We start from the raw sequence: 177326 nt of genomic DNA on the forward strand, positions 1-177326 counted from the left end.
TCGAACGGCAAGATAGGGAGGGGACCAGGGCGCGTCAATGGGTCGTGCAGCAATGGATGGGACGGAGTGCGGGACGGGATGGGCGAGTTCTGGCCAGTGCCGGACGTGCTGGCGTATCTGGCCGGGAGCTGGCGCGTCGAGCGGTCCGTGCGGGACCTGGCGAGCGGGGACCGGGGCGAGTTCCGCGGGACCACGGTTTTCGGCCCGCTGGAGGACGGCGGTCTGCTGCACCGGGAGTCCGGCGCCTTCGTCTGGCGGGGCGTGGCCCGGCCCGCCGAGCGGACGCTGCGTTTCCTGCCCGGCCCGGGCGGCACGGCGGACGTGCGGTTCGCGGACGGCCGCCCCTTCCACGACCTCGACCTGGCCTCCGGGCGGTATGTCGCCGACCACCCCTGCGCGGCGGACCTCTACCGCGGCGAGTTCACCGTCCGCGACGCCGACCACTGGCGGACGGTCTGGCGGGTGCGCGGCCCCGCCAAGGACCTCGTCCTCACGACGGAGTACACGCGCGGGGACTGAGGGATCTTCCGGCTATGTGCGAGCGGGCTGGGCGAACGCCCCGTCGAAGCGCAGGTTCCAGCGGCCCGCCCGGCCCATCACGGTGGTCGTCGACAGCGGGCGGACGTCGATGTTCCAGTACGTCGAGGGCGGCGCCTTGAGCACGTACACCAGGGCGGCCCGGATCACGGACGGCTCGGCGACCGCGACGATCCGGCAGCCGTCCTCCACGGGCCGGGTGTCGAGCCAGCCGCCGACCCGGGAGATGAAGGCGTGCAGCGACTCCCCGCCGTGCGGCGTGGCGCGCGGGTCGGCGAGCCAGGCGTCCACCGACTCCGGTTCCCGGGCCATCGCCTCGCCCAGCGTCAGCCCGCGCCAGCGGCCCATGTCGCAGTCCCGCAGGGCGAGCTGCGCCAGCGGGGCGTACCCGAGGGCGTCGCCGGTGGTACGGCTGCGCGGGGTCGGCGAGCAGTACCGCAGCTCGGCGGCCGCGAGGGGCAGCAGGTCGCCGACGGCGCGCTGCACCTCCTCCCAGCCCGCCTGGTCCAGCGGCCGGTCGTCCTCGAAGCGCTCGGCGAGCGCCGAGGAACCGCGCGCGGCGGCGACGAACGTGACCCGAAGTGACATGCGTGGATGGTGAGCCGCCGAACTGCGCCGGTCAAGGGTTGTTACCCGGGAGTTACCCAGGGTGCGCCGCCCCTTACTGACCGCCCCCTTACTGACCGCCCCTTACTGACCGAAGGTCAGCGCCATCCACTGGTCGGGCCGGTCCAGCGGCCGGAAGCCGAGCCTCTCGTACACCCCGTGCGCGTCGTGCGTGGCGAGCAGCATGCGCCGCAGCCCGTACGGCCGCAGGTGCTCCCGTACGGCCGCCACCAGCGCCGTGCCGAGCCCCTTGCCGCGCACCGACGAGTCGACGTACACGTCGCACAGCCAGGCGAAGGTCGCCCGGTCGGTGATGACCCGGGCGTAGGCCACCTGCTCCCCCGTCACCGCCTCGTACACGCCGAAGTTGAGCGAGCCCTCGATCGCCCGGTCCTGCTTGTCGCGGGTGCGGCCCAGTGCCCAGTACGCGTCGGTGGACAGCCAGTGGTGCACGCGCCCGGCGTCGATGCGGGCGGGGTCGGCGGAGATCTCGTAGCCGTCGGGGAGGCTCGGGGTGTCGTTCATGACGGGAGGTTTCCAGGCCGGGGCTGCGGCGTCGACCGGTTTTCCGCCGACCACCTGTGGCTCAGGGAGCGCCATGCGGGCTCGTCGCGTCGTCCCAGGGTCAGAGCACCTCGTCGCAGGCCGTACGCAGGCGCCGCACGCCCTCCGTGATCTCCCCGGTCCCCGCGACCGCCGCGAAGCTCAACCGGACGTGTCCCGCCGGGGGTTCGGCGCTGAAGTACGGCCGGCCCGGAGTGATGGCCACGCCCGCGCGCAGGGCGGCCGCCACCAGGGCGGATTCATCGGTGCCGTCGGGCAGGCGCAGCCAGAGGTGGTAGCCGCCCGACGGGACGTGCGGCAGGGCGAGTTCGGGGAGGCCGAGCCGGAGCGCGGCGGTCATCGCGTCCCGGCGTGCCTTCAACTCCGCGGAGATCGCGCGCAGATGGCGCGGCCAGGCGGGCGAGCCGACGAGTTCGAGGGCGGCTTCCTGAAGCGGCCGGGGCACGAAGAAGGTGTCGACGACCTGGATGGCGCGCAGCCGCTCCAGAACCGGGCCGCGCGCGGCCAGCGCGCTCACCCGGAAGCTGGGCGAGGTGGCCTTGGTCAGGGAGCAGACGTGGACGACGACGCCGTCGGGGTCGTCGGCGGCGAGCGGGCGCGGCAGCGGGCCGGCGTCCTCGTGCACGAGCCGCCGGACGAAGTCGTCCTCGACGACGAACGCGCCGGCCTCGCGTGCGATGCGCAGCACCTCGCCGCGCCGCTCGGGCGCCAGCACGGCACCGGTGGGGTTCTGGAACAGCGGCTGGCAGACGAAGACGCGGGCGCCGCTCGCCCGGAACGCGTCGGCGAGCAGCTCCGGCTTCACGCCGTCCGCGTCCACGGGGACGGGCAGGGGGCGCAGTCCGGCGGCGCGGGCGATGGCGAGCATGCCGGGGTAGGTCGGCGACTCGACGAGGACGGGCGCGCCGGGCGGGGCGAGGGCGCGCAGCGCGGTGGTCAGCGCGGACTGGCCGCCCGCGGCGATCAGCACCTCGGCGGCCGTGACCGCCCCTCCGGGGCCGCCGATGCTCCGCGCGAACCACTCCCGCAGCTCCGGCAGCCCTTCCATGGGCGGCCGCCCCCAGGCCCCCGGGCGGCGGCCCGCGCGGGACAGGGCGGCGGCCATCGCCCGCTCCGGCTGCAACGCGGGGTGCAGATAGCCGCCGTTGAACTCGATGACCCCGGGCGGCGGGGCGGCGAGCGAGACCAGCACACCGGAGGCGTCCACCGAGCGCGGTACGAGGTCGGCGGAGCCGTCCGCGCTGAGCGCGACCTCCTGCCACGAGGGGTCCCCGACCGGGGTGACCGGCGTCCGGGGCGGCGCGCGGAACGCGCCGGCGCCGGGGCGGGTGACCACCAGCCCCTCGGCGGCCAGCTGCGCCAGGGCACGCGAGACGGTCACCGGGCTCACCCGGAACCGCTCGACGAGGGCCCGGCTCGACGGCAGCTTTCCACCAGGCGAGTAGCGGTCGAGCTCCCGCCGTAGCTGGCTCGCCAGGTCACCGACACTGCTACGCTCTTGCATGAAAGCACAGAGTAGCGCTACTGCGACACCGCGGATAGCAGTCAGCACCGGCCGGGAGCGCTCGGGCTTCGGCGTCCTCCAGGCCGCCCTCGGCGTCACCGCCTTCTCCCTCACCTTCCCCGCCACCGCCTGGGGGCTGGAGGGCTTCGGTCCGTGGTCCCTGGTCGCCGTGCGCAGCGTCCTGGCCGCCCTCGTCGCGGGCGGCTGTCTGCTGGCGATGCGCGTCCCGCTGCCCGCCCGTCGGCACTGGCCGGGCCTCGCGGTGGTCGCCGCCGGAGTGGTCGTCGGCTTCCCGATGCTGACCACGCTCGCCCTGCAGACGTCCACCACCGCGCACGCGGCCGTCGTGGTCGGCCTGCTCCCCCTGACGACCGCGCTCCTGTCCGCCCTGCGCGTCGGCACCCGCCCCTCGCGCACCTTCTGGGCGGCGGCGCTCGCGGGCGCGGCGGCGGTGGTGGCCTTCACGGTCCGGCAGAGCGGCGGCGCCCTGACGACGGCCGACCTGTACCTGTTCGCCGCGCTGCTGGTGTGCGCGGCCGGCTACACCGAGGGCGGACGGCTGGCCCGGGTGATGCCGGGCTGGCAGGTCATCGGCTGGGCGCTGGTGCTGTGCCTGCCGCTCGCCCTGCCCGCCGCCGCGCTGGCCCTGTCGCAGGAGCCCGTGGAGCTGACCGGGCACAGCGTGGCCGGGCTGCTGTGGGTGGCGGCGGGCTCGCAGTTCCTCGGCCTGGTCGTCTGGTACCGGGGCATGGCGGCGATCGGCATCCCGAAGGCCAGCCAGTTGCAGCTGGCCCAGCCCCTGCTCACACTGGTGTGGTCGGTGCTGCTGCTGGGCGAGCACCTGACGGTGGCCGCCCCGCTGACGGCCGCGGCGGTGCTGGTGTGCATCGCCGTCACCCAGCGGGCGCGTGGCTGAGCGGGCCGGACGACCCCCTGGCGGGCCGCACGCCCCCTGCCAACCGGCGCCTCGCGCCGTAGACTCGAGGCCACGGACCGCTGCTCCCCCACATGGTGAGGAGGCCCCAGACGATGCGTGCAACCGTCGGCGACCAGCTTGTCCAGCACGGCAGGGTGGTCGGTCAACACGACAAGGTCGGCGAGATCGTCGAAGTGCTGGGCCCGGAGGGCAACCCGCCGTACCGCGTCCGGTTCGAGGACGGGCACGAGGGCGTGTGCTCCCCCGGCCCCGACTCCGAGATCCGGCACAGGACGCCGCAACAGGAGACGCAGTAGATCAGCGCGGTGGCTTCGCCGGCTGCTGGTAGTGGTCGGCGACCACCCGCGCCATCGCCCCGATCCGGTCCGTCGACACGTCCCTGGCGGCGAAGAAGACATGCCCGCGCACCTGCGCGTGGTCCCGGGCGAGGGTGAGGTGCCGGGACAGCTCGGCCGGGTCCTGCCAGGCCCCGGGCTGCGCCGGGTCACCGGCCTTGTACAGCGCCTCACCCACGTACAGCCGCGTCGCGCTCCCGCGCGCGACCTCGTCCCACCAGGAGAGCAGCTTCGCGTAGTCGGCCGCGGCGAAGCCGATGTTCCAGTACAGCTGTGGGCAGAGGTAGTCGATCCAGCTCTCCCGCACCCACCGGCGGGTGTCCGCGTGCAGATCGTCGTACGTCTGCACGCCCGCCTGCGTGCCGGAGCCGAGCGGGTCGGTGGCGGCGTTGCGCCAGACCCCGAAGGGGCTGATGCCGAAGCGTGCGGCGGGCCGGATCTGCTTGATGCGGGCCGCCATCTCGAGCACCAGCTTGTTGATGTTGTCCCGCCGCCAGGCGGCCCGGTCCGGGAAGGCGGCGCCGTACCGGTCGTAGGCCGCGTCGTCGTCGAAGGTCTGACCCGCCACGGGATACGGGTAGAAGTAGTCGTCGAAGTGAACGGCGTCGACGGGGTACTTCCGCACCGCGTCGAGCATCGCGTCCTGCACGAACGCGCGGGCCTCCGGGAGCCCGGGGTTGTAGTAGAGCTTCCCGCCGTACGTCACCACCCAGTCCGGGTGCGCGCGGGCGGGGTGGGAGGCGACCAGCCTCGTCAGGTCGCCGTGGGCCGCGACCCGGTACGGGTTGAACCAGGCGTGCAGTTCCAGCCCGCGGGCGTGGGCCTCCTGCACCGCCGTGCCGAGCGGGTCCCAGCCGGGGGCCGCGCCCTGCGTGCCGGTGAGGTACTGGGACCAGGGCTCGTACGGCGAGGGCCACAGCGCGTCGGCCGCGGGCCGCACCTGGAAGACCACGGTGTTGAGGCGGTTGCGGACGGCCAGATCGAAAAGGCCGATCAGTTCGGCGCGCTGCTCGGCGGCGGTCAGGCCGGTACGGGAGGGGAAGTCACGGTTCGCGACCGTGGCGATCCACATGCCGCGCAGCTCAAGGGGTGCACGCCGGGGGTGCTGTTCCGTCCCCGCCATCGCGGCGGTCGCCGCCACGCCTCCCCCCGCCGCCAGCGTCGCCAGTGCGGTCACCGCGAACGCCCGCCGTGACAGCCGCGGCTTGCGATGCATGCCCGTACCTCCGTATGCCGTGGAACCGCCCTGGTGGCGGATCATCCCGCCCTCGCTCGCCCCGCGCCAGCCTGCCACGCGCCACCCGGCTGATCGATCAGGAGTCGCCGAAGGTAACGTGCAGGTTTGGAGCAGGCACCGAACACGGCGGACCTGCCACCGTGATCAGCAGCGAAAGGGACGATGTGACGGACACCCCATCGGGAGACATCGCACGCGTCGGAGTGGTGGGCTGCGGTCAGATGGGCGCGGGGATCGCCGAGGTGTGCGCCCGGGCCGGTCTGGACGTGATGGTCGCCGAGACCACCGGCGAGGCCCTGGAGATCGGCCGCACCCGGCTGTTCAACTCCCTGACCAAGGCGGCCGAGCGCGGCAAGATCACCGAGGCGGAGCGGGAGGCCACCCAGGCCCGCCTCAGCTTCACCACCGACCTCGGCGAGTTCGCCGACCGCGACCTGGTGATCGAGGCCGTCGTCGAGAACGAGCAGGTCAAGACCGAGATCTTCCAGGTGCTGGACCAGGTCGTGACCCGGCCGGACGCCATCCTGGCCTCCAACACCTCCTCCATCCCGCTGGTGAAGCTGGCGGTCGCCACCTCACGGCCCGACCAGGTCATCGGCATCCACTTCTTCAACCCCGCCCCGGTGCAGAAGCTCGTCGAGCTGATCCCGGCCCTCACCACCTCCGAGGGCACCATCAGCCGGGCGCAGCTCTTCACCGAGAAGGTGCTGGGCATGCACTCCATCCGCGCCGTGGACCGCTCCGGGTTCGTGGTCAACGCGCTGCTGATCCCGTACCTGCTCTCCGCGATCCGGATGTTCGAGACGGGCATCGCCAGCCGCGAGGACATCGACAACGGCATGGAGATGGGCTGCGCCCACCCGATGGGCCCGCTGAAGCTGTCCGACCTCATCGGCCTGGACACCGTCGCCTCGGTCGCGCAGTCGATGTACGAGGAGTACAAGGAGCCGCTGTACGCCGCTCCCCCGCTGCTCCAGCGCATGGTCGACGCGGGCCGGCTGGGCCGGAAGACCGGCTCCGGTTTCTACACCTACGGCTGATTACGCACGGTCAGATTTCGGCCAGTTCACGGGCCCGGCACCGGAAAGGGTGCCGGGCCCGCGGCATTCACACACCGTGTGCGCGCCGGGCTCGCATATGCCACTCACACACTCTCCCCACGCGCCCACCAGGCGAGTTGACTCAGCATGCGCATGCAAGGGATGTGAGACGACTACGGAAAGGAGCGGACTTGTGACCGCCGATCCCGAGCATCCCGTCGTCCATGGAGAACTCGCAGAGTTACGACGCCGCCTCGACGTGGCCTACGCCCGCGTCGAAGGCGGACTGGCTCTGCTCAGCCATCGCACCGAGGAGACGGCCAAGGAACTGGACGAGTTGAACACCCGGATCGTCACCCTGGAACATGCCCGCTGGCCGCTGCCCTCGATCGCGGCCATCACGGCCGTGGGCGCGCTCGTCGTGGCGATCTGGCAGGCGCTCGGCCGCTAGCCCGGCCGGCAGACCGCCGGCCCGGCCAGGACGCGGTGGGGGGATCAGGGCAAGGCGTCCTGCCCGAGCCTGAGGTGGTGCAGCAGGAGTAACGCGGCCGCCATGTTGGCGGCCGGGACCTCCCCGCGGGCGACCATGTCGGGGACGAGCTTGAGAGGGACCCATTCCCGGCGGTCCGACTCGAAGTCGTCCACGGGGTGCCCGACGTACTCCCCCTCGTCGGCCCAGTAGATGTGGTGCCGGGCGTCGGTGAGGCCGTTGGACGGCTCCACGCTCATGAGGTGGCGCAGAGGTCCCGGCCGCCAGCCGGTCTCCTCCTCGAGCTCCCTGGCGGCCGCGACGGCGATGTCCTCGCCGTCCTCGACCACCCCGGCCGCGAGTTCCCACCCCCAGCTGTCGGTGATGAAACGGTGGCGCCAGAGCAGGAGGACCTCATTGGCCTCGTTCACCACCGTGGCCACGGCGACGGGCCGCAGCCGTATGAGGAAGTGGTCGAGATGCCGGCCGTCCGGCAGCTCGACATCCGCGAGATTGACCTTGAACCAGCGGTTTGAGTACACAGTTTGTTCGTTCTGTTTCGTCCACTGCACGGTTCTGCCACCTTTCGCTGGGTAAGGGGCAATATCGCAGCAGGGACGGTCTGACAGCAGGAGCGCCGGAAGCCGCTCGTGGCGCGGTGCGCTCCGGTTCGTGGAGGTTTACAGCGGTACGCGCAGCGCCCCGTCGATGAGTTCGGCCGCCTCGGCGGTGCCCGCGCAGCCGCTGCGCACCAGGTGCTCGCGTACCGCGCGCAGTCTGTCGCGCAGCCGCTGGGACTCCATTCCCCGGGCCTGTTCGGCCATCTGCACCGCGATGGCCACCGCCTTGTCGGCGTTGCCCTGCCGCAGCTCGATCGTGCTGAGCATGGCGAGCCGGTGCACCCGTCCCCGGTCGTGCGCCGGGTTGTCGACGGCCGCCGCCGCGTGCTCCCCCGCCGCCGCGATCTCGCCGAGGCTGAGCAGCGCCTCAGCCACCTGGACGTTGACCAGGCCGGGCTGGACATAGCCGGTCTCATCCGGTTCGTAGCCGCGCCGGATGCGTTCGGCGGCCTGCTCGGCACGCCGGATGCAGGACAGGGCGCTCGTGCCGTCGCCGAGGTGGGCGTACGCCTTGGCCTGCATCGCGTACAGGTCGGAGGCGAGCGCGGGGGTGATGTGCTTGCCGGCGGCGCGCAGCGCGGCCTCCGCGAAGGCGACGGCCTGCCGGTACTCCCGCATGAACAGCGACTGGTTGACCAGCAGCGCGATGACGTACGCCCCGAGCCCCCGGTCCCCGCTCGCCTTCGCCAGCCGCAGCGCCTGGTGGAAGTAGCGCTGGGCGAGCCCGTGCGCGTCGGAGTCGTACGCGCAGATGCCGGCGATCGCCACCAGTCCGCCGGTGGCCCGGTGCAGTTGACGGCCGGTGGCGTCGGTGTACCCGCCGCGCAGCAGCGGGGCGGCCTCGGCGTTGAGGAAGCCGACGATGCGGGCGCGGGTCGCGATGCCGCCGGCCTTGCGGTACATCTGCTCGTAGTGCGTACGGGCGGCCCGCAGCATCTCGATGTCGCCCGGGGTGACCCGGTGCCGGCCACCGCGGGAGACGTCGACGTCCTCCGGCGGGTTCTCCCACTCCCACACCGGCATCACGGCGGGGGTGCCGGTGAGCGCGGGCGCGCCCAGGATGTGCGGGCGCTGCTGCTGGTCGGAGCGCCACAGCGCGGTGGCGCGTTCGACGAACCCGGACAGCGAGCCGGTGTGCGGGGCGGCCGGTTCGCCGGGCACACCGAGGCCGATGTCGTCGAGCGTCACCGGCCGCTGCAGCCGGGCGGCGAGCACCTCGCAGATCAGGTCGGGCACCTGGCCGCGGGGCCGCTGCCCCTTCAGCCACCGCGCCACGGCGGTGTGTTCGTAACGGAGGGCGAGCCCGCGTCTGCGGCCCGCCTGGTTGACGTGCGCGGCCAGTCCCGCGTGCGAGATCCCCGCCTCGTCCAGGATCGCGTCGAGCAGTGTGTTGGGCTGCATGTGGGCCCCCCGGGTGGCTCGGTGCCGACAGAGTAGTGGGTCCGCCTTCACACGGGGTGTGAACGGAGTGCTCGAATCCGCAGGGTGCGCGCGCTGTCGCGCAGAGTTTCCAGCCGGTTGACTGAAATGCCTCGCAAGAGGCCGGCCGGGCCGCCGGCTCCCCCTCGTACAACGCGGCGGCCCGCTTCCGCCGTCCGCCCAGCTGCCTGCCCGACACTCCGTGGCGGGGCGGACGGCCCGCCGGCGGCAGGGCCTGTGTCACAGCGCAGGCCCTGACAACGCAGACGGACCGGCCTCGAAAGACCGGTCCGATTCTGTCGACCGCATGCCCTCAATACTCGGGCGCCTTCAGCTCCGCAGCACAGCCCCAGTCCGCTCGCCCGCAAGGGCAACCGCAGCATCCCTCGCCGCCGACGCCTCATCCACCGTCAGCGTCCGGTCGGCCGCCCGGAACCGCAGCGCGTACGCCAGCGACTTTCGTCCCTCACCGAGCTGCTCGGCGTTCTCGTACACGTCGAACAGCCGGATGGACTCCAGCAGTTCACCGGCCCCCTCACGCAGCGCCGCCTCGACATCCGCCGCCGGAACGAACGCGTCGACGACGAGCGCGACGTCCTGCGTGGCGACCGGGAACGTCGAGATGCCCGGCGCCTGCGGGGTGGCGTCGCCCACCTGCTCCAGGGCGTCCAGGTCCAGTTCCATCGCGCAGGTCCGCGCGGGCAGACCCAGTGCCTTGACCGCGCGGGGGTGCAGCTCACCGGCGTGGCCGATGACGCGCTCCGCGCCGCCGGCCGTGATCACCAGCTCGGCGCACCGCCCCGGGTGCCACGGCCCGTACTGCCCCTTGCGGACGGTCAGCTCGGCGCCGGCCTCCCGCGCGACCACACGCGCCGCCTCGACGGCGTCGGCCCAGTCGGCCGGACGGCCCTTGCCCCACCAGCCGGCCTGCTCGCGGGCGCCGGCGAGGACGACGGCGACGTGGCGCGGCTGCTCGGGCAGCGCGGAGTTGAGCTCCGCGATCTCCTCGTCGGTGGGACGCCGGTCGACGGGCAGCCGGACGGCGGCCTTCTGCTCCTCGCGCGGGTGGAAGACCAGGCCGGTCTCGAACAGCGCCAGGTCGTGCGAGCCCCGCCCGTCGTTGCGCCGCAGGGCGCCCAGCAGGCCCGGCAGCAGGGACGTACGGAGGGCCGGCTCCTCGTCGCTGAGCGGGTTGGTGAGCCTCACGACCCGGCGGGCCGGGTCGTCGGCCTCCAGGCCGAGCTGGTCGAAGACCTGCTCGCTGACGAAGGGGTAGGTCGGCGCCTCGACGTAGCCCGCCCCGGCCAGGGCACGGCCGACACGGCGGTGCAGCCGCTGTCGGTGGGTCAGGCCCCGGCCGGCCGGCGGCTTGGGCAGCGTGGAGGGCAGGTTCTCGTAGCCCTCCAGGCGGATGACCTCTTCGGCCAGGTCGTTCGGGTCGGTGAGGTCGGGCCGCCAGGACGGCACGGTGACGATCAGCTCGTCCTGCCCGTAGACGTCGCAGCCGATCTCCTGCAGACGCCGTACGACGGTCTCGCGGCCGTACGTCACGCCCGCAACCTTGTCCGGGTGGTCGGCCGGGATGGTGATGGTGCGCGGCGCGGACGGGGCGATCACCTCGGTGACACCGGCCTCGGCGGTACCCCCGGCCAGCAGCACCAGCAGGTCCACCGTCCGCTGGGCGGCGGCAGCGGCGGCCTGCGGGTCGACACCGCGCTCGAAGCGGCGGGACGCCTCGGAGGACAGCTTGTGACGGCGGGCCGTCCGCGCGATCGACACCGCGTCGAAGTGCGCCGCCTCGATGACCACATCCGTCGTGGCGTTCTCGACGTCGTCGTGGTCGGCGATCTCCGTGTCGGCGCCGCCCATGACACCCGCGAGGCCGATCGGGCCGCGCTCGTCGGTGATGACCAGGTCCTCGGCGTCCAGCGTGCGCACGACGCCGTCGAGAGTGGTGAGCTTCTCGCCCGGCTCGGCCCGGCGTACGCCGATCGCGCCCTGGACCAGTTTGCGGTCGTAGGCGTGCAGCGGCTGGCCGAGCTCCATCATCACGTAGTTGGTGACGTCGACGGCGAGCGAGATCGGGCGCATGCCGGCCTTCTGCAGGCGGCGCTGCAGCCAGATCGGGGAGCGGGCCTCGGGGCTCAGGCCGGTCACCGTGCGCGCGGTGAAGCGGTCGCAGCCGACGGGGTCGGAGATCCGCACCGGGTAGCCGAACGCGTTCGGGGCGGGCACGTCGAGCAGGGCCGGGTCGCGCAGCGGCAGGCCGTAGGCGATGGCGGTCTCGCGGGCGACACCGCGCAGGGACAGGCAGTAGCCCCGGTCGGGCGTGACGGCGATGTCGAGGACCTCGTCGACCAGTTCCAGCAGCTCGATGGCGTCCTTGCCGACCTCGGTCTCCGGCGGCAGCACGATGATGCCGTGGCTGCCGTCGTCGCCCATGTTCAGCTCGTCGCTGGAGCAGATCATGCCGCGCGACATCCTGCCGTACGTCTTGCGCTCGGCGATCTGGAAGTCGCCCGGCAGGACCGCGCCCGGGAGGGCCACGACGACCTTGTCGCCGACGGCGAAGTTGCGGGCGCCGCAGACGATCTCCTGCGGCTCGCCCGTGCCTCCCCCAGTGCCGAAAGCCTGGGAGGTGCCCCCAGTCCGGCCGACGTCGACGGTGCAGAAGCGGATCGGCTTCTTGAAGCCCTCCAGCTCCTCGATGGTCAGCACCTGGCCCACGACGAGCGGGCCCTTCAGGTCGGCGCCGAGCTGCTCGACGGTCTCGACCTCCAGACCGGCCGCAATGAGCTTGGCCTGCACGTCACGGCCGGTCTCCGTCGCCGGCAGGTCGACGTACTCCCGCAGCCAGGAAAGCGGGACCCGCATCAGATCTCCATCCCGAACGGCCGGGTGAACCGGACGTCACCCTCGACCATGTCTCGCATGTCTTCGACGTTGTGGCGGAACATCAGCATCCGCTCGATGCCGAACCCGAAGGCGAAGCCGCTGTACTTCTCCGGGTCGACGCCGCAGGCGGTGAGCACCCGCGGGTTGACCATGCCGCAGCCGCCGAGCTCGATCCAGCCCTCGCTGGAGCAGGTGCGGCAGGGCCGGTCGGGGTTGCCGACGGACTCGCCCTTGCAGACGTAGCAGAGCATGTCCATCTCGGCGCTCGGCTCGGTGAAGGGGAAGTAGTTCGGCCGCAGCCGGGTCTTCATGCCCTCGCCGAACAGCGACTGGACCATGTGGTCCAGGGTGCCCTTGAGGTCGGCCATGGTCAGGCCCTCGTCCACGGCGAGCAGCTCGATCTGGTGGAAGACCGGGGTGTGCGTGGCGTCCAGCTCGTCGGTGCGGAACACACGGCCGGGGCAGACGATGTAGACGGGGGGGTCGCGGTCGAGCAGGGCGCGGGCCTGCACCGGCGAGGTGTGCGTGCGCAGGATGACCCCGGACTCGCCGTCGTCGCCCTTGGGGCCGTCGACGAAGAAGGTGTCCTGCATCTGCCGCGCCGGGTGGTCGGGCGTGAAGTTCAGGGCGTCGAAGTTGAACCACTCCGCCTCGGCCTCGGGGCCCTCGGCGACCTCGTACCCCATGGACACGAAGACGTCCGCGACGCGCTCCATCATCGTGGTCAGCGGGTGCCGGGCGCCCGCCGGTACCCGGTCGTAGGGCAGCGTGACGTCCACCGCCTCCTCGACCAGCACGCGGGCGTCCCGCTCGGCCTCCAGTTCTTCCTGGCGGGCCGCGAGCGCCTTGTTCACGGCACCGCGGGCCTGGCCGACGCGCTTGCCGGCCTCGGCCTTGGCGTGCGGGGGCAGGGCGCCGATCTCGCGGTTGGCGAGGGCCAGCGGGGAGGCGGGGCCGGTGTGGGCGACCTTGGCCTCGTGGAGCGCGTCGAGGGAGTCCGCGGCGGCGAAGGCGGCGAGCGCCTCGTCCCGCATGCGCTCGATCTCTTCCGGTTTCAACGCCTCGACCTCGACAGGGTCGTACGACTTATTGGGTGCCGACATCTCTTCCCGTGCTTCCGATTGGCTGGCTGACGGTCCCCGTCACCGACTCGTCACCGTGTTTGGGACAGATCGTCACGGTTTTTGGGACACAAAGGTGCCAAAGGCCGAGTCTAACGGGGTGGAGGTATGCGAATGCGCCCGTGGGGCCTCAGGCGAGATACGCCGGTGCCGCCACGGGCAACGTAAATCGGAACTCGGCGCCGCCGCCGGGGGCGCGGCCGACCGTGATGGTGCCGCCGTGGGCCTCGACGATGCCCTTGACGATGTAGAGCCCGAGGCCCGTGCCGCCGCGCTTGCTGCCCCGCCAGAAGCGGGTGAAGACGCGGTTCATGGACTCCTCCGGAATGCCGGGCCCCTCGTCGCTCACCGTGACCGACGTGCCGGCGTCCTCGCCTTCGCGCGGGGACGCCGTGGCCGTGATGTCAATGGTGACGGTTCCCTCGCCGTGCCGCACGGCATTTTCGAGCAGGTTGCTGAGCACCTGGTCGATCTTGTCGGGGTCGGCCCACAGCATGGGCAGGGGCTGCTCGATGCGCAGCAGGAACCGGTCGGCGGGCTGACCGGCGGCGACGTACGCCTGGATGTGCCGTCCGACCGCGGCCCCGATGTCGACGGGCTGGCGCCGCACCTCCAGCCGGCCGGAGTCGATCCGGGATATGTCCAGCAGCTCGGCGATGAGCCGGGTGACCCGGTCGGCGTCGGCGTCGACGGTCTCCAGCATCAGCCGTTTCTGGTCGTCGGTGAACCTCTCCCACTTGGCGAGCAGGGTCGCCGTGAAGCCCTTGACGGAGGTGAGCGGGGAGCGCAGCTCGTGGGCGACGGTGGCGATCAGCTCGGCGTGGCTGCGCTCGGTGCGGCGCCGGGCCTCGGTGTCGCGCAGGGTGACGACGACGCGGCGGACGGGGCCGGTGGGGCGGGTGCGTACGTACCGTGCCGACACCAGTACTTCCCGTCCGCCGGGGAGCAGCAGGTTGCGCTCGGGCTGGCGGACCCGGATGGCGAGCCCGCCGTAGGGGTCGGTCAGCTGCCACCAGCGCCGGCCCTCCAGGTCCTCTAATGGCAGGGCCTTTTCCAGCCGCTGTCCGAGGGCGTCGGCGGCGGGGGTGGCGGTGATGCGCTCGGCGGCGGCGTTGAAGCAGATGACGCGCCCGTGCTCGTCGGCGACGACGAGCCCGTCCGGCAGTTCGTCGGGGTCGAGACCGAGGTCGGCGAGATCACCGGGCGACCGGGACGCGGGCGGGCGCCACGCGTCCTGTGCTCCCGGTGCGCTGCTCGTGCCGACGCTCATCCCCGTACCCCACCTCTCGGACTCGCGCAGTGGGTGTTCCCGAGCTGGTCACCCTACTAGGCCCTGTCGTCGAATTCCCGTCATCCGCCCGGAGGGCCGGGCAGGCGGGAAGGCGACGGCAGGGCTTTAGCCCTCGGTGACGGAACGGCACCCTCCGGAGGCGCGCTGTGCACGCGCCGACGCGTAGAGACATACGGCGGCGGCGGTGGCGAGGTTCAGGCTCTCGGCCTTGCCGTGGATGGGGACGCGTACGACGGCGTCCGCGAGGGCGCGGGTCTCCTCCGGGAGGCCCCAGGCCTCGTTGCCGAACACCCAGGCGGTCGGCCCGCCCATGGTGCCCTTGTCGAGCTCGTCGTCGAGGTCGCGGTCGCCCGCCCCGTCGGCGGCGAGGACGCGCACACCGGCGCCCTTGAGGCCTTCGACCGCGTGTTCCACGGGTACGCCGACGGCGACGGGCAGGTGGAACAGCGAGCCGACGGAGGCGCGGACGGCCTTGGGGTTGTACAGGTCGACGGAGGCGTCGGTGAGGACGACGGCCTCGGCGCCGGCGGCGTCGGCACAGCGCAGCACGGTCCCGGCGTTGCCGGGGTCCCGGACGTGCGCGAGGACGGCGACCAGCCGGGGCCGGGCCGTGAGGATCTGATCGAACGGCGTGTCCAGGAACCGGCACACCCCGACGAGCCCCTGCGGGGTGACGGTGGTGGAGATGTCCTCGATGACCTGCTCGGAGGCGAGGTGCACCCGGGCGCCGGCGTCCCGGGCCGCCCCGATGATGTCGGCGTACCGCTCGGCGGCGTCGAGGGTGGTGAACAGTTCGACGAGGGTGGCCGTGCCCTGGGCCCGATGCCCGGCGGCCTCCCGCACGGCCTGCGGCCCCTCGGCCAGGAACAGCCGCTCCTTCCCCCGGAAGTTCCGCTTGGCCAGCCGCCGCGCGGCGGAGACACGCGGGGAGCGGGGGGAGATGAGCTCGGGGGTGGCGGGGGGCATGGGGTTCACCTCGACTAGTTCTCCGCCGCAACGGCGACCGGCCATGACGGCGGATTCCGGCGGTGCCGAAGCCACCGGCACCTCGCACACAGCACAACAACGGACCCGCAGGCGAAGCCCACGGGTCCGTCCAGTCACGTCGACCTGAGGCCGGCGCAGCGTCAGGCGGCCTTCGGCGCGTTGACGTCCGCCGGCAGCGCCTTCTGCGCGACCTCGACGAGCGAGGCGAACGCGTTCGGGTCGTTGACGGCCAGCTCGGCCAGGATCTTGCGGTCGACCTCGACGTTCGCGGCCTTCAGACCCTGGATGAAGCGGTTGTACGTGATGCCGTTGGCGCGGGCAGCGGCGTTGATGCGCTGGATCCACAGCTGGCGGAAGTCACCCTTGCGCTTCTTGCGGTCGTTGTAGTTGTAGACCAGCGAGTGGGTGACCTGCTCCTTGGCCTTGCGGTACAGGCGCGAACGCTGACCGCGGTAGCCGGAGGCCTGCTCGAGGATCGCCCGGCGCTTCTTGTGGGCGTTGACTGCCCGCTTGACGCGTGCCACTTGTTAACTCCTTGTAGCGGGGCCGTGGTTGTCCTCACACGGCCCGAAATCGATTGGGTCCCGGTCCTGACGTACGTACGGCGCTCGGTGCGCGTGGAGCGCTGGGCGCCGCCGTGTCACTTGCCGAGAAGCTTCTTGATCTTCTTGGCGTCGCCCGGGGCCATCTCGGCGTTGCCGGTGAGGCGACGCGTCACACGGGACGACTTGTGCTCGAGCAGGTGGCGCTTGCCGGAACGCTCGCGGAGCACCTTGCCGGAGCCGGTGATCTTGAAGCGCTTGCTGGCACCGCTGTGCGACTTGTTCTTCGGCATAGCGCCGTTCTCTCCTCGTCGGTGGCGCTCCGGTGCCCGGTTGCGAGAACCGGGCACGGTGGAGCGTCGCTGGTATCGGTTGCTTCCTGGGACTGTCGTCCCGGGGGTCACGCCTCGGCGCGCTCCTCGGCGGGCTCCTCGGCCGACGCCTCGGCGTCCGCGGCGTTCTGCGAGCGGCCGGGGTTGGCCTTCGCCTCGGCCTTGCGGGCCTCCTGCGCCTGGCGAGCCTCGGCCATCGCCTCGGTCTTCTTCTTGTGCGGACCGAGGACCATGATCATGTTGCGGCCGTCCTGCTTCGGGTTCGACTCCACGAAACCGAGGTCCTGGACGTCCTCCGCGAGGCGCTGCAGCAGCCGGTAGCCCAGCTCGGGCCGGGACTGCTCGCGACCACGGAACATGATCGTGATCTTGACCTTGTCGCCCTGCTTGAGGAACCGGACGACGTGACCCTTCTTGGTGTCATAGTCGTGCGGGTCGATCTTCGGCCGGAGCTTCATCTCCTTGATGACCGTGTGCGCCTGGTTCTTGCGCGCCTCACGGGCCTTCATGGCCGACTCGTATTTGAACTTCCCGTAGTCCATGAGCTTGCACACGGGCGGACGGGCGTTCGCCGCGACCTCGACCAGGTCCAGGTCGTACTCCTGCGCAAGCTCCAGTGCCTTGGCCAGGGGGACGATGCCCACCTGCTCGCCACTGGGACCGACAAGTCGCACCTCGGGAACGCGAATCCGGTCGTTGATGCGGGGCTCGGCGCTGATGGATCCTCCTCGGTAGCACCACGCGACGGTCTGGCGGACAGCCGCGTAACGTCTGTGTTCGTAAGACCTAACCGCGCCGAAGCACAAAAAATGCCCCGGACGATCACAGGCGGGGCTCCTCGAACTACCGGAGCACCGCCGCGGTGACCGCGGGGCGCGACTTCGGGCGGAGCGCCGTCGCTGGACGGGACCGCCTGACCGGTGACCCGCCGCCCGTGAGGGCGGCCAGGTGGGAGTTCGAAAGCCTCCACTTGTGGGCCGGGCCGCCTGCCGTGTGGCATAGGGGTCCGACCGGTCGTTACACAAGGTTAGCAGCTCTCCCGGGCAGGCGCGAACCGTGGTGCACGGGCTCCCGCGGGCGAGGGCGCCCGTGGCTGCACCTATCGTGTGGGGCATGAGTGACACCTCCCCCTCGGACACCCCCGAGACGCCCGGCAACCCCGACTTCGACGCCATGACCCGCGACATCGCCGAGGTCCCGGCGGTCGAGGTGATCGTGACGGTCGCCGTCAACCTGATGAGCGCCGCCGCCGTGAAGCTCGGTCTCACCGAGGAGGGCGACAAGTACAAGGACCTGGACGAGGCCCGCAAGCTGATCCACGCGCTGGCCGGTCTGCTGGACGCGTCCACGACCGAGATCAGCTCGTTCCACGCGGCGCCGCTGCGCGACGGCCTGAAGTCGCTGCAGCTGGCGTTCCGCGAGGCGTCGGTCGTCCCGGACGAGCCGGGTCAGGGGCCCGGGGAGAAGTACACGGGCCCGATCTACGGCTAGACCGGCCCGTCATGCCCGTCCACGGCCGGGTCCCCGGTCGGCGGTGGGGTCCGCGAGGGATCAGCCGCGTACGTACAAGGGCTCGCCCGGTGGCGTCGTCCCGGCCGGCAGCAGCGCCAGGTCGAGGCCGCGCACCAGGCGGGCCCTGAGCGTTTCGTCGGCGGCGAGGCGCTGAGCGACCGCGCGGGCGGCCTCGGCCGGGGCCGCGGCGGGATCGAGGACGAGGGCGAGCGTGCCGTCGGCCCGGCCCGGTCCGAGGTGGGCGCGCAGGACGGCGGGCTCGGCGGCCACGGCGCCGCGTACGGCCTCGACGACGGCCGGGTCGGCGAGTGGGTCGGTGGTCGTGCGGCCCTCGGCGAGTGCGAGCAGCGCGGGGCCGGTCAGCTCGAAGGGGACCGGGCCGGCCAGGTCGAGCACGATCGTGTCGGCCTTCTCGTGCGCGGCGGCCTGCAGGGCCTGGTGCAGGGGGACGGCGACGGGGCGGGCCTCCGGGTCCCAGCGGGCCAGGGAGTCGGTGGAGGTGAAGGCCGGGAGGGCGGTGCGGTGGCCCGCCTTCAGGGTCGGTACGGCCATCTCGCTGGTCTTCTCGCGGCGCAGTCCCTTCTCGTCCTCCTCGACCTCACCGAGCACGGCCACGACGGGGACGAGCAGCCGGGCGCCCTTGAGGGCCTCCAGGACGGGGCCCACGGCGGTGCGGTCCTCGGCCCAGGCGGCGAGCGCCGCGCTCAGCCGGGGGTCGGCGGAACCGTCGTCGTCGGAGAAGCCGGAGTCGGGAATGTTCTTGTTCGCCACGGTCACCGACCCTATCGGCCGGATGCTGCTGTGCTTGTGCGGGCCCGGAAACCTGCCGGTGACGCCCTTCACAGGTTTCTCAGCGATCGCTGACACACCTCTAACGTCCGTCTAACGGCCCGCACAGTCGCCTCCCCCAGCATCAGCGGGCATGGAGCCCTCCAGAGCCACCTGCCGCGCCCCTTTCACGGCCGCCCCGAGCCGCCGCGTCCGCCCGTCCCCGCGCCGGTCGCTGCTGTGCGGCGTGCTCGCGGTCGTCGCCGTCGTGGGGGGTACGGCCGCGGGGACGGTGTATGTGACGGCGCGGGCGCACTCCGGTGCGCGGGCCGTATCGTCGGCGGCGTCGCCGTCGCCGACGACCTTCGTGTCGCCGCTGGATTCGCCCTCGGCCTCGGTGAGTGAGGAGGCAGCGGTGGGACCTGCGGCGGAACCGGCGGTGGACCGTGACGCGTTGCTCGGCGCGGCCATGGAGTCGGTGCCGGTCGCGCACGGCGCGCAGGTGTCCGTGGCGGTGCTGGACCTGGACTCGGGCGAGAGGGCCGCGTACGGCGACGGCGTCTTCGACACGGCGAGCATCGTCAAGGTCGACATCCTGGCGGCGCTGCTGCTCCAGGCGCAGGACGCGGGACGGCAGCCGACCGCGGCGGAGCGGGCGGACGCCGCCGCGATGATCGAGCACAGCGACAACGCCTCCGCGTCGGCCCTGTGGCGGACGATCGGGCAGGCGGCGGGGCTCGACGCCGCGAACGAGCGGTTCGGGCTCACGCGGACCGAGGGCGGCGACGGCATGCTGTGGGGGCTCACCCAGACCACGGCCGCCGACCAACTGGTCCTGCTCCAGCAGGTGTTCGGGGAAGACTGGGAGCTGAGCGAGGCCTCGCGGGCGTATCTGCGAGGGCTGATGGGGCGGATCGCCGCCGACCAGGACTGGGGGGGTGTCGGCCGTGGGGTCGTCGTTCGCGCTGAAGAACGGGTGGCTGCCGCGCAGCACCACCGGTCTGTGGGACGTCAACAGCGTCGGGCGCGTGACGGTCGACGGCCGTGACCGGCTGGTGGCGGTGCTGTCGAACGGCAACGCGACGAAGGCGGCGGGAATCGCGTTGATCGAGGCGGCGGCGACGGCGGCGGTGTCGGTGTTCGCCGAAGGGGGCGTCGCCGCGTCCGTCACCGGGTGAGCGGCTGAGCCGTGCCCCGGCCTCCTCGTCGGCAGCGGTCCGGCCACGGCTGGGGCGGGACCGCGGCCCTATCATGAGGCGCGACCCAGACCACTGCGGTGCTGCGGGGGGAGCAGTCGCGATGGCAGATGCCTCGTACCGCGGGCGACCGACCTTCGCGCAGTGCCGTGCGGCCGCGCGCCTCGTACGCCGTTCCCCGCAGGGAAGAGCCGCGCTCGCCCTGGTGCGGGGACGGGGCATCTCGGGCCTCACCCGCTTCCGTGGACCGCTGGCGCTGATCCTGTACAGCGCCGCTTGGGAGGGCCGCCTGGTCTGGCAGGACGTCCACGGTTTCGCCCTGCTCGAACCGCCCGTGCTCGCACCGCGCCGGCCTTTCGGGCCGGGGGTCCGGCCGGCACTCCTGCGCCTGCTCGACCGGCGCTGGGAGACGCTGCTCTTCCTCGGACCGCCCGGTCTCGCGCTGCTCGCGGCCGTGTGCCTGGTGCCGTTCCCGCCGGGGCACCTCGCCGCCCTCCTGCTGGTCCTGGGGGCGGTCGTGCACCTCACCCTCGGGCTGACGGCCATGGTGGCGGTGTCCGGTGCGGAGCTGTGGCGTCTGTTTCACCGGGCGGGTGACGCCCGGGCCGTCGCCGAGTCCCTCACCGGCGCCCACTGGAGCGTTCCGCTGTTCCACCAGGAGGACGTCGCCAGGGCCGACGAACTGCTGCGGCGGACCATCGGGCGGCTGAACACCCTGGTGGCCGTGCGGGCCGGTGCCGCAGCCGAGCGGCTGGGCCTGCGGGTGGACCGGGGGCGGCTCGCCGAGTCCCTGGTCCTCCTGCGGCGCGGCATCACCACGGAGGCCGTGCGGTCGCACGCCGACGGCTGGGACTCCAGCCGCGGCCACCCGTCCGGCGCGGCCCGGGACGGGGATGCGCAGGTGGAGGTGATCCTCATCCGGCCCGCGGTGCGGGGTCCGGATCCGGCCGAGAGCAGGGTGGCCTCCGGGGCCTTTCTCTTCTGGTACCTCGGCGCGGTGGCGGTGGTGACCCTGGTCATGGCCGGGATGGTGGCCGGATGGGAGCGCGAGGCCTGTGCAGCCGCCGACTGCGCGGGCCGGCCGGCCGGCTACGGGGACGCCCTGCGCTGGGCGGCGCAGCGCCTGCTGCTGAACGACCCGCCCGACCTCGTGCCCGCGACCGGGCGTGCCCGGACCATCGGCTGGCTGACCAGTCTGATGTCCCTCATGACGGTGCCGGTCGCCGTGGCGGCCGTACGGCAGCAGCTTCGGGCGAGCCGGGTGGCGGCGGAACCGTACCGGCGGATGGGAACGGACATGGGCCGACGGACGCGGCTGCTGATACTGGTGGTCAACGACGAGGAGCGCGACGCCGTCCTGCGCGCCGTGGAACAGGTCAACCACACGCGGGCCGTGCCGGTCTTCCTCGGCCGGCACACCGTCTTCCGGCTGGGAGCCATCAGCGAGGTGGAGCTCCACCTCGTCCAGTGCGAGCAGGGGTCCGGGGGTACGAGAGGGGCGGCACTCGTGGTGTCCGCCGTACTGGAACGGCTGCAGCCGGACTTCCTCGTCATGGTCGGGGTGTGCTGGGGTCTGCGCCCGGACAAGTCCGGCCTGGGCGACATCGTGGTGTCCTGCCCGCTGCGCCTGATGGACCACGTGAAGGTGGCCCAGCGGCCCGACGGGGAGACGGTGACCATCCTGCGCGGGGACCGGGTGCCGCCGTCCGATCTGCTGCTCGACCGGCTGCGTGCGGCCCACGTCGGCTGGGACGACCGGCGACAGGTGCACTTCGAGCTCATGCTGTCCTCCAGCGTGCTGAGCAACGACCCCTCGGTCGCCCGGGCGTATCTCGACCAGGAACCGGACGGGTTCGCGGCGGAGATGGAGGGCGGGGGTGGCTACGCGGCCGCCGCGAAGGGCAAGGTCGACTGGATCCTGGTCAAGGCGATCGCCGACTGGGGGGTGGGCAAGACCGACTCCGCCCAGCCACTGGCGGCACGCAACGCCGCGGAGTTCGTGACGTACATGATCGGTACGGGTGCACTCGACCGGCACACCTGGGAGGACGCCGCGCTGACGGATTGAGCGGGCTCGGCGGACCGGGCTACTGAAGGTCGTCGTACTGGTGCGATGCGCGGCGCCCGCGCCACAGGACCACCGCGGCGACCAGCAGGACGCCGCCGACGCTGCCCGCGAGGGGGGCCGCCCAGTCGGCGGTGTCGCCGTCGGAGCCGGTGGGGTCCGGGCCGGGGCCGAAGTAGCGCTCGCCGTACGCCGCCGAGCGCAGGCCCTCCGGCTTGAGGCGGCCCGCGGCCTCGATGGCGGCGGCCGGGTCGATGAAGCCGAAGCCGCGGGAGTCGTCGCGGCCCCCGGTGGGGGCGTCCCGGGCGGTGTCCTCCAGGAGCTTCTTGATCTGCGCGGGGGTCAGGTCCGGGTGGGCCGCCTTGACCAGGGCGGCGGCGCCGGAGACGAAGGCGGCGGCGGCGCTGGTGCCCCAGCCCTCGTAGTACTTGCGGTCGGGGTCGGCGATGACGACGTCGACGCCGGGGGCGCTGACCGTGGCGTACCAGCGGCGGGTGGAGAAGGCGGCGCGGGTGCCGTACTTGTCGACGGCGGTGGCGGCGATGACGCCCGGGTAGGCGGCGGGGTAGGAGATGTGGTCGCCCTTCTCGCCGCCGTTGCCGGCGGAGGCGACGACGACCACGCCCTTCCTCAGGGCGTACTGGATGGCCTCGTCCTCGGTGGGTTCGGGGTGCGCGGAGGCCGAGTCGTCGCCGAGGGAGAGATTGATGACGTCGGCGCCGTGGTCGGCGGCCCAGCGGATGCCCTCGGCGAGGGCGTTGCCGCGGGTGCTGCGGGCCTTGGCGCGGGACCGGTCGCCGTCCTCCAGGATCACGCGGACGGGCAGGATCTTCGCCTCGGGGGCGATGCCCATGACACCGTCGGCGCCGCCCGGGCCGTGTCCGTGGCCGGCGATGATGCCGGCCATGGCGGTGCCGTGGCGGGCCCAGGCCCGGTCGCCGGGCTCGGCGCCGAAGCCGACCAGGTCCGCGCCGGTCAGGACGTTGCCGGCGAGGTCGGGGTGGTCGGCGTCGACGCCGGTGTCCAGGACGGCGACGGTGACGCCCGCGCCCTTCGTCGTCCGCCAGGCCTCCTGAGTGTGCATGGCCTGCAGGGCCCACTGCTGGGCGCGGATGCCGTCGGCGTGCGCGGCGGTGGGCGCGAGGAGGGCGAGGGCGGCGGCGAGGAGGACGCTCAGGGCTGCGGAGCGGCGGGTCAGGGCGGCCATCCCGGCGGCACTCCTCCCGACGGCACACATGACGGCTTTCACGACGGCTGCTCCGTTTTCACGACGGCTGCTCCGTGGCCGAGCGAACGTTCTTGCGCAGGCCGCGTTCGATGCGGTCGGCGAGGCCCTGCGCCTCGTGGCCGAGGCCGGCCTGGGCGGGGGCCGTGGTGGCGCCGGAGGCCATGGCGTCCCCGGCGGGCTGCGGGTCGTCGACGCCGCGGCCGTCGGCCCACCCGGAGACGGCGTAGACGACGACGGGGGCGTCGGTCAGCACGGAGATGGCCCAGGAAGCGCGCTGCCGGGCGCCGAACCGGGCGGCGGCGGTGTCCTGCGCGGCGTACGGCAGGGGCATCAGGTCGCTGCGGCGGTCCAGGCGCTCCGTCTCGAAGCGGCCGGCGAGGGCGGCCATGGCGGTGGCGTCGGCCCTGGTGAAGAGCAGTCCGACGGTGGTGACGTGGCTCTGGGTGGCGTCGGTGTAGGTGGCGCGCAGCAGGCGCTCGCAGCCGACGGGGGCGAGGGCCTTGCGCAGCAGGGGGTCGAAGGCGCCCTCGCAGCCGCTGTCCGGGGCGACGGCGACCCGGGTCCAGGTGCGGTCGGCTCCGCCGGGGCCCGCGCCCTGTCCCGCCACGGTGGGCGGGAACAACTGGTCGACCGGGACGCTGTGCCACAGGCTCCCGGCGGCGGCGAAGGTGCTGCGCGACTCGGCCGCCCCGGAGTCCCCGACGAGCCAACTCCCGGTCACGGCACCGCTGATGAGGCCCATCCCGAGCACGAGACAGACGGCGGCGGCCACGGCCTGCGCGCGCCCCCGCCGCCCCAGCGGCCGGGGCCGCGCGTCCTCGTCGTACCCCTCGGGCTCCCCGAACGACACGACGGGCCGCCCGGCCCCGGGCGTCCCACCGGGCGCCATGGGGGCGCTCCAGGAGAACGCGGGGTCGGGGTGGACGGGCGCGGTGCTCTCGGCGGGCGCCGACGGGGTGCGCGCAGAGCCGGTGCGGGCCGCGGGAACGTACGGCTGCCCCGCCCCGGGGTGTTGACCGAAGGATTCAGCAGTCCCGGCTGCCGTACGGCGACCGCGCTCCTCCTCGGCCGCCGGGCCCGGGCGCATCCCAGCAGCGGCCGCACCAGGAAGGCCGAAGGATTCGCCGGGTGGGGCTGAGGCGTCGCCGGGGACGGGACGCAGGCGTGCGGTCGTCTCCGAGGAGGTCTCGGCGGGGGCGCCCGTACGGCGCGGCGCAGGACGGTGCTCGGGCCGCGGCGGCACGGTTTCCGCCCCGGCCCCCGCGACGGTGTCACGCCGCGTCGCGCGTCCCGCGGTCGCCGACCCGTCCGGGTACGACGGGGCCCGCCCGCCGGTTTCCCGCCCGGCCGACTGTGGCCCCTCCCGGAAGGCCGCGGCCCTGTCCTCGCTCTTGCGCCCAGCCGACTGCGGCACGCCCGGGAACGGCGCGGTCCGCCCGCCGGTCTCGCGCCCGGCAGAGGGCACGTCCCGGAAGGACGCCGCCCTGCCGTCGCTCTCGCGGCCGGCCGACCGCGGCTCCGCCCGGAACGACGCGGCCCTCTCCTCGCTCTCGTGCCCCGCCTCGCGGCCCGCCGTCGGGGGCGCGTCCGGGAAGCGGGCGGAGGCGCGTGGTGGGGGCGGGGACAGGGGTGCGCTGCTCTGCGGGGTGGCCGCTCCGAAGCTCGGGAAACGGGGGCGGGTGTCCGAGGAGGCGGATGTGGCGCGGGCCGCGTCGGTGGCCTCGCGGGCACGGCGGGCGGACGCGTCGGCATCGGAGCCGTCCCGGGGCGAGGGGGCCGGCTCACGCGGGCCGCCGGGGCCGGGCCCGGCCTCGCCCGAAGGCCGCGGACCCGAGGGGCCGTCGGCCCGTGCGGAACGGCTGTCCCCGGCCGCCATACCCCCGTCTGCCGACCACGGACGCCTGTCGGCGGAGGCAGTGCGCCCTCCCGCCGGCCTTCCAGGGTCCGCGGACCCGAAACGCACGTCCGGCCCCGTCGACCTCCCGTCCCCAGACGCAGCACGCCCATCCGCAGATCCAGCACGCCCACCGGACGGCGTCATCCACCCGTCCCGAGATGTGGCACGCCCATCCGCCGGCCTCCTACCGCCGGCCGAGCCAACACGCCCGCCCGGCACCGCCGTACGCCCGTCGTCCGACGTCGTGGAACCGGCCTCCGACGGCCCGCCCCCGCTCGGCGTCCTACGGCCGTCGTCCGAGGAGCCGTGCGGCGCCGCAGGCCGCGCCTGAGATCCACCCGGCGCCAAAAGCCGCGCCTCCGGGCCACCCGGCGCCGCAGGCCGCGCGTCCGAGTCGCGTCGCGGCATGGGGCGGGCGTCCGTGGGTGTCTCTCGTGTCGGCTGCGTCGGTGACCATGCGCGCGCCGGCGTAGCCGGCGGGGCGTCCCGGCCCGGGGCGGAGCCGGGGGTCGGCGTGGCGCCGTCTGACAGCTCCTCCGGCTGCTGCCGGTTCCGTTCGTCGGTGGCGTTGTCCGGGACCCGGGGTGGGTGCGGTGGGGGCGGTGGTGTGGTGGGGCGTGGGGGTACGGGGGCACGCCGCGCTTCCGTGCTCATGCACCCCCCGTTTCCTCGTGCCCGGGCCGTTTCCTCGTACGCGGGCCGGTCTTCTGCCGGCCGGGCCCGGCACGGACTCGTCCCGGGCACGCATACCCGCACGGGCGGACCGGCATCCCGGCGCGGGTGCGCGACCGGCGTCGTTCCGCCATGCGTGCGCGTCACTCTACGGCTTGTCCCCGGGCGAACGGGAACCAGTCCGCGCCACCGGGGCATCTGCCCGGAACGTCCCCCTACCCTGCGGTAATCCTGTCTGGCAGGCTGCGTTCATGACTGCGCGCGCCGCCGACCGGGCCCGTTACGACCGGGCCACCGCCCACCTCGACGCCCCTGTCGCGATCGTGGATCTGGGGGCCTTCGACGCCAACGCGGACGACCTCGTCCGCCGCGCCGGCGGCAAGCCCGTCCGGGTCGCCAGCAAGTCCGTGCGGTGCCGGGCGCTGCTCGAACGCGTCCTGGCCAAGGACGGGTTCGCGGGGATCATGTCCTTCACCCTCGCCGAGTCGCTGTGGCTGGCCAGGTCCGGGTTCGAGGACGTGCTGCTCGCCTATCCGTCCGCCGACCGCACCGGGTTCGGCGAACTCGCCGCCGATCCGAAGCTCGCCGCCGCCGTCACCGTCATGGTCGACGACCCGGCCCAGCTGGACCTGATCGACGCCTCGCGCGGCGGCGGGCGCGAAGTGGTGCGGGTCTGCCTGGAGTTGGACACCTCACTGAGGCTGCTCGGCGGGCGGGTGCGGGTCGGGGCCCGGCGTTCGCCGCTGCACTCCCCCGTACAAGTCGCCGACCTGGCGCGGGCCGTGGCCCGGCGGCCCGGGTTCAAGGTGGTCGGGATCATGGCGTACGAGGGGCACGTCGCCGGGGTCGGGGACGCGGTGGCGGGGCGGCCGTTGCGGTCGCGTGCCGTGCGGTTGATGCAGGCGGCCGCCAAGCGGGAGCTGGCTCAGCGGCGCGCCGAGGTCGTGCGCGCGGTGCGGGCCGTCGTACCGGATCTGGAGTTCGTCAACGGCGGAGGCACGGGCAGTGTGCAGCACACCGCCGCGGAGGACGCGGTGACCGAGATCGCGGCCGGGTCGGGGCTGTACGTGCCGCGACTGTTCGACAACTACACATCGTTCAGGGGGCGTCCGGCCGCCCTGTTCGCCCAGCCGGTGGTGCGGCGGCCGGGGGTAGGGGTGGTGACGGTCCTCGGCGGGGGTTATCCGGCGTCGGGGGCGGCCGGGCGGGATCGGCTGCCGGTGCCGTACCTGCCGGAAGGGTTGCGGTACGACCCGCAGGAGGGGGCCGGTGAGGTGCAGACGCCGCTGCTCGGCTGGCCCGCCGACGACCTGCTGGTCGGCGACAAGGTGTGGTTCCGGCACGCCAAGGCCGGGGAGCTGTGCGAACGGTTCGACGTCCTGCACCTCGTCGAGGGCGACGCGGTGACGGCGACCGTGCCGACGTACCGCGGAGAGGGCCACACGTTCCTGTAGCCGTACGGCGGTTCAGCTCGACGGGCCGATGCTGCTGCCCACTCCGCCGCCGGTGGCCGCGTCGCCGGCCGGGCGGATGCCCTTGGTGATGCGGTCCATGTCGGACAGCGGCGGCCCGTCCTCGCCCGCGTCGAAGACGAAGCGGACCAGGACCGGTGACTCGGTGCCGACACTGGACGGGAAGACCAGGGACTGCACATGGCCGCCGGGTCCCTCGGCGGTCTTCACGCGCCAGCGCACGAAGTACCCGGCGCGGCCCGCGACCGCCACCGGCCCGGACTCGACGACCTCGTGCGACTCGATGCCACCGTAGGGCTTGCGGCCGATCTGGTCGCGGTCGTACGCGTCGTCGGCCGCGTCCGCGATGTCCTGCTTGGCGAGGACCTCGGGCGACCGCTCGTCGTTCTCGGTCACCGTGCGGGAGATGACGAGCCCGTGCCGGCACACCCCGCCGTCGCCCGGGCAGTCGTAGCTGCCGTGGGTGGTCATGACGACGTCGTCCTGGGCGACGTGCTGCGGCCGGACCCAGCCGTCGAGCAGCGGGAAGGTGATGCCGTTCAGCTGGTCCTCGACGACGGCCGGGTCGTCGCCGGTCGGCTCGGAGGTGGAGGGAGAGGCGGTCGGCGGCTCGCTCGTCGGTGCGGCGGAGGTCGTCACGGGCGTCGGGCCGGTGTTCGCCTCGGCGCCGCCGTCGTCCTCGAGGAAGACGGCGCCGGTGACGATCGCGGCCACGAGCACGGCCCCGGCGGCGGTGAGGGCGACGGCCCTGGCGCGGCCGGTGCCGCCCGGGGGTGGGGGCACCGGCCCGCCGGGGGCCTCGGGTGCGCGCCGGTGCTCGGTCCAGGTCGTGCCGTCCCACCAGCGTTGCAGGTGCGGGGCCGAAGGGTCGGGATACCAGCCGGGCGGGGGCGTCATGCTCATTGCGGCACTGTAGGACGAGATGCCGGGAGTGCGGGACGAGCCTTACAGGGGTGTGACGTACGCCCCCGCGATCCCGCCGTCCACCAGGAAGTCGGTGGCGTTCACGAAGGAGGAGTCGTCGCTGGCCAGGAAGGCGACGGCGGCGGCGATCTCCTCGGCCTCGGCGAACCGGCCCAGGGGGATGTGGACGAGACGGCGGGCGGCGCGCTCCGGGTCCTTTGCGAACAGCTCCTGCAGGAGAGGGGTGTTGACCGGGCCGGGGCACAGGGCGTTGACGCGGATGCCCTCCCGCGCGAACTGCACGCCGAGCTCGCGGGACATGGCGAGGACGCCGCCCTTGGAGGCCGTGTACGAGATCTGCGAGGTGGCCGCGCCCATCCGGGCCACGAACGACGCCGTGTTGATGATGGAGCCCTTGCCCTGGCGCCGCATGTAGGGGATGGCGGCCTTGCAGCACAGGTAGACGGAGGTGAGGTTGACCTCCTGGACGCGCTTCCAGGCCTCCAGGCCGGTCTCCAGGATGGAGTCGTCGTCGGGCGGGGAGATACCGGCGTTGTTGAAGGCGATGTCGACGCTGCCGTAGGTGTCGTACGCCGTCCTGAACAGCGCCTCGACCTGCTCGGGGTCCGTGACGTCGACCTTGACGAAGATCCCGCCGACCTCTTCGGCGGCCGCCTTGCCGCGCTGCTCGTCGACATCGCCGCAGACCACGTGGGCGCCCTCGGAGGCGAGGCGGCGGGCGCCGGCCAGACCGATGCCGCTGCCGGCTCCGGTGACGACGGCGGTACGGCCGACGAGGCGCCGGCAGACGACTTCCTGGGTTGCTTCGGTCATTGTGCGGGGCCTTCCGTGCTGATGAAGACGTTCTTGGTTTCGGTGAAGGCGGCGAGGGCGTCCGGGCCGAGCTCGCGGCCGATGCCGGACTGCTTGAAGCCGCCGAACGGGGTCCAGTAGCGGACGCTGGAGTGGGAGTTGACGGACAGGTTGCCCGCGCGGACGGCCTGGGAGACGCGCAGGGCGCGGCCGACGTCCCGGGTCCAGACCGAGCCGGACAGGCCGTAGTCGGTGGCGTTGGCGAGGGCGACGGCCTCGGCCTCGTCGTCGAAGGGGAGGACGACGGCGACCGGGCCGAAGACCTCCTCGACGGCCACGCGCGCGTGCGGGTCGACGTCGGTGAGGACGGTGGGCGGGAACCAGAAGCCGGGGCCCTCGGGAGCCTTGCCGCGGATGCCCGGGGCGTCCATGTCGACGTACGAACGGACGCGCTCCAGCTGGGCCTTGGAGATCAGCGGGCCCATGTCGGTCCTCTCGTCCGCCGGGTCGCCGACGAGGACGGACTCGACGGCGGGGGCGAGGAGGTCGAGGAAGCGGTCGTAGACGCCGCGCTGGACGAGGATGCGGGTGCGGGCGCAGCAGTCCTGGCCGGAGTTGTCGAGGAAGGACATGGGGGCGGCGGCCGCGGCGGCCTCGATGTCGGCGTCGGCGAAGACGATGTTGGGGCTCTTGCCGCCGAGTTCGAGGGTGATCCGCTTCAGCCGCTCGGCTCCCTTGGCCCACACCTGTCTGCCCACGGCCGTCGACCCCGTGAACACGATCTTGGCGACGCCGGGGTGCTCGACGAGCGCGGTGCCCGCGACGGGGCCGTGGCCGGGCAGCACCTGGAACAGGCCCTCCGGGAGTCCGGCTTCCAGGGCGAGTCCGGCCAGCCGCAGGGCGGTGAGCGGGGTCGTCTCGGCGGGCTTGAGGAGGACCGCGTTGCCGGCCGCGAGTGCGGGGGCGGTGCCCCAGGCGGCGATCGGCATGGGGAAGTTCCAGGGGGCGATCACACCGACCACGCCGAGCGGTTCGAGGAAGGTGACGTCGATGCCGCCGGGCACCGGGATCTGCCGTCCCGTCAGCCGCTCCACTCCCCCGGCCGCGTAGTCCAGCAGGTCGCGGACGTTGCCGGCCTCCCAGCGGGCGTTGCCGATGGTGTGGCCGGCCTCGCGGACCTCCAGCCGGGCCAGCTCCTCGACGTGCTCGTCGACGGTGGCCGCGAAGCGGCGCAGCAGCCGGGCCCGGTCGCCGGGCGCGAGGGCGGCCCACGCGGTCTGTGCCCGCGCCGCCCGGGCGACGGCCGCGTCGACGTCGGCGGCGGTGGCGGCGGGGACGGTGGCGATGACCTCCTCGGTGGCGGGGTTCAGTACCTCAAGTTCGTGGGACTCGGGGGTCTCTGGGGACAAAGAGGGCCTCACATGCGTTCGAAGGAGCGGCGCAGCTCCCAGTCGGTGACCGCGGCGTCGAAGGCGTCCAGTTCGACGCGCGCCATGTTGCGGTAGTGCGCGACGACCTCGTCGCCGAAGGCGGCCTTGGCGATCGGGCTGTTCTCCCAGAGCTCGGCGGCCTCACGCAGGGTGGTCGGGACGTGCGCGAAGTCGGCGGTGTAGGCGTTGCCGGGGCAGGGGTCGGGCAGCTCCAGCTTCTGCTCGATGCCGTACAGGCCGGCCGCCACCATGCCCGCCACCGCGAGATGCGGGTTGACGTCACCGCCCGGCAGCCGGTTCTCGAAGCGCAGGGAGCGGCCGTGGCCGACCACACGCAGCGCGCAGGTGCGGTTGTCGTAGCCCCACGCGACGGCGGTCGGGGCGAAGGAGCCCCGCTGGAACCGCTTGTAGGAGTTGATGTTGGGCGCGTAGAGGAGGGAGAAGTCGCGCAGGGCCGCCAGCTGCCCGGCGAGGAAGTGGCGCATGACGTCCGACATGCCGCTCTCGTGATCACCTGCCATGAGGTTGGTGCCGGAGGTGTCCGCGAGCGAGAGGTGGATGTGGCAGGAGTTGCCCTCGCGCTCGTTGTACTTGGCCATGAAGGTGAGCGACACGCCCTCCTGGGCGGCGATCTCCTTCGCGCCGGTCTTGTAGATGGCGTGCTGGTCACAGGTGACCAGGGCCTCGTCGTAGCGGAAGGCGATCTCGTGCTGGCCGGGGTTGCACTCGCCCTTGGCGGACTCGACGGTCAGGCCGGCGCCCGCCATCTCGTTGCGGATGCGGCGCAGCAGGGGCTCGATACGGCCGGTGCCGAGGACCGAGTAGTCGATGTTGTACTGGTTGACCGGGGTGAGGTCTCGGTAGTTGGCGTCCCAGGCCTGCTCGTAGGTGTCCTTGAAGACGATGAACTCCAGCTCGGTGCCGACCTGGGCGGTGTAGCCGTACTCGGCGAGGCGCTCCAGCTGGCGGCGCAGGATCTGGCGGGGCGCGGCGAGGACCGGGGAGCCGTCGTTCCAGGCGAGGTCGGCGATGAGCATGGCCGTGCCCTCGTTCCAGGGGACGCGGCGCAGCGTGGTCAGGTCCGGGTGCATGGCGAAGTCGCCGTAGCCGCGGTCCCAGGAGGACATCTCGTACCCGTCGACGGTGTTCATCTCCGTGTCGACGGCGAGGAGGTAGTTGCAGCCCTCGGTGCCGTGGTGGAGGACCTCGTCGAGGAAGAAGCGCGCGGCGAACCGCTTGCCCTGCAGCCGCCCCTGCATGTCGGGGAAGGCCAGGACGACGGTGTCGATCTCATCGCCCGCGACGAGGGCGTGCAGCTCCTCGACACTGAGCGGGGGTGTTCGGTCTGCCACGGGAGGGCCTCCTTCGGGCTGCTGCGCGCTGCCTGGCGCCTGGTCGCGCTGCGTCGTACTGCGTCGTACTGCGTCGCGCTTCGTCGCGCGTCGTCGTGTTTCCTTACGCGTCTTCGCGCTTCTTCGGCGGCGCCGAGAGCCATAAGGTATTGCCGAGAACCATTGCTTGGGAAGGGGGCACGGCCACATGCCGGAGGAAGCTGGCGGACCGGGGGACCGCCTGACGCCCGTACTGCGTCCCGTGCGGGCCGGCAACGGCTTCGAGGAGGCGCTGGAGCAGATCCTGCAGGTGGTGCGGCTGGGCCTGGTCCCCGGGGGCGGGCGGCTGCCGGCCGAGCGGGAGCTGGCGGAGCGGCTGGGGATCAGCCGGGTGACGCTGCGCGAGGTGCTGAAGGTGCTCCAGGACCAGGGGCTGGTCGAGTCGCGGCGCGGCCGGTACGGCGGCACGTTCGTACTGCCCCGCAGGCCGGACCCGGGCGGCGAGGACGAACTGCGCCGGCGGATCGCCGAGGTCGACATCGAGGACGTGCTGCGCTTCCGGGAGGTCCTGGAGGTCGGCGCGGCCGGGCTGTGCGCCACACACGGCCTGACGGGGGAACAGGCGGCACGGCTGCGGGAGGCACTGGCCCGCACGCACGACGCGCCGCTGACCGACTACCGGCGACGGGACACGCTGCTGCACCTGACACTCGCCGAGCTGTGCGGGTCGCCGACGCTGACCGCGCAGTACGCGGCGGTACGGGCCACGGTGAACGACCTCCTCGACTGCATCCCGCTGCTCGTGCGCAACCTGGAGCACTCCCAGCGGCAGCACACCGCGCTGGTCGAGGCGGTGCTCGACCGGGACGCGGACGGGGCGCGGGAGATGATGCGGGAGCACTGCGCGGGGACGGCGGCGCTGCTGCGCGGGTTCCTGGCATGAGAGCGCCCGCGTGAGGGCAGGGTTCGCTCGCGTGCGGACAGGCTCTCGCGGGAGGGGCAGGGTTTACGACGGCTTAACGCACGGGTCTTGCTTTCTCTCCACCGGGGCCACAAAGGTATGCATCCAATCCATTGAGCCGGTGGCCGGTCGGCCCCGCCGCGCCGGAAGACATCCCCGCGCCCACCGCCCCCCTGGGAGTCGCCGCATGACCGTGGACCCCTCCACACGCCAATCCGCCGACACGGCGGACGACTATCTGGACCGCAGGAAGCTGCGCCGCGGCAGCGCCGGATGGCTGCTGCTGACCGGCCTCGGCGTCGCGTACGTCGTCTCCGGCGACTACTCGGGCTGGAACTTCGGCCTGGCCGAGGGCGGCTTCGGCGGCCTGGCGATCGCCATGCTGCTCATGGGCGCCATGTACACCTGCATGGTGTTCGCCCTGGCCGAGCTGTCCTCGGTCCTGCCCACGGCGGGCGGCGGCTACGGCTTCGCCCGCCGGGCGCTCGGCCCGTGGGGCGGCTTCCTGACCGGCACCGCGATCCTCATCGAGTACGTCATCGCGCCCGCCGCCATCGCCATCTTCATCGGTGACTACGTCGAGTCGCTCGGCCTGTTCGGCCTGGAGTCCGGCTGGCCGGTCTACCTGGCCTGCTTCGTGATCTTCATCGGCATCCATCTGTGGGGCGTGGGAGAGGCGCTGCGCTTCAGCTTCGTCGTGACGGGGATCGCGGTGGCGGCGCTGGTCGTGTTCGCGGTGGGTGCGCTGCCCTCCTTCGACGTCTCCTCGCTCGACGACATCCCCGTGGACTCCTCGGCCGCCGGCGCGAGCTCCTGGCTGCCGATGGGGCTGCTGGGCATCTGGGCGGCGTTCCCGTTCGGCATGTGGTTCTTCCTGGGTGTGGAGGGCGTGCCGCTCGCCGCCGAGGAGACCCGGGACCCGGCTCGTACGCTGCCGCGGGCGATCCGCTGGTCGATGGGCATCCTGGTGGTCCTGGCCGTGATCACCTTCGTCACGGCGGCCGGGGCACGCGGCTCGGCGGCCATCCAGGACGCGGGCAACCCGCTGGTGGAGGCGCTCCAGCCGGACGGCGAGGCGACCGCGCTCAGCCGGATCGTGAACTACGCGGGCCTGGCGGGCCTGGTGGCGTCGTTCTTCTCGCTGATCTACGCCGGTTCGCGCCAGCTGTTCGCGCTCTCCCGCGCGGGCTACCTGCCGAAGTTCCTGTCCCTGACCAGCAGCCGCAAGGCGCCCTACCTCGGTCTGCTGGTGCCCGGGGCGATCGGCTTCGCCCTGGCCGCCGGGACCGGCGACGGCGCCCGCATGCTGAACGTCGCCGTCTTCGGCGCCACGATCAGTTACGCGCTGATGTCCCTGTCCCACATCGTGCTGCGTCGCCGCGAGCCGGAGCTGCCGCGGCCCTACCGGACGCCGGGCGGGGTGCTGACCTCCTCGGTCGCCCTGGTGCTGGCCTGTGCGGCGCTGGTGGCCACGTTCCTGGTGGACGTGACGGCGGCGTTCATCGCGCTGGGCGTGTACATCGTGGCGGTGGCGTACTTCGGGCTGTACAGCCGCAAGCACCTGGTCGCGAAGGCACCCGAGGAGGAGTTCGCGGCGCTGGCGGCGGCCGAGGCAGAGTTGGCAAGGGACTGACTCACGTCACGAAGGAGCATCGAGCACATGGTGGCCAGGCCGCTGATCGGCATCAGTACGTATCTGGAGCCCGGGGCGCGCTGGGGTATCTGGGAACTGGAGGCAGCCCTGCTGCCGGCCGGCTACCCGCGGCTGGTGCAGCGGGCCGGTGGACTGGCCGCGATGCTCCCGCCGGACGCTCCGGAGCAGGCCGCCGCCACCGTGGCCCGCCTCGACGGGCTGGTGATCGCGGGCGGCCCGGACGTCGAGCCGGTCCGCTACGGCGCCGGGCCCGAAGCGCGCACCGGGCCGCCCGCGCGCGAACGGGACGCCTGGGAGCTCGCGCTCATCACGGCGGCGCTTCAGGCCCGGGTCCCGTTGCTGGGCATCTGCCGGGGCATGCAGCTGCTGAACGTCGCGCTCGGCGGCACGCTCGTGCAGCACATCGACGGGCACGCCGAGGTGCCGGGCGTCTTCGGGCGGCACCCGGTCAAGCCCGTGCCGGGCACGTTGTACGCCGATGCCGTGCCGGAGGAGACGTCCGTGCCGACGTACCACCACCAGGCGGTGGACCGGCTCGGCGAGGGGCTGGTGGTGTCGGCGCACGCGGAGGACGGGACGGTGGAGGCTGTCGAACTGCCGTCCGCCGCATGGGTGCTGGGCGTGCAGTGGCATCCGGAGATGGGTGAGGACCTGCGGGTGATGCGGGCGCTGGTCCGTGCCGCTACGCCTCCTGCTCGAGCCGCTTCCTGAGCCAGGCCAGGGCGGTGTCGCCCTGGGCGCGCTGAAAGGCGCGCAGGGTGGGGATGCCGGGCGGTGCGGGCCGGAGGGAGTCACGGAGGAAGAAGCTCGCGAGGGCGGCCAGGGTGGCGGTGACCGCGTCCGGGTCGGCCTTCCGGCCCAGGGGGTGGCCGGTGAAGACCTCCTCCGGGTCGGGGCCGCCCTGCGCCCGGACGCACGGCAGCATCACCAGCAGGTCGAACCAGGGCGCGGCACGCACGGCGTGCGGCCAGTCGACGAAGACGACCCGGTCGTCGGCGGTGAGCAGCATGTTGTCGGCGCGCAGGTCGCCATGGGCGAGGGTGTCGCCGGAGGCCGCCTCGGGCCAGGGCGCGGCGAGTTCGGCGAGCCGGGGCAGGTGGGCGGCGGTCCACAGGCCGAGCCGGGCGGCGAGGTCGGCCTCCGTGCCCTCCTCGCCGTCGAGCAGGGGCCGCCAGCCGTCCAAGGCGTGGGCGAGGGAGTCGCCGACGGGCGGGGCGTCGAGCGGAGCCGGGGTGAGGGCGTGGCTCAGCTCGGTGACGGCGTCCAGGACGCGCCCCAACTCGGTCTCCCGCCAGGGGACGTGGGGCTGGCGGCCGGGGACGTCCTCGAAGACGAGCGCGACCCAGGTGCCGTCGTCGTACGTGCCGAGGAGGCGGGGGGCCGGGACGGCGGGCGGGAGGGCGGCGGCGTTGCGGGCCTCGGTGCGGTGCAGGGTCGGGCTGACCGGGTTGGTTTCGGTGCTGACCGCTTTGACGAAGGCGCGGGCGCCTCCGGCCGTGCGGACCCGGACGGCCACGCCCGGGGAGAATCCACCCGTTTGAGTGACGGCGTCGGCAACGGGCGCGCCGAGCAACTCCCCCACACCGTCGCGCACCGTCTCGGGGAGGTCCTGCCAGGGGGTACGGACGCCTGTGGCGGGCGGGGCGGGAGGGATCATGCAAGCCATGGTGCGGGGCGACTGCCGCAGCGGTCGAAGGGTTTTCCGCCCCCGCCGCCCCGCCCGTCCCGTCCGGTCCGGTCCCGAGGCTCTGCCCCGTCCCGTCCCGGGTCTCTGCCCCGTCCCGTCCCGAGGCTCTGCCCCGTCCCGTCCCGGGTCTCTGCCCCGGACCCCGGCGGGGGCTCCGCCCCACGCACCCCCGGGTGCTCGCCCCACCGAGAGGCCGCCGCCCCACAACCCGGTGGGCGGGCGGTGCCGTCCGGTGTCGTCTACCCCCGGGTCAGTGACAGCAGGTCCCGTGCCGGGCCCGTCGGGCGGTGGCCCGTCGGCCAGACCGCCCGCAAGTCCCGTGCCAGCGAAACGCCGTCCAACGGCACCCTCACCAGCCGCCGCGTTCCCAGCTCCTCCCCCACGGCGAGTTCGCTGAGGACCGCCGGGCCCGCGCCGCTCACCGCGGCCGCCTTCACGGCCGTCGTCGAGGAGAGTTCGATCAGCGGCCGGGCCAGACCGCCCAGCGCCGCGTCCAGCACCTGGCGGGTGCCCGAGCCCTTCTCCCGCAGGATCAGCGGCGTGGCCGCCAACTCGTCGCCCGCCAGGGGGCGCCGGCGGCGGGCCCAGGGGTGAGCCGGGGCGGTCACCACGATGAGACGGTCGTGGGCGATGACCGTGGAGTCGAGGCCGGGCGGCACCGTCAGGCCCTCCACGAAGCCCAGGTCCGCCTCGTCCGACAGCAGGCGTTCCGCGACCGCCGCCGAGTTCCCCGCGAGCAGCGACACCGCCGTGTCCGGCCGCTGGGCGCGCAGCGCGAGCAGCCAGCCGGGCAGCAGGTACTCGGCGATCGTCATGCTCGCCGCCACCCGCAGCCGGGAGTCACGGCGGTCGCGCAACGCCTGCGCGCCCGCGTCGAAGGCCTCCGCCGCCTCGACGATCCGCCGGGCCCAGTCCGTCACCAGCGCACCGGCGTCCGTGAGCCGTGAACCCCGCGGCGAGCGGTCCACCAGCGCCACCCCCAGCTGCCGTTCCATCGACCGGATACGGCTGCTGGCCGCGGGCTGCGTGATGCCGAGCTCCCGCGCCGCCCCGCCGAGGCTCCCGAGCCGCGCCACCGCCAGCAGCAGCTCCAGCGCCCCGAGGTCGGGGACCCGGTGTGCCAGGGAACCGGTGGTCGCTGGGTGGGCGTCGGTGTGCTCGTTCGTCCTGCCGTGCGTCCTGCTCATAAATCCAGCTTATGCCGCCATAGAGGCAAACTCCCTGGTGGCGGGTCTCCGCCCGCACGACCGTGACGTCATGGTCACCGCAGCCCAGCCCTTCCCCCGTGCCACCGCACGTTCCCCGCGCACCGGGTCGGTTCGTCACCTCGGACCCAACTGGTACGCCTCCGTCATGGGCACCGCCGTCGTCGCGACCGCCGGAGCCGGACTCCCCGTGCACGTCCCCGGCCTGCGCACCGCCCTCGCCGCCGTCTGGGTGTCGTCTTTGACCGCCCTCGTGGCGCTGCTCATCGCCCGGGCCCTGCATTGGGTCCGGCACGGCGACCAGGCTCGCGCGCACCTCCTCGACCCGGCGACCGCCCCGTTCTACGGCTGCCCGGCCATGGCCCTGCTGGCCGTGGGCGGCGGCGCGCTCACCGTCGGCCGGGACTGGATCGGCCTCCGGGCCGCCGTCGCGCTCGACGCCGTGCTCTTCGGCGCCGGTACGGCTGTGGGGCTCGCGGCCGCCGTCGCCGTGCCGTACCTGATGACCGTACGCCGGACCGAACCGGGGCAGGCCACACCTGTCTGGCTGCTGCCGCTGGTCGCGCCCATGGTGTCCGCCGCGCTCGGGCCGCTCCTCGTGCCGCACCTGCCGGCCGGGCAGGTGCGGCAGGCCCTGCTGCTCGCCTGCCTCGGACTGTTCGGGCTCAGTCTGCTCGCGACCCTGCTCATGCTGCCGGTGGTGTTCGGGCGGCTGGTCACCGGCGGTCCGCTGCCCCTCGCGCTCACGCCGACGCTGTTCCTGGTGCTGGGCCCGCTCGGCCAGTCCACGACCGCCGTCGGCGCCTTCGCCGATGTCGCCCCCGGTGTCGTACCGCCGTCGCACGGCGAGGGGTTCGGCCTGCTCGCCGTTCTGTACGGCGTGCCCGTGACCGGGTTCGCGCTGCTGTGGCTGTGCCTCGCCACCGCCCACGTCGTGCGCGCCAGGCGGCGCGGGATGCGGTTCTCGATGACGTGGTGGGCGTTCACCTTTCCGGTCGGCACGTGCGTGACCGGCGCCGAGGCGCTGGCGCGGCACACGGGAGTCGTGGCCTACGGCTGGCTGGCGCTCGCTCTGTACGTCGGTCTCGTCACCGCCTGGGTCACCGTCGCCGGGTGCACCGTACGCGGGCTGCTCAGCGGAGCGCTGCTCGCAGGGCCTCGCCCAGCAGCCGGGGTGCCTCGGCCAGTGACGGGCCGTACCAGGTCAGGTGCCGTCCGCTGACCAGCGCGCAGGGCAGCCCCGCGAAGGCCTCGGGGCCGTCGTCGGCGGTGAACCGGTACGGCTCGTCCGGGAGCACGACGACGTCCGGGGCCGCGGCGCGCAGCTCCTCCAGGGGGATGCGGGGGTAGCGCTCCGGGTGGGTGGCGTAGAGGTGGTCTACGCCCAGCCGGGACAGTACGTCACCGGCGAACGTGTCGCGGCCCAGGACCATCCACGGGCGGCGCCAGATCGGTACGACGGCTGTCGTACGGGCTTCCGGGGCGGGGAGCGCCGACCAGGTCTGCTCGGCCTCGTCCAGCCATCGGGGGCGGGTGGCCACACCGCAGGCGGCCAGCACGCGGGTGAGTTCCCGGAAGGCCTGGGGGACGTCGCGGATCTCCGTCAGCAGGACCTCGGCGCCTGCCGCGCGCAGGGCCGCCAGGTCGGGCTCGCGGTTCTCCTCCTCGTTGGCGATCACCAGGTCGGGGGCGAGGGAGATGATGCGGTCGACCTTCGGGTTCTTCGTGCCGCCGACGCGGACGACGTCGAGGCCGGGCGGGTGCGTGCACCAGTCGGTGGCGCCGACGAGGGTGCCCGGGGCCGTGCGCGCCACGGCCTCCGTCAGGGACGGGACCAGCGAGACCACTCTCACCGGCGTGGCCGGTTGCGGTCGCGCACCGCCTCGATGTGCTCGGCCACCGCGACGACGATCACGCGGGTGTCCGATTCCGTCGCGCGCCAGCGGTGCCGGACGCCGCCGGTGAGGTAGAGCGTGTCGCCGCGGCCGAGGCGGTAGGCGCGGCCCTCGGCCTCGATCTCCACGACGCCGTCGGCGACGTACATCAACTGGTCGTTGCGATACTGGAATTCGCGGCGGGCGTCGTGGTCGCCGGTGAATTCCGAGGCGTGCATCTGGTGGTGGCCGCGGACCAGGGAGCGTACGCGGGGTTCGAGGAGCGGCTCGATGCCGGTGTGCTCGGCGCGGACGACGTCGACGCTGCATGCCGGGTCGGCGGCGGCGAGGAGTTCGACGGCGGTGGTGCGCAGGGCGTCGGCGACCTTCTCCAGGGAGCTGGGGCTGGGGCGTGCCCGGTCGTTCTCGACCTGGCTCAGGAAGGGCACCGACAGGCCGCTGCGCTCGGCCACGACGGCGAGGGTGAGTTCCAGCGCCCGGCGTCGCCGCCGCACGGCCGCGCCCACCCGAAGGGGCTGCTCTTTGTGGTCGCCCATCGCTCCGGCTCCCTCCCTCGCCCGTCGTTGCGGTCCTTGTGCGCCGGGGCTGTTCCGCCGCACTCCTTCTGTTGGGTTCTCTGCACCCTACGCATGTTCGGCAAACCGTTTCATGCGCCCGTCACATCGACGACACACGGTGTCGGGTACGACCTCACAGTTCGCGCCAGTGGATCAGCTCCCCGGATGCGCCGGGCGCGGATTCCTCCTTCAGGACGAACAGGCCGACCGGCCGGGTCGCCGGTGCCGGATCACGCGAAACTCCGGCCCTTCTGTTCAATGCACGCGCGGTTTCCTGTGTTCCCGGGCATGGTGCGGGACAGCCGGGGCGGCCGAGCCGTGGCCCGGGCCGGTAGCGCTCTGTGGTTGTCCGGAATCTTTTGCAGGCGGGCCCTGGGGTGGGGTGCCTGCGGCGGCCTGCGCGGGTGCCTCCGGCGGTGGGGGCGGGCGTTGCGCGGGGGGGTGTCCGCCGTCTGGATACCCGCCTCAGCCAACGGGACTCTGTCGCGTCATCCGCCCCACCATCTCCGGGTGCTGCTTCAGCCACGCCGCGACAGCCTCCTCCTCATGGCCCTGGCCACGGTTCTTGATCTCGCGCTCCAGGCTGCCGAGCTCCTCCTCGCTCATCCTGAAGTTCTTGATCCACTTGGTGAGCTGCGGGTACTGCTCGGGGAACTTCTCGCTGGAGATCGTGCGGATGGTGTTGCCCTCGCCGAACAGCTTCTCGGGGTCCGCGAGCTTGGTCAGCTCGTACTCGCTGTACGCCCAGTGCGGCGTCCACAGCGTGACGGCGATCGGCTCCTTCTTGGCGTACGCGCGCTTCAGTTCGGCCAGCATGGCCGGGGTCGAGCCGTCGACGACCTCGTACTCCTTGTCGAGGCCGTAGCCGGGCAGGACCTTGTTCTTGAGGAGATCCATCTCACCGGTGCCCGGTTCGATGCCGATGATCTTCCCGCCGAAGGTGTCGGCCTTGCCCTTGAGGTCCTTCAGGGACTTGACGTCCTTGACGTAGGAGGGCACCGCGAGCTCCAGCGAGGTCGGCTCGTACCAGGTGCCGAGGTCCCTCAGCCGGTCCTTGTTCTTGTCCCAGTAGTTCTTCTGCGCGTAGGGCAGCCACGCGTCGAAGTTGAGGTCGAGGTCGCCGGAGGCCAGGCCGGTGTAGACCGGGCCGACGTCCATCTGCTTCAGGTTCAGCCGGTAGCCGCGGCGCTCCAGGACGTTCTTCCAGAGGTAGGTGACGGCGATGTCCTCGTCCCAGGGGAACCAGGCCACGTCGAGCGGGCGCTTCGCCTCGGCCGGGGTGCCGCCCTGCGCGTCCTGCACCGGGGCGAGCCGGTCGACGATGCCGGGGTTCTGCTTCAGCCAGGCGCGGACGGCGTCCTGCTGCTTGCCCTTGCCGGCCTTGTTGATCTCGGCTTCGAGGCTGGTGAGCTGCTTCTCGTTCATCTTGAAGTGCTTCAGCCACTCGCCGACCTGCGGGTTGTCGGCCGCGAAGCCCTTGCGGGCCAGGGTGTGCACGCCGTCGCCCTCACCCCAGGCACCCTTGGGGTCCTTGAGCTTCTTCAGGTCGTAGTCGTTGTACGCCCAGTGCGGCGACCAGAGCGTGACGACGATCGGCTCCTTCTTGGCGTACGCGCGCTTGAGCTCGGCGAGCATCGCGGGCGTGGAGCTGTCGACGACCTTGTACTCCTGGTCGAGGCCGTACTCCTTGAGGACCTTGCTCTTGAGCAGGGCCATCTCGCCGGCGCTCGTTTCGATGCCGGTGATCTTTCCGCCGAACTCCGCGGCCTTGCCCTTCAGGTCCGCCAGGGAGTCGATGTCCTTCATGTAGGCGGGAACGCTGAGCTCCAGGGACGTCCTGCCGTACCAGGCGCCCAGGTCGTCGAGCTGCTTGCCGTACTTCTTCCAGTACTGGGCGTGGGTCGTGGGCAGCCAGGCGTCCGTCTGGAAGTCGACGTCGCCGCGGGCGAGCGAGGTGTAGAGCGGTCCGGCCTCGAACTGCTTGGCCTCCACCTCGTAGCCGCGCTGCTCCAGGATCTCCTTCCAGAGGAAGGTGGAGGCCACGCCCTCGTCCCAGGGGATGTAGCCGATGCTGATCTTCTTGCCCTGGCCGACGTTCTTGCCGCCGGCCACGGCGGTGGTGCCGGTGCCGCTGCCGCCGAAGACGCCCATGCCGCCCGCGACCAGGGCGAGGACGACGACACCGACCACGGCGACGGCGGGGCGGGGGGCGGTACGACCAGATCTTCAGGCCCTGGGCGGCGCGCAGCCGGGCCGCGGCACGGCGGCCGAGCGGGGAGACCTGGGTGCCCAGCGCGCTGGTCATACGGTCGAGGTAGATCGCCAGGATGACGATGGCGACACCGGCTTCGGATCCCAGGCCGACGTTGAGCTGGCCGATGGCCTCGTTCACGTCGCCGCCGAGGCCGCCGGTGCCGACCATGCCGGCGATGGCGGCCATGGACAGGCCGAGCATGATCACCTGGTTGACGCCGGCCATGACGGTGGGCAGGGCCAGCGGGAGCTGGACGCGCAGGAGGGTGTTGCGGGGTGTGGTGCCGAACGCGTCGGCCGCCTCGACGAGCTCCTTGTCGACCTGGCGGATGCCCAGTTCGGTCATGCGTACGCCCGGTGCGAGCGCGAAGATCAGGGTGGCGACGATGCCCGCGGGGGCACCGGTGCCGAAGAAGAGGATCGCCGGGATGAGGTAGATCATCGCCGGCAGCGTCTGCATGAAGTCCAGGACGGGCCGTACGAGACCGCTGACGCGGTCCGAGCGGGCCGCCCAGATGCCCACCGGGATGGAGATCGCCAGCGCGATGACCGTCGCCACGAGGACGAGCGACAGGGTCACCATCGCGTTCTCCCACAGTTCGAGGGAGTCGATGAACGCGAATCCCGCGAAGGCGAGGACACCGGCGAGCGTGCCGCGCAGCCAGAAGGCGATCACCGCGAAGATGCCCGCGAGCAACAGGGGTTCGGGTGCCTGCAGGACGGCGTTGATGCCGTCGTACAGGCCGAGGAAGACGGTCTTGAGGAAGTCGAACAGCCACGCCATGTGGGTGGTGAGCCAGTCGACCGCGTCGTTGACCCAGCTGCCGAGTTGGATCCTAGGCACGGGCGACCACCTTCTCTCCACCCCGGCCGCGCGGGGCGTCGCAGGGCGCGGGGGTGCCCTGCTCGTCGCCCAGGAAGCCGAGGAAGCCGACCAGCCGCTGCCGGGCGACGACGCCGACCAGTTCCCGTTTCCCGTCGAGCACCGCGACCGGGTGCGTCAGGCGGGCACTGAGGGCGCACAGGTCGTTGAACGGTGTGTCGGGCGTCGCGGTGGGGCAGCCGCAGTCGGCCTCGTCGCCGCGCACCCGCGTGTCCATGACGGAGCCGGCGGTCAGGACGCGGGAGCGGTCGACGTCCTGGGTGAAGGAGGCGACGTAGTCGTTGGCCGGGCGGATGAGGATGTCCTCGGCGGTGCCGATCTGGACGATGCGGCCGTCGCGCATGACGGCGATGCGGTCGCCCAGGCGCATGGCCTCGTTCAGGTCGTGGGTGATGAAGACGATCGTCTTCTTCAGCGTCTTCTGCAGCTCCAGGAGCTGGTCCTGCATGTCGCGGCGGATCAGCGGGTCCAGTGCGCTGAAGGACTCGTCCATGAGGAGCAGGTCGGCGTCGGTGGCGAGTGCGCGGGCGAGGCCGACGCGCTGCTGCATGCCGCCGGACAGCTCGTCGGGCCAGGACTTCTCCCAGCCGGCCAGGCCGCACAGGGCGAGCGCCTCGTCGGCGCGCCGAACGCGCTCGGCGCGGGGCACGCCCTGCACTTCCAGGCCGTAGGCCGCGTTGTCGCGCACGCTGCGGTGCGGGAAGAGCGCGAAGTGCTGGAAGACCATGCTGATCTTCTTCGAGCGGACCGCGCGCAGCTCGCGGCCGGTGAGCGCGGTCAGGTCCTGGCCGTCGAAGCGGACGTGTCCGGCGGTCGGCTCCAGCAGACCGTTGAGCAGGCGCAGCAGGGTCGACTTGCCGGAGCCGGACAGGCCCATGACGACGAAGATCTCGCCGGGTTCCACAGCGAAGGAGGCGTCGATCACGGCCGCGGTGGTGCCGCCCGCGCGCAGCTCCTCCCGGTCGGCTCCCAGGCGGAGCTGCTCCACGGCCTCGTCCGGTCGTCTGCCGAACACCTTGTAGAGGTGCTCGACCTCAAGGATCGCTGACACGCTTACCTTCTCTTCTCGACAGCGATGGAAGGGAGCGATGGGCAGCGCAGGGGGGAGGGGGAACCATTGCATGCGCAACCGACATCGCTCCGGGGCGGCGCCTGCCCGTACCCCTTCAGGTCAAACGCACGAGTGGGCCAGTTCACAGGGCGTTTACTCATGCCGCGCACCGGCTCACTGTCGGTGCCGTACGGCATGATGCGACGCGTGACCGGACGACTGATGCTCCTCGACACCGCCTCCTTGTACTTCCGCGCCTACTTCGGCGTCCCCGACTCGATCAAGGCCCCGGACGGCACGCCCGTGAACGCCGTGCGCGGACTGCTGGACTTCATCGACCGCCTGGTCAAGGACCACCGGCCGGACCACCTGGTGGCGTGCATGGACGCCGACTGGCGCCCGCACTGGCGGGTGGAGCTGATCCCCTCGTACAAGGCGCACCGCGTCGCCGAGGAGCACGCGGTGGGTCCGGACGAGGAGGAGGTGCCCGACACGCTGTCGCCGCAGGTGCCGGTCATCGAGGCCGTGCTGGACGCGCTCGGCATGGCGCGTGTGGGGGTGGCGGGGTACGAGGCGGACGACGTGATCGGCACGTTCACCGCCCGGGCCGAGGGACCGGTCGACATCGTCACCGGCGACCGCGACCTCTACCAGTTGGTGGACGACGCGCGCGGGGTGCGCGTGCTGTATCCGCTGAAGGGCGTCGGCTCGCTGCTGCTGACCGATGAGGCCGTGCTGCGTGAGAAGTATGGGGTCGACGGCAACGGGTACGCGGATCTGGCGCTGCTGCGCGGCGACCCGAGCGACGGCCTGCCGGGCGTGCCGGGGATCGGCGAGAAGACGGCGGCCAAGCTGCTCGCGGAGTTCGGCGACCTGGCCGGGATCCTGGCCGCGGTCGACGACCCGCGGGCGAAGCTCACGCCGTCGCAGCGCAGACGGCTGGACGAGGCGCGGCCCTATCTCGCGGTCGCCCCGAAGGTCGTCAGGGTCGCGGACGACGTCCCGCTCCCGGACGTCGACACGACGCTGCCGCGCACGCCGCGCGACCCGGTCGCGCTGAAGGAGCTGGCGACCCGCTGGGGCCTGGGAGGTTCACTGGAGCGTCTGCTGGCGACGCTCACGGCGTGATCCTGATCGAGCTCTCATTCGGCAGGTGTTCATGGGGAAAGATGCTAACTTAGGTATACCTAACTACGGGAACAGGGAGGTCCTCATGGCAGAGCGACCGGGACGCCAGCCGCGCAGGCCGCACTCCGCACAGGTCGTCCGCACCGAGCGGCTGACCCCGCACATGCAGCGTGTGGTGCTCGGCGGCGAGGGCCTCGCCGGCTTCACGGCGGACACCTGCACCGACCACTATGTGAAGCTGCTGTTCCCGCCCGCGGGCGTGACCTACCCGGAGCCCTTCGACATGCAGCGGGTCCGTGAGGAGCTGCCGCGTGAGCAGTGGCCGGTGACCCGGACGTACACCGTGCGCCAGTGGGACGCCCAACACCATGAGCTGACGCTGGACTTCGTGATCCACGGCGACGAGGGGCTGGCCGGTCCGTGGGCGCTGCGCGCCCAGCCGGGCGAGACGGTGTGGTTCATGGGCCCCGGCGGCGCCTACGCCCCCGACCCGGACGCCGACTGGCATCTGCTCGTCGGTGACGAGAGCGCGCTGCCCGCGATCGCCCGTTCCCTGGAGGCCCTGCCGCGCGGCGCCCGGGTGCACGCCTTCGTGGAGGTGGCCGGCCCCAACGAGGAGCAGAAGATCGACTCCGACGCGGAGGTCGTCTGGCTGCACCGCGGGGCCCGTCCCATCGGCGAGCTGCTGGTCGAGGCCGTACGGAACCTCCAGTTCCCCGAGGGCCGGGTGCACGCCTTCGTGCACGGCGAGGCGGCCTGGGTGAAGGAGCTCCGCCGGCTCCTCCGGGTCGAACACCAGGTGCCGCGCGAGGACCTGTCGATCTCCGGCTACTGGCGGCTCGGCCACAACGAGGACGGCTGGCAGGCCACCAAGCGGGAGTGGAACGCACGCATCGAGGCCGAGCAGGAGGGCGTGGGCGCACCCTCCTGACCACGCGTCGGGCGTTCGCCGCGAGGGCGTGAGGACTTGGGCCCGCCGCGGACACGGTGGCGTGACGCGAGGGAAACAGCACCTGCCTGATTTCTGTCAGCCGACAGGAATCAGCGCCCCTCGCGCCTGAGGCAGGTGCCTCAGCTACGTCCTCACCGGCAGCCTCGGCGACGGCGTGGGCCGCGTCCTGCTGGCCGACGTGGTGGTCGCCACGCCGTCGCCACGCTCGCGATCCAGACGGCGGCCTGCCGGATGCTGTTCTCCATGGCCCGCGACGGACAGCTCCCCTTCTCCCGCCGCCTCGCCGAGGTCAATTCGCGCACCGGCATGCCCAGTGCCCCCGCCGTGGTGGTCGGCGGCCTCGCGGCGGCCCTGCTCCTGCTCAACTTCGCCTTCCCCGAGGCGTTCCTGGCCATCGGCACCACCTGCATCATGCTGCTGTACCTGGCGTACGCGATGGTCACCGGCCCGCTGCTGGTGGCCCGCCCGCGCGGCCGGTTCACCGCCGACGGCACCGACGAGACGGGCGGCCGGCTGTTCTCCCTGGGCCGCTGGGGCGTCCCCGTCAACGCGCTCGCCCTGCTCTACGGTCTCCTCATGACGGTCAACCTCGCCCGGCCGCGCGCGGCGGTGTACGACCCGGCGGGCGGGCACTGGTACTTCCAGTGGTTCACGGTGCTCTTCCTGACGACGACGGTCGCGCTGGGCACGGCGTACCCGGGCCTGTCGCAGGCGTACGGCGGCCCCGGCTGTCGTACCGGAGCCGGCGGTCGTACCGGAGGCAGCAGGCTAGGTCGGTCGTCCGTCGCCCTGGACGCGGGCGTGCAGGTGCATGTCGTGCCAGCCGTCCGGGTGCAGGACCGCGCTGCGCTTGGTGCCCTCCAGGGCGAAGCCGCACTTGGCGGCCACGCGGCAGGACGCCTCGTTGCGGACCGCGTGCAGCAGTTCGAGGCGGTGGAAGCCGATGTCGTCGAGGGCCCAGCGGGTGAGGGCGGTCGTGGCGCGTACCGCGACACCCTGTCCGCGGGCCGCCGGCACGGTCCAGTAGGCGACCTCGGCCACGCCGTCCTCGAGCACGATGTCCCGCAGGGCCACCCGTCCGAGCAGCCGGCCGCCGCCCGCGTCGGCGACCGCCCACTGCGCCTTGCGCTCCTCCCCCCACTCCTGCTGCCACTCGGCGATCCAGCCACGGACCTCGTCCTCGGAGTCGGCGGCGCGGACGTGCCACTGGTGGAGCGCCGGGTCCTGGAACGCCTGGTGGACGGCAGGCGCGTCCTCGGTGCGCCAGGGGCGCAGCACGAGTCCGTCTCCGGTGGGGATGGTGGGCTGGGGGGTGCGGGAGAACGTGCCCGCGGGGAGGACCGGGCTGGTGAGGTCAGGCATGGGCGGCATCCTGCCAACGCGACGACGCTCGGGCCCAGCGGTTTTCTCACGCCCCTTACGCCCTCGTACGCTGGCTCCCGATGAGACGCCGTACCCCGCCCCCGCCTGCACCGCTCCCCCAGCGCCACGGGGTGGACCCGGTGCGCGTGCGGCTGCCCGCCGCCGGGGCGTGGGCCACGGTGCGGGAGCACCTGGTGGACCGGCTCGCGGCGGGGGCCGGGGTCATCGACGGGATGTTCGACGCGGGGCTGATCGTCGGGGCGGACGGGCGGGCGGTGGCGCCGGACGCGCCGTACGTGCCGGGGATGTTCGTGTGGTTCCACCGGGACCTGCCCGAGGAGGTGCCGGTGCCCTTCCCGTTGGAGGTCGTCCACCGGGACGAGCACATCGTCGTCGTCGACAAGCCGCACTTCCTGGCCACCACCCCGCGCGGCAGCCATGTCGCCGAGACGGCGCTCGCGCGGCTGCGCCGGGAGCTGGGCATCCCGACGCTCACCGCCGCCCACCGCCTCGACCGGCTCACCGCCGGGCTCGTGCTGTTCACCGTGCGGCCCGAGGAGCGCGGCGCCTACCAGACGCTGTTCCGCGACCGGCGGGTACGCAAGGAGTACGAGGCCATCGCCCCGTACGATCCCGCGATCGCCCTCCCGCGGACCGTGCGCAGCCGGATCGTGAAGGAGCGCGGGGTGCTGACCGCGCGGGAGGTCGAGGGTGAGCCGAACGCGGTCAGCCGGGTGGAACTGATCGAGCACCGGGCGGACGGACTTGGCCGCTACCGGCTGGTGCCCGGCACCGGGCAGACGCACCAGCTGCGCGTGCACATGAACGCCCTCGGCGTGCCGATCCTGGGTGATCCGCTCTACCCCGAGGTGACCGGCCCGGTGCCGGCCGGTGTCTTCCGGCGCCCGCTCCAACTCCTGGCACGGTCACTGGAGTTCACCGACCCGGTCACGGGCGTGGCGCACCGGCTCCGCAGCGCCCGGGTGCTGGCGGCCTGGGCGTCGTACGACCGGTGGGCCGCCGGGCAGTAGCGACCGGCGGTGTCGATCAGCAGCCCCGCCACCAGTGCAGGAAGCGCTGCCAGGCGCCCTTCGGGCGGGCCGCCTCCATGGCCGGTGCCGGTGCCGGCTCCGGCTGGGGCTGCTGCGCGACCGGCTGGGGCTGGGAGGCGCTGGGTGCGGACTGAGGCTGCGGCTGCGGCTGCGGCTGCGGCTGCACGGTGCCGATGAGCCAGGTGGTGCGCTGCGGCGGGACGGGTGTGTGGTGCGGATCCTCCCTCACGTCCTGCGGAGGCTGGGGGGCGAACCGGACGGGCATCGACACGAGGTGCCGTGCGGCGAGCGACGCAGTCCAGCGCAACTCGTCCTCCTCGCAGTCGAGTTCGACGTCCGGCAGACGCAGGAGCAGCGCGTCGACGCCGACGTCGGCGATGGAGCGGCCGATGTCCTGGCCGGGGCACTCGTGCGGGCCGCCGCCGAAGGCGAGGTGGGAGCGGTTGCCCATCATGCCGGCGGACAGGTCGGGGCGGACCCGCGGGTCGACGTTGGCCGGAGCCGGCGCGAACAGCAGCCCGTCGCCCTTGCGGATGCGCTGACCGCCCAGCTCCGTGTCCTGCTTGGCGAAGTAGCCGAGGACGGCGCTGAACGGCGGCTCGTCCCACAAGGACTGCTCGACCGCCTCCGGCACCGTCATGTTGCCGCCGCTGAGCTGGGCGCGGAACCGCGGATCGGTCAGCACGGTGCGCAGCACGTTGGACAGGAGGTTGGTGGTGGCCTCGTAGGCGGCGAAGAGCACCAGGCGCAGGTGCTCCCTGACCTCGTCGTCGGTCAGCCGGGCCGGGTGGTTGATGAGGTGGCTGGCGAAGTCGTCGGCCGGCTGGGCGCGGCGGCGGGCGGTGAGCCGGCTCAGGACGTCCATGACGTAGCCGTGGCTGGCGATCGCGGTCTCGGTGCCCTTGAGCGCGTCGCGGGCGGCCTCGACGAGGCGGTCGTTGTACTCCTCGCGCATGCCGAAGATCTCGCACATCACGGCCATCGGCAGGTGCTCGGTGAACTGGCCGACGAGATCGGCCTCGCCCGCCTCACAGAACCGGTTGACGATGATCTGGGTGCTGCGGTTGATGTAGCGGCGCAGGATGCGGAAGTCGATGGTCGACATGGCGCCCATGACCGCGCCGCGCAGCCGCTTGTGCTCGTCGCCCTCGGCGTGGGAGCAGATCGGCTGCCAGGCGATGTGCGGCATGAGCGGATGGTCGGGCTTGACCAGGCCGTCCCGGAGCGGGGTCCAGATGCGGCTGTCCCGGCAGTACTGATGCGGTGTGCGCACCATGTGCAGGTTCTCGGCGTGGCCGAGGACCACCCAGATCGGCACGTCGTCGTGGAGCAGCACGGGCGCCACGGGGCCGTGCTCGGCCCGCAGTTCCTCGTACAGCTCCCGCAGGTCCGGCGCCTGGTGCAGCCGGTGCAGCCCCCCGGGCCCGAGGCCGTGCGCGGGGCAGCCGGGGGGCGGACCGACCCGGGGGGCGTCCGTGTCGGTCAGGGAGTGGGATTCAGGCGTCACAGTGGTCGCTCCGAAACTGAAATGAATCCAGGTGTCTGGGGGTGGCGGGAGGACAGTGGAGGGGGAGGACGGGGTCAGGTGAGTGCGCCCCGCATGGCGAGGGAGTGCAGGAAGCGCATCAGGGTCAGCAGGACGTCACGGCTGGAGGCCCGGCGGCGCGCGTCGCACTCCATGATCGGGATCTCCGGGGGCAGGTCGAGGGCGGTGCGCAGCTCATCGACGGGGTAACGGGGCGCGTCCGGGAAGGTGTTGACGGCGACCACGAACGGCACGCCGCGTTCCTCCAGCCGTCCCATGACCTCGAAGCTGACCTCCAGGCGGCGGGTGTCGACCAGCACCACCGCGCCGAGGGCGCCCTCGAACAGGCCGTTCCACAGGAACCAGAAACGCTGCTGGCCGGGCGTACCGAAGAGGTACAGCACGAGCTGGTCGGTGATGCTGATGCGGCCGAAGTCCATCGCCACGGTGGTGGCCGTCTTGGTGTCGGAGCCGAAGTTGTCGTCGACGCCGATCCCGGCCTGGGTCATGGTCTCCTCGGTGGTCAGCGGCCTGATCTCGCTGACCGAGCCGACCATGGTCGTCTTGCCGACCCCGAAGCCGCCCACGATCACGATCTTGGCCGCGGCCTGTGCCGTGTGCGGCAACTGGTCCTCGGTCCGTGGACCCGGAATGGTGTCAGAGCCTTTGAAGTCCATGCATCACCGCTTCGAGGAGGGAACGGTCGGGGAGCGCCTGGCGGACGATGGGGGCGCGCGCCTGCACCAGTTCCGCCGTCAGCATCTCGGTGAGCAGCACCGTCACCACGCTGCACGGCAGGCCGAGGTAGGCCGACAGCTCGGCCACGGACAGGGGGGCGCTGCAGAGCCGGAGCAGCGCCGCCTGCTCCGGCGTGGCGGAGGGCGGCGGGTCGTCGACGCGCGCCACGATCAACGTCACCAGGTCGAGGGCCGCGCGCTCGCCGTCCGGCCCGGCCACCACGTACAGCCGCTCCGGGTTCTTGCGCTCGCCCTCCTGCAGGGGAGGCTGCGGATCCGGTTCCTGTGTGGGGTAGCGCCTCTGGCGTTGCGGAGGAGTCATACGGTCAGCCCGTTCCGCCGGGGCGGGCTGGTCAGATGGGAACCGATACGGACGATGAGGTCGCGCATCATGGCGCTCATACGGCCGGGTTCGCAGCGCACGTCGGAGAGGACCGCGAGATAGGCGTTGGCGCCGGCCGACATGAGGTAGAAGTAGCCGCGGTCGATCTCGATCACGACGAGTTTCATCTCGCCGTCGCTGACCGGGAGTTCCTGGGCGACGGCGGTGGAGAGGCTCTGCACGCCGGCGCAGGCCGCGGCGAGGCGGTCGGCGGCGTCGGGCTCACCGCCGTAGCGGGCGATGCGCAGGCCGTCGGCCGACAGCACGACGATCATCTCGATGCCCGGGACGCTGTCGTAGAGCTGCTTGAGAATCCAGTCGAAGTTGCCTCGCTGCTGGATCACTTGAGGTCCCCCTCGTCGTCGGCCTCGGTGTGGGTCGGATCGTCGTTGAGCAGGTGCAGGTATGCGGTCGGGTTCCGCGTGAAGTCGGTCGGGTGGACGCCCGGTTCGAGACCCTGCTTGAGTCCCTCCCAGAAGGCCTCGAACCCCACGCCGGGCGGGAGGTCGTCCTCCTTCTTCGCAGGCTCGGGCTCGGGCTCGGGCTCCGGCTCGGGCGCCGACCAGCCACGCCGGGCCTTGGCGCGTTCGGCGGCCTCCCGCTCGGCCTTCTCGAAGGCGGCCTGCTCGGCGAGCCGCTGGCTGAGCGGGATCTTCACCTTGCTGCGGCGCTGCGGCAGGCCGCCCGCGGTCCACTCGGTCACCACGGGGACGTCGTCCTCCATGGAGACCGTGGCGGGGATCTTGGGGTTGGTGGGGCGGCGCTTCTTGGGCGTGCGCTTGGGGCCTTCGACCCCGCCGATCTGCTGGGGCACACCGGTGGCGCCGATGCCGTGGGCGAGTCCGACGCCGGGCTCGTCGGTCATCATCTCGCTCGGCACGATGAGGACCGCGCGGACGCCGCCGTACGCGGAGGACCGGAGCGCGACCTGCATGTTGTACGCCGTGCAGAGCCGGCCGACGACGGCGAGGCCGAGGCGCGGGTGCTCACCGAGGTCGTCCAGGGCGGCGCCGGCCTTGGCGCGCTCCAGCATGCCCTCGATCTTGGCGCGGGACTCCTCGTTGAGGCTGACGCCGGCGTCCTCGATCTCGATGGCGACGCCGGTCTGCACCTCCGCGGCGGTGACGTGCACCTTGCTCTGCGGAGGCGAGTAGCGCGTGGAGTTGTCGAGGAGTTCGGCGAGGGCGTGGATGACCGGCTCGACGTAGATGCCCTTGATGTTGACCTTGGCGATGTTGTCCAGCGAGATGCGCCGGTACTCCAGGATCCGGGACATGGCGCCGCGCAGCACGCTGTAGAGCGCCACGGGCTCGGGCCACTGGCGCCCGGGGCGGCCGCCGCCGAGGACGGAGATGGAGTCGGCGAGGCGGCCGATCAGCGCGTTGCCGTGGTCGATGCGCAGCAGGTCGTCGAAGACCTCGGGGTTGCGGCCGTGGTCCTCCTCCATCTCCCGGAGTTCCTTGGCCTGCTGGTGGACGATCGCCTGGACGCGGCGGGCGACACTGACGAAGGAGCGCGAGTTGGAGTCCCGCAGCGTCACCTCGTGGTCGATGATCTTCAGCAGCATCTGCAGCAGGTCGATCTGCGGCTGGGAGAGGTTCCGGTAGGACGGGTCGAGGGTGCCGAGTTGACGCATCGCCTCGCTGGGGGAACCCACGCGGTTCATCAGGCTGACCGCGGCGGGCACGATCTCCTGCGCGAACCGGAGCGTCTCCTGCTCGAGGGCGGCGATCCGCCCTTCCAGATGCGTACTGTGACGGGCGTGCTCGGCCCGCGCGCCGCGCAGGACACGGCCGCGGCGCACCGCCTCGGCCGCCGTAGCGATGACCAGGAGGGTGGCGACGCCACCGCACCAGCCGACGGCGGTCCGGGCCGGCTCCGTCACCACGGCGACGGCGGCTCCGGTCACCGCGGCCATCACTATGGCCGGGAGCAACAGCACGCGCGCGTAGGGAAGTTCACGGCGACCGGGTGGGGATTGAACACTCACCATGTAGGCCCTCTGAAACGAATCGGCTGGGGGTCGGGTGCACTTGCAGGGGGGTACGCCATCGGGAGTTCTGGATCTTCCGCACATACGGGAACAAGCGCGCGAATTCGCCCCAACTCGGCGCGCCGCGGGCGAGCTTAGTCCGACCGGATCATCGCCATGTCATATTCAGCAAGTGCCGGAAATGGCACAGGAGACGGGAGTACGCTCGTGCTCATTTATACGCTCGGGCGCCGTTCGAACACGGCGTGTGACGGCGCACAGGCGTACGAATGCCACTCACCGTGACGGGTGAACGAGGCGCTCCGTACGGCGGACTCCGCAGGGAGCCTGCCCACGAGGGGCGCCCGGGATGCCTGCGGGCCGAAATCGACGAAGCGAGCCGGAATCATGAAGCGCGCCGGAATCGGTGAACCTCGTCGGAAACCGTGAAGCGCGTCGGAACCCGTGAAGCGCGCTGGAAACCGTGAAGCGCGTCGGCTCAGACGCCCACGATGCGCAGCGCCGCGTCCGCCGTGGCCTTCGCGAACTCCGAGACGGGACGCTGTGGGTCGGAGCGGTGGACGAGGATGACACCCTCGATCAGTCCGAAGACGAGGTCCGTCCGCAGGTCCAGCCCGCTCTTGGGGAGCGCCCCGCCCGGGGTGGTCGCGGCGATCAACTGCCGGTAGACGTCCTTGAGTTCGGCGCGTACGGCGTGGAAGCCGGCGAACCGCTCGGTGCGCACCTCGGGCAGCAGGTAGAGGGCGCCGAGGTTGTGCGGGCCGCCGCACAGCAGCTCGACGTCGGTGCGGCACAGCTCCCACAACCGGTCCTCGGCGCGGGCGGCGTCGTCGGCGAGCAGCTCACGGGCGTACGCCAGCGACGGCGTGACCGTGGACTCGAGGAGCTCGGCGAGCAGTTCCTCCTTGCCGGAGACGTAGTGGTACATCGACGCCTGGCGCATGCCCGCGCGCTCGGCGACGGCCCTGGTGCTCGTTGCTGCGTAGCCACGGCTGGTGAACAACTCCGCGGCGGCGGCGAGCAGTTCGTCACGCGGCGTGGGCCCGCTGTCCGCCCGCCGCGCGACCCGCGGCCGGCCGACCCGGCGCCCTTGCCCTGCACCCGTCGTCCCCATGTGTTCGATCCTCGCACACGGCCTCGTACGGCGATCTCCAGACGATCCCGACAGATGCGCCGGCTGATCCCCGGGCAGATCCCCGGCTGCCCCCTCCATCTGACCCCCGGCCGACCCCGGGCTCCCGGCAGATCCCGGGCTCCGGGGCCGACTCGGCGAGATCTCCGGGCAATCCCGGCCGACGCCGAGCGCGAGAGCTTACTCCAGCGGGCTCGCTGTCGACCACGGACGACCTCCGGCTCCCCCGGCCAACCCCGGCCGACCTCACAACTGATCTGACGGGCCAGCCGCTCAACCCGCAACTCCTCGGGCTGGGTGCCCGGTTGGACCGCACGACCACAACGGCCCCCGTCTACCGCCTGCACGCCCTGCGGACCGACCCGCCCAAGCCGGGCCTGGTCCATGTCGGCGAGGGCGGAGCCGCCATCGAGACGGAGGTGTGGCGCCTCCCGGCGGAGGGCCTCGGCCACCTGCTGACCGAGAGGTTAGGGGCGCGGGGAACTGCGCGACCAGCCACAGACAACCCGCACCCGCCGCACAACCTCACCCCACCGACGAGTAGGCGACAACCCCCCGCAACAACCCGTCAACCGCCTTACGCGCAGCCTTCGGCACAGTAGACCCCTCGGGCGCCGCCGCCGCCTGAATCTGCCCGAGCACATCGATGACCTGCTTGCACCACCGCACGAAGTCCCCCGCCGGCATCTCCGCCTCACGCAGCACCTCGTCCAGCCCCTTCCCGGAGGCCCACATGTACGCGGCCCAGGCGAACCCGAGGTCCGGCTCACGCTGCCCGACCCCCTCGGTCTGCGTGATCCGGAACTCCTCCTCCAGCGCGTCGAGACGCCCCCAGATGCGCACCATCTCACCCAGCGAGGCCTTGGCCTTGCCCGACGGCAGCTTCGGCGCCATCGCGTCGTCCCCGACCCGCGCCTCGTACACCAACGCCGAGACACACGCGGCGAGTTCAGCGGGGGCGAGCCCCTCCCAGACGCCCTCGCGCAGGCACTCGCTGGCGAGCAGGTCCAGCTCGCCGTACAGCCGCGCGAGCCGCTTGCCGTGCTCGGTGACCTCGTCGCCGCGCAGGTAGTCCAGCTCGGTCAGCAGCGCCACGATCCGGTCGAACGTACGGGCAATGGTGTTCGTACGGCCCTCGATACGGCGCTCCAGCTGCGAGGTGTCCCGCAGCAGCCGGTAGTACCGCTCGGCCCACCGGGCGTGATCCTCACGGTCGCTGCACCCGTGGCAGGGGTGCGCGCGAAGGGCGGCCCGCAGCCGGGCGATCTCACGGTCGTCGGCCGCCTGGGAGCGCCGCTTGCGGTGCCGCTCCGGCGGGATGTGCCCGGCCTTGGTGCGCAGCGCGGAGGCGAGGTCACGGCGGGACTGCGGCGAGCGCGGGTTGAAGGACTTCGGGATGCGCATCCGCTCCAACGGCTCGACGGGCACCGGGAAGTCGATCGACGCGAGCCGTTTGACCTGCCGCTCGGCGGTCAGGACCAGCGGGCGCGGTCCGTCGTGGTGCTCGAAGCCGCGGTGGCCGTTGGAACGGCCTGCCGGCAGACCCGGATCCAGTACCAGCGCGAGACCCGCGTGCTTGCCCGTCGGCACGTGGATGACGTCACCGGGCTTCAGCTTCTCCAGGGCGACCGCCGCTTCCGCGCGCCGCTGCGCGGCACCCTGCCGGGCCAGCTCGGTCTCACGGTCCTTCAGTTCGCGGCGCAGCCGCGCGTACTCCTCGAAGTCGCCGAGGTGGCAGGTCATGGAGGCCTTGTAGCCCGCCAGCCCCTCCTCGTTGCGCTGCACCTGCCGGGAGATGCCGACGACCGACTTGTCCGCCTGGAACTGGGCGAACGACGTCTCCAGCAGTTCCCTCGACCGATGCCGGCCGAACTGCTCGACCAGGTTGACCGCCATGTTGTACGACGGTTTGAAGCTGGAGCGCAGCGGATACGTACGCGTCCCCGCGAGCCCGGCCAGGTGCTCGGGGTTCATCCCGCGCTGCCACAGCACCACGGCATGTCCCTCGACGTCGATGCCGCGCCGCCCCGCACGCCCCGTCAGCTGCGTGTACTCGCCGGGGGTGATGTCGGCGTGCTGTTCGCCGTTCCACTTGACGAGCTTCTCCAGCACCACCGAACGGGCGGGCATGTTGATGCCGAGCGCGAGGGTCTCGGTCGCGAAGACGGCCTTGACCAGGCCGCGCACGAAGAGCTCCTCGACGACCTCCTTGAAGGTGGGCAGCATGCCCGCGTGGTGGGCGGCGATGCCGCGCTCCAGGCCCTCCAGCCACTCGTAGTAGCCGAGGACGTGCAGGTCCTCGGACGGGATGGAGGCCGTGCGCTCCTCGACCAGGGCGCGGACCTGCTCCCGCTCCTCCTGGTCGTTGAGCCGGAGACCCGCGTACAGGCACTGTTCGACCGCGGCCTCGCAGGCGGCGCGGCTGAAGATGAACGTGATCGCCGGCAGCAGGCCCTCGGCGTCGAGCCGCTCGATGACCTCGGGCCGGCTCGGCGTCCACACCCGGGAACGCTGTCTGCGCTCCCGCTCCCGGTCGGCCTCGCGCATGGCCCGCCCGCGCCGCCGGTCCATGAACGACGGGCGGCTGGCCTCCATGCGCGCCATGCGCGTGAGGTCGGGGTTGACGGCCTTCTTGTGGCCCTCGCCCTCCTCGAACAGGTCGTACATCCGGCGCCCGGCCAGCACGTGCTGGAACAGCGGCACGGGCCGGTGCTCGGAGACGATCACCTCGGTGTCGCCGCGGACGGTGTCGAGCCAGTCGCCGAACTCCTCGGCGTTCGACACGGTCGCGGACAGCGAGACCAGGGTCACGGACTCGGGAAGGTGAATGATCACCTCTTCCCACACCGCGCCCCGGAAGCGGTCGGAGAGGTAGTGCACCTCGTCCATGACCACGTATCCGAGGCCGAGGAGGGTCTGCGAGCCCGCGTACAGCATGTTCCGCAGCACCTCGGTGGTCATCACGACCACCGGGGCGTCGGAGTTGACGCTGTTGTCGCCGGTGAGCAGGCCGACCTTGCCCGTGCCGTAGCGGCGGCACAGGTCGGCGTACTTCTGGTTCGACAGTGCCTTGATGGGGGTCGTGTAGAAGCACTTCTTGCCCTGTTGGAGGGCGAGGTGGACGGCGAACTCGCCCACGATCGTCTTACCGGAGCCGGTGGGCGCGGCGACCAGCACGCCCTTCCCCGCCTCGAGCGCCTGGCAGGCCTCGATCTGGAAGGGGTCGAGGCCGAAGTCGTACATCTCGCGGAAGGAGGCGAGCGCGGTGGCCTGCTCGGCAGCGCGCCTGCGCGCCGCCGCGTACCGCTCGGCCGGTGAGAGGTCCTCTGTCATCGTGCTTTCGAGCGTACCGGGCCGCACTGACAACAGGACGATCATTATCCGGATCCGGTGCTGTGAAGCCCGCGGTCCCCGCAGCTCAGGGCCCCACGACCCGTACGGCCCCGCGTACGCAGCGCGCCGTCAGCGGCAGCGGCCCGAGCGGTTCGCCGTCCGCGTACCCCTTGATCCCGTGGGCGGCGATCTCGACCCCGGCCGCGCGCAGCACGGTCACCTTGGGATGCCCGACATGGGTCCCCCGGTACACCGCCGGGAACACCCGCAGCAGCGTCGTACGGCTGCAGTCCCCGACGACGGTGATGTCGAACAGCCCGTCGGCGACGTCGGCGCCGGGACAGATCCGCATGCCTCCGCCGTACGACGACCCGTTCCCGACGGCGACGAGCGTGGCCTCGACCTCGCGGACCTCGCCGTCGTCCAGCCGGATCCGGTACGGGAACGGCCGGAAGGCGGCGAGCTCGGCGAGCATCGCGAGGTCGTACTTGAGCCGCCCGGCGGGCCACCGCATGCGGTTGCCGCGGTCGTTGACGCGGGAGTCGAAGCCGGAGGCGAGGACCGTGCCGAACCAGCGGTCGCCGACCTGTCCGAGGTCGATGTCGCGCAGCCGGCCGCCCTTGAGGGCGTCGGCGATCAGGCGGCTCGCGGCGGCCGGGTCGTGCACGGGCAGGCCGAGGGCACGGGCGAAGTCGTTGCCGGTGCCGACGGCGACCAGGCCGAGCGGGGTGCGGGTGCCGGCGACGGCCTGCAGCGCGAGGTTCACCATGCCGTCGCCGCCGACGGCGATCAGCGCGCCGGTGCCGTCCGCGACGGCGGCACGCGCGCGCGTGAGGGCGTCCTCGGCGTTCGCCCCGAGGACCGTGCGCACCGAGAAACCGGCCGCCCGCAACGCGGAAGCGGCCGGCCGCGCCGCTCTGGCGCCCCGGCCGCGGCCCGCGGTGGGGTTGACGAAGAGGGTGATCTCGCTGGTCACGGCAGTGACCCTACGAGGTGCGTCCCGATCTTCAGGTCACGTCGTCATAACCGTTGACCCGGTCCTTGCTCACCTGCTCGGGCAGGGCGGCGCGGCTGGTGGTGACGGGTTCGATCTCGCCGATGTCCTCGGGGGTGAGGTCCAGCTCGGCGGCCTCGTCGTCGGCGGGGCCCATGGCCTCGCGGCGGCGTGCCCGCCGGTCGTTGAGCAGCGCGATGGACACGGCGGCGAAGTACAGGATCCAGATGGGTCCGGCGAGCGCCAGCATGGTCAGCGGGTCGGTGCTGGGTGTGGCGATGGCCGCGAACACCGTGATGCCCATGATCATGCCGCGCCACCAGCCGAGCATGCGCTTGCCGGAGATGGCTCCGGTGAAGTTGAGCATGACCAGCAGCAGGGGCAGCTCGAAGGAGAGGCCGAAGACGACGACCATGCGCGTGACGAGGTCGAGGAGGTCGTCGAGCGGCAGCAGGTTGTCCACGCCGAACGGTGTGAACTCGATGAGGACCTTCGCGGTGGTGGGCAGCACCTTGTAGGCGAAGAAGGCGCCGGCGAGGAAGAGCGGGAAGCCCGTGCCGACGAACGCGTAGGCGTACTTCTTCTCGTGCTTGTGCAGGCCGGGGGCGACGAAGGCCCACAGCTGGTAGAGCCAGACCGGCGAGGCCAGGACGACACCGGCCATCAGGGAGACCTTCAGCGCCAGCGTGAAGGGCGTGAGCAGACCGTTGATCGTGATCCGCGCGCACGGGTTCTCACCGGACGACGACCGCGCCAGCTCCTCGAAGGACTCCGAGCAGCCGACCTCGCTGAGGATCGGCCTGGTGAAGAAGTTGATGATGTCGTTGTAGAAGAAGGCGGCGACGACGGTCACCAGGACGATGGCCAGCAGCGCCTTGGCGAGCCGGTTGCGGAGCTCACGAAGGTGCTCCGCGAGGGGCATCCGCCCCTCGGGATCCTTCTCCTTCTTGCGGGCAGGCTTCAGCAACCCACGTTCCCATCTCGTGCAGCGGGCCGGAGGTCACCGGCCCTGCGTCAGCGCTTGGTGGTGTCCGTCGGCTCCGTGACCGGGCGCGAGCTCGTCACGTCGCCGGGGGCGGCCTGGATGGTGCGCTGCGCCGGGGGCTCCTCGCCGTTGGGCGGGCCGGCCGGGGTGGAGGTCTTGCCCTCCTCCTTCATCGCCTTGGCCTCGCTCTTGAGGATGCGCGCGGACTTGCCGAGCGACCGCGCCATGTCCGGAAGCTTCTTCGCGCCGAACAGCAGGATGATGACGACGAGGATGAGAATGATCTCGGGGGCTCCGAGCCTTCCGAACATAAGTCTTTACCTTCTCACCGAGGCGGCTGGGGTGGGGGTGCTGTCCGACCGGTCGGACATGTGTCCGACCGATCGTGCTGACAGCGATCGTAACGCTCAGGGGTAAACGTGGGGCAATCCCCGTGCATCCCCTGTGCGTACTCCCGTCCGCGGACCGAGCCTCGTTCTCCGGACCGCGACCAGCAGCGTACCTGGCGGAACCGGCAAGTTGACAGGGCGAAGCGGTCCAAAGCGCCTCTCTTGCGGGACTCACAGGTCACACCGGGCGCCACCTCACAGGGCGTCCGCGGAGCGGGCCGCGCTCGCCGCCGCCCGCTCCAGGTCCTCGGCGGCGCGGTTGATGCGGCGCGCGGAGTCCGTGACCTGCCTGCCCAGGCGCTGCGCCTCCAGGAAGACCCGTACGGCGAACACCCCCAGCACGGCGAGACCCAGAAAACCCACAGCAACCGCGAACATCGGCCAGAACATGACGCCGAGCCTAGACCGTCGCGGAGGGTGCCCTGGAGCGGACTACACCGTGGAGTGCAGTCGCAGCGTCCTGACCCCGCCCCCGGTGAGCAGCTCGACGATCCGCTCCCCCGCCGGCTTGCGGACGGCGGCGCCGCACTCGGGGCAGGTGAAGGAGTAGAACGTCGTACGGCTCGTCGCGCCGATGGCCAGGCGCAGCGCGCTCGCGGCGAGCTCGAAGCGTCCCCGGCAGTCCGGGCAGCCCGCTTTGAACACCACCGGGGACACGCTGGTCATCCCCGCGAACGCGGACGCCACCGTCATGCCCCGACCACCAGACATCGCCGACTCGCTCAAAGCCCTCGCTCCTGCCTGCCGTCCCGCCCGTTCTGAACCACATGGGCCTCGTGGGCCCCCTGGGCCGCGACGGCCTCGACCGCCTCGACCCCGTCGTAGGCCGCCAGCGCCTCGCGGGCCGCCCGCCGGGCGCTGTCGGCGAGCTCGGGCGGCGAGACGATCCGGCCGTCGCGCCCGAGCCGCAGCGCCAGGCGTCTGAGCGAAGCCGGGTCGGGGGTGCGCAGGGTGATACGCAGCCCGCCGTCAGCGAGCTCGTCCGCGCTGTCGTGCGGGTAGTACTCGGCGACCCAGCGCCCGCCCGGCCCGACCTCCACGACGACCTCGGGGTCCTCGGCGGCGGGCTGCACCAGCCCCTCCGACAGGTCGCGCAGTTCGATCTCCGGCGGCGCGGACGGCTCGTCCAGGATCTTGATCTCGGCGACCCGGTCGAGGCGGAAGGTGCGGCGCGCCTCGGAGCGGCGGCACCAGGCCTCCACATACGTGTGGCCGACGCTGACGAGCCGGATCGGGTCGATCTCGCGCTCGGTGACCTCGTCGCGCGCGGGTGAGTAGTAGCGGATCCACAGGCGGCGGCGCTCGGCGATCGCCCGGTCGACGTCCGCGAAGACGCCGCCCTCGGACTCGAAGGTCACCGACAGGCGGGAGCTGGCGCCCGCCGCCTCCCCGGCCGCGGTCTCCACCTTGGCCGTCGCCCGCAGCAGCGCCTGCCGGTCGCTCTCGCGCAGGCCGGGCAGCGTGGCCACGGCCCGGGCGGCGACGAGCAGGGCGGTGGCCTCGTCGGCTGCGAGCCGCAGCGGCTCGGCTGCTTCCGCCCCGAGGGCGGCGGGGTTGTGCCACCAGATGCGCTCGCCGTCGGTGTCGATGTCGAGCAGGTCGCCGCCGCGGAAGCTGGTGCCGCACATGGGCAGCACGTCGAGGTCCGAGACCAGTTCGTCCTCGGTGATCCCGAAGGCGCGCGCGACGTCTGCGACCCGGGCCCCGGGGCGCTCCCTCAGATACGTCACCAGGGAGAGCATCCGCCGGGTCTGGTCGATGGCGTTCACGGGCCTGACCGGTTTGCCTGCCACTGTCTGCTCCGCTCCCCCTCAGCCCTTGGCGACGGCACGCAGCCGGTCCACCACATCGGCCCGCAGCTCGGCCGGCTCCAGGACCACCACGTCCGGCCCGAACTCCACCAGCCAGGCGTCCAGGCCGTGCCCGTACGGAATCTCCAACTCGTCCCAGCCGTCGCCGAGTTCCCGCACCAAGGTGGCCTTCGCCCGAAGGGGGTAGCCCGCGCCCGAGCGCAGCCGGATCCGCGCGGAGCGGTCGGCGACCTCCCCGGCCCAGCGCGCGACGGTCTCCCGGACGGTGACGACATCGGGCACGGGAGCGGTGAACCGGCCGCCGCGCGAGCGCACCTTCCCCGTGATCCGGGACAGCCGGAAGACCCGCTCGGCGCCCCGGTCGCGGTCCCAGCCCGCCAGATACCAGTGGCCGCGCCAGCACTCCAGCGCCCACGGCTCGACGTGCCGGGTCTCGGGATGGGCGGCGGTGGCCTTGCGGTACTCGAACACGACCGGTCGGCGGTCACGGCAGGCCAGCATCAGCGGCTCGAAGGCCGCCTCGTGCACGGGGATACGGGGCTCCAGGGCGCTGTGGGCCTCGTAGGGGTCGACGTCCTCGGGCAGCCCGGCCGCGCGCAGTTTCTGCAGGGCGCCGCTGGCCGCGCCCGCGAGCCGGGCCTGCTGCCACACCTTGGCGGCGAGCCCGAGTGCGGCGGCCTCCTCGGCGTCGAGGGTGATGGGCGGGAGACGGTTGCTGTCGCGGCGGGCCATGTAGCCGACCTCGCCGTCGAGGCTCTCGACGGTCTCGATGACCAGGCCGAGCTCGCGCAGGTCGTCCTTGTCCCGCTCGAACATCCGGTTGAAGGAGTCGTCGGACCCGGCTTCCAGGTAGGCCTCGATGGATTCGCGCAGCTCACGCTTGCTGAGTGGCCTGCGCGTCCCGAGCAGACACAGCGCCAGGTTCATCAGCCGCTCGGCCTTGGCAATGGCCATCGACGCCCTTCGCCTCCCTATGGTGCTTACGAACGATGACCGTACCGCCCTGCGGTGGCGCGGCAAAGCCGAGGGCCCATGCCCGGACAGGCATGGGCCCCAGGTGGTCGGGTCCGGTCGGATCCCGTACGAAGGCCGTACGAGGATCGGAACGTTTTCTCCGCGTCGATCAGTCGATCAGACGCCGAGCAGGTCGACCACGAAGATCAGGGTCTCGCCCGGCTTGATCGCCGGGGTCGGGCTCTGGTTGCCGTAGGCGAGGTGGGCGGGGATGGTCAGCTGGCGGCGGCCACCGACCTTCATGCCCTGCACGCCCAGGTCCCAGCCCTTGATGACCCGGCCCCCACCCAGCGGGAAGCGGAAGGGGGTGCCCCGGTTCCAGCTGGCGTCGAACTCCTCGCCCGTGCTGAAGGCGACACCCACGTAGTGGACGGTGACGGTCTGACCCGCCTGCGCGACCGGGCCGTCGCCTTCCCAGATGTCCTTGATCTCGAGATCCGCCGGGGGCTCGCCGCCCGGGAAGTCGATCTCGGGCTTGTCGATGCTCACGTCTCTAGCTCCTGCTTGTCTGCGGAAAGGCGAACACGCACAGTTTTACATCCCCGGGGATCACATCTTCGCCAGGATGTCGACCGAGAAGACCAGCGTCGAGTCCTTCTTGATCGGGCTGCCCTGCGGCGGGTTGTCGCCGTAGCCGAGGTCCGGCGGGACGACGATGAGGACCCGGCTGCCGACCTTCTTGCCGGTCAGACCCTGGGCCCAGCCCTTGATCACCTGCTGGAGCCCGAACGACACCAGCTGCTTGTTGGCGTACGACGAGTCGAACTCCTTGCCGCCCTCCCACAGCACGCCCTTGTACTGCACGAGGACGCTGTCGGCGGCGGCGACCTCCTCGCCGTCGCCCTCGATGACGTAGTTCGCCACGAGCTTCTTCGGCGCGTCGGTCTTGGGGACCTCGATCGAGGGGGCTTCGCCGCCTGTGTTGGTGCCGACCTTGGGCAGGTCGATGTTGTCCTGGGCGACCTCGGTGCCCTTGGCGGAGCTCTTGGCGTTGAACGTGTCCTTCACGTCGACCACGAACACCAGCGTGTCGGTGCCCTTGATGCCCGCCTGCTGGTTGCCCTGCGTGCCGTAGCCCCAGGTGGGCGGGACGGCCATCTCGACGCGGCTGCCGGTCTTCTTGCCGGTCAGGGCGTAGCGCCAGCCGTCGATGATGCTGCCCTGGGCGAGCTGGATGACCAGCCGGGACTTGCGGTCGTAGGAGTTGTCGAAGACCTTCGCGGAGTCCCAGATCTGGCCGAGGTAGTGCGCGACGACGAAGTCGTTCTCGGCCACCGTCTTGCCGCCGCCCGCGATGACCGTCTTGACCGCGAGCTGCTTCGACGGCTCGCCGCTGCCCTTGGCGACCGTCGGCTTCTCGTCGAACTTCGTGCCCGCGGTGATCGCGGGCAGCGGGCCGTCGACGATCTTCGGCGGCGGCGCGGCGGACGTGGCCTGCGCCGAGGGCGACGCGCTGTCGCTGGGCTTGCTCGAGTCGGCCTTGTCGTCGCCGCACGCGGCGAGCGTGGCGAATCCAGCGGGTACGGCAATCAGAAGTGAGCGTCGGCGCACGGTGGGGGCCTCGTAATCGGTCGATCTTGTTGATGGCGTGCGCGCAACTCTACGGCGTGAGAAGAGCGCCGCACTGGAAACGTACGGCGCCCGTGTTGCGTTCCGGCCGCTGACGCGGAACGCGTCGCTCACATACCCGCGATCAGTTTCTCCACCCGGTCGTCCACGGAACGGAACGGGTCCTTGCACAGGACCGTCCGCTGGGCCTGGTCGTTCAGCTTGAGGTGGACCCAGTCGACGGTGAAGTCCCGGCGCTGTTCCTGGGCCCGCCGGATGAAGTCGCCGCGCAGCCGGGCCCGAGTGGTCTGCGGCGGAACGGACTTGCCCTCGAAGATCTTCAAGTCGTTGCAGATCCGGGCTGCTTGCCCCTTCTTCTCGAGGAGGTAGTACAGGCCACGACGGCGGTGGATGTCGTGGTAGGCGAGGTCTATCTGGGCGACCCGCGGGTGCGACATGGTCATGTTGTGCTTGGTGCGGTACCGCTCGATGAGCTTGTACTTCATGACCCAGTCGATCTCGGTGTCGATGCGGTCCAGGTCCTCGGCCTCGATCGCGTCCAGCGTGCGGCCCCACAGCTCCAGCACCTGCTCCACCGTGCCGGTGCGAATGCCGCGGCGCTCGCAGAAGTCCAGGGCCTTCTCGTAGTACTCGCGCTGTACCTCCAGGGCGGAGGCCTCGCGGCCGCTGGCCAGGCGCACCTTGCGGCGGCCGGTGATGTCGTGGCTGACCTCGCGGATCGCCCGGATGGGGTTCTCCAGGGTGAGGTCGCGCATCACCGTGCCCGCCTCGATCATGCGCAGCACCAGGTCGGTGGCGCCGACCTTGAGCAGCATGGTCGTCTCGGACATGTTCGAGTCGCCAACGATGACGTGCAGGCGGCGGTAGCGCTCGGCGTCCGCGTGGGGTTCGTCACGCGTGTTGATGATCGGCCGGGAGCGGGTCGTCGCCGAGGAGACGCCCTCCCAGATGTGCTCGGCCCGCTGGCTGACGCAGTACACGGCACCGCGCGGCGTCTGCAGCACCTTGCCGGCACCGCACAGCAGCTGCCTCGTCACCAGGAACGGAATGAGAATGTCCGCGAGCCGCGAGAACTCCCCGTGCCGGGCGACGAGATAGTTCTCGTGACACCCGTAGGAGTTGCCCGCCGAGTCGGTGTTGTTCTTGAAGAGGTAGACGTCGCCCGCGATTCCCTCCTCGTGCAGGCGTCGTTCCGCGTCTACCAGGAGTCCTTCCAGAATGCGCTCGCCGGCCTTGTCGTGGGTGACCAGTTCGATCACGTTGTCACATTCGGGTGTGGCGTATTCCGGATGTGACCCCACGTCGAGATAGAGGCGGGCGCCGTTTCGCAGAAAGACATTGCTGCTGCGGCCCCATGACACGACACGGCGGAAGAGGTACCGCGCCACCTCGTCAGGCGACAGGCGGCGCTGTCCCCTGAACGTGCACGTGACGCCGTACTCGTTCTCCAGCCCGAAAATGCGGCGGTCCATGAGTGAACATTACGCCCGATCCCCTGAACTGAAACGGGGTTCGACGGCACGGTTTGGATCATTTTCCGAACCGACCGCAACCACCGCTCCCCGCGCGGGAGCTGCGAGTACCCGTCCCGTGGCCAGCAGAACCAGCAGGGACACGCCTCCCGCGGCAGCCGGTACGGCGAAGCCCCACAGGGCCCCACCCGCCTGGACGACCGGCCCCGCGAGGCCCGTTCCGACGGAGTGACCCACGGTGAAGGTCGTGACGAGCCAGGAGAACGCCTCGGTGACCGTGCCACGCGGCGCATGCCGGTCGACCAGCACGAACGCACAGCCGATGGACGGCGCGAGGAAGACCCCGGCGAGCACGGTCAGCGCCACCATGGCCACCGCGCCCGGCATCAGCATCAGCGGCAGATAACACACCGCCAGAAGGGCAACCAGCCCCTGCAGTCGCCGCGCGGGCTCACCGGCCCACTGCCGGGCCCCGTAGACGGTGCCGCCGATGAGCGCGCCGAGCCCCAGGGCGGCCATCAGCCAGCCGTACACCGCGTCGCCGCCGTGCTCGTCCGCGTACGGCACCGCGGCGACGGTGATGGACCCGAGCGCCATCCCGATGAAGAGGAACGCGCCCAGCAGCGCCAGCAGCCCCGACGACCGCAGGGCGCCCAGCCAGTGCGCCTCGCGCGGCGCCGACCGCCACGCGCGCGAGGGCGGCGAGACGACCACGGAGAGCGCCCCGAGGATCCCCACCACGTTCAGGACGAGCAGGGCGGCCTGCGCCGACCACAACGCCACACACAGCGTCACGAGCAACGGCCCGACGGTGAACATCACCTCCTGGGCCACGGCGTCCATGGCGTACGCCGTGTGCACCTGCTCCTCCCGTCGCAGTACGGAGGGCCACAGGGCGCGCAGCCCGCCCTCCAGCGGCGGTGTGAACAGCCCGGCGGCGGCCACGGCGGCGTAGGCGAGCGGGGCCGGATCGAGCCCGCTGAAGGCGAAGACGGCCATCGCCAGTCCGGAGACGACCGCCGCCGGCAGCTGGACGCGCGGCTGCCCGTGCAGATCCACGAGCCGCCCCAGGACGGGCTGCCCCACGGCGTTGGCGACGCCGTACACGGCCGCCAGGGCCCCCGCGAGGCTGTAGGTCCCGCCCTGCGCACGCACGAACAGCACGATCGCGATGGCCGCCGTCGCGTTGGGCAACCGGCCCACCAGCGTGCCCACGAGCAGCCGGGCGGCGTACCGCGCCCGGAAGATCTCCAGGTATCCCGTGGCCATGTCCCGCCCTCCCCATCACCCGCGGCGTCGGCCGACGCACACAGGTTTTACGTATAACTAGACTTCCCATACGTACCATGGCCGCTGTTCACGAGTCCATACGAAGGAGCACGCCGACGGTGGCACGAGGCAGCACCCGCCCCACGAGCCGGGACGTCGCCCAGGCCGCCGGCGTCTCCCAGGCCGCGGTCTCCCTGGTGCTCGGCGACAAGTGGCGCGGCCGCGTGTCGGAGACCACGGCGCAACGCGTCCGCGAAGCCGCGCGCGACCTGGGCTACCGCCCGAACCTGGCGGCCCGCAACCTGCGCCTCGGCCGCACGCGCACCGTCCTCCTGGTCGTCCCGGCCCTCACGACGGAATTCTTCGCGGGCGTCTACACGGGCGCCGCCCGGGTGGCCGCCGAACACGGCTTCGGCGTGGTCCTGTACCCCTCCCCCGAGGGCATCGGCCCGGCCAGGGACCCCTTCGCCTCCGCCCAGGCCGCCCTGGACGGCGTGATCGCCTCCTCCATGGCCGCCGACGCGCTCACCGCGATCCGCGGCGACCAGCTGCCACTGGTGATGCTGGACAGCGATCCCGAGGGCAGCATGGGCGCGGCGACGGTCAACCTGGACATCGCCGACGGCGTACGCCAGGTCGCCGAGCACCTCCTGGCCCTGGGCCACCGCCGCTTCCTCCACGTGGCGGCGGACGTGCCGTCGTGGACGTTCGAGGTGCGGGCACGTGAGCTGGCCGACCGTCTGGGCGAGGTCCCGGACACGTCGGTGCACACGGCCAAGGCGCCCATCTCCATCGAAGGCGCCGTGACGGCCACGGAAGCGGCCCTCACGGCCCTCGCCCCCCGCCCCACGGCCGTCGTCTGCGACGACGACAAACTCGCGGCAGGCGCGTACAAGGCGGCCCGCCGCCTGGGCCTGAGCATCCCCGACGACATCTCGATCACCGGCCTGGACGACCTGGCCCTGGCCACCGCCATCGACCCCGAGCTGACGACGGTACGCCTGGACGCGGAACTGTTCGGCGAACGAGGCATGCAGGCACTGCTGGCCGTCCTGGACGGGCGCACACCGGAGCGGGGCGACATCCCGGTCGAACTGGTCGTACGGGGTTCCACGGCGCCGCCGCGCCAGGAGACACGGTCTGACGGCGCTGACGCGGGGTAGGTGCGCAGCCCGGCGCTACCAGAGCTTGGGGGAGGCACGACTGCCCGCAGCTAAGCGGATCGACCGCCGCAGTCCGCGTAGGCGCTGCACCAGCCCCCACCGAAGCCGCACAGGCCGCCGCAGGCATCCCCCTTGCACCATCGGCACCACCGCACCACAACACACCACCGCGCCCCGACCGACAACCGATCGGGGCGCGCGGGGCGACCAAAAAACCGCTGGTCGGACTACTCGCCGTCTCCCTGGTCCTCGGCCTCCGACGCGGTCTCCGCGCCGCCCGCCTCCAGCAACCGCGACAGCTGCCGACCGGTGATGCGCCTGAACTTGCGCTTCTGCGGACGCGTACGGTCCAGTACCGCGACCTCCAGCCGCTCTGCGGGGATCTCCCGCTCACTGCCGTTGGTATCCCGGGACAACGCCTGCACCGCCAGCTTCAACGCCTCCGCCAGCGACATACCGTCCCGGTGCCGCTGATCCAGGTAGCTGCTGATCTGCTCCGCGTTGCCACCCACCGCCACCGAGCCGTGCTCGTCCACGATGGACCCGTCGTGCGGCAGCCGGTAGATCTGGTCGCCCTCGGGCGTCTCGCCGACCTCGGCGACGACCAGCTCCACCTCGTACGGCTTCTCGGCCGCGCTGGAGAAGATCGTGCCCAGCGTCTGGGCGTAGACGTTGGCCAGGCCCCGGGCGGTCACATCGTCCCGGTCGTAGGTGTAACCCCGCAGATCGGCGTACCGCACGCCACCGATCCGCAGGTTCTCGTACTCGTTGTACTTGCCGGCGGCCGCGAAACCGATCCGGTCATAGATCTCGCTGAACTTGTGCAGCGCACGGGACGGGTTCTCACCGACGAACACGATGCCGTCGGCGTACTGCAGCACGACCAGGCTGCGACCACGGGCGATGCCCTTGCGGGCGTACTCCGCCCGGTCGGCCATGGCCTGCTGGGGTGAGACATAGAACGGCGTCGACACCGGTTATCCGTCCCTTTCTGTGGAAGTCACTGGATCACCTGACAACACAAGAGCGCCCGCCGTCTACAGCAGCGCGGCCCGCGGACCGTCGGGCTGCTCCAGACGCCGCTCCAGGACGGACCGGGCGATCTCGGACGCCTCGTCCTCGGTGAGCCGGCGGAAGCCGTCCTCGGTGATCACGGTGACGATCGGGTAGATCCGGCGTGCGACATCGGGACCACCGGTCGCCGAGTCGTCGTCGGCCGCGTCGTACAAGGCCTGGACCACGAGTGTCGTGGCCTCGGACTCACTCAGGTCTTCACGGAAGAGCTTCTTCATCGCGCCGCGCGCGAAGATCGAGCCGGAGCCGGTGGCGGCGTACCCCTTCTCCTCCGAGCGACCGCCCGTCACGTCGTACGAGAAGATCCGACCCTTGCCGCGGTCCACGTCGTACCCGGCGAACAGCGGCACCACGGCCAGGCCCTGCATCGCCATGCCCAGGTTGGAACGGATCATGGCCGACAGGCGGTTCGCCTTGCCCTCCAGCGACAGCTGCGCGCCCTCGACCTTCTCGAAGTGCTCCAGCTCCAGCTGGAACAGCTTCACCATCTCCACGGCCAGACCCGCCGTACCGGCGATGCCCACCGCCGAGTACTCATCGGCCGGGAAGACCTTCTCGATGTCCCGCTGTGCGATGACATTGCCCATGGTGGCCCGCCGGTCACCGGCGAGCACGACACCGCCGGGGAACGTGACGGCGACGATGGTCGTGCCGTGCGGAGCCTCGATGGCCCCCTGGACGGGCGGCAACGAGCGCTTGCCCGGAAGCAGTTCGGGCTGGTGCTCGGACAGGAAGTCCATGAAGGAGGAAGACCCTGGCGTCAGGAAGGCAGCTGGTAGACGCCCGGTGCTACGAGTGTTGGCTTCCACGCGATTCCTTCCACGTATGCGGCAGCCCGCCTTATGGCATCGGGCCGATCCTTGAACTGCCCCAGTGCGGCATTGCAGCTGAAGCACAGTACGCCACGGACCCTACCCGTCTCATGGCAGTGATCCACATGCTCTGCCGGGGCGGCAAGGCATATGCAACAGATGCCTTGCTGCTCCGCGATCAAGGTGTCCAGCTCCGCTGGCGTCAGGCCGTACTTGCGTTTGAAGTAGCTGATCCGGTTCCGCTCCGCCCGGCACGTACGGCAGTAGCTCGACCAACCGTCCGACGACGACTTGTTGCGCTCCCACTCAGCGTGGGCTTCACCTCTCCGCACTGCGGACATCGCTTATACCCCTGCGGGGCTGGCGTCCTTTGCCGGACCACCTTGCCCTTGGCCTCCTGGCGCTGCCGGTAGTACTCGGCAGCGCACTCCTTGCAGTACGCCTGAAGGCCGTCCGGCATGGACTTGTTCCGGGCGAACGCCGCCCGCGGCAGGCTTTGCTTGCACCGCGAGCAGCGCCGCACCTCCGTCTCTTCCGGCAACCTGAACCCCCAGCCCTTCACCTTCGAAACGAAGGCGTAAGAGCCTACTGCCCGCCCTTCTGAACGAACGACCTCACGAAATCCTCGGCATTCTCTTCCAAGACGTCGTCGATCTCGTCCAGGACGGAGTCCACGTCGTCCGACAGCTTCTCGTGCCGCTCCTTGAGGTCCTCCGAAGCCTGCGCCTCCGGCGCCTGCTCCTCGACCTCCTCGGTGGACCGGGTGGCCTTCTGCTGTCCGCCGCCGGTGTCCTTGGTCGCCATCACCCTCACCCCGCTCGGTTCGCCCGACACAGTTGCTCGGTCAAGATCAGACCCTACAAGCCGGGTCTGACAATGGCCCCGCAGTTTCTCCAACGTACGGGGGCCACCTCGATGATTCCCGGGCCCGGGGCTTTCCACCCTGCCCGGCGGACTGAAGCCCGAGTACCCACTCAGCCGCCCGACAGCACCCTGACCAGGTCTTCCGCCGTGCGGCAGCGGTCCAGGAGCTCCTTGACGTGATTACGCGTTCCGCGAAGCGGTTCCAGGGTTGGGACGCGCTGCAGGGAATCCCGGCCCGGCAGGTCGAAGATCACCGAGTCCCAGGAGGCGGCCGCGACGTCGTCCGCGTACTGCTCCAGGCAGCGGCCGCGGAAGTACGCCCGCGTGTCCTCCGGCGGCTTCGTACGGGCCCGCTCGATGTCGGCCTCGTCCAGGAGGCGCTTCATGCGCCCGCGGGCCACCAGACGGTTGTACAGGCCCTTCTCGGGGCGTACGTCGGCGTACTGGAGGTCGACCAGGTGCAGCCGCGCCGCATCCCAGTCGAGGTCGTCGCGGCGCCGGTAGCCCTCCATGAGCTCCCGCTTGGCGACCCAGTCCAGCTCGCCGGCCAGGCTCATCGGGTCGTTCTCCAGGCGGGTGAGGGTGTCCTCCCAGCGGGACAGGATGTCCTTGGTCTGCTCGTCGGCGTCCGCCCCGAACCGCTCCTCCACGTACTTGCGCGCCAGCTCGTAGTACTCCATCTGGAGCTGGACCGCGGTGAGCGTGCGGCCACTACGGAGGGTGACCAGACGCTTCAGCGAGGGGTCGTGCGAGACCTGGTGGAGGGTGCGGACGGGCTGGTCGACGGCCAGGTCGACGGCGATGAAGCCGTCCTCGATCATCGACAGGACCAGGGCGGTCGTGCCCAGCTTCAGGTACGTCGAGATCTCCGACAGGTTCGCGTCGCCGATGATCACGTGCAGGCGCCGGTACTTCTCGGCGTCCGCGTGCGGCTCGTCCCGGGTGTTGATGATCGGGCGCTTCAAGGTGGTCTCGAGGCCGACCTCGACCTCGAAGTAGTCGGCGCGCTGGCTGAGCTGGAAGCCGTGCTCGTGCCCGTCCTGGCCGATGCCGACGCGGCCCGCTCCGGCGAAGACCTGACGGGAGACGAAGAACGGCGTCAGGTGGCGCACGATGTCCGAGAAGGGGGTCTCCCGCTTCATCAGGTAGTTCTCGTGCGTGCCGTAGGACGCGCCCTTGTTGTCGGTGTTGTTCTTGTACAGGTGGATCGGCTGGGCACCGGGCAGCTGGGCGGCGCGCTCCGCCGCCTCGGCCATGATCCGCTCGCCGGCCTTGTCCCACAGGACGGCGTCCCTGGGGTTGGTGACCTCCGGGGCGCTGTACTCGGGGTGGGCGTGGTCGACGTAGAGCCGTGCTCCATTGGTGAGGATCACGTTGGCCAGGCCGATGTCCTCGTCGGTGAGCTGGCTGGCGTCGGCGGCCTCGCGGGCGAGGTCGAAGCCTCGCGCGTCGCGCAGCGGATTCTCCTCCTCGAAGTCCCAGCGGGCCCGGCGGGCCCGGTGCATCGCCGCCGCGTAGGCGTTGACGATCTGGGACGAGGTGAGCATGGCATTGGCGTTGGGGTGGCCGGGGACGGAGATGCCGTACTCCGTCTCGATGCCCATTACTCGCCGTACGGTCATGCGGCCCTCCTTGCCCGGCGGCGCCCTCGGTCGTGGACGCCGCTCAGATACCGCTGGCGCTCGGTTGCGTGTGCGGTGCCCGTCCCCGCACTGCGCGACTCGGCGGTACGGAAGAGCCTAGAACGCCTTTGCGCTGGTGGGGAGATCATTTGCGTCATTGCTGTGCTCCAGCCGTGGCCCCGAAAAACAGTCGGCTGCGGGTACCCGCTGAGGGCACCCGCAGCCGCCCTGCCTTTTACAGGTACTGACCGGTGTTCGCCACCGTGTCGATGGAGCGTCCGGTGTCCGCACCCTGCTTTCCGGTGATGAGCGTACGGATGTACACGATCCTTTCGCCCTTCTTGCCGGAGATGCGAGCCCAGTCGTCCGGGTTGGTGGTGTTGGGCAGGTCCTCGTTCTCCTTGAACTCGTCTACGCAGGCCTGGAGCAGGTGGGAGACGCGGAGGCCCTTCTGGTTCTTCTCAAGGAAGTCCTTGATCGCCATCTTCTTGGCGCGGCCCACGATGTTCTCGATCATGGCGCCGGAGTTGAAGTCCTTGAAGTAGAGGACTTCCTTGTCGCCGTTGGCGTAGGTGACCTCCAGGAAGCGGTTCTCCTCGGATTCGGCGTACATCTGTTCCACGGCCGTCTGGATCATGGCCTGGACGCAGGCGCCCTTGTCGCCGCCGTGTTCCGCGAGGTCCTCGGCGTGCAGCGGGAGGCGCTCGGTGAGGTACTTGCCGAAGATGTCCTTGGCCGCCTCGGCGTCCGGACGCTCGATCTTGATCTTCACGTCGAGCCGGCCGGGCCGCAGGATGGCGGGGTCGATCATGTCCTCGCGGTTCGAGGCGCCGATCACGACCACGTTCTGCAGGCCCTCCACGCCGTCGATCTCGGCGAGCAGCTGCGGGACGATGGTGTTCTCCACGTCCGAGCTGACACCGGAGCCACGGGTGCGGAAGAGGGACTCCATCTCGTCGAAGAAGACGATGACGGGCGTGCCCTCGCTGGCCTTCTCACGGGCCCGCTGGAAGACCAGGCGGATCTGCCGCTCGGTCTCACCGACGTACTTGTTCAGCAGCTCGGGGCCCTTGATGTTGAGGAAGAAGCTCTTGCCGGCGGCCTGGCCGGTCACCTCGGCGACCTTCTTGGCCAGCGAGTTGGCCACCGCCTTGGCGATCAGGGTCTTGCCGCATCCAGGGGGCCCGTACAGCAGGACGCCCTTGGGCGGCCGCAGTTCGTGCTCCTTGAACAGGTCGGGGTAGAGGTACGGCAGCTCGACCGCGTCGCGGATGGCCTCGATCTGGTTGCCGAGGCCGCCGATCTGCTCGTAGCCGATGTCAGGGACCTCTTCGAGGACGAGTTCCTCGACCTCGCTCTTCGGCACGACCTCGTAGACGTATCCGGAGCGGGGTTCGAGCAGCAGGGCGTCGCCGGGGCGGATGGTGACGTCCAGCAGTGGCTCGGCGAGCCGTACCACCCGCTCCTCGTCGGTGTGCCCGAGCACCAGGGCGCGCTCGCCGTCCTCGAGGATCTCCTTGAGGGTGACGATGTCGCCGACGCGCTCGTACTCCATGGCCTCGACCACGTTGAGCGCTTCGTTCAGCATCACTTCCTGGCCGCGCCGCAGCTCGTCGAGCTCGACGCTGGGGCTGACGTTCACCCGGAGCTTGCGGCCCCCGGTGAAGATGTCGGCGGTGCCGTCCTCGTTCGCCTGCAGGAAGACCCCGAAGCCGGCCGGCGGCTGGGCGAGCCGGTCGACCTCCTCCTTGAGGGCCACGATCTGGTCACGGGCCTCACGGAGCGTGTTCGCGAGTCGTTCGTTCTGGGCGGACACGCCGGCCAGGTTGGTCTGCAGCTCGACGATCCGCTCTTCGAGAATCCTCGTGTGTCGCGGAGAGTCGGCGAGCTTGCGTCGCAGGACGGCGATCTCCTGCTCAAGGTAGGCGATCTGCCCGGCCGGGTCGTCGGACCCGCGTCCCGGGCGGATGCCGCGGTTCATGTCGTCGTCGTGGGCTGCCACGGTCCTCACCTCCTCCAAGGGGAGCTGGACGCTTCCAGACCCTACCTGGGCGGGTGTCGATTGAAACCCCTAGATCACAAAGACGGTCGGGGTGTGTCCGATCTTCACCCTTGCGCTCTCCCTCACGCCAGGGGAATACCCACCGCACATGATTGGAACCCAGTCGGAGGTAGGGTCGAAGCGTTCAACACCCGTCAGAGCTGGCCGGATTCCCGTTCGGCTCGGCGCAGGAAACGGCAGGAGAGATGAGCGTGCAGCAGGAGGCCGGGGTCGGCGGCGACGCACTGGAGGTCTGGATCGACCAGGACCTGTGTACCGGCGACGGCATCTGCGCCCAGTACGCGCCCGAGGTGTTCGAGCTGGACATCGACGGTCTGGCCTATGTGAAGAGCCCGGACGACGAGTTGCTGCAGGACAAGGGGGCGGCAACGCCGGTGCCGTTGCCGCTTGTCACGGATGTGATCGACTCCGCGAAGGAGTGTCCGGGCGAGTGCATCCACGTGCGTCGCGTTTCGGACAGGGTCGAGGTGTACGGACCCGACGCCGGGTGACCGTTTCGGTACGCCCTGTCACAACTGTCTGATTCCTCACACGCCGGACGCACGTGTCTCACACGCTGCGGGCTCCGGCCGGGGTCGAGCGGACGAACGCGCCGTTCTTCCAACGCCACTTCACGTCGCTCGTCACGTCGGGGCAGCAACGGGGCACGTCGGCCGACGAGTAGCCGAGGAGCGTGGCGGTGACGGCGCCGTCGCGCACGGCGAAGTCACCGACGGTGGTGCTGTCCTTGGGGTCGACCAGGGTGGCCACCACGCGTGGCTTGTCGCTGTCGGCGGCGCGCGTGAGGACGTACACGCCGTCCGGCGGGGTGCCCATGGGGGCGTCGCAGTGGACCACCGCGACCGTCTCGGGCCTGCCGTCGCCGTCCAGGTCCCCGGAGGCCTTCTTCTTCACCACGGCCTTGACCGGGCCGCACTCGATCGGGAACTCGACATCCGCCGGGTCCGGGGGCGTGAGGTTCGCCGGGGCACTCCTGGTCTGCGGGCCGACCGCCTGGGCAGCCGTTGCGGGGCCGGGCTGGAGCACCGAGGACAGGGCCACGACCGCGGCGACGGCCGTGGCGGTGGCGAGCCAGTGGATCGGGCGGGTGTGAGTGTGGGCGAGCTCCGGGACGGCGGAAGGCTGCACTAGGAGGGTCTCCTGTGAGGGCTGTGCCGGTGGTGGGGGGTGGCCAGCATCGTGCCACACGTCACAGGTGCGGGGGAACGGCGGGGGTGTGAACTTCCCCCCGCACGGGAACCCGCGGGGGTTTGGGGAATCTCGTGCGGATTACGGATTCTGGCGCCGTGTCAACGCACAGGCCGTCTTGTCAACGCAGGCCGTCGTGCCAACGCAAAGGCGCCGTGGCCGAGTTCCCACGGGTCTCGGGAACTCGGCCACGGCGCCTGCACGTTGTACGCGGCACCGGGCCGGCTCAGCGGCCGGCGCCTCCGGTGGCGTTCGGGCCCTCGTAGTCCTCGCCGTAGGCGCCCTTGGCGGGCCGGCGGCGGCGCATGGGCGGCTCGACGCCGTCGGCGAGACGACGGGCGGTGAGCAGGAAGCCGGTGTGGCCGATCATCCGGTGGTCCGGGCGGACGGCCAGGCCCTCGATGTGCCAGTTGCGGATCATCGTCTCCCAGGCGGTCGGCTCGTTGAAGCAGCCGATCTCGCGGATGGACTCGACGGTCCGGGCGAGCTGGGTGGTGGTCGCGACGTAGCAGCACAGGATGCCGCCGGGCACGAGGGCCTTGGAGACGGCCTCCAGGCACTCCCAGGGGGCGAGCATGTCGAGGATGACGCGGTCTACGTCGGTGTCGGACAGGTTGTCCTGGAGGTCACCGACGGTGAGCTGCCAGGCGGGGTGCGGGCCGCCGAAGTAGCGCTCCACGTTCTGCTGCGCGATCTCCGCGAAGTCGGCTCGGCGCTCGTAGGAGTGCAGCATGCCCTGGTCGCCGATGGCGCGCAGCAGGAAGCTGCTGAGCGAGCCGGAGCCGACGCCGGCCTCCACGACGCGGGCGCCGGGGAAGATGTCGGCGAAGGCGAGGATCTGCCCCGCGTCCTTCGGGTACACGACGGCTGCCCCGCGGGGCATGGACAGGACGTAGTCGGGGAGCAGGGGGCGCAGCGCGAGGTAGGCGACGTTCCCGGTGGTGCGGACAACGCTGCCCTCGGGAGCGCCGATCAGTTCGTCGTGCGGGAAGGAACCCTTGTGGGTGTGGAAGTTCTTCCCGGCCTCGAGCGTGAACGTGTAGTGGCGGCCCTTGGGGTCGGTCAGCTGTACCTGGTCCCCGACCTTGAAGGGCCCGCGCCTGCGGGCGGCACCGGTCGGTTCGGACATGTGACCAGCCTACCGGCAGCCGCGGGGGCCGATGACCACCGCTGCAGGAGAGCGGTGCTCAGCTGGGGCGGGCCATGGCCTTGACGAAGGCGCGCTCGACGTCGGCGGCGGACAGGACGCCGTAGATCTCGCCGGTCTCCTCCACCACCAGGTACTCGGTCGCCGGGGTCGCCCGCAGGGCGTCCAGGAGCTCCTCGCCCGCCAGCTCCGCCGAGACGCGCATGCCGTCGGTGAGCTCCTGGGCGAGGCCGCTGACCGCGACCCAGGGGCGGCGGTGCTCGGGTACACCGACGATGGCGGCCTCGCGGACGATCGACAGGGGACTGCCATCGGCGTCGACGACGACGAGCGCGCGGGCGCCGGCGGCGTTGGCGCGGCGCAGGGCCTCCGACAGCGGGGTGTCGGTCTCGACGGGGACCGCGCGGCGAGTGAGGGTGCGGGCGCGCAGCTCCGGGAGGTGCTCGCGCAGGCGGGCCATGCGCAGGCTGTTGCCCGCGCCGGTCCAGATGATCGCGGCGAGGATGGCGGCGAGCAGGGCGTCCATGACCGTGTCCATGCCGACGTTGTCCACGGCGTCGGAGCCGAGGGCTCCGGACTGGGTGAGCATCGGCAGGCCGAGGAGGACGGAGACGGCGAGGGCGCGGCCGACCCAGGCGGCGGCGATGGTGCCGCTCATCGGCTTTCCGGTGATCTTCCAGACGACCGCGCGGAGCATGCGGCCGCCGTCGAGGGGCAGGCCGGGCAGGAGGTTGAAGACGGCCACAATGAGGTTGGAGATCATCAGGCCGGCCAGCAGGACGCCCGGGACGGTGCCCGGTTCGACGGTCTGCAGGGCGAGGTAGAAGAGGCCCGCGAGGGCGAGCGACAGCAGCGGGCCGACGAAGGCGAGCACGAACTCGCGGCCCGGGGTCTCGGCCTCCTTCTCGATCTCGGAGACACCGCCGAAGAACTGGAGCCGGATGCGCCGGACCGGAAGCTTGAAGCGGAGGGCGGCGACGGTGTGGGCCAGCTCGTGGACGAGTACGGAGGCGTAGAAGGCGACCGCGAAGAAGAGGGAGACCAGGTAGCGGACGGCGCCGAGCTCGGGCAGCACGCGGTCGAGCTGGCCGCCGAACACCCAGGTGATCAGAACGGCGACGAGGAACCAGCTCGGCGCGACGTACACGGGCACCCCGAACGGCCGCCCCATCAGCAGCCCACCCCGGGGCTCGGGCGGTCGCGGGGCAGGGCCCTGGGGGGTGCCGGAGTGGGCCGGCGTGCGGTCATGGGGGGTGCTGGTGGGTGTTGCGGGGGGCGTGGGCGGGTGCGGGGTTTCGCTCGTGCCGGGGAAAGCGGAGGCCTCGGGCGGGCGAGGGGTCACGTCGGTGCCGGGTGCGGAGGCCTCGGATGGTCGGAGGGCGTCACCGGTGCCGGGAGCGGGAGCCGTCCCGGACGGGCGCGCGGCGTCGCCGACCCCGGGTGCGGAAACCCCGGACGGACGGGCGGCATCGCCAGCGCCCTGTGCTGATGGCCAGGACGGGCGTGCGGCGTCGCCGGAACCGGGTGCCGAGGGCCCGGACGGACGGGCGGCCTCACCGCCCCTGGGCGCCGAAACACCCGACGGACGGGCGGCGTCACCGACACCGGGTGTGCTGTCCGAGCCGACGGGCTCGCCGGTGCCGGGTGCCGGGGCGGCGCCCGGGCGGGTCTCGGGCTGCGGCTCCCGCGGCTCGGGCTGCCGGTCGGCAGTTGTCCGGTGGGCGGCTGCTGCGTCTGACGCCGACTCGGGCACTTGGCCGCCGTCGGCGGACTTGGCCGGGTCCTGGGCCGCAGGGTCGTCGGAACTGGCCGGGCCCTGGGCCGCAGCGTCGTGGGACTTGGCCGTGTGCTGGGCGGCAGCATGGCTGTCGGCAGGCGCGTCCGCGGCCTGAGCCGCACCGCTGCCAGCAGACTCACCCACGCTTGGAGCCGCACCACCATCCACAGACTCACCGGTGCCCTGAGCCGCACGGCGGTCGGCAGACTCACCCCGACGACGCTGCAGCTCCCCCTGCTCCTCCGCCGGGTCGGGGCCGCCCGAACCCTGTATGACGGGCTGGTCCTCAGCCCCGGCCCGTTCCGCGGTCGGCTTCGCCTGAGGCCGTGCGGTGCCGAAGCGCCGTACGTCCGTGGACTGTTCGTCGGTCGGGACGGACTCGGTGGGGCCGGGGTCGGGGCGTGCGGGGTCGGCGGCCGGGGCCGCTGGACCTGCGTGGCGCTCGGCCGACTCGTCGTTGCCGGACCGCGGCTGCCCGCGCCCGCCGCTCTCGTCCACCGGTGTCCCCTCGTTCGAAGATTCGAAGAAGCGTCTCCCGCGCCTGCCGGACGGGAGGGTCTCGAGTCGATGGTATGCGGCCGTCGCGACGCGTTCCGCCCCGGCACCCCAGTGTCACCGTGCGTCGCGGGCGTCACGACCGCGGCTGGGTCACTGTCAGTGGCGGGCCGTAAGGTCTGGGGCATGGAGACGAGCACCGAGGGCGCGATGGAGGCCCCCAGCAGCCCTGCCACGGCGGCGGATCCGCCGGCGACGGCCGGGACGGCGGCGACCGTGGTCACGGACACGGACACGGATACGGTCACGGTCACCGACACCGACACCGACACCGACACCGACAAGCACCTGGTCACGGCCACCGTGGCCGAGCCCGCCGTCATACCGCCTGCCTCGCTGTCCCCCTCGCGTGCCAGTGACTTCATGCAGTGCCCGCTGCTGTACCGGTTCCGGGTCATCGACCGGCTGCCCGAGAAGCCGAGCGAGGCGGCGACGCGGGGCACCTTGGTGCACGCGGTGCTCGAGCGGCTCTTCGACGCCCCGGCGGCCGAGCGCACCGCGCCTCGGGCCAAGTCCCTCATCCCCGCCCAGTGGGACCGGCTGCGCGAGACGCGGCCGGAGGTCGTGGAGCTGTTCGCCGACGATCCGGAGGGCGAGCGGCTCGCGCGCTGGCTCGCCGAGGCGGAGCAGCTCGTCGAGCGCTGGTTCACCCTGGAGGACCCCTCCCGGCTGGAGCCGGCCGAGCGCGAGTTGTTCGTCGAGGCCGAGCTGGATTCCGGGCTGCGGCTGCGCGGGATCATCGACCGGGTCGACGTGGCGCCCACGGGCGAGGTGCGGATCGTCGACTACAAGACGGGCAAGGCACCCCGGCCCGAGTACGCCGAGGGCGCGCTGTTCCAGATGAAGTTCTACGCCCTGGTGGTGTGGCGGCTGAAACAGGTCGTGCCGCGGCGGCTGCAGCTCGTCTACCTCGGCAGCGGTGACGTGCTGACGTACGACCCCGTCCTCGCCGACCTGGAGCGTGTCGAGCGCAAGTTGCTGGCGCTGTGGGACGCGATCCGGCTGGCGACGGAGACGGGCGACTGGCGGCCCCGTCCCACCAAGCTGTGCGGCTGGTGCGACCACCAGGTGCACTGCCCGGAGTTCGGCGGCACTCCCCCGCCGTATCCGCTGCCGGTGAGGGCGGCCGAGTCGGACGGTGCCGCGCAGGGCAGAATGGGGCCGGACTAGCGAAGGAGACTTACGTGGCCATCCGCGTCCTACTGGTCGACGACCAGCCGCTGCTGCGTACGGGCTTCCGGATGATCCTGGAAGCGGAGCAGGACATCGCGGTCGTCGGCGAGGCCGGAGACGGCCTCCAGGCACTCGACCAGGTGCGGGCCCTGCAGCCCGATGTGGTTCTGATGGACATCCGCATGCCGCGGATGGACGGTGTGGAGGCGACCCGGCAGATCACCGGTCCCGGGCGGGACGGCCCGGCGAAGGTGCTCGTGCTGACCACGTTCGACCTCGACGAGTACGTGGTGGAGGCGCTGAAGGCGGGCGCCAGCGGCTTCCTGCTGAAGGACGCCCCGGCCACTGAGCTGGTGCAGGCGATCCGCGTGGTGGCCGGCGGTGAGGCGATGCTCGCGCCGAGCATCACACGCCGGCTGCTCGACAAGTACGCCACGCATCTGCCCTCGGGCGACGAGCCGGTCCCGGACACCCTGCACACGCTCACCGACCGCGAGGTCGAGGTGCTGAAGCTGGTGGCGCGGGGGCTGTCCAACGCCGAGATCGCCGCCGACCTGTTCGTCAGCGAGACCACCGTCAAGACGCACGTCGGGCACGTCCTGACCAAGTTGGGTCTGCGTGACCGGGTGCAGGCCGCGGTGTACGCGTACGAGAGCGGGCTGGTGCGTCCCGGCGCCCAGTAGGCCCACCACCAGGAGGCCCACAACGAGCAAGAGAGGGCGCCCCCTTCCGAGGAAGAGGGCGCCCTGCGCGTGCGTAGGCGGGCTCAGCCCTTGCTCAGCTCCCAGAACCGGAACACGGTCGAGGCGTCCAGGCAGTACTCCAGCCCGTAGACGCCGTCGCGGGCGACCGCGTACTGCTTGGCCTGCCAGACCGGCAGGACGGGCAGTTCGGCGGCGACGATGTCCTGCAGTTCGCCGTACTCCTTGTCGGTGGCGGAGCGGTCGCTCTGCGCGGCGGTGCGCGGTATGAGCGTGCCGGTGATCGTGCTGTTGCTGTAGTTGTTGCCCAGCACGTTGCCCTTGCCGAAGAAGGGGGCCGTGAAGTTGTCGGCGTCCGGGTAGTCCGGGATCCAGCCCTTCACGTACACGCCGTACTTGCCGGCGGCGATGTCCTTCTCGTACTGGTCGAAGGCGACGGACTTCACGTCGGCCTCGAACAGCCCGCTGGCGTTGAGCTGGCCCGCGATGGCCTTCAACGCCGCGTCGGTGGCCGGGCCGTAGCGGGACGGGGTGGACCACAGGGTCAGCTTCACCTTGCCGTCGATGCCCTCGGCGCGCAGGGCGGCGGCGGCCTTGGCCGTGGAGGGGCGGGCGCCGTAGGTGTCGAAGAAGGCCGTGTTGTGGCCGGCGATACCAGCCGGGATGATCGAGTACAGCGGGGTGGCCGTGCCCTGGTACACGTCCTTGATGAGGGCTTCGCGGTCGATCAGGTGGGCGATGGCCTTGCGGACGCCGAGCTTTCCGGCGACCGGGTGGTTCATGTTGAAGACCAGGTGCTGGACCTCGGCGCTGCTGCCCTCGACGACCTCCACGCCGGAGCCGTCGTCGGCCTTCTCGATGTCCGCGATGTCGTGCGCGGTCAGGCCGCGGTAGGCGATGTCGACCTCGCCGTCCATGAGGGCCTGCTTCAGGGCCGTCTGGTCGCCGTGGAAGAACTTCAGCGTCACGCCGGAGTTCTGCACCTCGGCGGTGCCCTTGTAGTTCTCGTTGGCCGAGAAGACGGCCTCGTCCTCGCCGAACGAGTCGAGTTTGTACGGGCCGGAGCCGACGGCCTCGCCGTCCTTGCGCAGCCCGTCCGCGTCGTACTGGCGGTGGTTCACGATGGAGCCGGCACCGGAGGCGATCTTGCTCGGGAAGGTGGCGTCGGGCTTGTTGAGCTGGAAGACGACCGTCTTCTCGTCCGGCGTCTCGACCTTGTCGAGCATGGGGAACATGATCGCGGGACCGTCGGCGTCGCTGATCTTCAGCATGCGGTCGAAGGAGAACTTGACGTCCTCGGAGGTGAGCGGGTCACCGTTGCTGAACTTGAGCCCGTCCTTCAGCGTGCACTTGTAGACCTTGGTCTCCGCGTCCGTGAAGGCGCAGCTCTCGGCGGCCTCGGGCTGCGGTTCCGTGGCCCCCTTGGGGAAGCTGAGCAGCGACTGGAAGACGTTGTTGAACAACAGCCAGGAGCCGGGGTCGTAGCCGGAGGCGGGGTCCGTGGCCAGGACGTCGTCGGACATCCCCATCACCACATTGGAGCCGTTCCCCCCGGAATCACCGGTCTCCGTTCCGCAGCCGGTCAGCAGGCCGGAGGCCAGCCCCGCCACGATCGGCAGGACCGGCCACTGGTTGCGCATGTTCACGTGTGTGTGCCTTGTCGTCGGTTGTGGAGAAGCCGGAGCCCGTCCCAGGCTCCGGGCACGGCACCCGGAGCCACGGTCCAGGGCCCCGGGCGCAGGTGGTAGGTCAGCCGCTCACACCGCGACCGAGCTCCCACAACTGGAGGGTCGAGGAGGAGTTGAGGGCGTACGCGGTGCCGGTGACGTCACCGCGGGTGGCGACGTACTGCTTGCCCTGCCACAGCGGCAGCACCGGTACGTCGTCGGCCACGATGTTCTGCATGTCCGTCAGGCTGTCGGCGGCCGACAGCCGGTCGGCCTCGCGGCGGGACTGCGGGATCAGTACGCTGCGGATCTCGCGGTTGGCGTACGGCGAGCCGAGGAAGTTGTCCTTGTCGAGGAACGGGGCGAGGAAGTTGTCGGCGTCCGGGAAGTCCGGGAACCAGCCCATGCCGTAGACGTCGTACTCCCCCTTCTGCTCGGCCGGGCGGAACTCCGACCACGGGGTGCCCTCGATGCTGACGTCGAACAGGCCGCTGTCGTTGAGCTGTTTCCGCAGCAGCTCGAACTCCTCCTTGGTGGCCGGGCCGTAGTGGTCGGTGGTGTAGTGCAGCGTCAGCTTCACCGGGGTGGTGACGTTGGCGTTGGCCAGCAGAGCTTTGGCCTTGGAGACGCTCGGGTCGCCGTACTTGTTGAAGAACGAGTTGGAGTGGCCGGTGATGCTGGCCGGCACCAGGGAGTACAGCGGCTCCGCCTGGGAGCCGTAGACCTTGGAGACGAGCTCGCTGCGGTTGACGAGCTGTGCCATCGCCTGGCGGACGGCCTTCGACTTCACGGTGGGGGCGTTGGTGTTGAAGGCGAGGTAGCGGATCTCCAGGCCGGACATCTCGACGAGGTCGATGTCGCCGCCCCGGGCGTTGGAGAGCTTCTGGATCTGCTCCGGCGACATGGTGCGGGTCATCAGGTCGATGTCGCCCTTCTCCAGCGCGTCGCCCATGGTGTCGGCGTCGTCGAAGGAGACCATCTCGACCTCGTCGTTCTTCACCTCCAACGCGCCCTTGTAGTTCGGGTTCTTGGTGAACACGGCCCTGACCAGCTCGTCGCCCTTGGTCTCGGCGTGGAACGTGTACGGGCCGGAGCCGTCCACGGCGAAGCCGTCGCGGAGCTTGTCCTTCGCGTAGTCGTCCGGGTCGACGATGCCCGCGACGGGGGTCGACAGCTTGAACGGGAACGTGGCGTCCGCCGTCCTGAGGTGGAAGATGACCTCGCGGTCGCCCTGGGTCTCGACGGTGTCGATGGTGGACAGCAGCGCGAACACGCCGCTGTCGGCCTTGATCGAGCGGGCGCGGTCGATGGAGTACTTCACGTCGGCCGCGGTCACCGGGTCGCCGCCCGCGAACTTCAGGCCTTCGCGCAGGGTGCAGGCGTAGCGCTCGTTGCCGGCGTCGGTGAAGCCGCACTTCTCGGCGGCCTCGGGCACCGGCTCGCCCTCGCCGCGGGGCTGCACCATCAGGGTCTGCACGGTCTGGCGCAGGATGTTCCAGGTGCCGACGTCGTAGGCGTACGCGGGGTCGAGGGGCGCGGGGGCGTCCTTCGAGGCGGTGAACCGGTCCGTGGTGCCGACGACGATCGCGTCGCCACTGCTGCCCCCGCCGTCGGTTCCGCCGCAGGCGGCGAGGACCGGCGCGAGCAGGCCGATCACGGCCGGCAGCACCAAAGTCTTGCGGTTCATGCTCGAGTTTCTCCAGAGCTGTCGACTCCGTGTATCCGGCATGCATGGGTGGCTCGGCGGATCACGGAGCAGGGGTTCGATGTTCTCGCGACGAGATTAGTCCGCACCTGCACGGCGGTTCGCCGCCACCGGAGTTGAGACCCCATCACGCAGTGAAACCGGGCGTGGACACACCGAAAAACCGACAGCGGAAGGATTCGTGCAGCGTCTCACCAATCGGGACACAAGGGCACGCCGACCGCCCCCGAAAGGGGGTGAACAGCACACGGAGGGCCTCCTGTCGACTCCACATGACGTGGCGAACGTCACATCGGCGACTGCCTCGCGAGGTGCCGGAATTCGGCCATCCACAACGGCCCGAATTCCTTCGGACACGTGTCCTGTTCCTTCGGACACACGCCTTGTGAATTACCACCCTAAGGGCACTGCACGCTGTGTGAACACCCAGCGCATTTCCGTCATCGAGCGGCGATCAGACCGTGCAGAAATGTCAGGTCAATCTCTTCCAGCGACGTCACGACCGTCCGCCGGGCGGCCGGTGCGATGGGAGCCACGGAGGGCACGGCCACGACGTGGCAGCCCGCGGCCTCCGCGGCGGCGACGCCGGTCGCGGTGTCCTCGATGACGGCACAGCGGGCCGGGTCGACGCCGAGCCCGGCGGCGGCCGTCAGGTACGGGTCGGGGTGGGGCTTGGTACGCGGCACCTCGTCACCGGCGACCGTCAGGGCGAAGTGGTGCGCTCCGAGCGAGGTCAGCACGCGGTCGATGATGCGCCGGTGCGAGGCGGAGACCAGGGCCGTGGGGATCTCGCACTCGTACAGCTCGGCCAGCAGCCGGGCGGCCCCCGGCATCAGCGGCAGGGCGCGGGCGATGCGGTCCTCGAAGCCCTCGTTGAGCAGCACCGTCAGCTCGGCGAGGGTGATGTCGGCCCCGGTCGCCTCGATGAGGAACCCGGCACTGCGCGTCATGGGCCCGCCGACCACGACATGGCGCCAGGAGTCGTCGAGCGTGTGGCCGAGGGAGGCGAAGACCTCGACCTCGACGTCCCACCAGAAACCCTCCGTGTCCACGAGGGTGCCGTCCATGTCGAGGAGCACCGCCTGCAGGGCGGAGCCTTCGGCCGTCCGGGTTCCGAGAGCGGGGACCGTACTGGTCATCCACGTACCTCCTTGAGGGACGATCAGGCCGGTTCCCAGATAAGGAACCGGCCTGCGGTGGACCGACCAGTGTACGTCGTTCGCGAACGAAGCGCCTCGTTTAACCGGTGTACTGCGGGGCACACGGGAGAAGCCGCCGGGGGGCGACCCAGTGTGTGCGCCAAGGCCCGCCGTGACCGCCCCGAGAGGTGGTCACAGCGGGTTTCCGTGGCCGTACGTACGGCTCAGCGGGCGTTGAAGTACTTCGCCTCCGGGTGGTGGATCACGATGGCGTCCGTGGACTGCTCGGGGTGCAGCTGGAACTCCTCGGACAGGCGGACGCCGATGCGCTCCGGCTGGAGCAGGTCGGCGATCTTCGCCCGGTCCTCCAGGTTCGGGCAGGCGCCGTAGCCGAGGGAGAAGCGGGCGCCGCGGTACTTCAGTTCGAACATGCCCTGCATCTCGTCCGGGTCCTCGCCGGCGAAGCCGAGTTCGGCGCGCACGCGCGCGTGCCAGTACTCGGCGAGCGCCTCGGCCAACTGCACGGACAGTCCGTGCAGTTCCAGGTAGTCACGATAGGCGTTGGACTCGAACAGTCGTGCGGTCTCCTCGCCGATGCGTGAGCCGACGGTGACGACCTGGAGCCCGACGACGTCCGTCTCCCCCGACTCCTCCGGCCGGAAGAAGTCGGCCAGACACAGGCGCCGGCCGCGCCGCTGACGCGGGAAGGTGAAGCGGGTCCGCTCGTTGCCCTGCTCGTCCAGGATGATCAGGTCGTCGTCCTTGGACACGCACGGGAAGTAGCCATAGACGACGGCCGCCTCCAGCAGGTTGTCCGTCTGCAGCTTGTCGAGCAGGCCGCGCAGCCGGGGCCGGCCCTCGGTCTCGACGAGTTCCTCGTACGACGGTCCCTCGCCGGTACGGGCCTGCTTCAGGCCCCACTGGCCCTTGAACAGGGCGCCCTCGTCCAGCCAGGACGCGTACTCCTTGAGCTGGACGCCCTTGATGACGCGGGTGCCCCAGAAGGGCGGCTCCGGGACGGGGTTGTCGGTGGCGACGTCGGAGCGGACCGAGCCCTCCTCCGGGCGTTCCTCGACCTCCACGGTGGCCGCCCTGACGCGGCGCTGCCGCAGCTCGGGCAGCTTCGCGCCGGGCACGCCGCGCTTGATGCCGATGAGGGCGTCCATCAGGCGCAGGCCCTCGAACGCGTCGCGGGCGTAGCGGACTTCGCCCTCGTAGATCTCGTGCAGGTCCTGCTCGACGTACGCGCGCGTGAGGGCGGCGCCGCCGAGGATGACCGGGTACTTGGCGGCCAGACCCCGGGTGTTGAGCTCCTCCAGGTTCTCCTTCATGATCACCGTGGACTTGACCAGGAGCCCGGACATGCCGATGACGTCGGCCTTGTTCTCCTCGGCGGCCTCCAGGATCGCGGAGACCGGCTGCTTGATGCCGAGGTTGACGACGTTGTAGCCGTTGTTGGACAGGATGATGTCGACGAGGTTCTTGCCGATGTCGTGCACGTCGCCGCGCACGGTGGCCAGCACGATGGTGCCCTTGCCGGCCTCGTCGGTCTTCTCCATGTGCGGTTCGAGGTAGGCCACCGCGGTCTTCATCACCTCGGCGGACTGCAGCACGAACGGCAGCTGCATCTGGCCGGAGCCGAACAGCTCGCCGACGACCTTCATGCCGTCCAGCAGCGTCTCGTTGACGATGTCGAGGGCGGGGCGGGACTGCAGCGCCTCGTCGAGGTCGGCCTCCAGGCCGTTGCGCTCGCCGTCGATGATGCGCCGCTTGAGGCGCTCGTCCAGCGGCAGGGCGGCCAGTTCCTCGGCCTTGCCGGCCTTGAGGGACTTGGCGGTGGCGCCCTCGAAGAGCTGCATGAGCTTCTGGAGGGGGTCGTAGCCTTCGCTGCGGCGGTCGTAGATCAGGTCGAGGGCCGTCTGCACCTCTTCCTCACTGAACCGGGCGATCGGCAGGATCTTCGACGCGTGCACGATCGCCGAGTCCAGGCCCGCCTTGACGCACTCGTCGAGGAAGACGGAGTTGAGCAGGATGCGCGCGGCCGGGTTGAGGCCGAAGGAGATGTTGGACAGGCCGAGCGTGGTCTGCACCTTGGGGTGGCGCTTCTTCAGCTCGCGGATCGCCTCGATGGTGGCGATGCCGTCCTTGCGGGACTCCTCCTGGCCGGTGCAGATGGTGAAGGTCAGACAGTCGACGAGGATGTCCTCCTCGTGGATGCCCCAGTTGCCGGTCAGGTCCGCGATCAGCCGCTCGGCGATCTCGACCTTCTTCTCGACCGTGCGGGCCTGCCCCTCCTCGTCGATGGTCAGCGCGATCAGCGCGGCGCCGTGCTCCTTGGCGAGCTGGGTGACCTTCGCGAACCGGGACTCGGGGCCGTCGCCGTCCTCGTAGTTCACCGAGTTGATCACCGCACGGCCGCCGAGCTTCTCCAGCCCGGCCCGGATCACGTCGACCTCGGTGGAGTCCAGCACGATCGGCAGGGTGGAGGCGGTGGCGAAGCGGCCGGCCAGCTCCTCCATGTCGGCGACGCCGTCGCGACCGACGTAGTCGACGCACAGGTCGAGCATGTGCGCGCCCTCGCGGATCTGCTCCCGGGCCATCTCCACACAGTCGTCCCAGCGGCCGTCGAGCATGGCCTCGCGGAACTTCTTCGAGCCGTTGGCGTTGGTGCGCTCGCCGATGGCCAGGTACGAGGTGTCCTGCCGGAACGGCACGCTCTGGTACAGCGAGGCCGCGCCCGGCTCGGGCTGCGGGTTCCGCTCGGGCGGCGCGATGTCCCGGACGCGCTCGACGAGCTGGCGCAGGTGCTCGGGGGTGGTGCCGCAGCAGCCGCCGACCAGGGACAGGCCGTAGTCGAGGACGAAGTTCTGCTGGGCGTCGGCCAGGCCCTCGGGGTCGAGCGGGAAGTGGGCGCCGTCCTTGGTGAGGATCGGCAGGCCCGCGTTCGGCATGCACAGCAGCGGGATACGGGAGTGGCGCGTGAGGTAGCGCAGGTGCTCGCTCATCTCGGCCGGGCCGGTGGAACAGTTCAGGCCGATCATGTCGATGCCCAGCGGCTCCAGCGCGGTCAGCGCCGCGCCGATCTCGGAGCCGAGCAGCATGGTGCCGGTGGTCTCGAAGGCCATCGAGCACAGCAGCGGGACCTCGACACCGGTCGCCTCCATGGCGCGGCGGGCGCCCAGGATGGACGCCTTCGTCTGGAGCAGGTCCTGCGTGGTCTCCACGATCAGCGCGTCGGCGCCGCCGGCCAGCAGGCCCTCGGCGTTGGCCTGGTAGCCGTCGCGGATGGTGCCGTACGCGATGTGGCCCAGCGTCGGCAGCTTGGTGCCGGGACCGACCGAGCCCAGCACCCAGCGGGGCCGGCCGTCCTGAGATGCGTACTCGTCGGCCGCCTCGCGGGCGATGCGGGCACCCGCCTCGGACAGCTCGTACACCCGGTCGGAGATGTCGTACTCCGCCATGGCCGTGTGGTTGGAGCCGAAGGTGTTGGTCTCGACGCAGTCGACGCCCACCGCGAAGTACGCGTCGTGGACGGAGCGGACGATGTCCGGGCGGGTCAGGTTCAGGATCTCGTTGCAGCCCTCGAGGTTCTGGAAGTCCTCGAGGGTGGGGTCCTGGGCCTGGAGCATGGTGCCCATCGCTCCGTCGGCGACGACCACACGGGTGGCGAGCGCCTCACGGAGGGCGGACACGCGGGTCCGGCTGTCGGCGGAAGGGGTCAGCGGCAACGAGGCCATGTACGGGGCTCCCTCGGGTGCGACGGCTGTCGGCTATGCGGCTTCCCCGGGAATCCGATCCCACGGGGATCCGGTCCCACGGGACCCGGTCCCACGGGAATCCGGGAAAGGCGCACGGCGCCAGCGTAACCGGGAGTGGGCTTGGATGGGCAGGGCGTCCACGGGCCGGACGCCGATGGCGGACAGACCTGCCGCTGAGCGACCGATGGGCCGGCTGAGACGAAACACGGGGCGACCGACCATTGGCGAGAGGTCGGCAACGACCGGTAGTGTTCGGCATTGCCGAACAGCGGCAGCGGCGTCGCGGGTCGACGGTCGAAGGGGACGGGAGGCAGTACGGCGATGGCACGGAACATCCAGTCGCTCGAGCGGGCGGCCGCGATGCTGCGGCTGCTGGCGGGCGGCGAACGGCGGCTCGGCCTGTCGGACATCGCCTCGTCGCTGGGCCTCGCCAAAGGCACCGCCCACGGGATCCTGCGCACCCTCCAGCAGGAGGGGTTCGTCGAGCAGGACGAGGCCTCCGGGCGCTACCAGCTGGGCGCCGAGCTGCTGCGGCTCGGCACGACGTACCTCGACGTGCACGAGCTGCGGGCGCGTGCCCTGGTGTGGGCGGACGACCTGGCCCGCTCCAGCGGCGAGAGTGTCTACCTGGGCGTCCTGCACCAGCAGGGCGTGCTGATCGTGCACCACGTCTTCCGGCCCGACGACAGCCGGCAGGTCCTGGAGATAGGGGCCATGCAGCCGCTGCACTCCACCGCCCTGGGAAAGGTGCTGTCGGCCTACGACCCGGTCGCGCACAGCGAGGCGATCGAGGCCGACCGCAAGGCGTTCACGGACCGTACCGTGTGCGAGCTGGAGGACTTCGAGCACATCCTCGACCTCACGCGCGCGCGTGGGTACGCGGCCGACGTCGAGGAGACCTGGGAGGGCGTCGCCTCCATCGCCGCCCCCATCCACGACCGGCGGCGCATGCCGGTCGGCGCGGTCGGCATCACCGGCGCGGTGGAGCGGCTGCGCCGGGACGGGGAGCTGCGTCCGGAGCTGATCGCGGCCGTACGGGACTGCGCCCGCGCGGTGTCGCGGGATCTGGGCGCCGGGCGGTTCTGAGCGCCGCACACACCCGCGGGACGGGCACCGGGGCGTCGTACGGCGCTCCGGCCTCAGCCGTGCCCCGAACGGGGTATGTCAGGCGAAGCCCCGCACATCCCGCCTGAAGATCGCAAACCCGTGACGATCAATAACGATCGTGCTTTCGATTACAGAACTCTTGACGTGCCCGTAACGCCGAAGCAAGACTCCCGTCCATCGGTCGGCATTGTCGAACACCTACCGGCAATACGCGCTAGAGTGTGACACCGCCAGGCCGGTTGTACCTCCCCCTGGACGAAGGACAAAGGAGTCGCGGGTGTCCAGCTCCGACATCTTCATCGGCGAGACCATCGGTACCGCCATACTCATCCTGCTCGGCGGCGGAGTGTGCGCCGCCGTCACGCTGAAGGCCTCCAAGGCCCGCAACGCCGGCTGGCTCGCCATCACCTTCGGGTGGGGCTTCGCAGTGCTCACGGCGGTCTACACCTCGGCGCCGCTGTCCGGCGCCCACCTGAACCCGGCCGTGACCGTCGCTCTCGCGATCAAGGACAGCGACTGGAGCAACGTTCCGGCGTACTTCGCCGGACAGCTGCTCGGCGCCATGATCGGCGCGGCTCTGGTCTGGCTCGCCTACTACGGCCAGTTCCACGCCCACCTCACCGACAGGGAGATCGTGGGCGGGCCCGGCGCGCAGGCCACCGCCGCCAAGGCCGTCGAGGCGCAGGAGAAGGGCGCCGGCCCGGTGCTGGGCGTCTTCTCCACCGGCCCCGAGATCAGAGTCGTGTGGCAGAACCTCGCCACAGAGATCATCGGCACGATCGTCCTGGTGCTCGCCGTCCTCACGCAGGGCCTGAACGACAAGGGCAACGGCCTCGGCACCCTGGGCGCCCTGGTCACCGCGCTCGTGGTCGTTTCGATCGGCCTGTCCCTCGGCGGCCCGACGGGCTACGCGATCAACCCGGCCCGGGACCTCGGTCCGCGTATCGTGCACGCCCTGCTGCCGCTGCCCAACAAGGGCGGCTCCGACTGGGGCTACGCCTGGATCCCGGTGGTCGGTCCGCTGGTCGGCGGCGCGATCGCCGCAGGCATCTACAACGTCGCGTTCGCGTGACGCAACCGAGCTTCATCCCATTGAGCTACGGAACAGCGAAACTCACAGCACGCGCCGTACGTAAAGCCCATAACCACGGATTTTCCAGGAGCACACAGTGACCGACGCCCACACCGCCGGCATCGCCTCCCACGGCCACGGACCGTTCATTGCGGCCATCGACCAAGGCACGACCTCTTCCCGCTGCATCGTCTTCGACCGCGACGGCCGCATCGTCTCCGTCGACCAGAAGGAGCACGAGCAGATCTTCCCGAAGCCGGGCTGGGTCGAGCACAACGCCACCGAGATCTGGACCAACGTCCAGGAGGTCGTCGCCGGGGCCATCGAGAAGGCCGGCATCACCCGCGACGACATCAAGGCCATCGGCATCACCAACCAGCGCGAGACGACCGTGCTGTGGGACAAGAACACCGGTGAGCCCGTCCACAACGCCATCGTCTGGCAGGACACCCGCACCGACGCCCTGTGCAGGGAGCTCGGCCGCAACGTCGGCCAGGACCGCTTCCGCCGCGAGACCGGCCTCCCCCTGGCCTCCTACTTCGCCGGCCCCAAGGCCCGCTGGCTGCTCGACAACGTCGACGGCCTCAAGGAGCGCGCCGAGGCGGGCGACATCCTCTTCGGCACCATGGACACCTGGGTCATCTGGAACCTGACCGGCGGTGTCGACGGCGGCAAGCACGTCACGGACGTCACCAACGCCTCCCGCACGCTTCTCATGAACCTGCACACCATGGCGTGGGACGAGAAGATCGCCGAGTCCATCGGTGTGCCGACGCAGATCCTCCCCGAGATCCGCTCCTCCGCCGAGGTGTACGGGGAGATCAAGGGCGGCAAGCTGGGCGACCTGCTCGGCGGTATTCCGGTCGCCTCCGCGCTCGGCGACCAGCAGGCCGCCCTGTTCGGCCAGACCTGCTTCGCCGAGGGCGAGACCAAGTCGACGTACGGCACCGGCACCTTCATGGTGATGAACACCGGTGACAAGCTCATCAACTCCTACAGCGGCCTGCTGACCACCGTCGGCTACCAGATCGGCGACGACAAGCCGGTCTACGCCCTGGAGGGCTCGATCGCCGTCACCGGCTCGCTGGTGCAGTGGATGCGCGACCAGATGGGCCTGATCTCCACCGCCGCCGAGATCGAGACCCTCGCCCTGTCGGTCGAGGACAACGGCGGCGCCTACTTCGTACCGGCCTTCTCCGGACTGTTCGCCCCGTACTGGCGCTCCGACGCGCGCGGTGTGATCGCCGGCCTGACCCGGTACGTCACCAAGGCGCACCTCGCGCGCGCCGTCCTGGAGGCCACCGCCTGGCAGACCCGCGAGATCGCCGACGCCATGACGAAGGACTCCGGCGTCCAGCTCGCCACCCTCAAGGTCGACGGCGGCATGACCTCCAACAACCTGCTGATGCAGACGCTCTCGGACGTCCTGGACGCCCCCGTGGTGCGCCCGATGGTCGCCGAGACGACCTGCCTCGGCGCCGCCTACGCCGCCGGTCTCGCCGTCGGCTTCTGGACCAGCACCGACGACCTGCGCGCCAACTGGCGGCGGGCCGCCGAGTGGACCCCCCGCATGGACGCGGAGACCCGCGACCGTGAGTACAAGAACTGGCTCAAGGCCGTCGAGCGGACCATGGGCTGGCTCGAGGACGAGGAGTAAGAAACCGCATGACCAGTCAGTCCACCCTGCAGTCCGTGCCTGCCCTGGGCACGCGCCCGGCCTACGGCTCGAACCCGAGCCGAGCCGAGACCCGGGAGCAGCTCGCCAAGGCGTCGTACGACCTTCTCGTGATCGGCGGCGGCATTCTGGGCATCTCCACCGCCTGGCACGCCGCGCAGTCCGGCCTCAGGGTGGCTCTGGTCGACGCCGGCGACTTCGCCGGTGCCACCTCCTCCGCCTCCTCCAAGCTGCTCCACGGCGGTCTGCGCTACCTGCAGACCGGCGCGGTGAAGCTGGTGGCGGAGAACCACTTCGAGCGCCGTGCGGTCTCCCGCCAGGTGGCCCCTCACCTGGCGAACCCGCTCACGTTCTACCTCCCCGTGTACAAGGGCGGGCCGCACGGCGCGGCGAAGCTCGGAGCGGGCGTCTTCGCCTACTCCGCGCTGTCGGCCTTCGGTGACGGCGTCGGGCATCTGCTCTCGCCGGCCAAGGCGGCGCAGGACGTGCCCGAGCTGCGCACGGAGAACCTCAAGGCCGTGGCCGTGTACGGCGACGACCAGATGAACGACGCGCGGATGGCGCTGATGACGGTCCGCGCGGCCGTCGAGGCGGGCGCGGTGGTGTTGAACCACGCCGAGGTCACGGGCCTGCGCTTCACCCGGGGCCGGGTCACCGGTGCCGAGCTGAAGGACCGGCAGTCCGGTGACGAGTTCGGCGTCGACGCCCGTCTCGTCCTGAACGCGACCGGCCCGTGGGTCGACCACCTGCGCAAGATGGAGGACCCGAATGCCGCGCCGTCCATCCGCCTGTCGAAGGGCGCGCATCTGGTCCTGAAGCGGACCTCCCCCTGGCGGGCCGCTCTCGCCACGCCCATCGACAAGTACCGCATCACCTTCGCCCTCCCCTGGGAGGACATGCTCCTGCTCGGCACCACCGACGAGGAGTACGAGGGCGACCCGGCGGACGTGGCGGTCAACGAGAAGGACATAGCCCAGATCCTCGACGAGGCCGCCTTCTCCATCCGCGACCAGCAGCTCAGCCGCGACCTGATGACGTACGCCTTCGCGGGCCTGCGTGTGCTGCCGGGCGGCCCCGGCGACACGGCGAAGGCCAAGCGCGAGACGGTGGTCACGGAGGGCCGGGGCGGGATGCTGTCCGTCGCGGGCGGCAAGTGGACCACGTTCCGCCACATCGGCCGTACGGTCATGAAGAAGCTGGAGTCGCTGCCGGGCCACCCGCTGGGCGACGACTTCGAGCCGATCTCCTCGCTGCCGAAGAAGCTGCCGCTGCCGGGCGTCGCCAACCCGCGCGCGGTCGCCCACCGCCTGCTGGTCGACCACCCCGCGCCGGGCCCGCGCATGGCCGCCGACACGGCCAGGCACCTGGCCACGCACTACGGTTCGCTGGCCTTCGACATCGCCCGCCTGGCCAACGACGACCCGGCGCTGGCCGAGCGCGTCCACCCGGACGCCCCGGAGATCTGGGCGCAGGTCGTCTGGGCCCGGGACCACGAGTGGGCCGAGACGGTCGACGACGTGCTGCGCCGCCGTACGACCCTGACGATCCGCGGCCTGGCCACGGACGAGGTCCGCGCGAAGGTCCAGGACCTGCTCGACAAGAAGTAGTCACCGGGCCCCGGCTCCCCCGCACGGGAGCCGGCACCGAAAGGGGCGACTCCACGCCGACGGAGCCGCCCCTTTCGCGCACCCGCCGCCGCTTCCCGGCCACTGTCCGGCTGTCCGGCCGGGACGGCGATGGGGCGGGGCCACGCTGCAGCCGCCCCGTTTCCCGGGCCGCCACCGGCTCCCGCCCGTGCACCGCCCGGGACGGCCACAGGTCAGCCGCCCTCCAGCCGCCCTGTTCCCCCGCCCGCCACCGACTCCGGCCGCTCCCCCTGACTCCGGCTGCTCACGGCCTCCCGGGCAGCAGCGCCTCGCCGAGTCGGCGCCAGTGCGGCATCGCCGACCGGCCCGGCTCGATGCCGATGACCTGGACGGCGACGTGGTCGGCGCCGGCGTCCACGTGGGCGCGGAGCCGTTCGACGATGCGGTCCAGGTCGCCCCAGAACACCAGGTCGTCGACGAGCCGGTCGCTGCCGCCGCCCGTGAGCTCCTCCTCCGCGTAGCCGAGCCGGCGGAACTTGGCGATGTTGTACGGGGTGTTCAGGTACGGGTGCAGGTGCTCGCGGGCGATCCCCCGGGCCGTGGCGGGGTCGGACTCGAACAGCACCGCGTGTTCGACGCCGAGGAACGCGTCCGGGCCGAGGATCCGCCGTGCCTGCGCGGTGTGGGCGACGTTGACGTGGTACGTGTGGGCACCGGCCGTGCGGTCGCGGGCCAGTTCGAGCATCTTGGGGCCGTACGCGGCCAGAATGCGGCGGATCGGGGCCTTCGGCGCGGGGCCGGGCGTCTGGAGCGCGTCCATCTCGTCGAGGTACGCGGCCATGGCGGCGAGCGGCTTGACCCCGGGCCGGGGCTTGCCACCGAACCCCAGTCCGAGCACGTGCCGGTCGGGGTGGGCGTCGGCCAGCAGAAGGGCGGCGCCCTGGGTCCACCGGGCCTCGCGGGACCAGATCTGGGCGATGCCGTTGACGACATGCAGACGCTCGGTGCAGGAGAGCAGGTAACCCGCGAGGGTGAGCGCCTCGCGTCCGAGCACTTCGGGAAACCAGACCGCGCGCCAGCCCTGCTCCTCCAGCTCCTGGACCGAGGCGCGCAACTGCGCGGCCGGCTGGTGCTCGAAGTCGAACGTGTAGAGGCCGAACGTGCCGAGGTCCAGGCCGTCGAGGCTGCCCATCGTGTTTCTCCTCGTGTCGTCTCGTGTGCGTCGCCGTGTGCGTCACTCATTGGCCCATCAGCGCCCATCAGTACGATGATGCATCGCAACATCGCAGAATCTCGATATGAAGCGCAAGGACGGGTCCAGTCCTCCGGCGCCCGCATAATGACCTGGACATCGGAGGTCTGAACAAGGAGAGGCCGGCCATGGCGGTCACCGACGAGGCGATCGAGAAGATCAAGGGGATGATCGTCTCCGGCGCGCTGCGCCCCGGCGACCGGCTGCCCAAGGAGAGCGAACTCGCCACCGAACTGGGGCTGTCCCGCAACTCGCTGCGGGAGGCGGTGCGCGCGCTGTCACTGATCCGCATCCTGGACGTACGGCAGGGCGACGGCACGTACGTCACCAGCCTCGACCCGCAACTCCTGCTGGAGGCGCTCAGTTTCGTCGTCGACTTCCACCGCGACGACACGGTCCTGGAGTTCCTGGCCGTACGGCGCATCCTGGAGCCGGCCGCCACGGCGATGGCGGCGAGCCGCATCAGTGAGCAGCAACTGGACGCGCTGACCGCCCAGTTGGACAAGCTCGGCGACGATCCGTCCGTGGAGGACCTCGTCGCCTGCGATCTGGAGTTCCACCGGGGCATCGTGCAGAGCTCCGGCAACTCCGTGCTGTGCTCGCTGCTCGACGGGCTGTCGGGCCCGACCACCCGGGCCCGCATCTGGCGCGGCCTCACCCAGGAGGACGCGGTCGGCCGCACCCTGCGCGAACACCGGGCGATCCTGGGCGCGTTGCGCGACCGGGACGCGGAGGCGGCGCGGTCGTGGGCGACGGTGCACATCGCGTCCGTGGAGCAGTGGCTGCGTTCGACCCTGTAACCGGCCGGCAGGGCCAGGTGGCAGCGGGCGGTGGCGTACTGGCTCCAGGCGGACTGCCGGACGCCGATGGCGCACCAGCCCCCGTGCCGATCACGGCACGGCGACGGCCGCCCCGGCCGCCGCCCGGCCACCGGCTGCGCCACACGGACCGCTGCGCGATTCGGACATCCGATCTCTGGACTCATCCCGACGTGCCGGTCCCCCACACCCCTGGCTCGCGGTTCGCGGCTCGCCGCCGAAACCGGTCCGGAACAGCTCGGATCACTCCAGGGTGTTCCAGGGTGGCTCGCGGGGCAGTGATGGGGTCACTCCCCCGTGCAAGGGGGCTGCGGGCGCCCCCTTGGCACGCCGTAAGGTTGGGGCGTACGCGAGGGCACGTCGGAAGGAGGCACTGGGTGATCGAGCTCGAGGGGGTTCCCGAGCTGATCGACCCGGTCATGGTGGCCGCGTTCGAGGGCTGGAACGATGCCGGCGACGCCGCCTCCACCGCGGTCGCGCATCTGGACAGGGAATGGAAGGGCGAGGTGTTCGCGGCGCTGGACGCCGAGGACTACTACGACTTCCAGGTGAACCGCCCCACGGTGTTCATGGACGGCGGCGTCCGCAAGATCACGTGGCCGACGACAAGGTTGTCGGTCGTCCGGGTCGGCGGCGAGAAGCCGCGCGATCTCGTCCTGGTCCGCGGCATCGAGCCGTCCATGCGGTGGCGCTCGTTCTGCAACGAACTGCTCGGCTTCGCGCACGAACTGGGCGTGGAGCTGGTGGTCATCCTGGGCGCCCTGCTCGGCGACACCCCGCACACGCGTCCGGTCCCGATCAGCGGGACCACGTCCGATCCGGATCTGGCCCGCAGGATGGATCTGGAGGAGACCAAGTACGAGGGGCCCACGGGCATCGTCGGCGTCCTGCAGGAAGCCTGTACGCACGCGGGCGTCCCGGCCGTCTCGCTGTGGGCGGCCGTCCCGCACTACGTGTCGCAGCCGCCCAACCCCAAGGCCACGCTGGCCCTCCTCAACCGCCTGGAGGACCTGATCGACGTGCGCATCCCGCTGGGCGAGCTGCCCGAGGACGCGCGTGCCTGGCAGGTGGGCGTGGACCAGCTGGCCGCCGAGGACAGCGAGGTCGCCGAGTACGTCCAGACGCTGGAGGAGGCCCGGGACACGGCCGAGCTGCCGGAGGCGTCGGGCGAGGCGATCGCCCGCGAGTTCGAGCGCTACCTGCGGCGCCGGGACGGAGCCGGCGGCCCGCCCGGCGGACACGCCACCGCGGAGGGCGGCGACGTCCCGCCCGGCACGTCCGGCACGTCGTTCCTGCGGGACAACCCCAGCGGTCGTACCCGCCCGCCGAAGCCGCCGAAGGCGGCCGGGGACGACGAGGAGTCGTCGGAGGACTGACGGGGTGGGGCGCGTACGTCCCACCCCGCCCGGGTGTGTACGCCCCACCCACTGGCTCAGACCTGGTCCACCGCCACCGCGTCGTACCCGGTGTCCGGCGTCGGCTCCACTTCGAACCGCGCGTTGGGCAGGACAGGCGGCTGCCCCAGGCCGCGACGGTCGTGGGGATGCGGAAGCGCGGGTCGGTGATGCGGGCGGTCTCAACAGACGCTCAGAGCCCGCCACATGACCGGGGGCCTCCGCAGGCGTTGACCGCGGAAGCCCCCTTGTCGTTTTCCTGCTCTCCTGTGTCCCGCTCTTCCAGAGGGCGACTGCCCGCTGTTCCAGAGGGCGACTTCCCGCTTAGAGGGCCACGCCGAGCAGTGCGTCGACGGCGCGCGAGACGACACCGGGCGCGCCCGGGTCCGTGCCGCCGCTCTCCTGCTGAAGCGCGGCCCAGCGGTCGACGGAGGCGAGCGCGGCGGGAGCGTCCAGGTCGTCGGCGAGGGCGTCGCGGATCTCCTCGACGAGCGCCTCGGCGGGCGGGCCGTCGGGCCGGGACACCGCGGCCCGCCACCGGTCGAGCCGGGCCAGGGCGTCCTGGAGGACCTGGTCGGTCCACTCCCAGTCGGCCCGGTAGTGGTGGGCGAGCAGCGCGAGCCGGATGGCGGCGGGGTCGACGCCCTCGCGGCGCAGCCGCGAGACGAAGACCAGGTTGCCCTTGGACTTGGACATCTTCTCGCCGTCGAGGGCGACCATGCCGGCGTGGACGTACGCCTTGGCCATGGGGAACTCGCCGGTCAGCACCTGGGCGTGGGAGGCGCCCATCTCGTGGTGCGGGAAGGCGAGGTCGGAGCCGCCGCCCTGGACGTCGAAGCCCATGCCGAGGTGGTCCAGGGCGATGGCGACGCACTCGATGTGCCAGCCGGGCCGCCCGCGGCCGAGCGAACCGCCGTCCCAGCTGGGCTCACCGGGCCGGGCCGCCATCCACAGCATCGGGTCGAGGGGGTTCTTCTTCCCGGGCCGGTCGGGGTCGCCGCCCCGCTCGGCGGACAGCAGCCGCATGGCGGCGGCGTCGAGGCCCGAGACCTTGCCGAAGTTCGGGTCGGACTCGACGGAGAAGTAGATGTCCCCCTCGAGTTCGTAGGCGGCGCCGAGGTCCCGCAGCCGCTCGACGAGCGGCACGATGCCGGGTATCGCCTCGACCGCGCCTATGTAGTGCCGCGGCGGCAGCATCCGCAGGGCCGTCATGTCCTCGCGGAAGAGGGCCGTCTCCTTCTCGGCGAGGGCGGCCCAGTCGATGCCGTCGCGCTGCGCCCGCTCCAGGAGCGGGTCGTCGATGTCGGTGACGTTCTGGATGTAGTGAACCTGCCGCTTGGTGTCGAGCCACACGCGCTGCACGAGGTCGAACGCGTTGTAGGTCGCCGCGTGCCCCATGTGGGTGGCGTCGTACGGGGTGATGCCGCAGACGTAGATGCGGGCGACGGGACCGGGGTCGAGGGTGACGAGGCCGCCGGTCGCGGTGTCGTGGATCCTCAGGTCGCGGCCCTGACCAGGCAGGGCGGGGACCTCGGAAGCGGGCCAGGCATGCATGCCATGAGCCTAACCGGACTGAAGTTCCATATACGAACCGGAGCGGACCGGATGGCCGGGAAGGCGATCTTGCGCTTGGCCGCCACTCGTGCAGCCGGACCGTTCGCGCGGCCGGGCAGGAGGCCTGCGTGGCTGGACAGGAGGTCTTCGCGCCCGGACAGGAGGCCTTCGCGGCTAGACCGGAGGCCAGGGAATCGCAGGCCACTCCCCGCTCGGCTCCGGGTGCTTCCCCGACGCGAGCAGCGCGTCGACACGCGCGCGCGTGGCGTCCAGCTCGGCGCCGGTGATCAGCCCGGCCAGCCGCCCGGCGAGCTCCCCGCCCTGCGCGAGGCCCTTCTTCAGGCCCTTGAGGACATCGACCGCCTCCTGAGTGAGGGGCTCCCCCGCCCAGCCCCACAGCAGCGTCCGCAGCTTGTTCTCGACGTTGAAGGTCACTCCGTGGTCGATGCCGTACAGCCGCCCGTCCCCGGCGGGCAGCAGGTGCCCGCCCTTGCGGTCGGCGTTGTTGATCACCGCGTCGAGGACCGCGAGCCGCCGCAGCCGCTCGTCGTCGGCGTGCACGAGCAGCGCGGTCCGTCCCGCCCCGACCTCGGCGAACCCGATCGCCTTCCAGCCGGGCCCGGGTTCCTCGCCCTCCACCAGGGCGAGCAGCTCCGTGTCCGCCGTCGCCTCGATCCACAGCTGGCACATGCCCTCGCCGTACGGCCCGTCCCGCAGCACGGTGGGCGGGACGAGCCCCCAGCCGGTCGCCTCGGAGACCTCGTACGCGGCGACCTCGCGCCCCGCGAGCGTCCCGTCGGGGAAGTCCCACAGGGGCCGCTCCCCGGCGACCGGCTTGTAGACGCAGGCGGCCTCACGGTCCTCGTAGGTCACCGTGCAGTACAGCGCCGCGTTGGAGGCCTCCCGGATGCGTCCGCGCACCGTCAGCTCACCGCGCGCGAGCAGGTCGGCGGCCGTCACGCTCCGCGGCGGTATCCGTTCTGGCGCGGACATACGTGTCCTTCCGGGTCGAGCGGGAGGCTGCACAGCGGGCACGGCGGCCGCCCGGCGTTGACGACGTCGAGGGCGCGCTTGGCGAAGGCCCGGGCCTGCGCGCCGGTGAGCCGGACCCGCAGCATCGGGGGCCCGTTCTCCTCGTCCTGGAGCAGCCGCTCCTCGGCCTCGGCGAGGTCCTCCTCGGAGTCGGCGTCGAGCTCCACGAGGGCCTGCGCCTCGACGATCATGCGCTGCTCCTCACCGTCCCAGGCCAGCGCCATGGTGCCGACGCGGAACTCCTCCTCGATGGGGGTGTCGAGCGGCGCGGTGTCGGTGATCTCGGTCGGCGCCATGGCGGGCACCGCGGCGCTGCCGCCGCTGCGGCGTACGACCTCGTCCAGCAGCTCTTCCATGCGCTCGGCGAGCGCGGCGACCTGGGTCTTCTCCAGGGCCACGCTGGTCACCCGGGAGCCGGCGGAGGCCTGGAGGAAGAACGTACGGCGCCCTGGCAGTCCGACCGTACCGGCCACGAAACGGTCCGGTTGGTCGTAGAGGAACACCTGACGGGACACGTCCTGTCTCCATGGGAATCGAGGGTTCGAAGGAAATCGGGGCAATCGGGGATACGGCACTGCTGCGACCGCTTCACCCTACTGCGCGAGACGATCACGGTGCGCCCGCACCGCCCCCTACCGGCGCTTCGTCGGCCGGCGGTTCCTCGCGCGGCACCAGGGACGCGAAGTCACCGGTGTCGCCGAGGCGGACGAGAAACGGTCGCAGTCGTGTGTAGCGGATCGCGGTGATGGAACACGGTTCAACGGAAATCCGCTGGAAGAGGTCGAGATGAAGTCCGAGTGCGTCCGCGACGAGAGATTTGATGATGTCGCCGTGCGAGCACATGAGATAGACGGCGTCGGCGCCGTGGTCGCGCTCCACGCGCGCGTTCCACTCGCGTACGGCTTCGGCGGCCCGGGTCTGCATCGCCCGCATCGACTCGCCGCCGGGGAACCGGGCCGCCGACGGGTGCGCCTGCACCACCTCCATCAGGGGTTCGTCCTTCAGCTCGGCGAGCTTGCGGCCCGACCAGTCGCCGTAGTGGCACTCCCCGATGCGCTCGTCGGTGTGCGCCGTGAGCCCGGGGCGGGCGTCCAGCAGTGGCCGGATCGTCTCCCGGCAGCGCTGCAGCGGACTGGTGACGACCTCGGCGAGGGGCAGCTCGGCGAGCCGCGCGGGCAGCGCGGCGGCCTGTGCGGCCCCGCGTTCGTCGAGAGCGACGCCGGGCGTCCAGCCGGCGAGCAGTCCCTCGGTGTTGGCGGTGGAACGTCCGTGCCGGACCAGGATCAACGTGGGCATGCGGCCCAGCGTAGGCGCACGCGCGCGTGCGGTGTCGTTCGAGTGGCGGGAGTTCAGGTGACGGGAGTGCGAGTGACGGGAGTTCGGATGACGGGAGTATGCGCCTCGTGATCGTCGACTGTGCCATCTACCGCGACGGGCACCGTACGGAGGGCCCCGACGACTTCTCCGAAGCGCTCGGCGAGGCGCGGGCGGCGGGCGGTTTCGTCTGGATCGGGCTGCACGAGCCGACGGAGGACGAGTTCGACCACGTCACCCAGGAGTTCGCCCTGCACCCGCTGGCCGTCGAGGACGCCCTGAAGGCCCACCAGCGGCCCAAGCTGGAGATCTACGACGACTCGCTGTTCGTGGTCCTCAAGCCGGTCGTGTACGAACCGCGGAGCGACGCCGTCTCCACCGGCGAGATCATGATCTTCCTGGGCGACTCGTTCGTGGTGACCGTCCGGCACGGCGAGGGCGCCCCGCTCAAGGCCGTCCGGCACCGCCTGGAGCAGGAGCCGGAACTGCTGGTCAAGGGCCCCACCTCGGTGCTGTACGCGATCGCCGACGCGACCGTCGACCACTATCTGGACGTGGCGACCGAGCTGCAGACCGACCTGGAGGAGCTGGAGGCGGAGGTGTTCTCGCCGGACGGCGGCGGTTCCCGGCACACCGCGTCCCGGATCTACACCTTCAAGCGGCAGATCCTGGAGTTCCGGCGGGCGACCGGACCGCTGGCCCTGCCGATGAGCCGGCTGGCGGGGACGGCACCGTTCGGTGTGGCGGTGCCGTTCGTGAACGACCGGGCGCGGCCGTTCTTCCGGGACGTCAGCGACCACCTCACGCGCGTGAACGAGTCGGTGGAGGGCCTGGACCGGCTGGTCTCGGACATCCTCTCGGCGCATCTGGCGCAGATGAGCGTCAGGCAGAACGACGACATGCGGAAGATCTCCGCGTGGGCGGCCATGGCCGCGATCCCCACGATGATCGCGGGGGTCTACGGCATGAACTTCGAGCACATGCCGGAGCTGCGCTGGGTGTGGTCGTATCCGGCGCTGATCGGGGTCATGGCCGTCCTGGAGGTGCTGGTGTTCCGGCTGTTCAAGCGCCGGGGGTGGTTGTAGGGCCCGCTCAGGCGGCGAACCCGGGGGCCGCGGAGGGCGGTTCGCCGAGGGCGTTGCGGCGCTGCGGCGTCTTCAGGGTGACCAACCGGCGCCAGCCGCCGAGCCGTTCGTAGCCGTACACGGCGTGGATACCCGCGGCGAGCAGCGCCGACTTCGCCCGGGACCAGCCGAGGAGGCGTCCCATGTGGGCCATGACCGCGAGGCTGACGTTCCGGTAGATCCGGATCTCGGTGAGCGCGCACGCGCGCAGTGTCCGCTGGATGGCCCGGCCGTGTCCGGCGCGCGCCAGGCGCAGCAACTCCTCGTGGCAGTAGGCGAGATGGTTGTCCTCGTCGTTCGAGATCTGCTTGACCGCGCGGCCGATGTCCGGGTGGTCGGAGAAGTGCTTGCGGAGCAGTTCCATCTGCTCGGAGGCGCGCTGTTCGGTGACCCTGCTATGCGAGAGGTAGGTGACGATGTCCTGCACGGTGAGCGGCTCGTCGCGCTTGAGCTTGTCGTGGGCGAGGCCGATGCCGTCGCGCTCCAGGAGCATGGTGTAGTCGGTCTCGGGCGGAACCGGGACGGGCTGCAGACCGCGCTTCTTCATCAGGGCGCTGAAGATCCGGCCGTGCTTGTCCTCGTCGGCGCCGTGCCGGGTGATCTTGAGGGCGAGTTCGCGCTCGGACTCGGGGACGAGCGCGGCGATGCGGGCGTTCTCCCAGCCGCCCTGGGACTCGCCGCTCGCGGCGATGGAGCAGAACAGGGCGAAGGACTGGTCGTGGTCGAGGATCTCCTGGAACAGACTCTTGGCCGAAAGCATCGTGGGACCTCTCTGCAGGATTCCGCAGAGAACGAGTCAAATGCCGCGGGAGGGGTGCTGCAACAGTTGCGTCGGACAAACCCGCCGAAAGGAGGACCACCGGGGGCGCGAGGGAGCGTAACCGCTTGGGCCGCGGCGCGTTGTTCCGCGTGACGGCCGTGGCGGGGAAGACCCCCCGAGCCCCCACCACGGCCGCGGAAAGCTCCCTTGGTCTACGAGTGTGCGGTGCTGTCTTCCTAGGCGAGCCCGGCCCGTTCAAGGGCCTCGGTGCCGGCGCGGAGTGAGGCGATCCGCTCGTCGAGCGTGAAGCCCGCCGGGGCGAGGGAGAGGGTGGTGACTCCGGCCTCGGCGTAGGCCTTCATCCGGTCCGCGATGCGGTCGACGGAACCGAGCAGGGTCGTCTTGTCGATGAGGTCGTGCGGTACGGCGGCCGCGGCGCCCTGCTTGTCCCCGGAGAGGTACTTGTCCTGGACCTCGGCGGCTTCCTTCTCGTAACCCATGCGCCGGGCGAGCTGGTTGTAGAAGTTCTGCTTGCTGCTGCCCATGCCGCCGACGTACAGCGCGGTGTAGGGGCGGAAAGTGTCGGCGAGCGTCGTCACGTCCTTGTCGTCGCCGACGGCGAGCGGGACGGTCGGGCAGACGTCGAAGCCGTCGAGGGTCTTGCCGGCCTTCTCGCGCCCCGCGCGCAGGTACGTGATGGTGGTGTCCTCGAGGTGCTCGGCGGACGGGAAGATGAGCAGGGCGCCGTCGGCGATCTCGCCGGTCTGTTCGAGGTTCTTCGGGCCGATGGCGGCGATGTACAGCGGGATGTGCTCGCGCTGCGGGTGCACGGTCAGCTTGATGGGCTTGCCCGGGCCGCCGGGCAGGGGCAGGGTCCAGTGCTCGCCCTCGTAGGTCAGGCGCTCGCGGGTCATCGCCTTGCGGACGATCTCGACGTACTCGCGGGTGCGGGCGAGGGGCTTGTCGAACTTGACGCCGTACCAGCCCTCGGAGACCTGCGGGCCGGAGACGCCGAGGCCGAGGCGGAAGCGGCCGCCGGAGAGGGAGTCGAGGGTGGCGGCGGTCATCGCCGTCATGGCCGGCTGGCGGGCGGGGATCTGGAAGATGGCGGAGCCGACGTCGATGCGTTCGGTCTGGGCGGCGACCCAGCTGAGGACGGTGGCGGCATCGGAGCCGTAGGCCTCGGCGGCCCAGCAGACGGCGTATCCGAGCCGGTCCGCCTCCTGCGCGACGGCGAGATTGTCCGCGTCCATTCCGGCACCCCAGTAGCCGAGGTTGATCCCTAGCTGCATGGCCATCTCCCCTTACCGATCAGTAACGTCCTTGGCGGAGACCTTAGCGCGCGGGGGCCTCCGGCGGTGGGGGCAGGCACCGGCACCCACGCCGGGCACCTGGAAACCCGGCCCACGCATGCCGCGGAAATCGGTTGTCCACAGCCCCCCCAATCCCAAGGTGGTGGCCAGTAATCTCGGCGTTCATGGAGCAGAGGCATCTCGGCCGCACCGGCCTGCGCGTGTCCCGCATCGGTCTGGGCACTCTCACCTGGGGCAGGGACACCGACGAGCACGACGCCGCGGACCTCATGAAGACCTTCTGGGAGGCGGGCGGGACCCTCGTCGACACTGCGGACGTGTACGGCGACGGGGAGGCCGAGTATCTGCTCGGGAAGCTGATGGACGGGCTGGTGCCGCGCCGGGACCTGGTCATCTCGACGAAGGCGGGCAGCGTACCGGACCCCGACCGCCGCTTCGACGGCTCGCGCGGCCATCTGCTCTCCGCGCTGGACGCCTCGCTCTCCCGCCTGGGCACGGACTACGTCGACCTGTGGCACGTGCATGCCTTCGACCCGTACACCCCCTTGGAGGAGACCCTCCAGGCTCTCGACCTGGCGGTCAGCAGCGGCCGCGCCCGCTACGCCGGCGTGTCCAACTTCTGCGGCTGGCAGCTCGCCAAGGCGGCGACCTGGCAGCTGGCGGCGCCGGGCACCCGGACCCGGCTGGCGAGTACGCAGATGGAGTACTCGCTGCTCCAGCGCGGCGTGGAGCGTGAGGTGCTGCCCGCCGCGCTGGATCTGGGCATCGGTCTGCTGCCGTCGTCGCCGCTGGGCCGCGGGGTGCTGACCGGGAAGTACCGCAACGACGCGGCGCCGCCGGACTCGCGGGGCGCGTCGGAGCATCTCGCGCCGTTCGTCGCGCCGTACCTGGACGACACGGCCAGCCGGATCGTGGACGCCGTGACGACGGCGGCGGACGGGCTGGCGGTCACCCCGCTCCAGGTGGCTCTGGCCTGGGTCCGCGACCGGCCCGGCGTGGCCGCGCCGATCGTCGGCTCGCGCAACGCGCAGCAGCTCACGGCGGCATTGTCAGTGGAGACCCTTAGTCTTCCTGACGAGATCTGCCGGGCACTCGACGACGTGTCGGCGCCCGTGCACCGCTATCCCGATCACGACTGGAGCACGCTGTGAGCACGGAGCCCGAGCCCGCTGACGACGCCGTGGACGCCGAGCCGGGGAGGCCGGGCGCCGCGGCGGAGGGCGGCGCCCCGCAGACCGGGGGCACGGACGAGACCCCGGCCGCGAAGAGCACCGGCGACGATGCCGGGCAGCTGTCCGAGGCGGAGGCCGAGCTGCTGGCCCAGCGGCTGGAGCGGGAGCGCATCGAGCGGCGGAAGGCCGAGAAGAAGCGGATCGAGAGCGGGACCAAGCTGAGCGGCACGGCGGCCGATCTGCTCGCCGCCGTGCGGGCCGTGGAGAGCGGCGAGAAGCCGGTGCGTGCGGTGTTCAGCGAGCCGGAGGCCGCTCCGCGCCGCCCCGCGCCGGAGCCGGTGCGCCGGCCGCAGCCCGTGTCGGCCGAGCCGGCCGGCGCGCCTGCGGCTCCCACCCCCGGGACCGTGCGGGCCGTGCAGGCCGTGCTGGCCGAGGGCGGTGCCCCGGAGGCGCTCGCGCCGCAGGTCGCCGCGGTGCTCGGCGAGGGCGCGGACGAGCTGCTGCGGGCGGATCCCTGGCAGTTGCTGCGGGTCACGGGTGTACGGCCGGAGCAGGCCGACGGGTTCGCGCGGGCGTTGCTCGGCCCAACGTGCGGCCCGGGCGACGAGCGGCGGGGCCGGGCGGTCACGGTCTGGCTGCTGGAGCAGGCGGCCCTGGCCGGGCACACCGCTCTGGAGCTGGCGGCGCTCACGGCCGCGCTGGCCCAGCGGGGCGTGCCCGATGCGGACGCGGCCGTGCAGGACACGATCGCCGAGGGTGAGGCGCTGGTCTTCCAGGACGCCCTGGACGAGCCCGGTGCGCAGCGCGGCGAGAAGGACGAGGGGGACGAGGGGGACGAGGGGGACGAGGGGGACGAGGAGGAGCATCCGGTCCGTGTCCTGGTGGGGCTCGAGCGGTACGCGCTGGCGGAGGAGAGTCTCGCCGACGGTCTGGCCCGGCTGGTCAACTCCGTGCCGAAACAGGACGGTTCGGTCGAGGACTGGGAGCGGGCCGCCGCCCCGGCCGGGGGTTCGGCCGGTGAGCTGATCCGCGCGGTCGCCTCCCACGGCCTGGTCCTGCACACGGGCGGGGAGGCCTCCCTCGCCGAACCGGCGGTGCTGCTCCGGGTGGCCCACGGCCTCGGTCTGCGCGCCTGGGCCGCCACGCACAGCCCGGTCGGCCGCGACCGCTTCGCGGCTGTGCTGCGGCGCTCCGGCCGGGGCGGCGACGCCGCGGCCGACGGGTCCCCGGCGCCCGGGCCCGTGCCGGAGACGGCCTCTGCGGCCGGCCCCGCCGCGGCCCCGGCCGCAGAGGCCGTCGTCACCGTCGCCGGTCTGCTGTCCGGTGCCGAGGGGCCCGGTCGGGACGCCGACGGTGCGCTGGACCTCGATCTCCTCGTCGTGCTCGACGCCCCGCAGCTGGACGTCGAGACGGCGGCGCTGCTCACGGAGTCGCTGCCGGACGGTGCCCGGCTGGTGCTGGCCGGGGATCCGGCGGTGCTGTGGTCGGTGGGCCCCGGGCGGGTGTTCGCCGATCTGCTGGCCGCCCGGATCTGCCCGCAGGTCGCCTCGCGGCGGCCGGACCCCGGCCCGCTGGGCGAGCTGGTCTCCGGTATCGGCATCGGCGAGCTGAACCAGGTCGAGGCCCCCGGCAAGGAGGTCGTGATCGTGCCGGTGCGGGACGCGGGCGAGGCCGTGCACCGGACCGTGCAACTCGTGGCCGACTCCGTCCCGCGGGCGATCGGTGTCCCGGCCGACCAGACCCAGGTGATCACCCCGGGGCACGGTGGTGCCGTCGGCACACGCGCGCTGAACGCGGCGTTGAAGGAGCGGCTGAATCCGGGCCCCGGGCGCTTCGGCGGCTTCGACCCCGGCGACCGGATCGTCTACTCCCCCGTTCCGGGACGGACGCTGCCGGGCCGTGTGGTGAAGGCCGACGCCGAGGGACTGCACCTGTCGTGCGCGGGCGAGGCCGTCGTCGTACCGAAGGAGCGGGTGGAGAGCTGCGTACGGCACGGGTGGGCGCTGACCGCGCACCAGGCGGTGGGCTGCCGGTGGCCCGCGGTGGTCGTGGTGCTGCCCGGTGATGCCGCGCAGACGCTGAGCCGCCCCTGGGTCTACACGGCGTTCGGCCGGGCCGACCGGCATCTGTCCGTGGTGCACGGCGTGGAGCAGGCGCTGCCCCGGGCCGTGGCCGAGGTGCCGGCCAAGCCCCGGACGACCCGGCTGCCGGTGCTGCTCGCCCCACAGGTCACGGCGGTCGGCTGAACCCGGTCCGCGACGGACGACGGCGGTGGTCACGGGCGTGTTCCCCGTGGCCACCGCCGTCGTGACGGCCGGCCGGTCCGCTCAGCGATCGGCGTCCAGCGGCTCCAGGTCCTCGTCCTCGTCCAGGTCCGTGTCGAGCTCGTCCTCGAGTTCGTCCTCGTCCAGGTCGTCGTCGACGTCGTCGATCTCGTCGTCGAACACCGCGCTCACGTCGAAACGGCAGATCACCCGCTGCGCATCGATCTGCTCGAACGGCGCCTCCAGCCACTCTCCGGGATCGGCCGGTTCGTCCGCCGCCGTCACCCAGAGCGTGGAGTCGCCCTCCTCCAGCCCGAACTCCTTGTGCCGGGAGGCGATCTCGTCCGGTTCGAACTCGCCGAACAGCAGGCCGAGCGCGCCGTGCACCGTGCCGGAGACGTCCGCGCCCGCGTCCTCGTCCGCCGCCTCGATCCGCTGGGCCTGCGCCAGCAGCCGCTGCGGCTCCGCCACGGCGTAGTCGCGACGGATCAGCACGCTCAGCGCGTTCGGTTCCTCGGGGCCCGTGTACGGCGGCAGCGCCTCCTCCGCACCGGGGATCTCGAAGGGCGTGACCTCGTCGTAGCGGTCGTAGAGCAGTTCGTCGTACGCCTCTGCGGCCGCGGCCAGCTGGTTGAACGCCTCGTAGACGGCCGGGTCGTCCTCCCCCGACCGGCGTTCGACCGCGGCCAGGTGGCGGTCGAGCGCGGTCTTGACCGCCTCGGCGGCGGCGCGTACCTCAGCAGCGGTGGGCTGCGCAGCATCAGACATACTGCAGACGCTATCCGTACCAGGCCCCAGACCGCACAATAGATGCGATGCCGGAATACGAATTTGTCGACGTGTACGTACCTCGCGGGGTCTCCCGCAAGGAGACGGCACGTCTGCTGACGGACCACGCCGAGTACGGACACTGGGAGTTGTACCGCCTGAGCCTGTTGCGCGACGGCAGCCGCAGGGTGCGGTTGCGGCGGCGGATCATCCGCCAGGTACGCGCCACATGGTGAGATGACCCATACGGAGCGGGCCCCGCGGGCGCGGGGCCCGCTCCGTATGCCCGGCTGTCACTGAGAGGTCCGTGCCTTGCGGTACAGGACCGCGCCCGCCAGCAGCGCGCCCGCGCCGACCGGCAGGACGAGGCCCATCGGCAGGTCGCTGCCGGTGCTGGCGAGCTGGGCTGTGCCCTTGGGCTGGGTGACGGACAGGGCGCCCGGCTGGTTGCCGTACGAGGAGCCGCCCGGCGTCCCGCCGTCCGTGGTGGGCGACGTGCCCGGGGTGCCGGGCCTGCCGGACTCCACCGGGTTGTCCGGGTTGCCGGGATCACCCGGGTTTCCAGGGTTTACAGGGTTCCCGGGGTTTCCAGGGTTCCCCGGGTCTCCGGGATTCCCCGGGGTGCCGGGGTTCCCCGGGTTTCCGGGCTCGCCCGGCTGTCCGGGGGTCTCGTTGCCGCCGCCCGGCGGGTTGGCGTGGTGGCCGCCGGAGCCGCCGTTCGTGCAGTCGTTGCCGGTGGTGGCGTTGCCGATCCCGACGACGTTGACGCTGTTGCCGCAGACGTTCACGGGTGCGTGGATCGGCGCCTCGACGTGGTTGCCGGAGCCGACACCCGGCGAGTCGCTGGCGTGGCCGCCGGAGTGGGCGCCGCCGTGTCCGCCGGACTCGCCGTATCCTCCCGACGACGAGCCGCCGCCCTGGTTGGCGCACGAGTTGCCCACCGACGGGTTGAGCACGCCGACGACGTTGACCGTGTTGCCGCAGACGTTCACCGGCGCGTGCACCGGTGCCTGCACCGAGTTCCCGGACAGCACGCCGGGCGACCCCGAAGCGGTGCCGCTCGCGGCCGAGCCGCCGGTGGCGTGGGCGCTGCCGCCCGCCGCGGCGATCACGCCGGTCGCCGCCGCCACCGTCATCAGGCCCTTGCGGGTGACCTGTCGCATAGCTGATTCCCTGCCTTCGACCTTCTCGCCGGAATCCCACCCGATTCGGGATTCCGACATTCCGACGTTTCGGTGTTTCGAAAAAGACCGGTCGGCCCCGGAGCGCATGGCACGCGCTCCGGGGCCGACGGGCTCAAACCCTCAAGGGCTCGGCCCTAGCGGGCGAGGCACAACGTCACTTGTTGATGCAGGAGTTACCGAAGGCGGGGTTCAGCAGCCCGATCACGGAGACCGTGTTGCCGCAGACGTTCACCGGGACGTGAACAGGCGCCTGAACAACGTTGCCGGACAGAACGCCCGGGGAGTGCGCGGCGGCACCCTGAGCACCCGAGTCGGCAACGGCAAGGCCCGCGCCCGCGAGAACCAGCCCACCAGTGGCAGCCGCAGCAGCGACGACCTTCTTGATCATTATTCCTCCTCGTTGGCAAAGCGATCCCAATTGCGGATCACATGACGAGTAACGAGGAGGGAGTAATGAAGCTACGAGCCTATGGTCGCATTCACTCTTTGTCGGGCACTCCCGTACACATGGCCGATTACCGAGGCGTTATCAATGACCAAGGGACACAGCATGGCCAGGGGGACCGGGACGGCCGAGGGATCAGGACGCTTCGATGAAACGGTCCAGCACCCGCACGCCGAACTTCAGGCCCTCCACCGGCACCCGCTCGTCCACGCCGTGGAACATGCCCGCGAAGTCCAGCTCCGGCGGCAGCTTCAGCGGCGCGAAGCCGAAGCAGCGGATGCCGAGGTCGTCGAAGGACTTGGCGTCGGTGCCGCCGGAGAGCATGTACGGCACGGCCCGCGCGATCGGGTCCTCGGCGCTCAGCGCGCTCTGCATGGCGTCGACGAGCTTGCCGTCGAAGTCGGTCTCCAGGGCCTTGTCGGCGTGCACGTCCTCGCGCTTCACGCGCGGGCCGAGGATCCGGTCGAGGTCGGCGAGGAACTCCTCCTCGTAACCGGGCAGGAAACGGCCGTCGACGTGGGCGGTGGCCTGGCCGGGGATGACGTTGACCTTGTAGCCGGCGCCGAGCATGGTGGGCGCGGCCGAGTTGCGCAGCGTCGTGCCGATCATGCGGGCGATGCCGCCGAGCCTGGCGAGGGTCTCGTCCATGTTCTCGGGGTCGAGTTCGACGCCGAGCGCGTCGGAGAGCTCGTCGAGGAAGGCCCGTACGGTCTTGGTGATCCGCACCGGCCACGTGTGCCGGCCGAGCCGCGCGACCGCCTCGCACAGTTCGGTGATCGCGTTGTCCGTGTTGGTCATCGAGCCGTGCCCGGCCGTGCCGTCGACGGTGAGCCGCATCCAGTGCATGCCCTTCTCGGCGGTCTCGACGAGATAGAGCCGCAGCTTCTCGTTGACGGTGAAGGAGAATCCGCCGACCTCACCGATCGCCTCGGTGACGCCCTCGAAGAGCTCGGGGTGCTTGCGGACGAGGTGCTTGGCGCCGTACGTGCCGCCGGCCTCCTCGTCCGCGAGGAAGGCCAGCACGATGTCGCGCGGCGGCTTGCGTCCGCTGCGCAGCCGGTCGCGGACGACCGCCAGGGTCATCGCGTCCATGTCCTTCATGTCGACGGCGCCGCGGCCCCACACACAGCCGTCCGCGATCTCGCCGGAGAAGGGGTGATGGGTCCAGTCGTCCGCGTTGGCCGGGACGACGTCGGTGTGCCCGTGGATGAGCAGTGCGGGCCGGGACGGGTCCTCCCCCTCGATCCGGGCGACCGTGGAGGCGCGCCCCGGGTGGGACTCGAAGATCTTCGGCTCGAGTCCCACCTCGGCGAGCTTCTCGGCGACGTACTCGGCCGCCTTGCGCTCGCCCGGACCCGAGTGGTCGCCGTAGTTGCTGGTGTCGATCCGGATCAGCTCGCGGCAGAGGTCCACGACCTCGTCCTCGCCGGTGACGTTCTTGGCCGTGCCCGTCTCGCTCACGTGCTTCCTCCCGCTGTCACTGCTGGTGGGTCCTCCACATCCTCCCTCCCCCACCGCGCACACCCAAGAGCGGTCCCGGCCCGTCATACGCCGTTCACGTGGGGACGGCGGGCCGGGGGGTGATCGGCCACCCCGGAAAGCCTGGTAATGTTTACGTCGTCGCCGCGAGGGGAAGCCCGCGCGACAGACACCTTGTCCGGGTGGCGGAATGGCAGACGCGCTAGCTTGAGGTGCTAGTGCCCTTTATCGGGCGTGGGGGTTCAAGTCCCCCCTCGGACACACACAACGAGTGAGGGTCGCGGCCAGTGGGTCGCGGCCCTCACTCGTTGTGTGGGGCATGTCTCGCCGCCCCGAAGATCACCAGGTCACCGCCCCTGCGCCGCTCCCCCGTGCGCTCCCGGAGGGCCGTTCCGAGTGGCCGGCAGAAGGTGCCGAGCCCGGCTCCGTACTAATATTTCCGGCTTGTTACGGAGCTGGAGCCGGACAACCCCAGGCAGACCTGCGGGCCCGCCAGCGCCCCGGAGCTTCCGGGAACGAGAGGCGAGGACCGATGGCAGCCCTGCACGAGAGCAGTGCTCTTGGCCTGTTCGAAGAGGAGATCCGCGAGCGGTTCGGCGATACGGCACGTTTCTCCGGGGGTCCGGCGGCCTCCCTGCGGACGCTTGTCGACGTGTTCGACGCGTCCGTGCGGTCGTATCCGGACGAACTCGCCCTGGACGACGGGACGACGCAGCTCACCTACCGTGCGCTGGCCGTCGAGGTGGAGCGGCTGCGGCGGCGGCTCGCCGGTGCCGGGGTCGGGCTCGGGGACCGGGTGGGGGTCCGGGTCCCGTCCGGTACCAACGATCTGTACGTCGCCGTCCTCGCCGTGCTGGCCGCCGGTGCCGCCTACGTGCCCGTGGACGCCGAGGACCCGGACGAGCGGGCCGAGTTGGTGTTCGGGGAGGCGGGTGTCCGGGCCGTCGTCAGGAGCGGGCACGAGCTGGCCGTCCTGTCGCGCAGCGACGTGCCCGCCGCCCGTCCCGGTGTCGGGCAGGACGCGTGGGTCATCTTCACGTCCGGTTCCACCGGGAAGCCGAAGGGGGTCGCCGTCAGCCACCGCAGCGCCGCCGCCTTCGTGGACGCCGAGGCCGCGCTGTTCCTGACCGACGATCCGATCGGGCCCGGGGACCGGGTGATGGCGGGGCTGTCCGTCGCGTTCGACGCGTCCTGCGAGGAGATGTGGCTGGCGTGGCGGTACGGGGCCTGTCTGGTGCCGGTGCCGCGCGCGCAGGTCAGGAGCGGTGCCGATCTCGGGCCGTGGCTGGTCGAGCAGGAGATCACCGTCGTGTCCACCGTGCCGACGCTGGCGGCCCTTTGGGAGCCCGAGGCTCTCAACGACGTACGGCTGCTGATCTTCGGTGGTGAGGCCTGCCCGCCCGAGCTGGCGCGGCGGCTGGTGACCGAGGGGCGCGAGGTGTGGAACACGTACGGGCCCACCGAGGCGACCGTCGTGGCGTGTGCGTCGCTGATGAGCGGGGAGGAGCCGATCCGGATCGGGCTGCCGCTGGACGGCTGGGAACTGGCCGTCGTGGACGAGGCCGGGGAGCCCGTGCCGATGGGCGGCAGCGGGGAGTTGGTGATCGGCGGGGTCGGGCTGGCGCGGTATCTCGACGCCGGGAAGGACGCGGAGAAGTACGCGCCGCTCGAGTCGCTGGGCTGGGCGCGGGCCTACCGCAGCGGGGACCTGGTCAGGGCGGAGCCCGAGGGGCTGGTCTTCCTCGGGCGGGCCGACGAGCAGATCAAGCTCGGCGGACGGCGGATCGAACTGGGCGAGGTGGACGCCGCGTTGCAGGCGCTGCCCGGGGTGGCGGGGGCCGCGGCGGCCGTGCGGACCGCCCGCGGCGGCAACCAGCTCCTCGTCGGGTACGTCGTCACCCAGGACGGCTGGGACCAGGCGGCGGCGGTCGAGAGGCTGCGGGCCGAACTGCCCGCCGCGCTGGTGCCGTTGCCGGCGCCGGTCGACGAGCTGCCGACCCGCACGTCGGGCAAGGTGGACCGCAACGCGCTGCCCTGGCCGCTGGAGGGGCTGGACACCGGTGGCCCGGCCGAGCGGTTGTACGGCACGGAGGCCTGGCTCGCCGAGCAGTGGACGGAGGTTCTCGGCATCCCGGTGACGTCGGCCTCCGACGACTTCTTCGCGATCGGCGGCGGCAGTCTCGCCGCGGCCCAGCTGACCACGCGGCTGCGCGCCCGCTACCCGAGCGCCGCCGTCCTGGACCTCTACCAGCAGCCGGTGCTGCGCAAGCTCGCCCGCCGTCTGGAGGAGTCCGCGCAGGACGACGGGGCGGCGCGGGTCGTCGCCCCGGTGCCGAGGCGGGCGCAGCTGCTTCAACTCCTGCTGCTCGTCCCGTTGTTCACTCTGCTCGGGCTGCGCTGGACGGTGGTGCTGGCCGCCCTCGGGAATCTGCTGCCCGCGTACTCCTGGCTGCCGACCGCCCCGTGGTGGCTGGTCGCGGCCGGGGCCGTGGTCCTCTTCAGCCCGCCGGGGCGGCTCGCGGTCGCCGCGGGCGGGGCGCGGCTGCTGCTGCACGGTCTTGAGCCCGGCCGTTATCCGCGCGGTGGCGGCGTCCATCTCCGGCTGTGGACGGCCGAGCGGCTGGCCGAGTTCAGCGGGGCGACCTCGCTGACCGGGGCGTGGCTGGAGCGGTACGCGCGGGCGCTGGGCGCCAGGGTCGGGCCGGACGTCGACCTGCACTCGCTGCCCCCGGTCACCGGCATGCTCAAGCTGGGGCGGGGCGCGGCCGTCGAGTCCGAGGTGGAGCTGTCCGGGTACTGGCTGGACGGCGACCGGCTGGAGGTCGGCGCGGTCAGGGTGGGCGCGCACGCCGTCGTCGGCACGCGCAGTGTGCTCTTCCCGGGCGCCCGGGTGGGCAAGCGGGCCGAGGTGGCGCCCGGTTCGGCGGTCACGGGCCAGATTCCCACCGGTCAGCGGTGGGCGGGCGCGCCCGCGGCCAAACTCGGCAAGGCCAAGCGCCCCTGGCCGAAGGAGCGGCCGGGGCGCGGCAGGCCGTGGCGGGCGATGTACGGCGTGACCGGCCTGGCGCTGACCGCGCTGCCGGTGCTGGCGGGAGCGGCCGCGCTGCTGGTGGCCCGGGTGTTCATCACGCCGGGTGCGGTCCTGACGGGCGCCGCCCTCGCCCTCGTACCGGCGACGCTGGCCTTCGGGCTGGTGTACGCGCTGCTGCTCCTGATCGCCGTACGCCTGCTGAGCCTGGGCCTGCGCGAGGGGACGCATCCCGCGTACAGCAGGGTCGGCTGGCAGGCGTGGACCGTCACGCAGCTGATGGACCGGGCGCGGGAGACGCTGTTCCCGCTGTACGCCGGGCTGGCGACGCCGGTGTGGCTGCGGCTGCTCGGGATGCGGATCGGGCGGGGCGCCGAGGTGTCCACGGTGCTCGCGCTGCCCAGCCTGACCACGGTCGGCGAGGGGGCGTTCCTGGCCGACGACACGCTGACCGCGCCGTACCAGCTCGGCGGCGGCTGGATGCGGATCGGGCGGGCCCGGATCGGGCGGCGGGCCTTCCTCGGGAACTCGGGGATGACGGCGCCGGGGCGGTCCGTGCCGGACGGCGGGCTGGTCGGGGTGCTGTCGGCGACACCGAAGAAGGCGAAGAAGGGCACGTCGTATCTAGGGCTGCCGCCGGTCAGGCTGCCGCGCGCCGCGGCCGGCGGCGACCGGAGCCGGACGTACGAACCGCCGGCCCGGCTGCGGTGGGCGCGCGCTCTGGTGGAGCTGTGCCGGATCGTGCCGGTGTTCTGCTCGGCGGGGCTGGCGGTGCTGACGGTGGCGGCGCTGTGCGCGCTGGGCGGCTGGGCCTGGCCGCTGTCGGGAATCGTGCTGCTCGCGGCGGGTGCGCTGGCGGCCGGCGTCTCGATCCTCGCCAAGTGGCTGCTCGTGGGGCGGCACCGCACGGGTGAGCATCCGCTGTGGAGCGCGTTCGTGTGGCGCAACGAGCTGGCGGACACCTTCGTCGAGGTGCTGGCGGTGCCGTGGCTGGCCGGGTCCGTGGCCGGTACGCCGCTGATGACGGCGTGGCTGCGCGGGCTGGGCGCGCGGATCGGCCGGGGCGTGTGGGTGGAGAGCTACTGGCTGCCGGAGACGGACCTGGTGACGCTCGGCGACGGGGCCACGGTGAACCGGGGCTGTGTGCTGCAGACGCACCTCTTCCACGACCGGATCTTGCGGACGGATACTGTGGTCCTCCGTGAGGGCGCGACGCTGGGTCCTGGCGGGATCGTGCTGCCGGGCAGCACGGTCGGGGCCCGTACGACCCTGGGTCCCGCGTCGCTCGTCATGGCCGCGGAGTCCGTTCCCGACGACACCCGTTGGCTCGGCAATCCGATCGAGGCATGGCGTTCGTGAGCGCGGGCCGCTCGGAGCCGTCAGGCGGTGCACCGGCACGACATGGCAGCGGCACAGCGCAGGGAGCACAGGCGGCAGTGGCAGTTCAGCAGGCGGCGGGCAAGGACCCGTACTTCCCGGACCACGGTGACCCGCGGTACCGGGTGCACCGGTACGAGCTCGCGCTGGACTACCGCCCCGGCCCGAACCGCCTGTCGGGGTCGGCGCGGATCAACGCCATCGCGGGCCGGTCGCCGCTCACCGAGTTCCAGCTCAACCTGGCCGGCTTCCGCATCGGCCGGGTGCGCGTCGACGGCCGGCAGGCGCACTACACGCACCGCGGCGGCAGGCTGCGGGTCCGCCCCGCGAAGCCGGTGCGCGCCGGGGCCGCGTTCACGGTCGAGGTGCACTGGTCGGGCAATCCCAAGCCAGTGAACAGTCCCTGGGGCGGGCTCGGGTGGGAGGAGCTGGCGGACGGGGCGCTGGTGGCGAGCCAGCCGATCGGGGCGCCGTCCTGGTACCCGTGCAACGACCGGCCCGCCGACAAGGCGTCGTACCAGATCTCGATCACCACGCCGTCGGTGTACGCGGTGGTGGCGGGCGGGCGGCTGCTGACCCGTACGACGAAGGCCTCCACGACCACCTGGGTGTACGAGCAGTCGGCGCCGACGTCCAGCTATCTCGTAGGCCTGTCGATCGGGAAGTACCAGACGGTGCTGCTGGGCGACCCGGGGCCGGGCGGTGTACCGCAGCACGGGCACATCCCGGCGCACCTCCTCCCGGAGTTCTCGCGGGACTTCGCACGGCAGCCCGCGATGATGGAGCTGTTCCAGGAGCTGTTCGGGCCCTACCCCTTCGCCGAGTACGCGGTCGTGGTGACCGAGGAGGAGCTCGACGTCCCCGTCGAGGCACAGGGGCTGTCGCTGTTCGGCGCCAACCACGTGGACGGGGCGCGCGGCTGGGAACGGCTCGTCGCGCACGAGCTGGCGCACCAGTGGTTCGGCAACAGCGTGTCCATCGCCGACTGGCGGCACATCTGGCTCAACGAGGGGTTCGCGAAGTACGCCGAGTGGCTGTGGTCGGAGCGGTCGGGGGGCCGTGACGCCCGGCAACTGGCCGCCGCCGCGCACCGGTCGCTGTCGTCGCTGCCGCAGGACCTGCGGCTGGCGGACCCCGGCCGCAAGCAGATGTTCGACGACCGGCTCTACGAGCGCGGCGGGCTCGTCCTGCACGCCCTGCGCTGCGCGATGGGCGACGACGCCTTCTTCCGCATGCTGCGTGGCTGGGCGGGGCTGCACCGGGGCGGGGCGGTGACGACCGCGGCCTTCACCGCGCACGTGGCCCGGTGCGCGGAGGAGCCGCTGGACGAGCTGTTCGAGGCGTGGGTGTACGGGACGGCGTTGCCGCCGCTGCCCGGCGCCTAGGCACGCGCGGCCGTCGAGCACAATGGCGGGCATGACCACGCGTTCCTGCCCGTGCGGGCTGCCCGAGCCGTACGAGAAGTGCTGCCGCCGTTACCACTCGGGGGCCGCCTCCGCGCCGACCGCCGAGGCGCTGATGCGGTCGCGGTACAGCGCCTTCGTGAAGGGGGACGCGGGGTATCTGCTGCGGACGTGGCATCCGCGGACCCGGCCCGAGCGCCTCGACCTCGATCCGCGGATGCGGTGGACCGGGCTGGAGATCCTCGACACGAGTGAGGGGTCGGCCTTCCACTCCACCGGGACCGTGACCTTCCGGGCGTCCTACCGGGGCGGTTCGCTGCACGAGCGGAGCCGGTTCGAGCGGGTCGACGGGGCATGGGTGTACGTCGACGGGGAGTTCCTGGAGTAGCGCCTCACGGCGCCAGTATGTCCAGCTCCTGCAGGGCGCCCACCGTGATCTCCCGGGTCAGTTCCTCCGCACGCGCCGCGTCGCCCTCGCGGACCGCCTCGGCGACCTGGACGTGCAGGGTGACGGCGGCCGGGTCGGGGTCGTCGAACATCACGTCGTGATGGGTGCGGCCGGCCAGGACCTCCGCCACGACGTCGCCGAGGCGGGCGAACATCTCGTTGCCGGAGGCGTTGAGGATCACACGGTGGAAGGCCACGTCGTGGACGAGGTACTCCTCCAGCTTGTGGCCGCGCGAGTTGGCGACCATGCCGAGGGCGCACTGGGTCAGTTCGGCGCACTGTTCGGCGGTCGCGTGCTTCGCGGCCAGGCCCGCCGCCACCGGCTCGATCGCCGAGCGCAGCACCGTGAGGGAACGCAGCTGCCGGGGGCGGTCCTTGCCCGCCAGGCGCCAGCGGATGACCTGGGGGTCGTACACGTTCCACTCGGACTTCGGCAGGACCGTCACGCCGACGCGGCGGCGGGACTCGACCAGGTGCATGGACTCCAGCACGCGGACCGCCTCGCGCATCACGGAGCGCGACACGTCGAAACGCTGGGCGAGTTCGTCCGTACGCAGGACGCTCCCCGGCGGGTACTCGCCCGCGGTGATCTCGGGGCCGAGGGTGTCCAGTACGTGGCCGTGCAGCCCCCGGCCCGGTGTGCTCATGCACTCAGCGTACGGGGTGGATCACGCAGACAAAAAGTCAGACTTATTCATCACAGACTCTTGAATTCGTCTTATCTAATGCGTTTCAGTTGCGTCGACATCACGTGTCGACCTCGGACAGCAGACAGTGAGGCAGCGATGAACACCCCCCATGTCGTCGTGGTGATGGGCGTCGCGGGCACCGGCAAGACCACCATCGGTCCCCTGCTCGCGGCCCGGCTCGGCGTCCCGTACGCCGAGGGCGACGACTTCCACCCGCAGGCCAACATCGCCAAGATGTCGGCCGGGACCCCCCTGACGGACGAGGACCGGTGGCCCTGGCTGGACGCCATCGGTGACTGGGCGCAGGGGCGGGCGGGGCTCGGCGGGGCGGTCAGTTGCTCGGCGCTGAAGCGGTCGTACCGCGACCGGCTGCGGGCCGCCGCGCCCGGCGTGGTCTTCGTGCACCTCACGGGTGACCGCGCGCTCATCGAGGACCGGATGTCGCACCGGCAGGGGCACTTCATGCCCACGGCACTGCTCGACTCCCAGTTCGCCACGCTCCAGCCGCTCGGGCCGGACGAGGCGGGGGTCGCCGTGGACGTCACGGGCAGCCCGGAGGAGATCACCGAGCGGGCGATGCACGCCCTCAGCTCGCTCCCCGAGCCCATCCAGTAGTTCCGGCAGTGCCTGTAGTTCCAGCAGTTCCAGCAGCCCGGCCCCGGCCGCTCCTCTCCCCAAGTCCCCGTTACCGCAAGGGAACCCCACCGTGACCAGACTCAGCGTCGAGATGCTGGCAGCGGACGCACCCGAGCCGATCACCTCGGCCGGCCACGCTCAGCTGGGCATCGCCGTCCTGGCGGGCATAGCCGTCATCGTCCTGCTCATCACCAAGTTCAAGCTGCACGCCTTCCTGGCGCTGACCATCGGGTCACTGGCGCTCGGCGCGTTCGCCGGGGCGCCGCTGGACAAGGTCCTCACCAGTTTCAGCACCGGCCTCGGCTCCACGGTCGCCGGTGTGGGCGTGCTGATCGCGCTCGGCGCGATCCTCGGCAAGATGCTCGCCGACTCCGGCGGCGCCGACCAGATCGTCGACACCATCCTCGACAAGGCCGGTGGCCGGTCGATGCCGTGGGCGATGGTGCTGATCGCCTCGGTGATCGGTCTGCCGCTGTTCTTCGAGGTCGGCATCGTGCTGCTGATCCCGGTCGTGCTGATGGTCGCCAAGCGCGGCAACTACTCCCTGATGCGGATCGGCATCCCGGCGCTCGCGGGCCTGTCCGTGATGCACGGCCTGGTCCCGCCGCACCCGGGTCCGCTGGTCGCGATCGACGCGGTCAAGGCCGACCTCGGCGTCACGCTCGCGCTCGGCGTCCTCGTCGCCATACCCACGGTGATCATCGCCGGTCCGCTGTTCTCCAAGGTCGCGGCCCGCTGGGTGGACGTCCCGGCTCCCGAGCGGATGATCCCCCAGCGCGCCTCCGACGACCTGGAGAAGCGTCCCGGCTTCGGCGCCACGCTGATCACGGTCCTGCTGCCGGTCATCCTGATGCTCGCCAAGGCGCTGGTCGACATCGTCATCGACGACCCCGAGAACCCGGTGCAGCGCGTCTTCGACGTCATCGGCGCCCCGATGATCGCCCTGCTGGCCGCCGTCCTCGTCGGCATCTTCACGCTGCTGCGGCCCGCCGGGTACTCCAAGGAGCGGATCTCGCCGCTCGTCGAGAAGAGCCTCGGGCCCATCGCGGGCATCCTGCTGATCGTCGGCGCGGGCGGCGGCTTCAAGCAGACGCTGATCGACTCCGGTGTGGGCCGGATGATCCTGGACATCTCCGAGGACTGGTCGATCCCCGCCCTGCTGCTGGCCTGGCTGATCGCGGTGGCGATCCGGCTGGCGACCGGTTCGGCGACCGTGGCGACGGTCTCGGCGGCCGGCCTGGTCGCCCCGCTGGCGGCCGACATGTCGACCACGCACGCCGCCCTGCTGGTGCTGGCCATCGGCGCGGGCTCGCTCTTCCTGAGCCATGTCAACGACGCAGGGTTCTGGCTGGTCAAGGAGTACTTCGGGCTCAGCGTCGGCCAGAACCTGAAGACCTGGTCGGTCATGGAGTGCATCATCTCCGTGGTCGCGGGTGGCGTGGTCCTGCTGCTGTCCCTCGTGATCTAGGAGTTGGCACGGCGATGACGGCTCACCCCCTCTTCGACATCAGCGGCCGTACGGCCCTGGTGACCGGCTCCAGCCGGGGCATCGGACTCGCTCTCGCCCGTGGCCTGGCGGAGGCGGGCTGCACGGTCGTCCTGAACGGGCGGGACGCGGACCGGCTGGCCGGGGCCGCCGCCGAACTGCCCGGCGACCGGGTGCACACGGCCGTGTTCGACGTCACCGACGGCTCGTCCGTACGGGACGGGATCGCGGACGTCGAGGAGCGGGTGGGCCCGCTCGACATCCTGGTCAACAACGCGGGCATGCAACTGCGCGCCACGCTTCTGGAGTTCACCGACGCCGACTGGCACCGGATCCTGCACACCAACCTCACCAGCGCGTTCCTGGTCGGCCGCGAGGCGGCCCGGCGGATGACCGAACGCGGCCACGGCAAGATCATCAACATCTGCTCGCTGCAGAGCGAGGTGGCCCGCCCCGGCATCGCGCCCTACGCGGCCACCAAGGGCGCCCTGAAGATGCTCACCAAGGGCATGTGCGCCGACTGGGGTCCGCACGGCGTGCAGGTCAACGGGCTCGGGCCCGGCTACATCGAGACCGAGCTGACCCGGCCCCTCGTCGAGGACGAGGAGTTCAGCGCGTGGGTCCGCCGGCGCACCCCGGCCGGGCGCTGGGGCCGTACGGCGGACCTGGTGGGCGGGGTGCTGTTCCTCGCCTCACCCGCCGCGGACTTCGTCAACGGGCAGGTGCTGTACGTCGACGGCGGCATGACGAGCGTGCTGTGAAAGGGGCGGCGGGGATGCTGGGTTGTGTGCTCCACGGCCAGGGTGACCTGCGGGTCGACGAGCTGCCGGTCCCGGTCCCCGGCGCCGGTCAGGCGCTGGTCGCCGTCCGGTACGGGGGCGTGTGCGGGTCCGACCTGCACTACTGGCGGCACGGCGGGGTCGGCGACTTCCGGCTGAAGGAGCCGATGGTGCTCGGGCACGAGGTGGCCGGGACGGTCGTGTCGTACGGTGCCGGAGCGTCAGGGCCGGACGTCGGTACTGCGGTTGCCGTACACCCGGCCACGCCCTGCGGGGTGTGCCCGGAGTGCGCGGAGGGGCGGCGGAACGTGTGCCGGGACACGCGCTACCTGGGCAGTGCGGCGCGGTTCCCGCACGTCCAGGGCGGCTTCGCGGCGCACATCGCCGTTCCCGCCGGGCAGTTGAGGCCGCTTCCGCCCGGGCTCGCACTGCGCCGGGCCGCGCTCGCCGAACCGCTGTCCGTCGCCCTGCACGCGGTGCGGCGGGCCGGGGCGGTGGCCGGGCGGCACGTGCTGGTCACCGGTGCCGGGCCCATCGGCTGCCTGGTGGTCGCGGCGGCGAAGGCGGCCGGGGCGGCGCGGGTGACCGTGACGGACCCGCTGCCCGAGGCACTGCGGTACGCGCGGATCTCCGGTGCCGACACGGTCGTACGGGCCGATGACCCGGACGACGCCGGGTGGCCGGCCGAGGTGGACGTGGTGTTCGAGGCGTCCGGGGTGGCCGCGGGTCTCGACGCCGGTCTGCGGCGCGTGCGGCGCGGCGGGGTCGTCGTGCAGCTCGGCATGCTGCCGCGGGGGCAGAGCCCGTTCGCGGGGAACCTCGTGGTGAGCCGGGAGATCGAGCTGCGCGGGGCGTTCCGGTTCGACGGCGAGTTCGACGAGGCGCTCGCGCTGCTGGCGTCCGAGCCGACGTTCGACGGGCTGGTCAGCGCGGTCGTGCCCGTCCGGGAGGCGGAGTCGGCCTTCGCGCTGGCCGCCGACCGGAGTCGGTCCTGCAAGGTGCTGCTCGACTTCACCGCGTCCTGGCTTTCGCGGACAGCGGTCGGCCGCGGCCCTCGCGGCCTGGGCGGCGCTGCGGGTTCCCGGACGGGGCGGGTGACCGGGTGATGGGAGGCCTTGAGGGCCGACTGCGACCCGGGGCCGGGGACGGCTCGTCCACGGGGACGACCCTCGGGGACGTCATGAGGGCTTCGCTCGGGGTGCGGATATCGGGGCTGCTCCTCGCCGGTTCGCTGGCGTGGCAACCACCGCCTGGATGGACGACGGCGGCGGCTCACCCCGGGGGCCGTGGGGGCGCCGGGTATCACGGGCGGGACGACCGGGGGCGGCCTGACGGTGGCTGGCCGGACGGGGGCGGGCCGGACGGCGACGAGTAGAGCCGGGCTGTGGGGCCCGGCCCGGCCGCGCCGGGGCGTCAGGCGCCGGACGGGGGCCGCCGGGCCGTTGGACCGTCGGCTCGGGCGGATCCGTGAGCCCGGACGGCTCGGACGGCGCCGAGGGCTCTCCCGGGCCCAGTGCTGCGGGAGGCGACGGCAGCCCGACCCCGGCCGCCCCCTCGGACGGCGGTTCCCCGACCCGGCGGCTCGTCGCCCCGCCTGGCTGCCGCCCGGCCCGTCGCTCGCGTGCTTGGTGGCGGGTCTTCGTCCGTCGGCCGACTCGGGCGCGCTCCCGGCGAGCACCGCGCGGTCCAGGGCATGCGTCGGGCCGTCGGCGGGCCGCCCGCAGGGTCAGTAAGCGGCGAGCTGTCAGGCGACGGCCGGTTGCGCGGCCGCCCGCCGGGACAGGGCCCGGCCGTAGCGGCGCAGCAGGAGCAGAGCGGTGGCGGCGAGGCCGGTGAGCAGGCCGAGCCAGACGCCGACCGTTTCCAGGCCGGCGAGGTGCCCGAACAGCCAGGCGGCGGGCAGGCCGATCAGCCAGTAGCCGACCAGGGTGATACGGAAGCCGCTCTTGGTGTCGTCGAGCCCGCGCAGCAGGCCGACGCCGATGTTCTGGGTGCAGTCGAAGAACTGCAGGACGGCCGCGACCAGCAACAGGTTGGTGGCGATATCGGTCGCGCTGTGCCCGTCGGCGGCCGACGGGTCGAGGAACGGGCGTAGCACCAGGCCGGGGACGGTGAGGTAGACGGCGCCGACCACGGCCATCACGGCCGCCGCGCACGCCAGAGCCGTGTTCTTGATGCGTCGGGCCACGTCGATCCGGTCCAGGGCGAGTTCGCGGCTGACGTTGAGGGACGCGGCGTGGGACAGGCCGACCGCGATCTGGAAGACGATGTAGATCAGCTGGTTGACGGCGGTGTGCGCGGCGAGCGCGGCGCTGCCGAAGGTGCCGATCAGCAGGGCGACGACGGAGAAGAAGCCGGCCTCCGAGCCGTAGGTGGCGGCGATCGGCACGCCCAGGCCGGTCAGCCGGCGCAGGATGGCCGGGCGGGCCTTCCAGACGCGGATGTCGAGGAGCGGTGCGAGCCGGGGGTCGCGGCGGGCCGAGGCGTACAGGGCGAGGCAGGTCAGGGCGTACACCAGCGTCGTCGCGAGGCCGATGCCCGGCAAGCCCAGCTCCGGCAGGAACCAGGTGCCGTGGATCAGGCCCCAGTTGAGGGCCGCGTTGACGGCCACCGAGGCGATGGTGATCTGGAGCAGGGCCTGCGGTCGGCGCATGCCCACCGTGAACTGCCGTATCGCCTGGAACCACAGGCAGGGGATCAGGCCGGGCGCGAGGGCGAGCAGCACCGGCCAGGCGGTGTCGACGACCTCGGGGTCCTGGCCCAGGTAGGCGACGACCCGGCCGATCAGCAGGATGACGAGGGCGCCGACGACACCGGCGAGGGTGGCCAGCGCCAGTGCGGCACGGACCACGTCCCGGACCTCCTCCCGCGCTTCCCCGGTGAGCTCTTCGTCCTCGTCGGCGCGGGCGGAGGCGGCGGACACCTGGTTGCCGACGGCGGTGACAAGACCGACGCCCATGGTGCGCAGCTGGTTGAAGATGACCATGGCCAGGCCGCCGCCGGCCAGGGCCTCGGCGCCCATCAGGCCCATCATCACCGTGTCGGTGGTGGTGAGCGCGACCTGGGCGAGCTGGGTCAGGGCGAGCGGCACGGCCAGCGTCGCCAGGGCGCGGCTGTCCCGGAGCAGTGTGGTGAGCGGTGTCGGCATCGGTGTCAGTTCTCGCGGAGTTTGGTCAGCAGCTCATCGACCTCGCGTTCGGTGTCGGGATCGATGAGGTTTCGGGCGTTCATCCAGTCGTCGTTGAAGACGGTGTCCATGTACTTCTCGCCTCCGTCGTTGACCAGCGCGACCATAGTCGTGCCGGGCGCGAGCGAGGTCATCCGGGTCAGGGCCTCGTACACCACCCCGCCCGCGGAGCCGCCGATGAGCAGGCCGATACGACGAGCCAGCACCCGCGCGGTGGCGAACGCCTCGACGTCGCCGACCTTGACGCCCTCGTCCAGCAGGTCGTAGTCCACCATCGCGCCGATGGTCGCGCCCTCGGGGGTGCCCGTGCCGGACTGGTAGTAGTCGTGGGCGGGCGGCCCGAAGGCGATCGACCCCTTCGGCTCGACCCCGACGATCCGCACCCCGGGCACGGTCTTGCGCAGCTCCCCGCCGGTCCCGAAGAGCCCGCCGCCGGTCCCGACGGCGCCTATCAGGAGGTCGATGCGGCCGTCCAGGGCGGTGTCGAGTTCATGCGCCACCGGCCGGTAACCGTCGCCGTTGGCCGGGTTGTTGTGCTGCTCGGTGAAGTAGGCGTTGTCGCTCTCGGCGGCCAGCTTCTCGGCGAACTCCTCGCGGGCGGCCGTGGCCAGTTCCTCGTCCCCCTCCTCGGCGATGTAGATGAGTTCGGCGCCGAGCGCCTTCATGCCGCGCAGCTTGTCGGCGGCGGCGTGATGGTCGACGACCGCGGTGAAGGTGTAGCCGCGCTCGGCCGCTATGACGGCCAGGCCGAGGCCGGTGTTGCCGGAGGTGGACTCGACGATCCGGCCGCCGGGGCGCAGCAGGCCGCGTTCCTCGGCGTCGAGGACCATCTGCCGGGCCATGCGGATCTTCGCGGTGCCGGTCGGGTTGAACTGCTCGAGTTTGAGCAGCAGGCGGCTGCCGGTGTCGGTGCGGCACAGTTCGAGGAGCGGAGTGTGGCCGATGAGTTCGGAGACACGGCTGACCACGGCGGGACGCGAGAGCGCCTTGTCCATCGGATGGCTCCTGTGTCGGAGGGGAGAGAGTCAGGCGAGTGGATGGCGGTCGAGCCGCCAGCGGGTCGTGCCGCCGGCGGTGTCGAGGACGACCTTCGGGGGGAGCGGGAGTTCGTGGAAGGGGGACTCGTTGGAGTCCATCTGGTAGCCGGCGGTGTTGGGGTAGACCAGCAGGTCACCGGGCGCCGGTCGGGTGGGGAGCCGCACCTTGCGCCAGGTGAGCATGTCGGACTCCAGACAGGTGGCACCGCCGACGCAGGCGGCGTACGGTCCACCCGGGGAGGCGCCGGGGGCGGGCAGCAGCACCGGATCGGGCAGGTACTCGCTGTTGAACCACTGCTCGGACAGGCTGAGACTGCTGCCGTCCACGGTGACGATGCCGTAGCCGGAGCGGTCCTTGACGCCCTGCACGCGGAAGACCGTGCAGCCGGCCCGGTCCAGCAGCGCCCGGCCGGGTTCGAGGAGCAGCATCACGCCCGCCTCGCGCAGTCGCCCCGCGAGCCCGTCGGTGGCGAGGACCGCGCGCAGGGCGTCGGGGCCGGCCAGCGGCGAGTGGTACGGGTAGAAGTCGGCCGGCTCGAAGGACTTGCCCGCGTGATAGTGCTCGGGCCGCTGGTCGCGCAGGAAGCGTTCCCAGTGCTCGGCGTCCGTGTAGTCGACGGCGAACCCGCCGCCGATGCTGATCCGGTCGGCACGCAGGCCCAGCGTCCGCGCCTTGAGGCACAGGTCGACCAGTTCGGCGGCGAGTTCGGCGCGCATCAGCGGGTCGTAGCCGGAGAGGTGGAAGGAGAAGCCCTCCATCACGAGCCCGGCTTCCCGGCACCGTGCGAGAGCCGTCTCCAACTCCCCGTCGTCGAGCCCGAACCGGCTGTGCGGCTGGGCAGGCGGAAGCCGCCGCAGCAGCACGCGAGCCGGGTGGCCGACAGATCGTGCCACCGCGCCGACCCGGTCCAGTTCGTCGAGGGCGTCCACGGCGATCAGGCAGCCCTGCAGGATGGCGACACGCAGCAGGGCGTCCGCCTTGGCGGGCCCGGTGACCACGATGTGCTCGCCCCGTACGCCGTGGCCGAGCGCGTCCTGGAGCTCCCCGGCGCCGGCCACGTCGACGCCCGTCCCGGACAGGGCGCACCGCTCGATCCATGCGGCGGCCTTGTTGGCCTTCTTCGCGTAGTACACGCGTCCCTCGACGCCGAACTCGTCGAGGACCGCCGTGAAGGCGGCGGCGTTGACATCGAAGCGGTCGGGCAGCAGCAGATGGAAGGGGCCGCCGAGCGCGTACGACAGCTCGTGCGGAAGCGAGCCGGCCAGGACCGCGTCGAGCTGTGTGTCGGGGTGGGCCGGCAGCGGCGGAGCCGCGGTCGTGTCGGTCACTGCCACAGCGGCACCCGCGTTCCCAGCCCTTGCTCGAGGGCGAGCTGCGCGAAACGGTGGCCGAGCGCGATGTCGGTGACGACGAGCCCGCTGTTGTACGCGAAGATCCGCTCGTCGGCCGAGCGCCGGCCCTCGGCCCGGCCCGCCACGACCTCGGGGAACTCCGCGTCCACCGGCGGGAAGTCGCCGTCGGCGTCGGCCATGTCGGTGCCGGTGACCTTCATCTGCGCCTCGCTGGTGGCGATCACCCGGTCCGCCCGGTGCAGGGTGGAGGGGGCGATGCCGTGGCCGACCAGGATCGACAGCGCGCCCGGCTTGAGGTCTGCGGCCTCGACGGCGGCGGGCGTGTGCTGTCCGGCGGTGGCGACCACCACGTCGGCGTCGGTCGCGGCGGCCCGTACGTCGTCCACGACCTCCAGCTCCCTTTCGGGGAAGTAGTGGTGGAGCCGTTCGCGGACCGCGGTCAGGCCGTCGGGATGGGTGCCGTAGACCATGAGGCGGTCCAGGTCCGGCAGCGTGGTGAGCAGGAACGGCAGAGCCAGCCGACCCTGGGTCCCCGTGCCGATGACGAGGGCGCTGCGGCTGCCGGGCGCCGCGCATTCGCGGGCCAGCAGCGCCGACACGGCCGGGGTGCGCAGCGAGCCGATGCGGCCGCAGTCCATCATCGCGACCGGCAGGCCGGTGGTGTCGTCGTAGAGGGTGAGGGTCGTGTAGTAGTGCTGCTCGTCGCGCGAGCGGTCCAGGCCGTGCTTGTACGACGTCTTGATCGCGACGACCTCGCGGACCCCGTCGCGGCCGAGCATGGCGTAGGAGACGGAGTGGCCGTCCTCGGGCTTGACGGTGAGCTTGCGCGGGTTGGCCGACTTGCCGTCGGCCAGGGTGCGGTACGCCTGCTCGACGACGTCGACGACGTCTTTCAGGGATATCTCGATGCCGTCGATGTCGCTGGTGCTGAGGATGCGCAGGGTCTTGTCGTCTGCGGATATGTCGGCCGGGGCGTGGTCCGGGCGTGCGGAGGTGCCGGTCACGGCTTTTCCCTTCGGATGGAGGGGATGCTGACGGGGGATCAGACGAGGGCCACGAGCGCGGCCTGCCCGTAGCCGTGTTCGTCCGCTTCGGCCAGGGGGCGGCTGCGGCGGCCGGGGACGCGCACCGAGGCGCGCTTGAGCCAGCGGTCGGTTCCGTCGTAGCGGGCCTTGAACGGCACCCGGCCGTGCACGACCACGTCGTTGTCGACGACCAGGACGTCGCCGGGCTCCAGGGAGACGGCGACCGATACGCGTTCCAGTTCCGCGGTCAGCCGGTCGTAGGCGGCGCGGTAGTCGGCGGGGGCCTCGTCGAGCGGGGTGTAGGCGGGGTCGTAGCGCAGGGTCGGGCCGTTCTCGGTCTGCCACAGGGCGGGGACCTTCGGCGGCTCCTGGGCCGTGAAGGACTGTGCCGCGGCGTAGGCGTCGTCGGGGAGGATCGGCAGCACCGGGCGGGACAGCAGCGCGACGTCGTCCGCGCTGAGGCGGACCTTGCGGATGCTGGCGGCGGTGGTGGCGACGGCGTCGTGGTTGCGCATGCAGGCGAGCAGCAGCAGGTGGGCGCGGCCGGGGTGGAAGGCGTCCTCGGTGTGCGGGCTGAGCAGCACGGTGCTGCTCGCGCCGGTCTGCTCGGCCTCGTGGCCGGGCGAGGGCACGATGTTGTGCACGAACCGGCCTTCCTGCTGCCCCTCCCAGGCGATCGGGTGGCCCATGGCCGCGGCGAGCAGCAGCAGCATCACGTCCCACGCGGCGGCGCGGTCTGCGGCCGTGGCCCAACTGCTGGGCGTGGGGCCGATTCCGTCGTCGTCGACGGGCAGGCCGCGCAGGACGTAGAGGCCGTCGTCCGTGTCGACCGGGCGACAGGTTTGGAGAATCGTTTCATCCAAACGGGTGGCGGCGGTCGCCACTCTGCGGAGCAGCTCAGGCCGCGCGGCCGAACTGCCGAACTCGGCGAGGATCTTGCGGGCGATATCGGTCAGCTCGTCGATGGCGTGCGGATCGAGCTGCCGTACGGGTGCGGCTCCCGTGGGCATGGCGCAGACATCCCTTTCGGGTGCGGGTCCGGTGCGGGTGGAGCTCGGAACGACCTATGAGTTTCCTGTGGGCCGGTTGGGCGATCGCCGCGGAAACGTATCAACCACAGTTAGGTTAGGCAACCCTTACTAGGGTGCTGTGCTTCTAGTGCGGACCGCCTGCCTCTGTGCGCCAACGTGCGCACCAGTGCGCCGATTGACGCCTCGTCAGATCCAGGGAAGGGGCCTATGCATGTCTTGCGCACAGGTGTTGCTTAGGGTAGGCACACCTAAGCAATCTTCCCACGTGACTGGAACGAGGTCGTGCGTGAACGTGAACAGACGTCAGCTGCTGTGGGCCGGCGGCGGAATGGGCGCGGCCGTGCTGCTCGCCGCCTGCGGCGGCGGTGACGAGACCTCGGCCAAGTCACCGGCGAAGGCGGGTGAGAAGCCCCGTCGCGGCGGCACCCTCCGGGTCGGTGCGCTGGGCAGGGCCTCGGCCATCACCCGTGACCCGCACGGCACCCAGGCCAACGAGAGCGACTACCTGATCATTTCGCTGGTCTACGACACTCTCACCGTCCCCGGCACCAAGCCGAACACCGTTCCCCGTCTCGCAGCGAGTTGGCTGGCGTCGGACGACCTGAAGACCTGGCGCTTCGCCCTCGCGAAGGGGGCGAAGTTCCACGACGGCACGCCGGTCACCGCCGAGGACGTCGTGTGGTCGCTGAAGCGGCTGCGCGACACCCCTTCCGGCGCGTCCCGTCTGCCGGGCATCAAGCCGGAGAACATCAAGGCCGAGGGCGACGGCACCGTGGTCCTGGTGTCCGACTACCCCAACGCCGAACTGCCGCTGCTGACGCGCCTGACGACGTTCGTCCTGAAGAAGGACACAGCGGACGAGGACCTCGGCAAGGCGCCCGGCACGGGCCCGTTCAAGCTGGACTGGTTCCGCTCCGGCAACGCCCGCCTGGTCCGCAACGAGGACTGGTACGGCGGTGACGTGCACCTCGACGCCATCGAGGTGAAGATCTTCGAAAGCCCGCAGGCGATGGCCAACGCCCTGCTGGCCGGCCAGATCGACGTCGCCTCCAACGTCGGCGCGGTGGCGGCCCGTACGGCCGAGAAGCGCGAGGACATCCAGGTTGTGCGCCGCCCCAACGACATGGCGATGCCGATCGTCATGCGCACCGCCGACGGACCGTTCGCGGACGCGAAGGTACGCGAGGCGCTGCGGCTGGCCGTCGACCGCGAGGCCATGGTCAAGCAGGTGCTGTCCGGTTACGGCACGGTCGCCAACGACATCCTCGGCACCGGCGATCCCGCCTATGCCAAGGACATCCCGCAGCGGAAGCGCGATCTGGCCAAGGCCAAGTCGCTGCTGAAGGAGGCGGGTTTCGACCTGTCGAAGACGTACAAGCTGCTGACCACCGAGGACATCGCGGGTCTCGCCGAGTCGGCGACGCTGTTCGCCTCCCAGGTCCGCGAGGCCGGCGTCAAGGTCGAGGTGGTCAAGCAGGAGTCGGCCACCTTCTGGGAGAAGACCTGGTTGAAGGGCGACCTGTACACCACCTACTGGGGCACCAACGACTCCGTGGTGTTCTTCGCCAGCAAGACGATGGTTTCCGACTCCGGGCAGAACGAGGCGGGTTGGAAGAACGCCGAGTTCGACGCCGCGTACAAGGAGGCGATGGGGACCAAGGACGCGGCGGCGCGTGCGAAGGTGCTGCACGAGCTCCAGCAGATCGAGTACGACGAGTCCGGTTACCTGCTGTGGGGCATGGCCGACGGGATCGACCTGGCGGGTGCGGCCGTGCGCAACCTGCCGACCCTGCCCGGTTACGGGCGCGTCCAGCTCGAGGCTGCATGGCTGGCTCGCTGATACCCGCAGCGCGGAAGCCGGGCGGACCGGCCGGGGGCATCGGACCCCGGCCGGTTCCGGCCGTCGTGCGTGCGGCCGGGCAGGTGGCCGGCGTGCTCGCGCGCCGGGTCCTGCTGCTGGCCGTGCTGCTCGCCGTCGTTTTCACCGCCGTCGAACTGCTTCCCGGCGACGCGGCCACCGCCACCTCCGAACGCGGGGAGAGCGCGGCCGACGTGGCCGAGCGCCGTCGCCTGCTCGGCCTCGACCGGCCCGTCCCGGAACGCTTCTGGGCGTGGATGACCGGCGTGCCGACCGGCGATCTCGGCACCTCCGCACGCGGCGAGTCCGTCGCCGACCTGCTCTCCCGTCCCTTCCCCAACACCCTGCTGCTCGGCGGACTCGCCCTGCTGGTCACCCTGGTGGCGTCCGTCGCGCTCGGCTGCTGGGCCGCCGCCAAGTCCGGCGGAGCCGTGGACCGCGGCGTCTCGGCGAGCGCCACCGGCATCCTCGCGCTGCCCGAGTTCGTCGTGGCGGTGGCGCTGGTGCTGGTCTTCGCGCTGTGGACGGACTGGCTGCCGGCCGTCACGCTCACCGACGCCGACGGCTCCCCCGCCTCCTGGCGGATGCTCGTCCTGCCCGTCCTCGCCCTGGCCATCCCGCAGATCGGCTGGAACACCCGCATCGTGCGGGCCGCCCTCGCCGACGAGGCCAAGGCCCCGCACATCGAGACCGCCGTGCTCGACGGACTGCCCCGGCACCGGATCCTCACCCACCACCTGCTGCCCGGCGCCCTGCCCACCATCGCGGTCGGCATCGCCACCTCCACCGGCATGCTGCTGGGCGGCGCCGTCGTGGTGGAGACCATCTTCAACTACCCCGGCATCGGCTCCGTCCTCGCCGGCGCGGTCGCCGACCGGGACGGCCCCCTCATCGCCGGGGTCGTCGCCGTCACCGGCGCCGTCATCACCGCCGTCCTGCTGTTCGCCGACCTCGTACGCGCCTGGGCCTCGGGAGGCCGGACATGACCACGACCGTCGTAGAACGGGATCCCGTCGTGCGCCACGCCCGCCGCCGCGTCGCCCTGCGCGTGCTGCCCGCCCTGCTGCTCACCGCGCTCGCCCTGGCCGGTCCGTGGCTCGCCCCGCACGCCATCGACGCCCCGGTCACCGCGCCGTACGCGGAACCCGGCGGCGAGGCGCCGCTGGGCGGCGATCAACTGGGCCGGGATGTACTCAGCCGCGTGCTCGCCGGAGGGCGCGAACTCGTCGTCACGTCGCTGCTCGTCGCCGTCCTCGTCACGGCGCTGGCCGCCGTGCTCGGCGCGGTCAGCGCCCTGCGTCCGGCCGTCGGACGCATCGTCGAACGCACCGCCGACGTGCTGATGCTGCTGCCCGCCGTGCTCGGCATTCTCCTGGTCACCCTGTCCTGGCCGGACGGCGGACGGCTCGCCGTCGTCACCGCGTCCGTCGTCCTGGGCGTCCCTTACGCGGTGCGCCTGGTCGCCGGCGCGGCCGCGCCCGTGGCGGCCTCCGGGTATGTGGAAGCGGCGGCCGTCGGCGGGGAACGCCTGTGGTACCTGGTGCTACGGGAGGTGCTGCCCAATCTGCGGGCCACGCTGCTCGCCCTGTTCGGCCTGCGCTTCGTCGCCGCCGTCTACCTGGTCGCCACCGCCGGCTTCCTCCAGGTCGGCCCTCAACCACCCGCCGCCGACTGGGCGTTGATGATCCGCGAGAACTCCGGCGGCATCCTCCTCAATCCGTGGGCCGTCCTCGCCCCCAGCATCGCCATCGGCCTGCTCGCCATGAGCGTCAATCTGGCAGCCGCCGCCCTCGTCCCCGCAACCGGCCGGAAGGCGGTGCCCGCACTGTGAACCACATGCCCGACTGGTACTCCGACAGCCGAGCGGCGGACGGGGAGTGTGCGGTGCGGGTCTCGGACCTGACCGTCGCCGCCGCGAACGGCCGCCTCCTGCTGGACGGCGTCGACCTGAAGCTGGCGCCCGGCCGCGTCACCGCCGTCGTCGGCCCCTCCGGCTGCGGCAAGACGACGTTGCTGCGGGCCGTGACCGGCACCCTGCCCCCGGGAGCCGAGCGCACCGCCGGCAGCGTCACCGTGCTCGGTCAGGACCCCCTGGCCCTTCCCGCCCCCGCCCTGCGCACCCTGCGCCGGCACCGCCTCGCGTACGTCGGCCAGGATCCGGGCTCCGCCCTCAACCCGCGCATGAAGGTACGCCGCCTGCTCGCCGAAGTCGCCGTGGACAAAAGCCCGGAAGCGGTGCGAGCACAGCTCGCTGAGGTACGGCTGCCCACCGACGACGGCCTGCCCCACCGCCGCATCGGCGGCCTGTCGGGCGGCCAGCAGCGGCGGGTGGCGCTCGCCCGCGCCCTGGCCCGCCGCCCCGCGGTCCTCCTCCTCGACGAGCCCACGGCCGGACTCGACCCGGCGCTGCGCGACGAGATCGCCGACCTCCTGCGCCACCTCGCCGAGAGCCACCGCATAGCGATCGGCCTGTCCTGCCACGATCCCGACCTGGTCACCCGGCTCGCCGACGACGTCGTAGACCTGGCCGGCCCACGTCTCCGGGCGGCCTCGCGCACCGCACCCCTCCCGGACGATCCCGCGCCCACACCGCGCCACGGCCCTTCCACCCTCACCGTGTCCGGCCTGCACGCCGCCCATCTCCACCGCGGCCGCCGCGTCCCCGTGCTGCATGGCGTCGACCTCACCCTCGCCGCCGGAAGCTGTCTCGGCGTCGTCGGCGCCTCCGGCTCGGGCAAGACGACCCTGCTGCGTACCCTCGTCGGCCTGCACCGCCCCACCGCCGGCACCGTCAGCCTGGACGGCACCCGCCTCGCCCCCACCGCACACGGCCGCTCCCGCGACCAGCGCCGCCGCCTCCAACTCGTGCCGCAGGACCCCCTGGGCACCCTCAACCCCAGCCGCACCGTCGGGGCCACTTTGCGCCGCCCGCTCCTCCTGCACCGCCGGGCCGGCCGGGCCGAGATCCCCGACCGCGTCCTGGAACTCCTGGACCAAGTGGGCCTGCCGGCCGCCTTCGCCGACCGCTACCCCCACGAACTGTCCGGCGGCCAGCGCCAACGCGTCGCCATAGCCCGCGCTCTGGCAGCCGACCCCGACGTGCTGATCTGCGACGAGGTCACCTCGGCCCTCGACGCGGACACCGCCGTCGTCGTGATGGACCTGCTGACCGGGCTCCGCGCCCGTCGCGGCCTGTCCCTGGTCCTGGTCAGCCACGACCTGCGCCTCGTCGCCGACCGCACGGACACCCTGGTCGTCATGTCCGAGGGACATGCGGTCGAGTCGGGACCCACCGCACGGCTGTTCACTTCACCGACTCACCCCGTGACCACCGCACTCGCCACGGGGTTCCCGCTCGGCGGCTGACCACGGCCACCGGAACCGATCGGATCCGCCCACCGGCGCCCTGGACCGCGACTGGGACGAAGGCCCTGGCAGAGGGGGACGTCCCATGCCGGTGGCTCAGGGCCGCCACAACGAGTGCTCGCGGTCGGCCCATTCCCGGCTCACCGATCCCGTGCGCATGCCCCGGCGGGCCTCCGGGTCGGCGAGGGCCATGCCGATGTGGCCGGCGAGGACGATGCCGAGGGTGAGGGCCAGCCAGTCGTGGACGAAGGTCGCGCTGGTGCGCCACACGAGCGGGGTGAGGTGGGTGAACCACATCATCAGGCCCGTGCCGAGCATCACCAGCGTGGCGCCTGCGATCCAGGCCGCGTAGATCTTCTGGCCGGCGTTGAACTTGCCCGCCGGGCGCGACGCGTGCCGCTTGTCGCGGCGCAGGGCGGCGCGCAGCCAGACGCGGTCGTGCGGGCCGAAGCGGTTGAGGTGACCGAGGTCGGCGCGGAAGACGCGGGAGGCGAGGCCGGCGAGGACGGGGACGGGCAGGGCGAGGCCCGCCCACTGGTGCAGGGTGACGACCAGGGCGCGGCGGCCGACGAGTTGGGCGAGCTGGGGGACGTACAGGCAGGCCGCTGTCAGCACGCACACGCCCATCAGCGCGGCCGTCGTGCGGTGGACCCACCGCTCGGCCCTGCTGAAGCGCCGTACGCGGACGGACGGTGACGGGGTGTCGACGCGTAGGGTCATCGTCAACTCGTGGGCTCGTCGTCGCGGCCGTTCGAGCGGCCCACCCAGGCGTCGACGTCGTAGCCCCGCTTCTCCCAGTAGCCGGGCCGGACGTCCTCGGTGACGGTGATGCCGGAGAGCCACTTGGCGGACTTGTAGAAGTACATGGGCGCCACGTAGAGGCGGACCGGGCCGCCGTGGGCGTGGCCGAGGTCCTTGTCCTTCATGCGCAGGGCGACCAGGACGTCGGCGCGGCGGGCCTGGTCGAGGGTGAGGCTCTCCGAGTACGTGCCGTCGAAGCAGGTGAAGCGGACCGCCTTCGCCGTGGGGCGCACCCCGGCCGCGTCCAGCAGCCGGGACAGGCGTACGCCCTCGAAGGGGGTGTCGGGGACCCGCCAGCCGGTGACGCACTGGACGTCGCGGACCAGGCGGGTCTGCGGCAGGGCCTTGAGGTCGGCCAGTGTGTAGGTCGTGGGGCGGTCGACCAGGCCGTCCACCGTCAGGCGGTAGGTCCGGGCGTTCTTGTGCGGGACGGAGGAGGCGACCGAGTAGTAGCGGAAGCCGCCGCCGTTCGGGAGCAGGCCCGTCAGGCCGGTGGGGTCCTGGTCGGCGGCTCCGGCGAGGAGGGACTCCAGGCCGCGTTGCAGGGTGGGCGCGGCGACCACACCCAGGGCGCCCAGGCCGAGGGTGCCGAGCAGGACGCGGCGGCCGACGGGCGCGCCGCGCGCCTGCGGCTGTGCGGAGCGCTCCTCGGCAGGGGAGCGCTCCTCGGCCGGGGAGTGCTCCTCGGTGGGTCCGGAGTGCTCCTTGGATCGTTCGGGGTTCACGGCCTCATTCGAGCACCCGCGGCCCCGGCCGGGCCAGGGCTCGCGGGTGGTCGTCCGAGTTCCGTAACCACTTCTTACGGGGGTCTCGGCAGGCCGCTGCGGTGGTCTCAGCAGGCCCCCGCGGTGGGCTCAGGAGACCTCGCGCGCCGCCTTCTCCAGCTGGAACGCCTCGTTGCCGAGGCCGATGCGGGCGTGTGTCTCCGGCCTGCGGGAGCGCATGACCGCGCCTTGGAGCAGGCCGGCGGCCAGGGCGAGGGCGATGACGCCGGGCAGCATCCAGCTCAGGGACGAGTCCGGGCCCGCCCCGATCAGGATGTCGAAGTCCTTGACCGTGTAGACGACGATGAAGAGCAGCCCGACGACGGCGAGCCCGGAGGCGGCCAGCCGCCAGAACTGGGTGGCGACGGCCCCGCGGCGGACGAAGAAGACGACGACCGAGACGGAGGCCGCGGCCATCAGCACGGCGACGCCGAGCGCGCCCAGGCTGCCCATCCAGGTGAACAGGTGCAGCACCGGCGCGGTCGGGTCGCCGACCGGCTTGTCGTCGGTGACGGCGAAGGCGGCCACGACCAGCAGGGCGACGGCCGTCTGCAGCAGGGAGCCGGTGCCGGGGGCGCCGCTGGTGCTGCTGGTGCGGCCGAAGGCGGCGGGCAGCAGGCCCTCGCGGCCCATGGCGAAGGCGTACCGGGCGACGACGTTGTGGAAGCTGAGCATCGCCGCGAACATGCCGGTCACGAACAGCACGTGCAGCACGTCCGTGAACGTGTCGCCGAGCAGGTCCCCGGTGAGGAAGAACAGCATCCCCGCGCTCTGCTTCTGCGCGGTGCCGACGACGGCCGACGGGCCGGTGGCGACGGTGATCGCCCAGCAGCTGATCGTGTAGAAGACCGCGATCCCGCCGATGGCCAGGAACATCACGCGGGGCACCAGGACGTGCGGGCGGCTGGTCTCCTCGGCGTAGACGGGGGCCTGCTCGAAGCCGAGGAAGGCCGCGACGCAGAAGCACAGGGCGGTGCCGACGCCGGCGCCGGTGAGCGTGTCCGGGTCGAACGCGTGCAGCGACAGGCCCTGCGGGCCGGGATCGGCGAGGGCGGCGATGTCGAAGATGACGACGAGCGCGACCTCGATGAGGAGCAGGACACCGAGCACGCGCGCGTTGAGGTCGATCTTCAGCCAGCCGAGCGCGCCGACGGCGAGCACGGCCAGCAGCGCCGGTATCCACCAGGCGAGTTCGATCTCCAGGTAGGTGGCGAACAGCCCGGACACCTCGAAACCGAAGATGCCGTAGATGCCGACCTGGAGCGCGTTGTAGGCGACAAGCGCGACCAGGGCGGCGCCGGCGCCGGCGGTGCCGCCCAGGCCCCGCGAGATGTACGCGTAGAAGGCGCCGGCGTTGTGGACGTGCCGGCTCATCTCGGCGTACCCGACGCTGAAGAGGGCGAGGACGGCGGCGAGGATCACGAACAGCAGCGGCTGCCCGACGATCCCCATCACCCCGAATGTGGTGGGCATGACACCTGCGACCACCATCAGCGGTGCTGTCGCGGCGAGCACGGACAGCAGCAGGCCGACCGTGCCCAGCCGGTCGGCGCGCAGGGCGCGGTCCTGGCCCTTGAAGGTACTGATCCCGTCGCTTCCGGTGGTGGCTCTGCTCGTGCTCGAGCTGCCCGTCGTCATCTCGTCGTTGTCCTTTCGGGGGGATTCGGTGGGATTCGGGGGACTTCGGAGGCAGGGGCGTCCCGGGGAGGGGCGTCACACCGTGCCGAGCGCGCCGGCGCGGGCGGCACGGAAGGCGGTGTGCGGGTCGCGGTCCGGGTACGACCAGGGCGCCGGGGTGGCGTGGTCGCCGATGCGGTGGAACAGGGCGGCGGCCTCGGCGCCGCGGCCCTCGCAGACCTTGGCGTGGGCGAGGAAGTTGAGGTCGATCAGGCGGCGCGGGTGGCCCTCGTGCTCCCACTCCAGCCACCAGTCGAACGCGGCCTTCATCACCTGCCGGGCCCGACGGCCGGTCCAGTGCCCGGAGGCGACCGGGTCGGCGGGCTCGTGCCCGGCGGCGGCCAGCGCGCGGTAGCGCTCGGCGTGCGCGACGACCGGCAGGATCGCGAGCGGGGAGTCCGCGGGGGCCTCTTCGGCGGCCCAGTTGGCGAAGTCGTAGACCTCGTGCAGCGGGTCCGGGCCGGTGTCGATGCGCCGCTCGGCGAGCCGGGCCACCATCAGGTGGTGGGCGTGGTGGTGGTCGGCGTACCGGGCGCGGACCTGCTCGAAGAGCCGGACGACGTCCTCGTCGGCGCCCAGGGTGCGCTCCAGCAGGAGCAGCCCGAACCAGGGGGTGGGGTCGGCGGGGGCGAGCTCGGCCGCGCGGTGGCAGGCCTCGCGGGCGCGGGGCGGTTTCTCCTTGCCGCGCAGGGCACGGCGGACCTGGGCCAGGGCGAGCAGGACGGCGGCGTCGGCAGACTCGGGCTCGGCGAGCAGCCACTCCTTCGCCCAGGCGGCGCAGTAGGGCTCCCGGGCGAGGACCGTGATGCGGTGCCCTCGGCGGTCCCAGTCGTCTCCGGTGTGCACCAGCAGCGAGCGGACGTTCTGCCACCGACCCTGCGCCAGCGCGGCGCGGGCGTCGACGAGTGCGGCGTCGTCGAGGGCCTCGTCGAAGGCCTGGGCCACACGTCTGCGGCCGCGGCCGAGGGGAGGCGGGGGTGGGGACACCGCGGAACTTCCTCACGCGTTCATTTGTGGTTCGGTTCACGGCGGCGGTCGGAGGGCATGCGTGTGCTGGGTGCCATGAACTGATCACGGACAGCAAACCCCCAGCCAACGGTTCGCGTCAAGGGCGGTCGGCGCGTTACACGCGTCAAGCTACGTGCCGGCAGCGCGACTTGCGGTCCATGTGACCGATGGGGAGGGAGTCGACACCATCCGAACCGTGCACCACCTCTGCCCGATTTATTCTTTTTGCCGCTTTGTGGCGTACGTCATAGCGCGGCTCCCGCCGGGCCCGGACGATGGCAGGACGTGCGGTCGCGGCTCCCGAGCTTTCCGCGACCCGACCCGATCATCGAGGTACACCGCGTGTCGGTTCTGGTTCTGGTCCTCGCCGTGAGCGCGGCGTGCTGCCTGGGCTTCGGGTTCGTACTGCAGCAGCAGGCCGCCCAGCGGGCCCCGCTGAACGACTTCCTCTCCCCCCGGCTGCTCCTGGACCTGATGAGGGTGCCGCGCTGGCTCGGCGGGATCGGGCTGATGGTGGTCGGCATGGCGCTCGGCGCGATGGCGCTCGGCCAGGGCGAGCTGTCCCTGGTGGAGCCGCTGCTGGCGACGAACCTGCTGTTCGCGCTCGCGCTGTCCCGCCGGCAGACCCGGCAGCCGCTGGGCCGCCAGGGCTGGGCGGGGCTCGGGCTGCTGGCGGGCGGGGTGACCGCGTTCATCGTGGCGGCCGAGCCGCGCGGCGGCAGCGCGCTCGCCGATCCGCTGCGCCACTGGCTGATCATCGGCGCCATGCTGGGGCTCGCCCTGGTTCTCACGCTGTACGCACGGCGCTCCCGCCTCACCTCCGGCCCGGTCCTGCTGGCCCTGGCCGCCGGACTGCTCTACGGCGTGCAGGACGCGCTGACCCGGGTGAGCGGGCAGCGGTTCGCCGAGGGCGGTTTCGCGGAGCTGCTGACCGGCTGGCAGCCGTACGCGGTGCTGGCGCTCGGCGTGACCGGGCTGGTGCTGGTCCAGAGCGCCTTCGAGACGGCGTCCCTGCGCAAGTCCCTGCCCGCGCTGACCGCGGCCCAGCCGATCGCCGGGATCATCTGCGGCATCGGCTTCCTGGGCGACCGGTTGCGCATGGACGCGGGGGCGCTGACGTGGCAGGTGTGCGGGCTCGTGGCCGTGATCACGGGGATCGTGCTGCTGGGGATGCATCCGGCGATGCCGCAGGGAGCGGTGCGGCGGGAGCGGGTGCTGGCTCTCCAGCCGCAGTGAGCGACGGCCCTGCCGGCCGGAGCGTGCGCCCTGCTTGGATGGGCGCATGAGCGCTGCTGACGAGATCCTCGACATCGTCGACGAGCACGACCGGGTCGTCGGGCGGTCCCCGCGCGGCGAGGCCTACGCGAGCGGCCTCCGGCACCGCTGCGTGTTCATCCAGGCCCGGGACGCCCAGGGGCGGATCTTCGTGCACCGCCGTACGCCCACCAAGCTGGTCTTCCCCTCCCTGTACGACATGTTCGTCGGCGGAGTGGTCGGCGCGGGCGAGGCCTACGACGACGCGGCCCTGCGCGAGGCCGAGGAGGAGCTGGGCGTGACCGGTCTGCCACGCCCCGAGTACCTCTTCAAGTTCCTGTACGACGACGGCGCCGGCCGGACCTGGTGGTCGGCGGTGTACGAGGTCCGCTGCGACCTGCCCGTCCGGCCGCAGGCCGAGGAGGTGGACTGGTACGAGTTCCTGCCGGAGGACGAGGTGGAGCTGCGCCTGCGGGACTGGGAGTGGGTGCCGGACGGTCTGGCGGCGTACGAGCGGCTCAAGGCGTATCGGTCGATGAGCTGAGGCCCCCTGGGACCGGCACCGGCACCGGCCGGCTGGATGCGCCCGGGTAGGGTCCTGCGCGTGAGCGAGTTCGTACGGAACGTCCGGTTGTGGTTCGCGCCCGACGAGGTCCGGCGGGAGGGGGAGACGCCCGACTACCGGTTCTCGCTGGCGAACGAACGCACCTTTCTGGCCTGGCTGCGCACCGCGCTCGCGCTGATCGGCGGCGGATTCGCCGTGGACCAGTTCCTGCCGGACCTGCGCTGGGGCTGGCGGGTCGGTCTCGCGCTCGCGCTGCTCGCCGCGGGCGTGCTGTGCTCGCTGCGGGCGGTCAACCACTGGGTGCGCTGCGAGCGGGCCATGCGCCGGGGCGAGGACCTGCCGGTGTCCCGGTTCCCGGCACTGCTGAGCCTCGTCGTCGCGGTCGTCGCCGTCGCGATGGTCGTCGTCGTGCTGGTCGGGTGGGAGGGGTGAGCGATCCGGTGGCCCAGGTCCGGGACCCCGGGCTGCAGCCCGAGCGGACCCGGCTCGCGTGGCGGCGTACGACACTGTCGGGCACCGTGTGTGCCGTCCTCGCCGTGAAGACCGCGCTGCACGGCGGCGCGTCGGCGGCCGGGATCGCCGCGTCCGCGCTGTGCTGTGTCCTCTGGCTGGGCTTCCTGGGCATCGCTCGCCGCCGGGTCCGCACCCTCGCCACGACGAGCAGCCCCGCGGCGCTCGCCTCGCAGGAGGCCGCCGCGGCCGTCCTGTGCACGGTGGCGATGGCCGCGTGCGGGGCGGCCCTTGTTCTTTAGGCGGCCGAATGACCGGATTCGGGCCGTTCGCCTGGCCGGAAAGGACTGCCCGGCGGCTTCCCGTCGCCCTACGCGTGGAGCCGTCGGCCTATCGTGGCTCCGATCACGTTCGGTCCCGGCACTGGACGACATACCGACCGGTCGGCATCATGATTCGGGTAGTCTCCACCTGCCCGTAACTGCCCGTAGGAGCGACGCATGAGCCCCGACCACCCGCCCGGACTCGATCTCGACCGGCTGCGCGGCCTGCTGGACCGCGAACGGCCCGGCCTGGTGAACGGCCCGCTGTCCGGCCGGTTGATCGAAGGCGGACGGTCGAACCTCACGTACGCGGTCTCCGACGGCGGCTCGAAGTGGGTCGTCCGACGGCCGCCGCTCGGGCACGTCCTGGCCACCGCGCACGACATGAAGCGCGAGCACCGGGTGATCAGCGCGCTGTACCCGACGGCCGTGCCGGTGCCGCGTCCGGTGCTGCTGTGCGAGGACGAGGAGGTGCTCGGGGCGCCGTTCTACGTGATGGAGTTCGTCGAGGGCACCCCGTACCGCACAGCCGACCAGCTCGCCCCGATCGGCCCGGAGCGCACCCGGGGCGCGGTGCTGAACCTGGTGGACACGCTCGTGGAGCTGCACGCGGTGGACCCCGACGAGGTCGGTCTTGCCGACTTCGGCCGGCCCGAGGGCTTCCTGGACCGGCAACTGCGCCGCTGGGGCAAGCAGTTGGCCGCCTCCCGCAACCGCGAGCTGCCCGGCGTCGACGAACTGCACGCGGCCCTCGGCCGCGAGCTGCCCCGCTCCCCCGCACCGGCGGTGGTGCACGGCGACTACCGGCTCGACAACGTCCTGATCGGCGGCGACGACCGGATCAGGGCGATCCTCGACTGGGAGATGTCCACGCTCGGCGACCCGCTCACCGACCTGGGACTACTGGTGATGTACAGCATGCCGCTGGGCATGCCCGACTCCCCCGTCTCCACGACCGCCGAGGCCCCCGGGCACCCGGCGCCGTCGGACATCATCGAGCGGTACGCCGCGCGCTCGGGGCGCGACGTCTCCGCGGTCTCCTGGTACACGGCGTTCGCGTGGTTCAAGCTCGCCGTGATTCTGGAGGGCATCCACTACCGCTACACGCTGGGCCAGACGGTGGGGCAGGGCTTCGACCGCATCGGCGAACTCGTCCCCGTCTTCATCGAGCACGGTCTGACCACTCTTCACGAAGGCCTCCAGGAGGACTGATCGTCATGGACTTCGCGTTCGACGCGCGCACCGAAGAGCTGCGCACCAAACTCCTCGCCTTCATGGACGAGTACGTCTATCCCGCCGAGGCCGTCGCCCACGAGCAGCGCGCGGAGCCGGCCTCGCCGTGGGAGACCGTGCCGGTCGTCGAGGAGCTGAAGGCCGAGGCCCGCAGGCAGGGCCTGTGGAACCTCTTCTTGCCCGACTCGGAGTACGGCGCCGGGCTCACCAACCTCCAGTACGCGCCGCTCGCCGAAATCATGGGCCGATCCCCGCAGTTGGCGCCCACCGTGACCAACTGCGCGGCGCCGGACACCGGCAACATGGAGGTGCTGGCGCAGTTCGGTGACGAGCAGCAGAAGAAGCAGTGGCTGGAGCCGCTGCTGGCCGGTGAGATCCGCTCGGCGTTCGCGATGACCGAGCCGGAGGTGGCCTCCTCGGACGCCACCAACATCACCACGCACATCGAGCGGGACGGCGACGAGTACGTCATCACCGGCCGCAAGTGGTACATCTCCGGGGCGATGCACCCGGACTGCAAGATTTTCATCGTGATGGGCAAGACCAACCCGGACGGGCCGGACATCCGTCGCCAGCAGTCCATGGTGCTGGTCCCGCGCGACACCCCCGGTGTCATGATCAAGCGCGCCATGCAGGTCTTCGGCTACCAGGACGAGTACCACGGCGGGCACGCCGAGGTGATCTTCGACCACGCGCGCGTGCCGGTCGCCAACCTGATCGGCGAGGAGGGCGGCGGCTTCGCCATCGCCCAGGCCCGGCTCGGCCCCGGCCGCATCCACCACTGCATGCGGCTGATCGGCATGGCGGAGCGGGCGATCGAGCTGATGTGCCGCCGGGCAGTGTCCCGTACGGCCTTCGGCAAGGCACTGGCCCAGCAGGGCGTGGTCCACAACTGGATCGCGGACGCGCGGGTCGCCGTCGAGCAGCTGCGGCTGCTGGTGCTGAAGACGGCCTGGATGATGGACACCGTCGGCAACAGGGGCGCCCACACGGAGATCCAGGCCATCAAGATCGCCACGCCGCGCACGGTCGTCGGCATCCTCGACAAGGCCATCCAGCTGCACGGCGCGGGCGGCGTGAGCCAGGACTTCCCGCTGGCCGAGCTGTACGCCGGTGCCCGCACCCTGATGATCGCCGACGGCCCGGACGAGGTGCACCAGCGCTCGCTGGCGCGGCGGGAGTTGAAGAAGTACCTGTGAGCCGAGCGCGCTGCGGGGCGGGCTCCCGGCTCCCCCGTGTGGTGACCGGCGAGTGACGGCCGGGGTCGCCGGGCCTACGGGCCCGGCGACCCCGGCCGGGGACCTCGTCCACCTGCCGTACGGCGCGGTGCATCACCGACGAGAACCAGGGCTTGCGGATCCTGCGCGGCACGGGGCCCGGGCCCCGTGCCGCGGTCACGGTCTGAGGGCCCGTAGCAGCAGGTCGGCCAGGTGGTCGGCGACCTGCTGGGGGCTGAGCGGGCCGTCGGGGCGGTACCAGGTCGACAGGTGGTGGACGGAGCCGAAGTGGTAGTCGACCACCAGGTCGGCCGGGGTCGCCGTGGAGAAGACGCCCGCCTCCTGGCCCTCCTCGATCAGCGCACGGAAGCGTTCGTGGTAGCGCCGGCGCTCGGCGCGCACCTGTTTGTTCTTCTCGGGGCTGAGGTGGTGCATGGACCGCCAGAAGATCATCGCGTCGTCGAGGTTCTCGATGGTCGTCACCACGACGTCCGCCGCCGCGGCCCGCAGACGCTTCTCCACCGGCTCGTCGGCCGCGGCGACGGCGTCCAGCCGCTCCTGCTGGACGCGCAGCACGCGCGCGTACACCTCGTGCAGGAGGTCGTCCTTGGAGCCGAAGTAGTGGTAGAGCGCCCCCTTGGTGACGCCGGCCGCCTCGACGATCTCCTGCACCGAGGTGCGGTCGTAGCCCTGCTCGGCGAAGAGCCGGGTGGCGGCGGCCAGGAGCCGCTGGGGCACGGGGGTGCCGTCTGAGTCCGTGGTCCTGGGCACTGCCGCCACCTGCCTTTCCGTTCTGCTGCTAGTTGCCGTGCGTCTGGGAACGCAGTTCCCGACGGAGGATCTTCCCACTGGCCGTTTTCGGCAAGTCGGGCAGGATCTCGACCTGGCGCGGGTATTTGTAGGCGGCCAGTCTCTCCTTGCAGTACGCGGCGAGTTCACCGGGGTCCGTTTCGGCACCCGGCCGCAGGCTGATGTACGCCTTGACGGTCTCCCCGCGGTACCCGTCGGGCACGCCGACGACGGCGGCCTCGCGCACCGCCGGGTGCGTGTACAGCACGTCCTCGACCTCGCGCGGCCACACCTTGAAACCGGACGCGTTGATCATGTCCTTCTTGCGGTCGACGACGTACAGCCAGCCCTGCTCGTCCATGAACCCGATGTCGCCCGTGCGCAGTTCCCCGTCCGGGAAGGTCTCGGCGGTCGCGTCGGGGCGCCGCCAGTAGCCGGGCACGACCTGCGGTCCTCGTACGACGATCTCGCCCTGCTCGCCGAAGGGCACCTCGTCGCCGTTGTCGTCGACGATCCGGACGATCGTGTCCGGGCCGGGCACGCCGACGGCCAGTGTCCCGGAGGCCGGGTCCACGGGTGCCTCCAGGTGCGGCGGGACGGAGGCGCAGGGCGCGGTGCACTCGGTCAGGCCGTAGCCGTTGCGGATGTACGGCCCGAAGCCGGCCCGGAACTTCTCCACCAGGGCGGGCGGCAGCGGGGCGCCGCCGGAGGAGATCACCCGGAAGGAGGAGAAGTGGTCGCGGGTGACGGCCGGGTGGGCCGCCAGTGCCATGAAGGCGGTCGACGGGCCGACCGTGTAGTGGGGGCGGTGCTCGGCGAACGCGTCGAGCACCACGCCCGCCTCGAAGCGGTACGCCAGCACGAGCGTGCCCGCGCTGTTCAGGCAGGCGCCGAACTGGACGACCATCCCGGTGATGTGGAACAGGGGCGCCAGCGCGAAGTAGACGGGCGCCTCGGGCAGGCCCAGGCCGGTCCGCTGCCGCTCGGCGTTGTACATGATGTTGCCGTGCGTGTTGGTGGCGCCCTTGGGGGTTCCGCTGGTGCCCGAGGTGTAGCTGATGAGAGCCGTGTCGGACGGGGCCGGGTCGCGGCCCTCGGGTGCCCGGTGGCCCGCGCGGGCCACGGTCGTGAGGTCGTCGGCGTCGGCGGGCTGCGGCAGCCGCTCGAAGGCCAGCACACGCGTGTCGTCACGCGTCTGGAAGTCCAGCTCGCAGCCGGTCAGCACGATCCGCACCGGCGAGTTGGCCGCGGTCTCGCGCAGGTACGACTCCCACGCCCGGTCGGAGCAGATCAGTCCGGCCACCTCGCCGTCCCGCAGGACGTGGGCCACCTCGCCCGACTTGTACATCGGGTTGACGGGCACGACGACCGCGCCCGCCTTCCAGGCGCCGAGCACGGCGAGCACGAACAGCGGGGAGTTCTGCAGCAGGACCGCGACCCGGTCGCCGCGCTCCAGGCCACGCGCGGCGAGGTGCCCGGCGACGGAGTCGCTGAGCTCGTCCGCCTCCCGGTAGGTCAGCCGTCCGTCGAAGTAGGCGAGGAAGGTGCGCTCCGGAGCCTCGGCCGTGGCCCGGCGCAGGACGTGCACGAGGGAGCCGGCGGGGCTGACCGGGGCCTGCTGGGCGTCGTCCAGCAGGGCCAGCCAGGGCCGGGCCGCGTAACGGGACTCGGTCACCGCGCCGCCTCCCACTGCTGCTGGATGCGGTTCATGCCGGTCAGCCAGCGGTCGGGGTCGGTGGCCCGGACCTGGTAGTACTCGGCGACCTCGGGGTGCGGCAGGATCAGGAAGCGGTCCTCCTCGATGCCCTTGAAGAGGGCGTCCGCCACGGCCTCCGGCTCGATCGCGGTCGGCTGGAGCACCAGGTCGCCGGCGCTGCCGGTCGCGGCCAGCATGTCGGTGCGCACGCCCTGCGGGCAGATGGCGTGCACCTTCAGGCCACGGTGGCGGTACGTCAGCGACAACCACTCGGCGAAGGCGTACGCGCCGTGCTTGGTGACGGCGTAGGGCGCGGCGCCGATCATGGTGAGCAGCCCGGCGGCGGAGACGGTGGAGACGAAACGTCCGCTGCCGCGCTCCAGCCAGGCCGGCAGCAGCTCGTGGGCGGCACGGACGTGGGCCATGACGTTGACGTCCCAGGAGGTCGACCAGGCCTTCTCGTCCAGCGGCGCGGCACCTTTCTCGGACACGTTCCCGCCCTCGAAGGCGACGCCCGCGTTGGCGCAGTACACGTCGATCGTGCCGCCCAGCGCGTCCCGGGCCGCGGCGACGATCGCGGAGGCGTCGCCCGGCACCGCGATGCCGCCGATCTGGTCGGCGACGGTCTTGGCCCGGTCGGCGTCCAGGTCGTTCACCACGACCCGGGCCCCCTCGACTGCGAAGCGGCGGGCCAGCGCGGCCCCGATGCCGCCGCCCGCCCCGGTGACGACGACTCCCACACCCTCAACGGCTCCCACCATCGGTCTCCTTCGACGCGACGCGAATCGGCTCTGCGGCGCCAGACTAACCGGTCGGTATGTGCGGGCGGAAGGGCCGTCCGCAAGCAGGCCGGTCCGCCTCGTTCCCCGCGCCCCGGGCGCGCGCTAGCGTGCGTGGGCATGCCACTCGCCGCCGGGATCACGGAGGTCACCGCATGAAGCTGTCCAGACGGAGCCTGCTCGCCACCACGGCCGCGGTGGCCGCGACGGCCGCCCCGGCTCAGGCGGCCCCGGCGGGCGGGGGCCGGCCACTGCGCACCGGCTTCGAACGCCTGGCCGCGGACGGCTACGCCGTACTGCACGGCCGGCGGGTCGGGATCGTCACCAACCCGACCGGCATCACCCGGGACGTACGCCACATCGTCGACGTCATGCACGCCGACGACCGCGTGAACCTGACCGCCGTCTTCGGCCCCGAGCACGGCTTCCGCGGCACTGCGCAGGCGGGCGGCTCCGAGGGCCGCTACGACGACCCGGCGACCGGGCTGCCGGTCTACGACACGTACCTCAAGAGCGGCCGGCCGCTCGCCGACATCTTCACCGCGTCCGGCGTGGACACGGTCGTCTTCGACATCCAGGACGTGGGCGCCCGCTTCTACACGTACATCTGGACCCTGTACGACTGCATGGAGGCCGCGCAGCTCGCGGGCAAGCGGTTCGTGGTCCTGGACCGGCCCAACCCGGTGACCGGGCGGGCCGCCCTGGGCCCTGTCCTGCACAGGGAGTTCGCGAGCTTCGTCGGACGGCAGCCGATCGCGCAGGCGCACGGCATGACGGTCGCGGAGCTGGCGCGGCTGTTCAACGGGGAGTTCCTGACCGCGCCGGTGCCGCTGGAGACCGTGCGGATGACGGGCTGGAAGCGGTCGGATTTCTACGACGCCTCCGCCCTGCCCTGGGTGCCGCCGAGCCCGAACATGCCGACGCCCGACACGGCGCTGGTCTACGCGGGGACGTGTCTCTTCGAGGGCACGAACCTGTCCGAGGGGCGGGGCACGACCCGGCCGTTCGAGCTGCTGGGCGCGGAGGGCGTCGACGGCCGGTGGGCCGCCGCGGCGAACGACGTCGGGCTGCCCGGCGTGCGCTTCCGGGAGGCGTACTTCGCGCCCACCTTCTCCAAGTTCCAGGGCAAGACCATCGGGGGCGTGCAGATCCATGTGCACGACCGGGCCGCGTACGACCCCGTGCGCACCGGGATCGCGCTGCTGGTGACCGCCAAGCAGGTCTGGAGCGGCTTCCGTTGGCGCCCCGACCACTGGATCGACAAGCTCACCGGCTCCACGCGCGTCCGCACCATGATCGACGCGGGTGCCGGCACCGACGAGGTGGTGGCGGGCTGGCAGGAGGAACTGGCGGCGTTCCGGAGGACCAGGGAGCGCTATCTGCTGTACCGGTGAGCCGTGACGTACGCACCGGAGAATCGTGACGCACGCACCGGAGAGCCGTGGCGTACGTACCGGAGAGCCGTACGTATGTACCGGTGAGCCGTGACGTATGGCCAATCGCCGCCGTTGGCAGGACGATGCGCCCAAGTGGCGCCGCTAACGGGGGATGAGGAGCCTGTCATGGCGGATCCGGCGATGAGTGTGACTCCGTACTGGGAGCTGACCTTCGACGCGGACGGCGACCCGGCCGGGCCCGACCGGGACCGGCTGCTCGCCGAGGTGACCGACCGCGGGATCCGTGACCTGGTGGTCTTCGCGCACGGCTGGAACAACGACCGTTCGGGTGCGACCCGGCTCTACGACCGCTTCTTCGCACCGGTGCCCCGGCTCGCCCCCACGGCCCGGATCGGGTACGTGGGTGTGCTGTGGCCGGCGATGCGGTTCTCGGACGAGCCGATCCCGGACTTCCCGCGGCCCGCGGCGGCCGGGCACCCCAGACCTCCGACGCTGGACAAGGACACGCGGCACGCGCTGCTGGAGACCTTCCCGGGCCGGGCGATCATCGTCGAGCAGATCGCCCGGTTGCTGGAGCAACAGCCGCCGGAAGATGCCGAGTTGGAGGAGTTCGCGCGTCTGGTCCGGCTGCTGGTGGAGGTGGTGGCACCCGGGCCGCAGGCGCTGTTCGCGGCGGACACGGTGGCGGAGGGCGTACCGCAGAGCGAGCCGGAGATGTTCGCGGGACCGGCGGCGACGGTCTGCGCGGAGTTCGCGCGGGCGCTGACGACGCACCGAGTGCCGGAGGAAGCCCAGGGTTTCGCTTTGCCGAACCCCTGGGAGGGCGCGCACGAGCTGCTGCGGCAGGCGACGTACTACGCGATGAAGCGGCGCGCGGGAACCGTCGGCGAACGCGGGTTGGGCCGGGTCATCGGGCGGCTCGCGGCGGCGGCGCCTCAGGTGCGGGTGCATCTGGTCGGGCACAGTTTCGGCGCGCGGCTGGTGTCGTTCGCGCTGCGCGGGCTGCCGAAGGGGGTGCGCACGGTGAAGTCCGTGACGCTGCTCCAAGGCGCCTTCTCGCACTACGCCTTCGCGGCCCGGCTGCCGCACGACGCGCGGGCCGGCGGTGTCCTCCAGGGGCAGCAGAACCGCATCGACGGCCCGCTGGTGTGCTGCCACTCCCGCCACGACTCGGTCCTCGGCACGTTCTATCCGCTCGCCTCGCGCATCGCGGGCGACAGCCGGTCGGTCGCCGCCGGCGCCATCGGGCGAGTCCTCGGCGCGAAGTGGGGGGCGCTGGGCTTCGACGGGGTGCAGGCGGTGCCCGGCACCCGGGCGCTCACCCTCGCCCAGGCGCTGAGGGCCCAGCTGCCCGCCTCCGGGTGCGTGAACGTCGACGCGGCGGCGGTGGTCAGACGCGGCGGGCCGCCGTCCGGGGCGCACAGCGACATCCTGCACCCGGAGCTGGCGCGGGTGGTGCTGGCGGCGGGCCGGATCCGCTGACCCGCCGCCAGGCTCGCCCTACCGGTGCGAGGTGAACTCCACCACCTGCTGGTACGTAGGCCGGTTCTGCCAGCTGATCCCGCTGTGCTTGATGCCGCCGAGCTCCCGGTGGATGACCGAGTCGGCGCACCACTGGTCACCGGCCGCGCACTGGTCGTCGCCCGGGTACACCTGGGCCGCGGTCTTGCCGGCCGCCTCCTTCAGCGTGCCGATGAGGGTGTCCCGGCAGGCGCTGAGGCTGCCGTCGCCGCAGTACGTGCGGGCCAGCGGGCCCCGCACCTGCTCACCGAGCACCGCCCGGATGTCCTTGTCGACATAGCTCCACCAGCCATACTGGAAGGCGCTTCCGGCGTGGGCGCCGGTCGGGCCGTGCGAGGCCGACGGGGACTCGTCGACGGGCAGGTTGGCGGTGAAGGCGGTGTACAGGTCGCTGCCGAGGCCCGGTTCGAACTCGGCCTTCACCAGCAGCGGCCACCAGGCGTCCAGGGTGCGGATCGCGTCGGCGTGGGCGTACTTCCTGGCACCGGCCGACGTCTCCGTGCGCTTGCCGCCCGCCGCCACCCACGCCTGCAGCCTGTCGACCGCCACCTTGACCGTGGCGTCGGTGACCGCCGAGCTGTTGATGACCTTCAGCAGGTCCGGCAGCACGTTCTCGGCACGCAGGTCGGTCAGGCCCGCGTCGGCCATCGCCTTCACCAGCGAGGCCCGGGTCACGCCGCCCGCGGCGACCAGTTTCCTCACCCGGTCGTCGAGGAGATTGCCGCGGTGCACCGAGCCGTTGCCCCAGGGCGCGGTCGTGTAGTCCTTGGCCTGCTTGTTGTTCCAGGAGATGTAGTAGTCCTGGTCGATGGAGTGGGGGTGGGCGGAGGCCGGGGTGTAGTCGGCCGTGTTGGTCGCCGGGTCCCAGCCCCGCCACTCGTACGCGGGCCGTGCCCACGCCGGGAACTCGGCGTCGACGCCGTTCGCCCGGACCGGGTTGTCGCCGCTGTTGTAGTACGCGGTGTGCTCGGAATCGGCGTAGAACCAGTTGAAGGTGTAGTTGATGTTCTGCACCGCCCGCTGGAAGTCCTGCGGGCCCTGCACATAGCCCGGGTCGTTCAGCATCTGGAAGCCGATGATGGAGTCGGCCTCGTGCAGGAAGGACGAGCGCAGAGTCGTGTAGGCGACCTTCTTGCCGCCGACGGTCGCGCGGTACTCCACGGGGCCGTACTTCGTACGCCAGACCCGCATGGTGTACGAGCCGGCCGGGGTGCCGTCGGCGACGGTCGGCTTCCAGGCGTTCTTCTGCTCGACCTTCTCCATGGGCGTGCAGGTGCCGCGGTACAGGTAGTGGTGGTCGTCCTGGCACAGTTCGACGGCGTACGTGTCGATGATGTCCTGGCCGGAGGTCGTGGCGCTCCAGGAGTAGTCCTGGCCGCGGCCGAGGTGGACGTACATGCTCAGGCCCGCGAAGGAGGCGCCGCGGGCGCTGATGCCCGGGCCCTGGATCTCCTGGAGCAGGAGGAGCTGGGGCGCGAAGTAGCCGGTCTGCGGGCCGAAGACGGCGATCGGGTGGCCGCTGGCGGTGTGCTCGCCGCTGACCACGAGCGCGTTGGACATGCCGCGCCTGGCCGAGGACACGGCGGCCTCGGCCGCCGCGCCGGAGGCGGTGGTGGCACGTGACGTGGCCGCGCTGCCGGTGCGGTCGTGGACCAGCGGTTCCCGCTCCACCGAACCGGGGTCGGGCAGCGCCCGGCCCTGCGGATCGTCCGGCCGGGTCGCGTACGGGAAGCTGCCGTCGTGGAGGGTGAGGACGGCCTCGGGGTCGTTGCGCTCCCGGAAGGACTCCCACACCTTGGTGCCCTCGACCACGCCGTACTTCTCCTGGGCGGCCAGCAGGGAAAGCGCGTTGTTGACCTCGCCGCCGCCTCCGGAGCCGAACAGCGCGCCGATGACGGAGCCCAGCGCCACCAGGTCGGTGATCTTGAAGTGCTCGATCTTCCCTGCGTTGGTGACCGAGTCCTTGTGGCCGGTCAGGACGTATTCGCCGGGGAAGTAGCGGCCGCTGTCGGAGGCGTCGATGTAGGCGTTGATGCCGTCGAGGTAGGCCTTGGCGTCGGCGAGTGCCTGCTTGCCGCGCTCGCCGTGCGTGGCGACGGCGTTGTCGATCTGGGCCCGTAGATCCGCCTCGGTGTACGGGGCGTGGCGCCAGAACTGCTGTTCAAGGCCCTGGTTGGACGGGTCACCGCCCGCGAAGGAGGTCAACTGACCACGCCCGACGTGCCGGAAGACGTCCATCAGCCACAGCCGGTCCTGCGCCGCCGCATAGCCGGCGCCGAACTCCGTGCCGTACCTGGTGGTACCGGTGATGTGCGGAACGCCCGTCTTCTTGTCGCGGACGATCGTCACGTCACCGCGCCCGGCGGGCTTGAGGGTGGAGGCGACCTGGTCGGCGGGGACCCCGAACGACGCGTCGTTGAAGAAGGTGTTGATCTTGTCGTTGGTGAGTCCGGAGTAGCCCGTGGCGAGGTCGGCGTACGGGCCGAGCTGGTCGGAGGAGTGCTCGGGCTGGGCGCCGAAGGCCTGGTTGAGGAGGATCTGGGCGAGGGTGGCGTTGCCGTTCTGGCCGGGCGGCAGGAGGTCGGAACACTGGCCGCCGCAGTGGTCGTTCGCCGCCGCCGCGACGTCCGTGGCCTCGAGGTTCGCCGGCTCGGCGGACACCGCCTGTGAAAAGGGCGACAAAAGACCTGCGATCAGGACGCATACGGATGCGGTCTTCAGGAACCCGTGGAATCCGCGGGGAGTTCTCAGTCTGTCGAAGGCGGGGCGTGGGGTGCCTCGTGCCATGGGTGACTCCTCACGACGGAAGGTGGGCGGGGATGTTACCGCCGGTATCCCCGCGATTGAAGATGAACAAGCGTCACTTTTTGGAGTTGCACAGCAAGCACACAGACAACGGGAGTTGGCTCGTGAGACCCCACGGCCGGCTTATGGGGGCCATCGGAAAAAGGATGGAGCCGATTCGCTTGTCGATACGTCTATTCGGCGACGTCCGTACGACGACGCCGAAGTGACCGGATTTACAGGTGCAGGTGTGACGGAGGTGCAGGACGATGGCCGGTTTCCGGAGTCTGGCGAGACAGGTCCGCGACCCGCGGTGCGATCTGGCGCTACGGCGCTACTCGCTGCGCAAGTGCCTTGAGCGGTTCGCCCCTTACGGGCACAGGGCGACCTGGGACCATTTGTGCTCCCGGGCAGCGTTCGGCCCCGAGGACCGCTCTCCCGATCCAGCGCGGCTCGTGGCCGCACTGGAGGAACTGGAGGAGGCGCGGGCGGTCTGGCTGGCCTACGAGGTCGAGTTCGCCGAGCGCCGCAAGAAGGAGAAGCACGACGGCCTGCGCAGGCCGGGCAGCGTGGACGACTGGCACCGGATGACCTGGGGCGGTTTCGGTGTGGCGTGGTGCGACGATCCGGCGGTCCATCCCCGTGAACCGCTGGCCGAGGTGCTGCGCCGGCTGATCGCCGCGCTGGAACGCGAGCCGGGCTCGGCCTGCCCCGTGTGCCAGGGGCAACGGCTCGTCTGGAAGGACGACCTGGACCACGAGCCCTCGTCGGGCCCGGTCTGCACGGACTGCGGAATCCTGGTGCCGCGCCCGGTGCTCACGCCCCAGGCGCTGACGGATGCCAGGCGGGCGAGGATGCTGGTGTCGGCCTGAGTGAGTACGACGGGGGTGCGCAGGGGAGGCCGCACCCCCCACTGTCAGTGCCGACTGGCACCATCGGGACATGGTGCAGGTGTGTCTGAACGGGCCCCGGGGAGCCGCCCACGGGGCAGCGATACCGCTGTCGCCGGAGGCGATGGCCGACTCGGCGGCCGAGGCCGTCGCGGCCGGAGCCACCGACGTCCATGTCCACCCCAAGACGCCGTGCGGGCACGACACACTGTCGCCGCGCGTGATCGCGGCCACGCTGGAAGCGATACGGGCCCGGGTGTCCGTACCGGTCGGAGTGACCACGGGCGCGTGGACCGAACCGGACCCGGCGGCCCGCCTGGAACGCATACGCGGCTGGACCGTCCTCCCCGACCACGCCTCGGTCAACTGGCATGAACCGGGCGCCGAGGAGGTCGCCGCCCTGCTGCTCGGCCTGGGCGTGGGCGTCGAGGCCGGCATCTGGTCCGGCACGGACGGAGCAGCCCGCTTCGCCGCCTCACCACTCGGCCCGAGGGTCCTGCGGGTGCTCGCGGAGGTGACGGACCCGGAGGCGGACAGCGCGGAGGCCTCCGCCCGAGCCCTGCTGTCCGACCTCGGCACGGCCCACGGCCGCCCCGTGCTCCTGCACGGCGAGGAAGACGGCACCTGGCCGGTCCTGCGCCTGGCCGGACGGCTGGGCCTGGCGACCCGCATCGGCCTGGAGGACACGCTGCTGCTGCCCGACGGTGAACGGGCCGCTTCCAACGCTCAGTTGGTGGCGGAGGCGCTGCTCCAGTACGGGGGAGCCCAGCGTTCGTATCCGATGCGGAAGGGCGGGAGCGAGCACGAGTAGGGGTGGGCCGGGCCCCCGGGTGCGGCCCCGGCCCACCCACCGAGCAACACGCGCTACGCGCTACACGCGCTTGCGGCCGTTGGTTCCCCGGCGTGGGGTTCCGTTGTCCACCATGAGGCGGGAACCCGTCAGGCGTTCGCCGAACACGTCGTCCGGGTTGGACAGGACGCAGGTGTCCAGGGACAGGCATCCGCAGCCGATGCAGTCGGTGAGGTGGTCGCGGAGGCGGTTGAGCTGCTTGATGCGTTCGTCCAGCTCGGCCCGCCAGGTCTCGGAGAGGCGGCTCCAGTCCTCCCGCGTGGGGGTGCGCTCCTCGGGGAGCTGGGCGAGCGCCTCACGGATCGTGGCCAGCGGGATGCCGACCCGCTGGGCGGCCCGGATGAAGGCGACCCGGCGCAGCGTGTCACGGCTGTAGCGGCGCTGGTTGCCCGACGTACGGCGGCTGCTGATCAGGCCCTTGGACTCATAGAAGTGCAGGGCGGAGACGGCGGCCCCGCTGCGCGCGGAGAGCTGGCCGACCGTGAGCTCATGGATCTTCTCTGGGATCTGGGGCACTCCTCGAACCCTACCGATGCCCCTGCCGGCCGCGCCCGCGCCCCATCCGTCGCCCATCCGTCGAGATCCGTTGACAGCGCCCCCCGGCACTAGCATGCTAAGCAGTTGCTTAGACATGTGCAGACAGAGCGAGCGCGAGAGGCCGGAACATGGCAGAGCCGAGGATCTTCACGTCCGTCGACGAGCTGAAGGCGGCGGTGGGCGAGCAGCTGGGACACACCGACTGGCTGGAGATCGACCAGAAGCGGATCGACCTGTTCGCGGAGGCCACCGGTGACCACCAGTGGATCCACGTCGACCCGGAGAAGGCCGCCTCCGGGCCGTTCGGGACCACCATCGCCCACGGGTACCTGACGCTGTCCCTGCTCCCCCTCTTCGGCCCGCAGCTGATCAAGGTCGAGGGTGTGCAGATGGGCGTCAACTACGGCACCAACAAGGTGCGTTTCCCCGCCCCCGTCCCCGTCGGCTCCCGGCTGCGCGCCACCGCGAAGATCACCGGCGTCGAGGAGGTGACCGGCGGCATCCAGGTGACCGTCGCCTTCACGGTGGAGCGCGAGGGCGGCGACAAGCCGGTGTGCGTGGCCGAGTCGGTGGCGCGGTACTACCTCTGAGTCACGCCCGAGACGCGCGGGGCCCCTTGGCCCCCACCATCCGCAGCACGAGGTCGGCGTAGAGCGCGCCGACCTCGTCGGGCGTCCAGGGCCCGTCGATGTTGAACCAGCGGGCCACGTCGATGCAGAGCGAGAGCACCGCGAGGGTCGTGCCCCGGACGTCGAGGACGTCGAACTCGCCGGCCGCCACGCCGTCCTCGATGATCCCCCGCACCTCGGCGTCGCACTGCCGGCGCAGCGCCACGATCTCCGCGCGGGCCTGAGGGCCGAGCGAGTCCAGCTCGTACTGCACGACCCGTGCGGTGGTACGCCCGCCGGCGTGCCAGCGGACGAAGGAGCTCACGGCGTCGGCGAGGCGCTCGGTGGCGCTGCCCTCCGCCCGGGCCGCCGTCCGCAGGATCTCCAGGGCCTTCTCGTGGCCGATCCTGCTGATGCGGTGGAGCAGTTCTTCCTTGGTCTTGTAGTGGATGTAGAGCGCGGCCGGGCTCATCCCCGCACGGCCCGCGATGTCGCGGGTCGTCGTCGCGTGGTAGCCGCGCTCCGCGAAGGCCTCCACGGCGGCGATCAGCAGCCGTCGGGCCGCGTCGGGCGTGACCTCACCCCACGGTTGCGCCTCACCACCGGCCGTCTCCTCCGCCGTACTCATCGCTCACCCCTCATCTCTGGCAGGGGTAACACCATACCGCTGAAGGTGAGCGGGCGCTTAGCGTGCCTGCTCCGCAGGGGGTGGCTTCAGAGCTTCTCGAACGGGTCGTGCTCCGCGAGCAGCTTCTCCAGGCGCGCCTGGTCGACCCGGTTCACGATCGCCCCGGCCTCCTGCCGGTCCCGGATCACCTTGGCCAGGGTGAACGCGGAGGTCACGAGATAGAGGACGGCGATGCCGAGGAAGCCGCGCACCCAGGCGTCGGCGTGCAGGCTGAAGATGCCGACCGCGGTGGCGGCCAGGGCCACCGCGAAGGAGGCCACGGCCTGCCCGTAGAAGGCGGCCGTGCTCTGCTGCTTGACCGGTGTGTCACTCATGGGACCAGGGTCGGCGGATGCCGCAGGGTTCACATCCGCCCGGATACTCAGACCACGCCCAGGCCACGTACTCAGAACGCCGAAACCCCCGTCAACGCCCGCCCGATCACCAGCTTCTGGATCTGGCTGGTTCCCTCGTAGAGGGTCATCACGCGGGCATCACGCAGCAGCTTGCCCGCCGGGTACTCGTCGATGTAGCCGTAGCCGCCGAAGACCTGCAGGGCGTTGTTCGCGGCGCGGACGGCCGCCTCGGAGGCGAAGAGCTTGGCCTTGGACGACTCGACGGCGAAGGGCAGTCCGCGGTCGACGAGGTCGGCGACCCGCCAGGTCAGCAGGCGAGCGGCGTCCACGTCCACGGCGATGTCGCTGATCAGCTCCTGGACGAGCTGGTGGTGGGCGATGGTCTTCCCGAACTGCTCGCGCTCCCCCGCGTACCGCACCGCCGCGTCCAGCGCGGCCTGCGCTATGCCGACGCAGCCCGCCGCGACCGACATCCGTCCCTTCGCCAGCGCCGCCATGGCGACGGAGAAACCCCTGCCCTCCTCGCCCAGCATGGCGGAGGCCGGCACGCGCACGTCCTCCAGCACCAGCTCGGCGGTGGCCTGGCCGCGCAGGCCGAGCTTGCCGTGGATGGTGCGGCGGGTCAGGCCGGGGGTGTCGGTGGGCACGAGGAAGGCGGAGACGCCCTTGTGGCCGGGGGCGTCCGTCGAGCGGGCGAACAGCAGCACCACATCGGCCCATGTCCCGTTGGTGATGAACATCTTGGTGCCGTTGATGACGTAGTCGCCGCCGTCGCGCACCGCCCGGGTGGCGAGGTTGCCCGCGTCGGAGCCGGTGCCGGGCTCGGTCAGGCCGAAGCAGCCGACCAGTTCGCCGGAGGTCAGGCCCGGCAGCCAGCGCCGCTTGTGCTCCTCGCTCCCCCATGCGGCGACGGACTTGGCGACCAGGCCCAGCGAGACGGAGACGATCCCGCGCACGGACGAATCGCCGCGGCCGAGTTCCTCCGTCACCAGGCAGTACGCGAGGTGGTCGCCGCCCGAGCCGCCGTACTCCTCGTCGATGGTCAGCCCGAGGAACCCGACCTCGCCCAGCTTCTTGACGATCCCCCGGTCGACCTCCTCGGCGCGGTCCCAGGCGGAGGCGTGGGGGGCGATCTCCCGCTCCACGAAGTCCCGGGCGAGCCGGCGGACGGCGGTCTGCTCCTCGCTGAGCTCCAGGTTCACCACAAGCCACCCCACTCGAAGCCGTACTTTTTGAAAGCCGTACGTTTAAATTAGCACTGCTAGTTTCCAGGCCCAGCCCTACTATGTGCGCCATGGCCCGACCGCGCAAGCCCCTCCTGAGCACCGACCGCATCGTCGAGACGGCGCGGGACCTCGTGGACCGGGAGGGCCTCACGGCCGTCTCCACGCGGCGGCTGGCCGCCGAGCTCGGGGTGAGCGGGCCGTCGCTCTACAACCACTTCCGCACGAAGGACGAGATCCTGGAGGCGGTCGCCGACTCGGTGAGCGCCCAGGTCGATCTGTCGATGTTCGAGGACGGCCGGGACTGGCGGACCGCACTGCACGACTGGGCCGTCTCCTACCGGGCGGCCCTGCGTGACCACCCGAACATCGTCCCGGTCCTGGCGCGCGGCCCCGGCCGCCGCCCGGCCGCGCTGCGCCTCGCGGACGCCGTCTACGGCGCGATGGTCGAGGCAGGCTGGCCGCCGGCGCAGGCCACGTCCATCGGCGCGTTGATGCGGTACTTCATCATGGGCTCCGCGCTCGGCTCCTTCGCCGGGGGCTTCGTGGACGACGCGAGCGCGTACGACCCGGCCGACTACCCCCACCTCGGCCAGGCCCACCTCCTCGCCGAGCAGCAGGAGAAGATCGACGAGCGGGCCTTCGAGACCGGCCTGACGGCGTTGCTGGACGGGCTGGCTCGGCAGTACGAGCAGGCGCGCGGGACCGCATAGGACAGACCGCCAGGACTCTGCTCAGGACACTTCGGCGGGCACCGAAGTATGCGTGCTCCATGCTGGGTGGCATGACCACGAGGGATCCCCGGGCGGCGGGGCTGGCGCGGCTCGCCGGGCTGATCGCCGACGAGACCCGGGCCGCGTGCCTGCTGGCGCTGCTCGACGGGCGCGCGTGGACCGCGGGCGAGCTGGCCCGGCACGCGGGCGTCGCCGCCTCCACCCTGAGCGAGCACCTGGGCAAGCTCGTCGCCGGCGGCCTCCTCACCGAGGAACGGCAGGGCCGGCACCGGTACGTACGGCTGTCCGACGCCCGGGCCGCCCAGCTGGTGGAGGACCTGGCCGCGCAGGTGGCGCCGGGCACGGACGTACGACCGCGGAACCTGCGGGAGTCGAGCGCCGGCTCGGCGATGGCCCGCGGCCGCACCTGCTACGACCACCTCGCCGGGCGGCTCGGCATCACCGTCACCGACGCGCTGACCGGGCGCGGGCTGCTGCGGCCGAGCAGAGAGAGGTCCACCGGGTTCGCGCTCACGGACGCGGGACTCGCCTGGTTCCAGGCGAACGGCATGGGCCTCGACCGCCGCGGTCGCCGCCCCCTGGCCCGCGCCTGCCTCGACTGGACCGAGCGCCGTCCCCATCTCGCGGGTGTCGCGGGCGCGGCCCTGTGCCGGCACGCGCTGGACGCCGGGTGGTGCGTGCGCATCGGTTCCGAGCGGGCAGTGAAGGTGACGGCGGCGGGTGAGCGCGCGCTGTCCGAGCTGCTCGGCATCGAGGCGGCTGCCCTGCGCTGACGGCCGGCCGGGCCCCGGCGCCCCGTCCGAAATCCGCGCGCCCCGTTCCCCCCTCCCCACCTAGCCTCTGGAGCATGATGACCGCCTCCCCGTCCCGTCGTACGGAGCTCCTCGCCGCCGGTGCCGCCACCGTGACCGTCGTGCTGTGGGCCTCCGCCTTCGTCTCCATCCGCTCCGCCGGCGCCGCGTACTCGCCGGGCGCGCTGGCGCTCGGGCGGCTGCTGGCCGGGGCGCTGACGCTGGGGGTGATCTGTCTCGTACGGCGGGAGGGCCTGCCGCCGCGGTCGGCGTGGCGCGGGATCGCGGTGTCCGGGGTGCTGTGGTTCGGCTTCTACATGGTCGCCCTCAACTGGGGCGAGCAACAGGTGGACGCCGGTACGGCCGCCCTGGTCGTGAACATCGGGCCGATCCTCATCGCCCTGCTGGGCGCGCGGCTGCTCGGGGACGCGATGCCGCCACGGCTGCTGGCGGGGATGGCGGTGTCGTTCGCCGGTGCGGTGACCGTGGGGCTGTCGATGTCCGGCGAGGGCGGTGCCTCGGTGCTCGGTGTGGTGCTGTGCCTGCTGGCGGCGGTCGGGTACGCGGGCGGGGTCGTCGCGCAGAAGCCGGCGCTGGGCCGGGCCAGCGTGCTGCAGGTGACGACGTTCGGTTGCCTGGTCGGGGCGGTGGTGTGCCTGCCGTTCGCCGGGCAGCTCGTCCAGGAGGCCGCCGCCGCCCCGGCCTCCGCGACGCTCAACATGGTGTATCTCGGGGTGTTTCCGACGGCTCTCGCCTTCACCACGTGGGCGTACGCCCTGGCCCGGACGACCGCGAGCCGGATGGGCGCGACCACGTACGCGGTGCCCGCGCTGGTCGTGCTGATGTCGTGGCTGGCGCTCGGCGAGGTGCCGGGGCTGCTGACCCTGGCGGGCGGCGCCCTGTGCCTCGCGGGGGTGGCGGTGTCACGGTCGCGGGCGGCGGCCCGGTCCGTGCCTCCGGGAGCGGCTCCGGAGGCACGGACCGAGCGGGCCTCGGACCCGGCGCGCTGACTCAGCCCTCCGACTCGGCTCTGGACGCGGCAGACTCCTGCGAACGCGCCCGGTCCGCGAGGATCTTGATCGACACCAGGGCGATCACCGCGAGCACGATGATGTAGGCGGAGACGGCCATCGACGTGCCCGTCGCCTCCAGCAGCAGCACCATGAGGAAGGGCGCGAGCCCGCCGCCGCAGACGGCCGCGATCTGGTAGCCGAGGGAGGCGCCGGTGTAGCGCATCTCGGGCGTGAACAACTCGGCGAACAGGGCGGCCTGCGGGCCGTACATGATGCTGAGGAAGCAGCTGGCGACGAACGTGCCGACCGCCAGCCACAGCAGCGAGCCGGTGTCGATGAGCAGGAACATCGGTACGGCCCACAGCGCGATGCCGGCCGCGCCGAGCCCGTAGATCCGGATGCGGCCGATCCGGTCGGAGAGGGCGGCGGCGGCCGGGATCAGCACGAGCTGGGTGAGGCTGACGCAGAGCGAGACGGTGAGCACCGCACCGCGCTCCATGTCGAGTTCCCGGGTCGTGTAGTCGAGGACGCCCGTGATGAGGATGTAGAACGTCGCGGTGTTCACGGCGAAGGAGCCGCCGGCGAGGAGCACCGTGCCGAGGTGGCCGCGCAGGACCGTACGCAGCGGCGAGCTCTGCTCGCTCTTCTCCTTCTCCGCCAGCGCCCGCTCGGCCTCCCGGAACGCGGGCGTCTCCTCGACCCGGGTGTGGATGTACCAGGCGAGGGCGAGGACGAACAGGCCGACCAGGAACGGCACGCGCCAGCCCCAGGAGGCGAACGCGGAGTCCGTGGTGAGCGCGCCGGCCACCAGGAAGACCGTGTTGGCGGTCACCACGCCGATGGGGACGCCGAGCTGGACGACGCTGCCGTAGACGCCCCGCTTGCCCTCGGGGGCGTACTCGGTGGCCAACAGCATCGCGCCGCCCCACTGCGCGCCGACCGCGACGCCCTGGGCGACACGGAAGAGGACGAGCAGGATCGGCGCGGCCACGCCGATCGTCTCGTACGTCGGGAGCAGACCGATGCCCGTGGTGGCCAGGCCCATCAGGGTGAGCGCGAGGACCAGCATCGGCTTGCGGCCGCGCTTGTCGCCGAGGTGGCCGGCGACGATGCCGCCGAGCGGGCGGGCGAGGAAGCCGACCGCGAAGGTGGCGAAGGCGGCGAGGACTCCGGCGGTCGAACTGCCCGCCGGGAAGTACAGGTCGCCGAGGACGAGGGCGGCGGCGATGCCGAAGACGAAGTAGTCGTACCACTCGACGGCCGAGGCGAGCGCGGCCGCGGTGGCGACGCGGCGGCGGTTGCCCACGGCGGGGGCGGTGGTGGTGAGCGGTTGAGCGGAAGGTGCCGTGTCCATGTGGTGCACGCTCCGGGGGTGCGGGGACGAAACCGGGGGGTGGCTCGGGTTCCGGGAACGTACTGACCGGACGGTATGGACGTCAACGGGTCGTGCGGCAGCAGTTTTGCCTGTACTTGACACCGAGGCGCCGCCTGCGCCAGGCCCCGGGAGCGGCGTGCGGGCACACCTCGGGCCCCGGCCTCGCGCGGAGGCCGGGGCATGGGGCGTGCCGGGCGTTAGAAGACCACCAGCGCCCGTCCGCCCTTGCCCGCGAGCATGTTCTCGAAGGCGGCCGGGATGCCGTCCAGGGCGATGCGTTCGGTGACGAGGGCTCCCAGGTCGAGGCGGCCCGTACGGACGTGCTCGGCGAGGACGGGCAGGTCCCGCGCGGGGTTGGAGTTGCCGTACACGCAGCCGGACAGGGTCCGGCCCCAGTGGAAGATCTCCAGGGCGTTGAAGGTGACCTGCTGGTCCTTGCCGCCGATGCCGACGACCGTGGTGCGGCCGCCGCGCCGGGTGGAGTCCCAGGCGGCGCGGATGGTGGTGGCGCGGCCGACGCACTCGACGGCGACGTCGACGCCCTCCTTGCCGGTGAGGGCGCGGATCTCGCGGGGCGTGGTGTCGGAGGCGATGAGGTAGTCGGTCGCTCCGGCGGCCCGGGCGAGTTCCTCCTTCTCCGGGGAGACGTCCACCGCGACGATCCTCGACGCGCCCGCGATACGGGCGGACTGGAGCGTGGCCAGGCCCACTCCCCCGGCGCCGAACACCGCCACGGTCTCGCCGGGCCGGACCTGGGCCGCGTGGTGGACGGCGCCGTAGCCGGTGAGGACGGCGCAGCCGAGGAGGGCGGCGTCGGTGAGCGGGATGCCGTCCGGGAGGGGCAGGACGCAGGTCGCGGAGACGACCGTCTCCTCGGCGAAGGCGGCGACGTTCAGGCCGGGGTGCAGGTCGGCGCCGTCGTCGGCGCGGCGGGCGTGGACGGCGGCGGCGCCGTTCAGGGCGTTGGCGCACAGCCAGACCTCGCCACGCGCGCAGGCCGGGCAACCGCCGCAGGACGGCGCCCAGTTGAGGACGACGCCGTCGCCGGGCGAGACATGGGTGACGCCCTCGCCGACGGCGACGACCGTGCCGGCGCCCTCGTGGCCGAGGACGGCGGGGACCGGTACCCGCATGGTGCCGTTGGACAGGGACAGGTCGGAGTGGCAGACCCCGGCGGCGGCGAGCCGGACACGGACCTGGCCGGGTCCGGGGTCGGGCAGCTCGACGCCGGTGATCTCCAGCGGGGAGCCGACGGCGGGCAGGACGGCGGCGCGAACAGCCATGACGGAACGAACTCCCTTTAGAACTGGAGGGACTTGGTCTGGAGGTACTCGGCCAGGCCGTGCGCGCCGAGTTCCCGGCCGACGCCCGACTGCTTGTAGCCGCCGAAGGGCGCGAGGGGGTTGAAGCGGCCGCCGTTGATGTCGACCTGGCCGGTCTCCATACGGCGGGCGAAGGCCACCGCCTCGGCCTCGTCCCCGGCCCAGACGGCACCGGAGAGGCCGTAGTCCGTGCCGTTGGCGATGCGCAGGGCGTCCTCCTCGTCCTCGTACCGCAGGATCGACAGGACCGGGCCGAAGATCTCCTCACGCGCGATGGTCATCTCCGGCGTGACGTCGGCGAAGACGGTCGGGCTGACGAAGTAGCCCTTCTCGCGCGGGGCCTCGGGGCCGCCCGCGACCAGCCGGGCGCCCTCGGCGACGCCCTGCTCGATGTAACCGCGCACCCGCTCCTGCTGCTTGGCGTTGACGAGCGGCCCGACGCGGTCGCCGTACTTCGCGGCGGCGGTGGCGGCCAGCCCGACCGCCTCGTCGTACTGGTCGCGGTGGACCAGCATGCGCGTCCAGGCGCTGCACGTCTGGCCGGAGTTGGACATGACGTTGGCGACGCCGACGTTGACCGCCCGGGCCAGGTCGGCGCTCGGGAGGATGACGTTGGCGGACTTGCCGCCCAGTTCGAGGGCGACCTTCTTGATCGCTCCCGCGGCGATCGCGCCGATGCGGCGGCCGACGGCGGTGGAGCCGGTGAAGGAGACCAGGTCGACGTCCGGGTGCTCGGCGAGGGCCTGGCCCGCCACCGGGCCGAGGCCGGTGACCAGGTTGAACACGCCCGCCGGGACGCCGGCCTCGTGCACCGCCTCGGCGAAGAGCTGGGCGACCAGCGGCGTGTCCTCGGCGGGCTTCACCACGACCGTGCAGCCGGCCGCGAGCGCCGGGGCGACCTTGGCGACGATCTGGTGCAGGGGGTAGTTCCAGGGCGTGATCGCGGCGACCACGCCGACCGGCTCGTGGTAGACGGTCGAGTTGCCGACCTTCTCCTCGAAGGCGTATGTCGCCGCCAGCTCGGCGTAGGAGCCCGCGACGGCGATCGGGGTGCCCGCGTGGACGGCCTGCGAGAACTTCAGCGGCGAGCCGAGCTCGGCCGTCACGGTCTCGGCGATCTCGTCCGCGCGGGCCACGAGCACGTCCCGCAGCGCGCCCAGGCGCGCGGCCCGCTCGGCGGGCGGGGTGGCGGCCCACGCCGGAAGGGCGGCGCGGGCGGCCCGTACGGCGGCGTCGACGTCCTCGGCGGTGCCCGCGGGGACCGTGCCGATCACCTGCTCGTCGGCCGGGTTCACGACCTCGATCACGTCCTGGCCGGCGGCGGGGCGCCAGGCGCCGTCGATGTACATGCCGTCGTGTGCCTTCATCGCGCTTCCTCCCGGGCGGTACTGGTCGTCCGGCACACAAACTAGCGGCGTTAGTTTTTGGGCGCCAGACGTCCCGGCCATCTCAGCACGGAAGGGCGGGGGCGGCGGTGTGCCGTGCTTCACTCCTGCAGGTCCGGGAGAGGTGCGGGGGCCGGGGTCACTCCTCCAGGTCCGGGAGCCGTGCCGGGTTCGGGCAGATGCGTTCGCCGTGCTGGTCGAAGACGAAGAGATGGGCGAGGTCGACCAGGAGCGGCACCTGCATGCCGTGCCGCAGGTCGATGTCGGGGGTGGTGCGGACGATGAGGTCGCCGGGCAGGCGGGGCTCGGTGGGTGCGGGCCCGGGTTCCCCGTCCGTGGGACGGTCCAGGACCACGACCGGACCGGCGCGCAGGGCGCCCGCCCGCTCCCGCAGGCGTCCCAGGACCGATCCCTCGCGGCGGCGGCGCCGGGCCGGACGGCCGGGGCGGGGGCGCGGGGCCTCCAACTCCGGGACGACCGCGGGGCTGGAGCCGGTGTTGAAGTGGACGAGGACCTCGTGGCCCTGGAATTCCACGTGCTCGACCAGGCCGGTGATCGGCACCTCGCCGGGGCGGGCGGCGGAGTGCTTGGCGATGCGGACGGCCTCCGAGCGGAGGCCGACGATGACCTCGCGGCCCTGCTGGACACGGAGCAACTGGTGGTCCAGGGAGAGCGGTTCGGGCAGGCGCAGGAACTGTTTGCCCAGGCTGATGGTCATCGCGCCGTCGAGCGGGGCACGGACCAGGCCGCGCAGCAGGTTGATGCGCGGGGTGCCGATGAAGGCGGCCACGAAGACGTTGCCGGGCAGCGCGTACACCGAGCGCGGGGTGCCGACCTGCTGGAGCACGCCGCCGCGCAGGACGGCGACCCGGTCGCCGAGCGACATGGCCTCGGCCTGGTCGTGGGTGACGTAGACCGTGGTCACCTCCAACTCCCTGGTGAGACTGGCGATTTCGGCTCTGAGGTGATTGCGGAGCTTGGCGTCGAGGTTGGACAGCGGCTCGTCCATCAGGAAGGCGGAGGGGTGGCGGGCGATGGCCCGGCCCATGGCGACGCGCTGGCGTTCGCCGCCGGAGAGCTGGGCGGGGTAGCGGTCGAGGAGGTCCTCGATGCCCAGCATGCGGGCGGTGGCGTCCACGCGCGGGCGCGGGTCGGTGCCCGGGGCCTCGATGCGCAGCGGGAAGCCGATGTTGTCGCGGCTGGTCATGCTCGGGTACAGGGCGAAGTTCTGGAACACCATCGCCATGTCCCGGGCGGACGGCGGCAGGTCGTTGGCGTACTCGCCGTCGAGCAGCAGCTCGCCCTCGTCGATCTCCTCCAGGCCGGCGATCATCCGCAGCACGGTGGACTTGCCGCAGCCGGAAGGGCCGAGCAGCACGAGGAACTCGCCCGGCGCGATGTCCAGCGACAGCCGGTCCACCACGCGGACGCCTCGCGCGTAGGCCTTGCTCACGTCGTGCAGAGAGATGGCGCGTGTCATGAGGGTGCCCCCGGGGGCTCACTAGGGCGCTGGTGCTCCGCGGTCCGATGTCCCGTGCGGGTCGTACGGGGCTGTGGGTCACGGAAGTTAACGGAATGTGTGCGGCCGGGGGAAGACATGGAGCCGGATCGGTTGGTCCGGTCCAGTACGTGAGAAAGCGGACGCCCCGCTTCAGCTCGTGGTGCGTTTCAGCGCGCCCGTGCCGCCCGAACGGGCCCGGTCGTCCTCCGCCTGTTCCACCTGCCTCGCCGGCGAGCGCAGGGCCACCCCGGACGACAACAGCAGCAGTGCGCCCAGCATCACGAACGGCGCCGCGACGCCCGCGATCCCGGCGACCAGACCCGCCGCGGCGGGGGCGGCGACCTGGCCGAGGCGGTTGCCGGTCAGACGCAGGGCGAGGGCCGTGGAGCGGGCGCCGTCGGGGGCGGCCTGGACGACCGTCGTCATGGACAGCGGCTGACCGACACCGAGGCAGAAGCCGAGGACGGCGAGGATCAGGGCCAGCACCCACACCGGTACCGGCAACGCGATGCCCGCGCACAGCAGCGCCGCCAGCAGGCAGGTCACGGTGAGCAGCTGGGTGCGGCCGAGCAGCCGCAGCAGGGGCGTGAGGACCAGGCGGCAGGCGATGGTGGCCGCCGCCCGCAGGCTGAGCAGCAGGCCGATGACGGACGGCGCGATGCCCCGGTGCTCGCCGACCACCGGCAGGTACGCGGTGAGGATGTCGGTAGCGGACAGCACGGAGAGGCTGATGAGGATGCCCGCGGGCACGCCCCGGGCGCGCAGGATGCGGTGGACGGGGACACGGTCGCCCGCCGCCGTACGGGGCGCGGGGGTCGTACGGCGGTGCTCTACGCGCCACAGGGAGGTGAGTGCCACGGCTCCGCCCGCGCCCGCGACCACCAGGGCGAGCGCGCTGGTGCCCGCCATGTCCTGTCCGCCGATCAGCGCGCCCGCCGCGATGGGGCCGATCAGCTGGCCGAGGGAGGCGCCGATGGTGAAGTGGCCGAAGTTGCGGTCCTGTTCGTGCGGCGCCGACTGGCGGGCGACGAGCGACTGGGCGCCGATGACGAAGCAGAGGTGGCCGAGGCCCATCACGCCGCTCCAGACCGCCATCGCCCAGAGCGTGTTCGCGATGCCGCTCATCGCACAGCCGCCGGATATCAGCACCACACCGACGGGCAGCAGCGGCGCGCAGCGGCCCTGGTCGGTGCGGCGGCCGAGGGGCACGGCGGCGAACAACGGCAGGAGGGCGTACACGCCCGCGATCACACCTACCGCCCGCTCGTCCGCGCCCAGCGCGAGGGCCCGGTAGGAGACGGCGGGCCGGGCCATCGACACCGCCCCCTGCGCGAAGCTGAAGGCGATGACGAGGCGGAGCAGCCAGCCGCGGTTCCCACCGGGCCCCATGAGCCAGACCTCCGACGAGTGATCAGACGATGCCGAAGAGGATTCCCGCGCCGAGTACCACCAGCGAGGTGAGCGCAGCCCACTTCACCACGAACCTGGTGTGGTCGCCGAACTCGACCTTGGCCATGCCGACCAGGACGTACACGGCCGGGACGAGCGGGCTCGACATGTGCAGCGGCTGGCCGATGAGCGAGGCACGGGCGATCTCCACGGACGAGACGCCGTGCGCCTGGCCCGCCTCGGCGAGGACCGGGAGGATGCCGAAGTAGAAGCCGTCGTTCGACATGAAGTACGTGAACGGGATGCTCAGCAGGCCGGTCACGACCGCCATGTGCGGGCCCATGCCGTCGGGGATGTTCCCGACGACCCACTTGGCCATGTGGTCGACCATGCCGGTGCCCTGCAGGACGCCGGTGAAGACGGCGGCGGCGAAGACCATGCCGGAGACGTTGAGGACGTTCTCGGCGTGGGCGCCGAGACGGGCCTTCTGGTCGGGCATGTGCGGGAAGTTCACGGTGAGCGCCAGCGCGGCGCCGAGCAGGAACAGCACCGGGATCGGCAGCCACTCCATGATCATGGCGGTGAGCAGGGTGACGGTGAGCAGCGCGTTGAACCAGTACAGCTTGGGGCGCAGGGTGGGCCGGTTCGGATCCAGGACCTGCATGCCCTTCCCGGGCTCGTCGTCGGCCTCGTCGGCGTCGCTGCCGGAGCCCGCACCGGCCGTGGCACCCGCGCCGCTCGCGCCACCCGTGGTGCCCTTGCGCATGGAGACCTTGCCGCCGCCGGAGCCGCCGACGCCCACGAGGACCGTCTCGGTCTCCTTTTCCTCGACGATTTCCTCGACGACCTCCCCGACGTTCCGCTCGGCGTTCTCCTCGACCAGCACGTCGTCCAGCGTCAGCACGCCCAGCCGCCGGCGCTCACGCAGGCCGAGCACGTACGACAGGCCGAAGACGAAGAGCAGGCCCACGCCGAGGGCCGGGATCATCGGGACGAAGATCTCGCTGGCGTCCAGCTTCAGCGCGGTCGCGGCGCGGGCGGTGGGGCCGCCCCAGGGCAGGGTGTTCATCACGCCGTTGGCCATCGCGGCGACACCGGTCATCACGACCAGGCTCATCTTCAGGCGCTTGTACAGCGGGTACATCGCCGAGACGGTGATCATGAAGGTGGTGGACCCGTCGCCGTCCAGCGACACGATCGCGGCGAGTACGGCGGTGCCGACGACGATCCGCATCGGGTCGGCTTTGCAGAACTTGAGGATCCCGCGGACGATCGGGTCGAAGAGACCGACGTCGATCATCACGCCGAAGTAGACGATCGCGAACATGAGCATCGCCGCGGTGGGGGCGAGGCTGGTCACGCCGTCGATGACGTAGTCGCCGAGGTGAGCGCCCTTGCCGACGAACACGCAGAACAGCGCGGGAATCAGCACGAGCGCCGCGATCGGCGACATCTTCTTCAGCATGATCAGGACCAGGAAGGTCGCGATCATGGCGAAGCCGAGGATGGTCAGCATGAGTGGATACCTAACGTTCGCCCTTGAACATCCCACCAGGGCCGGCGGTGTCCGAGACGTTAGGTCGCGTCAAGCGGCGTTAACAAGACGTTGACATGCGAGCAATAAGCGCAAAACTCCTGGTCACAGCTTTGCTCAGGTCAGAGCGGTGAGCTTTTCGGTCACGGAGGCGGTCTCAGGACCGTTCTCGGCGGCGGCCTCGGGGCCGGTCTCGGCGGCGACCTCGACGGGCACTCCGTTGAGGACCGCGTTGCCCGACAGGGGGTCGAGCAGGCTGCCGTCGAGGAGCTGGTTGACGTTGACGCCGGGGTCGGTGGCGGCGTGGCTCAGCCGGGTGCCGGGCCGGTTGTGGCCCCAGCCGTGCGGCAGGCTCACCACGCCCGGCCGTACGCCGTCCGTGACCTCGGCGGGGGCGGTCACCTCTCCCCCGGCGCCCTTCACGCGCACCGGTGCCCCGTCCCGCACGCCCAGCCGTTCGGCGTCCTCGGGGTGGATGTGCAGGGTGCAGCGGTTGGAACCGCCGGTCAAGGCGGGCACGTTGTGCATCCAGCTGTTGTTGGAGCGCAGATGGCGGCGGCCGACGAGGACGAGCCCGTCGGGGCGCTCCTCCAGGGCCTTCTTCAGCCGCGGCAGGTCGTCCGCGATCGGCTGCGGCAGCAGTTCCACCTTGCCGCTCCTGGTCTTCAGCGGCTGGGGCAGCCGCGGCCGGAGCGGCCCGAGGTCGATGCCGTGCGGGTGCGCGAGCAGCTTCTGAAGGCTCAGCCCGTCCGGTCGTACGCCGAAGCCGTTGCCGTAGGGGCCGAGGCGCAGCATCATGTCGAGGCGCCGCTCGGGGCCGGTCTCACCGGTGAGCTGCGCGGCGAGTTCCTTCACGTCCCGGCCGTGCACCGGGGAGTGCGGCTCCTCGACCGCCTTGCCGAGGGTCTGGTCGATCACCATCTGGTCCACGGCGGCCGGGTCGGCGCCGTGCATGCCACTGGCGGCGAGGACCAGCCGGGCCAGGATCTCCGTCTCGGCCATGCGGCCGGGCTCCAGGGGAACGGCCGCGCGGGTGTAGCGGACCTGGTTGCGGACGGCGAGGGTGTTGAAGGCGAAGTCGTGGTGCGGGCTCTGCGAGGGCGGGGGCGGCGGCAGGACGACGTGGGCGTGGCGCGAGGTCTCGTTCAGGTACGGGTCGACGCTGACCATGAAGTCCAGCGAGGCGAGCGCGTTGTCGAGCCGGTCGCCGTCGGGCGCGGACAGCACCGGGTTGGCGGCGACGGCGATGACGGCGCGGACCGGCTCGCCCTCGTCGGTGGCGGTGTCGATCTCCTCGGCGAGGGCGGACAGCGGCAACTCGCCCTTCGCTTCCGGGTGCCGGCTCACCCGGGAGTGCCAGCGTCCGAGCGCGAAGCCGCGGCCGGGTCCGGCGGGGCGCGGGGTCCTGTCGGTGGCGGCCTGCGGAAAGAGGGCGCCGCCGGGGCGGTCGAGGTTGCCGGTGAGGAGGGTGAGGACGTCGACGAGCCAGCTGGCGAGCGTGCCGTGCGGAACGGTGCAGCTGCCGATGCGGCCGTAGACGGCGGCGGTGGGGGCGGCGGCGAGCTCCCGGGCGAGGGTACGGGCCACGGAGGCGTCGACGTCGCAGGCCCCGGCGACGGCCTTCGGCGTGAACTCCCTTACGGCCGCCCGGAGTTCCTCGACGCCCTGCACGTGCGGGGCCAGGTCACGCAGGTCGGCGAGGTCCTCGTCGAACAGCACGTACGCCATCGCCGCGAGCAGCAGCGCGTCCGTGCCGGGCCGGATGGCGATGTGCCGGTCGGCGAGCTTGGCGGTGCGGGTACGGCGCGGGTCGATGACGGTGAGGGTGCCGCCGCGGGCCTTGAGCGCCTTGAGCCGGCCGGGGAAGTCGGGGGCGGTGCACAGACTCCCGTTGGATTCCAGCGGGTTGGCGCCGATGAGGAGCAGGTGGTCGGTGCGGTCCAGGTCGGGAACGGGGATCGCGTTCGCGTCGCCGTACAGCAGACCGCTGGAGACGTGCTTGGGCATCTGGTCCACCGTGGACGCGCTGAAGATGCTGCGCGTGCCGAGCGCGCCGATGAGGAGCGGGGGGTAGAGCCCACCGGCCATGGTGTGCACGTTGGGGTTGCCGAGGACGACGCCGACGGAGTTCGGGCCGTACCGCTCGACGACCGGCCGGATGCCGGCGGCGACCGCGTCGAAGGCCTCCTCCCAGGTGGCCTCGCGCAGCTCGCCGTCCCTGCGCACCAGCGGGGTGCGCAACCGGTCGGGGTCGGAGTCGACCGCCCCGAAGGAGGCGCCCTTGGGGCAGATGAAGCCCTTGCTGAACACGTCGTCGCGGTCGCCCCGGGCGCCGGTGACGCGGGTTCCGTCGATGGTGAGCGTCAGGCCGCAGGTGGCCTCGCACAGGGGGCAGATTCGCAGGGCGGTGCGGGACACGGGTCCTCCCGGAGGGGCGCGGCAGCGGTGACGCGGGGACAGCGGATCGCAGCCGAGCATACCGACCGGTATGCATGGAGGGGAGCCCCCGGACCCGCCGGGGAGGGCCGTCTCAGTCCAGCACCCGCGCCAGATACGCTCGCAGCAGCTCCCGCATCTCCCCGATGATCTTCACGTCTCCCTCCGGCACCACCCGGAAGGCCAGGTGGACCAGGCTGTCGGCGGTCTCCACGGCGATGAGGAAGGTGCGCCGCAGGTCCTCGTCGGGCTCGCGGCCGAGATAGCCGGAGAGCAGGTCGGTGAGGCGGTCGGCGACGCGGTGGTTCGGTTCGGCGCGCGCGCCGACCGGGATCTGGTTGCCGAAGTCGACGAGCGAGAAGCCGGGCGCCGTGCGCTTCATGTCCAGGTATTCGTCGAGTACGGCGTCCAGGGCCGCGCGCCAGCCCGCGTCACCGGTCTCGCGCAGGCGCTCGGTGACCCGCTCGGAGTACCGCTCGAGGTTGCGCTGGGCCAGCGCGTCGGCCATCTGCCGCTTGTTGCCGAAGAAGCGGTAGACGGAGCCGATGGGCACACCGGCGCGCTGGGCGACGGCACGCGTGCTCAGGGCGTCGTAGCCGACCTCGTCGAGGAGGTCGGCGCAGGCGTCCAGGATCCTGGCCAGCCGTTCGGCGCTGCGCCGCTGCACGGGCGCACGGCGGAGCGATGTCGCGTGGGGCACGGGCTTCATGATGCCTTTCCGGCGCGGTCCGGTGAACCTCGACCCCCCTTACGGAGTCGACGGCCCGCTCCACTCATGCGCGGATGTCCGCCTCTCTCGGTGGATGCTCATTTCGATCAGGAGATGTCCGTTCACATCGAGGGATCTCCGGCTGCACCGACGGATCCTCGGCTGCATCGTGGGCTCCCCGGCCGCATCGACGGATCTCCGTTCACATCGACGGGTGTCCGTTTCAGCCATCCTCTCCGCCCGCCCGCGTGCCGGTCACAGCGCTCGGACCCGGCTCGGACACGGTGATGTCGGCCGTGCTCTCCACGGGCTCGCCGTCCACGGCCCACGCCGTGCCGTCGTCGGCGTACAGGCGGGCGGTGACGTGGTGCGTGCCGCGCGTGACGTGGTCGGCGGACAGGCGGTACTCGGGAGTGCGGAGCCTGGCGACGAGACGGCCGTCCAGGTACAAGTGCGCGAGTCCGCGCCCGGCCACCGCCCGGTCGGCCGCACCGGCCGACGAGAAGCGGAAGTTCCGCACGGTCAGGCGTACGTCCCAGCCGCCGCCGGCGCCGGGCTGCACCTCGATGCCCACGTCGGGGGCGCCCTTCTCACTCACCTCGCGATAGGGCCGCCCCTCCTTGTCGGTGTCCTCCAGGAGCGTGCCCACCGGCGAGGGTGACACCCCGTTTCCCCGCTCCGGCGCATCACTGGACCCGCAGCCCACGGCTCCGCCCAGCAGCAGGACACAGACCGCGAGCGCGGCGAGAAGGCTCCGCGTCCACGACATGACCGGGAGCGTAGAACACGGGTCCGACCTCGCGGATCCGCCTCAAGTCGGGTTCCCGTCCTCCGTCGAGAGGAGGCCCGCAGGACGGCACAGGACGTCAGGAGGAGATCGTTCGCGTGTCGCACGCCCGCGCAACCTCTTGCGCCGCCGAAAACGCAATCCTACGGTGTTACATAGGAATCGGACGCAAGGGAGCACGATCATGAGCGGGGACGCGCGGAAGACCGCCGAAGGGCTGACCTATCTCTCCGGCTTCGGCAACGAGCACAGCTCCGAGGCCGTCCCGGGCGCACTGCCCGAGGGCCGCAACTCACCGCAGCGCGCTCCGCTCGGGCTGTACGCGGAGCAGCTGAGCGGCACGGCGTTCACCGAGCCGCGGGCGCACAACCGCCGCTCGTGGCTGTACCGCATCCGCCCGTCGGCCGCGCACCCGGCGTTCACCCGCGCCGACAACGGCACGCTCCGCACCGCCCCCTTCACGGAGGCCGTCCCCGATCCCAACCGTCTGCGCTGGAACCCGCTGCCCGAGCCCGCCCCGGGAACGGACTTCCTGGCCGGCCTGTGGACGCTCGGCGGCAACGGCGACGCGACCCAGCGCTCCGGCATGGCCGTGCACCTCTACCACGCCAACGCCTCCATGGACCGCGTCTTCAGCGACGCCGACGGCGAGCTGCTGATCGTCCCGGAGCGCGGCGGACTGCTGCTGCGCACGGAGTTCGGCCTGCTGCATGTGGAGCCGAGCCATGTGGCGCTGATCCCTCGTGGGGTGCGCTTCCGTGTGGAGCTGCTGGACGAGTCCGCCCGAGGTTATGTGTGCGAGAACTACGGCGCCCCCTTCCGCCTCCCCGACCTCGGCCCGATCGGCGCCAACGGCCTCGCCAACGCCCGGGACTTCCGGGCACCGGTGGCCGCGTACGAGGACGTCGAGGGCCCGGTGGAGGTGGTGAACAAGTTCTGCGGCAACCTCTGGACGGCGACCTACGACCACTCCCCGCTCGATGTCGTCGCCTGGCACGGAAACCATGTGCCGTACGTCTACGACCTGCGCCGTTTCAATGTGCTCGGCACCATCTCGTACGACCACCCCGACCCGTCGATCTTCACCGTGCTGACGTCCCCATCCGACACCCCGGGCCTGGCGGGCGTCGACTTCGTCGTGTTCGCGCCGCGCTGGCTGGTGGGCGAGGACACCTTCCGGCCGCCGTACTTCCACCGGAACGTGATGAGCGAGTACATGGGCCTGATCGAGGGCGCGTACGACGCGAAGACATCCGGACCCGGGGGCTTCGTGCCGGGCGGCGGCTCGCTGCACAACATGATGTCGGCGCACGGGCCGGACCGGGAGACGTTCGACAAGGCCAGCGCCGCCGAGCTGAAGCCGCAGAAGATCGACGACGGGCTGGCGTTCATGTTCGAGACCCGCTGGCCGGTGACCCTCACCCCGCAGGCGGCGCGGGCCGAGCACCTGCAGCAGCGCTACGACGACGTGTGGCAGGGCCTGGAGCGTCACTTCCGCCCCTTGCACTGATCGTTCCCTGACGGTACGGATGGCAGCCGTGACCTCCTTCGCTCCGGACTCGATCGTCCTGAACCGCAAGCTGCCGCTCTGGTACCAGGTGTCGCAGTCGCTGCGCGCCTCGATCCTCGGCCGCTCGCCCCAGGACCCGCTGCGTCTGCCCACCGAGGAGCAGCTGGCGGGGCACTACGGCGTGAGCGTGCTGACGATGCGGCAGGCGCTGAAGGAGCTGGAGGACGAGGGGCTGATCTCCCGCCACCGCCGGCGCGGCACGTTCATCGAGCCCGACGCGCGCAGGGGCGCCCCGGTGCGCCTGCTGGGCTCGGTGGACGCGATCGTGGCCCAGCAGTCCGGCATGACGACCGAGCTGCTGGACCACGGCCCCGCGCCCGTGCCGGCCGAACTCGCCGAGTACTTCCCGGACCTGCCCGAGGTGGCGACGTACCACCGCCTGCGCAGCGACGAGAAGACCGGCGAGCCGACCAACCACGCCCGCAACTACGTCCGTCCCGAACTGGCCGCCCGCATCGACCTGGACGACCTGGTGCGCTGGCCGATGACCAAGGTGCTGCGGGACGCCGTCGGGGCGGACATCAGCCGCATCACGGACACGGTGGAGGCGCGGCTGGCCGACCCGGAGACGGCCCGGCTGCTCGACGTGCCGCTGCTCAGCCCGATCCTGCACTACACCGGCATCACCTACGACGCCGAGGGACGCCCTTTGGACGTGGCCGTCATCCACTACCGCGGCGACCGCTTCTCCTTCACGGTGACCCTGGACGCCACCTGACCCGGCTGTCACCCCCAGGCTCTACGATGCCCAGCGTGACGCACGACGACGCTCCGCTGCTGGCGGACCTCATGCCGTGGTCCGTCGCACCGCCGCGGCTCGGCCGGGGCTGGCCGGCGGGCCCCGACGCGGCGTCCCTGAAGGCCCGTTGGGACGCGCTGATGAAGGCCGAGGGCCCCGACCGCGAGACGCTGTTCGAGCCGACGCGCTCGCGGACGCTGCACACGGCGGTCGGTCAGCTGCCGGGCCGGTCCAGCGGCACGGAGAAGCTGGTCCGCGCCTCGGGCCCCTGCCCGGAGCCGGTGCGCGTGCTGCACGCCCCGTTCGACGAACAGTGGCTGATCCCCGACCACCGGCTGATCGACGCGGCCCGCCCGGAGCTGTGGCGGGTGACGGACGGGCACCAGATCTTCGCCGTGGAGAGCGACGCTCCCGGCCCCGTCCTGCTGGCGACGTCCCTGCTGCCCGTGCTCCGCCCCGGCCGCATCCGCCCGCTGTACCGCCGCCCCGGCGGCGCGGAACCCAACCTGGCGCCCGGCCTGTCGGACCATCTGGCCGCGCGCCTGGGCGTCTCCCCCACTCCCGTGGACGTGCTGGCCTGGATCACGGCCATGGCCCGCCCCGGCCTCACCGTCCCGCTCACCGGGGACGCCGACGCATGGGCGCGGGGTGTGGAAGTGGGCCGCCGGATGCTGTGGCTGATGCGCCGCGACGGCGAACGCCCCAAGCTGCCGGGCGGCCGCCGCCCGTACGTGCGCGCCCCGCTGCCGTCCCGCCCTGTGGCGCTGCACTACGACCGGGGCGAGGAGGCGCTGTTCCTGGACGAGGGCCGCATCTCCCCGGTGCCGCCGGAGGCCTGGGACTTCGAGGTGGCGGGAGTACGGGTGCTGGAGCAGTGGTTCGCGGCCCGCACGACCCGGGCCGAACCGGACACGCTGGCCGCGATCCGCCCGGCCACCTGGCCGCAGACCTGGACGTCCGAACTCCTGGAGCTGATCACGGTCCTCGCCCTGCTCGCCGAACTGCGCCCGCAGCAGGAGGAGTTGACAGCACCCGATCCGATCACGGCGGCCGAGCTGCACAAGGCGGGCGTGCTGCCGGTGCCGGACGCGGCCCGCAGACCGGCCTCGGTGCTGGACGGACCCGAGGAGGGCCCGGAGGGCCAGCTCGCGCTGATCTGAGCGCTCTAGACGAGTAGTTCCGAATGCGGGGTTCTCAGCCGTGGGGAGGGTGTCCAACATCGGGTTGTGACGACCGAGTTAGACACCCTCTTGACCGCACTG

152 protein-coding genes, 1 tRNA gene and 4 pseudogenes are annotated in these 177326 nt (G+C 71.8%); 61 read left to right on the forward strand and 96 right to left on the reverse strand.

The window, feature by feature from the left end; all coding sequences use genetic code 11:
• Nucleotides 1-78 precede the first annotated feature (78 nt).
• Nucleotides 79-519: a DUF6314 family protein gene (locus ACYVMZ_RS11265; RefSeq protein WP_461078232.1), complete on the forward strand. Its 441-nt coding sequence runs from the start codon at nucleotides 79-81 to the stop codon at nucleotides 517-519.
• 12 nt (nucleotides 520-531) lie between these two features.
• On the opposite strand, the gene ACYVMZ_RS11270 is transcribed toward ACYVMZ_RS11265, so the two are convergent.
• The 3 genes from ACYVMZ_RS11270 to ACYVMZ_RS11280 form a co-directional block, all read right to left on the reverse strand.
• Entirely contained in the window at nucleotides 532-1125 is a 594-nt protein-coding gene (locus tag ACYVMZ_RS11270) for a histidine phosphatase family protein (RefSeq protein WP_461078234.1), read from the reverse strand.
• Between the two features lie 102 nt (nucleotides 1126-1227).
• Nucleotides 1228-1668, reverse strand: coding sequence for a GNAT family N-acetyltransferase (locus ACYVMZ_RS11275; RefSeq protein ID WP_461078236.1), 441 nt, complete (start codon nucleotides 1666-1668; stop codon nucleotides 1228-1230).
• 100 nt (nucleotides 1669-1768) lie between these two features.
• Complete coding sequence (locus tag ACYVMZ_RS11280; RefSeq protein WP_461078238.1) at nucleotides 1769-3211, reverse strand: aminotransferase-like domain-containing protein; 1443 nt, start codon at nucleotides 3209-3211, stop codon at nucleotides 1769-1771.
• Here ACYVMZ_RS11280 and ACYVMZ_RS11285 point away from each other — a divergent pair.
• Complete coding sequence (locus ACYVMZ_RS11285) at nucleotides 3210-4127, forward strand: DMT family transporter (protein ID WP_461078240.1); 918 nt, start codon at nucleotides 3210-3212, stop codon at nucleotides 4125-4127. The two genes, ACYVMZ_RS11280 and ACYVMZ_RS11285, sit on opposite strands and share 2 nt — an antisense overlap.
• A 113-nt stretch (nucleotides 4128-4240) precedes the next feature.
• The gene (locus ACYVMZ_RS11290; protein WP_461078242.1) at nucleotides 4241-4444 is read left to right on the forward strand and encodes a DUF1918 domain-containing protein; all 204 of its coding nucleotides are present in this window, start codon (nucleotides 4241-4243) and stop codon (nucleotides 4442-4444) included.
• Between the two features lies 1 nt (nucleotide 4445).
• Here the strand turns inward: ACYVMZ_RS11290 and ACYVMZ_RS11295 are convergent, their stop codons facing one another.
• On the reverse strand, nucleotides 4446-5699 hold the full coding sequence (locus ACYVMZ_RS11295; protein WP_461078244.1) for a glycoside hydrolase family 10 protein: 1254 nt from the start codon (nucleotides 5697-5699) through the stop codon (nucleotides 4446-4448).
• A gap of 185 nt (nucleotides 5700-5884) precedes the next feature.
• On the opposite strand from ACYVMZ_RS11295, the gene ACYVMZ_RS11300 reads away from it, so the two are divergent.
• On the forward strand, nucleotides 5885-6760 hold the full coding sequence (locus ACYVMZ_RS11300; RefSeq protein ID WP_461078246.1) for a 3-hydroxybutyryl-CoA dehydrogenase: 876 nt from the start codon (nucleotides 5885-5887) through the stop codon (nucleotides 6758-6760).
• A gap of 193 nt (nucleotides 6761-6953) precedes the next feature.
• Nucleotides 6954-7211 carry a hypothetical protein gene (locus ACYVMZ_RS11305; RefSeq protein ID WP_461078248.1) on the forward strand — a complete coding sequence of 86 codons (258 nt, stop codon included), beginning with the start codon at nucleotides 6954-6956 and terminating at the stop codon, nucleotides 7209-7211.
• 44 nt (nucleotides 7212-7255) lie between these two features.
• On the opposite strand, the gene ACYVMZ_RS11310 is transcribed toward ACYVMZ_RS11305, so the two are convergent.
• The 9 genes from ACYVMZ_RS11310 to infC all read right to left on the reverse strand — a co-directional run bounded on the left by ACYVMZ_RS11310 (nucleotide 7256) and on the right by infC (nucleotide 17155).
• On the reverse strand, nucleotides 7256-7801 hold the full coding sequence (locus ACYVMZ_RS11310) for an NUDIX hydrolase (protein WP_461078250.1): 546 nt from the start codon (nucleotides 7799-7801) through the stop codon (nucleotides 7256-7258).
• Between the two features lie 108 nt (nucleotides 7802-7909).
• On the reverse strand, nucleotides 7910-9250 hold the full coding sequence (locus ACYVMZ_RS11315; protein WP_461078252.1) for a transcriptional regulator: 1341 nt from the start codon (nucleotides 9248-9250) through the stop codon (nucleotides 7910-7912).
• Between the two features lie 348 nt (nucleotides 9251-9598).
• Entirely contained in the window at nucleotides 9599-12142 is a 2544-nt protein-coding gene (pheT, locus tag ACYVMZ_RS11320; protein ID WP_461078254.1) for a phenylalanine--tRNA ligase subunit beta, read from the reverse strand.
• Nucleotides 12142-13266, reverse strand: a complete 1125-nt coding sequence (gene pheS, locus ACYVMZ_RS11325; RefSeq protein WP_461078256.1) for a phenylalanine--tRNA ligase subunit alpha — start codon at nucleotides 13264-13266, stop codon at nucleotides 12142-12144. The genes pheT and pheS overlap by 1 nt, the downstream gene beginning before the upstream one ends.
• 148 nt (nucleotides 13267-13414) lie before the next feature.
• Entirely contained in the window at nucleotides 13415-14554 is a 1140-nt protein-coding gene (locus ACYVMZ_RS11330) for a sensor histidine kinase (protein ID WP_461078258.1), read from the reverse strand.
• 126 nt (nucleotides 14555-14680) lie between these two features.
• Nucleotides 14681-15541 carry a TrmH family RNA methyltransferase gene (locus tag ACYVMZ_RS11335; protein WP_461078260.1) on the reverse strand — a complete coding sequence of 287 codons (861 nt, stop codon included), beginning with the start codon at nucleotides 15539-15541 and terminating at the stop codon, nucleotides 14681-14683.
• Between the two features lie 161 nt (nucleotides 15542-15702).
• Entirely contained in the window at nucleotides 15703-16086 is a 384-nt protein-coding gene (rplT, locus tag ACYVMZ_RS11340; RefSeq protein WP_365675417.1) for a 50S ribosomal protein L20, read from the reverse strand.
• 116 nt (nucleotides 16087-16202) lie between these two features.
• Entirely contained in the window at nucleotides 16203-16397 is a 195-nt protein-coding gene (gene rpmI / locus ACYVMZ_RS11345; RefSeq protein WP_030577024.1) for a 50S ribosomal protein L35, read from the reverse strand.
• Nucleotides 16398-16504: 107 nt separating this feature from the next.
• Nucleotides 16505-17155 carry a translation initiation factor IF-3 gene (infC, locus tag ACYVMZ_RS11350; protein ID WP_461078538.1) on the reverse strand — a complete coding sequence of 217 codons (651 nt, stop codon included), beginning with the start codon at nucleotides 17153-17155 and terminating at the stop codon, nucleotides 16505-16507.
• A 394-nt stretch (nucleotides 17156-17549) separates the two neighbouring features.
• Between infC and ACYVMZ_RS11355 the strand changes: the two genes are divergently transcribed.
• Nucleotides 17550-17927 (forward strand): DUF1844 domain-containing protein, encoded by a 378-nt coding sequence (locus tag ACYVMZ_RS11355; protein WP_461078263.1) that lies wholly within the window; start codon nucleotides 17550-17552, stop codon nucleotides 17925-17927.
• 60 nt (nucleotides 17928-17987) lie between these two features.
• Here ACYVMZ_RS11355 and ACYVMZ_RS11360 read toward each other — a convergent pair whose 3' ends face one another.
• Nucleotides 17988-18719, reverse strand: coding sequence for an SseB family protein (locus tag ACYVMZ_RS11360; protein ID WP_461078265.1), 732 nt, complete (start codon nucleotides 18717-18719; stop codon nucleotides 17988-17990).
• A 151-nt stretch (nucleotides 18720-18870) separates the two neighbouring features.
• Between ACYVMZ_RS11360 and ACYVMZ_RS11365 the strand changes: the two are divergent.
• Nucleotides 18871-19894 (forward strand): annotated as a pseudogene (locus ACYVMZ_RS11365) (serine hydrolase).
• Nucleotides 19895-20015: 121 nt separating this feature from the next.
• Nucleotides 20016-21980 carry a 5'-methylthioadenosine/S-adenosylhomocysteine nucleosidase family protein gene (locus ACYVMZ_RS11370; protein ID WP_461078267.1) on the forward strand — a complete coding sequence of 655 codons (1965 nt, stop codon included), beginning with the start codon at nucleotides 20016-20018 and terminating at the stop codon, nucleotides 21978-21980.
• 19 nt (nucleotides 21981-21999) lie between these two features.
• Here the strand turns inward: ACYVMZ_RS11370 and mycP are convergent, their stop codons facing one another.
• Both mycP and ACYVMZ_RS11380 read right to left on the reverse strand, forming a co-directional pair.
• Nucleotides 22000-23184, reverse strand: a complete 1185-nt coding sequence (gene mycP, locus ACYVMZ_RS11375) for a type VII secretion-associated serine protease mycosin (RefSeq protein ID WP_461078269.1) — start codon at nucleotides 23182-23184, stop codon at nucleotides 22000-22002.
• Nucleotides 23185-23242: 58 nt separating this feature from the next.
• Nucleotides 23243-25081, reverse strand: a complete 1839-nt coding sequence (locus ACYVMZ_RS11380) for a DNA polymerase III subunit gamma/tau domain-containing protein (RefSeq protein WP_461078271.1) — start codon at nucleotides 25079-25081, stop codon at nucleotides 23243-23245.
• Nucleotides 25082-26025: 944 nt separating this feature from the next.
• Here ACYVMZ_RS11380 and ACYVMZ_RS11385 point away from each other — a divergent pair.
• The gene (locus ACYVMZ_RS11385) at nucleotides 26026-27228 is read left to right on the forward strand and encodes an amino acid deaminase/aldolase (RefSeq protein WP_461078273.1); all 1203 of its coding nucleotides are present in this window, start codon (nucleotides 26026-26028) and stop codon (nucleotides 27226-27228) included.
• A 12-nt stretch (nucleotides 27229-27240) separates the two neighbouring features.
• Here the strand turns inward: ACYVMZ_RS11385 and ACYVMZ_RS11390 are convergent, their stop codons facing one another.
• Genes ACYVMZ_RS11390 through ACYVMZ_RS11405 form a run of 4 tightly spaced genes read right to left on the reverse strand, consistent with a single transcriptional unit; the run spans nucleotide 27241 to nucleotide 31744 of the window.
• The gene (locus tag ACYVMZ_RS11390) at nucleotides 27241-28143 is read right to left on the reverse strand and encodes a DUF2510 domain-containing protein (RefSeq protein WP_461078540.1); all 903 of its coding nucleotides are present in this window, start codon (nucleotides 28141-28143) and stop codon (nucleotides 27241-27243) included.
• Between the two features lie 48 nt (nucleotides 28144-28191).
• A complete protein-coding gene (locus ACYVMZ_RS11395; protein ID WP_461078275.1) occupies nucleotides 28192-28983 on the reverse strand; it encodes a 3-oxoacyl-ACP reductase in 792 nt (263 codons plus the stop codon).
• Nucleotides 28980-30371 (reverse strand): aldehyde dehydrogenase family protein, encoded by a 1392-nt coding sequence (locus ACYVMZ_RS11400; RefSeq protein ID WP_461078277.1) that lies wholly within the window; start codon nucleotides 30369-30371, stop codon nucleotides 28980-28982. Before ACYVMZ_RS11400 ends, ACYVMZ_RS11395 begins: the two co-directional genes overlap by 4 nt.
• A gap of 8 nt (nucleotides 30372-30379) precedes the next feature.
• Nucleotides 30380-31744 carry a glutamine synthetase family protein gene (locus ACYVMZ_RS11405; RefSeq protein WP_461078279.1) on the reverse strand — a complete coding sequence of 455 codons (1365 nt, stop codon included), beginning with the start codon at nucleotides 31742-31744 and terminating at the stop codon, nucleotides 30380-30382.
• A 187-nt stretch (nucleotides 31745-31931) separates the two neighbouring features.
• On the opposite strand from ACYVMZ_RS11405, the gene ACYVMZ_RS11410 reads away from it, so the two are divergent.
• The 3 genes from ACYVMZ_RS11410 to ACYVMZ_RS11420 all read left to right on the forward strand — a co-directional run bounded on the left by ACYVMZ_RS11410 (nucleotide 31932) and on the right by ACYVMZ_RS11420 (nucleotide 35049).
• Nucleotides 31932-32666: a FadR/GntR family transcriptional regulator gene (locus tag ACYVMZ_RS11410; protein ID WP_461078281.1), complete on the forward strand. Its 735-nt coding sequence runs from the start codon at nucleotides 31932-31934 to the stop codon at nucleotides 32664-32666.
• Nucleotides 32667-32871: 205 nt separating this feature from the next.
• Nucleotides 32872-34317, forward strand: coding sequence for an ethanolamine permease (gene eat / locus ACYVMZ_RS11415; RefSeq protein ID WP_461078283.1), 1446 nt, complete (start codon nucleotides 32872-32874; stop codon nucleotides 34315-34317).
• 27 nt (nucleotides 34318-34344) lie between these two features.
• The gene (locus ACYVMZ_RS11420; RefSeq protein ID WP_461078285.1) at nucleotides 34345-35049 is read left to right on the forward strand and encodes a gamma-glutamyl-gamma-aminobutyrate hydrolase family protein; all 705 of its coding nucleotides are present in this window, start codon (nucleotides 34345-34347) and stop codon (nucleotides 35047-35049) included.
• On the opposite strand, the gene ACYVMZ_RS11425 is transcribed toward ACYVMZ_RS11420, so the two are convergent.
• Both ACYVMZ_RS11425 and ACYVMZ_RS11430 read right to left on the reverse strand, forming a co-directional pair.
• A complete protein-coding gene (locus tag ACYVMZ_RS11425; protein ID WP_461078287.1) occupies nucleotides 35021-35995 on the reverse strand; it encodes an aminoglycoside phosphotransferase family protein in 975 nt (324 codons plus the stop codon). The genes ACYVMZ_RS11420 and ACYVMZ_RS11425 overlap by 29 nt on opposite strands.
• 269 nt (nucleotides 35996-36264) lie before the next feature.
• Complete coding sequence (locus tag ACYVMZ_RS11430) at nucleotides 36265-37212, reverse strand: LysR family transcriptional regulator (RefSeq protein ID WP_461078289.1); 948 nt, start codon at nucleotides 37210-37212, stop codon at nucleotides 36265-36267.
• Between the two features lie 70 nt (nucleotides 37213-37282).
• On the opposite strand from ACYVMZ_RS11430, the gene ACYVMZ_RS11435 reads away from it, so the two are divergent.
• Nucleotides 37283-38452, forward strand: coding sequence for a TDT family transporter (locus ACYVMZ_RS11435; RefSeq protein WP_461078291.1), 1170 nt, complete (start codon nucleotides 37283-37285; stop codon nucleotides 38450-38452).
• On the opposite strand, the gene ACYVMZ_RS11440 is transcribed toward ACYVMZ_RS11435, so the two are convergent.
• From ACYVMZ_RS11440 to ACYVMZ_RS11455, 4 genes and pseudogenes are all read right to left on the reverse strand, one after another.
• A complete protein-coding gene (locus tag ACYVMZ_RS11440; protein WP_461078293.1) occupies nucleotides 38364-39083 on the reverse strand; it encodes a helical backbone metal receptor in 720 nt (239 codons plus the stop codon). The two genes, ACYVMZ_RS11435 and ACYVMZ_RS11440, sit on opposite strands and share 89 nt — an antisense overlap.
• A complete protein-coding gene (locus tag ACYVMZ_RS11445) occupies nucleotides 39080-39661 on the reverse strand; it encodes a helix-turn-helix domain-containing protein (RefSeq protein ID WP_461078295.1) in 582 nt (193 codons plus the stop codon). Before ACYVMZ_RS11445 ends, ACYVMZ_RS11440 begins: the two co-directional genes overlap by 4 nt.
• Before the next feature lie 486 nt (nucleotides 39662-40147).
• A pseudogene (locus ACYVMZ_RS11450) lies at nucleotides 40148-42779 on the reverse strand (ABC transporter permease/substrate binding protein).
• Nucleotides 42772-43869: a quaternary amine ABC transporter ATP-binding protein gene (locus ACYVMZ_RS11455; RefSeq protein ID WP_461078297.1), complete on the reverse strand. Its 1098-nt coding sequence runs from the start codon at nucleotides 43867-43869 to the stop codon at nucleotides 42772-42774. The pseudogene ACYVMZ_RS11450 and the gene ACYVMZ_RS11455 overlap by 8 nt, the downstream one beginning before the upstream one ends.
• Before the next feature lie 198 nt (nucleotides 43870-44067).
• Here ACYVMZ_RS11455 and ACYVMZ_RS11460 point away from each other — a divergent pair, with 198 nt between their 5' ends.
• The 3 genes and pseudogenes from ACYVMZ_RS11460 to ACYVMZ_RS11470 form a co-directional block, all read left to right on the forward strand.
• Complete coding sequence (locus tag ACYVMZ_RS11460; RefSeq protein ID WP_461078542.1) at nucleotides 44068-44997, forward strand: 5'-3' exonuclease; 930 nt, start codon at nucleotides 44068-44070, stop codon at nucleotides 44995-44997.
• 85 nt (nucleotides 44998-45082) lie between these two features.
• Nucleotides 45083-45928: a siderophore-interacting protein gene (locus ACYVMZ_RS11465; protein WP_461078299.1), complete on the forward strand. Its 846-nt coding sequence runs from the start codon at nucleotides 45083-45085 to the stop codon at nucleotides 45926-45928.
• A 139-nt stretch (nucleotides 45929-46067) separates the two neighbouring features.
• Nucleotides 46068-46721: pseudogene (locus ACYVMZ_RS11470) on the forward strand (amino acid permease); the annotation flags it as partial.
• Here the strand turns inward: ACYVMZ_RS11470 and ACYVMZ_RS11475 are convergent.
• Entirely contained in the window at nucleotides 46718-47311 is a 594-nt protein-coding gene (locus ACYVMZ_RS11475; protein ID WP_461078301.1) for a GNAT family N-acetyltransferase, read from the reverse strand. The pseudogene ACYVMZ_RS11470 and the gene ACYVMZ_RS11475 overlap by 4 nt on opposite strands.
• Nucleotides 47312-47391: 80 nt before the next feature.
• On the opposite strand from ACYVMZ_RS11475, the gene ACYVMZ_RS11480 reads away from it, so the two are divergent.
• A complete protein-coding gene (locus tag ACYVMZ_RS11480) occupies nucleotides 47392-48342 on the forward strand; it encodes an RluA family pseudouridine synthase (RefSeq protein ID WP_461078303.1) in 951 nt (316 codons plus the stop codon).
• Nucleotides 48343-48358: 16 nt separating this feature from the next.
• Here the strand turns inward: ACYVMZ_RS11480 and ACYVMZ_RS11485 are convergent, their stop codons facing one another.
• The 6 genes from ACYVMZ_RS11485 to ACYVMZ_RS11510 form a co-directional block, all read right to left on the reverse strand.
• Nucleotides 48359-49870, reverse strand: coding sequence for a cytochrome P450 (locus tag ACYVMZ_RS11485; protein WP_461078305.1), 1512 nt, complete (start codon nucleotides 49868-49870; stop codon nucleotides 48359-48361).
• Nucleotides 49871-49944: 74 nt separating this feature from the next.
• On the reverse strand, nucleotides 49945-50565 hold the full coding sequence (locus ACYVMZ_RS11490; RefSeq protein ID WP_461078307.1) for a GTP-binding protein: 621 nt from the start codon (nucleotides 50563-50565) through the stop codon (nucleotides 49945-49947).
• Nucleotides 50546-50947: a DUF742 domain-containing protein gene (locus tag ACYVMZ_RS11495; protein WP_461078309.1), complete on the reverse strand. Its 402-nt coding sequence runs from the start codon at nucleotides 50945-50947 to the stop codon at nucleotides 50546-50548. Before ACYVMZ_RS11495 ends, ACYVMZ_RS11490 begins: the two co-directional genes overlap by 20 nt.
• Nucleotides 50944-51351 (reverse strand): roadblock/LC7 domain-containing protein, encoded by a 408-nt coding sequence (locus tag ACYVMZ_RS11500; protein ID WP_461078311.1) that lies wholly within the window; start codon nucleotides 51349-51351, stop codon nucleotides 50944-50946. The genes ACYVMZ_RS11495 and ACYVMZ_RS11500 overlap by 4 nt, the downstream gene beginning before the upstream one ends.
• Entirely contained in the window at nucleotides 51348-53000 is a 1653-nt protein-coding gene (locus ACYVMZ_RS11505; RefSeq protein ID WP_461078313.1) for a sensor histidine kinase, read from the reverse strand. The genes ACYVMZ_RS11500 and ACYVMZ_RS11505 overlap by 4 nt, the downstream gene beginning before the upstream one ends.
• 478 nt (nucleotides 53001-53478) lie before the next feature.
• Nucleotides 53479-54114 carry a TetR/AcrR family transcriptional regulator gene (locus ACYVMZ_RS11510; protein WP_461078315.1) on the reverse strand — a complete coding sequence of 212 codons (636 nt, stop codon included), beginning with the start codon at nucleotides 54112-54114 and terminating at the stop codon, nucleotides 53479-53481.
• 275 nt (nucleotides 54115-54389) lie between these two features.
• Between ACYVMZ_RS11510 and ACYVMZ_RS11515 the strand changes: the two are divergent.
• Nucleotides 54390-54734: pseudogene (locus ACYVMZ_RS11515) on the forward strand (allophanate hydrolase-related protein); the annotation flags it as partial.
• On the opposite strand, the gene ACYVMZ_RS11520 reads toward ACYVMZ_RS11515, so the two are convergent.
• The 12 genes from ACYVMZ_RS11520 to ACYVMZ_RS11575 form a co-directional block, all read right to left on the reverse strand.
• Complete coding sequence (locus ACYVMZ_RS11520; RefSeq protein ID WP_461078317.1) at nucleotides 54658-57510, reverse strand: DEAD/DEAH box helicase; 2853 nt, start codon at nucleotides 57508-57510, stop codon at nucleotides 54658-54660. The pseudogene ACYVMZ_RS11515 and the gene ACYVMZ_RS11520 sit on opposite strands and share 77 nt — an antisense overlap.
• A gap of 40 nt (nucleotides 57511-57550) precedes the next feature.
• Complete coding sequence (locus ACYVMZ_RS11525; protein WP_461078319.1) at nucleotides 57551-58441, reverse strand: diacylglycerol kinase; 891 nt, start codon at nucleotides 58439-58441, stop codon at nucleotides 57551-57553.
• Nucleotides 58442-58472: 31 nt separating this feature from the next.
• Entirely contained in the window at nucleotides 58473-59426 is a 954-nt protein-coding gene (gene tatC, locus ACYVMZ_RS11530) for a twin-arginine translocase subunit TatC (protein ID WP_461078321.1), read from the reverse strand.
• 47 nt (nucleotides 59427-59473) lie between these two features.
• The gene (tatA, locus tag ACYVMZ_RS11535) at nucleotides 59474-59755 is read right to left on the reverse strand and encodes a Sec-independent protein translocase subunit TatA (protein ID WP_461078323.1); all 282 of its coding nucleotides are present in this window, start codon (nucleotides 59753-59755) and stop codon (nucleotides 59474-59476) included.
• A gap of 273 nt (nucleotides 59756-60028) precedes the next feature.
• Nucleotides 60029-60223 carry a hypothetical protein gene (locus ACYVMZ_RS11540; RefSeq protein WP_461078325.1) on the reverse strand — a complete coding sequence of 65 codons (195 nt, stop codon included), beginning with the start codon at nucleotides 60221-60223 and terminating at the stop codon, nucleotides 60029-60031.
• Nucleotides 60224-60265: 42 nt separating this feature from the next.
• A complete protein-coding gene (locus tag ACYVMZ_RS11545) occupies nucleotides 60266-60559 on the reverse strand; it encodes a hypothetical protein (protein WP_461078327.1) in 294 nt (97 codons plus the stop codon).
• Nucleotides 60556-61626 (reverse strand): helix-turn-helix transcriptional regulator, encoded by a 1071-nt coding sequence (locus ACYVMZ_RS11550; RefSeq protein WP_461078329.1) that lies wholly within the window; start codon nucleotides 61624-61626, stop codon nucleotides 60556-60558. The genes ACYVMZ_RS11545 and ACYVMZ_RS11550 overlap by 4 nt, the downstream gene beginning before the upstream one ends.
• 18 nt (nucleotides 61627-61644) lie before the next feature.
• The gene (locus tag ACYVMZ_RS11555; RefSeq protein ID WP_461078331.1) at nucleotides 61645-62598 is read right to left on the reverse strand and encodes a helix-turn-helix transcriptional regulator; all 954 of its coding nucleotides are present in this window, start codon (nucleotides 62596-62598) and stop codon (nucleotides 61645-61647) included.
• Between the two features lie 177 nt (nucleotides 62599-62775).
• A complete protein-coding gene (locus ACYVMZ_RS11560; RefSeq protein ID WP_055709516.1) occupies nucleotides 62776-63147 on the reverse strand; it encodes an FKBP-type peptidyl-prolyl cis-trans isomerase in 372 nt (123 codons plus the stop codon).
• 60 nt (nucleotides 63148-63207) lie between these two features.
• Nucleotides 63208-64209 (reverse strand): FKBP-type peptidyl-prolyl cis-trans isomerase, encoded by a 1002-nt coding sequence (locus tag ACYVMZ_RS11565; protein WP_461078333.1) that lies wholly within the window; start codon nucleotides 64207-64209, stop codon nucleotides 63208-63210.
• Between the two features lie 128 nt (nucleotides 64210-64337).
• The gene (gene pafA, locus ACYVMZ_RS11570; protein WP_461078335.1) at nucleotides 64338-65699 is read right to left on the reverse strand and encodes a Pup--protein ligase; all 1362 of its coding nucleotides are present in this window, start codon (nucleotides 65697-65699) and stop codon (nucleotides 64338-64340) included.
• 9 nt (nucleotides 65700-65708) lie between these two features.
• Nucleotides 65709-66968: an MFS transporter gene (locus ACYVMZ_RS11575; protein WP_461078337.1), complete on the reverse strand. Its 1260-nt coding sequence runs from the start codon at nucleotides 66966-66968 to the stop codon at nucleotides 65709-65711.
• A gap of 119 nt (nucleotides 66969-67087) precedes the next feature.
• Here ACYVMZ_RS11575 and ACYVMZ_RS11580 point away from each other — a divergent pair, with 119 nt between their 5' ends.
• Nucleotides 67088-68131: a LacI family DNA-binding transcriptional regulator gene (locus ACYVMZ_RS11580; protein WP_461078339.1), complete on the forward strand. Its 1044-nt coding sequence runs from the start codon at nucleotides 67088-67090 to the stop codon at nucleotides 68129-68131.
• Nucleotides 68132-68358: 227 nt separating this feature from the next.
• Here ACYVMZ_RS11580 and prcA read toward each other — a convergent pair whose 3' ends face one another.
• The 6 genes from prcA to arc form a co-directional block, all read right to left on the reverse strand.
• Nucleotides 68359-69105 (reverse strand): proteasome subunit alpha, encoded by a 747-nt coding sequence (gene prcA, locus ACYVMZ_RS11585; RefSeq protein WP_461078341.1) that lies wholly within the window; start codon nucleotides 69103-69105, stop codon nucleotides 68359-68361.
• Between the two features lie 63 nt (nucleotides 69106-69168).
• On the reverse strand, nucleotides 69169-70014 hold the full coding sequence (gene prcB, locus ACYVMZ_RS11590; protein ID WP_461078343.1) for a proteasome subunit beta: 846 nt from the start codon (nucleotides 70012-70014) through the stop codon (nucleotides 69169-69171).
• Nucleotides 69966-70358, reverse strand: a complete 393-nt coding sequence (locus ACYVMZ_RS11595; protein ID WP_461078345.1) for an endonuclease VII domain-containing protein — start codon at nucleotides 70356-70358, stop codon at nucleotides 69966-69968. The genes prcB and ACYVMZ_RS11595 overlap by 49 nt, the downstream gene beginning before the upstream one ends.
• 244 nt (nucleotides 70359-70602) lie before the next feature.
• Nucleotides 70603-70821, reverse strand: a complete 219-nt coding sequence (locus ACYVMZ_RS11600; protein ID WP_071265979.1) for a ubiquitin-like protein Pup — start codon at nucleotides 70819-70821, stop codon at nucleotides 70603-70605.
• A gap of 170 nt (nucleotides 70822-70991) precedes the next feature.
• Nucleotides 70992-72503 carry a depupylase/deamidase Dop gene (gene dop, locus ACYVMZ_RS11605; protein ID WP_461078348.1) on the reverse strand — a complete coding sequence of 504 codons (1512 nt, stop codon included), beginning with the start codon at nucleotides 72501-72503 and terminating at the stop codon, nucleotides 70992-70994.
• A gap of 235 nt (nucleotides 72504-72738) precedes the next feature.
• Nucleotides 72739-74505, reverse strand: coding sequence for a proteasome ATPase (arc, locus tag ACYVMZ_RS11610; protein ID WP_461078350.1), 1767 nt, complete (start codon nucleotides 74503-74505; stop codon nucleotides 72739-72741).
• Nucleotides 74506-74750: 245 nt separating this feature from the next.
• Between arc and ACYVMZ_RS11615 the strand changes: the two genes are divergently transcribed.
• Nucleotides 74751-75056, forward strand: coding sequence for a ferredoxin (locus tag ACYVMZ_RS11615; RefSeq protein ID WP_461078353.1), 306 nt, complete (start codon nucleotides 74751-74753; stop codon nucleotides 75054-75056).
• Between the two features lie 58 nt (nucleotides 75057-75114).
• On the opposite strand, the gene ACYVMZ_RS11620 is transcribed toward ACYVMZ_RS11615, so the two are convergent.
• The 3 genes from ACYVMZ_RS11620 to ACYVMZ_RS11630 form a co-directional block, all read right to left on the reverse strand.
• Nucleotides 75115-75693, reverse strand: a complete 579-nt coding sequence (locus tag ACYVMZ_RS11620) for a hypothetical protein (protein WP_461078355.1) — start codon at nucleotides 75691-75693, stop codon at nucleotides 75115-75117.
• 286 nt (nucleotides 75694-75979) lie between these two features.
• The gene (locus tag ACYVMZ_RS11625; RefSeq protein WP_461078357.1) at nucleotides 75980-76882 is read right to left on the reverse strand and encodes a tRNA (adenine-N1)-methyltransferase; all 903 of its coding nucleotides are present in this window, start codon (nucleotides 76880-76882) and stop codon (nucleotides 75980-75982) included.
• Between the two features lie 58 nt (nucleotides 76883-76940).
• Complete coding sequence (locus ACYVMZ_RS11630; RefSeq protein ID WP_461078544.1) at nucleotides 76941-78653, reverse strand: site-2 protease family protein; 1713 nt, start codon at nucleotides 78651-78653, stop codon at nucleotides 76941-76943.
• 705 nt (nucleotides 78654-79358) lie between these two features.
• On the opposite strand from ACYVMZ_RS11630, the gene ACYVMZ_RS11635 reads away from it, so the two are divergent.
• Nucleotides 79359-80402 carry a RecB family exonuclease gene (locus tag ACYVMZ_RS11635; RefSeq protein WP_461078359.1) on the forward strand — a complete coding sequence of 348 codons (1044 nt, stop codon included), beginning with the start codon at nucleotides 79359-79361 and terminating at the stop codon, nucleotides 80400-80402.
• 14 nt (nucleotides 80403-80416) lie between these two features.
• Nucleotides 80417-81088, forward strand: coding sequence for a response regulator (locus ACYVMZ_RS11640; protein WP_461078361.1), 672 nt, complete (start codon nucleotides 80417-80419; stop codon nucleotides 81086-81088).
• 83 nt (nucleotides 81089-81171) lie between these two features.
• Here the strand turns inward: ACYVMZ_RS11640 and ACYVMZ_RS11645 are convergent, their stop codons facing one another.
• The 4 genes from ACYVMZ_RS11645 to metH form a co-directional block, all read right to left on the reverse strand.
• Complete coding sequence (locus ACYVMZ_RS11645; protein WP_461078363.1) at nucleotides 81172-82752, reverse strand: ABC transporter substrate-binding protein; 1581 nt, start codon at nucleotides 82750-82752, stop codon at nucleotides 81172-81174.
• A gap of 103 nt (nucleotides 82753-82855) precedes the next feature.
• Nucleotides 82856-84460, reverse strand: a complete 1605-nt coding sequence (locus ACYVMZ_RS11650) for an ABC transporter substrate-binding protein (protein ID WP_461078365.1) — start codon at nucleotides 84458-84460, stop codon at nucleotides 82856-82858.
• 458 nt (nucleotides 84461-84918) lie between these two features.
• Nucleotides 84919-85617 carry an HAD family hydrolase gene (locus ACYVMZ_RS11655; protein ID WP_461078367.1) on the reverse strand — a complete coding sequence of 233 codons (699 nt, stop codon included), beginning with the start codon at nucleotides 85615-85617 and terminating at the stop codon, nucleotides 84919-84921.
• 224 nt (nucleotides 85618-85841) lie between these two features.
• Complete coding sequence (gene metH, locus ACYVMZ_RS11660) at nucleotides 85842-89354, reverse strand: methionine synthase (RefSeq protein ID WP_461078369.1); 3513 nt, start codon at nucleotides 89352-89354, stop codon at nucleotides 85842-85844.
• Nucleotides 89355-89696: 342 nt separating this feature from the next.
• Between metH and ACYVMZ_RS11665 the strand changes: the two genes are divergently transcribed.
• From ACYVMZ_RS11665 to ACYVMZ_RS11680, 4 genes are all read left to right on the forward strand, one after another.
• On the forward strand, nucleotides 89697-90461 hold the full coding sequence (locus tag ACYVMZ_RS11665) for an IclR family transcriptional regulator (RefSeq protein WP_461078371.1): 765 nt from the start codon (nucleotides 89697-89699) through the stop codon (nucleotides 90459-90461).
• Between the two features lie 298 nt (nucleotides 90462-90759).
• On the forward strand, nucleotides 90760-91554 hold the full coding sequence (locus ACYVMZ_RS11670) for an MIP/aquaporin family protein (protein WP_461078373.1): 795 nt from the start codon (nucleotides 90760-90762) through the stop codon (nucleotides 91552-91554).
• Between the two features lie 97 nt (nucleotides 91555-91651).
• Nucleotides 91652-93211, forward strand: coding sequence for a glycerol kinase GlpK (gene glpK, locus ACYVMZ_RS11675; RefSeq protein ID WP_461078375.1), 1560 nt, complete (start codon nucleotides 91652-91654; stop codon nucleotides 93209-93211).
• A gap of 8 nt (nucleotides 93212-93219) precedes the next feature.
• Nucleotides 93220-94836 carry a glycerol-3-phosphate dehydrogenase/oxidase gene (locus tag ACYVMZ_RS11680; protein ID WP_461078377.1) on the forward strand — a complete coding sequence of 539 codons (1617 nt, stop codon included), beginning with the start codon at nucleotides 93220-93222 and terminating at the stop codon, nucleotides 94834-94836.
• A 283-nt stretch (nucleotides 94837-95119) separates the two neighbouring features.
• Here ACYVMZ_RS11680 and ACYVMZ_RS11685 read toward each other — a convergent pair whose 3' ends face one another.
• Complete coding sequence (locus ACYVMZ_RS11685) at nucleotides 95120-96007, reverse strand: TIGR03620 family F420-dependent LLM class oxidoreductase (protein WP_461078379.1); 888 nt, start codon at nucleotides 96005-96007, stop codon at nucleotides 95120-95122.
• Between the two features lie 188 nt (nucleotides 96008-96195).
• Here ACYVMZ_RS11685 and ACYVMZ_RS11690 point away from each other — a divergent pair, with 188 nt between their 5' ends.
• Both ACYVMZ_RS11690 and ACYVMZ_RS11695 read left to right on the forward strand, forming a co-directional pair.
• A complete protein-coding gene (locus ACYVMZ_RS11690; protein WP_461078381.1) occupies nucleotides 96196-96867 on the forward strand; it encodes a FadR/GntR family transcriptional regulator in 672 nt (223 codons plus the stop codon).
• A 395-nt stretch (nucleotides 96868-97262) separates the two neighbouring features.
• Nucleotides 97263-98261 carry a PAC2 family protein gene (locus ACYVMZ_RS11695; RefSeq protein ID WP_461078383.1) on the forward strand — a complete coding sequence of 333 codons (999 nt, stop codon included), beginning with the start codon at nucleotides 97263-97265 and terminating at the stop codon, nucleotides 98259-98261.
• A gap of 342 nt (nucleotides 98262-98603) precedes the next feature.
• On the opposite strand, the gene mshC is transcribed toward ACYVMZ_RS11695, so the two are convergent.
• The 4 genes from mshC to ACYVMZ_RS11715 all read right to left on the reverse strand — a co-directional run bounded on the left by mshC (nucleotide 98604) and on the right by ACYVMZ_RS11715 (nucleotide 102161).
• The gene (gene mshC, locus ACYVMZ_RS11700; RefSeq protein ID WP_461078385.1) at nucleotides 98604-99833 is read right to left on the reverse strand and encodes a cysteine--1-D-myo-inosityl 2-amino-2-deoxy-alpha-D-glucopyranoside ligase; all 1230 of its coding nucleotides are present in this window, start codon (nucleotides 99831-99833) and stop codon (nucleotides 98604-98606) included.
• Nucleotides 99834-100007: 174 nt separating this feature from the next.
• Nucleotides 100008-100826, reverse strand: a complete 819-nt coding sequence (locus ACYVMZ_RS11705) for an SCO1664 family protein (protein ID WP_461078387.1) — start codon at nucleotides 100824-100826, stop codon at nucleotides 100008-100010.
• Nucleotides 100790-101380 carry a DUF3090 domain-containing protein gene (locus tag ACYVMZ_RS11710; RefSeq protein ID WP_461078389.1) on the reverse strand — a complete coding sequence of 197 codons (591 nt, stop codon included), beginning with the start codon at nucleotides 101378-101380 and terminating at the stop codon, nucleotides 100790-100792. Before ACYVMZ_RS11710 ends, ACYVMZ_RS11705 begins: the two co-directional genes overlap by 37 nt.
• Nucleotides 101381-101474: 94 nt before the next feature.
• A complete protein-coding gene (locus ACYVMZ_RS11715) occupies nucleotides 101475-102161 on the reverse strand; it encodes a histidine phosphatase family protein (RefSeq protein ID WP_461078391.1) in 687 nt (228 codons plus the stop codon).
• A 107-nt stretch (nucleotides 102162-102268) separates the two neighbouring features.
• On the opposite strand from ACYVMZ_RS11715, the gene corA reads away from it, so the two are divergent.
• Entirely contained in the window at nucleotides 102269-103264 is a 996-nt protein-coding gene (corA, locus tag ACYVMZ_RS11720; protein ID WP_461078546.1) for a magnesium/cobalt transporter CorA, read from the forward strand.
• Between the two features lie 7 nt (nucleotides 103265-103271).
• Here corA and ACYVMZ_RS11725 read toward each other — a convergent pair whose 3' ends face one another.
• Together ACYVMZ_RS11725 and ACYVMZ_RS11730 are read right to left on the reverse strand one after the other, a co-directional pair.
• Nucleotides 103272-104063, reverse strand: a complete 792-nt coding sequence (locus ACYVMZ_RS11725; protein WP_461078393.1) for a ferritin-like domain-containing protein — start codon at nucleotides 104061-104063, stop codon at nucleotides 103272-103274.
• 236 nt (nucleotides 104064-104299) lie between these two features.
• Nucleotides 104300-105355 (reverse strand): LLM class F420-dependent oxidoreductase, encoded by a 1056-nt coding sequence (locus ACYVMZ_RS11730; RefSeq protein WP_461078395.1) that lies wholly within the window; start codon nucleotides 105353-105355, stop codon nucleotides 104300-104302.
• Nucleotides 105356-105540: 185 nt separating this feature from the next.
• Here ACYVMZ_RS11730 and ACYVMZ_RS11735 point away from each other — a divergent pair, with 185 nt between their 5' ends.
• A complete protein-coding gene (locus ACYVMZ_RS11735) occupies nucleotides 105541-106527 on the forward strand; it encodes an aldo/keto reductase (protein WP_461078397.1) in 987 nt (328 codons plus the stop codon).
• Entirely contained in the window at nucleotides 106524-108794 is a 2271-nt protein-coding gene (locus ACYVMZ_RS11740; RefSeq protein WP_461078399.1) for a helix-hairpin-helix domain-containing protein, read from the forward strand. Before ACYVMZ_RS11735 ends, ACYVMZ_RS11740 begins: the two co-directional genes overlap by 4 nt.
• A gap of 81 nt (nucleotides 108795-108875) precedes the next feature.
• Here the strand turns inward: ACYVMZ_RS11740 and ACYVMZ_RS11745 are convergent, their stop codons facing one another.
• Entirely contained in the window at nucleotides 108876-109580 is a 705-nt protein-coding gene (locus ACYVMZ_RS11745) for a hypothetical protein (RefSeq protein ID WP_461078401.1), read from the reverse strand.
• A gap of 47 nt (nucleotides 109581-109627) precedes the next feature.
• On the opposite strand from ACYVMZ_RS11745, the gene ACYVMZ_RS11750 reads away from it, so the two are divergent.
• Nucleotides 109628-109816, forward strand: a complete 189-nt coding sequence (locus tag ACYVMZ_RS11750; RefSeq protein WP_030244084.1) for a DUF5703 family protein — start codon at nucleotides 109628-109630, stop codon at nucleotides 109814-109816.
• 57 nt (nucleotides 109817-109873) lie between these two features.
• On the opposite strand, the gene ACYVMZ_RS11755 is transcribed toward ACYVMZ_RS11750, so the two are convergent.
• From ACYVMZ_RS11755 to ACYVMZ_RS11765, 3 genes are all read right to left on the reverse strand, one after another.
• Nucleotides 109874-110743: a chaplin gene (locus tag ACYVMZ_RS11755; RefSeq protein ID WP_461078403.1), complete on the reverse strand. Its 870-nt coding sequence runs from the start codon at nucleotides 110741-110743 to the stop codon at nucleotides 109874-109876.
• A gap of 175 nt (nucleotides 110744-110918) precedes the next feature.
• Nucleotides 110919-111152 (reverse strand): chaplin ChpH, encoded by a 234-nt coding sequence (gene chpH, locus ACYVMZ_RS11760; RefSeq protein ID WP_461078405.1) that lies wholly within the window; start codon nucleotides 111150-111152, stop codon nucleotides 110919-110921.
• Between the two features lie 192 nt (nucleotides 111153-111344).
• The gene (locus tag ACYVMZ_RS11765) at nucleotides 111345-112670 is read right to left on the reverse strand and encodes a M20/M25/M40 family metallo-hydrolase (RefSeq protein WP_461078407.1); all 1326 of its coding nucleotides are present in this window, start codon (nucleotides 112668-112670) and stop codon (nucleotides 111345-111347) included.
• A gap of 194 nt (nucleotides 112671-112864) precedes the next feature.
• Between ACYVMZ_RS11765 and ACYVMZ_RS11770 the strand changes: the two genes are divergently transcribed.
• The 4 genes from ACYVMZ_RS11770 (at nucleotide 112865) to ACYVMZ_RS11785 (ending at nucleotide 118884) form a co-directional block, all read left to right on the forward strand.
• Nucleotides 112865-112949, forward strand: a tRNA-Leu gene (locus tag ACYVMZ_RS11770).
• Nucleotides 112950-113220: 271 nt separating this feature from the next.
• Nucleotides 113221-117075, forward strand: a complete 3855-nt coding sequence (locus ACYVMZ_RS11775; RefSeq protein WP_461078409.1) for a Pls/PosA family non-ribosomal peptide synthetase — start codon at nucleotides 113221-113223, stop codon at nucleotides 117073-117075.
• 77 nt (nucleotides 117076-117152) lie between these two features.
• Nucleotides 117153-118478 carry a M1 family metallopeptidase gene (locus tag ACYVMZ_RS11780; protein ID WP_461078411.1) on the forward strand — a complete coding sequence of 442 codons (1326 nt, stop codon included), beginning with the start codon at nucleotides 117153-117155 and terminating at the stop codon, nucleotides 118476-118478.
• 22 nt (nucleotides 118479-118500) lie between these two features.
• Nucleotides 118501-118884: a YchJ family protein gene (locus ACYVMZ_RS11785; protein ID WP_461078413.1), complete on the forward strand. Its 384-nt coding sequence runs from the start codon at nucleotides 118501-118503 to the stop codon at nucleotides 118882-118884.
• A gap of 4 nt (nucleotides 118885-118888) precedes the next feature.
• Here the strand turns inward: ACYVMZ_RS11785 and ACYVMZ_RS11790 are convergent, their stop codons facing one another.
• The gene (locus ACYVMZ_RS11790; protein WP_461078415.1) at nucleotides 118889-119590 is read right to left on the reverse strand and encodes a FadR/GntR family transcriptional regulator; all 702 of its coding nucleotides are present in this window, start codon (nucleotides 119588-119590) and stop codon (nucleotides 118889-118891) included.
• A gap of 138 nt (nucleotides 119591-119728) precedes the next feature.
• On the opposite strand from ACYVMZ_RS11790, the gene ACYVMZ_RS11795 reads away from it, so the two are divergent.
• The 4 genes from ACYVMZ_RS11795 (at nucleotide 119729) to ACYVMZ_RS11810 (ending at nucleotide 123639) form a co-directional block, all read left to right on the forward strand.
• Nucleotides 119729-120247 (forward strand): gluconokinase, encoded by a 519-nt coding sequence (locus tag ACYVMZ_RS11795; RefSeq protein WP_461078417.1) that lies wholly within the window; start codon nucleotides 119729-119731, stop codon nucleotides 120245-120247.
• 91 nt (nucleotides 120248-120338) lie between these two features.
• Entirely contained in the window at nucleotides 120339-121736 is a 1398-nt protein-coding gene (locus ACYVMZ_RS11800) for a GntP family permease (protein ID WP_461078419.1), read from the forward strand.
• 14 nt (nucleotides 121737-121750) lie between these two features.
• Complete coding sequence (locus ACYVMZ_RS11805) at nucleotides 121751-122515, forward strand: SDR family oxidoreductase (RefSeq protein ID WP_461078421.1); 765 nt, start codon at nucleotides 121751-121753, stop codon at nucleotides 122513-122515.
• Between the two features lie 14 nt (nucleotides 122516-122529).
• Nucleotides 122530-123639 carry an L-idonate 5-dehydrogenase gene (locus tag ACYVMZ_RS11810; RefSeq protein ID WP_461078423.1) on the forward strand — a complete coding sequence of 370 codons (1110 nt, stop codon included), beginning with the start codon at nucleotides 122530-122532 and terminating at the stop codon, nucleotides 123637-123639.
• 638 nt (nucleotides 123640-124277) lie between these two features.
• On the opposite strand, the gene ACYVMZ_RS11815 is transcribed toward ACYVMZ_RS11810, so the two are convergent.
• From ACYVMZ_RS11815 to ACYVMZ_RS11835, 5 genes are read right to left on the reverse strand one after another with little or no spacing between them, the layout of a single operon-like run.
• Nucleotides 124278-125681 (reverse strand): MATE family efflux transporter, encoded by a 1404-nt coding sequence (locus ACYVMZ_RS11815; RefSeq protein ID WP_461078425.1) that lies wholly within the window; start codon nucleotides 125679-125681, stop codon nucleotides 124278-124280.
• Between the two features lie 5 nt (nucleotides 125682-125686).
• Nucleotides 125687-126715 carry a cysteine synthase family protein gene (locus ACYVMZ_RS11820; protein ID WP_461078427.1) on the reverse strand — a complete coding sequence of 343 codons (1029 nt, stop codon included), beginning with the start codon at nucleotides 126713-126715 and terminating at the stop codon, nucleotides 125687-125689.
• A gap of 30 nt (nucleotides 126716-126745) precedes the next feature.
• On the reverse strand, nucleotides 126746-128092 hold the full coding sequence (locus ACYVMZ_RS11825; RefSeq protein ID WP_461078429.1) for a type III PLP-dependent enzyme domain-containing protein: 1347 nt from the start codon (nucleotides 128090-128092) through the stop codon (nucleotides 126746-126748).
• Nucleotides 128083-129114, reverse strand: a complete 1032-nt coding sequence (locus ACYVMZ_RS11830) for an ornithine cyclodeaminase family protein (protein ID WP_461078431.1) — start codon at nucleotides 129112-129114, stop codon at nucleotides 128083-128085. Before ACYVMZ_RS11830 ends, ACYVMZ_RS11825 begins: the two co-directional genes overlap by 10 nt.
• A gap of 38 nt (nucleotides 129115-129152) precedes the next feature.
• On the reverse strand, nucleotides 129153-130145 hold the full coding sequence (locus tag ACYVMZ_RS11835; protein WP_461078433.1) for a TauD/TfdA family dioxygenase: 993 nt from the start codon (nucleotides 130143-130145) through the stop codon (nucleotides 129153-129155).
• A gap of 307 nt (nucleotides 130146-130452) precedes the next feature.
• Between ACYVMZ_RS11835 and ACYVMZ_RS11840 the strand changes: the two genes are divergently transcribed.
• The 4 genes from ACYVMZ_RS11840 to ACYVMZ_RS11855 all read left to right on the forward strand — a co-directional run bounded on the left by ACYVMZ_RS11840 (nucleotide 130453) and on the right by ACYVMZ_RS11855 (nucleotide 135390).
• Entirely contained in the window at nucleotides 130453-132006 is a 1554-nt protein-coding gene (locus tag ACYVMZ_RS11840) for an ABC transporter substrate-binding protein (protein WP_461078435.1), read from the forward strand.
• Between the two features lie 92 nt (nucleotides 132007-132098).
• Nucleotides 132099-133010, forward strand: coding sequence for an ABC transporter permease (locus ACYVMZ_RS11845; protein WP_461078437.1), 912 nt, complete (start codon nucleotides 132099-132101; stop codon nucleotides 133008-133010).
• Complete coding sequence (locus tag ACYVMZ_RS11850; protein WP_461078439.1) at nucleotides 133007-133855, forward strand: ABC transporter permease; 849 nt, start codon at nucleotides 133007-133009, stop codon at nucleotides 133853-133855. The genes ACYVMZ_RS11845 and ACYVMZ_RS11850 overlap by 4 nt, the downstream gene beginning before the upstream one ends.
• Nucleotides 133852-135390 (forward strand): ABC transporter ATP-binding protein, encoded by a 1539-nt coding sequence (locus ACYVMZ_RS11855; protein WP_461078441.1) that lies wholly within the window; start codon nucleotides 133852-133854, stop codon nucleotides 135388-135390. The genes ACYVMZ_RS11850 and ACYVMZ_RS11855 overlap by 4 nt, the downstream gene beginning before the upstream one ends.
• Before the next feature lie 96 nt (nucleotides 135391-135486).
• On the opposite strand, the gene ACYVMZ_RS11860 is transcribed toward ACYVMZ_RS11855, so the two are convergent.
• The 4 genes from ACYVMZ_RS11860 to ACYVMZ_RS11875 form a co-directional block, all read right to left on the reverse strand.
• Nucleotides 135487-136110: a cytochrome b/b6 domain-containing protein gene (locus ACYVMZ_RS11860; RefSeq protein WP_461078443.1), complete on the reverse strand. Its 624-nt coding sequence runs from the start codon at nucleotides 136108-136110 to the stop codon at nucleotides 135487-135489.
• Nucleotides 136111-136112: 2 nt separating this feature from the next.
• Nucleotides 136113-136916, reverse strand: a complete 804-nt coding sequence (locus ACYVMZ_RS11865) for a molybdopterin-dependent oxidoreductase (RefSeq protein WP_461078445.1) — start codon at nucleotides 136914-136916, stop codon at nucleotides 136113-136115.
• A 129-nt stretch (nucleotides 136917-137045) separates the two neighbouring features.
• Complete coding sequence (locus tag ACYVMZ_RS11870) at nucleotides 137046-138593, reverse strand: APC family permease (protein ID WP_461078447.1); 1548 nt, start codon at nucleotides 138591-138593, stop codon at nucleotides 137046-137048.
• A 75-nt stretch (nucleotides 138594-138668) separates the two neighbouring features.
• The gene (locus ACYVMZ_RS11875) at nucleotides 138669-139619 is read right to left on the reverse strand and encodes a hypothetical protein (RefSeq protein ID WP_461078449.1); all 951 of its coding nucleotides are present in this window, start codon (nucleotides 139617-139619) and stop codon (nucleotides 138669-138671) included.
• Nucleotides 139620-139982: 363 nt separating this feature from the next.
• On the opposite strand from ACYVMZ_RS11875, the gene ACYVMZ_RS11880 reads away from it, so the two are divergent.
• From ACYVMZ_RS11880 to ACYVMZ_RS11905, 6 genes are all read left to right on the forward strand, one after another.
• On the forward strand, nucleotides 139983-140876 hold the full coding sequence (locus tag ACYVMZ_RS11880; RefSeq protein WP_461078451.1) for a DMT family transporter: 894 nt from the start codon (nucleotides 139983-139985) through the stop codon (nucleotides 140874-140876).
• Nucleotides 140877-140922: 46 nt separating this feature from the next.
• Nucleotides 140923-141438, forward strand: coding sequence for an NUDIX hydrolase (locus ACYVMZ_RS11885; protein WP_461078453.1), 516 nt, complete (start codon nucleotides 140923-140925; stop codon nucleotides 141436-141438).
• A 60-nt stretch (nucleotides 141439-141498) separates the two neighbouring features.
• A complete protein-coding gene (locus ACYVMZ_RS11890) occupies nucleotides 141499-141891 on the forward strand; it encodes a YidH family protein (RefSeq protein WP_461078455.1) in 393 nt (130 codons plus the stop codon).
• Nucleotides 141888-142211 (forward strand): DUF202 domain-containing protein, encoded by a 324-nt coding sequence (locus tag ACYVMZ_RS11895; RefSeq protein ID WP_461078457.1) that lies wholly within the window; start codon nucleotides 141888-141890, stop codon nucleotides 142209-142211. Before ACYVMZ_RS11890 ends, ACYVMZ_RS11895 begins: the two co-directional genes overlap by 4 nt.
• Nucleotides 142212-142409: 198 nt before the next feature.
• Nucleotides 142410-143444, forward strand: coding sequence for a phosphotransferase family protein (locus tag ACYVMZ_RS11900; protein ID WP_461078459.1), 1035 nt, complete (start codon nucleotides 142410-142412; stop codon nucleotides 143442-143444).
• Between the two features lie 5 nt (nucleotides 143445-143449).
• Nucleotides 143450-144664 carry an acyl-CoA dehydrogenase family protein gene (locus ACYVMZ_RS11905; protein ID WP_461078461.1) on the forward strand — a complete coding sequence of 405 codons (1215 nt, stop codon included), beginning with the start codon at nucleotides 143450-143452 and terminating at the stop codon, nucleotides 144662-144664.
• 195 nt (nucleotides 144665-144859) lie between these two features.
• On the opposite strand, the gene ACYVMZ_RS11910 is transcribed toward ACYVMZ_RS11905, so the two are convergent.
• The 3 genes from ACYVMZ_RS11910 to ACYVMZ_RS11920 are packed head-to-tail and all read right to left on the reverse strand — an operon-like array spanning nucleotide 144860 to nucleotide 147928.
• Entirely contained in the window at nucleotides 144860-145453 is a 594-nt protein-coding gene (locus ACYVMZ_RS11910; RefSeq protein ID WP_461078463.1) for a TetR/AcrR family transcriptional regulator, read from the reverse strand.
• A gap of 28 nt (nucleotides 145454-145481) precedes the next feature.
• Nucleotides 145482-147146: a class I adenylate-forming enzyme family protein gene (locus ACYVMZ_RS11915; protein ID WP_461078465.1), complete on the reverse strand. Its 1665-nt coding sequence runs from the start codon at nucleotides 147144-147146 to the stop codon at nucleotides 145482-145484.
• Nucleotides 147143-147928, reverse strand: coding sequence for an SDR family oxidoreductase (locus ACYVMZ_RS11920; protein ID WP_461078467.1), 786 nt, complete (start codon nucleotides 147926-147928; stop codon nucleotides 147143-147145). Before ACYVMZ_RS11920 ends, ACYVMZ_RS11915 begins: the two co-directional genes overlap by 4 nt.
• A 173-nt stretch (nucleotides 147929-148101) precedes the next feature.
• Between ACYVMZ_RS11920 and ACYVMZ_RS11925 the strand changes: the two genes are divergently transcribed.
• Nucleotides 148102-149340: an exo-beta-N-acetylmuramidase NamZ family protein gene (locus tag ACYVMZ_RS11925; RefSeq protein WP_461078469.1), complete on the forward strand. Its 1239-nt coding sequence runs from the start codon at nucleotides 148102-148104 to the stop codon at nucleotides 149338-149340.
• A 168-nt stretch (nucleotides 149341-149508) separates the two neighbouring features.
• Nucleotides 149509-150825, forward strand: a complete 1317-nt coding sequence (locus ACYVMZ_RS11930; RefSeq protein ID WP_461078471.1) for a serine-threonine protein kinase — start codon at nucleotides 149509-149511, stop codon at nucleotides 150823-150825.
• An 18-nt stretch (nucleotides 150826-150843) separates the two neighbouring features.
• On the opposite strand, the gene ACYVMZ_RS11935 is transcribed toward ACYVMZ_RS11930, so the two are convergent.
• Nucleotides 150844-153651, reverse strand: a complete 2808-nt coding sequence (locus ACYVMZ_RS11935; RefSeq protein ID WP_461078473.1) for a penicillin acylase family protein — start codon at nucleotides 153649-153651, stop codon at nucleotides 150844-150846.
• A 266-nt stretch (nucleotides 153652-153917) separates the two neighbouring features.
• Here ACYVMZ_RS11935 and ACYVMZ_RS11940 point away from each other — a divergent pair, with 266 nt between their 5' ends.
• Nucleotides 153918-154520: a hypothetical protein gene (locus ACYVMZ_RS11940; RefSeq protein ID WP_461078475.1), complete on the forward strand. Its 603-nt coding sequence runs from the start codon at nucleotides 153918-153920 to the stop codon at nucleotides 154518-154520.
• A gap of 70 nt (nucleotides 154521-154590) precedes the next feature.
• A complete protein-coding gene (locus tag ACYVMZ_RS11945; protein ID WP_461078477.1) occupies nucleotides 154591-155349 on the forward strand; it encodes a 3-keto-5-aminohexanoate cleavage protein in 759 nt (252 codons plus the stop codon).
• A gap of 60 nt (nucleotides 155350-155409) precedes the next feature.
• Here the strand turns inward: ACYVMZ_RS11945 and soxR are convergent, their stop codons facing one another.
• Complete coding sequence (soxR, locus tag ACYVMZ_RS11950; RefSeq protein WP_461078479.1) at nucleotides 155410-155904, reverse strand: redox-sensitive transcriptional activator SoxR; 495 nt, start codon at nucleotides 155902-155904, stop codon at nucleotides 155410-155412.
• 149 nt (nucleotides 155905-156053) lie between these two features.
• Here soxR and ACYVMZ_RS11955 point away from each other — a divergent pair, with 149 nt between their 5' ends.
• Nucleotides 156054-156515: a MaoC family dehydratase gene (locus tag ACYVMZ_RS11955; protein ID WP_461078481.1), complete on the forward strand. Its 462-nt coding sequence runs from the start codon at nucleotides 156054-156056 to the stop codon at nucleotides 156513-156515.
• Between the two features lies 1 nt (nucleotide 156516).
• Here ACYVMZ_RS11955 and ACYVMZ_RS11960 read toward each other — a convergent pair whose 3' ends face one another.
• The 3 genes from ACYVMZ_RS11960 to ACYVMZ_RS11970 all read right to left on the reverse strand — a co-directional run bounded on the left by ACYVMZ_RS11960 (nucleotide 156517) and on the right by ACYVMZ_RS11970 (nucleotide 158758).
• On the reverse strand, nucleotides 156517-157161 hold the full coding sequence (locus tag ACYVMZ_RS11960) for a TetR family transcriptional regulator (protein WP_461078483.1): 645 nt from the start codon (nucleotides 157159-157161) through the stop codon (nucleotides 156517-156519).
• Between the two features lie 86 nt (nucleotides 157162-157247).
• The gene (locus tag ACYVMZ_RS11965) at nucleotides 157248-157535 is read right to left on the reverse strand and encodes a YiaA/YiaB family inner membrane protein (RefSeq protein ID WP_461078485.1); all 288 of its coding nucleotides are present in this window, start codon (nucleotides 157533-157535) and stop codon (nucleotides 157248-157250) included.
• Nucleotides 157536-157606: 71 nt separating this feature from the next.
• Nucleotides 157607-158758 carry an acyl-CoA dehydrogenase family protein gene (locus tag ACYVMZ_RS11970; RefSeq protein ID WP_461078487.1) on the reverse strand — a complete coding sequence of 384 codons (1152 nt, stop codon included), beginning with the start codon at nucleotides 158756-158758 and terminating at the stop codon, nucleotides 157607-157609.
• A 92-nt stretch (nucleotides 158759-158850) separates the two neighbouring features.
• On the opposite strand from ACYVMZ_RS11970, the gene ACYVMZ_RS11975 reads away from it, so the two are divergent.
• The 3 genes from ACYVMZ_RS11975 to ACYVMZ_RS11985 all read left to right on the forward strand — a co-directional run bounded on the left by ACYVMZ_RS11975 (nucleotide 158851) and on the right by ACYVMZ_RS11985 (nucleotide 161314).
• Nucleotides 158851-159492: a TetR/AcrR family transcriptional regulator gene (locus tag ACYVMZ_RS11975; protein WP_461078489.1), complete on the forward strand. Its 642-nt coding sequence runs from the start codon at nucleotides 158851-158853 to the stop codon at nucleotides 159490-159492.
• Nucleotides 159493-159551: 59 nt separating this feature from the next.
• Nucleotides 159552-160286 (forward strand): ArsR/SmtB family transcription factor, encoded by a 735-nt coding sequence (locus ACYVMZ_RS11980; RefSeq protein ID WP_461078492.1) that lies wholly within the window; start codon nucleotides 159552-159554, stop codon nucleotides 160284-160286.
• Nucleotides 160287-160363: 77 nt separating this feature from the next.
• Nucleotides 160364-161314: a DMT family transporter gene (locus tag ACYVMZ_RS11985; RefSeq protein WP_461078548.1), complete on the forward strand. Its 951-nt coding sequence runs from the start codon at nucleotides 160364-160366 to the stop codon at nucleotides 161312-161314.
• 1 nt (nucleotide 161315) lies between these two features.
• Here ACYVMZ_RS11985 and ACYVMZ_RS11990 read toward each other — a convergent pair whose 3' ends face one another.
• From ACYVMZ_RS11990 to ACYVMZ_RS12030, 9 genes are all read right to left on the reverse strand, one after another.
• Nucleotides 161316-162671: an MFS transporter gene (locus ACYVMZ_RS11990; protein WP_461078494.1), complete on the reverse strand. Its 1356-nt coding sequence runs from the start codon at nucleotides 162669-162671 to the stop codon at nucleotides 161316-161318.
• A 218-nt stretch (nucleotides 162672-162889) separates the two neighbouring features.
• On the reverse strand, nucleotides 162890-163975 hold the full coding sequence (locus tag ACYVMZ_RS11995) for a Zn-dependent alcohol dehydrogenase (RefSeq protein ID WP_461078496.1): 1086 nt from the start codon (nucleotides 163973-163975) through the stop codon (nucleotides 162890-162892).
• A gap of 17 nt (nucleotides 163976-163992) precedes the next feature.
• Nucleotides 163993-165381 (reverse strand): aldehyde dehydrogenase family protein, encoded by a 1389-nt coding sequence (locus tag ACYVMZ_RS12000; protein ID WP_461078498.1) that lies wholly within the window; start codon nucleotides 165379-165381, stop codon nucleotides 163993-163995.
• 157 nt (nucleotides 165382-165538) lie between these two features.
• Nucleotides 165539-166879: an ABC transporter ATP-binding protein gene (locus ACYVMZ_RS12005; RefSeq protein ID WP_461078500.1), complete on the reverse strand. Its 1341-nt coding sequence runs from the start codon at nucleotides 166877-166879 to the stop codon at nucleotides 165539-165541.
• Between the two features lie 171 nt (nucleotides 166880-167050).
• A complete protein-coding gene (locus tag ACYVMZ_RS12010; protein WP_461078502.1) occupies nucleotides 167051-168289 on the reverse strand; it encodes an MFS transporter in 1239 nt (412 codons plus the stop codon).
• 22 nt (nucleotides 168290-168311) lie between these two features.
• A complete protein-coding gene (locus tag ACYVMZ_RS12015) occupies nucleotides 168312-169805 on the reverse strand; it encodes a CitMHS family transporter (RefSeq protein WP_461078504.1) in 1494 nt (497 codons plus the stop codon).
• 135 nt (nucleotides 169806-169940) lie between these two features.
• Entirely contained in the window at nucleotides 169941-172241 is a 2301-nt protein-coding gene (locus ACYVMZ_RS12020; RefSeq protein WP_461078506.1) for a molybdopterin oxidoreductase family protein, read from the reverse strand.
• Between the two features lie 112 nt (nucleotides 172242-172353).
• Nucleotides 172354-172968 (reverse strand): TetR family transcriptional regulator, encoded by a 615-nt coding sequence (locus tag ACYVMZ_RS12025; RefSeq protein WP_461078508.1) that lies wholly within the window; start codon nucleotides 172966-172968, stop codon nucleotides 172354-172356.
• A gap of 223 nt (nucleotides 172969-173191) precedes the next feature.
• On the reverse strand, nucleotides 173192-173737 hold the full coding sequence (locus tag ACYVMZ_RS12030) for a hypothetical protein (RefSeq protein ID WP_461078510.1): 546 nt from the start codon (nucleotides 173735-173737) through the stop codon (nucleotides 173192-173194).
• Nucleotides 173738-173939: 202 nt separating this feature from the next.
• Between ACYVMZ_RS12030 and hmgA the strand changes: the two genes are divergently transcribed.
• From hmgA to ACYVMZ_RS12045, 3 genes are read left to right on the forward strand one after another with little or no spacing between them, the layout of a single operon-like run.
• Nucleotides 173940-175265, forward strand: coding sequence for a homogentisate 1,2-dioxygenase (gene hmgA, locus ACYVMZ_RS12035; protein WP_461078512.1), 1326 nt, complete (start codon nucleotides 173940-173942; stop codon nucleotides 175263-175265).
• 28 nt (nucleotides 175266-175293) lie between these two features.
• A complete protein-coding gene (locus ACYVMZ_RS12040; protein WP_461078514.1) occupies nucleotides 175294-176043 on the forward strand; it encodes a GntR family transcriptional regulator in 750 nt (249 codons plus the stop codon).
• Between the two features lie 26 nt (nucleotides 176044-176069).
• Nucleotides 176070-177224 (forward strand): type ISP restriction/modification enzyme, encoded by a 1155-nt coding sequence (locus tag ACYVMZ_RS12045; RefSeq protein ID WP_461078516.1) that lies wholly within the window; start codon nucleotides 176070-176072, stop codon nucleotides 177222-177224.
• Nucleotides 177225-177326: the final 102 nt, after the last annotated feature.

Source organism: Streptomyces deserti (genome assembly GCF_054782695.1).

Bases quoted from the DNA above. Each gene is read 5' to 3' on its own strand.
- ACYVMZ_RS11460 (WP_461078542.1), top strand. From the start codon at position 44,068: ATGCGACGCGTGACCGGACGACTGATGCTCCTCGACACCGCCTCCTTG.
- ACYVMZ_RS11650 (WP_461078365.1), bottom strand. From the start codon at position 84,460: ATGAACCGCAAGACTTTGGTGCTGCCGGCCGTGATCGGCCTGCTCGCG.
- rpmI (WP_030577024.1), bottom strand. From the start codon at position 16,397: ATGCCGAAGAACAAGTCGCACAGCGGTGCCAGCAAGCGCTTCAAGATC.
- ACYVMZ_RS11715 (WP_461078391.1), bottom strand. From the start codon at position 102,161: ATGCCCACGTTGATCCTGGTCCGGCACGGACGTTCCACCGCCAACACC.
- ACYVMZ_RS12015 (WP_461078504.1), bottom strand. From the start codon at position 169,805: ATGCTGACCATCCTCGGCTTCGCCATGATCGCGACCTTCCTGGTCCTG.
- mycP (WP_461078269.1), bottom strand. From the start codon at position 23,184: ATGGCCGCCCTGACCCGCCGCTCCGCAGCCCTGAGCGTCCTCCTCGCC.
- ACYVMZ_RS11975 (WP_461078489.1), top strand. From the start codon at position 158,851: ATGGCCCGACCGCGCAAGCCCCTCCTGAGCACCGACCGCATCGTCGAG.
- ACYVMZ_RS11290 (WP_461078242.1), top strand. From the start codon at position 4,241: ATGCGTGCAACCGTCGGCGACCAGCTTGTCCAGCACGGCAGGGTGGTC.
- ACYVMZ_RS11805 (WP_461078421.1), top strand. From the start codon at position 121,751: ATGACGGCTCACCCCCTCTTCGACATCAGCGGCCGTACGGCCCTGGTG.
- ACYVMZ_RS11625 (WP_461078357.1), bottom strand. From the start codon at position 76,882: ATGTCCGAACCGACCGGTGCCGCCCGCAGGCGCGGGCCCTTCAAGGTC.
- ACYVMZ_RS11690 (WP_461078381.1), top strand. From the start codon at position 96,196: ATGGCGGTCACCGACGAGGCGATCGAGAAGATCAAGGGGATGATCGTC.
- ACYVMZ_RS11850 (WP_461078439.1), top strand. From the start codon at position 133,007: ATGACCACGACCGTCGTAGAACGGGATCCCGTCGTGCGCCACGCCCGC.
- ACYVMZ_RS11540 (WP_461078325.1), bottom strand. From the start codon at position 60,223: ATGTTCTGGCCGATGTTCGCGGTTGCTGTGGGTTTTCTGGGTCTCGCC.
- ACYVMZ_RS11410 (WP_461078281.1), top strand. From the start codon at position 31,932: ATGCCGGAGGAAGCTGGCGGACCGGGGGACCGCCTGACGCCCGTACTG.
- ACYVMZ_RS11430 (WP_461078289.1), bottom strand. From the start codon at position 37,212: ATGAGCAGGACGCACGGCAGGACGAACGAGCACACCGACGCCCACCCA.
- pheS (WP_461078256.1), bottom strand. From the start codon at position 13,266: ATGTCGGCACCCAATAAGTCGTACGACCCTGTCGAGGTCGAGGCGTTG.
- ACYVMZ_RS11810 (WP_461078423.1), top strand. From the start codon at position 122,530: ATGCTGGGTTGTGTGCTCCACGGCCAGGGTGACCTGCGGGTCGACGAG.
- ACYVMZ_RS11315 (WP_461078252.1), bottom strand. From the start codon at position 9,250: ATGCAGCCCAACACACTGCTCGACGCGATCCTGGACGAGGCGGGGATC.
- ACYVMZ_RS11680 (WP_461078377.1), top strand. From the start codon at position 93,220: ATGACCAGTCAGTCCACCCTGCAGTCCGTGCCTGCCCTGGGCACGCGC.
- pheT (WP_461078254.1), bottom strand. From the start codon at position 12,142: ATGCGGGTCCCGCTTTCCTGGCTGCGGGAGTACGTCGACCTGCCGGCG.
- metH (WP_461078369.1), bottom strand. From the start codon at position 89,354: ATGGCCTCGTTGCCGCTGACCCCTTCCGCCGACAGCCGGACCCGCGTG.
- ACYVMZ_RS12000 (WP_461078498.1), bottom strand. From the start codon at position 165,381: ATGAAGGCACACGACGGCATGTACATCGACGGCGCCTGGCGCCCCGCC.
- ACYVMZ_RS11575 (WP_461078337.1), bottom strand. From the start codon at position 66,968: ATGGCCACGGGATACCTGGAGATCTTCCGGGCGCGGTACGCCGCCCGG.
- ACYVMZ_RS11990 (WP_461078494.1), bottom strand. From the start codon at position 162,671: ATGGACACGGCACCTTCCGCTCAACCGCTCACCACCACCGCCCCCGCC.
- ACYVMZ_RS11275 (WP_461078236.1), bottom strand. From the start codon at position 1,668: ATGAACGACACCCCGAGCCTCCCCGACGGCTACGAGATCTCCGCCGAC.
- ACYVMZ_RS11940 (WP_461078475.1), top strand. From the start codon at position 153,918: ATGGCCGGTTTCCGGAGTCTGGCGAGACAGGTCCGCGACCCGCGGTGC.
- ACYVMZ_RS11390 (WP_461078540.1), bottom strand. From the start codon at position 28,143: ATGACGCCCCCGCCCGGCTGGTATCCCGACCCTTCGGCCCCGCACCTG.
- ACYVMZ_RS11885 (WP_461078453.1), top strand. From the start codon at position 140,923: ATGAGCGCTGCTGACGAGATCCTCGACATCGTCGACGAGCACGACCGG.
- ACYVMZ_RS11665 (WP_461078371.1), top strand. From the start codon at position 89,697: ATGGCACGGAACATCCAGTCGCTCGAGCGGGCGGCCGCGATGCTGCGG.
- chpH (WP_461078405.1), bottom strand. From the start codon at position 111,152: ATGATCAAGAAGGTCGTCGCTGCTGCGGCTGCCACTGGTGGGCTGGTT.
- pafA (WP_461078335.1), bottom strand. From the start codon at position 65,699: ATGGACCGCCGCATTTTCGGGCTGGAGAACGAGTACGGCGTCACGTGC.
- dop (WP_461078348.1), bottom strand. From the start codon at position 72,503: ATGACCGTACGGCGAGTAATGGGCATCGAGACGGAGTACGGCATCTCC.
- ACYVMZ_RS11370 (WP_461078267.1), top strand. From the start codon at position 20,016: ATGGCAGATGCCTCGTACCGCGGGCGACCGACCTTCGCGCAGTGCCGT.
- mshC (WP_461078385.1), bottom strand. From the start codon at position 99,833: ATGCATGCCTGGCCCGCTTCCGAGGTCCCCGCCCTGCCTGGTCAGGGC.
- ACYVMZ_RS11615 (WP_461078353.1), top strand. From the start codon at position 74,751: ATGAGCGTGCAGCAGGAGGCCGGGGTCGGCGGCGACGCACTGGAGGTC.
- ACYVMZ_RS11395 (WP_461078275.1), bottom strand. From the start codon at position 28,983: ATGACCGAAGCAACCCAGGAAGTCGTCTGCCGGCGCCTCGTCGGCCGT.
- ACYVMZ_RS11815 (WP_461078425.1), bottom strand. From the start codon at position 125,681: ATGCCGACACCGCTCACCACACTGCTCCGGGACAGCCGCGCCCTGGCG.
- ACYVMZ_RS11385 (WP_461078273.1), top strand. From the start codon at position 26,026: ATGACTGCGCGCGCCGCCGACCGGGCCCGTTACGACCGGGCCACCGCC.
- ACYVMZ_RS11755 (WP_461078403.1), bottom strand. From the start codon at position 110,743: ATGCGACAGGTCACCCGCAAGGGCCTGATGACGGTGGCGGCGGCGACC.
- ACYVMZ_RS11995 (WP_461078496.1), bottom strand. From the start codon at position 163,975: ATGGCTGTTCGCGCCGCCGTCCTGCCCGCCGTCGGCTCCCCGCTGGAG.
- ACYVMZ_RS12025 (WP_461078508.1), bottom strand. From the start codon at position 172,968: ATGAAGCCCGTGCCCCACGCGACATCGCTCCGCCGTGCGCCCGTGCAG.
- ACYVMZ_RS11860 (WP_461078443.1), bottom strand. From the start codon at position 136,110: ATGACCCTACGCGTCGACACCCCGTCACCGTCCGTCCGCGTACGGCGC.
- ACYVMZ_RS11280 (WP_461078238.1), bottom strand. From the start codon at position 3,211: ATGCAAGAGCGTAGCAGTGTCGGTGACCTGGCGAGCCAGCTACGGCGG.
- ACYVMZ_RS11730 (WP_461078395.1), bottom strand. From the start codon at position 105,355: ATGCAGCTAGGGATCAACCTCGGCTACTGGGGTGCCGGAATGGACGCG.
- ACYVMZ_RS11980 (WP_461078492.1), top strand. From the start codon at position 159,552: ATGCTGGGTGGCATGACCACGAGGGATCCCCGGGCGGCGGGGCTGGCG.
- ACYVMZ_RS11555 (WP_461078331.1), bottom strand. From the start codon at position 62,598: ATGGCCATTGCCAAGGCCGAGCGGCTGATGAACCTGGCGCTGTGTCTG.
- ACYVMZ_RS11445 (WP_461078295.1), bottom strand. From the start codon at position 39,661: ATGGGCGACCACAAAGAGCAGCCCCTTCGGGTGGGCGCGGCCGTGCGG.
- ACYVMZ_RS11380 (WP_461078271.1), bottom strand. From the start codon at position 25,081: ATGGCGGCCGGGGACAGCCGTTCCGCACGGGCCGACGGCCCCTCGGGT.
- ACYVMZ_RS11635 (WP_461078359.1), top strand. From the start codon at position 79,359: ATGGAGACGAGCACCGAGGGCGCGATGGAGGCCCCCAGCAGCCCTGCC.
- ACYVMZ_RS11735 (WP_461078397.1), top strand. From the start codon at position 105,541: ATGGAGCAGAGGCATCTCGGCCGCACCGGCCTGCGCGTGTCCCGCATC.
- ACYVMZ_RS11935 (WP_461078473.1), bottom strand. From the start codon at position 153,651: ATGGCACGAGGCACCCCACGCCCCGCCTTCGACAGACTGAGAACTCCC.
- ACYVMZ_RS11785 (WP_461078413.1), top strand. From the start codon at position 118,501: ATGGCGGGCATGACCACGCGTTCCTGCCCGTGCGGGCTGCCCGAGCCG.
- ACYVMZ_RS11920 (WP_461078467.1), bottom strand. From the start codon at position 147,928: ATGGTGGGAGCCGTTGAGGGTGTGGGAGTCGTCGTCACCGGGGCGGGC.
- ACYVMZ_RS11475 (WP_461078301.1), bottom strand. From the start codon at position 47,311: ATGCCTGACCTCACCAGCCCGGTCCTCCCCGCGGGCACGTTCTCCCGC.
- ACYVMZ_RS11790 (WP_461078415.1), bottom strand. From the start codon at position 119,590: ATGAGCACACCGGGCCGGGGGCTGCACGGCCACGTACTGGACACCCTC.
- ACYVMZ_RS11655 (WP_461078367.1), bottom strand. From the start codon at position 85,617: ATGACCAGTACGGTCCCCGCTCTCGGAACCCGGACGGCCGAAGGCTCC.
- ACYVMZ_RS11900 (WP_461078459.1), top strand. From the start codon at position 142,410: ATGAGCCCCGACCACCCGCCCGGACTCGATCTCGACCGGCTGCGCGGC.
- ACYVMZ_RS11600 (WP_071265979.1), bottom strand. From the start codon at position 70,821: ATGGCGACCAAGGACACCGGCGGCGGACAGCAGAAGGCCACCCGGTCC.
- ACYVMZ_RS11495 (WP_461078309.1), bottom strand. From the start codon at position 50,947: ATGACTCCTCCGCAACGCCAGAGGCGCTACCCCACACAGGAACCGGAT.
- ACYVMZ_RS12030 (WP_461078510.1), bottom strand. From the start codon at position 173,737: ATGTCGTGGACGCGGAGCCTTCTCGCCGCGCTCGCGGTCTGTGTCCTG.
- ACYVMZ_RS11425 (WP_461078287.1), bottom strand. From the start codon at position 35,995: ATGATCCCTCCCGCCCCGCCCGCCACAGGCGTCCGTACCCCCTGGCAG.
- ACYVMZ_RS11685 (WP_461078379.1), bottom strand. From the start codon at position 96,007: ATGGGCAGCCTCGACGGCCTGGACCTCGGCACGTTCGGCCTCTACACG.
- ACYVMZ_RS11505 (WP_461078313.1), bottom strand. From the start codon at position 53,000: ATGGTGAGTGTTCAATCCCCACCCGGTCGCCGTGAACTTCCCTACGCG.
- ACYVMZ_RS11355 (WP_461078263.1), top strand. From the start codon at position 17,550: ATGAGTGACACCTCCCCCTCGGACACCCCCGAGACGCCCGGCAACCCC.
- ACYVMZ_RS11775 (WP_461078409.1), top strand. From the start codon at position 113,221: ATGGCAGCCCTGCACGAGAGCAGTGCTCTTGGCCTGTTCGAAGAGGAG.
- ACYVMZ_RS11330 (WP_461078258.1), bottom strand. From the start codon at position 14,554: ATGAGCGTCGGCACGAGCAGCGCACCGGGAGCACAGGACGCGTGGCGC.
- ACYVMZ_RS12045 (WP_461078516.1), top strand. From the start codon at position 176,070: ATGCCCAGCGTGACGCACGACGACGCTCCGCTGCTGGCGGACCTCATG.
- ACYVMZ_RS11965 (WP_461078485.1), bottom strand. From the start codon at position 157,535: ATGAGTGACACACCGGTCAAGCAGCAGAGCACGGCCGCCTTCTACGGG.
- ACYVMZ_RS11820 (WP_461078427.1), bottom strand. From the start codon at position 126,715: ATGGACAAGGCGCTCTCGCGTCCCGCCGTGGTCAGCCGTGTCTCCGAA.
- ACYVMZ_RS11870 (WP_461078447.1), bottom strand. From the start codon at position 138,593: ATGACGACGGGCAGCTCGAGCACGAGCAGAGCCACCACCGGAAGCGAC.
- ACYVMZ_RS11725 (WP_461078393.1), bottom strand. From the start codon at position 104,063: ATGCTTTCGGCCAAGAGTCTGTTCCAGGAGATCCTCGACCACGACCAG.
- ACYVMZ_RS11335 (WP_461078260.1), bottom strand. From the start codon at position 15,541: ATGCCCCCCGCCACCCCCGAGCTCATCTCCCCCCGCTCCCCGCGTGTC.
- ACYVMZ_RS11465 (WP_461078299.1), top strand. From the start codon at position 45,083: ATGGCAGAGCGACCGGGACGCCAGCCGCGCAGGCCGCACTCCGCACAG.
- ACYVMZ_RS11750 (WP_030244084.1), top strand. From the start codon at position 109,628: ATGCCGGAATACGAATTTGTCGACGTGTACGTACCTCGCGGGGTCTCC.
- ACYVMZ_RS11985 (WP_461078548.1), top strand. From the start codon at position 160,364: ATGACCGCCTCCCCGTCCCGTCGTACGGAGCTCCTCGCCGCCGGTGCC.
- ACYVMZ_RS11595 (WP_461078345.1), bottom strand. From the start codon at position 70,358: ATGTCCGCAGTGCGGAGAGGTGAAGCCCACGCTGAGTGGGAGCGCAAC.
- ACYVMZ_RS11490 (WP_461078307.1), bottom strand. From the start codon at position 50,565: ATGGACTTCAAAGGCTCTGACACCATTCCGGGTCCACGGACCGAGGAC.
- ACYVMZ_RS11520 (WP_461078317.1), bottom strand. From the start codon at position 57,510: ATGATCGTCCTGTTGTCAGTGCGGCCCGGTACGCTCGAAAGCACGATG.
- ACYVMZ_RS11925 (WP_461078469.1), top strand. From the start codon at position 148,102: ATGAAGCTGTCCAGACGGAGCCTGCTCGCCACCACGGCCGCGGTGGCC.
- ACYVMZ_RS11510 (WP_461078315.1), bottom strand. From the start codon at position 54,114: ATGGGGACGACGGGTGCAGGGCAAGGGCGCCGGGTCGGCCGGCCGCGG.
- ACYVMZ_RS11955 (WP_461078481.1), top strand. From the start codon at position 156,054: ATGGCAGAGCCGAGGATCTTCACGTCCGTCGACGAGCTGAAGGCGGCG.
- ACYVMZ_RS11295 (WP_461078244.1), bottom strand. From the start codon at position 5,699: ATGCATCGCAAGCCGCGGCTGTCACGGCGGGCGTTCGCGGTGACCGCA.
- tatA (WP_461078323.1), bottom strand. From the start codon at position 59,755: ATGTTCGGAAGGCTCGGAGCCCCCGAGATCATTCTCATCCTCGTCGTC.
- ACYVMZ_RS11905 (WP_461078461.1), top strand. From the start codon at position 143,450: ATGGACTTCGCGTTCGACGCGCGCACCGAAGAGCTGCGCACCAAACTC.
- ACYVMZ_RS11960 (WP_461078483.1), bottom strand. From the start codon at position 157,161: ATGAGTACGGCGGAGGAGACGGCCGGTGGTGAGGCGCAACCGTGGGGT.
- ACYVMZ_RS11270 (WP_461078234.1), bottom strand. From the start codon at position 1,125: ATGTCACTTCGGGTCACGTTCGTCGCCGCCGCGCGCGGTTCCTCGGCG.
- ACYVMZ_RS11420 (WP_461078285.1), top strand. From the start codon at position 34,345: ATGGTGGCCAGGCCGCTGATCGGCATCAGTACGTATCTGGAGCCCGGG.
- ACYVMZ_RS11745 (WP_461078401.1), bottom strand. From the start codon at position 109,580: ATGTCTGATGCTGCGCAGCCCACCGCTGCTGAGGTACGCGCCGCCGCC.
- ACYVMZ_RS12010 (WP_461078502.1), bottom strand. From the start codon at position 168,289: ATGGGGCCCGGTGGGAACCGCGGCTGGCTGCTCCGCCTCGTCATCGCC.
- hmgA (WP_461078512.1), top strand. From the start codon at position 173,940: ATGAGCGGGGACGCGCGGAAGACCGCCGAAGGGCTGACCTATCTCTCC.
- ACYVMZ_RS11930 (WP_461078471.1), top strand. From the start codon at position 149,509: ATGGCGGATCCGGCGATGAGTGTGACTCCGTACTGGGAGCTGACCTTC.
- ACYVMZ_RS11285 (WP_461078240.1), top strand. From the start codon at position 3,210: ATGAAAGCACAGAGTAGCGCTACTGCGACACCGCGGATAGCAGTCAGC.
- ACYVMZ_RS12005 (WP_461078500.1), bottom strand. From the start codon at position 166,879: ATGACACGCGCCATCTCTCTGCACGACGTGAGCAAGGCCTACGCGCGA.
- eat (WP_461078283.1), top strand. From the start codon at position 32,872: ATGACCGTGGACCCCTCCACACGCCAATCCGCCGACACGGCGGACGAC.
- ACYVMZ_RS11795 (WP_461078417.1), top strand. From the start codon at position 119,729: ATGAACACCCCCCATGTCGTCGTGGTGATGGGCGTCGCGGGCACCGGC.
- ACYVMZ_RS11945 (WP_461078477.1), top strand. From the start codon at position 154,591: ATGGTGCAGGTGTGTCTGAACGGGCCCCGGGGAGCCGCCCACGGGGCA.
- ACYVMZ_RS11705 (WP_461078387.1), bottom strand. From the start codon at position 100,826: ATGTCCGCGCCAGAACGGATACCGCCGCGGAGCGTGACGGCCGCCGAC.
- ACYVMZ_RS11835 (WP_461078433.1), bottom strand. From the start codon at position 130,145: ATGCCCACGGGAGCCGCACCCGTACGGCAGCTCGATCCGCACGCCATC.
- ACYVMZ_RS11265 (WP_461078232.1), top strand. From the start codon at position 79: ATGGGCGAGTTCTGGCCAGTGCCGGACGTGCTGGCGTATCTGGCCGGG.
- ACYVMZ_RS11435 (WP_461078291.1), top strand. From the start codon at position 37,283: ATGGTCACCGCAGCCCAGCCCTTCCCCCGTGCCACCGCACGTTCCCCG.
- ACYVMZ_RS11480 (WP_461078303.1), top strand. From the start codon at position 47,392: ATGAGACGCCGTACCCCGCCCCCGCCTGCACCGCTCCCCCAGCGCCAC.